Raw genomic sequence first — 230,686 nt, forward strand, 5'->3', positions numbered from 1 at the left:
TATCCGTTACCTAGGGGAGGATCCCTGGGAGCGCATTCGTGAGCTTAAGAAGGCCATGCCCAATACGCCGCAGCAGATGCTGCTTAGGGGACAAAACCTGCTGGGCTATCGCCACTATGGTGACGACCTGGTGCACAGGTTTGTCGAGCGCGCGCATCAAAATGGTGTGGATGTGTTCCGTATCTTCGATGCCATGAATGACGTGCGTAACCTGGAGACTGCGGTTAAGTCAGTGGTCGAGGTGGGCGGTCATGCCCAGGGCACCATCTCCTACACCACAAGTCCGGTACACACCCTAGAGACTTGGGTGGACATGGCTAAGCGTCTGGAAGATATGGGCTGTCACTCGCTCTGTATCAAGGATATGGCCGGTCTGCTCAAGCCTTTCGATGCCTTCGATCTCATCAGCCAGCTCAAGGCGCAGACCAACCTGATCATCTCTATGCAGTGCCACGCCACCACGGGCCTGAGCACGGCGACCTATCAAAAGGCGATAGAGGCTGGCATCGACGTGCTCGATACCGCTATCTCTTCGATGAGCCAAACCTATGGTCATAGCGCTACCGAGACTTTGGTGGCCATGGTGGAAGATACCGACAGGGCCACGGGTTACGACATGGCGCTGCTCGAGCAGATCGCCGCCTACTTCAGAGAGGTGCGTAAGAAATATGTTGCCTTCGAAGGGGAGCTCAAGGGGATCGATTCGCGTATTCTGCGCGCCCAGGTGCCAGGTGGCATGCTCACCAACATGGAGAATCAACTGAGAGAGCAAGGCGCCGCCGACAAGTTGGATCTGGTGCTCGAAGAGATCCCTAAGGTGCGTGAAGATCTTGGCTTTATTCCGTTGGTTACTCCGACATCACAGATCGTCGGTACCCAGGCGGTGATCAACGTGCTCACAGGTGAGCGTTATAAGTCGCTCACCAAGGAAACCGAAGGTGTGCTCAAGGGCGAATATGGCGCCACGCCTGCGCCGGTAAATAGTGAGCTGCAGGCTCGCGTGCTGGCCGGCGCTGAGGCGATCTGCTGTCGCCCCGCAGACCTGCTGCCCGCCGAGCTGAATAGCCTGAGGGCCGAGTTGAGCGAGAAGGCCGGCAGCGAGCAGATAAGCCTGGCAGCTGAGCTGGACGATGATGTCTTGACCTACGCGCTCTTCCCGCAGATCGGCCTTAAGTTCCTCAAGAACCGTGATAATCCGGATGCATTCGAGCCTAAGCCAGAAGCTCCTCAAGCCACTACTCAAGCTGCGACTGCAAGCGAGCCAGCTAGCGCGCGTCAGCCACAGGGCAAGGAGACCTATACGGTCAATGTTCAGGGCCAGAGTTTCGTGGTGGAGGTCTCTCCCGGCGGCGATATCAGTCAGATAGTGCCAAGCGAGAATGTGGTGCCCTTTGCGGCGCCAGAGCCTGCCGCGCCTGTGGTCGGCGAAGGCTCTCCCATGAACGCTCCCTTGTCGGGCAACATCTTCAAGGTGAATGTGCAGCCAGGGGATGCCGTCAAGGCGGGAGATGTGGTGATCATCCTCGAGGCGATGAAGATGGAGACAGAGATCCGCGCCGAATCCGATGGCGTAGTCGCTAAGGTGTGGGTTAAAGAAGGCGACTCTGTTGCCGTTGGCAATCAATTGCTTGCCATTGCATAGGAGCTAAGATGGACGGATTAATCGCCTTTTGGGCCGAGTCGGGTATTGCTAACTTTACCGGCGGCCAGTTGTTGATGATGGCAGTGGGGGCGCTCTTGCTCTATCTGGCCATCGCCAGAGGTTTCGAGCCTCTGCTGCTCTTGCCTATCGGTTTTGGCGCCATATTGGCCAACATTCCCAACGGGGGCTTCACCGAAGAGGGCGGTATGCTCTATTACGCCTACCATGTGGGGATCGAAACCGGGGTCTTCCCCTTGCTGATCTTCATGGGGGTCGGGGCCCTGACCGATTTTGGGGCCCTTATTGCCAACCCTAAGATGTTGTTGCTGGGGGCGGCGGCGCAGTTCGGGATCTTTGCCACCTTAATCGGTGCCATCGCCCTTAACGCCGTGCCGGGCTTCGAGTTCACTATGAAGGATGCGGCGGCCATCGCCATCATTGGCGGCGCCGATGGTCCGACGGCCATCTTCCTCGCCTCTAAGCTGGCGCCTGAGCTGCTCGGCGCCATCGCGGTCGCGGCCTACTCTTACATGGCGCTGGTGCCCATCATACAGCCGCCTATCATGAAGCTGCTGACCACTGAGGCCGAGCGTCAGATCAAAATGGAGCAGCTGCGTGAGGTGAGTAAGCTTGAGAAGATCATCTTCCCGCTGGCGGTGCTGGGGCTGACCATTCTCTTCCTGCCGGCGGCGACGCCTCTGGTGGGCATGTTCTGCCTGGGCAACCTGATGCGTGAATCAGGCGTGGTCGATAGACTCTCCAACACGGCGCAGAATGAGCTGATCAACATAGTGACCATCTTCTTAGGCCTGGCGGTAGGCTCTAAGCTCTCGGCCGATAAATTCCTGCAGCTGGAAACTTTGGGCATCCTGGTGCTGGGGGCCGTTGCCTTCGGTATTGGCACCGCGGCTGGCGTGCTGATGGCGAAGCTGATGAGCAAGCTGTCTGGTGGTAAGATCAATCCGTTGATCGGCGCAGCCGGCGTCTCGGCGGTGCCTATGGCTGCGCGTGTGGTCAACAAGGTGGGTCTGCAGGCCAATCAGCAAAACTTCCTCTTGATGCACGCCATGGGGCCGAACGTGGCCGGTGTGCTGGGCTCAGCGGTCGCCGCCGGTGTCTTGCTGGCGGTACTGGGTGGCTAGTTAAAGCTGATTACATACACGTTGAGCTGATGAAGCGGTCGACACCTGTGTCGGCCGTTTTTTTTACTAAGTATTTGGCTGGGTATTTTAGAGCGCTATTTAAGTGCTGCTTTTAGACTCAGTTGCTAAGCCCTGCTGTAAAGTCCGCTTTTAATAAGAGCAAACAGAACTCTTGCGCAAGACAGCTTTCTCAAAGACGACTATCTATTCGGCTTCCCTTAATCAAGCTAATGCTAAAGCGCTTGATGCAGATCAACGCCTGACTAGCCGATTTAGTGTCTTATAGTGTGATGCAGCTCTCAATACGTCAGTTTTGGTGAGCCACTACCCAATTAGTGAGGAGTAGACGATGGAATTACGACCCAATTGTTATACCGATATCTGCGTGAACGGTAAATGGTTTCACTATGACCACGGCGATCATTCGGTGTTTATGTTAAACGGCGGCGATCCGTTGACCTTCGAGTTGAGCGAGCTGCCGACTACCGAAGCCGAGCTCGAGGCGCATCTGGCGACCTTCACCCAGCAGGGGTAATTTCCCCCCCGCAGGGCGACTGACATAGAGTTAACCGCGCAGGTTTTGCCCGGCGGTGAGCCAGAGCAGAAAGCCGAGTGAGAGCATGAGGGTAGCGCTGATCGCTATGATGTAGATAAAGCCCTTCTTGCCTTGTTTCAGTGGCACGCCGTTGAGATAGAGAAACAGCGCCCAGAACAAACTTAAGATGATTGGCAGTAAAAACAGGCGAGCCATGGCGGTTAATTGATACCTTATTGCTGGGTGCAGTTAATATATGATTTAAACTTACTATTTCAGATTTAACAAGCAATTAGCAATAAAAAAGCCGCATTAAGCGGCTTCTTTTTTATCGATCGGAACTGAGATTAGCTGGCAACCTCAGGGGCGTCGCTCTCTTCGTTGCGATAGAACTGCTCCTGGTCGAGCTGACCCTCAGACTTGCCCACCACCACGGCCGTCATCATGTCCCCGGTCACGTTAGTTGCGGTACGTATCATGTCGATCACCCTGTCGATTGAGGCGATAAAGGCGATGCCTTCGAGGGGCAAACCTACCACGCCCAGGGTGACAGAGAGCATCACCATGGCGCTACCGGGTACGCCTGCCGTACCCACAGAGGCCACAGTGGCGGTAACGGCGATCAGCATGTAGTCGGTCATCTCCAGCGGGATGCCATAGATCTGCGCGATGAAAATGGCCGCGATGGCCGGGTAGATACCGCCACAGCCGTCCATGTTCATGGTGGCGCCTAGTGGCAGCACGAAGGCGCCATATTTCTTCGATACGCCCATGGTCTCTGTGGCACGGGTGCTGGCGGGCAGGGTGCCGAAGCTCGACGCCGTGGTGAAGGCAACCAGCTGGGCTGGCATCGCCTTTCTGAAGAACTGCACAGCACTCAGGCCGGCGCCGAATCTGACCAGGCCGCCATAGACGAAGATCATGTGGATCAGCGCGGCGATATAGATGGCGCCGATAAACTTGCCCAGCGGCAATAGGGTAGAGAGGCCATATTCACCTACTACCCAGGCCATTAGGCCGAATACACCGATAGGGGTCAGTTGCAGTACCATGCGGGTCAGCTGGAACATCACCTCTGCGCCCGCTTCTATGGTGCGCTTGAGCGGCTCGGCCTTGTCGCCAATCTTGTTGATGGCGATACCGACTAAGGCGGCGAAGACGATGATCTGCAGCACCTTGCCTTCGGCCAGGGAGGCAAAAGGATTGACCGGGATCATGTCCAGCAGTACCTGGGCAAAGCCTGGCACGTTACGTTCGCGCACCTCTGTGGTGGCGAGTTCTAGCGAGCCACCCATGTCGATTAGCGAACCGATCGCTAAGCCGATAAGCGAGGCTATGGTGCCGGTCAGCATGAACATGGCCAGGGTCTTGATACTCAGGCGCTTGAGGCTAACATCGTTACCCAGAGAGGTGATGCTGACGACGATGGCGCAGAAGATCAGCGGCGCAACCAACATCTTGATTGCCGCGATAAAGAGGTCGCCCAGCGGCTTGAGTTGGGTTGCCTGCTCGCCCAGGACAACGCCCAGGCCTACCCCTAAGATGAAACCGGCGAGAACCTTCTGCCAAAAGGGGATCTGTTTAATTGTTTGCCACATGGGATCTATTCCAAATTTATTAAGTCGTTATTGTGGATGGCGTTTCGAATCAAAAATGAATTGCTTGTTCTAGCATGAGCCATCCAGGTATTTCAACCTTAGCGAGTGAGCCAGATATTGTATCTGGCTGATGCCTTGCTTACCAAAGCGATTTTGTTATAACTTATTGTGATATAAGAGTTTGTTTTAATAAGATTAAATTTTTACTTTTAGGTAACATGATCACTTTGAAAACAGCACACATAAAAATTTACTTTTTTTCATTAGGTAAGGGATCATGACGGCGTTATGGTTGATCTTTAGCGGCGCCTTTTTAGCCGCCACCTTGTTACCGGGTGGATCTGAGGTACTGCTGGCCGCGCTGATCAATCAGGCGCCCGAGACCTGGGTCTCCCTAGTGGTCATGGCGACCCTGGGCAACACCTTAGGGTCTCTGACCAGTTACTATCTTGGCGCCCTGGGGCGTTTCGCCAAGACGCCCGAGGAGATGGCCAGCGGCCGTTATCGCCATGGGCTGCGGCTCATCGAGCGTTATGGCTACTGGAGCCTGCTGCTTGCCTGGACGCCCCTCATCGGCGATATCTTATGCCTGCTGGCAGGCTGGCTCAGGATGCCGCTGATTAAGTCCAGCATAATGATTTTTATAGGGAAAGGAGTGCGCTATCTGCTGGTTGCGGCGTTGGCGTTACATTGGTTGTAAGCGGTGTGGTCTTTTGGGACGAACTTATTTTGGCAAAAGCTGTCTCGATAAAGGCTGGCCTCACTGTTTCAAATAGGAGTAAAGAATGAAAAAATGGATATTGGCTGCGGCAATCTCGGCCGCGCTAAGCGCCTGTGCCAACGCACCGGCAAACGTGGCGCTGCCTCAGGGCGTTTCGCTAATCGAAAATGTGGCCCTGGCCGAGTCGGGCGTCGGCATTCCCTACAAGAAATATCAACTGGCCAACGGTCTGACGGTGATCCTGCATCAGGATCATTCCGATCCTCTGGTGCATGTGGATGTCACCTATCATGTGGGCTCGGCAAGAGAGCTGTCAGGACGCTCTGGATTTGCGCACCTGTTTGAGCACATGATGTTCCAGGGCTCAGAGCATGTGGGCGACGAGCAGCACTTCAAGACGGTAACCGAGGCCGGTGGCACACTTAACGGCACCACCAACACAGACCGCACCAACTATTTCGAGACTGTGCCCAGCAATCAGCTAGAGAAGATGCTCTGGCTGGAGTCTGATCGCATGGGGTACTTCTTGCCCGCGCTGACCGACAACAAGTTCGAGGTGCAGCGCGAGACGGTGAAGAACGAGCGCGCCCAGCGTATCGACAATCAGCCCTATGGCCGTATGAACGAGCGCTTCAATCAGGCCTTCTACCCCAGCGGACATCAATATTCCTGGCCCGTCATCGGCTGGCCGGAGGATCTCAATCGCGCCCAGCTCGATGACGTGAAACACTTTTTCCAGCGCTGGTACGGCCCGAACAACGCCACACTCACCATAGGCGGTGATTTCGACGAGATGCAGACCCTGGCCTGGGTGAACAAATATTTTGGTGAGATCCCAAGAGGCCCAGAGGTGAAGCCTGAGGCCAAGACGCTGGTCACGTTAGATAAGACCCGCTACATCTCCATGGAAGACAGGGTGCACCTGCCGCTGCTGCGCATGGCATTTCCAACCGTCTACGCCAGCCACGAAGATGAAGCGGCGCTGGATCTGCTGGCCAATATCATCGGCGGCGGACCTACCTCGCTGGTGTACAAGAACCTGGTAAAAGATGGTTATGCCGTGCAGGCCGGCGTGAGCCATCCTTGTCAGGAGCTGGCCTGTCAGTTCTCTATCTATGCCCTGGCAAACCCTGCCAGAGGTGGTCAGCTGGCGGATGTCGAGCGTCGTATTCGCGAGTCTATCGCCGAGTTTGAACAGCGCGGCGTGACAGATGATGACCTGCAGAAAGTTAAGGTGCAGTTTGAGGCAAACACCATCTTCGGCTTGCAGAGCGTCAAGGGCAAGGTATCGACCCTGGCCCTGAATCAGACCTTCTTCGGTAATCCAGATATGATAGCCCACGATCTCAAGCGCTACGCTAACGTCACCAAGGAAGATGTGATGCGGGTGTTTAATACCTACATCAAGGGCAAGCCGTCTGTGGTGATGAGTGTGGTGCCTCAGGGACAACAGCAGCTGATCGCCCACGAAGATAACTTTGTGGCGCCTGCGCCGCGGGTAGCCGCCGAAGCCGTGACCGGCATGGTTGATGTGGCCAAGGCTGGTAGTAGCTTCGATCGCAGCGTGATGCCGAGTGCCCAACAGGCACCTGTTATCACGGCGCCAAGCCTGTGGACAGATAAGCTGGCCAACGGCATAGAGGTGATGGGCACTGAGAGCGATGAGACCCCAACCGTCGAGCTGCTCATCTACCTTAACGGCGGCCATCGCCTGACCGACGTGAAGCAGGCAGGATTAGCCGGTCTGACCGCGGCCATGCTGAACGAATCCAGCGACAAGCGCAGCACAGAAGAGCTAGCCCAGGCGCTGGAGATGCTCGGCAGCAGCGTCAGTTTTGGCAGCAGCATCTATCAGAGCTATATCAAGGTCTCGGCCCTGACCTCACATCTGGATGAGACCCTGGCGATCGTCGAGGAGAAGCTGTTCCATCCTGGCTTTAAAGAGAGCGATTTTGCCCGGGTGCAGCAACAACACCTGCAGAGCCTGCAACACATGCAGTCGGACCCTAACTATGTCGCCGACAGTCAGTTCGATGCCTTGCTCTACGGCAAAGACACCGCCCTTGGGGTGAGTGAGATGGGCACCCCCGCCAGCGTGTCTCAGTTGACCCTGGATGATGTCAAAGCCTTCTACAACAAGCAGTTCCGCGCCGGTAACGCCCAGATAGTGGCCGTGACTAACCTGTCCAAGGCCCAGCTGATGCCTAAGCTTAAGGGCCTAGCTCAGTGGCAAGGGGAGGCGACGCCGCTGCCGAGTCTGGCCGCCATGCCAGCCCTCGATGCCGGCACCGTCTATATCCTGGATAAGCCGGGCGCGGCACAGTCGGTTATTAAGATAGGTAAGCGCGCCATGCCCTATGATGCCACAGGCGAGTTCTTCAAGTCTTACCTGATGAACTATCCACTGGGCGGTGCCTTTAACAGCCGCATCAACCTCAATCTGCGTGAAGACAAGGGCTATACCTATGGTGCCCGCAGTTACTTCAGCGGCGGTAGCGAGCTTGGTTTGTTCGAGGCTTCGGCCAGCGTGCGCAGCGATGTCACCGCCAAGGCGCTCACTGAGTTTGCCAAGGAGATCAATGCCTATCAGGCTGAAGGGATGACAGACAAGGAACTGGCTTTCCTGCGCAGCTCTATCTCTCAGGGGCAGGCACTGGATTATGAGACGCCATACCAGAAGGCGGGCTTCATGCGTAAGATCCAGCGCTACAAGCTTGCCGCCGATTACACCCAGCAGCAGGCCGATATCATCAAGGCCGTTGGCAAGGATGAGCTGAACCAGTTGGCGAAGGAGAAGCTGAACCTGGACAAGATGATAGTGCTGATTGTCGGCGACAGGGCGAAGATCGAACAAGAGATTAAAGCTCTGGGCTACCAGGTGAAAATTTTGCAGTTGTAATCTGTAGCTTGCGCCCCAATATAGCCCCTAGCGGTGAGCATTAACTCTGCTCACCGCTTTATTTTTTCCCTTGCCAAGGATCTAGCACAGCGGCTATTTTGTGGTGATGGCGAAAGCAAACGCGCTTTTTGCAGGTCTGACTTGCAAGGCAAACGGTTGAAGCAATGAGAGACGAAGAATTTGAACTCTTTCGATGAAGTGATAGGCCTACTCGACAACGAGCAGGGAAGCGCCGCACTGGCAGGTATGCAACGGGGTATCGAGCGCGAAGCATTGCGTATTGAGCCAAATGGTCATCTGGCCATGGATAAACATCCTAAGGCGCTCGGCTCGGCCCTGACCCATTCGCGGATCACCACAGACTACAGTGAATCCCTGTTAGAGTTTATCACCCCTGTCTATCAAGATATCTCAGCCTTGCTGACGGATCTCACCCAGACCCACGCCTTTTCGGTAAGGCACCTGGGCCAGCAGCAACTCTGGCCGGTGAGTATGCCCTGTTATGTCGGCGATGTGGCCGATATCCCCATCGCCGATTATGGTAGCTCCAACACAGGGCAGCTTAAGCGTCTGTACCGCAAAGGCCTCACCTATCGCTATGGCGCCCAGATGCAGATCATCTCTGGCGTGCATTTTAATTTTTCCGTATCCGATGTCCTGTGGGAGCTGCTCTACCAAGGCTCGGATAAACGCCTGAGCAAAGGCGATTTCATCTCTGAATCCTATTTTGGATTGATCCGTAACTACCGCCGCCTGGTATGGGTATTGCCATATCTGTTTGGCGCCTCGCCGGCGCTGTGTGGCTCCTTCATCAAAGATCAACAGACAGATCTCGCCTTCGAGAAATTAGGCAAAGGCACCCTCTATCTGCCTTATGCCACTTCATTGCGCATGAGCGATCTGGGTTACACCAACAAGGAGCAGGAGCGGCTCAACATCAGCTACAACTCGCTGGCTGAGTACCTCGAGGGGATCAACGCGGCGATCAAGATGCCATCGGCTCATTTCGAGGCGATTGGCGTCAAGGTCGACGGCGAGTTCCGTCAGCTAAATGCCAACGTGCTACAGATAGAGAATGAGTTCTACTCGCCCATTCGGGCTAAGCGGGTAACCCTCGCCGGAGAGAAACCCTCTCAGGCCTTGGCGCGCGCCGGGGTCGAATATATAGAGGTGCGGGCACTGGACGTTAACCCCTTCAGCCCTGTGGGGATAGATGCCGATCAGGTGCGTTTCCTGGACCTCTTCCTGCTGCACTGCCTATTGACGCCATCGCCAAAGAGCGATGCGACAGATGAAGCCGCCATCGGCGCTAACCTAAGTAAGGTGATCACCAGTGGCCGTGAGCCTGGATTGACCCTTAATCGTGGGGGCGAGCAAGTCACGCTACAGGCCTGGCTCGAGTCTCTGTTTGGTGAGTTAAGCACCTTGGCTAAGCTGCTCGATGGTGAGGGGCAGGCTTATCAAGACAGCCTGGCACATTGGCTCGAGGCGGTGCGCGACCCGGCCAAGACGCTATCTGGTCGCGTGATGTCGGCACTATTGGCCGAGGGGATAGATCATAGCCAGTGGGTGAAATCCCTGGCGAAAGACTATTACCATGCCCTGCGCGACTATCCGCTGACGCCTGAGGTTGAGGCGGCCTATGAGGCGGCGGCTGAGCAATCCTTGGCGGCCCAGGCCAAGCTCGAGGCGGAATCAGTGCAGGATTTCGAGCAGTATCTTGCCGACTATTTCGCCGAGGCGCCCGCGCCGGTAGACCAAGTGGTATAAGCATGAAGGCTCGCGCTATTGGTGCAGGTATTGGTCTGCTGACACTGTCTATGCTGTCGGGCTGCGCCTCTGGCCCCGACAATGAATCACTGTGCGCGACCGTGTCTGGTTATCAGATGCCGGATGAATCTCAGGGCCTGTACCGCGCAGTGGTGACACATCTCAACGGTAAGCCTGTGATCTCAAGGCCCAACTATCGCCTCGCGCCTGGGGAATATCAATTCACCCTGGCCGAACTCATCGACTCGCCGCGGCTCAAGGTGAAGCTTGCGGCGCGCCAGACCAAGACATTGACGCTGCATCTCGAGGCGAATCAGCGCTATCACCTGGCGGCTCAGTTTAATCAGGACAAGATCTATCGCGGCCTGGATACCGACTACTGGCAACCCGTGGTGTGGGCCCAGGAGTCTCATGAGTGTGAGTTCCTCAACGAATCAAACTAATGGATTGATAGCATGGGGTAAATTTGCCGTCTGGCGATTGCTTCTCTACAGCAAGGATGTGAAACTAGCCCAATGTGTTTAATGTTTTCGGTCTGTTGATGAGAAAGATTTCCTTAGCCTTACTTGCCGTTAGCTTCCTGTCATTGGGGGGCTGCGCCACCTCACCGCCAGAGGATCCTGAAAACCTCTGCGCCATCTATCAAGAGAATCGAGACTGGTATGAGGCCGCGGTCGATACCCGCGAGAAGTGGGGCGTGCCGGTACATGTGCCCTTGGCCATGATGTATCAGGAGAGCTCATTTAAACACAACGCGGCGCCGCCGATGGAGTACTTCTTGGGCTTTATCCCCATCGGCCGTGCCAGCGACGCCTATGGTTACGCCCAGGCCAAGACGTTGACTTGGGATGACTATGTGCGCGAGACGGGCAACTCCTGGTCGAGCCGCAGCAACTTCGACGATGCCATGGATTTCATGGGCTGGTTTATCTACAAGACCCACAAGATCAATGGGGTTTCCAAGTGGGATGCCCGCAATCAATATCTCAACTATCACGAGGGGTGGGGCGGTTATAAGCGTGGTACCTACAGGCAGAAGCCTTGGCTGATCAAGGTGGCCGATAAGGTCGACAAGCGCTCTAAGCGTTATGCCGCCCAGTACCGCAGCTGTCAGGAAGACCTAGACTCCTCCTGGTTGTGGCGCCTCTTCTTCGGTTAACCTTTGGTGTGGGCTTCGTCAGTTTTTAAACTTTAGGCGAAGCCCAAAAAAGGTACATGCCGTGTCGTTAATGTGCCTCCTCCATGTGCCTCCTCGGGGCGTTATCCCCTCTTTGTTCCTCGAAATATTGCCTATCTTAAACTCAAGAACTCACTGTTTTTATCAGCGTACAATAACTAGCGGTTATTTTGAGGCTAAGTCAATGCTGCTTAAGCCTTTTTGCGCTACTTGGGTTAATCCCGGCGATCACTGTCATCTGCATTTAAAAATGACTATAATGCGCGCAAAACAATAGCCTTACCCTACAAAAAGGATAAAAGATGACTAAGCCATTTGTTGCCGTACTCATGGGATCGGATTCTGATCTCCCAACAATGCAAGCCACCTTAGATGTACTTAAAACTTTCGGTATTCAATACGAAGCCAAGGTGACCTCGGCGCACCGTACGCCTGCAGCGACCCACGCTTACGTTCACGATGCTGAAGAGCGTGGTTGTAAGGTCTTTATCTGCGCGGCGGGTCTGGCGGCTCACCTGGCAGGTGCCGTAGCCGGTATCACCACACGTCCAGTTATCGGTGTGCCAGTAGATTGCGGTCCACTACAGGGCCACGACGCTCTACTATCGACAGTGATGATGCCTGGCGGCGTGCCTGTGGCTACCGTAGCTATCGGCAGCGCGGGTGCGAAGAACGCGGGTTACCTGGCGGCGCAGATGTTGGCCGTTGGCGATGACGCCCTGGCACTTGCTGTAAAAGAAGAGCGCGCTAAGTCGGCTGAAGCCGTACAGGCAAAAGATGCCAAGCTACAAGAGAAGCTGGCTAACGCTTAATGCCTGCCTAATGGCTGCTTGATGCTTGTATAAAGGGACTTCATCAGCCTGAGACGCCGCCCGTTCGGGTGGCGTTTTTTTATCTCGCCTCTCGCCCATTTCTTGCTCATCTCTGATTCATTTCTCTCATTACTTTTTTGCTGCATTCATTTTGTTACTGAGGTTTAACCCTTTTTCATTTCCCCTACGTCTATAGCTGTGAAGGGCGCTTTTATCTAATGGCTTGGATTAAAGGCTAGGATGATTGAGGCGTGGGATAGATTTAGTCCTAGGCGTCGCGACTTGCCCGAATATATACCCGTAAATTGCTGAAAAGCGAAGCAACTTGTTGCCAAAGCATGGACAAACCCCGTCGAGGGATGCAGACTCAGCTATTGCATGAGTTTAACTCCGCTCGAGGAGTCGGTATGAGGGAGTCCCAGCGTGGAACAGGTATCTGAAGTAACTGCAGATAGTGATCAAATCCTGATGGCGCAATATGCCCAGGGAGATCAAGGCGCCTTTGAGCAGCTTTATCATAAACACAAGGGTGGTCTGTATCGCTATTTCAAGCGACAACTAGGCGACAGTGCCTTGGCCGAAGATCTCTATCAAGAGACCTGGAGCCGTGTGATTAAGGCCGCCGCAGGCTATGAGCAGCGCGCTAAGTTTACGACCTGGCTCTATCGCATCGCCCATAACTTGCTGATCGATCATGTCAGGGCGCTGAAACCTGTGGACAGTCTAAGCGACCCGGCAGGCGAGGAGCAGTCCTTGGAGGCTGTCATCCCCAGCGATGAGAGCGGCCCGGATGGTCGGCTCGAAGATGAGCAGAAGGCCTTGATCTTAAAGCATTGCATCAGCCTTCTGCCCCATGTGCAGAAAGAAGCCTTTCTGCTGAATGTGGAGATGGGATTTACCGCGGCGGCGATAGGAGAGATCGCCGGGGTTGGCATGGAGGCCACTAAGAGTCGAATTCGTTATGCTAATCAGGCGCTCAAGGCCTGTGTGCAACAGAAAATGGCAGGAGCAGTCTAATGTCAGATGAAAACGATAAAATGCTCTCGGATGCCGAGCTAAAGGCGCTCTATCTGGCTAAGGCCACAGAGCAGCCATCAACAGAGCTGGATGCCCGTATCCTGGCGATGGCCCAGCAACGTCTAACTGAAAAAGCCGGTGAGATCGGGCAGAGTGGGTCAGCCAATGTTATTCAGGTAAGCTTCTGGCGCCGCTATCGCTGGCCGCTGTCATCGGCCGCCTCAGTGCTGCTGTTATCTAGCCTCTTGCTGCTGAATCTCAATGGGCCCACGCCCATAAACGATCAAGTCCGGCCCATGCTTGCCAGCGAGCCCCAGGCGATGCGTATGGCTGCGCCGCCTGAGCCGCAAGAGCAGCAAGAGCCGGACGTGCAGCAGGGCCCGAGTGCCCAGGCTGATGTTGCAGATGCGGAGCTGGCAAGCCCTCAAGCCGTGACTATGATGGCGCGTAAAGCGCCTGTTGATCTGAAAACTGAGAGCCAGAGCGATGGCCAAGGTGAGCTCGAATCGTTAACGGCGCAGCAAGTCGGTGCTGTTGATCTGAATACAGCAACAGATGCAAAAGCAGCGACTCAGGCCAAGGCCGTGATATCGGATATTCAGGCGGTGAATCATCTGCAGCAGCTGGTTGATAGCAAGCTGTGGAGTGATGCCGATACTCTGTACCAGAGACTGCTCAAGGAGCGTCCAAGGCTGGAAGATAACAGCCATCCCCAGCATGCGCAGTGGCAAGCGTTAGTGAAGCAGATTAAGGCTCACTCGCAGAGTAAAGAGTGACAGCAACTGAATCAATAGCATTGAAAACGGGGCCTTAGTGCCCCGTTTTGTTATTCAAACCAAGATTTTACCGCATCCCAAATTCCCAGCGAGTGGCCTTCGAATAGATCTATCCCCAACGCGGATTTCAGCAGATAGAGGAGGAGTAATCCCAGGCTCAGGCTGATCAGGATAAAGGTGATGATTACGCCAAACAGCGCCAGGCTGGAGAGACGTTTCTCGCGCCGGGTGAATGCCCGGCGGTTGCGCCCCAGCAGCATTACATAGTAGAAACGCCAGGGGATAAAGGGGATGGAAAAGGTGCCTCGGCTGTCTATGGCGTGTCGCTGCCAGCTGCGTCCCTGCAAGGCGTTATCTATCGCCTCGAGTTGTGCCTGACTATAGCTTGCCGCCAGCGCCTTGGGTTGGCTCGCCAGAAACTCGGCGATGCGCTGACTCTGTTCGCTAGAGGTTGGCGCCTTTTTTGTTACCTTAGTGTCGATATCCTGTCCCATAGCCACTCGAGATAGAAGGAATTTGGGCCTAAGTATAGTTGTACACATTTGCTAATACTTCTTTAGCCACAAATTACTGTAGATTTAAGGAAAGTTTGCTACCTTGTTGCCCCATAAGAATAAATCCGACTTAATTATGGGCGCTTTATGAAACTTTCTCACCTGTTTGCCTGCTGCGCAATTGCATTGGGCACCGCTTCTTCCGCACCACTTTTTGCCGCTCAAGCTGAAAATGTAAAAGCAGAAAGCCAGGATACTGAGCAGAACGTCGGCTACTACCGCTCGCCTGCGATTCATGGCGATACCCTAGTGTTTACCGCCGAAGGGGATCTCTGGGTTCAGCAGTTAGGCGATGCTCAGGCGAGAAGACTTACCAGCCTGCCGGCGCAGGAGCTAGGCGCCGCCATCTCAACAGATGGCAAGCAGCTTGCCTTTGTCGCAAACTATGAAGGGGCGAGCGAGGTCTATGTGATGCCCATACAGGGCGGCGTCGCCAAGCGAGTCAGTTTCGAAAACAGCCGCGTGCGGGTGCAGGGCTGGACGCCAGATGGCAAGGTGCTCTACGCCACCGATAATGCCTTCGGCCCGGCCAACTATTGGGTGCTGCGCAGCGTCGACCCTAAGAGCCTGACCACCCAAGATCTGCCGCTGGCCGATGCCATCGAAGGCGTGGTGGATAACGCCGGTGAATATGTCTACTTTACCCGCTTCGGTCTGCAAGCCACCGGCGATAACGCCAAGGTGTATCGCGGCGGCGCCAAGGGAGAGCTGTGGCGCTATAAGCTTGGCAGTGACCAGGAGGCTCAGCCTTTAACCGCCGAGCATGAAGGCTCGGTGCGCCAGCCCATGTTGTGGCAAGATCGTCTCTATTTCGTCAGCGACAGCAGCGGTAACGATAATATCTGGTCCATGGCCTTAGATGGCAAAGGCCTGCGTCAGCTTACTCAGTTTAGCGACTGGCAGGTACGCGGTGCTCGTCTCGAGCAGGGACGCGTGGTGTTCCAGCAGGGCGCCGATATCAAGCTTTATGATATCGCCAGCAATCAGGTGTCGACCCTAGATATTCACCTGACCTCAGATTTTCCTGAGCGCCGTGAGCACTGGGTCAACAAGCCGATGAAATATGCCACCTCCACCAGCCTGGCGCCCAGCGGCGACAAGGTGGTGATCACTGCCCGCAGCCATGTGGCACTGGCGGGCACAGATGGCTCGCGTCTGGTTGAACTAGCCCTGCCTGGAGACTACCGGGTTCGCGGCGCTGTGATGAGCCCTGATGGCAAGTGGGTCTATGGGATCAGCGATGCCTCGGGCGAGCAGGAGATCTGGCGCTATAGCGCAGATGGCAGCGATGAGGCTAAACAGCTCACCCAAGATGGCAAGGCCCTGCGTATGGCGCTGAGTCTCTCACCCGATGGTCGCTACATTGCCCATGACGATTACAACGGCGACCTCTGGCTCTTGGATCTCAAGAAAGGGCGTAACAGCAAGATATTGACCAATGGTCAGGGACTCGGCCCCTATGGCGATGTGGTCTGGTCGAACGATAGCCGCTTCATCGCCGTCACCAAGGATGAACGAGGTCAGCTAAGACCACAGATAGTGCTCTATTCTCTGGAAGAGGAGAGAGCCGAGGCGCTGACCAGCGACAAGTATGAATCTTTCTCGCCCGCCTTTAGCGATGATGGCCAGTGGCTCTATTTCATCTCTAATCGTGAGTTTAATGCCACCCCAACCTCGCCCTGGGGCGATCGCAATATGGGACCGGTTTTTGACAAGCGCGGGCAGATCTTCGCCCTGGCGCTGACGCCCAAGGCGGTATTCCCCTTCAGCAAGCCTAACGAGTTAAATCAGCCGGCGGCCAAAGAGGAAGAAGCGGCTAAAAGGCCCGCTAAGACCCAGGTTCAGTGGCAGGGGCTCAGCAAGCGCCTGTGGCAGGTGCCGGTCGCCTCTGGCAACTACAGCCAGCTACAGGTGACCGAGAAGGGGCTTTACATGCTGGCAAATTCTGTCGATGGCGCCCAGGCGCCCAATCTGATGTGGGTCAAGTTCGATCCCCTCGGCCCTAAGGTGGAAACCTTCAGCGAAGATGTGGCCAGCTATGCGCTCTCTGGCGATGACAGCAAGCTCTTCCTGCGCCGCCACAGCAAAGGCGGCATGGATATGCTGATCGTCGATGCGGGCGAATCCCTGCCCAAAGATCTTGCCCATGCCAAGGTACAGACAGAGCAGTGGCAACTGGCGATCTCGCCGCAGCTCGAGTGGCAGCAGATGTTTGAAGATGCCTGGCTGATGCACAGAGATTCCTTCTTTGACAAAAAGATGCGCGGCCTCGACTGGCAGGCGACCAAGGCCAAGTACCAGCCGCTGCTAGCCAGACTGACCGACCGTCACGAATTGAACGATATTTTCATGCAGATGATGGGCGAGCTCGATGCCTTGCACTCTCAGGTGCGCGGCGGCGATCTGCCGCTAGATCCTAATCAGCCTCAGGGCGCTAACTTAGGTGCCCGCCTGTTACAGACCAAGCAAGGGGTCGAGATAGCCCATATCTATCAAAACGATGCCGAGTTGCCGCAGCAGGCTTCGCCGCTGGCCAGAGTCGATGTCGATGCCAAGGTGGGCGACATCATCCTGGCGATCAACGGCAAGCCGGTTGCAAACGTTGCCGATGTGGCCCGCCATCTGCGTAACCAGGCGGACAAGCAGGTGCTATTGACTTTAAAGCGCGATCGCAACAGCTTCAAGACAATCGTGCTGCCGGTGGCTAACCGCGTCGATGCCAAGCTGAGATACCTAGACTGGGTCAACAACAATAACCAGAAGGTGACTAAGGCGGCAGGCGGTGAGATAGGCTATCTGCACCTTTACGCCATGGGCTCAGGCGATATCGCTAACTTTGCCCGTGAGTTCTACGCCAACATAGAGAAGAAGGGCCTGATTATCGATGTGCGCCGCAATCGTGGCGGCAACATCGACAGCTGGATCATAGAGAAACTGCTGCGTCGCGCCTGGATGTTCTGGCAGCCAACTCAGGGTACGCCGAACACTAACATGCAGCAGACCTTCCGTGGCCATCTGGTGGTGCTGACCGATCAGCTAACCTATTCAGATGGCGAGACTTTCTCTGCCGGCATCAAGGCACTAGGCCTGGCACCGCTCATCGGTAAGCAGACCGCCGGGGCCGGCGTCTGGCTCTCGGGTCGAAACTCGCTGACCGACAAAGGGATGGCGCGGGTTGCCGAGTATCCTCAGTACGCCATGGACGGACGCTGGATAGTGGAAGGCCGCGGTATCAGCCCAGATATCGAGGTCGATAACCTGCCACATGCCACCTTTAAGGGCGAGGATGCCCAGCTGAATAAGGCGCTGAATTACCTTAAGCAGAAGCTGGAGTTAGAGCCTGTGCTACCCATTAAGGCGCAGCCTATGCCAAGCAGCGGGATGGCTCAAGACGTCAAATAACACTTTGATTTGCCCTTAAGTTAATCCAAACCATTTTAGGGGGTTACCGACCAAGCAGTTCCCAGGTCGGTAACCTCCATTTTTATGGGCGGCTGTTGCTGTTTTTTTCTGCTGTATCAGATACAAACTGCAAAAATTGTATTAGCTTATAGGTATGTCGCTGCCATAGTTTAGGTTGCTAGGTCGGAATATCAGGAAGGTGAACATGAAAACCACTTATGGAGTTAGCAAAGGTCGCAACGTCACAGGTGCCTTGTTGCGACTGGGCGCTGTATTATTGAGTACGGTTTCCTTAGGTTCAGCTCAGTTAGCCCATGCCGAGCAGCAGGGATTTTCTGTTACCCTGGGCGGTTTCTACGCCAACTCTGATTCCGGTATTGTGGTGCAAAACCCAGATCTCGGTAAAGACTTCACCCTAGATTTCGAGAACGATCTGGCCCTGGTCGAGAAGAAGCTGCTGCCCACCCTGGAACTGGCCTACTGGTTTAACGAAGATCACGGCGTCTATCTCGACTGGAAACGACTGGATCGCGAGGCCCGCAATCGCTCCATCTCTAAGCCCTACGAGTATACCGAGGTGAACTCGGGCCAGACCTACCTGGTGCAGGCGGGGGCGGATATCAGCACCATCTTTAACGTGGATATTCTGCGCCTGGGCTATCGCTATCACTTTTACAGTGGCGAGGATGTCGATCTGACCCTGCTCGCCGGTCTGCATATCATGTGGCTCAAGCTGCAGTTTGTAGGTGAAATTGGCGCCTGCGTCGATGACGAGTGCCAGGTGGTGGACGTTAATCCCAAGAGCAATGCTCTTACCGAGGTGACGGCGCCGCTACCCGATCTCGGCCTGCAAGGGCGCTACCGTATTAACGATCGCTGGAGCCTCTCAGGTTGGGCGCAGTATTTCTATGTCAGCCTAGGGGATACCAAGGGGCAGTTGTTTGATTTCAGCGCCGGGGTCAACTACCAGCTGAGTGATTCTCTGGATGTGGAGTTGGGCTATAAGTATTACAAGATAGACGTCGAGGTCGAGAAAGATCTGGCCGATTTCGATATCTATTATGGTTTCAAAGGCCCGGCTTTGTCGCTGACCTATCAGTTCTAGCCCTTAGAGACACTAGCGCTTAGCGATACTAGCCCCTAGAGACATTAGCCCTTAGAAAAATTAGTGCTAGCGCCTTTGGCGCGGCGTTATCTCAATGGCTATCTCTTTGGCCAGAGAGTTGGCGATAAAGCAGTGTTTGTGGGCGAGGGCATGCAGCTTTGCTAGCTGCTCTTCTCTCTGTGGCGGTGTCAATTCAACCTCTGGGGTAAGTGCTATGCGGGTGATAGCCATCTGCCCCTTTTCATTTCTTCCCAGCTCGGCCCATGCCTCGTCGCGATAACTCAGCAGCGTCATTCGCTTCTTCTCCACTATGGTGAGAAAACTCAGCATGTGGCAGGCCGCCAGCGCGCTCAGCAGACTCTCCTCTGGGTTGACCTTATCCTGGCTACCTTGATACTCGGGCGCGGCCGAGCCGGCGACGACTTGACCGCTGGCGAAGCTAAGCTGGTGATCCCGGCTAATCTTTTCGTCGCCTGTACCAGAGTCTTTAGCTAGAGGCTCTCTTTGCAGAGGCTCTGAGTTTTGAGCAGTGTGATGGCTACCATGAGTGGCTGGTGGCCAAGAGACGGTAACCGAAAAAGACATGCTGTCGGGCCCACTGGAATGCGAAATAGAATGTGGCCACTATAGCAAACTTTGAAAATGTTTGGGGAAAGCTTGAAAACCTTAGAAGGCGTTACGCCGCATCCCGCTGCGCCGCTTTTTCAAGTGCGCTCTGGTCAAGACTGCTCTGGTCGAGACTGCTGTGATTAAGAGTGTTGTGGTTAAGAGTGCTCTGCTCGAGAGCACTTAGCTTTAGCGCGAGTGGCGATAGCGTGACCCTGTCTTGAGTCAGTTCGGCGGCGCTTAGGAGTTGTCTATGGTGATCTTCACCACGACTCTTGGTCATCGCAGCCTTATCGCTGGGGAGTTGGCGTGTCCATCTCTGATAGGCCGCCGCAGGTGAAATTCGCATGGTATCTGCCCTTGCTGTTTGGCGCCTGTCTATCAGGAGTTTCATCAGGCGCCATAGTGTTTACTGAGCAGATAATAAACAGATGCTGCTGTATCCAGGCTGAATGAAATTTAAACAAACAGGCTAAAGTCAACCAGCGCCAGCAAGGCGGCGACGGCTAGGCTAGCGGGCAGGCGTTTTGCCTGGTAGCTAAGCAGCAAGATAACCGCCAGCGCCGCGGCGCTCATCACGCCAAACAGCAAAATTGTCGCGTAGGCGGGCTCATATTGGCCGAGCAGCGCGAGAAAGCTTAAGGCGAGCGAGGCCCAGCCTGTCAGGGTAAGCGCCCTCTGTTGAATCTGTGTGGGTGGACGTTTGAAGCAGCTCTTGAAGTGGCTGAACATGGCCAGTGCCAGGGCGCCAAAGGCAATAAAGGCCAAACATAGGGATAGGCAAAGGGCTAGGCCGATGGATAGGTTCATTGGCGCACCTCCTCTAAATCACCATCTCTTGTTTCACGAGTCATAGCCGTTGTGTTGGGCCTGCTAGCTCTTACAACGCTTGCCCTGCCAGCTCTTGCCGTGTCTGTTCTCGGGCTGGTGGCACTTTGGCGCGGATTGATTAGCTTTGACTGCCTTACCTGCCTGGCGGCAAATCCCAGTGCCAGGGCAAACAGCAGGCTGACCATATCGAAGCCTACCAGCGTCCACTGATTATCATGTATGTTCGCGAGCAGACTCTGCCCCGAGGTGACGGCGCCCACCAGCGGCAACGCCGCAAAGGCCAGGGTGCCCAGCAATAGCCATTGACGCCAGCGCCGCCAGGACTGCGCGGTGCGAAGGCCATCCCACAGGGCGACTAGGGCGATGACTGCCAGCATGATGAAGAAGGCATCCACCTCACGCTGCGCCCGGTCGATGATATCGAGCGGCAACAGACGGTTTGCGTAGAAAAAGATTGCGGTGGCGAGAGGAAGGCCGCAGATGAAGCTGATGTTGAGCCCGTCCACTAGCCTGAGGCCGATAGTCGGCTTGGTGCCAGATTGAATCGCTTTTTGTTGTTTCTGGGCGATCTTTACCGCCCATAGCAGGGTGCCAGTGGCGACCATGGCGCAGCCCAGCAGGCCGCAGAGGAAGAAGAAACCTCGTAAAGCCCAGTCGGCAAAGCGCGCCGTATGCAGCGCCATCAGGGTGTCATAAGTCTTGTAGGTGGCGCTGTCCGGGTTAGCCTTAGATATCAGTTCACCCTTTACCCCATCAAAGATCAACAGATTACGTCTATCTGTCACCGTCTGTTCACTGTTGAGGGTAAAGCTGATGCGGCTGTTATCTTTCCCTGGCGCGCTGATGCTTAACTGTTTCAGTGGCGCGGCGCCCCACTGCTGTTCTATTTGAGGTAGCAGTCTGGCGGCCTCGATGAGCGGCGCTGCTTCTTTGCCGGGCTTTGCCTGAATGCGGGCGGGGTTGAGGTCGGCCCTGAAGGCGCGCACGTTGCCATCGTATTCTTGCAATGCGCCCCAGGGCATGAACATGAACATCAGAGTGATGAGACCCGTATAGGTGATGATCAGGTGATAGGGCAGAGCCATCACGGCGCTGACATTGTGGGCGTCGAGCCAGGAGCGACTGCCTTTAGCCGGCCGAAAACTGAAGAAGTCTTTAAAGATCCGATTGTGGATCACCACGCCGCTTATCAGGGCGATCAGCATCGCCATGGTGGCGAGCCCCACTATCCAGCGCGCGGCCACAACAGGCAGGTAATGTAGATCAAAATGCAGGCGATAGAAGAAGTTGCCACCTCGGGAGTCGCGGATCTCGGTGATCATCTGCTGACCATCCTGGCTGACGACATGCTCATGGAACTTGCCGCGCCGTTCACCCTTTTTAGGCTCGTCTGCCCAGCCGAAGCTGAGGTAAGGCTTGCGCTCACTCGGGAAGGAGATGGTCCAGCTCGCGGCGTCGGGGGCCTTGTCGGCCAGATAGGCCTGGCCCTCGGCAATCTGTTGTCCAATTCGCTGCTGGTCATAGTCTTGAAAGACAGATTGATGCAGCTCGGGTTTGCTCCACAGACTGATCTCGTGACGGAAATAGCTCAGGCTGCCGGCAAAGAAGATAAGCAGTAGTAGCCAGCAAACGGCGAGGCCGGCCCAGGTGTGCAGCCAGGTCATGGAGCGGAAAAAAGTCTCTTTCATGGGATTAACCTAAAACGAGTGTGAGGCCATAGAGCAGGCTGCAAAGCGCCACAGGTTCCAGCACCACGCGCAGGTGAGACCTGAGGCTAAAGAGGCGGATGATCATCATGGCAAAGATGCTAAAGGAGACCATAGTGCCGACAAGCACCGCATCGAGACGGCTAAGGGGCAGAGTTTGTGCCAGCAGCATACAGGCGAGCGCCGCCACGCCGTAACCACCCAGCAGGGAGGCTAACAGGCGCACGATGACCGAAGCTCTGGGAGAGAGGTCTCGTTCGAATGACGTTAGACGTGGAGAAATGCTTGTATTCACTATGGATAAATTTATGAACTAAGGGTTAGCTTATTCTACACTTGTTGAGATAAGTTCTCATTCGTATTTACATGTAAAGCTGTTTTCTCAAATTACTCTTAGGTTTGCCCTTTGGCCCTCTCTTAGTTTGTGGGCTAGCATGAAGATGACGCCATAAAGACAGATTGATTAAATTTTGTTTACTTTGTGGGATTTATGGCCAAAACCGCCTGTTTATGCCTGATATCCTGTTTTCGCCGCTTGCTTTTAACCAGTATGGGGAGTACATATTAGTAGACACTGAATGGAGATTTACTTGGATTTCGCCCATGCTTACATAGGCGTCAATTGAAAAAAAAAGTGCTTTAGCCCCTTGTTTTTTCTTTCACTCATCCCAAGTTCATTATTGAAGTCATCCTAAAAAGGAAAACCTATGAAAATAAATCTTTCTGGTCATCACGTAGATATTACCGATTCAATAAAAGAGCATGTGAATCAAAAGTTTTCCAAAATCGCGACCCATTTCCCAACGCTCATTTCACTCGATGTCATCATTGCTAAAGAGCACGGAGAGTTTCAGGTCGAACTCAGTACCAATTACGAAGGTAGCCGGATATCAGCCTCTGGGAGTGACGATATCATGTATCCTGCTATCACTAATGCCGCCAAAAAACTGGATGCGGCGTTAAAGCACAGAAAAGGCCATTTGAAGGCAGATCTGCATCAAAAGCCGGTAAGTACCACACCTGAGATTGCCCATGAGATCATCCAGGAGATGAAGTTGGTCTAAGCCTACAAGGCATAAGAGACGATAAAGCCACCCTAAGGGTGGCTTTTTTGCATCTGGGCTCTTGTGTATTTGAGTTATGTATATCTGAGGCTAGCGGAAGTCAAAGGCTAGGAAAAGTTTGAATATAGGAAAGTCAGAGACTAAGTAAGCTGAGCATCAAAGGCTAAGGCAGGTCGACCTCGAGCGCTGGGCATTCAAGGGCAGTGCTGTGCGTCTTGTCACTCAGGTCTTGATATAGGGTTAAGGGGCTAAGCTTAGCCTGATAACGACCCGGAGGGATAACAAATGCCTGCGCCAGTTCAAGCGAGACGCTCAAGGACTCGCCTGCAGGCAGCAGTAGATAGTCCTCATCAGTCGGCTCGCCGCGCTTGGCGAGTGCGCCCTGATATTCAAGCGTCTGTTGGTTATTCAGGTCGGTCAGGGTCAGAAACTTGCTAAACCAGGCATCGAAGGGGCTGTGCCAGCTCAGCAGGTACCAGTTGGTGTTTGCCGGCGCAGCTATCTCGAAGGTGAGAGTATTGTCTTGCTCCGCCTTTATGAGGCGACACGTAGGTAGCGCTTGACGTGCGAGGCTATTCATACTTATGGTCCAAAGTAGCAAGAGGCTAAGTGACAGAAACCTTAAAGGTGTAAACATAGGCGTTAACCTTGGCATCAGCTAAAAAAAAGGGCGGATAATTCCGCCCTTAGATTGACAAGAAAGATAAGAAATAGATTAGTTTAAGTTAGGCGTGTTTTCAGCAAAATATTCATGGCTGTCAGCATTTTGAATCGCCTGTGAAGGATCGCTGATCGCCAGTGACTTAGCACCGCTCTGACCGTAAACAATATCATCTGTACCCGCTACTACGTTGAAGTGGCTGGTCTCATGGATGATGGTGCCGCCCTTAGAGTCAGTACCCGAAGTTGGGGCTGTCCAGAAGGCATTACACATGTAGATCTTGTATGGCTGAGTTGGGTAAACATAAGCGTAGTATTGCTTCTTACAGCTACAGTCGAAGGTCAGTGGCTCGTTGTTGAGCGTGCTATCGATCTTGCTGAAGTTGTTGCTTACCGTGTTCCAGCGAGACGAGCTGTAAGCACCGAACCAGGTGCTGTAACGCTGTGAGTTGCTGCTGGCCGTGGCCAGGTGCTGGTTAGCGTCGGCTGACATTGTCTTAGCCGCGGCTAGGCCGGCAAGGATATCACTCTGCTGTGAGTTGCTGCAGCGACCGGTGAAAGAGATGCCGTCAGGTGTGGTGCCGCCACCATCGCCGGTGCCTGGCTTACCCTTGTTAGCGCCGCCTTTAAATTCACGGCCTTCCAGGTAGAAGCTCGCTGGGGCAGAGTGTATGCCTTCTACGCCAAGGCGAGCCAGTTTCTTGGCTTGGCCTGGGTTTGGCGCAAACAGCTGCATAGAGCTGACATCATAGCTGATCTCATAGTTTGCCGTGGACGACATGTCATACAGTGACGATAGCTCTACCTGGTAAGAGATGCTCTCACCGGATTTTAGCTTGATGTAGTCTTTATGGCTTGGTGCTGGACGCTTGTAGTGAGCGCCGAGGTAAGGGCGCTCTTGACCGTCAGCGGTAACTTTAAATAGCGACTCTTCAACACCGTCTGCTGCGGTAAACCACTTGAGTAGTTTCACCGGAACGTTGGCTTCGTTGGTCAGGGTTAGGGTAACCATCACGTCCTGATCGCTGCTGAAGCTGTCTTGGCTCATCTGCAGTTTAGCGGCGATCCCTTCGGCGAGGGCTGATTGACTCAGTAAGGTGGTGGCAATAGCGAGTGTTGATAATTTGAATAGCTTGCTCATCAATTTGTCCTTTTGATTGAGGTTATTTTTATAGTGTTAACAAATGTTACTCAGTTGTTACATTTTGGAGTTTAATCAAATTAAGGTTTGAATAGCAAGCATTTATTGGAGCTTTATTTTGAATAACTAAAGTTGGCTAGTGCAATGTACTTTATCTGACTAACGACAGGAAATTGGCTACCCCAACGTCAGCGGTTTAGCTGCTATGTTCAAGTGTTGCTCTAACCCTCTCCTTAGCAATTTTTTGAGTCGTAACTGCCCATCTCATCTTCGATCTCGTGAGGTTAACGCCTCTTTGAATGGCCCTTGATTCGAACCCTTTTCGAAAAATCGGAAAAATAAGTTGTGCACAATTTAAATTTTAGATATAACTACCGCAAATGAATTGCACGCAATTTAAATTGCATTCTGATTCGTATTCAAGAGTCGTACTCAAGAGTCGTAATCAAGAGTCGTAATCAAGACTGCACTCTAAATTGCAAAAAGCACTTTGCTTTCAATGAACCTATTCGAAATGAGGAAAGACCATGAAGACTTTATATGAGACTCAAGCCACTGCGAGCGCCGGACGTAACGGACAGGTGACGACAGACGACGGTAAGCTGTCTATCGCCCTTAGCTATCCCAAAGAGATGGGCGGCAGCGGAGAGGCGAGCAACCCTGAGCAGCTATTTGCGGCGGGCTATAGCGCCTGTTTCTCCAATGCCGTTCTGCATGTGGCCAGAGAAGCCAAGGTAAAGCTGACGCAGGCGCCGGTTACCGCTAAGGTGGGCATTGGCGCTCGCGCAGAAGGTGGCTTCGGCCTTACCGTGGCCCTGAGTGTTGAGCTGGCGGTATCTGATGAGTTATCTCAGGAACAAGCCGTAGAGCTGGTAAGAACGGCCCATCAGGTCTGCCCATACTCTAACGCCGTACGCAACAACATAGATGTCGCACTAACTGTAAATGGCCAGTCTCTGTAACTCGTCAGTTTATGTAACTTGTTAGCTACTCAAGCTTATTAGCGAGTTCCAGGCTGGCAGCTCTAGGTGAAGGTGTAAGCCTCCTAAAGCCTGTGTTTTGCCAGCTCGGTGAGTAGCATCTCACGTCCCTCGCTTTCCACATGGGTCAAGAAGGCCTGAGCGATTGCCGAGGGACGTTTTGATTTAAGCCAGAGAAAATACCAGTTGGAATTGATCGGCAGCTCCTTCACATTCAGCTGCGCTAGCCCGGTATTGCCGCCAAAGGCGAGGGTATGGGCCGAGAGTATGCTGACCCCCAGCCCCGACATCACCGAGTGTTTGATCGCCTCGTTACTCTCTATGGTCATCTTGACGTTAAGCTTCACCCCCTGTTTCGCCATGAAACGCTCAATCGCCAAGCGGGTGCCCGAGCCATTTTCACGCATCAAGAAGGGCGCCTCACAGAGCTCGGCTAACGAGACGCCATCCTGACTGACTAAGGGATGATTCTCCTGGGCAATAGCCACCAAGGGATTATTGAAGAATTCGATGCTATCTGTGTTGAGATCCGCTGGTGGATGACTGAACACGTAGAAGTCGTCGATGCCCTGTTTGAGGCGCTCGATGATCTGCTGGCGGTTGCCCACATTTAGCTGCACAGCGACATTGGGGTAGCGCTCGCAGAAGGGGCCGAGCAGGTGGGGAATAAAGTATTTCGAGGTGGTCACCACAGCCAGGCGCAGGGTACCCGATTTGAGCTCCCCCATGTCCGACAGCGACATCTCCAGCCTCGCAAAACTGTCGAGGATCTCCGTGGCCGATTTAACCACCTCCAGCCCGGCCTCGGTAAACACCACCTTGCGACCCACTATGTTATACAGAGGGAAACCTATCACATCGGCGAGCTTCTTGAGCTGCATCGAGATGGTTGGCTGAGTGAGGTGCAGGGTGTCGGCGGCGCCGCTGACGCTGCCGCTATCATAGACAGCCAGCAAGATCTCCATCTGCCTGAGGGTACCAAGATGTGCCTGTAGTCTGAGGGACATAGTCGCTCCAAGTATAGATTTTTATCTATATAAAAACACAAAAATATCTATTTTTATATATAAATTGTTTTTGGCAAGATCGCTCCAGTTAAAAGAACACCGAATTTTTCGCAGTATCAGTCGTAAACGGGGGATCTTATGAAACAGTTAACTCAGCTTGTCCTGGCAGAAAAACAATCACTCTTCAGCCTAGTCGTCGGCCTTGTGGTGACCACGCTGGCGTTTGCCACCATGAGGGAAGGGCACAACGGTATGGGGCTGCTGGTTGTCGGTCTCGGCCTGATCTCACTGACCTTGGTCTCTATGGTCGCCAAGTTGTCGTCTAAGCGCCGCGTCGTAAAGCCTACCACTCGCCTGCAAGTAAAGGGCGCCTAATATGCAGTTAGATATCACCATCGCCTTCTTTATCCTGGGAGCGCTCGCCACCCTGATCCGCTCCGACATTCAGTTTCCCAAGGCGCTCTATCAGAGTCTGACCCTGTTCCTCATGCTGGCCATCGGCCTCAAAGGGGGCGTGGCACTGTCAAAATATGGCTCCATGGCATTGCTGCCACAATCCTTGTTAGTGATTGGTATGGGGCTGATTATTCCGCTGATCGCCTTTCCCATACTGCGCTATATCGGTCAGCTCAAACTTGAGGATGCGGCCTCAATTGCCGCCCACTATGGCTCGGTCAGCATAGGCACCTATGCGGTGGCCGTGGCGTTTCTCGAGGCGCAAGGCATAAGCTACGAAGCCTACTTCCCGCTGTTTGTGGTATTGCTGGAGATCCCTGCCATCGCTGTGGGTATCGCCCTGGCTAGACGTTCGGGTACTAACCTAAAGTGGCGCACGCTTATCCATGAGGTGTTCTGCAACCAGAGCCTGGTGCTGCTGGTTGGCGCGCTGATCATCGGCTACTTCTGGGCCGACCGTATCGAGGGGGTGACCCCGCTCTTCTTCAACCTGTTCCATGGTGTGCTGGCCCTCTTCCTGCTGGAGATGGGGATGCTGGCCGCCAGCCGTCTAAAAGAGCTGAAGCAGATGGGTAACTTCATGTTAGCATTCGGCGTCTTCATGCCACTGATTGGTGGCTTGCTGGGCAGTATTCTTGGCTTACAGATGGGACTGTCGAGCGGCGGCGCCACTCTGCTGGCGGTACTGGGGGCGAGCGCCTCATACATAGCGGTGCCGGCGGCCATGCGGGTCGCGATTCCCGAGGCGAACCAGAGCCTGTCTATTACCTATTCACTGGCAATTACTTTTCCGTTCAACGTATTGGTGGGCATACCTACCTATGCGCTGTTCACCTATTGGTTATCAAATTAAGAGGCACGTATGAATAAAGCAAGAGTAGCAATCATCATGGGTTCACAGAGCGATTGGCCGACCATGAAAAATGCCACCACAGTCCTGGATGCCCTGAGTATCGCCTACAGCAAACAGGTGGTCTCGGCGCACCGTACCCCAGAGCGTCTGGTGAGCTTCAGTCATGGTGCGGCCGATGAAGGCATAGAGGTGATCATCGCCGGTGCAGGCGGCGCCGCGCATTTGCCGGGCATGACCGCGGCCATGACGCACCTGCCGGTGATTGCCGTGCCTGTGATGAGCAAGGCACTAAAAGGGATGGATAGCCTGCTGTCTATCGTGCAGATGCCAAAAGGCGTTGCGGTGGCGACCCAGGCGATTGGCGATTCAGGCGCCTTCAATGCAGGCCTGATGGCGGCACAAATCCTAGCCCTGGGCGATAGCGAACTGACCCAGCGTCTGTGTGACTGGCGTGCTAGCCAAACCTCAGGTGTGCCGTTGGAGGTGGAATAATGCGCATCGGCATTATCGGTTGTGGTCAGCTGGCGCGCATGATGGCGCTGGCGGGCATTCCCTTAGGGCTTAAATTCAGCTTCGTCGCCGATGGTGGCCCAGGTACGGATCTCAGCTGCGTCGAGGGGCTCGGCCGTGTGGCGAGCTGGCAGTCGGGGCAGAGTGTCAGCGCACTCTATGAAGCCTTGGGCAAACCCGAGGTGATCACGGTCGAAAAAGAGCAGGTAGATCTCGAGCTAGTGCGCGCGCTCGAAGCCCACTGCACTATTCGACCGAATGTCGACAGCATCGCTAAGTGCAAGAGCCGTATTCATGAAAAGCAGCTATTAGCCGATCTTGGTATTCCCTGCGCGCCCTTTACCTATGATGTCAGCCTCGAGGAAAGCGCCAAGACCTTAGGTTATCCCATGGTGATAAAGTCCCTCGACGAAGGCTATGACGGCAAGAATCAGTGGGTGGTGCGCAGCGATGATGATCTTGTCAGCGTTGCGCCTAATCTTAAACAAGGTCATTACCTAGCCGAGCAGTGGATCCCTTTCGATGCCGAGGTGTCTATTATCGGTGTGCGCAGCGCCAGCGGCGAGGTGAGCTGTTATCCCTTGACCGAGAATCAACATCAAAACGGTATTCTGCTGCGTTCAATGGCGCCCGCCAGAGGACTAAGCGCCGAGATGGTGCAGCAGGCGCAAAGCTATATGACCAAGCTGCTGGAAGCACAGCAGTATGTGGGCGTGCTCGCCATGGAACTGTTTGTGGTGGGCGATAAGCTGCTGGTGAATGAGTTAGCACCTAGGGTACATAACAGCGGTCACTGGACTCAGCTCGGCGCACAGACCTGCCAGTTTGAGAATCATATTCGCGCCGTCGCCGGACTCGCCCTGGGAGCAACCTCCGCCATAGGTAAGACCGGCATGCTGAATCTGTTAGGTGTAGTTGCTCCGCCAATGGACGCCCTAAGCAGCAATGCCAGCCTGCACTGGTATAACAAGGCCGCCAAGCCCAACCGCAAGTTAGGACACATCAACTTCTTGCTGGATGACTACGCCCAGTTGGCCAGTCAGATGCAAAGCGTCGAGCAGTCGCTGGTGAAGTGCTAAGCTAAGTGATTCATGTGCAAGTACGAGATTGGTATCTAAGATTTAGCTTCTAAGAATTAGCGTCTTAATCCGATAACGAGAAAGCCCCGACAAGACCTGCCGGGGCTTTTTTATCTTTGATTTTAAGCCGCTAAATCGACTTACTGCACGTGCTTAAAAAGCGATAGATACAAAAAAGCCGCTAAACCCATCTGGTAAGGGCTTAGCGGCCTTTGAAGGTTATCGCTAACCTGATGTTGGTGGAGGCGGCGGGACTTGAACCCGCGTCCAAAAAGCCTACATCCTCGGCGCTACATGCTTAGTCTTTCTATTGGTTAACCAACAACACTCCGAAAGACAGGATTGTTATTGGCGAGTCCAGTACTGTTTTGCGGTTCACCCCTGAACAAGGTTCCCTCGCTATCAAATGTAAAGGTGACCATCTTAATACTCTGCCCATTTGAGAAACGTGAGCAAGATGGCTAGCTAGCCTAAGCTGCTAGAGCGTAGTTATCGTCGTTTGCAACTATAACTGTGCGGCTTTTTACGAGGCCAACCGCCCCTCGGCATGCTCCTAGGGTTTCGTGAATCTTGTCGAATCCAGAATCGCCCCCAGTACAATGTCGATTGTAACCCGCGTCGTCCTCGATTACCAAGGATTAATCATGGGGCTACTATCGTTTGTTCGTTATCCGTACGTTTTATGCCAGACAAGTCGCTGAATCACAGCGATTATTATCGTGCGGCATGTTTCATGGTACGAGATTTTTCAATCTTCCACTCGCGCTCTTTGGTGTCGTCGCGCTTATCGTGCTCTTTCTTACCCTTACCCAGGCCGATTTCGAGTTTAACCCAGGCATTTTTGCGCCAATACATGGAGATAGGTACGATAGAGTAACCTTGACGCTCTACCAGGCCCTGCAGCTTATCCAGCTCTCTGCGGTTAAGCAGCAGCTTACGATCGCGCATAGGGTCGCATACCACGTGAGTCGATGCGGTATTGAGCGGTGTGATGGTGCATCCAAACAGGTAGGCCTCTCCATCTCTGAGGAACACATAGCTCTCAGACAGGTTTACCTTTCCGACTCGGATCGATTTCACTTCCCATCCCATCAGGGATAAGCCGGCTTCAAATTTCTCTTCAAATTTATAATCGAAGTTTGCACGTTTGTTTCGCGCAATCGTCGCCGGTGGGTTCTTTGATTTTTTTGCGTTTTTCTTAGCCATAGGAGGGCTATTATACGCGCGGTAAACCAATTTGGAATTGGCTCGCGTGATTATTTGTTTAATTTGCCTGCGTAAATGGGTCGAGGTGGTGTTTTTTTGAGCTTGGCTTGAGTGCTGGGTGAGGTGACCGGTGTTGCCGAGCATGTTAAAATCAATTTTTTGCTTCATGGTGTCAGGCCAAGGTTTCAGGTTAAACAGTCATATGCCCAAGATTTCCCGTAGCGTATTAGTGCGCTTTAGTGCCATGCAGATGTACGAGTTAGTCAACGATGTGGAATCCTATAAGGAGTTTCTGCCGGGGTGTGTTGGCGGTAAGGTACTTGAGTTTGATGGTAAGACCATGGTGGCCTCGGTCGATGTCTCCAAGGCGGGGATCAGCAAGACCTTTACTACACGCAATCAGGTTATTCCTGGTAAGCGAATTGAACTGGCGCTGGAAAATGGCCCCTTTAAGCATCTGCATGGTCAGTGGGAGTTTACCGAGTTGACGGAAGATGCCTGTAAGGTGGATTTCGAGCTTAACTTCGAATTTTCCAGTTCGCTAGCGGATATGGCCTTTGGCAAGGTGTTCAAAGAGCTGATGTCTTCCATGGTGACTGCCTTCACCAGCCGCGCCAAAGTGATTTACAAATAACAGCTGTTTAATCTTTCTAGGATGTAAGATGAGCGATCAAGATAAGTTTGCCGTTGAAGTGATTTATGCACTGCCTACCCAGCAGAAGCGCATCAGCGTCATGGTGTCGCCGGGCACCAGTTGTATCGAGGCGGTGAAGCAGAGCGATATCTGCCGGTTCTTTCCTGAGATCGATCTGGAGAAGGTAAAGCTAGGTATCTTCAGCCGTGCGGTAAAGCATGATGAGGTGTTAGAGCCTGGGCAGCGAGTTGAGATCTATCGCCCATTGATTGCCGATCCTAAAGATGTGCGTCGTCAACGAGCTGAAAAGGCCAAGAATGAGGGCCGCGCCAACAAGACTACAGGCGCTAAGGTGAGCTAGTTAAGTTTTTGTTTCTGCCGGGAATCGTTTCGAGTGTTAAGTAAGACGAGATAAGTAGCCTGACAGGATAGGCTGGAAGGCGCATTAAAGAGTAAAAATAAAGAGAAAGCCGCTAGATAGCAAAAAGGGTCTTAAGCAATGCTTAGGACCCTTTTTTCGTCTTAAAACCCAGGCGCTTAAAACTGGCTTGGCGTTAGTTAAAGCGTTTATTCAAACTCTTTAACTTCGTTGAGTTCTTGTGCTTTCTTCTCTTCCACGAGCGGCTTGGTATCTGGACGCTGCTCAGGGTTTAGCGGAACCAGGTCGCCCTTTGCGGCACCTAGCTCTGGTAGCGAGCTCTGATCCAGCGGGGTGTTAAAGTCTGCAGCCAATTCATAGTCGCCTTCTACTTTAGAAAGCTTGTCATTGGTAAAGTGCAGCACCAGCTCTTTATGGGTGATGCTGGCGTCACGACCACTCTTGTAGTGATAGACATAGTACCAGGTGTCGTCCGAGAAGCTGTCGCGCAGTACGGGACGGCCCAGGATATATTCGACCTGCTCTTTGGTCATCTCAATTCTGAGTTTTTCGACCTGCTGCGTCTCCATGTAGTTGCCTTGCGGCACATCTGGTTTATAGATCAGCCAGTCGAACACGCTGCATGCGCTTAATGAAAGAGACAGCGCCGCTGCGCCTAATAGAGTAATACTATGTTTTTTGATGGTCATTGAATGCGCTACTTCCCTAAAAATCTGTCGGCCATGATACCCAAGCATTCCCCATGCTGACAAGCGCTATCGCCGTTTTCTGGATCTCGCCTGCGTATCAGCTTAGGTCTGTGTGTTTGGGGCGCCCAAGGGGAGGGCGAGTAGTTCAGACAGGTGTGTTAAGGATTAGTTTCACCAGCTTGAGCGAATTTTGTCCAAGTAGGGCAGGAGAATCCCTGAGTCGTGATGAAAATGCCAGACTAATTAATTGTTAGTATTTGTTTTATCCCGAATTGTGGTAAGTTAACTTTTATTTACATCTTGTTAGCAAGCAGCGTTTTGCCCTAGGTGAAAATAGTGGACAATAGGCCGAGAATTTAGCGGTAGCAAATCGCCTGGGTCAATAATGGACATAGCAAGAATGGATGAATCTAAAAAGCTTGGCAGTTTGGTTTGTGTCGGCACAGGTCTTAACCTGGGCGGTCAGATAACCGTGTTGAGTAAGAGTTATATCGAGCTGGCCGACGTGGTTTTTTCTTTGGTGCCCGACGCCTTTGCCCTCCAGTGGCTTGAGAGCATGAATCATGATGTCCGATCACTGCATCGTTATTATGCCCAGGGTGAAGAAGTTAAGAGCCGTCGTGATACCTACCAACAGATGGTCGAGGCGATATTGACCGAGGTTAGGGCGGGTAAGCGGGTCGTGTGCGCCCTATATGGTCACCCAGGTGTGTTTGCCTGTGTTTCCCATATCGCCATTCGCCGGGCACGCGAAGAAGGTTTCGAGGCCAAGATGGAGCCGGGGATCTCAGCCGAGGCCTGCTTATGGGCCGACGTGGGTATAGACCCTGGACAATCTGGTCACCAGAGCTTCGAGGCCAGTCAATTTATGTTCTACTGTCATACGCCGGATCCAGCCACCCACTTGCTGCTGTGGCAGATAGCCATCGCTGGAGAGCACACGCTCACCAAGTTTCATACTAACTCGGATTGTTTGCAGGTCTTGGTTGAGCAGCTTAGCGAGTGGTATCCGTTAGATCACGAGGTCATTCTATATGAAGCGCCCAATTTACCGACACAGGCGCCTCGAATTGAACGCTTATTACTCAAAGAATTACCCCAAGCCAAGTTAACTGCTATTACGACCCTGTTAATTCCACCTGCGGCGCCGCTGAAGGTGAACCATAAGGTTTTGGCAAAACTCGGTATTTCAGAAGCTTTATTGGGTTAAAAATGAGACGGAGTTTGATTAAAGCTAGAGTGGTCAAACTTTTGTCTAGCAACTAGTGTTATTACATAACAATGGAGAATGATATGTCTAAGCTAAGCGATTTTTTTCAGAAGTTAGGTTCGGATGCCGCACTGTTAGAGGCTTACAAGGCTGATCCAGAAGGTGTGATGAAGGCCAATGGCCTAACGGATGACGAGATCCAGGCGGTGTTGTCGGGTGATAAAGCACAGCTTGATTCGCTCTCAGGTGACACCCGCGAAGTACAATCCTATCTGCTGATCACTAACCCAGATGACAGCAAGTAACGTGTAGAAGCTATATGCATTACCTCAGACTATTTTTGGCTTGTGTCTTGTCGATAGTGATTTGCCTGCCCGTCATGGCGAGCGATGTCGATTACGACTCGGTTATCGATGAGCTAAAGGCATCGTTAATTGCAGAGCCGGCCAAGTCGTCTGAGGTAATTGCCTACCTTAAAGAGAATACCCAGCACTTGAGCCGCGAACAGAGGGCTCGGGTGTTGACCCTGGAAAGCAACAAGGAGATGTTTAATGGTGCCTATGAGCGCGCCTTTAATCTACTCACTCAGGCCGAACAGCTGAGCCACTCTCCCGAGATTCAAAATTCCATCTATCTGTATCAGGCCACTGCGCTGATCGCCATGAAGAATTATCAGGGTGCCTTGGATGCTATGGCTAAGAATCTCGACCGTATCGAGCAGATAGATGATGTGACCATAAAGATGACCTCTTATCTGAGGTTGGCAAACCTCTATCTTGATCTCGAAGTCTATGACGAGGTGAAGCGCTACGCCTCGCTGGCCTATGCACTCAGCCGCGACAGATCGCCGAAAGAACAGTGTTATGCCCAGGTACTATTGGCGGCAGGTGAGTTAAAGCTCTCACACTATCATGAGGCTAAGCAGTTATTTGCCGATACCCGCACCTTCTGTAGTGAACATAATATACCGCTTATCGTCGCCATGTCCGACAAGGGCAAGGGAACATCGCACCTTAAGCTAGGTGAGCTTGAGCAAGCGGAGATGCTGTTCCTATCAGCGCTTGCCGAATACAAGACATTTAAGTTCCAGTTAGAGATTAACGATGTTAATGCCTTACTGGCCGAAGTCTACTTGATGAAGAAAGAGGTGGAGCTCGCCAAGCAATACGCCCAGCTAGTCATAGATGTTGAGGACGAGCCAAGCGTGCTCAACGCCAAGAAACGCGCCATTAAGGTCATGGCCGATGCCTTGGCGGTAGAGGGAAGCTTTCAAGAGGCCTATCGTTATCTGGACAAGTATATGCAGCTCAGTGAGGCCGATATCGATGAGACCAAGGCAAAGGCCTATGCGTATCAGATGGCCAAGTTTGAGAATGCCGAGAAGACCCGTGAAATTAAGATGCTCAACCAGGATAGGGCGCTCTATACGGCGCAGCAAAAGGTGGTTGAGCTGGAGAGATACAACGAGAGTATGGCGCTGATGATCGCCTTTGGTTGTTCTATCTGTCTCATTATTTTTGGTGCAACCATGTTTGTGCAGAAGCGCAAATATAAGCGCATCTCTCAGCGAGATCCTTTGACCGGAGTATTAAACCGAGGCACGGGACAAGACTTTGCCGAAAACCTCTTCGTCGATGTCTTGGCTCATCGCAGCGTGTTTAGTGTGGTGATGTTCGACTTAGACCACTTCAAGGCGATCAACGATACCTATGGCCATAGCGCCGGAGATTGGGCATTGCGGCGAGTAGTCGATGCCGTGACGCCAAGCCTCAAGAGCAGGGATCTGTTTGTGCGCATGGGCGGTGAAGAGTTTGCACTCTTCTTGCCGTACACGGATGAGCAGGCGGCCCTCAAGATAGCCAAGCAGTGTCGCGTGGCTATAGAGGCGATTCAGACACGGCCTCACTATAGCGACCTGAGCATTACCGCCAGTTTCGGTGTCTGCACCAGTGTGGAGGAGGATCTTAGCCTGGATCCACTCATGAAGCGGGTCGATATCGCCATGTATCAGGCCAAGGGCAATGGCCGTAACTGCGTGGTCATGTACCGCCCAAGCATGGAGTCTACGCCCGACACCCCCATTAATGCGGTGAATGCTTAGCCTTAGCTAACTGGGGTTTGCGGTTGTTTAGCTCAAACTCGTTACCCTTAGGCGAGTCATTGGCTTGCCGACACTTGTCTTTAACTCTGCTAGTCCTTCTTGTTTTCGAAAGTCCTTCTTGTCTGTGTTCGCGCTTCTCGTTGGTGTTAGTGCTTCTAGCCTGTCTGTGCTGTCTAAGCTGTTCTCTTCTAGTGAAGCTTTTGTCTTTATACATACTTAGCAGTTCTCTGTTGCATCGACGGGAGCCTATCAGGCCTTCCTGCAACAGGTAATCGATATTTACCGAGTGAGTTCACTTCTTCTAGCTAGTTTTCCCGTCTTGCGCAGAGCTTCCTGTCCAATGTTGTCAGTCGCTCATCTCTAGGCCTTGTGCGGTCAGCCTTCAGTATTTTGTTATTTGAATTCAGGTTTCTTGTCTTTCATTAGAGCTGACATTAAAGCTGAGCGGCTAGTGATCGTGCGAGTTAGTCATTTTGCGCTGGTCACTTAGCGGCAGAAGGAGAGCGATAGAAGGAGAGCGACAGAAGGAGAGCGAGGCTTGTCGAATGGCCGAGTTAGATGCCTTGTCTTGGCAGCATGATAGGCGTCTCTGCTGGGTTAACTATGCAATTTATTCGGTTTTTTTTAATTTTTTTTGCAGCAAACCAAAAAAAATCGTGATGTTGATCGACAAACGTTACCGAATTGTGACAAGCCATTTGGCCTCTTGCTTATATCGTTTACGTAAACGTCAAATTAAAACGTTCGTTTGATTTTGAGTGTTTTGGGGTTGCTTGTAAAGTGTTGAAATAATTTAAGTTTAATAGCCTTACTTGCAAGTAAAGCAAAACGTGCCGCCTTTTTATCTGTCAGGTTTCTAGGTGAAATGTCTGTATCGATAAAATTACTGTTGGTAATAAATTTTCGTAATAACTTTCAAGTGATGGAGCTTGGTTCATTTGTCAGACAACTTTTAAATTTAGTCATTTCTTGATTTGTTGGTTATGCCTTTTGTTGTCTAAAAACAATATTTTGAGTTGCATCGACCTGTTTGGTCTTACCAATTTTTTGTGATGTCACTCAGCTTTTTTCGCTGTTTTTCTCACCGCTCGTATTGTTGCAATCCCAACAGTTTGTTAGTAGGTTTTGTTCAAAACGTACATTTGTAACCCCTTGCTGGTGTTTCAAGCTGTATGGCCATCATTACAAGGTATGGCGGGCCTTAGGTTAAAGGCTGGAAGAATTGAAATTAACGGTAAGTGAGCGCTTGGGAGATATCGGGATGACTGAACAGGTAATGAATAAACATCAGCTAGAGACGGGATTGTCTATCCTGGGGGCGCCAGTGCCGGGGCAAGAGATAGTGCTTAACGAAGGTGCGCTGAGCTTGCTAGAGGTCTTGTGTGATCAGTTTGCGGCAGAGGTACCTAAGCTACTCGAGATGCGCAGGCAGAAGCAGGAACTGATCGATAAGGGTGCGCTGCCCGATTTCTTACCCGAGACCCGTGCCATCAGAGACGGCGACTGGCAGATCCGCGGTATTCCCCAAGACCTGCAAGACAGACGTGTAGAGATCACAGGGCCAGTGGATCGCAAGATGATCATTAACGCCCTCAATGCCAACGTTAAAGTCTTTATGGCCGACTTCGAAGACTCTCTGGCACCTAGCTGGACCAAGGTGATCCAGGGCCAAATTAACCTGCGTGACGCCGTGCGCGGCGAGATAGAGTACACGGCGCCCGAGACAGGTAAGCATTATACGCTCGATGATGATCCTGCCGTACTTATCGCCCGCGTACGCGGTCTGCACCTTAAGGAGAAGCATGTCGCCTTCAATGGCGAGGCGATCCCTGGGGCACTGTTTGATTTCTGCCTCTACTTCTACCACAACTATCGCCAATTGTTGGAGAAAGGCAGCGGACCTTACTTCTATATTCCTAAACTCGAGAGTCATGTCGAGGCGCGCTGGTGGGCCAAGGTGTTTGCCTATGTCGAAGAGCGCTTCTGTCTAACGCGGGGCACCATTAAGTGTACCTGTCTTATCGAGACACTACCGGCGGTGTTCGAGATGGAGGAGATCCTCTATGAACTGCGCTCTAACATAGTCGCGCTCAACTGTGGCCGCTGGGACTACATCTTCAGCTACATCAAGACGCTGAAGAAGCATCGCGACCGCATCTTGCCAGACCGACAGGCGGTCACCATGGATAAGCCGTTCCTGAGCGCCTACTCACGCCTGCTTATCAAGACCTGTCACAAGCGTGGCGCCCTGGCGATGGGAGGCATGGCTGCCTTCATTCCGGCTAAGGATCAGGCGCAAAACGAGGCGGTACTGGTTAAGGTGCGCGGTGATAAGGAGCTTGAGGCGCGTAACGGCCATGACGGCACCTGGGTGGCACATCCTGGCCTGGCCGATACCGCCATGGGGATCTTCAACGAGTACATAGGTGAAGATCACGTCAACCAACTGCATATCACCCGCGATGTCGATGCGCCAATTTTGGCCAGGGATCTCCTGATGCCCTGCGAAGGTGAGCGCACCGAGTCGGGCATGCGCCTCAACATTCGAATTGCGTTGCAATATATTGAGGCCTGGATCCGTGGCAATGGCTGTGTGCCCATCTACGGCTTGATGGAAGATGCCGCCACGGCAGAGATCTCACGTACCTCTATCTGGCAGTGGATCCAGCACGAACAGAAGCTCTCTAACGGCAAGCTGGTCACCAAGGCGTTGTTCAAGGAGATGCTGGTTGAAGAGCTGGCTAACGTCAAACTCGAGGTGGGACCAGACCGTTTCACCCATGGCAGCTTCACCCAGGCCGCCGTATTGCTGGAAGAGATCACCACGGCAGATGAGTTGGTGGACTTCCTGACCCTGCCGGGCTACGAGATTTTGACCCAGGGCGATAACGCCTAACGAGATGATTTTATAAATGAAAGGGTAATACCCAAACCTATTTAGCGCCTTTGAATGTGAGTGGTATTGAGGGAGCTGGATGCTAACACCTGAGATGGAGAAGATTATGACTAAGGCAACTACACAGATTTCACGTCAACAACAGATTGATGCGATTAAGCAAGATTGGGCTGAAAATCCACGTTGGGCCGGCGTTCGTCGCCCCTATTCAGCAGAGGACGTAGTGGCCTTACGTGGTTCGATTGTCCCGGAAAATACTCTGGCAACCCGCGGTGCCGAGAAGCTATGGCAGCTGGTTAACGGTGGCGCTAAGAAAGGTTATGTTAACTCACTCGGTGCCCTGACCGGTGGTCAGGCGGTACAGCAGGCCAAGGCGGGTATCGAAGCCATCTACCTGTCGGGCTGGCAGGTGGCTGCCGATGCTAACCTGGCGGGCACCATGTACCCAGATCAGTCGCTCTATCCGGCAAACTCTGTACCTGCAGTGGTTCAGCGCATCAACAACTCGTTCCGCCGCGCTGACCAGATCCAGTGGAGCAACGAGATAGACCCACAAGATGAGCGCTACACAGATTACTTCTTGCCTATCGTGGCCGATGCCGAAGCCGGTTTCGGTGGTGTACTTAACGCCTACGAGCTGATGAAGAACATGATCGATGCCGGCGCGGCGGGTGTGCACTTCGAAGATCAGCTGGCCTCGGTGAAGAAGTGTGGCCACATGGGCGGTAAGGTGTTGGTGCCGACCCAGGAAGCGGTACAGAAACTTGTATCGGCGCGTTTGGCTGCCGACGTGAGCGGCGTACCAACTCTGGTTATCGCCCGTACCGATGCGAACGCTGCGGATCTGCTGACCTCTGATTGCGACCCTTATGATCGCGACTTCATCACTGGCGAGCGCACTTCAGAAGGTTTCTACCGTGTGAATGCTGGCATTGACCAGGCTATCTCTCGCGGTCTGGCCTACGCCCCATACGCAGATCTAATCTGGTGTGAGACGGCTAAGCCTGATCTTGAAGAGGCGCGCCGCTTTGCCGAGGCGATCCATGCGCAATACCCAGATCAGCTGCTCGCCTATAACTGTTCACCTTCTTTCAACTGGAAGAAGAACCTGGACGATGCCACCATCGCCCGCTTCCAGCAAGAACTGTCGGACATGGGCTACAAGTACCAGTTCATCACCTTAGCCGGTATTCACAACATGTGGTACAACATGTTCGACCTCGCCTATGACTATGCGCGTGGCGAAGGCATGAAGCACTATGTCGAGAAGGTACAGGAAGTCGAATTCGCCGCGGCGAAGAAAGGCTACACCTTCGTGGCGCACCAGCAAGAGGTGGGTACAGGCTACTTCGATAAGGTGACCAATGTGATCCAGGGCGGTGAGTCTTCCGTCACGGCACTGACTGGCTCTACCGAAGAGGAGCAGTTCTAAAGTTTCGACTTGCTGTCCTTTAGCAGCGGTTGTTCCTCGCACTGTGTTCCTACGTGCAGTGCGAGGTTTTTCTTTCCTTTCTACTTGTTTATTTTTGCTTGCTTTGGCGGTCCCTCTTGAGCCGCCTTTTTTATTTTGTGCTTATCAATACGCTCCCGCAGCCGATAAAGAGATGAAATCCTTGCCATGTGAATAGGGTGCAGGTGATAAACGTGATTTGCCACTGGCGGCAGATGTAATTGTTATGTTATAAGTTTTTCTGCCTATAATTCATCAAAGACGGCGCCGGCAAGCGAGCGCTATCCTTATTTCTTCATATAAAAGAGTAGATACGCATTGAACACTGCCATGTCAGGTAAAGGTGCAGAATACTGGACCAAACGCATCAGCGAACAGGAGATGCCGGCACTTAGCTCGACGGTGAAAACCCTTGAGAAACTAGCCAAAGATGATGTTTCCTCCCTGGCGATACTCGGCCGCAGCGTGATGCATGACAACGCGCTGACCTCGCGAATTCTTAAGGTGGCCAATAGCGCCATCTATAATAAGGGGATCTCCCACGTCACCACTGTGAGCCGCGCGGCCGTGGTACTGGGCTTCGATACCATACGCAACATCTGTATTACCGCCAAACTGCTCAGTAGCCTGCTAGAAAACAAGGGCTTATCTGAGCCTGTGTATCACAGGCTGCTCACCCTGATGGCCAGAGCCTTCCAGGCTGCCATGCTGGCCAAGATGATGCTTAAAGATCATGACGAAGAGCTGCAAGAAGAGGTGTTTATCGCCGCGCTGCTCTATCACCTGGGGGAGAGCGCCTTCTGGAGCATGGGCGGTGAGACCACAGAGCAGCTCGATGCGCGCCTCAATCAGGTCGATGAGAAGGATGCCAACAATGTGGTTAGAGAGGTGCTGGGCACCTCCTTTACTCAGCTTTCCATGGGTATAGCCAAAAACTGGGGCCTCGGTGAGGTGCTGGTGAAGTCCCTGTCTAACCCCAACGAGCGCACGCCTGAGATCCGCTCCATCTATCTTGCCAATAAGATCAGTGAGTTGATGGCCAGCGACAGCAAAGATATTGCCGAGCTGAATCATCGAATCAAGCAGGCGGCAGACATGCTGGATCTTGAGGTGGATGAGTTTAAGGGAAGGATGATCCAGTGCAGCCACGCCACCCGAAAGCTGGCCGATACCTATGGCGCCAAGGTGCTGGTGGCCTTTTTACCCGATACTCACCAGCTGACGCTGGCGGCGGAGCCTGAGGTCGAGCCCATTAAGGTGCGTGAGTTCAATGTCGACTTGCAGCTGAAGAAACTCAGGGAACTTACAGATTGCGCCATCAACAAGGCGAACTTTAATGAGGTGATCACCATTACCCTGAGCGGTCTGCTCGATGGTATCGGCATGGATCGCTGCGCCGTGATGCTGCTCTCACCAAACCGTAAACGCCTGCAGCCTCGCGTGGTGTTAGGCGAGAACAGCGATAAGATGAAGAATGAGTTTATCGTCGAGCTCAATCACGACAAGAATGTGTTTGCCGAGAGTGTCGATCTCAAGAAACCGCTGTTTATCGACAATCCTAGCTCGGAAAAGTGGCGTCTCTATACCGACGAAGAACTCAGGCGACACACCTCTGTTATGGGCTTCATGCTGGCGCCGATATTGGTGGATAACAAGGTGATTGGCCTGTTATACGCCGACAGGCACAGCTCGGAGCGCAAGCTGGCGGAAGTGGATTTCGAGCGCTTTACCCACTTCGCGCAGCTGACCAATCTCTGCCTATCAGTCTCTGTGCATTAGCACTACTCTTTCTGACTCGCGGCGCTGATTTGCGCCGTGATCCGCTTGGCCATGGCGTTGGGGATAGGAAAACTCAGGTGGTATTGCAATATCTTCCAGCCTTCCGGCGTCAGTACCAGAGTGCCTGTGCCGCGGCAGTTGCCGTAAGACTTACTGCTTAAGTGTTCATCGAAGACTATCACGTCACCGTGTTGCTCAAGCTGCCTCGAAACCAGGGTGTAGTGCCAGCCCTTTGTCGGGCGGGCATAGGCGGAAAACTCCTGCATGTTCCAGTTTTCAGAAGCGTCGGTACCGATAAAGTGGGCATCCTCGGTATAGAGGGCGAAGTAGTTGTCCCAATCGGCATTGGCGGCGTAGCCGTGTAGCTTGTCTAAGGTCTGAGTCGCCTCTAGCGGGATCTCGGCTCGGCAGATGCCGCTCAGCAGCAGGGCGCTGGCTGCCAAAAGCCAGGTCTGCATGGGATGTCTGACTGTCATGGTAAAACTCCTTTTTAGTGTCGTTAATGCCAGTTTACCGGATCTAGCTTGAAAAAATGACTCATCTGTTGATAGAGGGCCTGATGCTGCTGGTAAAACTCATGGGGACGTTCGAAGAAGGTCTCGGTGATCACCGCGAAGAACTCGGCTTCGTTGGTGGCACCGTAATAGTTAAACAGGCTGGGTTGATGCCACTTGGCGTCTTCGCGTAGCCGAGTGAACTCCTGCGCCATGACGGTCGACCAAGACTGATAGTCGTTGGCATGGGCTAAGATGGGCGCGCCGTTGGAGTGGCCATCTTCCTGATCCAGCTGGTGGGCAAACTCGTGGATCACCACGTTGTGGCCATCATAGGGCTGGGCAGCGTCTTCCTTGGCCGTATGCCATGAGAGCACCACCTTGCCAAATTCCCAGGATTCGCCAGAGAGTATGTTTTTGCGCTCCCAAAAGGTGCCATCGCCATTTTGCTGAGTCTGGCTGACGATAAACAGGCTAGGGTAGACCAAGATCTGTTTGAGCTTAGGGTAGTAGTCGGTGTCGCGATTGAGCAGTAACAGACAAGCCTGGGCGGCTATGGTTACCCTTACTTCATCATCAATCTCTATCCCCTGGCAGCCGACGAACTGCTTCTCGGCGATGAAGATCTGGATGTGACGCTTGAGCTGTAATTGCAGGTCGCTTGGCAGGGCACGAAAATAGGGCATACGGCGCTTGAGTATGGCGCGCCAACTGGCGGGAAAGGGCCGCTTGGCGATCTGCGCGCGGCGATACCTGACATACCTTGGCTTAAACAGTATGTACCCTATGGCGGCGCTACTGACCAGCGCAAGAATAAAGATGGCTAGCATAAAAATCTCCCTATGATATAGCAAGATATGGTGCTGCTTGCCGCAAATTCAATCTTAGGGCCAGAAAAAGCGTGCAGAAAAAGGCGTGGAGAAAAAAAGCTGGCAGCCCGTAAGTTCGGAAACTGAAATCTGTCGCTGCCAGAAAGGTTAGGGAGACGGGGCGAAAATGGCGACGCGCTGGGTGATGATGAGCCCAGCGCGTCTGGGGATATAGCTAATCGATTAATACTATCGCTAACTCAATCGACTAGTTTTAGTCGACTAATTTAATGGACTAATTTAATCAACTATGATGGATTGTTCCTTCTGTTGCCGTTCGCTTTCCGATAACGAGTAATGGTGCTCGATGAGAAAGCGGATCAATTTCGACTTAGCCACGTCGCAGCCGCTGGCCAACTCGGCAAGGTGCGCGATGGCAGACTCGCTCAGGGTAAAGGTCGCCTTGCGATAGGGCCCAGTGCCCTTAGGCACCACCTTAGGTGCGTGGCGATTTAGAAAATCACCATCGAAGCCCGTCTCTAAGGCGATAACCTCGGCCATCTGCTGCACATTGCTCGGCTGCCCAGCGGCATAGTGTGTCGCGTCCTCGATGAAGTCATCGATCAAGGCATCGAGCGAAATATTCAGCAGCTTACGGTTTTGTCTCGCGGCACTAGACTGCGTAGAGCTTTTCTTGAGATCGGCCAGACCCATAGTTACCCCTTAACTTATCCATCTGTTTTTCGGCGAGACGATTGCGAATTTCTGTAGCACTCGAAGCTTGCAGCATTTCACAGGCGATGCTGCGGATCTCCTCGGCGGCCTTGCCTTTTGGCTGAGTTTCCATGACAGACAGACCCGATTCTTCGCTGTCATCATATATGTTTCGGCTGTAGGTGATGGCGTCGAGCACGTTGATATCGTAAGTCTTACACACCTCTTTCGCCTCAAAGATGCGGTTAGCCTGGTTTGGTAGGCTAGGGCATTGAGTGATCACGAAAGATGCGCGCATCTTAGGGTTAATCATCATACAGGTAGCGACGATATCATCCATGTGGCTGACGGTTTTCAAGTCTCTACGCTTAGGACGTAGTGGCATCAACACATGGGAGGCAACTGACATGGTGGCGCGAAGTGCCAGGTTATCCTGACCACCACAGTCGACGATGACATAGTCATAGTGTTGCTCTAGGCTGAGCAGATCGTTGCGTATCTTGCCGTAGAGCTGTACGCAGTTGATGCTGGCTAGGGTACCATTGTTGTTACGAGCTTGAATCCAGTCTGAGGTGGTCCGCTGGGGATCACAATCGACCATGATGACCGACGCGCCGCATTCTACCGTGAGAAATACCGCTATGTTTTGGGCTAAACAGCTCTTTCCGCTACCGCCTTTTTCACCGCCAACTAAAATGATCATTCTATTTCCTCTCGACTGCCAATGATTGCCGATGTTTGTTGTTAGGTTCCCAAGTGATGTACTGCTGTCTCGCGACCTCACCTGTTTGGGCATGAGTCCAATTTAGGTGTTAATTAATTGTTGGTCAACTACATGAAAATTGACGTTTTTTTTGATTATGGCGCCTGTCATTAAGTTGACGTTTTGGCTTATTTGGCAGATATTTGACGCTAAGGGCTTGAGGAATAAGGTCTTACGAATAATATGTTTTAAAACATGAAGTTACTTTTTGTTTGTTGGTTTTATTGCCTCGCTTGTCATGCCTATGCCTTAAAAGTGTAAGACTTTCACCTTACTTTTATTTCAAAATGTGAGTATATTTAATTTTTATATTTCTAAATGTTATATGTGTAATGACTAAAACTTTGAACTCGGTTTGCTTGCCTCTGGGGAAATTTACCTTATGTTTCAAGGCGGCGCGCGGGAAATGAACAAGTGTTACTGCTATTTATAGCAAGCTCCTTTCTATCCAAAGCACTTTTTATTCAGAGCACTTGGTTTGGCGCCAGAGGTCACGTAAGCTGGACCCCGCACACCTCCCGATAGCCATTTAGGATAGTTAAGTTAGGAAAGTTAAGATGGATCAACAGGCCTTAATCGAGGCGATTAATCAAAAAATGCCCTTTGGTAAATATGCCGGATTACGCTTACTCGAGCTTCCAGAGCCTTATTTAGTCTGGTTTCACAGCAAAGGCTTTCCCGACGGCAAGTTGGGTCAGCAGCTGGCGCTCATCTTCGAAGTGAAGCTCAATGGCCTCGAGGGCATGCTCAAGCCGTTATTAGTTCCGCGCACTCAAGGATAAAACTCGGGAATGAGAGCTTGATCTAAAACTGATTCATTGAATGCTGTTTTAGGTACGCCGGGTAGAGATTTATGGCAAAGGCCATGTTTTAATGCAGGGGTTAAAGGCAAACACTTAAGGAATGACAATGATAACTAAATTAGTTCGTTTAGCCGCTGCGGCCACCTTAGCCCTGGGGATCTCGAGTGCCTGGGCGGCTGGTGTAGTGCATCAGGGCACAGTGGTCGATACCATGAACGGTGGCGGTTATACCTATGTTCAGATCAAAGAAGCCGACAAGACTTTCTGGGCGGCTGGACCTCAGGCAGAGGTGAAAAAAGGTGACGTAGTTGTCGTTCAAGAGCAGATGTGGATGAATGACTTTACCAGCAAGACGCTTAACCGCACCTTCGACGAACTGCTATTTGTGGGTCGCATCGACAAGAAGTAGCCTAGGCGGCTTAGCAGCCTGGCCCAGCGTGAAAGACAGAATGTAAGAGTCTAAACATAATAGATAGTGCCGCTAACTTGTTATCGGCACTATTTTTTTGCCAGATGGGCGACTAATATAAGCTGCAATTTACGACAAGCCAGTTTGCTAAAAGTGGTGGCAAAGAGTTGGTAGCGGCCAGTGTTACTCGGCCGGTATTACTCGGCCAGTATCTCATGGCAAAAGTCACTCTGCGAGATTCAGATAAGACGATGATTAAGATAACTCCCTACAGTAAGGGATATAGCACTCAGGTCAGCGAGGTCTATCATCTGGCGGTGCACGCGATTGACGAGACCCATTACAGTGCGGCGCAAAAGTGCGCCTGGTCGAGGGCACCGCGCTCTGGCTATCACTGGCATAAACGCCTGACCCGCTCACAGGCCTGGTTAGCCGTCGACACAGAGAGCCTGGTTGGCGGGCTACCCCGCTGCGTCGGTTTTATCAATGTGGAGACTCACTATGCCTCGCGAGGATATATCGACAGCCTCTATGTGCACCCTGAATATCAGGGGCGGGGGATAGCGCGTCAACTGCTACGCCAGCTTGTGTCATGGTCGGCGGTGCAGGGGATGCTCGAGCTGAGCGTCGATGCCTCTAGTCTGTCGCGGCCACTGTTTTTGGCCGAGGGGTTTGCTCTGCGACACAAGCGATATCAGGAAAAGGCAGGCCAAATATTTATGGCCTACTATCTGGTGAAGTCTTAGGCCTAGTCTAGCTAAATAGCCTTCCTAGTTAGCCTCGCTACTTAGTTTTCCCACTTTAATCTCGATATGTTCTCAGACAAGCAAGTTAAATAAACCTAATAACGTCCCCGAGTTTTCAGGCCTAACTTAATTCTGATTTGGACCGAGCTATAGGCCGTCCAGGTGACTGGTATACAACACATGGGGCGGCATGACGCCGTGGAGCCCCTCTTCGCGCTGCATGTAGCGGATGAAGGCCTGGGGTAGGGTGAGCGCCTCAATCGATTCCTGTTGCTCGGCTCTGAGCAGGTCTTGATAGCCTTCCTTACCCGATGCCGTATAGGCCGATGAGACGCCACTATACATGCGATCTGGCATCACACTGTGCCACTGCATCTCGCCGGCAATTTCGGTCAAGATCTCCAGCTGTAGGATGCGGGTGCCCAGCGGCTGCCTGCCGTCATAGCAATATTTGAGGCCATAGGTGTAGGGGAAGCTGCCGGCGCCCGTACCGGTAATGCTGTTGTTGGTGGCCGAGTTGATGGCCGACTCCAGAGTCTGATACAGGTAGCGGCCCAAGATGCGATATTTCACCAGGGGGAGGGCGAAGGGCAGCAGGCGCCCTAGCACGTCGGCCATGGTCACTGTGCCCTTGTTGAGGGACTGTCTGACGCCGCCGGCATTGTGCAGGGCAAAGTCCACCTGAAGATCGAGTCTGCGGGTCTCATGATAGATACTCTTGCAGACCCAGGGGGCGATCTCGCTGCCATGGGGCAGCGCCTTGCTCGGCAGGCGGGTGTGGATCAAGTTTTTTGGCACAAATCCCAGCACCTGATGCTCCAGCGCGTCGATGGCCGGGCGATAGCGCTGGGCGATCACCTGATTGATCTCGCTTAGCTCCTCATCCCACGCTCCTTCATTCCACAGCACGCCTGGATGCGACATGAGCTGCTTCTTCAGCGCGTTGTAGGTAGCGGCGGTGACCTCTTGCTCCCCTTCGATGATCAGATGCTCATCGAGCATGAAGTAGTTGTGTCCGGCAAGCTTTGTAACACGCCCCTTGTCGTCAAATTCAATGTCGCACAGCCCCAGGGTTTCGGCGTACTTTCCTGCATGCAAAATCGGTGTCTCTTCCACGCGATAGCCATAGGGCAGGGCGTTGATGCCGATAGCGCTGAAATCGCCCTGCAGGGTATGTGAGTGACCGCCGACGATCAGGCTGATGCCGGGGACTTCTTTGGCTAATTCTTTATCTTTATCCCAACCTAGATGGCTCAGCACCAGGATATGATCTATGCCGTCGGCCTTTAGCTTGGCTACCGTGTTGGCTGTGGTCGCGATGGCGTTGGCAAAGTGGGTATCTTCATCTGGCCTGGCGATCTCTTTCATTTGATCCAGGGTGATCCCTATGATGGCGATCTGCTTGTCGCCAAGGGGCTTTAGCAGCACCTTGGCCATCTGACCCTCGGGAAAATAGTCAAATAGCTTGGGGTGCCCGGCGAGTCTATTTTGCTTTAGGGGTTCTTCCTGGCTGAGATCCATGTTGCCGGCGAGCAGGGGGAAGTTAATGGTATCGAGAAACCGTTTAACCGGTTGATTGCCGGCGTCTATCTCATGGTTGCCCAGCACCATGGCATCTGGCGTGAGGCGATTGAGCAGATCGGCGTTGGCCACCCCCTTAAACTGATTGAAGTAGAGAGTGCCCTGAAAGCTGTCGCCCCCATGCAGAAACAGAAAATCTTGCCCGGCATCTGCCGCTTGCCGACGCGCTTGCTGCACCTGATAGCCGATCCTGGCATAACCACCGCTGTGGCTATAGACCTCATAACTTTGTTGCTCATGGGTGAGCAGAAATTGAACGCGTGAAGGATCGAAGTGAGAGTGGGTGTCGTTGATGTGTGCAAGCTTGAGCGAATATCTGTTGGTCATGTAGGCTCCATCTGTGAAGCGGGCAAGTATACCTCAGCGGGGGTAAATGAAAAAGGGAAGCATTCGCTTCCCTTTGTTAACTTTTCTTAAGTATTTAATGAGCTGCTAATTTATATCGGCTCAGTACTTAAGTTATTTGGGTTATTTGCTCACCTTACCCAGAGGTTCTGTCTCAGCGACGCTGGCCTCTTGCGGCTCGCTCTTCGGTACTTCGTCATCTTCTGACGAGCCTTCATCCGAGATGCGTATCCCCTTATGAGTCATGCGGCGCTTCCACTGGCGTCTCGCCAATTGCTGCATGTCGGTGACTGGGTCGTTGCTGTCGACAATCTCAAGGCCCAGCAGGGACTCGATGATATCTTCTAGGGTGACTATACCGTGGCCACTGCCGTATTCGTCCACCACCATGGCTATCTTAGTGTTGCGCTTAATCATCAGCTGGAATAGCGGCAAGATCTTGGCCGTTTCCGGCACGATAACCAGGTTACGACGCACCGCCGAGATAGGCGCCTGAGGCGTGTCCCGCTCCGACAACAAGATGGTGTTGCGGTTAACATAACCCACGATATTGTCGCGATCGCCATCGAAGACCGGGATACGGGTAAAGGGGCTCTTCTTATGTAGCTTGGCAAACTCGGTCTGAGTCATTGACGCTGGCACGCTGAACATCACGGTTCTCGGCGTCATGATGGCGGTAACCGGCATCTCCTTGACCGACAGCATCTGCGTTAGGATCATAGATTCCTGCTCGTCCAGCTCACCCGATTCATGGCCTATCTTGGCCATGGCGCTCATCTCCTGGCGTATGTATTGGCCATCGTCGCCCTTGCCCAGCTTGCGAGTCACCTGCTGTGACATCCAGATCAGCGGCTTAGTGATGCGCTCCATCCACAGTAGCACCAGCGACACACTCGGAGCCAGGCTACGCCAGTAGTTTGCCCCCAGTGTCTTAGGGATAATCTCAGAGAAGAAGAGGATCAAGAAGGTCAGCACGCCCGAGAAGACGCCCAGCATCTCATCGCCAAACACCTTTGCGGCCTGCGCACCAGCAACGGCGGCACCCACGGTATGGGCGATAGTGTTTAGGGTCAAGATAGAGACCAGTGGCGATTCCACATTCTCCTTCTGGTGGCTCAAACGCTCGGCCGCCGCAGGATGGGTTTCTTTCAGGTTCGCGATAAAGCTAGGGGTAACAGACAGAAGCACGGCTTCGAATACACTACAGAGAAAAGAGATCCCGATAGCGACAAAGACAATAACAATAAGGGTTATCATGGGGGAGGTAAAACAACTCCAGGTAGCAAGCCAATATTAGCTTGGGAGGGATTCTAGCATAGTCTATTTCCTTACTGGCTAAAATTTATTGATATCTGTATAATTCGCCGCCCTGTGGCAGGTTTTGGTGTTGAGGTTAGTCAAAATGAGTGAAAAAAAGATCAATTTATTGGATCTCGATCGTAAGGGATTGAGAGCGCTATTTACCGAGATGGGTGAAAAGCCTTTCCGTGCCGATCAATTGATGAAGTGGCTTTACCATTTTGGCATCAGTGATTTCGAACAGATGACCAACATCAACAAGGTGTTACGTGCCAAACTGGCCGCGCGTTGTGAGGTGGTGGCGCCAGAGATCTCCAGCTACCAGAAGTCTGCCGATGGCACCATCAAGTTCGCCATCAACGTGGGCAATGGCCAAGAAGTCGAAACCGTCTACATCCCAGAGGAGGACCGTGCCACCCTGTGTGTCTCTTCTCAGGTTGGTTGTGCGCTTGAGTGTACCTTCTGCTCGACCGCCCAGCAGGGCTTTAACCGTAACCTTACCGTGTCTGAGATTGTTGGTCAGATCTGGCGCGTGTCTCACTTCCTCGGTTTCCAGAAAGAGACCGGCGAGCGTCCTATCTCCAATGTGGTGATGATGGGCATGGGTGAGCCGCTGCTGAACCTGAAAAACGTCATGCCGGCTATCGACATCATGCTCGATGACTTTGGCTTCAGCCTCTCTAAGCGCCGCGTGACCGTCTCTACCTCGGGCGTGGTGCCTGCGCTGGATATCTTGGGTGATAACCTGGATGTGGCCCTGGCGGTAAGTATTCACGCGCCAAACGATGAGCTGCGTGACGTGCTGGTACCGGTCAATAAGAAATATCCGCTGCAGGAGTTCCTGGCGGCGATCCGTCGTTACCTGGCCAAGTCCAACGCCAACCGCGGCCGCGTGACCCTGGAATATGTGATGCTTGATCATATCAACGACAGCACAGATCAGGCTCATGAGCTGGCCAAGTTGATGAAGGATACCCCTTGTAAGATCAACCTGATCCCTTTTAACCCTTATCCTGGGTCGCCATACGGGCGTTCATCGAACTCACGTATCGACAGATTCTCTAAGGTGTTGATGGAATATGGCCTGACAGTGATCGTTCGTAAGACCCGCGGAGACGATATCGACGCGGCCTGTGGCCAGTTAGCCGGGGATATTCGCGACCGAACCAAACGTTTAGCGAAAAAACGCATGCAAGATAGTCAGATTTCAGTCACAATAAACTAACTTATTGTATCTGCTACTAGATAGGCTTGCGAATGTTAAGCAAAAAGCCAACATTGACCCTGTTAGTCATCCTGACCTCGGCGCTGATGTCAGGATGCGTGACTGAAAGAACTTACAGTGGCACAGATGTGCCCGTTCAAGAGCGTACCTTCGACAACGTTTCTGCCGCCCGCCAACGGGTGCAGTTGGGTCTGACCTATCTGCAGAAAGGCAACAGCGAACAAGCCAAGTACAACCTGGATAAGGCGCTCGAGTTTGCGCCTAACATCGAAGATGTACACGTGGCATTAGCCTATTACTATCAATCGGTTGGCGAATTAGAGCTGACCGAGAAGGCGTATCGCAACGCCATCAACGCCAGCGATGCCAGCGGCGATTCCATGAATAATTTCGGCGTGTTCCTCTGCCAGCAGGCGAAGTACGATCAAGCCGAAGAGATGTTTCTTCGGGCGGTAAAAATGCCCAAATACACCCGTTCGGCCTCCAGCTATGAGAATCTGGGGATTTGTAGCCGCAAGTCGGGTGATCTGCAAAAAGCACAACGCTACTTCGAGATGGCACTTAACTATGACCCGCGTCGTGCCAACTCCCTATTAGAATTGTCTGAGATCGAATTGGATCTGGGGAACTACTCCGCCGCCAAGAAAGGCCTGGCGCGTTACCATAGAGTAGTGCCCGAATCGGCTCAGAGTCTGGCGTTGGGAATTAAAATTGAGCAAGGCCTAAATGACCCTGAAGCGATGAGAAAATTTGGCATTCTTCTCCTGGCTAAGTTTCCCGCTTCCAATGAGGCCAAGCAGTATAGAGCAAGCATGCACTAATGACTGATAATCAAATCGATATGCTCAAGGATGATGCTGAGAAACCAAAGGAAACCGGTGAAACACTGGGCCAGTGGTTAAAGGCGGCGCGTGAGTCGCGCCAGATGACTTTAGCCAGCGTGGCCGAGCAACTCAATCTGCGCCCATCGATTGTTCAAGATCTCGAGGCGGACAACTATGACAACATAGCGTCGGCGACCTATGTCAAAGGCTATGTGAAGAATTACGCCCGTATCCTGGGGCTGGAGATGGCCAAGGTGGATGCCTACCTGGCCGAAAGCTTTCCCGTTGTCAGCGCGCCTACTATGCAGAGTTTCTCCCGCAAGACCACGCGCCAGGCCAGAGATGGCCGCCTGATGCTGGTGACTTATCTCATCATCTTCGTCTTGTTGGCATTGCTGGTGCTCTGGTGGGTACAAAAGTCCGCCATGGTAGCCGATCTGGATCTCTCAAAACCTTCGGTGGAAGAAACTGCCGAGCTCTCGACCCTGCCAGCCTCGTCTGAGCCTATGCTAGCTCAAGACCCACAGGCAGGCACAGGTATCGAGATGCCAAGAGAGCAATCAGTGCCTGATCAAGCAGTGGCGGAGGAATCTACCAATGCTCAGCTGACAGGCGAACAGGCTGAAAACCTGCCATCCGAGGCTCGCTCGACACCTGAGACTGGCGTCGCGCTGGAAGTGACTAACCCAAATTCCCAAGCAGATGAACCCCTTAAGAGTGCAGACGATGCCGTGTTGGCTCTGAGCCTGAGCGGTGATTGCTGGATCAAGGTGACCGATGCCGACGGCAAGGTGCTGGTCAATGGCCTCAAGCTGGCAGGCAAAGAGATGAATGTCTTTGGTCAGGCGCCGTTTAAGGTTATATTGGGGGCGCCTCAGTCGCTGACCATGCGTCTCAATGGTGAACAAGTTGATTTGGCCAAGTATCCCAGTGGCCGAGTTGCCAGACTGACGGTCGGTAGCGCCGTCAATCTTTGAAGTAAAAGAGTGAATTAAGATGTACAACGAGTCCCCAATCATTCGCCGCCCTTCGACACGCATCTATGTGGGCGATGTGCCCATCGGTGATGGCGCGCCAATCGCCGTGCAATCTATGACCAACACCCGCACCACAGATGTGGAGGCCACGGTGGCTCAGATCCGCGCGCTGGAAAATGTCGGCGCCGATATCGTACGTGTTTCTGTGCCTACCATGGATGCCGCCGAGGCGTTTAAGGTGATCAAGCAGCAGACTAAGATCCCCCTGGTTGCCGATATCCATTTCGATTACCGTATCGCCCTGAAAGTGGCGGAATATGGCGTGGATTGTCTGCGTATCAACCCGGGCAACATAGGCAACGAAGAGCGCATCCGAAGCGTGGTGGAGTGTGCCCGCGACAAGAATATCCCGATCCGTATCGGTGTTAACGGTGGTTCATTAGAGAAAGACCTGATGGACAAGTACAAGGAGCCGACGCCGCAGGCCTTGCTGGAATCGGCCATGCGCCATGTGGATATTCTCGATAGACTCAATTTCGATCAGTTTAAGGTGAGTGTGAAGGCATCAGACGTCTTCCTGGCGGTGGAGTCATATCGTCTGCTGGCCAAACAGATCAAGCAGCCGCTGCACCTCGGAATCACCGAGGCAGGTGGCGCCCGAGCCGGCGCCGTGAAGTCGGCCGTTGGCCTTGGCATGTTGCTGGCCGAAGGGATTGGCGACACCCTGCGTATCTCGCTGGCTGCCGATCCCGTTGAGGAGATCAAGGTTGGTTTCGACATCCTCAAATCCCTGCGTATTCGCTCGCGCGGCATCAACTTCATCGCCTGCCCATCTTGTTCGCGTCAGGAGTTCGATGTGATAGCCACGGTGAACGAGCTGGAGCGTCGCCTGGAAGATGTGGTGACCCCTATGGATGTCTCCATCATAGGTTGTGTGGTCAATGGTCCAGGTGAAGCCCTGGTATCGGATATTGGCCTGACCGGCGGTAATCGTAAGAGCGGTTACTATGACGACGGTGTGCGTCAGAAGGAGCGTTTCGACAATGAGCATATCGTTGATCAGCTCGAGGCGAAGATCCGCGCCAAGGTCGCCAGCGTCGACGCGCGTATTCCGACAACCGATATCACGGAATAACCCTTTGTTTGCTGCGCAGAAGATGGGGCTTTTAGCCCCGTTTGTGGCGCAGCTCACTGGCGCGCCGCGCCGGTTTTGCGTTTATTGTTGATGCGCCTATAATGCGAGGCGCTTTTTTATTTTTTACAGCTAAATTTCGGACGAGTTGATACAGTGGCAAAACAGATTCAAGCGATTCGCGGAATGAACGATATTCTGCCGACCCAGAGCCCGCTATGGCAAAAACTAGAAGCAGTGTTGCGTGATACCGTTGCGGCCTATGGTTACAGCGAGATCCGCACTCCTATCGTAGAGAGTACCGACCTGTTCAAACGTTCCATCGGCGAAGTAACAGATATCGTCGAGAAAGAGATGTATACCTTTGCCGATCGCAATGGCGATCTGCTGACGCTGCGCCCTGAAGGCACAGCCTCTACCGTGCGTGCGGGTAACGAGCATGGCCTGCTTTACAATCAAGAGCAGCGTCTGTGGTACATGGGTCCCATGTTCCGCCACGAGCGTCCACAGAAGGGGCGCTACCGTCAATTTAACCAGTTCGGTGTCGAGGTCTATGGTATTGCCTCGGCCGATATCGACGCCGAAGTCCTGATGATGTCCCACCGCCTGTGGCAGAAGCTAGGGATCAGCGAGCATGTGAAGCTTGAGCTGAACACCCTGGGGGATGCCGAGGAGCGCGCGGCCTACCGTGACGCCCTGGTCGCCTTCCTCGAGCAGCACAAGGAGAAGCTGGACGAAGACAGCCAGCGCCGCATGTATTCAAATCCGCTGCGCGTACTGGATAGCAAGAACCCGGATGTGCAGGCGCTGCTGGGTGATGCCCCGGCGCTGATGGATTACCTCGGCGAAGAAAGTCGCGGCCATTTTGCACATTTGTGTGAACTACTTGAAGCCGTTGGCATCCAATACGAAATTAACCCTCGTCTGGTGCGCGGTTTAGATTACTATAACCGCACCGTATTCGAGTGGGTCACCGACAGCCTGGGTGCCCAGGGCACAGTATTGGCCGGTGGTCGTTACGACGGCCTGGTAGGTCAATTGGGTGGCAAAGACACCCCAGCGGTAGGTTTCGCCATGGGCCTTGAGCGCATCGTATTGATGCTGGAGACGCTGGCGCTGACCGACGATGTATCGGGTCCGGTGGATGTGTATGTTACGGCCATGGGCGATGATTGCCGTGTGGCGGCCATCAAGGTGGCGCAGCAGTTACGTGAAGTTGACGGCCTCAAGGTGATGAGTCACTGCGGCGGCGGTAACTTCAAGAAGCAGATGAAACGTGCCGATAAGAGCGGCGCCAAGCTTGCCATAGTGATCGGCGAGACTGAACTGGCTAATGGTCAGGTGGCGCTTAAATATCTGCGTGAAGAGAAAGAACAAGAATTGGTTGCACAGGATTCGTTAGCAGCTTACGTTGCAGAACTGATTTAAAGAGGAAGAGAAACGTGGAAATTTATAGCACAGAAGAACAACAAGTCGATGCTATCAAACAGTTCTGGAAAGACTATGGCAACTCGATTGTCATAGGTGCAGTGGTTGGCCTGGGTGGCCTTTACAGCTGGAACTACTATTCAGATTACAAGGTGGCTCAGGCAGAAGAAGCCTCTGAAGCTTTCCAAACCATCAGCAACTCGGTCAAAGCCGATTCGAGCATGCTGGCGGCTGCCGAGAGCTTCGCTAAAGACCACGACGGTCAGCAAGGCTATCAGGCGCTGCTGCAACTTATCGTGGCTAAGGCCGCGGTAGAAGCCGGTGAGCTGGATAAGGCCGAGCAGGCCCTTAAGCAGATCTTGGTCAGCAAGCCTGAAGAAGGTCTGGTTGCGGTTGCGACATTGCGTCTTGCCCGCGTGCAGGCAGAGCAAGGTCAGCTGGCAACGGCACTGGCGACTCTGGAGCAGCTTAACACGCCTTCGTTTGCCGTACAGCGTGATGAATTAAAAGGTGATTTCCTGGTACGTCAAGGCGATGCCGACAAGGCAAAGAGCGCCTATCAGTCAGCACTGGACAATGGCGGAGCGACTTCAAGCCCAGCCTTACAGATGAAGCTAGATAACCTGAACAAGGCATAAGGAAGCTGCCCATGAAGTCTTGGTGCAAAACATTACTGGCTTGCAGCTTGAGCCTGGGGTTGCTGTCGGCCTGTTCTTCTAACGATGTTGAGGAAGAGCCGGTAAGTCCGCTGCCGCAGATTGAGGCGAGCGTCTTTCCCGAGGTGAGCTGGAGTGCCTCCGTCGGCAGTGGTGTGGGTGATTACTACTCTAAGATCCGTCCGGCGGTGCGTTACGGCAAGCTATTCGTTATGGATCGTTACGGTGAAGTCGCCGCCTACGACGAAGCCACAGGTGAGCAGGTCTGGTCGCTGGAGATCAGCTCCTGGTTCAAAGAGGGCGCCTTGTCTAAGAACAAGGGCGCGCGTCTCTCTTCTGGCATTACCGCCGCCCGTAACAAGGTGTTCTTCGGTGGTGAGAGTGGCCTGCTGGGAGCCGTCGATGCCGAAACCGGCGAGATGGTCTGGCATGTGACCGCGGGCGGAGAGCTGCTGTCTGCGCCAACTGTGGGCGAAGATGTGGTGGTGGTTCACACCAGCACTGGCGCCCTTGAAGCCTATAACGTCGATGACGGCAAACAGCTGTGGGTCTACGAGAGCAAGTTGCCAACCCTGACCCTAAGGGGCACAGGTTCTGCGGCCTATGAGGCTGGTGGCTTCTTCGTCGGCACCGCCGATGGCAAGGTCGCGGTTGTGGTGAAAAGCAACGGTCAGGCCGCCTGGGAGCAGCCTATCTACACGCCAAAAGGGGGTAACGAGTTTACCCGTATGGCCGATGTGGATATGAAGCCGCTTATCGTGGGCGAGAACATCTATGCGGTGAGCTATAACGGTAACCTGGTCTCCATGGAGCTGCGTACAGGCCGTGTGGTCTGGAGCCGTAAATATTCTAGCTTCAACGAGTTGGCTTCGGCCGGTCTGAACCTTTACCTGGTGGATGACCACGGCCGTGTGTATGCGGTCGATAAGCGTAACGGCCTAGAAAGCTGGAGCAACAGCGAGCTGACTAACCGCGAATTGACCTCGCCAGTGGTCTTCAAAGACTACCTGGTGGTGGGCGATTTCGAAGGCTATCTGCATTTCATCGATCGCGCCTCAGGTAAGCTGGTGGGCCGCGTCGAAGTGGATAGTTCAGGTTTATTTAGCCAGCCACTGGTAATAGATGATAAGATCTACGTCCAGAGTCGCGGCGGCAAGGTAGCAAGAATTACGCTTCCCTAAGGCGAGCTTTAACAGTTTTTAAAGCCCCTGGACCTTGTGCTGGGGGCTTTTTATTTAAGATATTCAGATAGATTTGTAGATTAGAGGCAAAAAAATGATTCCAGTTGTGGCCCTGGTAGGCCGACCAAACGTAGGTAAGTCGACCCTGTTCAATCGTCTTACGCGCACCAGAGACGCCTTGGTAGCTGACTACCCAGGTCTGACTCGGGATCGTAAGTATGGTCGTGCACATCTATCTGGTTACGAATTTATCGTGGTGGATACCGGTGGTATTGACGGCACCGAAGAGGGGATCGAGACCCGCATGGCAGAGCAGTCGCTGGCGGCGATCGAAGAAGCCGATGTGGTGCTCTTCCTCACCGATGCCCGCGCGGGTCTGACGGCCGCCGACGAGGCGATCGCCGAGCACCTACGCCGCCGCGAGAAGACCACCTTCGTGGTAGCCAACAAGGTCGATGGTATCGACGCCGACTCTGCCTGTGGCGAGTTCTGGGCCCTAGGTCTAGGTGAGGTTTACCAAATGGCTGCCGCCCAAGGGCGCGGCGTGACCAACATGATCGAATACGCGCTGACCCCTTACGCCGAAGCCATGGGACTGACCCGTGACGGCGAGGATGAAGAGGAAGCCGACGAGCGTCAATACACAGAGGAAGAGGCCGAGGCCGAGCAGCAGCGTCTGCAGGACTTGCCAATTAAGCTGGCGATTATCGGTAAGCCTAACGTGGGCAAGTCGACCCTGACTAACCGAATTCTGGGTGAAGAACGTGTCGTGGTCTACGATGAGCCGGGTACGACCCGTGACAGTATCTATATCCCGCTGGAGCGCGACGGTCAGGAATATGTGATCATCGACACCGCGGGTGTGCGTCGTCGCAGTAAAGTGCACGAGACGGTTGAGAAATTCTCTGTGATCAAGACCCTCAAGGCGGTAGAAGACGCCAACGTGGTGCTCTTGGTGGTCGATGCCCGCGAGGGGATCGCCGAGCAAGACTTAGGTCTGCTGGGCTTCGCCCTGAACGCGGGTCGCGCGCTGGTGATCGCGGTGAACAAGTGGGACGGTATCGATCAAGACGTGAAAGAGCGCGTGAAGAGCGAGCTCGACCGTCGTCTGGGCTTTATCGATTTTGCCCGTATTCACTTCATCTCGGCGCTGCACGGCACGGGTGTGGGTCACCTGTTCGAGTCGGTAGAGGAAGCCTACGAGAGCGCAACGCGCCGCGTGAGCACCTCTATGCTGACCCGCATCATGCAGATGGCTCAGGACGATCACCAGCCGCCGCTGGTTAATGGTCGCCGTGTTAAGCTGAAGTACGCCCACGCCGGTGGTTACAACCCGCCAATCGTGGTGATCCATGGTAATCAGGTGAAGAAGCTGCCGGATTCTTACAAGCGCTTCATGATGAACTACTACCGTCGTTCGCTCAAGGTGATGGGTACGCCGATTCAGGTACGCTTCCAGGAAGGGGGCAACCCGTTCGAAGGGCTCAACACTAAGAAGCTAACTGTGAGCCAGGAGCGTCGCCGCAAGCGTATGATGAGTCACATCAAAGACAAGAAGAAGTAACTTTCTCTGTCTCACTAAAAAGGTCAGGCCTAGTGATGGCCTTTTTGTTATCTAGGTGTTTTATCCTGTTATCTCTATTTTGTTTGGTCTTATAAACTACCTAATGTAAGTAGATCGAGTCTTTATAGGGATGCCGACTATACTCAAAGGTGCAGTAATTTAGGTAGTTTAACTCACCTGAGGATAGTGTTATGAAACACCAACAACCCCTGCTGCTTGCCGCCACGCTGGCTCTCTTGGCCGGCGCCGCCCAGGCCGCAGATAAACAGGCCTTACTGGAAGACGCGCTCAACGCCGCGCCGCCGACCCTGAGGGATAAGGTCACAGTGATGGACTGGGACAATAATGTCCTGCAAAAAGGAAGTGTCGACTATACCTGTTTCCCGACCCCGCCTAGTCTGCAAGGCACGGCGCCTATGTGTATGGATGGGCCCTGGATGGAATGGGCCGACGCCTGGATGAACAAGAAGCCGTTTCAGGCCAAGGCTGTGGGGATCTCCTATATGCTGGCTGGTGATGGTGGCGCGAGCAATACCGATCCCTACGCCGAGGGCGAAACCAAAGACAATCAGTGGATCGTCGAGGGGCCGCACCTGATGATTCTCATGCCGGATCCCGCCTTGCTCGACAGTCTGCCTACCGACCCTTACGCCGGTGGCCCCTATGTGATGTGGAAGGGCACACCTTACGCGCACATCATGGTACCGGTCGGCCCGAGAAAATAGGCCTTCGATTTTATTGAGTTGCTAAATACTCATTTTAACGCCCGTAAGGGCGTTTTTTATGTGAGGGCTAAACTACCGTCGATTGCACCTCGCCGTCGACCAGCTTAGTGGTGAGACGATCGCCTGTGCGGATATCTTGCGCGCTGTGCAGCACTTTGCCCTGTGCGTCTAGGGTGATGCTATAGCCACGGCTCAGGGTCGCCAGTGGGCTGACCGTCTCCAGCTGATGGGCGACAAATTGCAGCGACTTTTCTGCTGAGTTGAGCCTCGCCTGCATGGCGCTGTGTAATCTTTGGTTCTGATGGGTCAGACGGCTGGCGGCCAAGGCCAGCTGATGACTGGGAGAGACCTGGTTTAATCTGGCGTGCAGGGATTGTTGACGGCGTTCCATCTGGTGCAGCTTACCGGTTAAGGCGGCGGTGAGCCTGAGTTGCAGTTCGTCAAAGCGCTGCTCATATTGCTGCAGGCGGCGCTTGGGATCCTGACGCTCTAACCTGTGGTGCAGTTGGCTGAAACGCTGGGCCTGTTTCAGGTCATAGTGTTGCCAGCCCTGCTTGAGGCGTGTCATGGCCATCCTGAGTTTGTCGGCCTTGCTGAGCGCATCCTGGGATAGCAGCTCGGCCGCGGCCGAAGGGGTGGGGGCACGCAGGTCGGCGACATAGTCGCTGATGGTGGTATCCACCTCGTGGCCCACCGCCGAGACCACGGGCAGGGCGCTGTTATAGATGGTATGAGCCAGGGCCTCGCTGTTGAAACACCAGAGATCTTCCAGTGATCCGCCGCCTCGGGTGAGCAGCAGCACATCTACTTCCATCCTGTCGTTGGCCTGCATGATGGCGTGACACAGAGACTTATCGGCATGCTCTCCCTGTACCTGGCTCGGATAGATGATCACCTCGATGGAGGGGTCGCGTCTCTTGAGTACATGCAGCACGTCTCTGATGGCCGCGCCCGTGGCCGAGGTGACCACCCCGATGCGTTGAATGTTGCTCGGCAGCGGCCGCTTAGTGTCGGCGGCAAACAGGCCTTCGGCGGCCAGCTTCATCTTGAGGGCTTCATATTGCTGAGCCAGCAGGCCATCGCCGGCAGGGAGCATGGAGTCGATGATCAGCTGATAGTCGCCCCTGGGCTCGTAGACGCTGATGGCGCCCTTGACCAACACCTGCTGGCCATTGGCCGGACGGAAGGTGACGGCGCGATTGCGGCCCTTAAACATGGCGGCGCGGATCTGGGCGTAATTGTCTTTGAGGGTGAGATACCAGTGGCCCGAGCTGGGCGCCGAAAAATTGGATATTTCTGCTTCGAGCCAGACTTTACCCAGTTCACCCTCGAGTAATTGCCTCACTTCTCCGTTGAGGCGCGACACGGTGTAAACATTATTTTTCGGCATTTTCATAGGTTTTTTGCTACTAAAGCGACTTTTTTACTATTTTCCATTTACCAGACCCAATATGCAAGGTATAATCCCGCCGCAATATTTTACCTCTTATATCACCTACATGGGGAGATGTTGCCATGCTACGTTTAAAAAAAGAAGCACTAACCTTTGATGATGTGTTGCTTGTTCCTGCACACTCGACCGTACTCCCTAACACTGCCGTTCTCAAGACTCGCTTAACCCAAAAGATCGAACTCAATATGCCTATCGTGTCTGCAGCCATGGATACCGTGACTGAAGCGCGCCTTGCCATCGCTATGGCACAGGAAGGTGGTATTGGTTTCATCCATAAAAATATGAGCATAGAGCAGCAGGCCGAGCAAGTTCGCCAAGTAAAGATCTATGAAGCGGGTATCGTTCAGCAACCTGTAACGGTCACGCCTAATACCACACTTGAGCAGCTGAAAGTCCTGACCGAGAAGAACGGCTTTGCGGGCTATCCTGTGGTTGACGAAGCCAATGAGCTGGTGGGCATCATCACGGGCCGTGACGTACGTTTCATCACCGACTGGTCTCGCACCGTCGATCAGGTGATGACGCCTAAAGAGCGTCTGGTGACTGTGCCTGAAGGCACGCCGCTGGATGAAGTGCAGAAGCTGATGCACGCTCACCGCGTCGAGAAGGTACTGGTCGTCGACGGTGACTTCAGACTCAAAGGCCTGATCACAGTTAAAGATTTCCAAAAAGCGGAAGAGAAGCCAAACGCCTGTAAAGATGAGTTGGGTCGTCTGCGTGTTGGCGCCGCCGTAGGTGCCGGTGCCGGTAACGAAGCCCGTGTCGACGCCCTGGTGAAAGCCGGTATCGACGTGCTACTCATCGATTCATCTCACGGCCACTCTGAAGGCGTTCTTCAGCGTATTCGCGACACCCGCGCCAAGTACCCAGATCTACAGATCGTCGGTGGTAACGTAGCCACGGCCGAAGGTGCCCTGGCACTGGTCGAAGCCGGTGTGAACGCCGTTAAGGTAGGTATTGGCCCTGGCTCTATCTGTACCACTCGTATCGTCACCGGTGTAGGTGTGCCGCAGATCACCGCAGTATCTGACGCTGCAGCCGCAGTTAAGCACTTAGGTATTCCTGTTATTGCCGATGGCGGCATCCGCTTCTCGGGCGACCTGGCTAAGGCTCTCGCAGCCGGTGCGTCATGCATCATGGCGGGTTCTATGTTCGCCGGTACCGACGAGGCACCAGGTGAGACCGAGCTATACAACGGCCGTGCATACAAGTCATACCGTGGCATGGGCTCTCTGGGCGCCATGACACAAGGTTCTTCTGATCGTTACTTCCAGAGCGATAACGCTGCCGACAAGCTGGTACCCGAGGGTATCGAGGGTCGCGTGCCTTATAAGGGTAAGCTCAAGGAGATCATCCATCAGTACATGGGCGGCCTACGTTCATGCATGGGCCTCACAGGTTGTCCTACCATTAAAGATCTTAATGAGAAGGCGGAGTTTGTGAAGGTGACCTCGGCGGGTATGGGTGAGTCCCACGTTCACGACGTGACCATCAGCAAAGAAGCGCCTAACTATCGTAGCCGTTCTTAATTATTGAAATCAGGCAGTGTCATTGAAAAATACACTGCCTTTTCTTAAGCCGGGTCTTAATAAATGACATTGGCGAAAAATCTGAAAGATAAAAGGTAAAGCATGAGCAACATTCATGATCATAAGATCCTCATACTCGATTTTGGATCTCAGTACACGCAATTGATTGCCCGCCGTATCCGTGAGATCGGTGTCTACTGTGAGCTTTGGGCCTGGGATGTGTCTGAAGAGCAGATCAAAGCCTTTGCGCCTAACGGCATCATCTTGGCCGGTGGCCCAGAAAGCGTTACCGCCGACAACTCGCCTCGTGCACCTGAATATGTGTTTAACGCCGGCGTACCAGTGCTTGGGATCTGCTACGGCATGCAGACCATGTCAGAGCAGTTGGGCGGCAAGGTGATCCAAGGCGTAGGTGAAGGTGAATTCGGTTATGCCCAGGTAGAAGTTCAGGCGGCATCTGAACTGTTCAAGAGCATCGAAGATGCGGTCAGCGACAGCGGCAAGGCGCTGCTTGACGTCTGGATGAGCCATGGTGACAAGGTTTCTGAGATCCCTGAAGGCTTCGTGACAGTGGCTAAGACAGATACCTGTCCTTACGCTGCAATGGCCAACGAAGAGAAGCGTTTCTACGGGGTTCAGTTCCACCCAGAAGTGACTCACACCCGTCAGGGCAAGCGTATGCTGGAGCATTTCGCTCTGGATATCTGTCAGTGTGAGGCTAACTGGAAACCTTCTTCTATCATCGAAGACGCGGTTGCTCGTATCAAGGAGCAGGTCGGCGATGACGAGGTTATCCTGGGTCTGTCCGGTGGTGTGGATTCTTCTGTTGTGGCCATGCTGCTACACCGCGCCATCGGCAGCAAGCTGACCTGTGTGTTCGTGGACAACGGTCTGCTGCGTCTGAACGAGGCCGACCAGGTGCTCGAGATGTTTGGCGATCACTTCGGCCTCAATATCGTTCACGTCGACGCCGAATCACGCTTCCTCGACGCGCTGGCCGGTGAAGCCGAGCCAGAAGCCAAGCGTAAGATCATCGGCAAGGTGTTTGTCGATATCTTCGACGAAGAGTCACGCAAGTGCGTTAACGCCAAGTGGCTGGCCCAGGGCACCATCTATCCAGACGTTATCGAGTCAGCAGGCAGTGCTACCGGTAAGGCTCACGTGATCAAGTCACACCATAACGTTGGTGGTCTGCCGGACGATATGGAGCTGGGTCTGGTCGAGCCGCTACGCGAGCTGTTTAAGGATGAAGTGCGTAAGATAGGTCTGGAACTTGGCCTGCCGTATAACATGCTTTACCGTCACCCATTCCCTGGCCCAGGCCTGGGGGTACGTGTACTGGGCGAAGTGAAGAAAGAGTACTGTGACTTGCTGCGCCGCGCCGATGCGATCTTCATCGAAGAGCTGCACAAGGCCGATCTGTACAACAAGGTGAGCCAGGCCTTTACCGTCTTCCTGCCGGTTCGCAGTGTTGGTGTGATGGGCGATGGCCGTAAGTACGACTGGGTAGTATCCCTGCGCGCGGTGGAAACCATCGACTTCATGACGGCGCACTGGGCACATCTGCCATACGATTTCCTTGGCAGAGTCTCAAACCGTATCATCAATGAGATCGACGGCATCTCTCGCGTGGTTTACGATATCTCGGGTAAGCCACCTGCAACCATCGAGTGGGAGTGACCGGTACTGGCTGGCAACGGCAGGCTTTATGCCGTCTGGTAGATGGAATTACAGGGTACTCTGCTCAACGTGCTAACGTGAGCCTGTAATAGCTTAGCAAGGATGCAAACATGTTGCCGTTGCCGGTTGGCAGGGAAGGGAGGCCAGCCCGAGTGTCGGCGCACCGCTGCATGTGTGCCATCGCCCGGAACGCACCTTCCTTTATCAACTTTTGGCTCGTGGCTTTATTGCGATTGTTGAACAGCAGCTGAGCCAGAGCCAGTGGCTGGCCGGTGAGTACTACAGCATGACCGACAGTATGCTGACGCCATTTTTCGATCATCTGGAGGGTATCCCAGTGCTGGATGAACAGGGGTCGGTTTTTGCAGCGGGATCAGTCTGTGCGGATTATTTACAGCGGGTCAGGGCCTGAAGCTCCGCCTGGGTGTTGGCAGAGTCTTGATATTTCTAATGCTTATATACATCTGCCATGAGTTATAGTTACTGGCAATTCAACATGGAGGTTAGACAGTGACATTTAGGGATTTGTTCAAGCTAAATACGGAAACAGCGGCACCGGTTATTCAAATCATCAGTCACGAAACCTTGCGTATTCGCGCTTGCTGCATTCAGGTAGCCACAGACCTGAACAGAGACCTCTACGTATGGAACATGCCGCAGGGCTTGAGAAAATACGATTTCGAAGACGGTTCCTGGGAATCGAAGGATGAGGGTGAACAGCCTCAGGAAGCTCTGGAGTGGCTGGTTGAATCTTCGCAAGACCAATCTGAATTCATGCTGCTTCTTGAAGACTTCCATCATTTCCTGAATGAGCACACCCTGATCAGCCGCTTGCGTGCATTTGCGATCGCCGTTGCCAGCCGTGAAATCAATAACGTCACTGTTGTGTTATCCCAGCCTGCTCCTTTACTGCCTCCAGAATTGGAGAAAGAGGTACAGGTGATGGAAATGCCATTACCGGATACCGATGACCTCAAAACTCTGATGCGACAGGCCAAGCAGCGATATGAACTGGGCGACAGGGACTATCAAGAGTCATCCGCTCTGATCGAGTCTGCACTTGGTCTCTCAACCAGCGAAGCCCAACTGGCTTTCTCAAAGGCCGCTTGCCAGTTCAGACGTCTCACCGAATCTGAAATCCCTTTTATCGTTAAAGAAAAAGAGCAGGTGATTCGCAAGAGCGGACATCTGGAATACTTTCATCCGAAAGCCACGCTCGACGATATCGGCGGCCTCGATAACCTCAAATCCTGGCTGAATCGCCGTCGTCAGTCGTTCACCAAAGACGCCCGTGATTTTGGCCTGGAAACTCCCAGAGGTGTGTTGCTGCTCGGTTTGCCGGGTACAGGTAAAAGCCTGGCCGCCAAAGCAGTGGCTAATGCCTGGCAACTGCCTCTGTTGCGTCTGGACATGGGCAAAATCTACGGCGGTATTGTGGGGCAGTCGGAGGCTAACATCCGTTCGGCACTACAAACTGCCGAAGCACTGGCGCCCAGTATTCTCTGGGTTGATGAAATCGAAAAAGGCCTGTCAGGCCTGCAGAGCTCCGGTGCAAGCGATGGCGGCACTACGTCTCGGGTGCTGGGTACCTTCCTGACCTGGATGCAGGAAAAGGAAAAACTGGTGTTTGTGGTCGCGACTGCCAACCATATCGCCCAATTACCACCAGAGTTGCTACGGAAAGGTCGTGTCGATGAAATATTCTTTGTCGATCTGCCGGTGCAGCAGGATCGCAAAGACATTATCTCTATTCATCTGAAACGCCGAAATCGGCTGGATGATTTTTCGCCTGCGGAACTGGATGAACTCGCGATTGCCAGCAAGGGCTTTACTGGTGCTGAATTGGAAGAAGCCGTTAAGGAAGCCATGTTTCTGGCTTTTGACGAAGGCCACCAGTTAAACAAGGACGATATCCTCAAGGCCATTCAGGCCACCTCGCCACTGTCTTTAACCATGGAGGAAATGATTCAGGATACCCGTGCCTGGGCCAAGGGGCGCGCTGTGGCTGCCAGCTCTGCCGAGCCAGAAGCTCTGGATCTTTCCAGCAGTAAAAAGCCCCGTCTCAAACAGGAAGGCGAAAACCCGTTCGTCAAAAAATAACCAGGACCATTTGTTATGGAAAACCCGTTTTTTACTGCTCTTGAACAGCAAGGCTTCAAGGCAGACACACTGGACAGCCAGACCAATAGTGTCCTGATGCCGTTTATGCATTACCTGAATAACAGCATCAAGGCACTGGAGAACAAGGAAGTCAGCTGCGAATGGAAGCCTGTCGCCAACAAGCGCTATCAGCTCAAGCCTGACAAACTGATCTGGCAACTGTTGCCGGTGAGCGAAATTGAAGTTGTGGCTGGTAAGCAAGGCTGGTTTGAAATTCTCACCGTTGATGGAGAGCTACCCGATGCTGATTTTGACCCGGATGAAGACGACCCTATTCGACAAGGCAAAGGTAAAGGACGACGAGAGACAGATATTCCCAACGGTGGTTATAGCGCCTCGGATCATCAGCTGTATTTGCCTGACCTTGAATTAGACGACGATCCTATCTCATGGAGCGGTTATCAGCTGGAACTGCGTCGACTGGCTGTTCAAATTGACAAGCTGGACTCTGTTTATATTGATGGCCAACTATGTAAAGTGATGCAGCAAAATGGTGCTGGGGTGACTGTGCAAGGCCACGTGAAAGCCGGTAGCAAACTGTCCATTGGCGGGCAAGATACACCTTTCACTTTGATCACTGGATTGGACGAATCCAGGCTTAAGCAATGGCAAGCCAAATCCGAAGGTAATAGTTGGTTGCTGTTTTCAGAGTCACGTCCTCAGGTTGACGGTCATAAGCTGGACGACATTACCAGTAAGCAACTGGCAAGGCTGAGTTGTGATCACTTTCAATGTCAGGAGCATTCTCTGCAAAGTGAACACTGGGATTTGAAGGTTGAAAGCCTTGCCACAAAGGGGGATCAGAAGGACAAAAGCCAGGTTTTGGTACTCGAGAGTCGAGGAACGGAACAACTGAAGGATTCTGATGTTCTGAAATGCTCCGCTTTTCCTCAGCTATCCTGGACAGTGGAGTCTGCCAAAGTCGAAGAAAAATGGGTTCAACTGATCGAAAAAGACAGCGGTGACGACACAGGTAAATCCGATCTGGATTACTTCTTTGGCGATAACCAGAACATTAAGATTCTTGATTCCACCCAGCGTAAAAATGACGATGGTTTTCGTGTGCTTAAAGCACGTCAAGAAGAGCGCCAGATCCTGCTGGCCAGAAATATCAAAGGCAAGAAAAACTGGAACAGCGAATATCCATCCCAACAGGGAAAAACGACTGAGATTCGTGTCAGCGTAGACACCAGCCAGCTCAAACGCCAGAAGGATGCCATCAATCAGTTGATGAATCGCCCTTCAGTAGGCCATTGGCCGCTGGTTCATATGCTGCAGAAACGTGGGCAAGTCCGTTGGCCAGACGTTCAGCCGCAGCAAATTCCCGAGTCCAGTTGGACAGTACTGACAGATCCAAACTTTGATGGTTGTGATCGTCAGCGCGAGTTTGTCGCTAAGGCCCTAGCGAATGAGGACTTCACCATTCTGGATGGCCCGCCAGGTACAGGTAAAACTACCACCATTCTTGAACTGATCATGCAGCTGGTGTTGCAGGGCAAGCGTGTTCTGTTGTCAGCTTCGACCCATGCCGCGATCAACAATGTGTTGGAGCGGATCAAGGAAAACCCAGCGCTATCGGCACAGATCTTTCCGTTGCGCATCGGTGACGAAAACAATGCCATCGGTGTTGAAGAATTCCAGTTCGATAATATGCTCAGCGGTCTTCAGAAAATCCACGGGTGTGATCAGCTCAGCAAGCAGCTAATGGTGGATTCTTCCAATCTGGTTTGCGGTACTACCATCGGCATTCTGAGACTTTTCAATGACCGCGAGGTGTCGCTGGATTCAGGCGAGCCACCGTTTGATGTGATGATCATCGACGAGTGCAGTAAAACCACTTTTCAGGAATTCCTGGTGCCTGCCCGCTTCGCCAAACGCTGGGTATTGGTAGGCGATGTGCGTCAGCTATCGCCGTTCACTGATCGTGAGCAGATCGTCGCCAACCTCGATAATCTGATGCTGGTTCCACCAAAAGGTAAAATACCCGGTCAGAACCTTCCTGCTGCAGTCCAGCAAGCCTGCTTCCTGCTGGAGGAGCTGCGAGGTAACCATCGGAATCCCTATTCCCATCCAGTGTTGGTGCCTGTTACCCATGACGTTGCAAGTGCATTGGTTGCAGAAATTCGAACACGTACTTCGCTGCCAAAACTTGCCAAGGGCCTGGATAACCTGTTGGTCGTAATGGCAAACGCGGGACGTGATGCAGATAGCCACATGGTTGGCTTGAAACAGATTCAGCGGAATCCTGAACAGCTGTATAGCCACAATTTACTTTTTGTCGAAGAAAGCTGTCTGGGGGAACTGACTGGCTGGATTCCTGACGATATGCTGGTGCTGCATCCCGATTGGTGTCGTACCCCCCAAGCGGCGCAACATAGAACCACAGATACCGGTTGGAAGCCATTCAAGGTTAAGACCTCTGAATACACGGATACCGTTCATGTTCATAAAGAAATGCTCGAACGGATCGATAGCACCAAATGGTCGGAAGAGGTTTGTTGGCGTCTGGAGCGCGAGTACTGGCTGCGGTTATCCACCAACCAAAAGCAGAAAACCGGTTATCTGGAAGATACTCTGGAACGGCTTTTCCCCAAGTCAGTATCGGCGGATGGCCGAATTCATGTACTCAAAAATATTGCCTTCCCATCGATTCTGGAGGCCCTATCGGGGGATGGACTGGTCAAACGTAAGAGCGACGAACCAACGACCTTGAATCAGGGGTTTGATGCTTCTGAGAAGTCCCGACGCTATACGACGCTGACCTATCAACATCGGATGCATCCGGATATATCGGCATTCCCTCGACAGCAATTTTACCCCAAAGGTGTTTTGGCCGATGGAGGCAAAACGACTTCCGACCGGGCATGGAACTATCCGCGATATAACTCCCGAAATATCTGGTTGGACATTCGGGGAACCACATTACGGGGCAATAGTAACAAGCAGGAAACACAGGCTCTGATGACTGAGCTGAAAGCGTTTTGTGATTGGGCAGAACGCAAAAGCAAAAACAAAAAAGGCGAAGCCTTCGACGTTGCGATTTTGACCTTCTACAAAGGTCAGGAAAAAGCCCTGCGGGAAGCCCTTCAAAAGCTGCCGGGTAATGCCTATCGTTATGCACGGTTTAATTTCAAAGGCATATCGATCAAGTTGGCGACGGTGGATTACTTCCAGGGTCAGGAAGCGGATGTGGTGTTCTTGTCGATGGTGAATACCCATCGTGATGGGTTTATGGACTCGCCCAACCGTCTTAACGTTTCCATTACCCGTGCCCGTTACCAGTTGGTGATTGTCGGGCATCATGAATATTTCTCTCAGGGCTCCCGTACGCTGGAGCTAAAGAAACTCGCAGAATCCTGCTGTGCTTCGACTGCAAGTAGCACAAAACAGCCGCACCATCATGCAGGTAAGAAAGGGAAATCTCATTAATGAGTGGCAATAAAAACAACAGAATGAAGTCGTTAGCGGAACATAAAGGGAATGCTTCAGGAGAGGCTGCTAATCAATCCAGGCCTGGCAAACATGCTGATAGTAAAGCAGGCTCGCTAGCCTTAACGCTCAGCAGAACTGTTCAGCTGAAACGCTTTCCCATCATCGCCAGATGTACGTTTTTGCGGAAGCGCCCCGATCTGGTGTCCTTGTTAAAGGGCGTTAAGAACAATCCTGCCGATGTTCCTTCTCGACTTAAGGTGTATCTAAAACGGGAAGCGCTGTGGGATGAATCAGGCATCTCGGATAAAGGCCAGCAAGTTATAGATAGCGGCTTGTTCGAAGCTAAAGAGCGAGGTCTTTATCATATCTGGTACACAGATAATGATCCGTTGCTGAGAACTCGTCCGGTCTTGATGCAGCGAGATACGGCGTTCTTTGATCCCAATATGAAAGGCTGGAAAAAAGGAGCGGACGCAGCTTGGTCAGAATTCCAAGTAAAGCAGCCTGTACAGCTGAACGTTCTGGAAGAGTCCTTTGTCGATCGTAACAAGACTGAGCCTAAGCATTACAGCCTGCAGCTGGCATCGCTCGAACCCGAAGTGATTTGCTCGCCCGAAAAATCAGCAGAGATTGAGCTTGAATGGACGCTCGACTTTTCGCAGTCGCTAGTCAGCCTAAAAGGCCAGTTGGATATGTTGCAATTCAAACAGAACAAAACCGGCTCTCGTCCAGAAGCTCTGGCTCTCTCCATTGACGATTTTGGTGATCGTCTGGACGATGTCATGGCGGCTATCGCCGGAGAATTCGACGGCAACTGGCTGCCTGATAACCGTCGTATGGAAACTCAGCTTGAACAGATTCAGCGTTATCCATCAGCTGTGCAGAAATTCCAGATAGGCGGTTTTAATCTCTCGGGTCTGACAACTGCTATGGGTGAATTTCAGTCGGTTCAGGCCAAATTTATTCCCATTCAGCCAGCTGACCAATCTGATGCTGAAGATTGGCATCGCTTTTGGTTGGAAGACTTCTACAGCAGCAAGTACCACTCATCGGCGGAGGCCCGTAAACAGCAGTCACAATGGCTGGATCATATCGCCTTGAATGATTTTGAACTGCCGCTTAAAGAACAGCAGTCCTTGCTGTCAGAGATTTCACGCGAAAGTCAGCCGCAGGCTTATTGGCATGTTGCGGCAATGGCGGATCTCACTTCGTCCAGAGGCCGCAAGTTGCGGATGCCAATCAGCTTGGTAAATACTGATCTACTGGATCTTGGTGAGTTATTGCAACAGCTGACAGGTGGTGAATATATCGAACACTTCATCTATTCAGATCGTTATGTACATACCCCACGTCAGAGCCGCAACCTGAAGTCAGTGGCTGCTTATTTTACTGATGCTGATGGCTTGCTGTTGACGCTGGATAGGCAGCACGGAAAAGAAGCAGAACTGCCAGACAGCTGGTCGCGCGAAATCCTGCAAAAGCAAAATGATAACCACGGTCGCTACTGGATTCTGGTCGGTACGGAGCATACCTGGTGCTGGGAATGCAGCAGCGGGCTTGATTTTATTCGTGAGAGTGGTGGCCGATTTATTGTTGATGGCTCACCGACCTTCACTCCGAAAGAAGAGGATGAGCTGCCTCGATACTTGCAAGACCAGATCAATAACACCGTAGCGGAGGCTCTCTGATGACACGGATCGTACCTCGTCAGGAACAATTTCGAATCGATTACCAGAATGAGCATTTGCCTGCTTTGTTCAGCAAACAGGAGTCTGATGCAGACTTCAGTAATTCATTGGATTCATTCTATCCTGGCAAACTCATTGTTGAATACGTCAGTGGTTCTCGTCTTACTCTGCTGATTGCCTGTGAAAATCTGAAAGATGAATCGTTGATTCAGACCATCAAAGAACAGGCCGAACAAGGCGTTCGTATTTATCTGCTGCTGGGCGACAAAAATGCCAACAAGGCGGCAATTGATACCCTGTCTGGTCGTTGCCTGATCCGTACTGGCGTGAGCCAGCAAGGTGCTCTGATACTGGTGGATCACACTACCACTCAGGCACAAGGGCTGCTGTTAATGTCGGGTCAGCCTCTGGTGTCTGCTGATCAATCTGCTTGGGGAATGCAGCTGGAATCGCAACAGACCGATGACAGTTTTCGCAGCTTCTGCAAATTGTTCTGGGAGCACAGCAACGAGGAATACCTGCAACAGAACCAGCAGCAATCCAGTGTGCAACATCCGGATGGCGTGGTCGTTACCAACCACTCCCATCAGCTATGCGGCACCTTGAACGATTGTCTGGGCGATACGCTGGAACATCTGCAAGCGGCTACTCATTCGGGTTTTGGTGCTTCCGGTGATAGCTGGCGGTTGCTATTGGGAACTCAGTCCAGTGAAATTTCAAAGCAGGCTCGTACAGGCGTTGTACTCAGCGATAACCGGATACCGTCATTGTTGTTATCGAATGAGGGTAACTGGCTACTGCCAGATCAAACGGATTTTTCTGCTGCTAACTGGTGCTTAAAGCTATCAACACAGCAAAGCCATAAACTTGAGCAAGCATACGAACAGGCCTTTGAGGAGGCCGCCTGGCAATATCAAGCCAAAACAGCGATAGGCGAATGCGATTATCAACAACGACTCCGTTTCGCTGATCAACCGGGTCTGGAATGTGTAGTTGAGGACGTTCGTGAAATCGAGCTTGAAGGTATCAGCACCCAGAGTATCGACAGCTTCCTGAGTGATGATGTCAAACAGCTGGCATCCGGGGTGACGGCTTGGCAACGCAGCCAGCTTGCCCACTTTATTGATTATGACGTGGTCGTACACCCACCTTACTGTCCGGAGGGTGCAAAGCCGGATGCCTTGTATCAGGCCTGGAAAAGTTCAGAACAGGATTGGCAGCAACGACTTGAAGTACTGACTACAGCCCAGTCCAACATCGACCAACAGCAAGATGGCATCGCTGACAAGTTAAGAGGTTTTATCAAAGGGTTCTTGCTCGGGCAGGGACAATCGGTGAAATCCTTGAATCAGGAAATCGACGTCCTCAAAAATTGGTCCGTTATTACAGCAACGCCAGCGGAACGAGAGCAATATCGTCAGCGTCTGGAATCCTTGCAGGATAAAATTCGTAGGCGTGGTGCCGATACCGAGCGGGAGCTGGATAAAGCCGAGAAAAATCAGCGCTGGGAGCAGCGTCGTGATGCATTAAAAGCCGATCAGTCGAAGGTGAACGAGCTGTTGAAACAGAAGTTGTCTGATCTTGAACAGTTGGAAAAGAATAAGGCCGAGGCCACTTCGCAGGTTGAGCGAAAATTCAGCGATAGCTGGGTTGCAGTGGCCGAAAAGCTGACAGAACAGCAGGTGAATGAGATCGAAATCAACGACCTCAAGCCTGAACAGTTTCTGGCTGAAGCTTTGCCAGAGATACCTCTGGCAGCACCAAAAGACGCTGATGAGCTGGAAAAGCAGGCTCGACAAGAAGCTATTCAACAAGCCAAATCCAGACGTGAAGAATTAAAACAACAGGCTCGCCAGGCCTGTATAAAAATCAAACGAGAAGCTCTGCAAGCCATGGATGTAAGGCAGGCAAACAACTGGAAAACAGTCATCAAGGAAAAGGTCTGGAAAAAGCATTACAGTGCTTTTGAACGCTGCCTGGCTGATCGTGAACAAGGCCTGAAGAAAATCGAGCGTGATATTCAGGAGGCTCAAAAAACACTGGATAACAGCAAAGTAGACCAAGAGCAAGCAGAAAAAGCACTGAATGAACACGGTGCATCGTTTGTGTATCTGCAGAAACAAGCATCCGATGCCTTCGCCAAACAGCTCGGTCTGAAAGGTAATACAGCTGCTGAAAACCAATTCCCGTGGCCATCAGAAGAGCTGCCAGCAGAAGGAACGGAACTGCGTAAATATCAGCAAAATCGTTACCTGGTGGTATTTGATACTGATCAGATTAATCAGGCTAGACAGGATGCTGAACGTTTGAACGCAAAAATTGTATGTGACAAGGAGTCCACCAATGCCTGAACAAAAAATTACCCTGACGATTGATGACGATGGGGCCATCACTGCCAAGACCAGTGGCTTCAAAGGCGAAAGCTGCCTGGAGGCACTGGATAAGTTGCTGAATCTGGACGGTGTCGTCAGCAACATTAAAAAGACCGATGAATATCATCAGCAGCAGACCCAACAGGCGAATCGGGTTCAGTCACTCAAGGGGAAGTCCTGATGAGTGCTGTAATCAAAACCGCTACGCCATTTGTGATTGAAGAAGTGCTGATGGAGGCTCTGACAGCGGTTGGGGCTGAACCACAAAGAGTCACTTCAAGTGATGTTGATTTTGTTCAGCGCAATCGACTTCAGATTGGGGATATTCTAACGAATCGTAGTGATTACAACGGCCGCCAGCTATTTCGGTTTGAGCGAGATCGTTGGGTAATGATGCATGATTCAGATGAGTATGCAGGTCGTACCGTCGATCGCTTTTCAGAAAAGGGTTATATCAAGGTTTCCAGATTTCTTACTGATGTGAGTGGTGCTTACGAATCTGCTTATGAAAAGCATCTGGAAAAACTGGCTGAGCAGGAGCGAATCCGCCTTGAGGAAGAACGTAAAGCTAGGGTTGAAACTACTCGCCAGCAAGCCATTGCCAAGGCCAAATCCCAGGGCTACTCCGTTAAGGAAACCACCAATAGTAAAGGCCAGATTCAGCTGGTACTGACCCGTATGGTGTAGCTGTGCGACAGGACTATGGTGAGTACTTCAACGTTGCGCATATTGAACCAGAAAGCCATATATATGGGCCTGGTAAACGTTACGTTATTTGGCTCCAGGGCTGTTCGTTAGCTTGTGAAGGATGCTGGAATCAGCAGATGTGGTCATTTGAGCCTGAACAATTGATACATCGGGAGCAATTATTGGATGACATTCTTCAATACAGGGATATTGATGGCATAACCCTACTTGGAGGTGAGCCTCTACAACAGGCATCAAACACACATTGGTTATTAAGCTCTTTCAGGCGCTCCTCGGGCTGCTCGACGGTTTTATATACCGGTTTTACGTATAGTGAGCTAGTAAAACGCAGGGATTGGGCGTTGCTCAGAGAACATTGTGACTTGATGATAGCCGGTCGCTACTCTTCTTCTTTAAGGAATACGAATCTTCGTTGGAGGGGCTCGTCAAATCAGGAATTAATTTACTTGGCGGGGGGCAGAATTCCTCTGGATCCGCCAGAAGACGCTAACGAGGTCGAAGTCATTATTGATGAAGATGCTGCTATCAGAGTTCTTGGTTACCCGGACAGCAGCTTTTTCGGGACTTTAATAGATTCTGAGTGACTTGGATTTGTCCAGCCAGACTTACAGCCCCTAGGTGTTGAGGTCGGCATCTGTTGCCAGCCTGGTGCGGGCCTGTTGCAGGTCTGCCGTGTAGTTCGGCGATGGCGACAAAGGCATCCAGTGATGCCAGTAACTGCCGGACATTCTCGGCCGTCGGCTGCACCGGCCCGCAGTGGGTCAGGCACATAAACCTAGGTTCAAGTGCGACCAGCTGTTCGAAGCTGGCACGAAGGGCTAGTGGGTCTAAGTGCACCGGTGAAAATGCTGTGACTGCTGCTGTCGTGAATACAGAAATGGTGTTTGGCGTGTCCGGGGGGGAGGGCGTCTCAACATGCAGCTCTTGGCGAAAGATGCTTTGTAAAAGCCGCCCGAGGCCTCTTGGTAGAGCTGGATGTTTGTGATGGTAATGCGGCCATCTGAAGATGGCTAATCCAACATATTGAGCGTTTTTACCATGCATGGAATTTTTCATGTTTTTGGATTGGGTTGTTCTTCGAGGTTTTGTTTTATAATTTATTTATTCTTCTATTGGTAATAGAGTGGGAGTAGGGCTGGTTATAAATAGCCAATCAGATCTTAGAAAATAGCTGAAATGCCAGTCAGTAATACTGACTGGCATTTTTATTGCGATAATGATTGTTGGTTTTCAGAAATAATAGCATCCAGAAAATCGACAACAGCTCTAACTCTGCGTGAGTGTGCTAAATCAGAGTGAATAGCCAACCAAATAGGCGGATCACAGCTCACATCTCCTTGTACACAAACCAAGTTTTTGTTTTTAGCAGTAAAATGAGGAAGTATAGCCATACCAATCCCCGCCTCTACAGCGCTCATTTGTGCCGATAGACTGGTTGTGGTTAAGCGACTAGGCTTTCCTCTTAACATTTTTGTTAACCATTGCGCTGCTGGCAAATTTTGCTGCATTTCAGACCACCCGATGAAATCATCATGTTCGAAAGATAGGCTAGTGGTGTCTGAGCGCTTTCTATTGTTTACGTAGTTTTGTGAGGCGTAAAGCCCAAACCCTAGTGTCCCAAGTCGACGGATGCTCACGTTTCCACGTTCCGGTCTTACCATACGTAAGGCAATATCAGCATCGCGTCGGTGCAGGTTAACAGTGGATACGCTCGTGACTATCTCCACGGTTAAATTTGGATGAGCAGCAATAAGTTTTGGCATGGCTGGAATAATGAGGTGATCGGCTAATCCTTGCGCTGTTGCCAGGCGTACATGACCCAACACTTCATCATTATTACGATAAGTAGCATCTCCAAAAGCAAAGCCAGCTTGCTCTAGGGCTTCAGCCGGTTAAACCAGATCTCTGCCTTCATCGGTCAATGTATAGCCCTGTTGATCACGCGTAAATAAGCGAACTTGTAGCGTCGACTCCAGACGTTCTAAAGGTCGAGAAGTGGTGGCAATCCCCCAATTTAATCGCTTTGCTGCGCGACTTAATGTGCCTTCTCTAGCGATGGCGAGAAATATCCTGGCATCATCCCAATTCAAAGATGGGGTATTGTTCTTGTTTCCATTTTCGGAAATCTGATTGCGGTTTGTGTGCATATGAATCTCCACTTTCGGAAAGCATGCTGAATATCTCAATGTAAACCAAGGGATATCAATCATGAAGAAACGTGTATTAGGTCAAAGTCTTGAAGTCTCCGAGATAGGATTAGGCTGTATGGGCATGAGTGAATTTTATGGGCCTAGAAATGACGACGAATCTAAGGCTGTGATCCATAAAGCTATTGATCTTGGCTGTACTTTTTTAGATACCGCAGATACTTATGGTCATTATCATAACGAGCAACTACTTGGGGAATTTTTGAAAGAAAGCCGTGCTGAAATTAAAGTTGCGACTAAGTGTGGAATTGTACGTCGTCCTGGGGAGTACCAACGAGTAATTGATAATAGTCCAGATTATATTCGTCGTGCTTGCGAGAGTTCGTTACGCCGCTTAGGCGTTGAATGCATCGACTTATACTATTTCCATCGATTAGATCCTAATGTGCCTATAGAAACAATCGTTTTTGCGTTGTCTCAATTGGTCAAGGAGGGGAAAATTGCAAAATTTGGCTTATCTGAGGTCAGCGCAAGTACACTGAGAAAAGCGCATGCTGTTCATCCAATTAGTGCCGTGCAGACCGAGTATTCACTGTGGACCCGTGATGTGGAGCAAGATGTTTTGCCAACATGTAGAGAATTAGGTATTGGTTTTGTGACTTATTCCCCATTAGGGCGTGGTTTTTTGACAGGGAATATTACGCCTGACAGTGACTTTACTCCTGAAGATGCAAGACAATCATTCCCGAGATTCACTCCTGATAACCTAAGAGCGAACAGTCCGCTAACAGAGGTGGCTGCTAGTATGGCCAGTAGTAAGTCATGCTCTTCGGCACAAATTGCATTGGCATGGTTATTAGCGCAGGGGGCTGACATCGTACCTATTCCGGGTACAAAGAAAATGAAGCATTTGATTGATAACTTGGGGGCTCCTGATGTCGTATTAACGGCAGCGGATTTGACCCGCATTGAATCAGCTGTGCGAAAATTTCAGCCCGCTGGGGAGCGTTATACAACTGAAGGTATGAAAGGAGTGAACGCTTGAGCCCGTCAAACTACACAAATTGGCGTAGCTGGGTCGCTGTTTTTATGCTTGGTATTGCGTCATTTACGATTGTTACTACTGAGTTAGCACCAATAGGTATGTTGTCTTCGATCGCACAAGATATGCAGCAGAGTGCTAGCTCTACAGGGTTAGTTGTTACTTTGTATGCATGGCTTAGTGCTGCTGTCGCTTTAATTTCTGTCATGATGATTAGCCATTTACCCCGTCGACCATTGTTAGTCGGACTGATGCTATTGTTGGGGGGGGTTAATGGTGTGGCAGCTGTCAGTCAAAGTTTTAGTGTATTGTTAGCTGCCAGAGTTGTCGGTGCTCTTGCTCATGGTGCTTTCTGGGCAATGATTGGCACTTTGGGCGCACAATTGGTTTCAGAAAGTAGTGTGGGGAAAGCCACTGCCATCATTTTCGGGGGTGTTTCAATCGCGAGTGTTTTAGGCGTCCCACTTATTAATTGGATAAGCTCTGGTGCTGGCTGGCGTTTATCATTTTTAATTTTAGGAATATTATCTGTTGTTACGGCATTGACTCTGGTTCTAAGTCTTCCGCATGTGTCAGGTACACCTCGTTTGGGAAGGGGGGAACTCTTCTCTGTGTTTCGAAATTCGAAGTTGAGAATCGTATACCTCATTGCCGCTTGTGGTATCGTTTCACACTTTGCTGCATTTACTTATGTTGAGGTGCTACTTTCTTCAGTGATTGCCCTGCCAAACAGTTGGATCTCTATCTGTCTGTTGACATTTGGTGTTGCCGGTATAGTCGGTAACTTCATGTGCGGAATGTATATAGACAACCACTTAAAGAGGGTCCTTAGCACAGGACTTCTACTTATTTCGCTGTGTTTGACGTTAATCAGCCTTCCGACTGTTAGCAGTAAAGTCATTACATTGCTGCTCGTATCTGGATGGGGTCTTGGTGTTGCGCACTATTCGTTGGTCTTCAAACATGGATCATCCGATTAGCAAAAGACGATGTTTTACTAGCTTCAGCTATTTATGCTGCTATTTTCAATGGCGCTGTTGGTACGGGGGTTGCCTTAGGAGTAGGAATTTTAGACCATTGGAATATTAGTACGCTTTATTTATCTGCTGCATTAATTACGCTGCTAAGTCTTACTTTAGTGGTTGTTAGTAGTAAAGGACCTACGGAACAAGTTACTATGGTATAAGTTTGGAATGTTGTTAAATACGTCGACGATCTGCAAGAAAATTAAAAAATTCCGAGCATGGTATAGATGATGGTATCGAGAAAAGGCCACCTTTATAACTAGCTGTTATATAGAGCAATTTCCTTCTTATTGATATTCGAATAGGAATAACTCCGCGATAGGTTGAGATGATTGATGAAAGAGGCATAGCGATATGCCCTTTTTATTTGAGTGACATTATTGGCCTAGCCGATAGGCCCAGGTAAAAACATCACCCTTAAAAAGTGGCCGTGTGGACAAGTAATAGAGAGCAGATGAGTAAGGCAGTAGAAGAGCAAACCAACCTGGATGAGCAGGCGGTAAAAGATGAAGCCTATATGCGCCAAGCCATGGCATTGGCCGCCGAGGCCGAGTCGCGGGGGGAGGTCCCCGTGGGCGCCCTCCTGGTGAAAGATGATAGTGTGATAGCGACCGGCTACAACCTCAGCATCTGCCGCCATGACGCCAGTGCCCACGCTGAGATGGAGTGCATTCGCGCCGCGGGCCAGGTGGTGGAAAACTATCGTTTGCTGGATACCACCCTCTACGTGACCTTAGAGCCCTGCGCCATGTGCGCCGGTGCCATGGTGCATGCCAGAATTGGTCGATTGGTGTTTGGCGCGGCGGATCTCAAGACGGGCGCGGCCGGTAGCGTGGTGGATCTGGTGCGCAGCAGCGCCTTCAATCATCAGCTGCAGGTGACCGCTGGGGTGTTGGCAAGTGAGTGCGGCGAGCAGCTTAGCGCCTTCTTTCGCAGGCGGCGTCAGGAGAAGAAGGCACTTAAGATGGCAGAAAAAAAACAAGGGCAATAGGCCCTTGTTTTTTTTATGCGTTGTTCGCTTGTTTGGCGTCGCCTTGATTAGTCGATTGGACTCAGGCTGCCAGTTTGCTTGATGAAGGTGAAGAACTGCTTCTGTCGGTTGATGGTGTGCTGATGGCGTATCTTAAGCAGGGTTCTTCGCCGTGAAGACAGATTGTTTAAGGTTTTTTTTCTCATGATGAACCTCCGTAGGGCCGTTACCCAGACAACCACAGGCTGCGTCATATCTAGTTGGGCTGCGCGGCGGAAATCTCGCTTTGTGATTGTTTTTCGGCCGTTTGTTGTTGCGCTTCTATCACCTCATCTTGTAGTTGTTGATTCTGATTGTCAATCCATACCAAGGTGTCGTAGTAGCGCCTGATGTTATCCACGTAGTGAACCGCCTCGCTGCCGCGAGCATAGCCGTAGCGGGTCTGCTTGTAGTATTTACGCTTCTGCAGCAGGGGCAATACCTTCTTCAGATCGCGCCAGGCACTGGGGTTAAGCCCCATAGATTGCGCCAGCTTGCGGGCATCTTCCACATGGCCATAGCCTATGTTGTAGGAGGCCAGGGCAAACCACATGCGCTGATTCTCCGGAATCGACTCAGGCAGGCGATTGAGAATGTCGCTCAGGTATTTGGCGCCGCCGCGTATGCTCTGCTCCGGGTCGAGACGGTTGTCGATCCCCATCTGTTTAGCTGTAGGCAGGGTAAGCATCATCATGCCGCGCACGCCGGTGGGCGAGCGGGCATTGGGGTTCCAATGGGACTCCTGATAGGCGGTCGCCGCCAGCTTACGCCAGTCGAGATCGCCAGCATATTCGACGAAGTTGTCGCGGTACTTGGGCAGCCTGCTATCTATGGCGCGCAGGAAGGCGCGGGTGTCCACATAATCGAAGCGTTTCACATGGGCGAAATATTTCTCGTTCAGGTGAGCCAGGGTGCCGGCTCTTTTTTCCTGATGCCAGAAGCTCAGCAGGTCACTCATCAGCTGATCGCTGCCGTTTGGCGGCAGCAGCCAGACCACGGCCTGTCCCTCTCGTAACACAGGGCCGGCCCTGAGCTCAGGCATATAGCGGCGGTTGATCTCGAAGGTGGTCGAATCGGCTATGGTGTAGCTGATCTCGTCGCGGGCGATCATCGCCAGCAGCTCTTCGCTGTCCTTGTCCCATTGCTGATCCCATACCAGCTCGGGGTAGAGTTTTTGCATCTCCGCCAGGGTCTCGATAAAGGAGGAGTCTGAGATCACGGTAATGTTGTCATCCAGCTGACTCACATCCGTTGGGTACTTGGCGCCCTGTTTGTAGACCAGCACCTGATTAACATAGTAGAGGGGCGGCCCCAGCCTGAACTGCTCCCGGCGGCTCTGGGTGTCGGCCAGCCCGGCGGCGATCAGGTCTATTTCACCATTTCGCATCGCCTGGTAGAGATCGCTGATGGTGGGGTAGGGCTGCATGTTGAGCGTGAGCCCCTGATGTTTGGCGAAACGCTCGGCCATCTCATAGTCGAAGCCGGCGAGGCCCTGACCCGTGGTGACATAGATCTGCGCGCCGTAGAGGGTGCCCACATTAAGCTGGGTTTTCGGCTGGGTTTCAACCGCTTTTGCTGCGTCCACGCGCTCGCCCTGACAAGCTGTCAGTAGCGATACACAGAATAGAATCAGCAGGAAACTTCTCATTAAGTTACTATTTTTTAATCCGTTTTATAAAACGCGGCCGATGATTATATCACAAGCTGGTCAAAGGCAATAATGGCGATTATGTCGGCAGAGTTTGGTTGTTTTTTGTTGAATGATTTTGGCGTTTTGCCAGCTTAAGTATGGGGCATGAATTTGGCGCCGCGCCAGTTTCTTTGTTACGTAAAGCTGTTTTCGCGCTATGGTGATAATAAATCGAGGGAAACGCTGTTTTGAAGCCATGCTACGGATGATTTGTGCCCCACATTTCCCTATAATAGCGCCAGATCTGACCCTGCAATTATAAATAATAAGGTGAAAAGACGTGATGGAGATCATCCGCGGAGCCCCTGCATTATCAGCGTTTAGAGTCCAAAAGCTAATGGAGGCCTGTCAGAGTGCGGCGCTTCCAGTACAAGATATCTATGCTGAGTTCATTCATTTAGCCGATTTAACAGAGGCACTGGACGCTGGCGAAACCCAGCAGCTAGCCAAACTGTTAACCTATGGACCTGCGATTGAAGCACATGCGCCCCAAGGCAACTTGTACTTCGTAACGCCGCGTCCGGGCACCATCTCTCCATGGTCGTCGAAAGCGACCGACATCGCTCATAACTGTGGTCTGAACAAGGTCAAGCGCCTAGAGCGCGGTATCGCCTACTATGTTCAGGCCGACAATCTGGACGACGCCCAGCAGAAGCAGCTGCTTGGCCTGCTGCACGACCGCATGGTCGAAGTGGTTCTGCCAGATTTCGAACAGGCGAGCAGCCTGTTTGCCCGCACCGAGCCTGCGGTCTTTACCAGCGTCGATGTGCTGGGTGAAGGCAAGGCGGCACTGGAAGCGGCCAACGTTAAATTGGGTCTGGCGCTGGCGCCGGATGAGATCGACTACCTGGTAGAAAACTTCCAGCGTCTGAATCGTAACCCTAATGATGTCGAGCTGATGATGTTTGCCCAGGCAAACTCGGAGCACTGCCGTCACAAGATCTTCAACGCCGACTGGACCATCGACGGCGAGGTGCAGCCAAAGTCGCTGTTCAAGATGATCAAGAACACCTTCGAGAAGACGCCTGATCACGTGTTATCTGCCTACAAAGATAACGCCGCCGTGATGGAAGGTTCTGTCGCCGGTCGTTTCTTCCCCGAGCCAAACGGGGTGTACGCCTATCACACAGAGCCTATGCATATCCTGATGAAGGTGGAGACCCACAACCACCCGACGGCCATCAGCCCATACCCGGGTGCGGCCACAGGTTCCGGCGGTGAGATCCGCGACGAAGGCGCAACCGGTCGTGGCTCTAAGCCTAAGGCTGGCCTCACCGGCTTTAGCGTATCAAACCTTAAGATCCCTGGTTTCGTACAGCCATGGGAAGGCGATTATGGTAAGCCAGATCGCATCGTTACCGCCCTAGATATCATGACCGAAGGCCCACTGGGCGGCGCGGCCTTTAACAACGAATTTGGTCGTCCGGCACTGCTGGGCTACTTCCGTACCTATGAGCAGGAAGTCTCGAGCCACAACGGCGTCGAGGTACGTGGCTATCACAAGCCAATCATGCTTGCCGGTGGTCTGGGCAATATCCGCGAAGAGCATGTGCAGAAGGGTGAGATCACCGTCGGCGCCAAGCTAATCGTACTGGGTGGCCCTGCGATGAATATCGGTCTGGGCGGCGGCGCGGCATCTTCTATGGCCTCTGGCCAATCGAGTGAAGATCTCGACTTTGCCTCGGTGCAGCGTGACAACCCAGAGATGGAGCGTCGCTGTCAGGAAGTGATCGATCGCTGCTGGCAGATGGGCGAAGCCAACCCGATTCAATTTATCCACGACGTGGGCGCGGGCGGCCTGTCAAACGCCTTCCCTGAGCTGGTGGACGACGGCGGACGCGGCGGCCGTTTCGAGCTGCGTAACGTGCCATCGGATGAGCCGGGCATGAGCCCGCTGGAGATCTGGTGTAACGAGTCGCAGGAGCGTTATGTGCTTTCTGTGGCGCCGGAAAACCTAGAGCTATTTACCGCCATATGTGAGCGCGAGCGCGCGCCATTTGCCGTGGTGGGTGAGGCGACTGAGGAGCGTCACCTGACCCTGTCGGATGAACACTTCGACAACAAGCCTATCGATCTACCGCTAGAGGTTCTTCTAGGCAAGGCGCCCAAGATGAGCCGTGACGTGGTGTCGCAAAAGGCGGATTCGCCTGCGCTGGTACAAGAGACCATCGAGCTGAAAGATGCGGTGCGCCGCGTACTGCGTCTGCCAACCGTTGCCGAGAAGACCTTCCTGATCACTATCGGTGACCGCACGGTTACCGGTCTGGTGAATCGTGACCAGATGGTCGGTCCTTGGCAGGTGCCTGTGGCCGACTGCGCCGTGACCGCATCAAGCTTCGATTCTTACAGCGGTGAAGCCATGTCTATGGGCGAGCGTACGCCGCTGGCACTGTTGGACTTTGGGGCCTCGGCGCGCATGGCGGTAGCCGAATCTATCATGAACATCGCCGGCAGTGATATTGGCTCACTCAAGCGTATCAAGCTGTCGGCCAACTGGATGTCTGCCGCGGGTCACCCGGGTGAAGACGCAGGTCTGTACGAGGCGGTCAAGGCCGTGGGCGAAGAGCTGTGTCCTGAGCTGGATCTCACCATCCCAGTGGGTAAAGACTCGATGTCGATGAAGACGGCCTGGCAGGACGGCGGCGAAGATAAGACGGTTACCTCGCCTATGTCGCTGGTAATCACTGCCTTCGGTGCGGTGCAAGATATTCGTAAGACAGTAACCCCAGAGCTGAGAAGCGACAAGGGTGATACCGAGCTGCTGCTGGTCGACCTTAGCCAGGGCGAGCGTCGTCTGGGCGGTTCATGTCTGGCGCAGGTATACGGTGAGCTGGGCGATAAGGCGCCAGACTTAGCCGATGCGGCATTGCTGCGCGGCTTCTTCGAGGTGACTCAGGCGCTGGTGGCTGATAAGGCACTGCTAGCCTATCACGACCGTAGCGACGGTGGTCTATTCACTACGCTGGTTGAGATGGCGTTCGCCGGCAATACGGGTCTGGATGTGGATCTCAGCGCGCTGACGGGCACTCATTTAGAGCGTCTGTTCAACGAAGAGCTGGGTGCCGTTATCCAGGTGCGCGCAGCCGATAGCCAGGCTATCAAGGCGCAGTACCAGGCGGCCGGTGTGACTTGCCATGTGGTTGCCAAGCCTGTGGCTGGCGACAGCATCATCATCCGTGATGCAGCGACTGAGGTATTAGCCGAGTCACGCACCGAGCTGCGTACCATCTGGGCCGAGACCACCTATCGCATGCAGGCGATGCGTGACAACCCTGAGTGTGCCGAGGAAGAGTTCAAGCTCAAGCAGGTGGCCGATGCCCCAGGCTTGACCGTGGATCTCAAATTCGACCCGAGCGAAGATATCGCCGCGCCTTATATCCTCAAGGGCACAGCGCCTAAGATGGCTATTCTGCGTGAGCAGGGGGTTAACTCTCACCTCGAGATGGCCGCCGCCTTCGACCGCGCCGGCTTCGAGAGTCGCGACGTTCACATGTCTGACATCCTCTCGGGCCGTATCAGCCTGGAAGAGTTCCAGGGCCTGGCGGCCTGTGGTGGCTTCTCTTACGGTGACGTACTGGGCGCCGGTGAAGGTTGGGCCAAGTCGATTCTGTTCAACGGCCGCGCCCGCGAAGAGTTCAGCCGCTTCTTCGAGCGTAACGACAGCTTCGCCCTCGGGGTATGTAACGGTTGTCAGATGCTGTCTAACCTGAAAGATATCATTCCGGGTACCGAGCATTGGCCACACTTCGTGCGTAACCGCTCCGAGCGTTTCGAGGCACGTTTCAGCCTGGTGGAAGTGCAGAAGAGTCCATCCTTCTTCTTCGAAGGCATGGAAGGCTCACGCATGCCGATCGCCGTGTCTCACGGTGAGGGGCGCGCCGAGTTCGCATCGCCTGAGGCGCTGGCCGCCGCAGAGGCGTCTGGCACTATCGCGCTGCGCTTCGTCGATGGCCATGGCCAGATAGCGACGCAATACCCCGAGAACCCTAACGGCTCGCCAAACGCCTTAACCGGTATCTGTAGCACAGACGGTCGCGTCACCATTATGATGCCGCACCCAGAGCGTGTGTTTAGAACCGTGGCGAACTCTTGGCATCCTGACGAGTGGGGCGAAGATAGCCCATGGATGAGAATGTTCAGAAACGTTCGCGCTAAATTAGGTTAACCTAAGCTTAGCGGTTTAATTGATGCAAAAAGGGCCTCGAAAATTCGAGGCCCTTTTTTTATACCCATAAAGAGTTAGTTTAAACCCACACAGATACATGCACTTAGCCTTACTTTATTACATTCTGAACTGCTAAACAGCCATAAAGTAGGGGTATCGATGGTTTTTTCCTTTAATTCGCGCAAATCACGCTTAATGGGATCTGCCCCGAAAATCGCTAAAAGGCGACATTATTTATTTAGCGTCTGCTAAACTAATCTAAAATCATCTAAACCAAGTCGTTAGAAAGTAAAAAGCCACCGCCTTCGAGGAGAAAACGGTGGCCGTTTTGCGCTAACAAAACTTCAAGCAATGGCGGGTTAAGGTGCTATTTACAGCTCTCTTGCAGTATAGAGTTCAACAAAAGTGCGCTTGTAGCTGTTAACTAGACGATCAAATAGGTTTTTCATAACGGATTCTCCACACAGTGATTAATGATGTGAGCGGAGTGTGGCTTGGCGGGCAACTTCACCGGGTTGATTGAGCCGTCTCCTTAACACAGGCATATAGTAAGCAAATGTCGCCTAGGGAACAAACGATTAAAATTACAAGTTAGCATTAGTAATTTTAATCTCTGGAGGGTGTGTTTGGTGTGCTGTTGATGTTTTTAATTTTGTATGTCATTGATTTTAAGTGCTTGCGTTGTTAGTTGCGCAGTGGTTTTGGGTTACATATATTGACTCTTTAATTGTTAAATCTTGTTAAATATTGCATTTTGCGTGATGTGAGCTGAAATTTGCTAAAAATAGCATTTTTATCAAAATTTAATGGCTTCCTATCACGTTTATAATGTTTTGGCAAGCGTGTTGCCGGGTGAAGTGTGGCGCCGTCCGCAAAACCCACTATCCGCGCCGTGTTTGATTGATTTGAATCAATTTTGAATGGTATAAAATGGTTAGGGTACGTTTGATATGCCTTGTTGTAAGTTTTTGAAAAAAATAATTTAAATTGATTTTCTCGGCCGTTTTCTGCGACGGGGGTTTAAAAACCAAAAGGTTTTGTGAGCCGCCTCTCAAAAACTGGGGTGAGAGGGCCTTTTTGAGCGTCAGCGACGCTTGAGCGAGGCAAAAAGTTAAAATTTGGCGGTTTGTGAGACTCGGGTCTGACAAATTACTTGAATAATAAAATTCCTAAATAGGCATTTTTCCGGGTTGATGGGGATCTAACCTTGAAGAATGATCGCACCACCTAAGGAGTCACTGATGATTGTTGAAGAGGTTGTAGAGCTCTCGCGCTTACAGTTTGCGCTGACAGCTATGTATCACTTCCTGTTTGTACCTTTGACCTTGGGGCTGGCGTTCTTGCTGGCCATTATGGAATCACTCTATGTGATGACCAATAAGCAGATCTATAAAGATATGACCAAGTTCTGGGGTAAGCTTTTTGGTATTAACTTCGCCCTGGGTGTTACCACAGGTCTGGCGATGGAGTTCCAGTTCGGAACCAACTGGTCATACTATTCTCACTATGTGGGTGACATCTTCGGTGCGCCGCTGGCTATCGAAGGCTTGATGGCCTTCTTCCTTGAATCTACCCTGGTGGGTATGTTCTTCTTCGGTTGGGACCGATTCAGCAAGCGTCAACACCTGGCGGTTACCTGGTTGGTGGCCCTTGGCTCGAACATGTCGGCGCTGTGGATCCTGGTCGCCAACGGCTGGATGCAGAACCCAGTCGGTAGTGTGTTCAACTACGAAACCATGCGTATGGAGATGACCAGCTTCGCCGAAGTCCTGTTCAACCCGGTTGCGCAGGTGAAGTTTGTTCACACAGTGGCTTCTGGCTATGTTGCCGGCGCCATGTTTGTTCTGGCCATCAGCTCTTACTACATCCTAAAGAAGCGTGATCTGCCGTTTGCCCGTCGCTCATTTGCCATCGCGGCAAGCTTCGGTATGGCGTCTATCCTGTCGGTCATCGTACTGGGTGACGAGTCAGGCTATAAGGTGGGTGAGGCCCAGCGCGTTAAGCTAGCGGCTATCGAAGCCGAATGGCACACAGAACCTGCACCAGCGGCCTTTACCGCTGTGGGTTTCCCGAATCAGGAAACCATGCATACCGATTACGCCATCAAGATCCCATACGCCATGGGTATCATCGCCACCCGTTCTATCGATGAAGAGGTTACCGGTATCCGCGACCTTATCGTCGAGCACGAGGAGCGTATTCGCAACGGTATGCAGGCTTATGCCATGTTGACCGAGCTGCGCGCCGGCAAGGAAACCCCTGAGCTGCGTGCCGCCTTCGAAGAGGCTAAAGTCGACCTGGGTTATGGCCTGCTGCTGAAGCGTTACACAGACAATGTGGTCGATGCGACAGAAGAGCAGATCAAGGCCGCGGCTAAAGACTCTATCCCATCGGTTGCCCCTATGTTCTGGAGCTTCCGTGTGATGGTTGGCCTGGGCGTTATCATGCTGTTCGTGTTTGCGGCGGCCTTCTGGCAGAGCACACGTCATCAGATCGAAGAGAAGCCTTGGGTACTTAAGGCGGCGCTATACAGCCTGCCACTGCCTTGGATCGCCATCGAGTGTGGTTGGTTCGTGGCCGAGTACGGTCGTCAGCCTTGGACCATCTCCGAGGTGCTGCCAACCTTCATGTCGGCCTCTAGCCTAACGACTGCGGATCTCTGGTTCAGTATCATCTCTATCACGCTCTTCTATACCGTCCTGCTGGTGATTGAGCTGTTCTTGATGATCAAGTTTGCACGTAAGGGACCTAGCAGTCTCAAGACGGGCCGTTATCACTTTGAAAACCTAGAAGCTTAAACCGGAGATCTCATTATGTTTGATTATGAAATATTAAGATTTGTCTGGTGGGCGCTGATTGGTGTGCTGTTCATCGGATTCGCCGTCACCGACGGTTTCGACATGGGCGTGGGTGCCTTGTTGCCTATCATAGGTAAGGACGATACCGAGCGCCGTATTATGATCAACTCGATTGCCCCCCACTGGGACGGCAACCAGGTATGGTTAATCACAGCCGGTGGCGCCCTATTTGCTGCTTGGCCTATGGTATACGCGGTCTCCTTCTCTGGCTTCTATGTGGCCATGATGTTGGTGCTGTTTGCCCTGTTCCTGCGCCCCGTGGGCTTCGATTACCGCTCTAAGATCGAAGATCCGAGATGGCGTAAGGCTTGGGACTGGGCGCTGTTTGTCGGTGGCTTCGTACCGCCGCTCATCATAGGCGTGGCCTTTGGTAACCTGCTGCAAGGTGTGCCGTTTAACTTCGACGAGTACCTGCGTGCAACCTACCACGGTGGTCTGTTTGGCCTGCTTAACCCATTTGGCCTGCTGGCCGGTCTGGTGAGCGTGTCTATGATCATCATGCAGGGCGCCTCTTGGTTACAGATGAAGACAGAAGGCGAGCTGCGCGTACGTGCGGCGACGGCGACCCAAGTGGCTGCGGCCTTGGTTGCTGTGCTCTTCACCCTAGCCGGTGTATGGCTAGCCAATGGTATCGACGGTTATGTTGTAACCTCGACTATCGACACCCACGGCGCATCTAACCCAGCCCTTAAGACGGTTGCGGTAGAGGCGGGTGCCTGGCTTGCTAACTACGACAAGTACCCAGTGACCATGCTGTTCCCAATCCTGGGTATCGCCATGCCTGTACTGGCGCTGCTGGCGAGTCGTTTCAACCGCTCTGGTTTCGCCTTCCTGTTCAGCTCGCTGGCGGTGGCTATGGTGATCCTGACTTGTGGTGCTGCCATGTTCCCATTCGTGATGCCATCATCACTTGAGCCAAACGTGAGCCTGACCATGTGGGATGCCACAGCGAGTCACATGACACTGACTGTGATGACCTGGGCGGCCGCGATATTCGTGCCTATCGTGCTAAGCTACACCATCTGGACTTACTTCAAGATGTTTGGTCGCTTGAGCCGTAGCTACATCGAAGACAACAAGACGTCACTTTACTAACAGGAGCCGACACTATGTGGTATTTTGCTTGGATATTAGGCATTTTGCTGGCGTGTTCTTTCGGTATCATCAACGCCTTGTGGTTAGAGAATACTGAGAACATGGATAGGGATTCAGAGCTTAAAGATTAAGCTATGAATCGCGATTGATGAGAAACCCCGTATGAGAATGCGGGGTTTTTTATTGCCAAATGAATTTGGCGGGATTCTTGTTGGGCGGGGAATTGAAGGTCGAACCTTCATTGCAACCTAGCGCCTGACCGGCGATGGGGGAGGAGTCATTAAAGGTTGTTACATCTGCCCATATTTGTATTTGGTGGATATTGAAGGTCGTACCTTCACTGTTATTTATTGCCTGCCCGGCGGGGGATGTGCAAACACGTTTTTGGCACGCTGTGAATATATCCCTATACGCTCCACGGCGGCGTCCATGCCGCCGAGGGCCAAAAACGTGTTTACACCGGCATCTCAACGTCTCTTCGATTTGGCTGTATTTGGTGTGAGTAGGGGAACTAATTGAGCGTTCGGGAGGTTGCCAACCTCTAATTGCTAGACTGCGGATTTATACAGGTATAATGGAATATTGCAAAAAAGTGCCCCTTTCGCTTCCTACTATGTAATCTTGCGATTCTCGATTTTGTTTGGGGCGAGTTACTTTCTTCTTGTAATGCAATGCTGTTATTGCTATAAGTTTCAGATGTTTACAAAAGCATGTTGTTATCTATATTAGATGATTGCGATTTATATGCGCGGCATTCTTGCTAAAAAGCGTTAGGCTTACAAGGTGATATGTATAATTTATGTCTGATACATCAAATACCACATTACAAATGACACAGATAATAATTACGTTTTTATCTGAAAATATGATTACCATTTTGATGTTAGTATTACTAATAATTTGCAGGGATGCTATCTCTAATTTTATATCTAGGCTAACTTCTTTTTCTTTCAGAAATGGTGATTCAGAGATTGGGATGAACGCTGTCGCACCAATAAATGATAACGACGAGAAAGTAGTTAAGTTATCAAATGCTGATGAAAAACCGACAGACCAGGATGAAGAGACTGAAAAAGAAGAAAAGGTTAAGGAGGAAGGCTGGTTTTCAGAGATGCACACTGCATTTGCAAACGGAAAATTAGACGTTGCCGAAACGATTTTTAAAAAGTATGCATTTGAAGAAAAAGATGAAGTTAAGCTCGAGGAAAATAAGGCTATCTATCTTTTCTTAAAGTTTGAGAAAGGAAAGGACAACGCGGCAATTGTCGAGCTAGAAAAGTTGGCGCGTACAGGAAAGACAGAGGAATCAAAGTTAAATAGCTTAACATGGCTTTCATTCTGTTTAAGTGAAAGTATGCAATACGATAAGGAAGTTCAGCTTTGGAAAAAAGCAATAACCGAATTGAAATCGGAGCCTTTTATCACAAAAGCTAAAGTAAATTTAGCATATGCGATGAATAAAGATAATAATCCAGTTAAAGCGCGAGAGATATTAATAAGCAGTTTATTGAAGATCGAAAATGAAGATCAAAAAGCAAGTGTTTATGAAGCGCTTTCTAAAATTGAAGAATCTCTAGGCAACAAAACTATTTCTGTCTATTGCAAAGATAAATCATTGGAGTTTGATCCCAATAATCGAGACGAGTTGTTTAATTCTGCTTATGCAGCAAGCAATGAAGATATCGATGATATATCAATAAGTAACTACTTAAGATTAATTAGAATTGATGGTGAAAATTCTACAGCATTAAATAATCTTGGTGTACGTGCGCAAGAAGCTGGCCTAAAAATTAAAGCTATCGATAACTATAAAAAAGCTGCCAGTTATGAAAATACTCTAGCAATGGCTAATCAAGGATATTTGCTTTTAGATGCAGGATTTACCGAAGAGGCAGAAAAAATTGCCCAAAAAGCATTAGAATCAGATGATACGCATAAAAATATATATAGTTTAATTACTGCTATTAATGAAAAGAAAGAAGAGCAGAGAGAAAAGTGGGAAGAATTGAGTAAAAAATCACTCAGCCGCCAGAAACTAATTCGTTCTTATACTGAGCAATATTATTTGGGTAATCCTAAAGAGCTTGAGGGCGAATGGTTTGTTAAGGGCGTAACTCAGACAAAACTTACACTAAGTAACAACAAGTTAGAGGCGTCTTGGGAAGAGCCAGCTTTAACGCTCGGAGGGAACAAGTATTCTGTTAAGTTGGTTGGCAGCGTTTCTGGTTCTTCATTCTCGGGACAATATACAAGAAAGTTGATTGGAGATCGCCCAAATAGCCTACTTGGTTTAGCTGGAAACACCAGTAATGCATGCATAGGCTTTGTTTCTGATCAAGGAAATGAATTGACATTGATTGCGTCAAGGGTAAATGATGATTTTTCATTGTCTCTATCAAGAAAAAGTGCCTAACAAAGCGCTACTGTCGGGCAATTCTTCCGCTAGGCTCCAAATGTGCCGCAAAGCACCGCGTTAGCACATAGAAATATTAATCTGTAACTCACTTATATAGACCTAGAAATGTCCAATTTTGCTTTTAACAGTCTAGGGGTCTCAAAAGGCGCCAAATCGAAGAGATGGGAATACCCAGTGTAGATATGGCTGAGAGTATCGAAAACAGGGATGTTTTCGTTAAGCGGTCAGGGATGACGCACAGCGTCTCGAAGCCGTATCTGCACATGAGCGAGCCGCAGGCTATTAATTTCAGCTAAGGTGTGATTTCAAAGGCACCTGTAAACTCTCATAAAGCTTGAGGTGCGTTGGCAAGCCTGCCGTTTGATAAGATGTCAGTAATTAAACCACCAAGAGTTGGTACTAGCTAAGTACACTCAGCTACTGCTATGTCAGCCTGACATAAAAAAGCCGCTTGAAAGCGGCTTTTTTCGTTGAGATGAGCGTTAGTCAGAAGCTATGACTTAAACACGCTGATCTTCTGTTTGATCTCGGCGGCGATGTGGGAGAGGTTTTGGGCGGCGTCGACTGTGTCGCCGGCGCGCTGTTCACCGTCGCGGGCGAGCTCGGTGATCTCATGCAGGTTGCGGGTGATCTCGTCGGCCACGGCGCTCTGCTGCTCTGTGGCGCTGGCGATGCTGCTGGAGGCTATGGCCAGCTCCCCGATACTGATGGTGATCTGGTTGAGGTTAGTCGCGGCCTCCTGTCCCTGGGCGGCGGAGGCGGTGCCCAGCTGGTGGCTCTGGCCCATCTGCTCGGCGGTGAGCTTGATCTGCTGCTGTAGCTGAGTGATGGTCTGGCTGATCTCTGAGATCGAGGTCTGAGTACGCTGGGCCAGGGTTCTCACCTCGTCGGCCACCACGGCGAAACCGCGGCCCTGCTCACCGGCGCGGGCGGCCTCGATGGCGGCGTTGAGCGCCAGCAGGTTAGTCTGCTCGGCGATGCTGTTGATCACCTCGGTGACCTGGCTAATCGCCTCGCTTTCCTTGCTGACATTCTCGACGCTCATATGGCTGGCATCGAGCTGCTCGCTGAGTTTGCCAAGGCCCTGCACCAGCTGATCGAGCTGCTGGTGGCCGTCGCGTGAGGCGTTGTCGACCTGCTGGCTCTGGCTGGCGCCTTCGCTGGCGTGGTTGGCCACGTCGCGCACCGAGGTAGACATCTCTTCGATGGCGGTGGCGATCTGGTCGGTTTGCGCCATCAGCTGCTGGGCCTCTTCGCCGTTGAGTCTGGCCACTTCCTGGGCGCTGCTGGCCTGCTCTTCAAGTGTGTTGACCGAGGCGCGCAGGGCGCCGACCAGTTCGCGCAGGCTCAGGGCCATCTGGCGGGCGGCGTGGGTGATTCTGTCGACCTCGTTGTCTGTGTCTGGGCTGACCTGGTCGAACTCTTGAGTCAGGTCACCCTTGCCGAGCTCGGTAAGCTGGTGCTGCAGGTGACGTAGCGGGCGCAGTGTCTTAATCAGCACCATGGAGAGCAGCAGGGTGATCAGCAGCACGCCCACGGCGGCGACGCCGGCATTGATGCTCAGCAGTTTAAGGCTCTCTTCGTTCAGCTCACGTTTCTTGGCTTGGCCGAGCAGGGTCCATTGCCAGCCGGGAATAGTAACGGCGTAGGCGTACATGGGCTCCTTGTTGCTATTGAGGTATTCGCTCTCCTGGCCGCCGCGTTTGGCCGCGTCAAGAGAGAGGCCGTCGAGTATCGCCTCGGTCAATATGGTACCCGACTCCTGGTTGGGCTGGGCGATGATGGCGTTGTCCACGTTGCGGATCAGGGTGAAGTAACCCGACTCCTCCAGCTTGAGCTGGTTCATGGAGCGTTGCAGCTCAGTCAGCGCCTCTGAGATATCGAAGCCGATATAGAGTATGCCAATGATGTCGCCCTGTGGGCCCGTGATGGGGCGATAGACTGTCATATAGTCTTTGCCAAACAGTCTGGCATAGCCTTCATACTCTTTGCCCGCCATCAGCGCGCCGTAGCCCGGGTGCTTCTTACCCAGGTAGGTGCCTAAGGCGCGTTTGCCGTCGGCTTTTTTCAGCGAGGTAGAGATGCGGATAAAGTCGTCGCCGTCGCGTACGAAGACGGTGGCGTTACCGCCGGTGAGGTTAGAGTAGCGATCCACCTTACTCTTGGAGGCGTTGATCTGTTCGCGCTCGTGTACCAAAGCAGGGGTGGGCTTCCCCATCACCAAGACGGTCTTATCAGGCTTGAAGAATTGACCTGGGTACATGGCTCTGAGCACGTCGGCGTTGCGTCTGGCGAGAGACAGTAGGCTGTTGTACTCGAGTTCAATTAGGTCGGCGGTGCTGTGCATCTGCGCTTTTACGGCCGTCTTACCTTTATCTTCCAGCACGTTGGCGGCTGTGATGTAGGAGACGCTGCTGAGAATGGCAAATACGACGACGGTAAGGATCAGGGCAAGGGCGCCTATCTGTTTGGCGATAGGCCAGTTTTTATAGTTCATTATGGTAATCCACCTTGTGGTTAGACTGTCGCTAATGTAACTAAGGTGGTGCTAGATTGTTTTGACGCAGGTCTATTTCGATAAAGGAAAAATTGCCCCAGGCCTCGGCAATTAGTCTAAATATGCACTGGATCACCCTGGGCGGGCGAGCCAGTGCATCTTGTGATTAGCAAATTGACGAGACCGTTAGCCAAGCCGTTAGCTGGGCTGAAGTGCGGGCACGGGCGCCGCCTGGCGCTTGGTCATCAGCAGCTGGTACATGGTTGGCACCCAGACCAGGGACAACAGTGTGGTAAGCGCCGTGCCGCCAGCGATGGCGATGGCAAACGGTGGCCAGAAGCCACCACCTGAGATGATAAGCGGCAGGAAGCCGCCTATGGTGGTGATAGTGGTGGAGCCGATATGGCGGCCGCAGCTGCTGACCACTGCCACTATGGCTGGGATGCCTGCCTCACGCTTATCCGGCATATCCTCAAGCTCGGCTAGAATCACGATGGCGGCGTTGATCGCTAGACCCATCAGGCCCAGCAGGCCAATGATCACCGTAAAGCCGAAGGGATAGTTAAACAGGTAGACGGCGAGTAGGCCAAGGCCTGCCGATTGCACCGCGCTCAGCAGTATGATGCCGGTCAGGCGGAAGGAGTTGAACGACAGCACCACGGTCGCCAGCAGCAAAGTGATCACCAAGACGATGTTGGATAGCAGGTTACCAACGGCCTCGTTACGCTTGGCGCTCTCGCCGCCTACCTCGATACGATAACCGGCGGGCAGGGGGAGGGCGTCGATGCGCGTCTTGGCCTGGTTGAGCACCTGCTGGGGCAGCACGTCGCTCTCCAGATAGGCCTCTATGGTGTTGACGCGCTGGCCGTCACGTCTGGGGATGGCGCCCAGGCTGACGTCGATACGGCTGCTGGCCAGCGCCGAGAGCGGGATGCCGACGCCGCTGCCCGACAGCAGGTTGATCTGTGACAGCTCGGTCTGCTGCTCGCGCATCAGATCTTGGGTGCGTACCCGGATCGGTAGCGACTCCGTCTGCTCCAGTATGCTGCCGCCGTTAATGCCGGTAGTGGCCATCTGGATCTGGTTGGCGATATCCGTCAGGCTCAGGCCGCTCATCTTGCTGGCGTCTTCGTTTACCTGAAACCAGACCTTAGGCGCGCCGGCGCTCAGGGTGGCGCGGGTGTGCAGCACGTGATCTGTGGTGATCAGAATGCGCCGTACCTCATCACCTATCTCTCTAAGGGTATCTAAGTTGTGGCCGTAGATGCGCAGCTCTACGGGGGCATTGAACGGTGGGCCCTGCTCCAGTTTACGCACCAGGATCTGCGCCTCGGGAAACTCGGCATCGAGCTCTGTCTGCAATCTTGGGATCAGCTGGTTGGCGCGCTCGAAGTCGGCAACCTTGATCATCGCCTGGGCGTAGTTGGCCGCCCCTTGCTGACGCTGCAGCAAGTTGTAGTAGAAGGAGGGCGCATTGCCGCCAATCACCCAGTCGAGTCTCTGCATCTCGCCGGTGGCCCTGAGCTTGGCATCGATACGCTCTACCAGGGCGCGGGTGTTTTCTATGCTGGACTGAGGCGCCAGGTGCACCTCTATTTGGAACATGTCCCTGTCTGACGGCGGGAAGAACTGCTCTGTCATCTGCGCAGAGGCGATAAAGCCGCTAATGGGCAATATGCCTATCACCACGCCGGCCAACAGGGGACGCTTGAGGGCGATGTGCAAAGTGCTGCTAAAGGCGCGGGCGATGATGGGGAAGTTGACCCCGCGCTGATACCAGTGAGTGGCATCGCCCTCGGCGCCGAAGCGGCCGGCGAAGCCGGCGATCAGCGTATGAGAGATGAGGTAGGAACCCAGCAGGGCGAAGATCACCGAGATGGCGATACCGCCGACAAACTCTCCCGCGGCCCCCGGCATGAGGATGATGGGGGTAAAGGCCAGCATGGTGGTGATGGTTGAACCCGCGAGCGGCAGCCAGAGATGTTTGAGGGTCTCGCCGACGGCGCTGAGGCGATCCAGTCCCTGGCGGCGACGCTGGGCGATGGCATCGACGATGACGATGGCGTTATCCACCATGATACCCAGTGCCACCACCAGGCCGGTCACTGACATTTGATGAATCGGCAGGCCGACATACTTCATGCAGGCCAGGGTGAAGAGGGCGGTCAGCGGCAGCGACAGGGAGACGATCACCGCGTTGCGCAGCCCCAGAGTCAGCATGAGCACCACCAAGATGATGATGAAACCCAGCAGCAGGCTGGCGATCAGGTCGCTCAGGCGGGTGGTGGTATAGCCTTCTTGATCGAACAACCACTGGATCTCCACGTTGGAGGAGAGATCCCCTTGCACCTTCTCGACTACGCGATGCACCTGCTGCAGCCAGAGGTCGACCCGGGTGTTGTTGAGCATGCGCGCCGACACCATTATCCCCTGAGCCTGCTCTATGAGGGCGATGCTGGCGGCCGGGGTCTTGGGCTGGCGCTGCACGCTGGCGACCTCGCCCAGGCGTATGATCTGACCGTTTTCATCGACCTTGAGTGGCACCTGTCTGATGCGGGTGACAGAGTCCAGCTCGCCGGAGACCTCGACCAGAGCGCGAAAGGCGTCGTTGGTGATCTCGCCTGCCGAGACTTTAGTATCGGCGTTAGCCAGGATCTGGGCGATGGCGGCGGCGCTGAGGCCGATGCGGTTGACGTTCTGGGCGTCGATCTGCACCAGGATCTCTTCGGTGGGGGCGCCATAGAGTTTTACGAAGTCGGTGCCCGGAATCAACCTGAGCTGACTCTGTAGCTCCTTGGCGTAGCGGTTAAGGATATCCTGGCGTGGCTCGCCCGCGCCTTGCCACACCAGACCAAGAATGGCGGTGTTAGCATAGCCCAGCTGATCATCTAGCAGGGCATTTTGCGCCGCGGGGGGCAGCAGGTTCTTGGCATCGTTGATGAGATCCCTGGCCCTTGACCAGACGGGGTCTGTCTCTGTGATCCTGTCTTTCAGCTCTAGCTGGATAACGGAGATCCCCGGGCGTGAGGTGGACTGCACCAGTTTCAGCTCTTCCAGGCGTCTGAGCTGATTTTCCAGCACCTCGGTGACCAGGGCTTCGACCCGCTCGGCCGAGGCGCCCGGATAGTGGGTCACCACAGAGGCGAAGCGGTTGGTGATGCTGGGATCTTCCATGCGGGGCAGGCTGGTGATGGCGCCAAGGCCGGCGACGATCAGCAGGGCGATCACCAAGCTGGCCAGACGACCATTTTCGACTAAGGCTTTTATCATGACTTACCTCGTCGCCACTTGGGTGTTGAGCATGACGCGCTCGCCCACTACCACCTTGTGCAGGCCCTGGGTGACGAAGCGCTCATCTTCGCTGATGGCTCCCTGGATGAAGGCCTGATCGCCACGGGTATAGAGGATCTCTATGTCGCGCCGCTCGATAAGGTATTCATCCGGCTGTTGTTCAACCAGCACATACAGGTTCCACAGGCCGCGCAGGCCGTCGGTGAGCGAGGAGATGGGCACCCAGAAACCGGCGGTGTCGACAGTCTTGTTGTAATGCAGGTAGGCCAGCTCGCCGTTGATCACCTTAGCATCGGTAGGCAGGGTCAGGCGCACGGGGACGGTACGTGTCACAGGATTGACCTCGGCGCCAATGCCGGCCACGGTGGCCAGATAGGGAGTATCTTTCACCGTCAGGGTCAGCTGCTGGCTGTCTTGTAAGCTTTGCGCAAGCCCCACGGGCACGCCGACGATGGCCTGGGGATTGTTGTGTTGGATCAGGGTAAATAGCGGGGCACCCAGGGCGACCACTTCGCCTAAGTTATTGTTACGTTTGGCGATAATACCATCAAACGGTGCGACCAGGGTGGACTTGGCGATCCGCAGCGCGTTGGCCTCTATGGCGGCGCGCAGGCGCTGCTCGGCGGCTAGCAGGCTGCTGAGTTGTCCCTTGAGTTCGTCCAGTTGCTGGGCCGAGGCGTAGCCCTGTTGTTTCAGGGCTTGGCTGCGCTTGAGGGTGCTCTGGGCCAGCTCTCTGTCGGCGCGGTTTTGCGCCAGGCTGGCCTGCAGCTCGCGCTTCTCGGCTTCAAGCAAGGAGGTGTCTAGCTGGGCCAGTAGGTCACCCTGCTTGACATGATTACCACTGTCGACCGCCAGGTGTTTTATCTTACCCGCCAGCTCGAAGCCGATAGCCGTGGTATTGCCGGCGCGTATGTTGCCGGTAAATACCTGCTCAGTGTCATAGTTGGTCGAGCGGATCAGCCGCTGACTGGAGACCTTGGGGAAATGTTCGCTGTCGGGGGCGCTGGTGGACTCATCCTGTTGGCAGCCGCTGGCCGCGAGGCTGAGGCAGCTCCATAACAACACCCTGGCGAGGGACTTGGCGGTAAAGATCGTCATACTGATACACTTCCGTGGTTAACAGTTGGTGAATAAATCGTTAAACTAGACTTGTTAGTCTAATTTGCAAAAACTGGACTGTCTAGTCTAGTTTGTGTATAAATATGTCGTGATGAAAATGAAGACCTTATAGGACGTTTCAATGGTACAAACACCCCTTAGCCGCAGTGAACAGAAGAAGGCGCAGATATTACACGCCGCGATTGAGCTCTTCTGTGGGCAAGGATTTCCCAATACCAGCATGGATGAGGTCGCGAAGTTGGCGGGCGTCTCTAAACAGACCGTCTATTCGCATTTTGGCAGCAAGGATGATCTGTTCGTTGCATCAATCGAATCTAAGTGTGTGGTGCATCAGGTGACGGCGGAGCTGTTTACCAGCCCCCAGGATCCCGAGCAGGCGCTGCTGCATTTCGGTAACTATTTTGGCGAGATGATAGTCTCGCCCGAGGCGATAGAGGTGTTTAAGACCTGTGTGGCCCAAGCCGATACCCACCCGGAAATTTCGGCGCTGTTTTTTAATGCCGGCCCAGAGTTTCTGCTCAATCTGCTGGAGAACTATTTCGAGCAGGTGGAGAAACTCGGCGAGTATCATTTTGGCGATCTGCGCCATGCCTCGGTGCGTCTGTGTATGATGCTGTTTGGCGAGATGCGCCTCAAGTTAGAGCTGGGCTTACCGGTCGAGGATCTGATTGCTAAGCGCCCGGCCTACATCAAAGAGACGGTGAGCATGTTCCTGCGTGCCCATCGGGTTTAGGCGCTGGCAATTTTAGTTAAGAGCGCGGCTTTAGTCAGAGTTTTAGCCACGCTTTTAGTAACAGAGCTAGCCGTTTTGAAGGCAATGTGATCTTTTTGCCAATCTGGTCGTACTAAGCTTGAGTGTACTAACTTTATGATTGGTATTTGGTCGGGTGCCTAACTTGGTCGGGTGCCTAAGTTGCAACCGGGCAGCCGGCCAAACATTAAGTCTAACTGAGTAGCCCCAGGGAGAGGGTATGAAGCCAAGCCTATTATCTCGCAATACGATCAACGCCCTGGTTTTAGGGTTAACCTGTCTGACGGCCGTATCCGCCGAGGCGGCACAAGGGGGAGCGCGACAGGCGTCGCCCCTGACCCTGTCGGTATCGCGCATCGGCGTCGGTGAGGCCGATGTGGGTGACAGCGGCCAGGCATTGCAGCGCGACACCTGGCTGTTCGGCGCCAAGACCAGTTATGCCTTGAATCGTCAATGGTCGCTGAGTGCCAGTATAAGCTATGACAGGCTGGATTATGACTGGAGCGGCCGCGGCGCCTCACTGATGGAGGGTAATCTGGCGCCCTGGTCCAATGTAGACAGGTATGGGGTTGGCCTGGGGGTCAGCTTTCGTCCCAACAATCGTTGGCTGTTCATGCTGGCGCCTAAGCTGCAGTACGCCTATAGCGAGGGCACCTCATCTTCCAATGCCCAAAGTTATGGGGTGGTCGCCTCAGGCATGTATCGCTTCAATGGCGGCAACATGCTGGGCCTAGGGGTCGCCTATCTTAATGACATCTCTGAGGTGAGAACCTTGCCTTATCTGGCGGTGAACTGGCAGATAACCGACAAGCTTAAGCTTGCCAATCCCTTCTCGGCAGGCTTTAGCGGCCCCGCCGGCCTGGAGCTGAGCTATCAGTGGTATGACTCGCTGGATGTGGGTGTCGGCAGCTCGAAGCGCACCCAGAGATTCTTGGTGAAAGATGAAGATGTGACCCTGGAGATAGACGAGTGGGTTGGCTTTGTCAGGGCGGGCTGGCAGGCGAGCGAGCCCCTCAAATTTGATGCCTATCTGGGCTATTTCTTCAGTGGTGAGATAGAGCTCTCCTCGCCGAAAACCCAGGAGTCGCTAGAGAATCAGCTAGCACTGGCGTTTTCCGCCCAATATCGATTCTAGGCTGCCCTAATGAATAAAAAAATGTGATGAATCAGAAAATGTGATGAATACAAAAATGGCCTGAACATACCGTCAGGCCATTTTTTTATGATTTTTCATTTAGCTGTCATTGAGCTTTCAGTTAGCTACCGATCAGCTTCAGCTATTGTTTATTCGCCTAGCATAGCCCGCTTGAGACTCTTCTGGGCCGGCTTATCGCCCAGCCAGATCTTCAGCAGCGCTTTACGAAAGGCCTCGCCCTCGACCGTCGCCTGTTTTTCGCCATTCTTATAGGCGGTGACGCCAAGATCTTTTACTGCCTCCAGTGTAAATTGATCCCCCTCGGCAATCGGCGCCGAGAACAGGGCCATGAAGGCATCTATCTGGGGCTGAATTACCTCAGGTTCGCCGTCTGTGGCATCGTCGAAGCCGTCGATGATCGCATCTTGCATCTTCTCTGAGGTGATCATGCCTGAGACGATATTCAAGCGAATAGCGACCCTAGGGGCGTTGAGTACGCTCTCCAGCGTTTGGCTCGGACTTTGGGTGTATAGGCTGCCCACATAGAGATCCATAAAGAACTTGCTGCGAATGCCGGCGCCGTTAAGCTGCAAGGTTTGTTCGCTTAGGATTATCTCGTCGGCGAGTGGCACGTCGGCCAGGATGTTGGCGGCCAGAGTGTTGGCGGCTAGTGGGGTACTTAGCATGGCACTGGTCACGGCGCTGATAAGGAGCAGTTGGCGTAGGAGGGACTTCATATAACCTCTTATAAATATTGTGATAGTAACGGTTAGCCGCGTTTACCCAGCTGATATTGACCGCTTTGATGGAAGAAGGCGGCCTGTTTCTTCTTGGGGGCAATCAGCAGTGGGCCGTCATCGAAGAAGAGAAAACATTTCCAGTTGCGCACGAAGACGTCCCAGCGGGTCTCGATGATCTGGTATTTGTCGTAGCAGAAGTAGATTTGCGTTTCGTCTTGCCAATCGAAGTGGCCCTGAAACAGCTCGGGCAGGGCGGGTGAGTCGCTGTCCCAGGCGCTCTGCCAGTGATCGGTTTCCTGCCAGGCATCGCCTTTCGCGGCCCAGTCGCCCTTGGCAAATTGCTCGCTGCGGCTGCTCTTGTTACTCACCCACTGGTTCCACACCGTCATGGATGATTTCTGATCCAGCGGCTTGATGCAGGCCTTGTCTTCATCTGTGACGGGGAGATCTTTATGGTTAAAGATCCATTTGCGTTTGTACTGTTCGAGTGGGATATAGGTGTGCGCCACAGGGCCTCGCTATCGGCTGTAAGTTATTAACGCCAGACATTATACGGCGTGCCACAGGACAAGGGAAACGGCGCCGCGGGATAATTTTGCCCCTGGCGCCGAAAAAAGCTTAGGGCCTGAGTTGCCCCAGGTAGTTGAGGGCCGCCTGATTATGCTCATCCAGCATGAGAAGACTTTTTGACCAATAATGTTTAGTGAGATTTAAAACTAGTAAGGATTAAACGGCCAACGCTGGCTGATTATGTTGAGATTGGCATTAAAAAGCTCAGTCATTGACACTGTCCTTCGAAGTCATGCTTCATCTATTAGGCTAGTTCACTAACTGGTCTCCCCACAGGGACTCGAACCCCGATCGATCGCTTAGGAGGCGACTGCTCTATCCTGTTGAGCTATAGGGAGACGCAAGTGATTATACTGTTTTTCATCGCGATGAAAAGGCTTTAGATTTAGTTGCTTAATTAGTGCACTAATTAAGTTGGATTTTAATCGCGATGTCGTTAATTTGTATGTTGATCGCGCCGTTAGCGCCTTGCAGCAGGGCGGTGGCGCTTTCCTGTGTCACCTGGTCTATGGTGATCTTGGCGCGCGATTCGCTGGCGACTGCACGCATATTATCCAGTCGATCCGGCAGGTTTTGCTGCAGCACCAGTTGGAATTGGTCCCCAACTTTCACGCCATGATTGCGCCCCAGGTTGATGATAACCCGGTTGTCGACGCGGGAGACCACCTGCCCAAGTAGCGGGCGGCAGTCGAGCACCTTGTCGATATCTTCGCTGGCCTGGGTCAGCAGCATTTCGATGTTCTTACCATAGTTGGATGCCCAAAAACGGTTGCTTTGGGCTGGTATCGTCGCTTGGCGTTTAAATTCCCATGGGGCAGGGGCGTCATAGTACTCACTCCAGATCTGCTCGCCGCTGATGCCGTGGTACAGAGAAAGCCGTAGCTGAAACTGGCGTTGGGGATAGCTATCCCAGAGGCCAAACAGGCTGGCTTCGACCGGCTCGGTGGAGATGTCGATGATCTCCGGTAGCAGAATGTATTGGCTGTCGGTGATCTCGCTAAGCCAGCTGGGGAGGCGGTAACCGCGGATGTCGATCAATGACTGCTCGATATCGAGTCGTTCGTTGGCATGAACATGGGCGAAACTCGCCTTACCCTCGCGGGCGATGATGCTGCCGAGCTTCTCCGACAGGGCCTTCTCGAAGTTGCCAAGGTTGCCATATCTGAGTTGGCTGCGATCGGCAATTTGCGCCTGGGGCACCAGGATGGCCGCCTTGAGTTGACTCGTCCCACAGGTTTGCGTCTTGGCGTTTTGCAGCACATCGACTCTTAGATTGACGCTGAGGGTATCGCCCTGGATACGCTCGCTGATAAGCTCGACACGGCCGGCCTCGGCCTGCTGCGACATAGAAAACTGGGTCTGGGTTAGCTGACCGTTTTGAGTCTGCTGCACGCTGGTAAACTGGCCGCCAGATTGCAATGTGACATAGCTTAGTGCCTGCGCTATGGCATCTTCTCTCGCCTGAGTGATATTGCCGTTGATGATCTTGGCTTCACCCTGGGCCTCAAGCCACTGAGCCATCACCTGAGTGTTAAAGGCGGCGAGTAACAGCAATAGTAATTGAATTCGTTTCATTGTATCTGTCTCAACTGAGCCGGTTTGTCTGGCGCGTAGCTGGTGCCAAAATGCTGACAGTTTTTGCGCCTATTCTCATGTTCCCATTGATTAGTTAGACTCAAAGCAATATCTATGCCTGAGTTGGTTAAAGTCAGCCAAAGTTAATCAACGTTAGTTAAAGTTAGCCAAATTTGGCCACCGTCAGGTCATTTGCCGAAAAGTAGGATGACGAACGCCAATCAGTCCCTCAAGGATTCGCCGAGTGTGAGCCCAATACATGAGGCTAACCCTAATAAGTGTAAATCGACCAATGCTAAGCTTATGGCATATATATTGCTGCATAATTGCCAATAGGATTGGTTGGCCGAAATTATGGCGCAGCCAAGTGGGTATATTGGCCTGGGTCAATATCGAAAACCATGGGACATCATGATGCGAAACGCTTTGATAATATCTTCCCTGTTGCTATTGGGGGCCTGCGCGGCAAATGAGCCCGCCACGCCCAGCTTGCAAAGCGGCAATAGTTTGCCAGTGAGTTCATCTGTGATGCATCTGACTCAGCAGTTGGCAAATGAATTGGTGCGCCAGAACGATCAGTTGACGCCTAAGCAGCCCTTGCTGGTGGCGACGCCTGTGTTGCTGGATAACCTCAAGTCGACTAACGCCTTGGGGTTACAGATACAACAGGGGCTGATCGCGGCCATGCATGATCATCAGTTTAATCTGGTGGATCTGAACGTGGGCGAGAACGTTAGGGTGACAGATCAAGGTGAGCTGCTGCTGACCCGCGACTGGCGCCAACTGCCAGCAGATCTGCCGGTAGAGCATGTATTGGTGTCAACCATGAGTCTTAAGCCTGATGGTGTAGTGGTAAACAGCCGTATCGTTAATGTAACTAACAACCGTGTGGTTTCGGTCGCAGCGGCGAGTGTGAGTCAGGCCGAGCTGGCGGACTACCTTAGCCTGTCTGAGAGAGTGGTCGCCGAGGATGGCAAGCTTATTCGTTACAGCAGCCAGGGTCAGGGAGATGTCCAGATTAAAGGGGTCAAGCAATGAGATATCTAATTAGTGTGTTGCTGCTCGTCCTGAGTGGATGTGCGTCTCAAGACAGATACATTCAATGGGAAACCCAGGCGCCGGAAAGTTTTCCTAAGTTAACCGCAATTGGCTATGCGCCGCTGGCGACTCAACCTGCGAAAGAGGCATCTCAGCGTGTGTTGATGGCGATGCAGGCATCGAAGATCGCCGCCTACCGTGAGCTAGCAGAGCAGGTTTACGGCCAGCAGCTATCGGCGTCGAGCAGCGTGAAAGATTGGATGCTTTCCGATGATAATATTCAGGCCTCGGTGAGCGGGGTGATCCGCGGCGCAAAAGTGGTGAAGAGCTACCCGGTCGGAGATCATTATGTGACTGAGCTGGAGCTCGACTTCCAGCAGGTGTGGGCCTTATACCAGCAGCAGAATCGGCCGCAGACGGTGAAGGAAGTGACCTATTTCTAGGTGCCCGCAAATAAAAAAGCCTCTATTAAGAGGCTTTTTTAATGTCTTCAACTTGAGCCTGTAACTCTATTTTAGTGATTAGGCTTTCAGATTATTGCCGAGCGTGGAGATAGTCGAGGTCTTGCCCTTGCCGTCATAGGTGAGGCTACTGGCATTACGACTGGCCTGCAGTGCCTGGGAGAAACGATTGACGCTGGCCATGCTGTGTTCGATAAGCGCGGCGTTCTGCTCGTTAAGCTGTTTACACTCGGCCAATGCCTGCTTGGCATCGTCGACCTGGGCAATAAGCTGAGGCTCCTGAGTGAGCCTGCCCAGGTCAGGATGCGCAGCTAATTCGGTATCACCTAGTTTGATCTCATTTAACAACTGGGCCTTCTCATTGGCCAGACGCAACAATTGATCCGCATCTTGCGCGATCAGGGCATCCTTCTCTGCCGTGATGGTCTGCTTTAAGCTGTCCAGTAATTTGTGTTGATTGGCGATGATATCGGTTATCTGCGTCATAACGTATTAGTTAAAGATCCTGAAGTTCCTTTTCAAACTGCGCAATGTTGCTGGCGAGTTTGTCGGCATCTATCTTATAGCGTCCCTCGGCGATGGCAGCCTTAATCTGTTCGACTTTCTTGATATCGATTTCAGGAATGTCGTTAAGCTTGGCCTGGACACTTTGTAGCTGCTGCGCTTGAGAGGTGATAGAGACAGAATCGCTCTTCACCGTCTGCGCCGGTGCGCTGGTGGCCGCTGCGCCACCTTTGTGCTGCGAGGCTTTCGAGCTGGCGCTGCCAACCCGACTGTTAGTGTTTGTATTTACGTGCTTAATATCTATAGGCATTGTGGGGTCCAACTTACATAAATGAGATCAACATACTTGTCTATCGGCACTCATGGTCAAAGCTTTAGAATAAAGTTTTAAAAAACAGTATAAATTTTTGCGCCTCAAAGGTCATCAGGATCACATCCTGACGTCCACCTCGCCAATGCCTGTCACATGTGCATCAACTGTCTTGTTGGAGCGGCTATTGCGCACCTGTATCTTATCGCCAAGGTTACCATCTTTTAATGCTTCACCGTTGGTTTTTATCACAAAATTATCGGCCCGTGCATAGATGGCCACGATATCGCCCTTGCAGACGAAGCAGAGGTTGCTGGCAAACAGCGGCTGATTGGCGGGAATTCTGCGCTTTACCCGGGTGCCGATCACGGCGACAGGGTCATCAAATTGCTGACCTCTGAGCTGGCTCTGCTCCACATAGTCTAGGCGTATCTGATCCGATTCAATGAGATCGCCGGGCCCCAAGGTTTGGTTGGCCACCACCACGGGGAAGAGCACCTCGACGCGAACCGAAATGTAGATTTGCCAGGGGTAATCGAGATCTGGACTGGCGCAGCTGATCTTGACCGTGTTGTTTTTACTGATGGCGCGATCGCTGGCAATTTCCGCCTTGGGCTCGCCTAAACAGGCGGGGGGATTTAGCCGGGTGTCCAGACTCTGGGGGGTAATAATGACCTTGGCATCTTGGGGGAAGACCATTTTTTCCTGCACAGCCTCTGTAGCTAATCGCGCTATGGTCGATACAGAGGGAACACTGGTGGTCTCAGCCGCCTTTAAGGGCAGAGAGATGAGTAGCAAAAACAGAAAATATGCAAAATTTACTTTCATAATGAATTGACTAGCTTGATTAGCCAGATTACACCTATACTTCGTTTTAAGAGCCAAGGCTTTGCCATTTTTTGTGAGAAATGAGTGTCATAAATTTGACAAAGTAAAGGTCTGGTTGTCATATAACTAGATAAAGCAATTAGTATGCCTATACTCATATTTACCATGGGAACGGCTTCGCATTCACCCGACAACAGGGCAAAGGCATTATGTCGAGTATTCTTGAATCAGTTAACAAACGCACCCAACTTGTAGGACAAAACCGCTTAGAGCTATTGCTGTTTAAGTTAAACGGGCGGCAAAGGTTTGGCATTAACGTATTTAAGGTGAAAGAGGTGCTGCAGTGCCCGCCACTGACAGGCCTGCCTAAGCTCAATCCCTATGTGAGGGGCGTGGCTCATATTCGCGGCCAGACCATTTCGGTGATCGATCTCAGCGCGGCCACCGGCGGCAGACCGATAGAAGATACCGAGGGTTGCTTCATCATCATCTCCGAGTACAACCGCAGTGTGCAGGGTTTCCTGGTTAAGTCGGTCGAGCGCATCATCAACATGAACTGGGAGGCGATCATGCCGCCACCGCAAGGGGCGGGGCGTTACTCCTACCTGACGGCCGTGACTGAGATTGAGGGTGAGCTGGTGGAGATCCTCGATGTCGAGAAGATCCTCGATGAGATCTCGCCGGTGAAGACTCAGATCAGTCAGGAAGTCGACGAGCAGTTGACCATAGACAGAGACCGTCACTATCACATCATGGTGATCGACGATTCGGCCGTGGCACGCAAGCAGATAATTCGCGCACTGGAATCTCTGAGCCTACAGATAGATACCGCCAAAGATGGCCGCGAGGCCTTAGATAAGCTGGTGAGCGTCGCCGCCGAGATGGATAACGTGGCTCATGAGATCCCGCTGATCATTTCCGATATCGAGATGCCGGAGATGGATGGTTATACCCTGACGGCAGAGATCCGCGACAATCCTAAATTGAAAGACATTAAGGTAGTGCTGCATACCTCGCTCAGCGGCGTGTTTAACCAGGCCATGGTGGAGAAGGTGGGCGCTAATGACTTTATCGCCAAATTTAATCCTGATGAATTAGCGGCGGCGGTGAATAAGCATCTTAGTTTGTAATTTGTACTAAGTTGGGCCTGAGCCTAAATTTGGTAAGTTTAGGCTTGTATCAGTGAGTTAGCTAATGTATAACGCTGACCTCTGTAACGCTTGCTATAGTGTATGTTGTAGCCTGTTTTCTTTTTTGATATTGGGATATCAAGGTGCCGAATAAATCACTTGCCGAAGCCGAGTACAACCAATTTAAATTATTTCTGGAACAACACAGCGGTATTGTGTTGGGCGACAATAAGCAATATTTGGTTCGTAGTCGACTCGCGCCTCTGATGGGGAAATATAACCTTCCCTCATTATCTGAAGTGGTTAAACATTCGATGAAGCCCACCGAGCGGCAACTTCGTGCCGAGGTGATCGACGCCATGACCACCAACGAAACCTTGTGGTTTCGCGATCGCTATCCCTTTGAGCTGTTAGGCAATAACCTGTTACCCGAGTATGCCCGCCTGGGACGGCCGCTGAAGATCTGGTCGGCCGCCTGTTCGTCGGGGCAGGAACCCTATTCGCTAGCCATGACCATCTTGGAATATCAGCAGCGCAAGCCTGGCGCCTTGCCCGGCAGCGCGACGATTCTGGCTACTGATCTCTCCCCCTCCATGTTAGAGCGCTGTAAGGCAGCCGAATATGACAACCTCGCCTTGGGGCGCGGTCTGTCCGAGGAGCGTAAACGTCAGTTTTTTGAACCCACGGGGACTGGCTCCATGGTGGTGAAGGCTAACGTCAAGCGTTTGGTGAACTTCAGGGCACACAACCTGCTTGAGAGTTACACCTTGCTCGGCAAGTTTGACATCATCTTTTGCCGCAACGTGCTGATCTATTTTGCCCCAGAGGCAAAGGCCAAGATATTGCGGCAATTTGCTGCCGCCCTCAATCCCAAGGGGATACTGTTTCTGGGGGCCTCGGAGTCGATTGCCGGCCTGACCGATGAGTTTGATATGGTGAGATGTAACCCAGGGATCTATTACCAGAAGCGGACCTAAGGTCGCAAACCTAGCCCTTCAAGGGGCTAACCCTCTGAGTTCGCAATCAAGTTTCAAATGCCAGCAGTCGCTGGCATTTTTTATGCCTGCCATTTCTATATCTGCTTTACCTAAGCAAGTTACCTAGAACTGATTTTATTGGCACAAGTATTGCTTTGTTTATGGCATTCGTGTGTGGAGGCAATTTTATGGCGATTAGTTTCGATAAGGCATTGGGGATACATCAGTATACCTTGGGGATACGTTCGGCGCGGGCCGAGGTGATCTCGTCAAATATCGCCAATGCCGATACGCCCCATTACAAGGCGAAAGACCTGGATTTTGATAAGGCGCTGCAGGCGGCGCGCACCGCCCAAAGTGGGCTGGCGATGAGCCGTAGCAACGAGAAGCACTTCGATTTGGCGGCGCTTTCCCAGCAACACATTAGCTATCGGGTGCCAAATCAGCCCGATACTGGTGATGGCAATACGGTGGATATTCAGCAGGAGCAGTCAGAGTTTATGCAGAATGCGCTCGAGTATCAGATGTCGTTAGGTTTTCTTGACGGTAAGTTTTCCGGCCTGAAAAAAGCCCTTAAAGGAACGTAATCATGAGCCTTTTTAATATCTTCAATGTGGCAGGCTCTGGCATGTCGGCCCAGTCGGTCAGGCTAAATACCACTGCCAGTAATATCGCTAATGCCGATTCAGTTTCCAGCAGTGTGGATAAGACCTATCGCGCCCGTCACCCGGTTTTCGAGGCCGAGTTGGCCAAGGCCAGTCATCAGCAGAATACCAGTCAGGCGGTCAAGGTGGCCGGTATCGTCGAGAGCGATAAGCCGTTACAGAAAGAGTATTCACCCGATCATCCGTTAGCGGATGCCGATGGGTTTATTTATAAGCCAAATGTCAATGTGATGGAGGAGATGGCCAACATGATCTCGGCCTCTCGTTCCTACCAGATGAACGTACAGGTTGCCGATGCGGCAAAATCTATGCTTCAGCAAACCTTACGCATCGGCAATTCCTAGGGGGTAAGTCGTGAGCCTAGTTAATCCGTTAAATACTCAGGTTGCGCAAACCAGTTCGACCCAGAGCGCCAAGACAGTGACGCCTCAGGCATCGAGCAGTCAGGCAACCACCCAGACCACGGGAAATCCGTTTCTCGACAGCATGCGCCTGCAGGAGGAGTCTTCGATCCCTGAGGCCAAGAGTCAGGAGCTGACCCAGGAGGATTTCTTCTCTCTGCTCAGTCAGCAGCTGTCGATGCAGGATCCCTTTAAGCCGGTGGACAACGATCAGATGATCGCCCAGATGGCGTCTTTCTCTACCGTTGATGGCATCACTAAGCTCAACGAGGAGATAGTTAACCTCAATACCGTGATGACCTCGAGCCAGGCGTTGCAGGCCTCGGGGCTAGTGGGGCAGAAGGTGTTGATCCCATCGGATACCGGGCATATTTCGGCGGAAGATCCCGTGCTCAAAGGGGTGATCAGTACCCCTGAGCCTATCGAGTCGATAACCGTGCGAATCGAAGATGAGAAGGGCCAGCTAGTGAAGACCTTCACCGTCGATGGTAGCGACGGCGGCAATATAGATGTCTCTTGGGATGGACTGGATAAGGATGGGGAACCCGTTGCCAGTGGTAACTATTCCATTAAGGCATCGGGCAAGGTAGATGGTAAGAGTGAAGATTTAGCCGTATCGACCTACGCTCACGTGACGAGTGTTTCGCTGGGGACGGCAAGTACCGGCGCAATTCTCAACTTGAGAGGCATAGGCGGTATCAAACTCGGTGATGTTCTGGCCGTGTCTGAAACCTAGACAAAGCAGAGCGTTAGGGCACTTAGGTCCAGAACAGATAACAAATTTTTAGTGAGGTGATTTATGTCATTTAACATTGCATTGAGTGGTATCGCGGCGGCGCAAAAAGATCTCAATACCACGGCGAACAACATCGCCAACGTTAATACCACTGGCTTTAAAGAGTCGCGCGCCGAGTTCGCCGACGTGTATGCCAGCTCTATCTTTGCCAACAGCAAGACTACTGTCGGTGGCGGTGTTACCACGGCTCAGGTGGCACAGCAGTTCCAACAGGGCAGTCTGCAATTTACCAGCAACGCGCTGGATATGGCGATCAATGGCGGCGGTTTCTTTGTGACCTCATCGGAAGTGGGTTCACAGGATCTCTCCTACACCCGCGCCGGTGCCTTCAAGGTCGATGCCGACAGTTACCTGGTGAACTCTGCAGGTAACTACCTGCAGACCTTCCCGGTGGACAAAGATGGTAATTCCACCTCGGTGAGTCTCACCACCACGCAACCGGTGAAGATCCCTGACACTGCCGGTAGCCCACAGAAGACAGACAATATCGGTATTCAGATGAACCTCAACGCGGGTGAGGGCACGCTGGATCCGGCGAACTTTAATCCGAATGACCCCGATACCTACAACAACTCGACGTCGGTCACCATGTACGACTCACTGGGTGAGCCACATATTCTGACCACCTATTTCGTGCGTCCACCCGAGGCGGCTTACACAGGCACCAGTAACTGGGTGGCCTTCTATGCGGTTGACGGCAAGCAGGTGGATTTGGCGGGCGCCGCGGGCACCTATGGTCGTGATACTACGGGTGACGGTGTGGCTGACTCGACCGGCACAGCGGTTAACGCCAGCGGCTGGAAGGGCTCGGTTTTATCCTTCAACGACACAGGTGCCTATACCGGCAGCGATCCTGCGGTGATCACCACAGAGACGCTCGGTGTTGGCGGCGCTAATGTGTTAGGCCCAGGTACAGATGGTAGCCAGACACTCACCCTTAACTTCAACAGCCCGACGCAATATGCCTCGCCATTTGAGGTGACCGAGCTGAGCCAGGACGGTACCACAGTGGGTCGTCTGACTAACGTGGAAGTGGGCGCCGATGGCTTGATTAACGCCAGCTACAGCAACGGCTCTACCGTGCCTCTGGCGCGTGTCGCCCTGGCACGTTTCTCCAACGAGCAGGGCCTGACTCAGGTGGGTAACACCTCCTGGAAGGAGAGCCTTGACTCGGGTCCGGCGCTGGCGGGTGAGGCCAACAGCGGCACCTTCGGTAGCATTCGCTCATCGGCGCTGGAGCAGTCAAACGTCGACCTGACCACAGAGCTGGTAGATCTTATCTCTGCCCAGCGTAACTTCCAGGCGAACTCGCGTACCTTGGAAGTGAACAACACTCTGCAGCAGACGGTACTGCAGATCCGTTAAGCTGCCGCTTAGTGGAATTCGTGAAATGTGTTGCCCAGGCGGCAACACATTTCCGCTTCTCTTGCCGCTTCTCCTTTCCTTCCTTAGCTTCATTTCTATCTGCTTGATTTAGCCTGCTTAACCAAATCTATTGCTTGGCATGATGTTTGCTTTGTTCTGTTATTAGACAGTTTTAGTTGAAACATTGACGGAGCAGCAAGTGGATAAATTACTCTATGTCGCCATGAGTGGCGCCAAGCAGAATATGAATTCGCTGGCAGTGCGTGCCAACAACCTTGCCAATGCCAATACCGACGGCTTTAAGTCGGATCTGGAACAGGCCAGATCTATGCAGGCCTTTGGCGAAGGGTTGCCGACACGGGTGTTTTCGATGACAGAGAACCCGTCAGCTAACTTTGCCGCCGGTCCCATAAAGACCACGGGACGGGATCTCGACATCGCGGTGAAAGGTGACGGCTGGATAGCCGTGCAGGCCGTCGATGGCGGTGAGGCCTACACTCGCTCTGGCAGCCTGAGTTTCGATACTTCAGGCCTGCTGCGTAACGACAGAGGCAACCCTGTGATGGGCGATGCCGGTCCTATCGTGTTACCCCTTCCTATCGAAAAGGTCGAGATTGCCCAGGATGGCACCATCTCGGTCAGACCGCTCGGCTCAACCGCTGAGGTGATCGAGGAGGTCGGCCGTATCAAGTTGGTTAACCCTGGTAATCAAAACTTGATGCGTGGCGAGGATGGTCTGTTCCGTCAATTGTCTGGCGTTAATGCCCCGGCCGATCCCAATGTTGCCGTGGAGAGTGGCGCCATCGAAGGCAGCAATGTCAACGCCGTCGACGAGATGGTCTCTTTAATCGATCTGCAGCGCCAGTTTGAGATGCAGGTCAAGATGATGAAAACCGCCGAAGAGATGGATCAAGCCTCTTCGTCATTAATGCGCATTAGTTAGGAGATAGATTATGCATCCGGCGTTATGGATTAGTAAGACTGGCTTAGATGCCCAGCAAACAGATATCTCGGTGATCTCCAACAATGTGGCGAACGCGAGCACAGTTGGATACAAGAAGAGCCGGGCCGTTTTCGAAGACCTGCTCTATCAAACCGTCAACCAGGCGGGGGGGATCAGCGCCTCTAATACTAAGCTACCCAACGGCCTGAACATAGGTGCGGGTACCAAGGTGGTGGCGACCCAGAAGATGTTCACTCAGGGCAATATGCTGACCACTGACAACTCACTGGATCTGATGATCGAAGGCCCGGGTTTCTTCGAGGTGCAGCTGCCAGATGGCACAACCGCCTATACCCGAAATGGTCAATTTACCTTGGATGATACCGGGCAGATCGTGACCCCGGGTTCTGGCTATGTGTTGCAACCGGCGATCACCATCCCGGATGATGCGACTAGCATAACCGTTTCTGCCGAAGGGGAGGTCTCGGTGAAGACCCCTGGCGCGGCGGAAAACCAGGTGGTGGGTCAGCTGAGCATGTCAGATTTTATCAATCCGAGCGGCCTGGATCCTATGGGGCAGAACCTCTATCTGGAAACCGGCGCCAGCGGCACGCCGATTCAGGGCACCGCCTCTCTGGATGGCATGGGCGCCATTCGTCAGGGCGCGCTGGAAACTTCTAACGTTAACGTGACCGAGGAGCTGGTGAACCTGATCGAGAGTCAGCGCATCTACGAGATGAACTCTAAGGTGATCTCGGCCGTCGACCAGATGCTCTCTTACGTCAATCAGAATTTGTAGAGGTTTGATATGACTAAGTTTTTTATGGCTAAGTTTGTTATGGCTAAGTCATCTGTCTTAGTGATTGCGCTGGCGTTGGTGGGTTGTGCCTCAACCAACCAGAAGCCGATAGCCGATGACCCTTACTATGCGCCTGTGTATCCCGAGGCGCCGCCGACTAAGATCGCCGCTACGGGCTCCATGTATCAGGATAGCCAGGCCTCTAGTCTCTATTCGGACATCAAGGCGCTTAAGGTCGGCGACATCATTACCGTGATCCTGCAAGAGTCGACCAAGGCGAAGAAGAGCGCCAACAACGAGCTGAAGAAGGGCTCAGATTTGACGCTGGATCCCATTTATGCCGGTGGTGGCAACGTCACCATCAGCGGCTCGCCCATCGACCTGCGCTACAAAGACAGCATGAACACCAAGCGTGAGTCAGATGCCGATCAGAGCAACAGCCTGTCGGGCAGCATCTCGGCCAATGTGATGCAGGTGCTGAATAACGGCAACCTGGTGATCCGCGGCGAGAAGTGGATCACCATCAATAACGGCGATGAGTTTGTCAGGCTGACCGGCATAGTACGCTCGCAAGATATCCGTCCCGACAACACTATAGACTCTCAGCGTGTGGCCAATGCCCGCATTCAATATAGCGGCACGGGCACCTTTGCCGACGCGCAGAAAGTGGGTTGGTTAAGCCAGTTCTTTATGAGCGACTGGTGGCCCTTCTAAGGAGCGATGCCATGAAGATGAAATTAATATTGGCCTGTGCCCTGATGGTGTTTTCCGCAGCCAGCTCGGCCCAGCGCATCAAAGATATCGCCAACGTACAAGGGGTGCGTAGCAACCAGCTGATCGGCTATGGTCTGGTGGTCGGCCTGCCGGGTACCGGCGAGAAGACACGCTATACCGAGCAGACCTTTAAGACAATGCTGAAAAACTTCGGCATCAATCTGCCCGATAACTTCCGCCCCAAGATCAAGAATGTCGCCGTGGTGGCGGTGAGTGCCGACATGCCCGCCTTTATCAAGCCGGGTCAGACGCTTGATGTCACCGTCTCTAGCCTAGGTGAGGCCAAGAGCCTGCGCGGTGGCACTTTGCTGCAGACCTTTCTCAAGGGGGTCGATGGTAACGTGTATGCCATTGCCCAGGGCAGCATGGTGGTCAGCGGCTTTAGTGCCGAAGGACTAGATGGCTCTAAGGTGATTCAAAATACGCCTACCGTGGGTCGTATCCCTAACGGCGCCATCGTCGAGCGCACCGTGGCGACGCCATTTTCAACTGGCGATCATCTGACCTTTAACCTGCGCCGCGCCGATTTTTCGACGGCCAAGCGTCTCGCCGATGCCATCAACGATCTCTTAGGCCCAGGGATGGCTCGTCCACTGGACGCGGCCTCGGTGCAGGTGAGTGCGCCGCGGGATGTCTCCCAGCGTGTCTCTTTTCTGGCGACGCTGGAAAACATCGAAGTAGAGCCAGCGTCCGAGTCAGCCAAGGTGATCGTCAATTCTCGTACGGGCACCATAGTGGTGGGCAAAGACGTGCGTCTGCTGCCGGCCGCGGTGACCCATGGCGGTCTGACGGTAACCATCGCCGAGGCGACCCAGGTGTCTCAGCCTAATCCCTTGGCGGGGGGCGATACCGTGGTCACCAGCGACAGCACCATAGATGTGTCCGAAGCGGATAATCGCATGTTCCTGTTTAACCCTGGTACTACCCTCGATGAGCTGGTGCGGGCGGTGAATCTGGTTGGCGCCGCGCCATCTGACGTGTTAGCCATACTGGAAGCGTTAAAGGTGGCAGGTGCTTTGCATGGTGAGCTTATCATCATCTAAATTTTGTCGCAGACGATTCAGTCGTCGCCAAGGCATCGGGACTCAACATGGATAAGCTGTCAAACGCATCGCATTTCTTGGACATAGGGGGCCTGGACTCCCTACGTGCCAAGGCGCAAAAAGATGACAAGGCGGCACTCAAAGAGGTGGCGCAGCAGTTTGAGGGCATCTTCGTGCAGATGTTGATGAAAAGCATGCGCGATGCCAATGCGGTGTTTGAGTCAGACAGCCCTATGAACAGCCAGTACACCAAGTTTTATGAGCAGATGCATGACCAGCAGATGTCAGTCAATCTGTCGGACAAGGGGATGCTGGGCCTTGCAGATCTCATGGTGCAGCAGCTCTCGCCGCAGACCAGCCGGATGACGCCGGCTTCCGTGCTGCGGGGCGGCATGGTGAGTCCGGTTGCTAATAGTGTGCAACAAGTAGATAGACAATCTCTGGCCCAATCAGAGGCTCAAAGCAAGGTATCAAGTGGTGATAAGCCCTTGCCGCGGATATTTGATGAGCTAGTGAGCGGCAAGGTCTTGCCGTCTCAGGCGCCAACAGGTTTGGCTAATAAGGGCTTCGAAAGCCGTGAGGCGTTCGTTAAGGCGGTCTATCCCCATGCAGAGCAGGCGGCTAAGGCCTTGGGTACCAGCCCAGAGGTATTGATTGCCCAGTCGGCACTCGAGACAGGTTGGGGGCAGAAGATGGTGCGCCGCGCCGATGGTCAGCCTAGCAATAACCTATTTAACATCAAGGCCGATCGCCGCTGGGATGGTGAGCGAGCCGGCGTCAGTACTCTGGAGTTTGAACAAGGGGTTGCGGTGAAGCAGCGCGCCGATTTCAGGGTATATCAGGATATCAAACAAAGTTTTGACGATTTCGTCTCATTCATCTCCGAAGGCGAGCGTTATCAAGAGGCGATGGACAAGGCCGCTAATCCCGCCGCCTTCATCCGTGGCTTGCAAGATGCCGGTTATGCCACAGACCCAGATTACGCCGACAAGGTGATCAAGGTGATGCAGACGGTAACTCAGACAGTCGCCCAGACGGTAAACAAACAGCTTGGCGCAGCCATTGGCAAGTGACAAGTGGAGAGTGAAAAGTGATGAGTGCTCAGTTAGCAACAGGTGCAATAAGAGGTAAAGCATAATGTCGATGGATCTGCTGAATATCGCCCGTACCGGCGTGCTTGCCTCTCAGTCGCAGCTGGCGGTGACCAGTAACAACATTACCAATGCCAATACTCAGGGTTACCACCGTCAGGTGGCTGAGCAGTCTAGCCTGGAGTCCCAGCGTCTGGGCAACAGCTTCTATGGCGCCGGCACCTATATTACCGACGTCAAACGTATCTATAACGAATATGCCGCCCGTGAGCTGCGAATTGGTCAGACGGCGCTGAGCCAGGCACAGACCACCCAGACTAAGATGAGCGAGCTGGATCAGCTGTTTTCTCAGATAGGTAAGGCGGTGCCGCAGAGCCTTAACGATCTCTTTGCGGGGCTCAACAGCCTGGCGGATCTGCCCGATGATATGGGCATTCGCGGCAGTCTACTGGGCAATGCTGATCAGATCGCCAAGGCGCTGAATCAGATGCAGTCGCAGCTCGATGGTCAGATGAAGCAGACTAACGACCAGATCTCGGCCATGACTGATAGGATCAATGAGATCAGTACCGAACTTGGCCATATCAATCAGGAGCTGATGAAGTCTCAGGGCGCCGACATGCAGCTGCTCGATAAGCAGGATGCCCTGATCCAGGAGCTCAGTGAATACGCTCAGGTTAACGTGATCCCACTCGAATCCGGCGCCAAGAGCATCATGCTCGGTGGTGCCGTGATGTTGGTGTCCGGCGAAGTCTCGATGCAGATGGGATCGACCACTGGTGACCCTTATGCCGGCGAGCTGCGTATCACCACCACGGCAGGCGATCAGACCTTAGTGGTCGACCCTAGCAAAATGGGTGGCAGCCTGGGCGCCTTATTTCAATTTCGCGACGAGACACTGATCCCGGCGCAGCTGGAGATGGGTCAGTTGGCGTTGGGGATTGCCGACAGTTTTAATCAGGCTCAGGCGGCAGGTTTTGATCTTAACGGCCAGGTGGGCAGCGACCTATTTCTCGATATTAACGATCCTGCTATGTCAGTTGGCCGCGCCGGCGCTTATGAGAACAACACGGGCAATGCGGCTTTAAGGGTAAACATAGATGATGTAAATGCCCTGTCCGGTGGCAGCTACGAGCTAACCTTTACCGCGCCGGCCACCTATGAGCTTAAGGATCTAGACACAGGCACCGTGACGCCACTTACCTTAAATGGCAGTCAGTTGACCGGTGGTGACGGCTTTAGCATCAATATCGATTCTGGCGCCATGGCCTCGGGGGACAGATTCGAGATACGTCCGACATCCGGCGCCGCGGCCGGTATCAAGGTGGTGATGACAGATCCTAAGGAGATAGCCGCCGCCGCGCCAAAGATTACCAGTAACAGCAGCACTGGGAGTGAACTGGTCAAACTGGTGAGTATCGACAATCGTAATGCGGCCAACTTCCCTTTAACCGGTAGCGAGCTGACCTTTGCGATAGATAATGGGGCTAGTACTTTCGAGGTATTCGATGCAGCCGGGAATACCCTTGGTACGTCAGCTTTTACACCACCATCCATCAGTGCCTATGGCTTCACCTTCGAGGTGGACGCTAGCGTCTCGACAACAGACAGATTTACCTTCGATCTCAACTTTGCCGAAGGAGATAACACCAATGCGGTCGCCATGGCAAAACTCGCGGAAACCAAACTGATGAACAATGGCGGCTCGACTCTGGCCGATGTTTACGAAGGCACCAAGTTGCAGGTGGGTGGCAAGGCCAAAGCCGCCGAAGTGGCCTTCGGGTCGGCAGAAGCAGTCTATTCTCAGGCCTATACCCGGGTGCAGAGTGAGTCAGGGGTAAACCTGGATGAAGAGGCCGCCAATTTGATGCGCTTCCAACAGTCTTATCAGGCCTCGGCGCGGATCATGACCACGGCCACAGAAATTTTCGACACCCTCTTTAGTTCGGTGAGATAGGAGCCTTTATTATGCGGATCTCAACGGCGCAGATGTTTAATCAAAACATTAATAGTGTGCTTAACAAGCAATCGGCGACCAGCAAGATCATCGATCAGATAGCCAGTGGTAAGCGGGTCAATACCGCGGGCGATGATCCCGTGGCGGCTATCGGTATCGATAACCTTAATCAGCAAAATGCCCTGGTCGATCAGTTTATGAAGAATATCGACTACGCGACCAATCGCCTAGCCTTGACTGAGAGCAAGCTAGGTAGCGCCGAGACGCTAGCCAGTTCTATGAAAGATCAAATGTTAAGGACCATAAATGGCTCGCTTAACGCGTCTGACCGGCAAACCATTGCCAATGAAATGAAATCGAGCCTCGAAGAGCTACTCAGTATCGCCAATAGCAAAGATGAATCTGGTAATTATCTTTTTTCGGGCAACAAGACGTCGACTAAACCATTTGCCTTCGATGCTACCGGGCAAGTTGTTTACAGCGGTGATAGCGGCATACGGCAAGCAATTGTGGCATCGGACGTTACCATAGGCACCAATTTGCCGGGTGATAGTGCTTTTATGAAGGCCGCGAATCCATTGGGTGACTTTAGTGTCAATTATTTGCCGGGACAAACGGGCGATATTTATGTCGAGAGCGCAAAAATAACCGATCCAATCGGTCATGTGCCTGTTGCGCCCGAGCAGTATACTTTTGATTTTGCCGATAACGGCGCGGGTGGTCTCGATTTAACGGTAACCGATTCGGCTGGGACGGCTCAGGTGTTTGCTAATTTTGACGCCAGTAGTCCTGTTAGCGTTAACGGTATAGAAGTCACAATCGACGGGACGCCCGCTGCGGGAGACTCCTTTACGCTGTCACCGCAAACTGAGGTGAGTATTTTCGAGACCATTAATCAGGCGATAGCGCTTCTTGATGATCCATCAAAAGCCAATACACCGCAAGGTGATTCTGAATTGGCACAGTTATTGAATCAAATGAATAGCGGTATGCAACAGATAGATTTTGACAGAGGCATAGCGGGTAATGACCTTAAACGGGCTGAAAGTTATCTATCAACCCACACAGAGGAAAAGCTGGTGAACAGCTCCGCACTGTCGCTGTTGGAAGATCTCGACTTTGCTGAAGCCATTACAGAGCTTGAAAAACAGCAGGTGGCACTAAACGCGGCATCGAGCGTATTTAGTAAAGTCGGATCAACAACCTTGTTTGATTATATATAGAAAAATTTTAATCGAATGCTCTGCTAGGTGACAAATTAGTTAGCAGATTGGATGCATCGATTACAACGATATTTTATATCAGCAATGTTTAAGGGTTATCGGCCTGTAGTTACTGTTCTATCGGTTAAATGAACAGTTTGATTGATTAACCTGATTAATACGTTTAGCCAAGCTCCTAGTCTTGGCAATGCTACTACTAAGAGGAAAGCAATATGGCTATTACAGTTAACACTAACGTTACTTCACTGAAGGCGCAGAAAAACCTCAACGGTGCCAACAATCACCTGCAAACGTCTATGGAGCGTTTATCATCGGGTCTGCGGATCAATAGCGCCAAGGATGATGCCGCGGGTCTGCAAATCTCTAACCGTTTGACCAGCCAGATCAACGGCCTGGATGTGGCCCAGCGTAACGCCAACGATGGTATCTCGATTGCGCAGACGGCCGAAGGTGCGATGCAGGAATCGACCAACATTCTGCAACGTATGCGTGACCTGTCACTGCAATCGGCCAACGGCTCTAACTCGGCAGAAGATCGCGCCGCCATGCAAAAAGAGTTGTCGGCGCTGCAACAAGAGTTGACCCGTATCTCTGAGACCACTTCATTCGGTAATCAGAAGTTGCTGGACGGCAGCTACGGCACCCAGGCATTTCAGGTGGGGGCTAACGCCAACGAAACCATTTCGGTGTCATTGAGTTCGGTGGCTGCAGCAGATATCGGAGCGTATCAAAGTGATGCACCAGGCACTCTGTTTGGTGGTGCGTTGGCCGCTCTAGCGGCGGGCTCAAACGGCTCTGCCGGTGGTTCTATGACCATCACCAAGGGAACAAGTACCACAACAGTAACGACTGCCGCCAACGATACGGCGACCGAGGTGGCCAGCAAGATCAATAAAGCGGGCTCAGGTGTTACGGCAACAGCTCGGACACAAGTAGAAGCAAACTTGACCGCTGCCTTTGACGCCTCATTGGTAATGAATGTGGACGATGGCAGCAGCACATCTACCTTGGATTTAACCGGCATCGCCAACAATGACGATTTGGCCAAAGCCATCAACAACGCCTCGGGTGAGACGGGTGTAAGTGCGAAATTGGAAAACGGCGTGCTGACCATTACCAGTAATAATGGTGCGGACATCAACTTTACGTCTACCGCGGCCAATACTACCGGTGCGTTGGCACTGCAGAACGTCGCCGCCGATGGTACTAAGAGCGCCGCCACAAACGTGACCAGTGCCGGTGTTGTTGCGACTGCGGTAGGTTCGGTGTCATTAACGGCCTCTCAGAGCTACTCAATCAGTGGTGGTATCGCCGCAGAGTTGACTTCTGAAACAACAGGGGTGTTCTCTGGGGTGAATACGGTAGACATTAGTACTGCTGCGGGATCTCAAGACGCTTTGGCGCTGATTGATGGTGCTATCGCCATGATTGACAGCCAACGTGCCGACTTGGGTGCGGTACAAAACCGCATGAGCTTTACCATCAATAACTTGAACAGTATCTCTACTAACGTGTCTGACGCCCGTAGCCGGATCCAGGATGTGGATTTCGCCAAGGAAACTGCACAGATGACCAAGCAGCAGATCCTGTCTCAGACCTCGTCTGCCATGCTGGCTCAAGCGAATCAGCTGCCACAGGTGGCCCTGTCGTTACTCGGTTAATCTGACCTGGCTATTTGATGAAAAACACAAGCGGCTTAGGCCGCTTGTGTTTTTTCTCTTTTTTTCTCTTGTCGATAGCGTAGAAATGTAAGTTCACTCTTTGTTGGAGTTGATTTAATCGTTTAAAATACAATGTGTTAGGTTGGATTTATAAAAATAATATTTTTTGGCTAAAGTTTCTCTGTCGGCCGCCGTTACAGTAAATGTACAGATTAGCTCCGCCTGGCTTGACAGCTAGCCAGCGGTCAACCAGCAAGAGAGGAACCTACTATGGCCATTTCTGTCAATACCAACGTGACTTCACTGAGTTCACAAAAGAACCTCAATGGCGCCAACAGCGCATTGAAAACTTCCATGGAGCGTCTATCATCGGGTCTGCGTATCAACAGCGCCAAGGATGATGCCGCGGGTCTGCAAATCTCCAACCGTTTGACCAGCCAGATTAACGGCTTGGATGTGGCCCAGCGTAACGCCAACGATGGTATCTCGATTGCGCAAACGGCTGAAGGCGCGATGCAGGAATCGACCAACATTCTGCAACGTATGCGTGACCTGTCACTGCAATCAGCTAACGGCTCTAACTCTGCAGAAGACCGTGCCGCCATGCAGAAAGAGATCTCATCTCTGCAAAATGAATTAACACGTATTTCTGATACTACGGCTTTTGGTGGTCAGAAGTTGCTGGACGGTAGTTATGGTACCCAGGCATTCCAGGTGGGAGCTAACGCTAACGAAACCATTTCTGTTTCACTGAGTTCAGTTGCCGCAGCAGATATCGGTGCGTATCAAAGTGATGCGCCAGGCACTCTGTTTGGTGGTGCATTGGCCGCCGTAGCGGCGGGTTCAAACGGCTCTGCCGGTGGTTCTATGACCATCACCAAGGGAACAAGTACCACAACAGTAACGACTGCCGCCAACGATACGGCGACCGAGGTGGCCAGCAAGATCAATAAAGCGGGCTCAGGTGTTACGGCAACGGCTCGGACACAAGTAGAAGCAAACTTGACCGCCGCCTTTGACGCCTCATTGGTAATGAATGTGGACGATGGCAGCAGCACATCCACCTTGGATTTAACCGGTATCGCCAACAATGACGATTTGGCCAAAGCCATCAACAACGCCTCGGGTGAGACGGGTGTAAGTGCGAAATTGGAAAACGGCGTGCTGACCATTACCAGTAATAATGGTGCGGACATCAACTTTACGTCTACCGCGGCTAATACTACCGGTGCGTTGGCCCTGCAGAACGTCGCCGCCGATGGTACTAAGAGTGCCGCCACAAACGTGACCAGTGCCGGTGTTGTTGCGACTGCGGTAGGTTCGGTGTCATTAACAGCTTCTCAGAGCTACTCAGTCAGTGGTGGTATCGCCGCAGAGTTGACTTCTGAAACAACAGGGGTGTTTGCTGGTGTCAATACAGTAGACATTGGTACTGCTGCGGGCTCTCAAGACGCCTTGGCGCTGATTGATGGTGCTATCGCCATGATTGATAGCCAACGTGCCGACTTGGGTGCGGTACAAAACCGCATGAGCTTTACCATCAATAACTTGAACAGTATCTCTACTAACGTGTCTGACGCCCGTAGCCGGATCCAGGATGTGGATTTCGCCAAGGAAACTGCACAGATGACCAAGCAGCAGATCCTGTCTCAGACTTCGTCTGCCATGCTGGCTCAAGCGAACCAGCTGCCACAGGTGGCCCTGTCACTACTATAATTGAGTGATGAGCCTTCAGTGAGTAGCTGGATAGGGAGAGTCGGCAACGACTCTCCCTTTGCCTTATAAAAGGGCCGCATTTAAATTTAAGTGGTTAGCAATAGACAATTATCATATTTTGGCTTGTTAATTGCTTGAAATAATAGATTGAGGTGTATCATGGACGTTAATTTTCCAAATACTTCGATACCATTGCAGCGAAAAGATAGCTTGGCGCACATGGTCGATAAAAAGACCGAGGTGGTTTCCCAGGCTTTAGCGGACGATGGTATTCAGTCTGCTGGTGATGTCGAGCGCTCGGTGAATCAGGTAAATCAGGTATCAAAAGCAGATGCTGAAGAACTCAATCAAGCCGTTAATGACATCGCTGCGAGTATGAGTTTGATGCAAAAAGGCTTAGCCTTTAATATCGACGAAGATTCAGGTTTGCAAGTGGTCAAGGTGATTGACGTACAAAGCGGTGATTTGATCCGTCAGATCCCCAATGAAGAAGCATTAGAGATCGCCCGAAAGCTAAATGAAGTGGCGGGTTTGTTAATGAAAACTGAGGTCTAGTAGAGGTTACTATGGGTTTAACTGCAGTCGGTATTGGTTCAGGTTTAGATATTGGCGGTATCGTGACGGCATTGGTTAATGCTGAGAGCGCGAGCAAGATTGCTAAATTTGATGTCAATGAAGGTAAGCTTAATGCCCAAATTTCAGGCATCGGGGCATTAAAAAGCGCCATGTCTGAGTTTAACAGTAAACTTGAAACCTTGACCAAGGCAGAGACCTTTGGTAGTCAAAAAGTTGCGATTTCATCTAAAGATTATCTTTCTGCGAGTGTAGATAAAACCGCAGTCTCTGGTGTTTATCAAGTACAGGTGGAGCAACTGGCGCAAAGCCAAAAAGTTGGTACAGCTGTGGTTGCCGATGAGACTTTACCCATAGGTGAAGGTTCTTTATCTATTAGTGTCGGTAGTGGTACAGCCTTTAATATCGATGTGTCAGATACCGATTCCCTCAGCGATATCATGGAAAAGATTAATAACGCCAAAGACAACACAGATGTGACGGCAACCATTATCCATGGTGAGTCGGGGCCTCAGCTGGTCTTGGGGTCAAAAAAGACGGGTGAAGACAACACCATTTCGGTGACGGCTACCGACACTGGTGTGGGTACTGGGCTTTCAGATGCCTTTACCATGAGCGAGCTGACACCAGCTAAGAATGCCATAGTAAATATTGATGGCGTTAAGGTCATCTCCCAAACTAATAGTATAGATGATGCGATAACAGGCGTATCACTAACCTTAACCGATGCCGATATTGCTAAAACCACTACTCTGACCGTAAGTCAAGATACAGCCAAAACCCAAGGTGCGATTGAAGACTTTGTCGAGGCTTATAATGCGTTAATGACGAATATTCAGGGTCTAACAGGATATGACGCTGATACTAAGCAGGCGGGTATTTTACAGGGGGATGCCTTACCCAGAAGCATCCAAAGTCAGCTACGTGGCATGATATCATCTGGTGTAGACACCTCAGATGGCATGCAGATGTTAGCTAACTTCGGGGTGAAGACGACTCGTGAAGGTTTACTGGAAATCGATTCCGATAAACTAAAAGATTCGATTGAAAATAATCAGTCAGCAATTGCCGAACTGTTCTCTACTGAAGAAACTGGTCTTGCCCACAAAATGTCTAGCCTGGTTGATACTTATGTGAAATCGGGAGGGATTATCGATGGACGTGACAGTTCGTTAGATGAGCAGTTATCGCGTATTTCAGATAGTCGGAAACAGCTAGATAAGCGTATGGCTGCCTATAGCGATCGTTTATACAAGCAGTTTAATGCGATGGACCTGGTCGTCGCAAATTTAAACTCCCAGTCAAATATGTTGATTTCTCGTTTAGATTCTCTGCCTGGCGTGGTCAAGCAAAATAAATAACTGCAAAAGCGAATGATGTAATTCGCGTTTCGAATCTGCTGATAACTGAGTCGAAATATTGGCATGATCATAACCGCTGCTAGCGCCAATTGGATAGATAGCTGAGGTCAGGGTGAAAGAGATAATTAATCTACTCGATGACACTAATAGTAAGGCACTGTTAATTTTAGATAAAATTAACAGTGTTAGTGTAGATGATGAAGAGTCATCCAGTTTGGTACTAGAATTGCAGGAGCTAATAGATAAGCGGGCAACCTTGTTGCAAGCTTTAGTGTCTGATGATGACTTTACCGATAGAGAAGCGCTCGAACATCAACTTATGCTCAGTCAAAGACTAACGGTTAAGAGTAAAAAGGTGTTGAGTCATCGTTTGTCATTATTACATTCAAATACTGCTGCTAAGCGTCAAATCAAGGCTTATCAAGCAATAGAATCAAACAGGTAGGTGTAAATATGCGTGGTTCAATGCAATCATATCGAAAGGTTTCTGTGGAGAGTGATTTAAGTGTTGCGTCACCGCATCGCGTTATTCAAATGTTGTTGGCTGGTGCAATAGAACGCTTAGCGCAGGCAAAGTGTGCCATTGAGCAGGGCGATGTTGCTCAGCGAGGTTTATTAATCGGTAAAGCCATTGGGATAGTCAATGGTTTAAATGGCAGCCTTAATATGGAAGCCGAAGGTGATGTCGCAGCGAACCTCACTAAACTCTATGACTATATGCTCGTTCGTATGTCTGAGGCCAATATCAATAACGATGTTAATGCCATCGATGATGTGGTAGCACTGCTTAAAACCATCAAGGAAGGCTGGGACGCGATCCCCCAAAATGAACACCATTTAGCATCACACACAGAGGCAATTTAATCGCCTCGACTATCTTTCTGAACAACAACTTTTTGTCAGGCGTCAAACGATTGGCGCCTGATGCTTGATACGTTGAGAATTTGCTCTAAAATCAGATGAGTTTGTCAGAAAATGAATCTGATACTTGCTAATGTGCTGCTGATAATACACTATTCCGTGTGATAGTCATTTTTTGGAAAAACTGGATTAAAACGATTATCTCGCTTTCGAAGCAACTAACACTAATAATTAATGCGAATAACACTGAGTGCTTTACGGCCTTCTTAAATGATGCATACAGATCAACGAATTCTACTTGTCGGTAATCAGTCAGAGCGAATTAATCGCTTATCTTGTGTTTTTGAGTTTCTTGGTGAGCAGGTCGAGTTGCTTGCCGTCGACAAACTCGAATCTCGAATGTCGAATACCCGCTATAGAGCACTTGTGATTGCACAAGAGGCGCAAAACAAGACCCTGTTGCAATCTATCGCCACCTCTATGCCTTGGCAGCCAATCTTGTTGTTGGGCTCTAATGGCGATGTGTCGGCAGGCAATGTGTTGGGGTGTATCGAAGAGCCGTTAAATTATCCTCAGTTGACCGAACTGCTGCATTTTTGCCAGGTGTTTGTGCAGGCTAAGCGTCCAGATATTCCTACCAGTGGTAACCAGACAAAACTGTTTCGCAGCCTAGTGGGCCGCAGTGAAGGTATCGCCCAGGTGCGTCACCTGATCAATCAGGTCGCGGGTTCAGATGCTACTGTCTTAGTCTTAGGCCAGTCCGGTACAGGCAAAGAGGTGGTTGCTCGCAATATCCACTATATTTCCGATCGTCGTGATGGACCTTTCATCCCCGTGAACTGTGGCGCCATCCCGCCAGAGCTACTCGAGAGTGAGCTTTTCGGTCATGAGAAGGGCTCATTTACTGGTGCTATCAGTGCCCGTAAGGGACGATTTGAGCTTGCCGAAGGGGGAACCCTGTTCCTCGATGAGATAGGCGACATGCCCTTGCAGATGCAGGTTAAGCTGCTGCGTGTATTGCAAGAGCGCGTCTTCGAGCGTGTCGGTGGCAGTAAGCCTATTCATACCAATGTGCGTGTCATCGCGGCGACTCACAGAGAGCTTGAAACCATGATCGCCAATGGCGAGTTTCGCGAAGATCTCTTCTATCGCCTCAATGTGTTTCCCGTAGAGATGCCGGCCCTTTGCGAGCGCAAAGACGATATCCCACTCTTGCTGCAAGAATTAGTAAGCCGCGTCTATAACGAGGGGCGTGGCAAGGTGCGTTTTACCCAGCGTGCGATTGAGTCACTCAAGGAACATAGCTGGTCGGGTAACGTGCGTGAACTCTCTAATCTGGTTGAGCGTCTGACGATCCTCTATCCGGGGGGCTTGGTCGACGTTAATGACCTGCCGCTTAAATACCGCCATATCGATGTGCCTGAATATCAGGTGCAGGTCAGTGAAGAGGAGTTGGAACGCGATGCGTTGGCCTCTATCTTCAGCGATGAGGTAGCGGTCGATATTCCCGAGAGCCGTTTCCCCAGTGAACTGCCACCAGAAGGCGTGAACCTTAAGGATCTGTTGGCCGAGCTTGAGATCGATATGATTCGCCAGGCACTGGATCAACAAGATAATGTGGTGGCACGCGCCGCAGAAATGCTTGGCATCCGCCGTACCACACTGGTTGAGAAGATGCGCAAGTATGGCATGAGCAAAGATTAACTCCTGCTCGCCGCACTCTATAAACAAGGGCCCATTTCTGGGCCTTTGTCGTATCTGACTCATAATTCTCTGTTAATTCTGACTTTTTGTTAGCTTTTTAATTGGCATGTTACCTGCATCGGCCTGTTTAGCAGCAAATTATTGACGGAGTGGTTATGGCCGCGAATCCAAAGGTGGCATATACAGCGCAGGCGCAGGTAACACTGGCTCCTTCCCAAGTCATGGGGGGGGAGGTGGCAAACGATGCCATCTCCAGCCGCATGGAACATATACTCCAGGCTATGCCATCGGGCGTGGTGATCCTCAATGGCGATGGTGTGGTGACAGATGCCAACCCCGTTGCCGTGCAGTTGTTGGGACAACCTCTGGCTGGGATGCGCTGGTTACAGGTGATCAACCGTGCCTTTTCGCCCCAAGATGATGACGGTCACGAGGTCTCGTTGAAGAACGGTCGCCGGGTAAAGCTGGCGATCACGCCGCTAACGCCCGAGCCTGGTCAGCTGATCGTCTTGACCGACTTGACCGAAACCCGTCTGCTACAGAAGAATCTCTCGCATCTGCAACGCCTATCCGCCTTAGGTAAGATGGTGGCCAGCCTGGCCCACCAGGTGCGAACACCTTTGTCGGCGGCCTTACTCTACGCCGCGAACCTGGGGAGCCCTAAGCTGACCCAGGCCTCGAGGGAGCGTTTTCAGGGCAAGCTTATCGACAGGCTCAATGAACTGTCGCAACAGGTGGATGACATGTTGCTGATGGCCAAGGGGCGTCAGCAGGAATTGACCGAAGTCTGCAACATGCAGCAGGTGATGACTAGCGTGATGGCCAACTGCGAACCTATCGCCGAGCGTAAGGGGTGCCAGCTGCATCTTAAGCTAGACACTCACTTGCGCTTTAAGGCTAATCCGGCGGCGCTCAGCTCGGCGATCAACAATCTGGTGATGAACAGTATCGAGGCCGGGGCCAGTCAGATCTGGCTTAATGCCCAAGATAAGGCGGGGACTGTCGCCTTCGAGGTGGTCGACAACGGTAAGGGGCTTGATGACAACATGCAGGAGAAGGTGTTAGAGCCTTTCTTCACCACTAAGGCCCAAGGCACAGGTCTGGGCTTAGCGGTCGTGCAGACGGTTGTGGCAAATCATCAGGGCCGCTTGCAACTCAATTGTATCGCGGGAAAGGGATGTCGCGCCTCGTTTAACCTGCCGGCTGTATCGGCCGATTCTGGGCTGGAGGTAAGCCATGGCTGAAGCCAAGATATTACTCGTTGAAGATGATGCGGCGCTGCGCGAAGCCCTAGTCGATACCTTGTTGCTGGCGCAGTATGAATGTGTCGATGTGGAATCGGCCGAGGCGGCCATCGTCGCGCTCAAGGGCCAGGAATTCGACATGGTGATCAGCGACGTGCAGATGGAGGGGATAGGCGGTCTCGGGCTGGTGAACTATCTTCAGCAGCATAATGCCCAGGTGCCCATCTTATTGATGACGGCTTTTGCCACCATAGACAGTGCGGTAAGCGCCATTAAACTCGGCGCGGTGGACTATCTGGCGAAACCCTTTGCGCCAGAGGTGTTGCTCAACCAGGTGTCGCGTTATCTCAAACCTAAGCTTATCGAAGATCAACCCGTGGTGGCCGACGAGCGCAGCCTGGCGCTCTTGGCGCTGGCACAGAAGGTGGCTCAGTCTGATGCCTCCGTGATGATCATGGGGCCGAGTGGTTCGGGTAAAGAGGTGCTTGCCCGCTATATTCATCAACACAGCCAGCGTGCCAACGAGCCGTTTGTGGCAATCAACTGCGCGGCAATTCCTGAAAACATGCTCGAAGCCACACTGTTTGGCTACGAGAAGGGGGCTTTTACCGGCGCGTATCAGGCCTGTCCCGGTAAGTTTGAACAGGCTCAGGGCGGCACCTTGCTGCTCGATGAGATCTCCGAGATGGATTTGGGGTTGCAAGCCAAACTGCTGAGGGTATTGCAGGAGCGGGAAGTCGAGCGACTCGGCGGCCGTAAGACGATCAAACTCGATGTGCGAGTGCTGGCCACCTCTAACCGAGATCTTAAGGCGATGGCGACTAAAGGCGATTTTAGGGAAGATCTCTATTACCGTATCAATGTGTTTCCACTCACCTGGCCGGCGCTGCATCAACGCCCGGCGGATATTTTGCCGCTGGCGAGACACCTGGTGTTGCGTCATGCCAAGGCTGCCGGTTTAGCCGTGGCGCCAAGCCTGGACGATCAGGCGAGCAGGCGTCTATTGGGCCACAGGTGGCCGGGTAACGTGCGAGAGCTGGATAACGTGGTTCAGCGCGCCCTGATCTTACAGACAGGCGACACCATCTGCGCCAAGGATATCGTTATCGATACTCAGGATGTGATGCTGGAGCCTACCTTTGAGAGTGAAATGGTAGCCGAGCCTGAAGGGCTAGGCGATGAGCTTAAGGCACAGGAGCATGTGATCATCCTAGAGACCCTTAATCAGTGTAACGGCAGTCGCAAGCAGGTGGCCGAAAAGCTGGGTATCAGCGCCCGGACCCTGAGATATAAGATGGCGCGTATGCGCGACATGGGTATTCAGATTCCTGCCTGATAGGCTAGCCGTTTTGGTCGTTCTGCGTTAGTGAAGGAAGCAAACCGCCGCTTTAGCGTCTCTACGGCCCATTTGAACGTTTCGAAGCCGACTCCCAATCTGGGTTTGTCGGCTTTTTCTATTTTTGGCAAACATATTGCATTGGTCTGAATAAGAATAGATTTCGTCAATTTCACGACGATAGCGGAGGCCAAGATGCAGATAGGTGCCAATTCATTACTGCAAGAGATGCAGACACTCACGGGCGAAATAAAGCCTAATGGGATAACACCTAATATCACTCAGCAGGTGGCGAACACCAGTGGTAGCGACTTTGGTAGCCTCTTGTCTGAAGCTGTGGGCAATGTCAACGCGCTGCAGGCCACCTCATCCTCGCTGCAGACACGTCTGGATATGGGCGACACCCGGGTGACACTGTCAGATACCGTGATCGCCAGAGAGAAGGCCAGCGTGGCATTCGAGGCCACCGTTCAGGTGCGAAACAAGCTGGTGGAAGCCTACAAAGAGATCATGAGTATGCCTGTCTAGGCATGGACTCCCTAAAGATTAAGAAAGATAACGGCAGGTATTTATCGTGAGCACAGATATGGTAGTCGGAACTGGCGCTGGCACAACGCAGGATATGTTGGCAGGCGGCGTACAAGAAGAACATAAGCCGAGCGGCGGTATGTTTGGCGGTGTCGACATGCTCAGGCAGATCACCATGATCCTGGCGCTGGCTATCTGTCTGGCCTTGGCCGTCTTCGTCATGTTGTGGGCCCAGGAGCCCGAATACCGCCCTCTGGGTAAGATGGATACCCAGGAGATGGTGCAGGTCCTGGATGTGCTGGACAAAAACAAGGTCAACTATCAGATCGATGTCGATGTGCTCAAGGTGCCGGAAGATCAGTACCAAGACGTCAAGATGATGCTGAGCCGCGCCGGTATCGATAATTCACCTAACCGTGACGATTACCTCTCAAAAGACAGCGGCTTTGGCGTGAGCCAGCGCATGGAGGCCGCCAGACTCAAGAACAGCCAGGAGCAAAATCTGGCACGTACCATCGAAGAGTTAAAGAGCGTTAGCCGAGCCAAGGTGATCCTGGCCATTCCTAAAGAGAACGTATTTGCCCGCAATCGCTCTAAGCCTAGCGCGACCGTGGTGGTTAATACCCGCCGTGGCGGTCTGGGTCAGGAGGAGGTCGATTCCATCGTAGATATCGTTGCCTCGGCGGTGCACGGTCTCGAGCCGACTCGCGTTACTGTCACCGACGCTAACGGCCGCCTGCTAAACTCGGGCAGCCAAACCGCAGGCTCGGCCAGAGCCAGACGCGAGCTCGAGCTGGTGCAGCAGAAAGAAGCCGAATACCGCAGCAAGATTGAATCGATTCTGATGCCGATCCTGGGACCGGAGAACTTTACCGCCCAGGTCGATGTGAACATGGACTTTACCTCGGTCGAGCAGACTGCCAAGCGTTATAACCCGGATCTGCCCGCGGTGCGCAGCGAAATGACGGTTGAGAATAACTCTACCGGTGCCAGCACTGGTGGCATCGCCGGCGCGCTGAGCAACCAGCCACCGATGGAAGCCAATATTCCTCAGCAGGCCACCGGCACCAGCGCTCAAGAACAGACCCTGCCGGGTTCTAGCCACAAAGAGGCAACCCGCAATTATGAGCTAGACACTACCATCAGCCATACCCGCCAGCAGGTGGGGGTGGTCAGACGGGTTAGCGTGTCGGTAGCGGTCGACTTCAAGACGGGGCCGGCCGGTGAAGACGGTCAGGTGACCCGCGTTGCCCGCACCGAGCAGGAGCTGAGCAACATACGCCGCCTGCTCGAAGGGGCAGTAGGTTTCAATACCCAACGTGGCGACATGATAGAGGTGGTCACAGTTCCCTTCATGGATCAACTGGTAGAAGAGGCCCCGGCGCTGGCCATCTATGAGGAGCCTTGGTTCTGGCGAGCCATCAAGCTGGTGATGGGCGGTCTAATCATCCTGGTGCTTATCCTGTTCGTGGTGCGCCCTATGCTTAAGCGCCTTATCTACCCAGATGGTCAGAAGATGCCAGATGCGCCATCTTTGGGTGATGAGTTAGCGGAGATTGAGGATCAGTATGCCGCCGATACTCTTGGCATGCTCAATCGTCCCGATGCGGAATACAGCTATGCCGACGATGGGTCAATTTTGATACCGGATCTGCATAAAGACGATGATATGATAAAGGCCATACGTGCATTGGTGGCCAACGAGCCTGAGTTGTCTACGCAAGTCGTCAAGGGATGGTTACAAGAAAATGAGTAAAGACAAAGAGATCGACACTGCTAACGGTGAGTTCAATACCAAAGATCTGACCGGTATCGAGAAGACAGCCATCCTGCTACTCAGCCTTAGCGAAGCCGACGCCGCCTCAATCTTGAAACACCTCGAGCCTAAGCAGGTGCAGAAGGTGGGTATGGCCATGGCGGCCATGAAAGACTTCGGCCAAAATAAGGTGATCGGTGTACATAAGCTGTTTCTGGAGGAGGTACAGAAATACTCCTCCATCGGCTTTAACAGCGAAGAGTTCGTGCGTAATGCACTAACCGCAGCCTTGGGTGAAGATAAGGCGGGTAATCTTATCGAGCAGATCATCATGGGCGGTGGTGCCAAGGGCCTAGAATCACTCAAGTGGATGGACGCCCGTCAGGTGGCCACCATCATTCAGAACGAACACCCGCAGATCCAGACGATTGTGCTCTCCTATCTCGAGCCGGATCAGGCCGCCGAAATTTTTGCCCAGGCACCGGAAAATACCCGTCTCGATCTGATGATGCGTATCGCCAACCTCGAAGAGGTGCAACCGGCGGCGCTGCAAGAGCTAAACGACATCATGGAGAAACAGTTTGCCGGTCAGGGTGGCGCGCAGGCGGCGAAGATGGGCGGCCTGAAGGCGGCGGCCAACATCATGAACTACCTGGATACTGGCGTCGAGAGTCAGCTGATGGAGACGCTGCGCGAGACCGACGAAGAGATGGCGCAGCAGATCCAAGATCTGATGTTTGTCTTCGAAAACCTGGCAGATGTCGACGACATGGGTATTCAGACCTTGCTGCGTGAAGTGCAGCAGGATGTGTTGATGAAGGCCCTCAAGGGCGCGGACGATCAACTCAAAGAGAAGATCCTCGGCAATATGTCCAAGCGTGCCGCCGAGCTGCTTAAAGATGATCTCGAGGCCATGGGCCCAATACGGATCAGCGAAGTGGAAGTGGCTCAGAAGGAGATCCTCTCTATTGCTCGTCGCTTAAGTGATGCCGGTGAGATCATACTTGGTGGTAGCGGCGGAGAAGAGTTCCTCTAATGACTATGTCTGGCGACAAGAAGCCCCAAGAGGGTCAAAGCGTACAAAGCACACAAGCCGATTTTAGCCATTGGCAGCTGCCGGATGTGACCCCTGTGGTGCATGAGCCCAAGGAGAACATGTTCGGCCGCATCGCCCCGCAAAAGGCGGCCAAGGCGGTCGATGAGCCTGTGATGCCTCCCACCCTTGAGGAGATCGAGTCGATCCGCGCCGAGGCCGAGGCCGAAGGCTTCGCTCAGGGCCAGGAAGCCGGCATGGCCAAAGGCTTGGAAGAGGGGCGACTGAAAGGCCTAGAGCAGGGCCACGAAGAGGGCTATCGTCAAGGAGAGGCTCAGGGTATGGAGGCTGGCCTCGCCGAGGCCAAACAGACGATTGCGAAATTTGAAGCCCTGATGCAGCAGCTATCAATGCCGCTCTCCCTACTCGACACCGAAATAGAACAAGCCCTGGTTCAACTCAGCATGACCCTGGCCAAGGCGGTGATCGGCCACGAGCTTAAGACACATCCCGAACATATTCTCACCGCTCTGCGTCAAGGGGTCGACGCCTTACCGCTGAAAGAGCAGGGGGCGCATCTGCGTCTACATCCAGAGGATCTCGCTATTGTCGAGCGACTCTATGAAAGCGCGCAGCTAACCCGAAATCATTGGGAGTTAGAGGCAGACCCAACCTTGAGCCGCGGCGAGTGTATCGTAAGCAACAGCCGTAGCCGGGTGGATATGGGGCTGGAGCATCGCATCAAGGCGGTGTTCGATAAGCTTATTGCCAGTGAGCAGCGCCTCGAGCAGCAGAGGCTACAACAGCTAGCTGCCATGGAGAAGGTCCCCGAGCATCAAAACCAAAACCAAGACCTAGACGGCGACGCTGCGCAAGCGGGCCTCGAAACAGATAGCCAGGCAAGCGAGCCGCAACAAACGCAAGTAGTTGACGCATCGCAAGTCGCGCCGAGCGAACAGATTGCACCAGAAGCACCGCAAGAGACGAGCCCAGATGAAGACACGTCAAAACCGGCTTCTTGATAAGTTAAGGCAGCATACCCAGTCGGTCGCGCCTTTTATGCCAGAGGCCTCGGGCCAGCTGGTTCGCGTGGTGGGCCTAACGCTGGAGGCCACCGGCTGCAAGGCGCCCGTGGGTAGCCTGTGTAGCATAGCCACCATGGCGGGAGATCTGATCGCCGAAGTGATAGGCTTCGATGACAAGCTCCTCTATCTGATGCCCATCGAGGAGCTCAGCGGCGTTATGCCAGGTGCCAAGGTGACGCCGCTGGGTGAGCAGACAGGGCTGAATGTCGGCATGGGCCTGCTTGGACGCGTGCTTGATGGTAATGGTGCGCCGATTGACGGTTTGGGCCAGTTGCATACCGATCAGAAAGCTACCCGTCATGCCACCATGCTAAACCCATTGGCACGCCGCGCCATTAGCGAACCTTTGGATGTTGGGGTTCGCGCCATCAACGCCATGTTGACCGTGGGTAAGGGCCAACGTATGGGCCTATTTGCCGGTTCGGGGGTGGGTAAGAGTGTGCTGCTGGGCATGATGACCCGGGGCACCACGGCCGATGTGATCGTGGTTGGTCTGGTGGGGGAACGTGGCCGCGAGGTGAAAGAGTTTATCGAAGAGATCTTGGGCGCCGAGGGACGTGCCCGCAGCGTGGTGGTGGCGGCGCCCGCCGATACCTCGCCGCTGATGCGTCTTCGAGCCTGTGAGACCTCGACCCGTATCGCCGAGTATTTTCGCGATCTGGGTTATAACGTGTTGCTGCTGATGGACAGCCTGACCCGTTACGCCCAGGCCCAGCGTGAGATCGCCCTGGCCGTCGGTGAGCCACCGGCTACCAAGGGCTATCCGCCTTCTGTGTTTGCCAAGCTGCCCAAGCTGGTGGAGCGCGCCGGTAACGGCGGTGCCGGCCAGGGGTCAATTACCGCTTTTTATACCGTGCTGACCGAGGGCGATGACCTGCAGGATCCGATCGCCGATGCGGCGCGGGCGATCCTCGATGGCCACATCGTATTATCGCGGGCATTAGCCGATTCGGGTCATTACCCAGCCATCGACGTCGAGGCCTCTATCAGCCGTGTGGCCCCTATGGTGATCAGTGACGCTCATCTGGAGGCGACGCGCCGGGTGAAGCAGATGTATTCTCTGTACCAACAGAATCGCGACCTCATCTCTATCGGTGCCTATACTCAGGGGAGTGACCCTCGTATCGATAATGCCATAAGGCTGCAGCCAGCCATGAATGCCTTCCTGCGCCAGACCATGAAGGAAGCCATCAGCTTCGATTCAAGCGCCTTGATGCTGGGGCAATTGAGCGCCCAGTGTCAGGTTTAGCCTGAGTTTTATCGGAGAGCATAACGGCCATGGCAAAGCATGATCCCTTAGAGACAGTACTCAAGTTAGCCCTCGACGCCGAGGAGGCCGCGGCGACTCAGCTTAGAGGCGTGCAGTTGACGCTGAATAAATGTCGCCAGCAGCTCGATGCTCTACAGCAGTATCGTCTCGATTACATGAAACAGATGGAGGCCCAACAGGGGCAAGTGATTGCCGCCAGTAGCTACCATCAGTTTCATCAGTTTATCCGTCAGATAGATGAGGCGATCGAGAAGCAGGTCTTCGCAGTGTCGGAGACGGACAAGCAGCGTCAGAAGGCTCAGCAGTATTGGCAGGGTAAGCAACAAAAGCGTAAGGCGGTCGAGCTGTTACTCGCGCATAAAGCCGAAGCAAAACAAAAGTTTGAGGCCAAACAGGAACAGAAGATGATCGACGAGTTTGCTTCGCAACAATTTTTCCGCCAGTCTACCCGATAGCCTTAAGTTATATGTGTGTAGAGGCCAGCACCTCTTTATTTCCTCAAAACCATTCTACCGTCTCGCCATTTTTTTCAAGTCAAATTGTAATACCAATCACGGTAAGTAAGTGATCAGAAGCAGCGTAGGAAAAACGCTCGAGAACAAGGCATGATCTTTCGATAACTAGTTATTCTACAATCAAAAATAATAACGCCGTTATCGGGCATTTTAACAAGCTAGCGTGATCAGTTATTTACTAGGATTGGTATAATTAACTTGGCATTTTTATTGCTTGATATTGAGTAGTAAGGGCCAATGAGTCCAAAGCTTAGCGAATAATTGACGCTCGGGTGGCACGTGACATTGTCGTGCCCTAGATGAGCGTTGGAGGAAGCATGCCACAGATGACCCAAATACTCCTATCTAATGTCGAGCCCGGCAAAGAGAAGGGCGGGGTGTTGCCCAGCGCATCAGATGCGAAATCAACCGCAGAGTCTAAGTCAGAAAATAAAGGTTTTTCAGAGGCTTTGGCTAAGGCGAGCGGCCAGGGTGAGGTGAACTCACAGGCAAAACAGCGCCCGCAATCCAAGGTCGAAAACACGGCTCAACGCGATAACACTGCTAAGGCCGATGCTAAGCAGAAGAGGGCGCCCGCGCAGGACAAAGAGAGCGACGATGTCTCCAACGTGCTGGCGCAGATCCATCTGGCGAACAAGCTGGGGGATGAGGCGGAGATTGCCGCCGACGGCGTCATTTTGCCGCCGGGTGATGCTGATGGTGAGTCATCTGACGACAATGAGCTGTTTCCTACCTTGGTAAAAGGGGCTAAGGACAAGATCGAAACCGAAAAAGCGGCCTTAGAGGGTATAGATGAGCTGCTTAAACCAGGCGCCGGAGATGATCATATCTTACCCGTCATCAATCCAAATGGCCTGGGGAGTGAGGCGATATTGGCTCAGCTTCCCGAAGATGCTTTAAGTGAGGTGATGGCGCAAACCGGTTTGTCCAAGGATGAGCTGACGGCCTTACCGCCGCAGATGCTAGAGGGGCTCATTCATGGCATAGCGGGTAAGAATAAGTCTGGAAATGGTGAGCCCGGTCAAGCTGAGGCGCTAGAGAGTGATGCTGCCAAGCTGGCGGCACTTATAAATGACGCCAAGCAATATCTCTCGGCCATGGCGAGTCAGTCGCAGACTAACTTAGCAACATCTAAAACTGATCCTTCACAAGGCGCAGGCGGGGCCAGTCAGGCGGGATTAAATCAAGTTGGGCTAAATCAGATTGAGATTAGTCAAACAGGCCTAACCTCGGCCAATAACGCGAGCGGCGTGGAAAGTGCCGTTAATGTGAAAGGCGTGAAAGCCATATTGGGTGAAGCCAAGGTTGGTGAGTCTAAGTTTGGTGAAGCTAAGCTAGCTGACGCCAAGCTTGCCGCCGAGCAGGCACAAAATGGTGCTCTGAAGATGACCTCGGGCGCAGAGGGCCGCGATGGCAAAGCCGCGCAGGAGCTGCTGAAGGGCGCTAACCTTGCCGTGACCATGTCGCCAAAGGCCGGTGAAATGCCAGATGCCGCGGCAGATACCAAGCTTAACGCCTTATCGCTGCAGGGCTTGCAAGGCGCAAGGAATGAGGCCCTCCCACAATATCAAGTTTCTATCAAGCCTCAGGGCGAACCTGTGGTTCAGATGCAGGAGATGATCCATAAATTCTCGCCCGTGATGCGTCAGCAGCTGGTGGCCATGGTGAGCCAAGGCGTACAGCAGGCGGAGATTCGCCTGGATCCGCCCGAGCTTGGTCACATGATGGTTCGTGTTCAGGTGCAGGGTGACCAGACCCAGGTGCAGTTTCATGTGACCCAGACCCAGACCCGGGATCTGGTTGAGCAAGCCATTCCACGTCTGCGGGAGCTACTGGCCGAACAGGGGATGCAGCTGACCGACAGCAACGTCTCTCAAGGCGGTAAAGAGCAGGGCGGCAATGGCGAGCAAGGCGAGGGAGTGGGCCATGCTCTGTCTGAGATGGATGAAATTTCGGCAGAAGAGAGCCTGTTAGTGTCGAATAACGCAACAAGTTATCGTTCGGGTATAGATTATTACGCGTAAGCAGGTAACCTATAGGTTGGTATGATTGCCCAATCGTTTGATATGCGCTAAAAAATCATGACGATGCTGAGTGTGAGCCGAGTGTGATAGGGATAAGAGATGGCGGAAGAAGAATCGTTAGAACTTGAAGAGAATGTAGAGCCTAAGAGCAAGAAGAAGCTCATTATCTTTGCGGCCATGGGTGCACTCTTGGTGGTCTTGCTGGGCGTGGGTGCCTGGTTGTTGCTGTCGGGCGATGAGCCGAGTGATGAGACCATGGCCGAAGGGGAGCAAACCGAGCAGAGCGAGCCGGCAAACAGCCGTGAAGCCTTCTATGTGGGGATGCCGAGACCCTTCCTGTTTAACCTGCCTGGGCAGAATCGCTCCCGTCTGGTGGAGATCAAGGTGCAGCTCATGGTGCGTGGCTCTGACGATGACGTCTTGATCAAGAAGCATATTCCGCTTATCGAGGATGCGCTGCTGACCACCTTTAGTAGTGCAGATGTGCAGAAGCTCAGCTCCCTCGCCGGTAAGGATGAGCTGCGCCAGTTGGCCCTGCTGAATGTACAGAATACCCTGCAACCTGTGACCGGACGTAAAGTGGTTGAAAAGGTGCTGTTTACCGGCTTCGTGATGCAGTAATGCCGGTGATTTATAAGCTAACAAGTATGATAGGACGATATTGTGAGTGATCTATTAAGCCAAGACGAAATTGATGCGCTACTTCATGGTGTCGACGACGTCGAAGAGGAAGAGGTGAGTGACGCGCTCGATGCGCGCGCCTATGACTTTTCATCACAAGATCGTATCGTCCGTGGTCGTATGCCGACCCTGGAGATCGTCAACGAGCGTTTTGCCCGCCACCTGAGGATCAGCATGTTTAACATGATGCGCCGCGCGGCCGAGGTGTCGATCAACGGCGTGCAGATGCTCAAGTTTGGCGAATATGTCCATACTCTGTTTGTACCGACCAGCCTGAATATGGTGCGTTTCAGTCCCTTGAAGGGTACTGCGCTGATCACCATGGAGGCCCGCCTGGTGTTTATCCTGGTGGATAACTTCTTCGGCGGTGATGGCCGTTTTCACGCCAAGATCGAGGGGCGGGAATTTACCCCGACAGAGCGGCGCATCGTGCAGCTGCTTTTGAAGATCATCTTCGAAGATTATAAGGAAGCCTGGGCGCCTGTGATGGATGTCGAGTTTGATTATCTCGACTCCGAGGTGAACCCTGCCATGGCCAACATCGTCAGCCCCACAGAAGTAGTGGTGGTGAGCTCCTTCCACATCGAGGTAGACGGTGGCGGCGGTGATTTCCACATCACCATGCCATATTCGATGATCGAGCCGATTCGTGAACTGCTCGATGCCGGGGTACAGAGCGACACTCAAGATACCGACATGCGTTGGTCCCAGGCCCTGAAGGATGAGATCATGGACGTCGAGGTGGGCCTGGATGCCACCATAGTCGAGAAAGAGATCTCGCTGAAGGATGTGATGGGCTTCAAGGCCGGCGACATTATTCCGGTGGAGATGCCAGAATATATCGTGCTGCGGGTCGAAGACCTGCCCACCTATCGCTGTAAGTTAGGGCGTTCGCGCGAGAATCTGGCACTGAATATCCGGGAGAAGATCCCACGGCCCGAGACAGTAAAGACAGAGCTACAACTTGTGACTAAGAAGAGTAAGTCTCGGGATCTCAACAATATTTAATGGAATGCGTTTAAGGTAGAAATCAATGAGCACAGAAGATACAGGTGACGATTGGGCCGCAGCCATGGCCGAACAGGCGCTGGAGGAGGCTCAGGCGGTCGAACTCGACGAGCTGGCCGATAGCTCAAAGCCGCTGACCGAAGAGGAAGCGGCCAAACTCGATACCATCATGGACATTCCTGTGACCATCTCCATGGAGGTGGGCCGCAGCTTCATCAATATTCGTAACCTGCTGCAGCTCAACCAGGGCTCGGTGGTGGAGCTTGACCGGGTGGCCGGTGAGCCGCTGGATGTGATGGTAAACGGTACCCTGATCGCCCACGGTGAAGTGGTGGTGGTCAACGACAAGTTTGGTATTCGTCTCACCGACGTTATCAGCCAAACCGAGCGTATTAAGAAACTCAAATAAGGAAGGCCTATGGGGATCTCATCCTTGATGGCCGTTGCGGCCGCCGCGACGACTACTCAGGTAACCGGTGAGCGAGAGTCGGCATTGGCCACCATGACCAATATGCTGGGTGGCTTGCTGGTGGTGATCGCCCTGATCTTCCTGCTTGCCTACCTGGTCAAGCGCCTCAAGCTTGTGCCCAGTTCCCATGGCGTGCTTAAGACCCTGGCGGTCACGCCGCTGGGACAGAGAGAGAAGATGGTGTTGGTCGAGGTCGATGGCCAACAATACCTGCTGGGGGTCACGCCGCAGCAGGTTTCGCTTATCGATAAACTCGATACCCCTATCACCATAGAACAGGACTCCTTTGCCAGCCGCTTGCGTCAGGCGAAGTCATCACAGTCATGAACCCAATAAAAATCATGAAACGGATCTTGACCCCACTCTTGTTACTCCTGGCCGTGATGGCGCCGCAACTGGCGCTGGCCCAGGATGGGATTCTCCCCGCGGTAACTGTCACAACAGGCGCCGATGGCTCGACCCAATATTCGGTGACCATGCAGATATTGCTGCTGATGACGGCGCTGAGTTTTCTGCCCGCCATGGTCATCATGCTGACCTCGTTTACCCGCATCATAGTGGTGCTGTCGATTCTGCGCCAGGCGATCGGCCTGCAGCAGACGCCGTCGAATCAGGTGCTGATCGGCATGAGTCTGTTTATGACCTTCTTCATCATGGCACCCGTGTTCGACAAGATCTACGATCAGGCGGTGAAGCCCTATATCGACGAGACCATGACCATAGAGCAGGCCTATGACAAGGGCAAGGAGCCGCTGCGGGCCTTTATGTTGGCCCAGACCCGGCTCACGGATTTGGAGACCTTCGTCGAGATCTCTGGCTATCAGAATATTCAATCTCCGGAAGATGCGCCCATGAGCGTGCTGATCCCGGCCTTCATCACCAGTGAACTCAAGACCGCCTTCCAGATAGGCTTCATGCTGTTCGTGCCCTTCCTGGTGCTTGATCTCGTTGTCGCCAGTATCCTGATGGCCATGGGTATGATGATGCTGTCGCCGATGATCGTCTCCTTGCCCTTTAAGATCATGTTGTTTGTGTTAGTGGATGGCTGGAGTCTGGTGATGGGCACCCTGGCCAACAGTTTTGGGATCTAGGAGCCGTTATGACACCCGAAGCCCTCGTCGACATCTTTCGTGAAGCCCTCTCGGTTATCGTGACCATAGTGTCGATGATCATCGTGCCCGGGCTGGTGGTCGGTCTGGTGGTGGCGGTGTTTCAGGCGGCGACCTCGATCAACGAGCAGACTCTGAGCTTCCTGCCGCGTCTACTGACTACGCTTTTTGCGCTGATGATCTTAGGCCATCTGCTGGTGCAGACCATGATGGAGTTTTTCCTGCAGATGGTGAATCTCATCCCCCTGGTGGTGGGTTAGGTATGAAGCGCCGCGCCCGCCCGACTATCGAGCGTCGCTGAGATGGAGATCTTGTTATCGACAATCATGCAGACGTTGTCGGCCTACATGTGGCCGCTGTTTCGGGTGTCGAGCATGTTGATGGTGATGGCAATATTCGGCGCCAATACCACACCGACCCGGGTGCGCCTGCTGCTCTCGGTGGCGATCACTTTCGCCATCGCCCCCATGTTGCCGGTCAATACTGAGGTCGAGTTATTCTCCCTGGGCGCCATGTTCGTGACCGTGCAGCAGATCTTGATTGGCGTCGCCATGGGGTTTGTCACCTTGCTTATTATGCAGACCTTCGTGTTGACCGGACAGATCATTGGCATGCAGACCAGCTTAGGTTTCGCCTCTATGGTGGATCCCGGTTCAGGCCAGCAGACTCCGGTTATCGGTAATTTCTTCTTGTTGCTGACGACCATGATCTTCCTGGCGGTGGATGGTCATCTGGTGATGATCCGCATGTTGGTGGCCAGCTTCGATACCATTCCCGTGTCCATGCAAGGAATAAGCATCGCCAGCTATCGGCGCCTGGCCGAGTGGGGCGCCTATATGTTCGGCGCGGCGCTGACCATGTCTATTTCGGCGATTGTGGCGCTCTTGCTGATCAACCTCTCTTTCGGGGTGATGACCCGCGCCTCGCCGCAACTTAACATCTTCGCCATCGGCTTCCCCGTGACCATGGTGAGCGGTTTGATTATTCTCTGGTTGACCTTGACGCCTATCATGGCGCATTTCGACGAGGTCTGGCGTTCGGCCCAGTTGCTGCTGTGCGATCTGGTGCAGCTGCAATGTAGCACTGCTGGGAGCTTCTGATGGCCGATAACGATACCAGTCAGGAGAAGACCGAAGAGGCGACCCCCAGGCGACGCGAACAGGCGAGGGAGAAGGGGCAGGTCGCCCGTTCTAAGGAGCTGGGCACCTCTGCTGTGTTGATGTCGGCGGCGGCAGGGTTTGCCGTCATAGGGCCGAGTCTGGGGCAGTCGCTGATGAGCGTGATGACTAACCTGTTTACCATGAGCAGGCAGGAGATCTACGACACCAACAGCCTGTTCAACATCTGGATGATGGTCTTCAAGGAGCTGGCGATCCCTATGGCCAGCTTCGTGCTGTTTCTCGCCTTCGTTGCTTTCCTGGGGAACGTGGTGCTGGGCGGGATCACCTTCTCCGCCAAGGCGTTCATGCCTAAGGGCAATAAGATGAACCCCATCAGCGGCTTTAAGCGTATGTTCGGGGTGCAGGCCCTGGTGGAGTTGACCAAGGGGATCGCCAAATTCTCCGTGGTGGCGCTGATGGCCTATCTGCTGCTGAGCTACTATTTTACCGATATTCTTACCCTGTCCCAGGGGCATCTGCCGGGCAATGTCTTTAATGCTTTGGATCTGCTGGTGTGGATGTTTATTGTGCTCTGCTCCTCTACCGTGATTATCGTAGTGATCGATGTGCCGTTTCAGATCTGGAACCATAACAAACAGCTGAAGATGACCAAGCAGGAGATCAAGGACGAATATAAAGACACCGAGGGGCAGCCGGAAATGAAAGGCCGGGTGCGCCAGATGCAGCGTGAGATGGCGCAGCGGCGTATGATGGCCGAGGTGCCTAATGCCGACGTGATTGTTGTCAACCCCGAGCACTATGCGGTCGCGGTGAAGTACGATGTGACCAAGGCCGCCGCGCCCTATGTGCTTGCCAAGGGCGTGGATGATGTTGCCTTTAAGATCCGTGAGATCGCCCGCGAGCATGATGTGGCTATCGTCTCGGCGCCGCCATTGGCCAGGGCCATCTATCACACCACCAAGATAGATCAGGAGATCCCCGAAGGGCTGTTTACTGCCGTGGCCCAGGTATTGGCTTATGTGTTCCAACTGCGTCAGTATCAGCAAAAAGGTGGTAAGCGGCCGACGCCGATTCCTATCAATCAGCCGATCCCCGATGAGCTAAAATACTAAAGGTTTAAGGCATTTAGCAGTTAGTCTGTAACTGTCTTGTCCGATATTTGTTCGATTGTTATCCGCTCGAGTCGCTGCGGGCTAAGCCGGCCTTAAGTTGGCGTACTTTTTGCTGAAACCTAGCTAGATGTCAAAGTTCAGGCGCTAGATTGATGGATTTGAAAGCAACGCTCGGTCAGATAAAACAGGTAAAACCCGCCAATTTTAAAGGGATAGGTACGCCCATATTGGTGCTTGCGGCACTGGCGATGATCGTCTTGCCCATGCCGGCCTTCCTGCTGGATATCCTGTTCTCCTTTAATATCGCCTTGGCCCTGGTGGTCTTGCTGGTGGCCATCTATACCGACCGCCCCCTGGATTTTGCTGCTTTTCCAACAGTGCTGCTGGTTGCTACCTTGCTGCGTTTGGCGCTGAACGTCGCTTCGACCCGTATCGTCTTGCTCGAGGGGCACAACGGTGGCGACGCCGCCGGTAAGGTGATTGAGGCCTTCGGTTCCGTGGTGATTGGCGGTAACTATGCCGTGGGTCTGGTGGTGTTTCTTATCCTGATCATCATCAACTTCGCCGTGGTAACCAAGGGGGCCGGACGTATCTCTGAGGTGAGTGCTCGCTTTACCCTGGATGCCATGCCAGGTAAGCAGATGGCAATCGACGCCGACCTTAACGCCGGGATCCTTAATCAGGATCAGGCGCGTATTCGCCGCGCCGAAGTGACCAAGGAAGCCGACTTCTATGGTGCGATGGATGGTGCTTCTAAGTTTGTAAAAGGCGATGCCATCGCCGGTATCATGATTCTGGTGATCAACATCCTGGGCGGTTTCGTCATAGGTATGGCGCAGCATGGGCTGGACTTCTCCTCTGCGGTCGAGATCTACACCCTGTTGACAATCGGTGACGGTCTGGTGGCGCAGATCCCTGGCCTCTTGCTCTCTATCGCCGCGGCCTTGATGGTGACCCGTCAAAACGAATCTGGCGACATGGGACAGATGGTGATGAGCCAGATGTTCGACAACCCTAAGTCGCTGGCCATCGCCGCCGGCGTCCTGCTGACCATGGGCATAGTGCCTGGCATGCCGCATTTCGCTTTTCTCAGCTTTGGCCTGATCACCGCGGGCGGCGCTTATTTTCTGCATCGTAAGAAAGATCTCGACAGACAACGCGCCTTGGAGATCGCTAAGACCTCACCTGCGACTCCCGGCGATGCCAAACCTAAAGAGCTTAGCTGGGATGATGTGCAGCAGGTGGACACCATTGGCCTGGAGGTGGGCTACCGCCTGATCCCTCTGGTGGATAAGGGCCAGGGTGGTGAGCTGCTGGGCCGCATCAAGGGCGTGCGTAAGAAGCTCTCCCAAGAGCTGGGCTTTCTTGTTCCCGCCGTGCATATTCGCGATAACCTGGATCTGGCGCCAAACACCTATCGGATCTCCCTGATGGGCGTGGCTTCTGGTGAGGCGGATATTCGTCACGACTGTGAGCTTGCCATCAACCCCGGTCAGGTATATGGACCATTAGATGGTGTCGAGACCACAGATCCCGCCTTCGGCTTGGAAGCCGTGTGGATCGCCCCTGAGCTCAGAGAACATGCTCAGACGCTAGGTTATACCGTGGTGGATGCCGCCACCGTAGTGGCGACTCACCTGAGTCAGCTGTTAACCAACAACGCCTCCAAGCTCCTGGGCTACGAAGAGGTACAGCAGCTGATGGATATGCTGGCCAAGCATTCGCCTAAGCTGGTCAGTGGCTTCATTCCCGATGTCTTGCCGTTAGGCACTGTGGTCAAGGTAATGCAGAACCTGCTTAACGAAGGCGTGTCGATCCGCGACCTGAAGACCATAGTCCAGACCCTGCTCGAGTACGGGCCTAAGAGTAACGATACCGAGGTGCTTACCGCCGCCGTACGTATTGCACTTAAACGCATGATTGTTCAAGAAATAAGCGGCCCAGAACCGGAAATTCCTGTCATAACTTTGGCGCCTGAATTGGAACAGATGTTGCATCAGTCTATGCAGGCAACGGGAGGCGAGGGGCCGAATATCGAACCTAGCCTTGCCGAGAGGATGCAAAAGTCGTTACTCGACGCATCCCAGCGTCAGGAGATGGTGGGCCAACCAGCCATCCTACTGACATCGGGTATGTTACGTTCGACGCTGTCGCGTTTTGTTAAACATACGATTCCAAATCTGCGGGTGATCTCTTACCAAGAGGTACCCGATGAAAAACAAATTCGCATCGTATCGGCGGTCGGTCAGTAGAGGGTATTTAATTGAAAATAAAACGTTTTTTGGCAAAAGACATGCGCTCTGCATTGGCCCAGGTGAAAGAGACATTAGGTTCGGATGCGGTGATCATGTCGAACAAGAAAGTTACCGGCGGTATCGAGATCGTCGCCGCGGTAGACTACGATGAGCCTAAGCCGAGCGTGGCGAAAAATGATGCCGTGCCTCTGTCACCCAGCTTTCTCGATCTGGCCGAGGAGAAGGTTTCTATCGGTCGTCAGCCCATCAAGACAGAGTCAAAAAAACAGCCATCACCCGTGGCCGATTCGCTGCAAGCGCTGCTTGAGCGTCAACAAAATCGCGTCAGTCAGCAATTAAGCCAATCGAATGAAGCACTCGAGATGCCTGCCTGGGCCCAGGGATTGAAGGCACCAAGCGATGAAATAGCCTCGCCTAATATGCATGGCAGCAAGCAGGCTAATCCCCATGCCAACACACATGAGAGCCAGAATTTTAACCGTGCCAAGCGCGATAAGAGCGCGCCGGCCAGCGAACTCGAGTCTATGCGTGAGGAGTTGGCATCACTCCGCAACCTACTGACACATCAGGTGACCTCACTGCTGACCGAGCAGAAGAGTCGTCTGGATCCAGTCGGCGCCATGCTAGAGAGCCGCCTGCTGGACGCCGAATTTAGTCCTGAGGTTGCCGCTAAGTTATCGGCCCTTAGCGAGCACTATATTCCGGCAGATTTGGTGAAGGCCTTGCCACGCAGTCTGGCGAATATGCTCGACAACCAAGGGGACGACATCGTTCGTCAGGGCGGTGTCGTCGCCTTCGTGGGCCCAACTGGTGTGGGTAAGACGACGAGTGTCGCAAAATTAGCCGCTCGATTCGCTGCACAGCATGGTTCAGATCAAGTTGCACTCATTACAACCGATCATTATCGCATTGGAGCCTATGAGCAGCTGGCAACCTATGGCAAAATAATGGGGTGCCCGGTCAAGCAAGCTCATGATCTCAATGAGTTGGAACAAATTCTTTATCAGTTCCGCAATCGCAAGCTAGTATTGATAGATACGGCGGGCATGGGACAGAGAGATGTGAGATTGTTCCAGCAACTTGATAATTTAACTGCAAATAGCAGATTACCTATTCGCAGTTATCTGGTACTGTCATCTACAAGTCAAAGAAGAGTGCTTGAAGATGCCGTCGCGCAGTTTACCCGGATTCCATTATCCGGTGCGATTTTGACCAAATTAGATGAATCAGTGGCCTTGGCACCGGCGTTGAGTGTGTTGATTCAAAGTGGATTACCTTTGAGTTATGTCACCGATGGACAAAGAGTGCCAGAAGATATGCAAGTAGCCGACACCTTAGCCTTAGCCAACAAGGCCCTGTCGGTACTCGAAAAGAAAGTGCAACCAATACAGAATAACGAAAGGTCATATGAACAGGCCTACGCATTTGAGTAATATAATGAGTCGGGATCAAGCAAGCGGTTTACGTATGATGAATCAACCATATAACGAAAAAGTAAAAGTAATTGCCGTAACCGGTGGTAAGGGTGGCGTAGGTAAAACCAGCGTATCGATCAATACCGCCGTCTCCCTGGCCGAGAAGGGCAAGCGCGTGCTTGTGCTCGATGCCGACTTGGGCCTGGCCAACGTCGATGTCATGTTGGGCCTGAGAGCCGAGCGCAATCTCTCCCACGTATTATCTGGCGACGCCGACCTTGACGATATTATCGTACGCGGTCCTAAGGGGATTGGCATTATTCCAGCCACCTCTGGCACCCAGGCCATGGTCGAGCTGACACCGGCGCAGCATGCGGGTCTGATCCGTGCCTTCAGCGAGATGAAGACCCAGTTTGATATCCTGGTGGTCGATACCGCGGCAGGTATCTCAGACATGGTTCTCAGCTTCTCTCGTGCCTCTCAAGATGTGTTGGTTGTGGTGTGTGACGAGCCGACCTCTATTACCGATGCCTATGCTTTGATTAAGATTCTTAGCCGAGAGCATGGCGTATTCAGATTTAAGATTGTGGCAAACATGGTCAGAAGTTTGCGAGAAGGGATGGAGTTGTTCGCTAAACTTAGCAAGGTAACCGACCGTTTTCTCGACGTGGCCCTAGAGCTGGTTGCGACTATCCCCTTCGATGAAAACCTTCGCAAATCAGTTCGTAAACAAAAGTTGATCGTCGAGGCATTTCCTAAGTCGCCGGCGTCAATTGCTTATCACGGCCTAGCGAATAAGATTATTAGCTGGCCAGTGCCACAACAACCGGGCGGACACCTGGAGTTCTTTGTAGAGCGATTGGTTCAACGTCCCGAATATCAAGAGGATCGTACGAGTGAGTAAAGCCGCTGCGTATACTTGTTTAGATAACAAAGCTTCTATTGTCGAACAGTATGCACCGTTGGTAAAAAGGATTGCTCACCATTTACTCGCTCGTCTACCCGCCTCGGTGCAATTGGATGATCTGTTACAAGCAGGTATGATGGGCCTGCTTGAAGCCTCGGCCAAGTTCGATGGCAGCAAGGGCGCCAAGTTTGAAACCTTCGCCGGTATCCGTATTCGCGGCTCCATGCTCGACGAGATTAGGCGAGGAGACTGGGTACCCAGGTCGGTTCACCGTAATCAGCGACGCATAGCCCAGGTGATTGACGAGCTAGAACAAGAACTTGGACGTGACGCAAAAGACAATGAAATTGCGGATCGACTTGATATGACGCTCGATGAGTACCATCATATTCTTAATGATGTTTCTGTCGGGAAAGTAGTTGGAATTGAAGATCTTGGTGTATCGGTCGATGTAGTAAGACAGGAAGACGATCATCAGGACGACGCATTTGAGTCACTGGCAGAGACACAGTTCCACGAGGCCCTCGTCGAGGCGATTAAATTACTGCCAGAAAGAGATGGATTAGTTTTGTCGTTATATTATGACGAAGCATTAAATTTAAAAGAGATCGGTGCCGTACTTGATGTCAGCGAATCCCGAGTAAGCCAGATACACAGCCAGGCGATGCTCAGACTCAAAGCTAAACTCAAGCATTGGACCAAAATATAACGATTACATGAGCAATATAAAAACAGCTCCGCGGAGGAAACCTTGGACAAGAATATGAAGATTCTCGTTGTTGACGACTTCTCAACAATGAGACGCATCATCAAGAACTTGTTGAGAGACTTGGGTTTTAATAACACTCAGGAAGCAGATGACGGTTCGACAGCCTTGCCTATGTTGCAGAAAGGCGATTTTGACTTTGTCGTGACCGATTGGAATATGCCTGGCATGCAGGGGATCGACCTGTTAAAGGCTATCCGTGCTGATGACAACCTGAAGCACATTCCTGTGTTGATGGTGACTGCGGAAGCGAAAAGGGAACAGATCATTGCAGCGGCGCAGGCCGGTGTGAATGGCTATGTGGTGAAACCTTTTACTGCGGCGACATTGAAAGAGAAGTTAGACAAAATTTTCGAACGACTCGGTTAATCAAGGTTGAGCTATGCAGGCAGAAACTTCAGGGCTGATCAATCTAGCACAGGCCAAGCAACTCGTTGATCTGCTAGAGGCGGGTCAACAAGAGATGGCCGATGAGCTAATTCGCGATATCGCCAGCCCGATTCAGAAAGAGCTGTTTGACGAGGTGGGTCGCCTAACCCGTCAGCTTCACAGTGCCATAGTGGACTTTCAGGTGGACGGTCGCCTCGTGGAGCTGGCTAATAGCGAAATTCCCGATGCCAAAGAGCGCCTCAATTATGTCATCGACATGACTGAGCAGGCCGCCAATAAAACCATGGACGCCGTCGAAGAGTCTCTGCCCCTTGCAGATGCCCTTACCATGAACGTACAGGCCGTTAAGCCTTCCTGGGATCGCCTGATGCGTCGAGATATTCAGCTGCACGAATTCAAGGCGCTCTGCCATGACGTTCAGCAGTTCATCGAGCGTAGCGAATCCGATTCCAATCGTTTAAAAGAGTTACTCAACAACATATTGCTGGCCCAGGACTTCCAAGATCTGACCGGACAGATGATCCGCCGGGTGATCGAGCTGGTGCGAGAGGTTGAGAATAACCTGGTCTCTATGTTGACCGTATTTGGCGAGCAGCCCGCCACGGATAAACCCCGTGCATCTGAGAAGTGCGTCGAAGCTGAAGGTCCTATTATGAACGCTGATCAGCGTGATGATGTCGTGACAGGGCAAGATGAAGTCGATGACTTGCTGTCGAGTCTAGGTTTCTAAGTAGGAGTCATATGAATGTCCTTTGATGTTGATGAAGAGATACTGCAGGACTTTTTGATTGAAGCGGGCGAGATCCTTGAGCTTCTCTCTGAACAGCTGGTGGCGTTAGAGAATAACCCCGACGACACCGAACTACTCAATGCCATCTTCCGGGGATTCCATACCGTTAAAGGCGGCGCCGGCTTCCTGAGTCTGACGCCCATGGTGGATGTTTGTCACGAAGCGGAAAACACCTTCGACCTGTTGCGTACAGGTAAGCGCAGCGTTTCTGCCGAGCTGATGGATATCATTCTCCAGGCCGTCGACACCATCAACTCTATGTTTGCCGAGACCCAGGCGGGTGTAGAGCAAAGCCCTGCCGATGAAGGCCTGTTAGCAAACCTTAAATTATTGAGCTCTGGTGGCTTATTGCCATCTGAGCAGGGCGGGGCGTCAGCCGAGGCCGTTGCCGAAACGCCGGTTGAACCGGCTGTCGAAATACCAGCAGATGATGGTATCGAGCTGTTTGATATGCCGCTCGATGACGGTGTCGAACTGTTCGACGAGCCGGTAAGTGATACGCCCGTGACCTCTATCGTCGGAGAAGGCGATATCGATGAGATCGATGAATCTGAATTCGAAGCCCTGCTCGATGCCCTTCACGGCAGTGGTAAGGGCCCATCAAGTACGGCGCCTGCCGGTGCGGCGCCGATTCAGGCGAGCGATAGCGACGACATAACAGACGATGAGTTCGAGTCGCTGCTCGATGAACTTCATGGCTCGGGTAAATTCCAGGCCCCTTCGGCCCCAATTGCCAAGGTGCCTGAGCCAACCTCGCCGCCGGTGGATGCCGATGAGATCACCGACGATGAATTTGAAAAGCTGCTCGATGAGCTGCATGGCGCCGGTGCCGGCCCTGGCAGCGAGACCAGCAAGCCTGCGACTCCGGCGGCCCCTAAGGCGCCAGAGGTCTCCGCACCTAAAATGGCAGCTCCTGCGCAACCGAGTGTTAAGGCACAGCCCGTTGAGGTGCCAGCTCCTAAGCCTGTGGTGAAAGAGAAGGCCGCGGCCAAGGCGCCAGCGACCAATATGCCTCAGGCGGAAACCACAGTGCGCGTCGATACCGCGCGCCTGGATCAGATCATGAACATGGTCGGTGAGCTGGTATTGGTGCGTAACCGCCTGCTTAGCCTTGGGATTTCCCGCGATGATGAGGATATGTCTAAGGCGCTGGCCAACCTGGACCTGGTAACTGCCGATCTCCAGGGGGCGGTGATGAAGACGCGCATGCAGCCGATCAAGAAGGTGTTTGGCCGCTTCCCTCGTGTAGTACGTGACTTAGCGCGCAGCCTGAATAAAGAGATCGATCTTCGCATGATAGGTGAAGATACAGATCTGGATAAGAACCTGGTTGAAGCCCTTGCAGATCCTTTGGTTCACTTGGTGCGTAACTCGGTTGACCATGGTATCGAGATGCCCGACGAGCGTGAAGCTAATGGTAAGTCGCGTACCGGGACTATTACCCTTTCTGCCAGTCAGGAAGGTGACCATATCCTGCTCAAGATTGAAGATGATGGCGCGGGGATGGACCCAGATAAGCTCAAGCAGATCGCCATCAAGCGCGGCGTGCTCGATGAGGATGCGGCGGCGCGCATGTCTGATGAAGAGGCCTATAACCTCATCTTCGCCCCAGGCTTCTCTACAAAAGTGGAGATCTCCGATATCTCAGGCCGCGGCGTCGGCATGGATGTGGTGAAGACGCGTATCACTCAGTTAAACGGTACCGTGCATATCGATTCATTAAAGGGTAAGGGGACTTGCCTGGAGATCAAGGTACCACTCACCCTGGCGATTATGCCGACCCTGATGGTGGAAGTGGCTCAGCAGGTATTTGCCCTGCCGCTGTCGAGCGTTAGCGAGATCTTCCACCTGGATCTGACAAAGACAAATGTTGTCGATGGCCAGCTGACCGTCATAGTGAGGGAAAAGGCGGTACCACTCTTCTATCTCGAGCATTGGCTGAGTCGTAAGGCGGTGAGCTTTAAGCATGGCGACAAGCAACACGGCCACGTTGTGATAGTCCAGCTGGGTACCATGCAAATAGGCTTCGTGGTTGACTCTCTGATAGGTCAAGAAGAGGTAGTGATCAAGCCACTGGGCACCTTGTTACACGGCACCCCAGGCATGGCTGGCGCGACTATTACCTCTGACGGTGGCATCGCATTGATATTAGATGTGCCCGGCTTATTGAAACATTACGCCAAGAACAAGAAATAACAGTTAGTGGCACAGTGAGCTAGAGGATCAGCGTGATGCCCAGAGGCGTCACGCTTTGTTTCGGCAAGGATCCTGTTGTAGATAGGAATTTGAATGGCCATAAAAGTATTAGTTGTCGATGATTCAAGCTTTTTTCGTCGCCGAGTCAGTGAGATTGTCACCAAGGATGCGGAGTTAGAGGTCATAGGCACGGCGTCTAATGGCGCCGAGGCGGTTAAGCTCGCTGAGCAATTAAAGCCACAAGTGATCACCATGGATATCGAGATGCCAGTGATGGACGGCATTAGCGCCGTGCGTGAGATCATGGCGAAGTGTCCGACCCCCATCTTGATGTTTTCATCCCTTACCCACGATGGCGCCAAGGCAACCTTGGATGCCCTGGAAGCCGGTGCGTTAGATTTTCTTCCTAAACGATTTGAAGATATTGCCACCAACAAGGATGAGGCGATCGCTCTGTTGCAGCAGCGCATCAAGGCGCTGGGCCGTCGCCGCGTATTCCGTCCCATACTGCCTCGAAGTGTGCCGCCAAAGCCAGCGACAACCTCTGCTTCTACGACAGCGCCGACAAGAGAGATGGCGCAGCGTCCAGCGCCGCGTCCGAGCGCGCCTGTTACCCGCGCCAGTGGTAAGAAATATAAGCTTTTGTTGATCGGCACCTCAACCGGTGGCCCCGTTGCGCTGCAGCGGATATTGACCAAGCTGCCGGCGAACTATCCTCATCCTATTCTGCTTATCCAGCATATGCCGGCGGCCTTTACGCTCGCTTTCGCCGCACGCTTAAATGGCCTGTGCGCCATCGAGGTGAAGGAGGCGCAAAATGGCGATCAGCTCAGGGCAGGCTGCGCCTACCTAGCACCAGGTGGCATGCAGATGATGTTAGAGCGCGGCGGCACCTATGGTCGCATCAAGATAGTGGCCGGTAGCATGGATATGAACTACAAGCCCTGTGTCGATATTACCTTTGCTTCGGCCTCAAAGCTGAGTGGCGGCGAGACCCTGGCCGTGATATTGACAGGCATGGGCGCCGATGGTCGCGAAGGGGCCAGGATGCTTAAGAATGTCGGGGCGACTATCTGGGCTCAAGATGAGGCCAGCTGCGTCGTTTACGGCATGCCACAGGCGGTAACCGCCGCAGGGATATCCAGTCAGTCGATAGCACTCGATGATATGGCCGAGGCCATCATTCGCGAGAGCGGACGTGGCTAGGCAGCGACAAAGCCTCAGCACCACTGTGCTGTTGCTGTTTTTTCTCTTGTTAGTTTGCTGCCTAGTGACCGGATCACTCTATCTCGACTTGCGACATAAGAATGGTTTGCTCGAGGAGAAAATTGTCCAGCTCGAGAAGAGTCAGGTGCTGCTGATGGTGCCCGACGAGCAGGCGCAGGCCTTGGCAGATTGGATGGAGAATAATCCTGAATTTACTCAGTCTATCATCAAGCAGGCAGAGCCTGGCAGCCAGGTGAGAGTCGAGATTGGCCCAGAAGTGCCTGAGGCGATCGCAAGGCAAGAGGCAGTTAGCCTTACAGACAGTCTTAGTCAACGAACCGATAGTCTCGATGAACAGACTGTTAATCGAAATGAGCAGCAGGATCAGACCAGGCTAACGCCCTTGTTACCTGCGGCAGAAGCTGAAGAATCAAGCCAGGGTGAACACCAAAGTGAGCACCAGAGCGAGCAAAAGGTGGCCAGCGCCACAGATAAGGCGACACAGGATGGTAAAACGCCATCGCAGCCGGTTAAGCTGTCAGAAGATAAAGATGGTGTTAAAGTAATAAGCCTGCCCCATGGCGGCATTCGAGTTACGACTCGCGAAGATAATTAAAACGATAACCTGATGGCGATACGCTCGAGGATTTAAGGGGTTTTACTTGAAGATCTGGACCATAGCAAATCAAAAAGGGGGCGTGGGTAAGACGACCACAGTGGCGAGCCTGGCTGGCGCCATGGCAAAGCGGGGTAAACGAGTCTTGATGATAGACACTGATCCCCACGCGTCCTTGGGCTACTACCTGGGCATAGATTCCGAAGAGGTGCCCGCCTCGCTCTATGATCTGTTTCTGAAACACAAGAACCTGAATAAAGATCAGGTGCTTGCCCATATCGTCCCCACTAAGGTGGAAGGGATAGATCTCTTGCCGGCCACCATGGCGCTGGCAACGCTGGATCGCTCGCTCGGTCATCAGGAAGGGATGGGGTTGATCCTTAAACGCCTGCTTGCCTTAGTCGCCGACCAGTACGACGTCGCCCTCATCGACTGTCCTCCGGTGTTAGGGGTGTTGATGGTTAACGCCCTCGCGGCCAGTGAACATATCATTATTCCGGTGCAGACAGAGTTCCTGGCGATCAAGGGGCTAGATCGCATGGTCAAGACCATGACGCTCATGGGACGCTCTAAGAGCACCACCTACAGCTATACAATCGTTCCGACCATGTACGACAGACGCACCAAGGCCTCGCCTGCCGCCCTACAGCAGTTGGGGGAAGAGTACGGCGATGTACTTTGGCCAGATGTTATCCCGGTGGATACCAAGTTTCGTGACGCCAGCCTGGCGCATCTGCCAGCCTCACACTACGCCAGCCATTCACGCGGTGTTAAGGCCTATGAGAGATTGCTCGACCACCTGCTGACCAAGGAGTTTGCGCATGTCAAACTCGGTTGACGAAGCTGTCTTTAATTATTTTTCCTTGCTGCTCTCCGAGCCCGGTGAAGAGAGCGTCGCGGCCGATAAGCCTGAAGTAAAGCGCGAGCAGGTGACGGCACAGAATGGTCAAATGAGTGTTTCTGCACCAGCAGTAAAACGTCTGCCTGTTGGCGAACAATCTAAACCGCGCCCAGTGATCACACAGGCTACGCCGACACCGCTCAATAAGCTCGCGCTCGAGCAATTGCTGGCGCCGGTGAGTGAGTTAGATGTTCAGACAGAAACTAATACAGAAACTCAAATAGCAAGCAAGGTTGAGATCAAAACGCTCGATACCAAACCTGCTAGCGTCGAAACGATGACACAAGCTGTATCGGTTCAAACCAAATCTGAGTCGCAAGTTAAGCAAAAAATCGAAGAAAAATTAGAAACTTCGGCTAGTATTAAGCAAGAGCAAGTCGTTAGCGACAAGGTCGATTTGGCTGCGGCGCCGCAGACGCAAATCGGCGCGACACCACCAGGGGTGACAGAGGAACTAGTCGAGCTGCTCGACGAAGAGTTTCAGGTGCTGTTTTTCAAGGTGGCGGGGCTCACGTTGGCCGTGCCCTTGGTGAGCCTTGGCGGTATCGTTAAGGTGGAGCGGATCAATCACATTATGGGGCGACCGGCCTGGTATCTTGGGGTTCAGACCCACAGGGATTCGCAACTCAATATTGTCGATTCGGGTGCCTGGGTGATGCCGGAAAAATATGATGATAAACTGGCGCAATCCGTTGATTACCAATATATTGTACTCTTAGAGGACAGTAATTGGGGACTGGCCTGTGAGTCGCTGGTGAATTCCGTCAGAATTTTAAAGTCAGAAGTTAATTGGCGTACCAAAGCGGGTAAACGCCCTTGGCTGGCTGGCGTCGTAAAAGAACAGATGTGCGGCATTCTACATGTGCAGGCACTGATTGAATTATTAAATTTGGGTTTAGGTAGTCAGGACTCTATTGGCTGAGGTTAATATGGCAGATGCAAAAAACGTCGCGGCAGTTGCCGCAGGTAAAGATGATGAAGTGTTGCAGTGGGTAACCTTCCGTTTAGATAATGAAACCTATGGTATCAATGTGATGCAGGTGCAAGAGGTGTTGCGTTACACAGAGATAGCACCTGTACCAGGGGCGCCTCATTATGTGCTGGGGATCATTAACCTGCGCGGTAACGTGGTTACCGTTATCGATACCCGCTCTCGTTTTGGTTTGCCTTCTGCCGAGGTTGATGACTCTACCCGTATCGTGATCATCGAAGCCGAGAAGCAGGTGATTGGTATTCTTGTCGACAGTGTCGCCGAGGTGGTCTATCTGCGGGGTTCTGAGATTGATAACGCGCCGAATGTGGGCACAGAAGAGAGCGCCAAGTTCATTCAAGGCGTGAGTAATCGCGATAACGAATTGCTCATTCTGGTGGATCTCGATAAGTTACTCTCTGATGAAGAGTGGATGGAGTTGGCTCAGCTTTAAGGGCCCAGCTTTACGTAGTTTGCTATCGAGATATCGCCATTGACGATAAAAAGCCGTCGCCTCGTTCGATGGCTTTTTTCTGTTGTAAATGGTCGAGCGTAGAAATGAAGGTTAATGGAGTTGGCATTTATGATAGGCGATGAGATCTTAATCGCGGCATTACTGTATGTGGTTGCCTGTCTCGCACTGGTGCTGTATCAGCAGAAGCAAACCAATAAGCTCAGAGCCAAGATTGACGCCCTGACGCTGCTGGTTAAAGAGAATGATAGGCAGCGCGAAGCGGTTAAGCAGGAGCTACAGGAGCTGAGATCGGGCACCATAGGCGTTGGTCGCCGCATGCTCGAGCTGGAAAAGCGGGTGACCAAGCAGGAAGCGCGCATCGATGAGACGGTGGCGGATGAACCTCAGGCAAGGCTTTATACCCGAGCGATGAAGATGGTCGAACTTGGCGCAGATATCGATGAGCTGGTTAAGGAGTGTGAGCTGCCTAAGGCGGAGGCCGAGCTATTACTGCGCCTTCACGGTAAGGGACGATAGCGCTCCTTTATTGAGTTAGTTGTCTAAACACTACACCTCTTGCATGATCCTTTTGTGCATATTGTCCCAACGCTCAGGAAACTTGCCGTCGAGCATATAGACGAAGGCGATCAGTTCGGCGATGAGCAGATATAGCTCCTTGGGGATCTCTTCACCTATCTCGAGTTTTTGCAGAAAGTTACTCAAGTTGGCATCTTGATGGATATAGATGCCAGCCTCCTTGGCGATGGAGATGATCTCCTCAGCGACTAAATCCTCCCCCTTGGCAGTGATTTGCGGCGCCGACTTTCCGTCATAGCGCAGCGCCGCGGCTTGAGTGGGTCTGTGTGGTTTGCTGTCTGAACTACTTTGTAAGTCATCAGGTTTATCGTCGTATGTGTTCATCATTAGGCCTTAATTTTTACCAAGTAGTGCTCGCCCGGTAGTAAGGAGGCGGGTACCTGAGAGACTTGGGTGTGGATCTTGTTTGGGGTTAAGCCGATTGCTTGGATTTTCTGTTCCAGACCCATGAGTCTTTGTTCGATATTATCGAGCAGACTCTGATCTTCTGAGGTAAAGCCCAGATTTAGCCGCCCATCTTTAACATCTGCGTTGATCAATAGACCCGCTTGACTCAGGTTAAACTTAAGCTGCAGCCGCCAGTGGGGCGATGCGTTTTTTTCCTGCTCTTCCTGGCTGAAGTGCCCCTCAAGCTCTTCATGCCTGTGCTCTATCATATAGGGCAGAGTAAAGTACCAGTTCGTTGACTGCGGCGTATCGCTGCTTGCCTGCTGATAGAGGGAGAGGTTGGATACTAGCTTGCCAAGTGATTCGAGACCGCCGCTTTTTTCGAGCAGGCCGAGTAGCTGACTGTTTGACGCGAGCTGCTGCAGGGTTTGTAACTGACTTGAGGTTTTACCGCCGGCCTGGGATTTCACTTGTCTGCCAAGGAGCAGCTGAAACAGTACCCCTATGGTGCCGGCATGACTGGTGATACTGCCAAGACCAGATACTGGCGTTGCCGGCGCAGCTATGCCGGCGAAGCTATCGATAAGCTCCTGTTTTAATGAGCTAGGACTCGCTAACTGGGTAAGTGGCTTGGGGAAGGCGAGTGGCAAAAGCTGTTGCATTAATTGCAGCAAGTTTTGACCCTGCGCGCCTTTAGCTGTCGGTATGGCTTTATCTGCGAGTTGACCGAGCGCGAGATTCAGCCCTCTATGACCTTGCTCCTTGGAATTGAGCCCTATAGCGTTTAATGCTGCCGATAGTGTTGATGTTTGGCTCACATCTGCTGACTGCGGTGATATACCCCTTGGCGATATTTGTCCTTCCTGTTTTCCTAAGGCGGCAAGCTGAGCGAGCGCGGCAGGGCTAGATTGCAACTGGCTGCTAGCCTTGGCGTTTCCTTGTTCACCTGATGTGGCTTGGGATATGGATTGGAGCATGGCATGGCGGATAAGCTGAGCGTTAGCATCGAGCCTAAGTCCTGTAACCATGGTGCTGACCCTCTGAAAGAGTTGGCTCTGATTTATCTGGGAAATATCTTTGAGCAGCTTGGTCTGGGCACTATTAGGCTCAACAGTAGCTACTGAAGTTAGACTTGAGGCAAGCGGCTTACCTGTCAGCGATCTGGAAGCCATAGCTGCCAGGTCGTTGTTTTGGGCTGTTTGAAGCGGTATCTGGTTAATCTGATGATTAGTTGATGCCTTGACTGCTGCAATTGGATTTGAAGGTGCTAGATTTGCAGGTACTTGATTTGAAACTGCCTTGTTTGGCATAAGTCCTGGCCTGGGTTCACCGGCCCCCTTTGAGGTTGTTAACTCTCTGATAAGTCCATTTAGCGACTCTGGGGTTAACGATGTTTTTGCCAAGCTGTTTATTAGCTGATGGTAAGCGCTGGCTAACTCAGGTTTGCTAATAAGCGCTTGTGAAGCTTGGGATGATAGATAGAGTGCTGGGGAGCTGGTATTGCTTAGCAGCGCCTCTTTACCCATTGGCGTCAGCAGCAGATTAACCTCTACCAATTTGGGTGTGAGCGTCAGGGTTAACTGTCCATTATCCATGGTAATTTTGGCTAGGTACTGGCCATCAGCGAGGGGAGGACTAGGTAATCTAACCAGCTGTTGATCGCTAAAAAACAGCTGATTTGCGGTTATTTGCACCTCACCTAAGGGGTAGCCCTGTGGGCGGTTAGCGAAGTTAGTGAGCTGGGCCAGACTTATCTGGTTGGCATTGATATAGGCAACAAGCCCCTTGGGTAAGGGCAGGGTAATCGCGTCTCCATGGGCCTGCACGGTAGCACTTAACATGGAGCTTGAATTCGCGGCGGCGCTCAATTGGGTCAATACTGTAAGACGGACGGCATCTTGTTTTAGGCTTTGCTGATCTTTGCTGTCTTGATAGGTGATCGCCAACTCGCGATGATTGAGCCTGAGCTTATCGCCCTGAGGAGTCGACGCTACCTCAACCGGAATATTTTTGGCCTGGGGACTCTTTTCTGTTTGATTGAGAAGCTCACCGCCAGATACCGCTGGGGCGGGCATGTCGATACGGGAATTACTCAATTGTTAACCTCAAATTGATGCTCCATGAATGTCTTATTACAAAATTCAATTTGACCTATCGCTTTAGCTGAGTATCCTTAGCGATCTGAAAAGGAAAACCAAACTGTGTAGTCTAGTATTAACACTTTATCGTCAACAATAGCTGGTGACTTTAGCCGTGTGAATACTAATTAGGAAACTAATTTATATGAAGTGTAAATGGATTGCGTTGAGTCTGCTATTGGTTGGTGCCCAGGCGATGGCACAGACAGACACAAGCGATGAGCGTGCAACGGATAGCACCACAGCAGAAGTCACCATTATCTATAACGATGAACGCGATCCCCTGGAGGGTTTTAACCGCGCCATGTGGGATTTCAACTATCAGTTTCTCGACAAATATTTCTATCGCCCCGTGGCTCATGGCTACAATGATATCTTGCCCAGGCCGGTGAAGACTGGCGTTAATAACTTCGTCCTCAACTTCGAAGAACCCAGTTCCATGGTGAATAACGCCCTACAGGGCAAGTGGGGTTGGGCGGCCAATGCCGGCGGGCGGTTTACCATTAACACCACCATTGGCCTGTTAGGGGTGATCGATGTAGCCGACATGATGGGCTTACAGCGTAAACAGGACGAGTTTAATGAGGTGTTAGGCTATTACGGTGTGCCAAACGGTCCTTACTTTATGGCACCGTTTTTAGGCCCCTATGTGACTCGAGAATTGGCCTCGGATTGGGTGGATGGTCTCTATTTTCCGCTGTCTGAGTTGACCATGTGGCAATCCTTGGCCAAGTGGGGGCTGAAAAACCTACACAGGCGCGCATCGGCAATTGACCAAGAAAGACTTGTCGATAATGCACTTGACCCCTACACTTTTGTTAAGGAAGCGTATTTTCAGCATCTTGACTATAAAGTTTATGATGGCGACATACCCGTGTCGACTGATGATGACGAATTGCTCGACGAATACATGACAGAGCTTGATTAACATCAGTGTCCCGCATAACCCATTGTTTCATAATAGGCGAAGGAACTAGCGATAAGATGTTGCTTATCTAGGCGTATATGGATGTACTAGATTTTTCGGCTTAGCCAGAGTGCAAGCCTGGGGAAGCTAAATGGCGTTAGAAGATCTAGTGATACTGTTAGTGGAAGACGACCCGGTATTTCGCAGTATTGTGGCCGCCTTCTTGACCAATCGCGGTGCGACCGTTATTGAGGCCGATGATGGTCAGCAGGGGTTAGAGCGGTTTAGTCAGCACGATTTTGACATCGTACTGGCGGATCTCAGCATGCCTATCCTGGGTGGGCTGGATATGCTCAAGCAGATGATAAAGCGCAAGCCAGATACCCTTTCAATCGTCATTTCCGGTAACCAGGTGATGGCCGATGTGGTCGAGGCGCTCAGAGTGGGCGCAAGCGATTACTTAGTTAAGCCGGTTAACGACCTCTGTCTTATCGAGAATGCTATCCGTCAATGTGTGGGCGGCAGTAGTCAGCAAGATGTGCAGCTGGAAGATCTCGACGAATTATCCTATCAAGAGTTGGAAGAGCACCTTAATCTGCTTGAGCAGAACGCCGAGGCAGCTAAGAGCGTTCAGCAGCAGCTGTTTCCTCCCTCTGTCATCGATTATCCCAAGGCCAAGATCGACTATAGCCTGTTCAAGCATGACGAGGTCAGCGCTTACTTTATCGATAGTGTCAATGTGGGCGAGCGTTATCTCATCATGTATATGGCGCATTTTCATCCCCAAGATAATCGCTGCGCCTTTGCGAGTGTACTGCTGAAGAGCTTTGTCAATCAGAAGCTTAAACAGTTTCGCAATGACAATACCGAAACTGTCATCGAGCCTTTCAATATGTTGAGTTACCTCAATGAGCGGATGAGTAAGTCGGGGTTAGATATCTATGTGGATATCGTCTATGCCGTGGTTGAGCTGACTCATTATCGGGCGTCTATCGCCCAGGCGGGGAAGGGGCTGAGATGCTATATCCGCAACGAAGAAGGCTTGATGCCGCTAGCGATGCCAGACGCTTTGCAGCTGGGTATTTTAGAGTGGGGCCAGCCCAGCACTCAGTTTCGCAATTTAATGCCGGGAGAGAGCCTGTGTGTGGCTTCTAGCAATATCGAGCATAGGGAGATGTTACTCAATGATGAGTTTGTCGGTTTGAGCTATAGCCCTGAGGTTGCCCCTGGTGGCTATGTGCAGATGAGCTTCTAGTTATTCCTCGAAATTTTTCCATTTTCACCAAGTCTAAAAACAAAAAACGCCACATTGAGTGGCGTTTTTTATGGAACTAAATTTTAGTTATCTAGCGATAAGTCATTAGCGCTTAATTGCTTCATGCTCGGCAGTGATAGCAATCTCTTCTTCTAAGGCTTCTTCTTCTGTGTGGTGGCTATCTTCGGCGCCATGCATCCAGTCAACCAGTTTATCCGCCATGAAGTAGAGGATAACGCCTGACAGTGCGGCCGTGATAGCGATACCGGCGAAGATAGACATAGCGTTGGCTAGCTGCTCTTCTTTTGCACCACCATGGCCGATGAATGAACCGATGATACCGCCAATCTTGTTAGCCGCGGCAACAAACAGGAACCATGCACCCATCATGAGTGATGCGATACGCAGTGGAGCCAGCTTAGTGACCATAGACAGGCCGATTGGAGAGAGACATAGTTCACCCATGGTGTGGAAGAAATAAGCACCTACCAACCACCACATGCTTGACTTGGCATTAGCGTCACCGCCCATCTCGAGTACCGCACCGATCATGAACAGGAAGCCTGTTGCAAGCAGCACCAGACCTAGCGCGAATTTCACCGGAGAGTTTGGCTCTCTGTCACCCAGGCGAACCCAGATAGAGGCAACTACAGGGGCGAAGATCACGATGAACATAGCGTTCAGCGATTGGAACCAGGTAGTTGGGACTTCCCAGCTGCCGATCATACGGTCGGTGAAGTCGTTGGTGAAGAGGTTCATCAGGCCACCGGCTTGCTCGAAGCCAGCCCAGAAGATGATGGTAAACAGACCCATGACCATGATCACTTTGATGCGATCGCGTTCAACTTTGGTTAGCGGCTCTTTGCGCACTTCACCTTTTTCTGCAGCTCTTTGCTTTTCAAGTTGGGCGGCGGGTACACGTCCGATATCGCCAAGCAGCTTTTGTGCGAACAGGAACTGGATGATCAGTGAGAGGATCATACCGATACCGGCGCAGATGAAGCCTGCTTGGAAGTTACCATCGAAGTAAGCTACGACAGAACCAACTATGATGCCCGATAGGAAGGCGCCTACGTTAATACCCATGTAGAAGATGGTGAATGCTCCGTCACGGCGGTGATCGCCTTCTTCATAGAGATCACCCACCATAGTAGAGATATTTGGCTTGAATAGGCCGTTACCTAAGATTAGGACGCCCAGACCAACATAGAAGACTTCAGTTTCCATGCCTTGTACCCAAGCATGCGGGGTACCAAGAATAAATTGACCGGCGGCCATCAGGGCACCACCTATCATGATGGCTTTACGTTGACCTAGGAATGTATCGGCGAGCCAGCCACCGATGAGGGGAGTCAGATAAACAAGACCTGTGAATGTACCGTAAAGATTTAGGGCGTCTGCCTGGGTCCAACCTAGACCGTGACCACCTTGGGATTGTACTGCGTCGACGAGATAAAGTACCAGGATGGCTCGCATCGCATAGTAACTGAAACGTTCCCATAACTCAGTTGTAAACAACAGGAACAGTCCCTTAGGATGGCCGAGCATCGTACCTTGGGGTTTTGCTGCACTCATGTAAGTCTTCCACCTTCAGCTTGTGATTGCCTACATAACAAAAACTATGTAGAAAAATGGTTGTTGCTAATATAGCTCGCTTGTTGGATAGAGACGCTCGATTAGTCTAACTTAATGAAAATGTTATCTAATCTTCCTTGTTGCGTTCTAAGCTTGTTGCGAGAATTTATTATATTTTAATATTTAGGGTATTAAATTTTATCAAACCCATCTTATATACCCTTTTCATCGCCTAAAAGTCAATTTACCTGGGTTAACTGACCAACAAATCATCACTGGTTGGAGGGGCTAGGGCATGATTGTTAATGGCCTGTGACGCGCCGCGGAAAGATTTGACCTGAGATAACAAAGCGGGTGGGTAAAATAGAGGAAAAACGCTCTTTTCTTTGACCTAGAGTATTTGCTATGATTTCGGCCGTGAATTGGATGTCACCTGAATTATCTCGTTATCTTTGCGTTGCGCGTTATTCTGAGCGTCTTGCAAAACACAGCAATTGTGAAAGTAAGTCCGCAGTGGTTTCTGTCATAGCGGTTATTAAGTGTTAGCTAACGATAAAACTAGGTCCTTAAGGAAATTATGAAGTCTTGGTATCTTGTGTATTGCAAACCTCGCGGCGAGGCGCGCGCGCAGCAAAATCTTGCATTGCAACAGATAGAGACCTACCTGCCCACTCTCCCGCAACAGATCACTAAATCCGGTAAGACTAGCGTAAAACGTCTACCGCTATTTCCCTGTTACCTGTTTATCTATTTCGACCCGCTAGAGATCAGCGTAAGTAAGATTCACTCGACACGAGGGGTGTCTCGAATCATAGGTTGCCGAGAAGAGATGACGGCGATCGACGATGCCATAGTGCATTCCATTAAGATGCGTGAGGCTAAGTTGCTTAACGCGCTGCAATTACCGAGTGATGATTTGTTGAGTGACAACGATGAACCTAGGTTGTCTGTCGGCGATAAGGTGAAGTTTGTCGAAGGGCCATTTAAGGAGCTTGAAGGGATCTTTGAAGAGCAGAGTGGTGATAAGCGCTGTCACATTCTTTTTGAGATCATGGGCCAGCAAAAGAGGGTGTCTGTCTCGAGGGCTAGCATCAAGGGGATTTGAGAAAGGTAGCCGATTGGGTAGCTTCTGATTGGTCAAATAGCTCTTTGAAGTAAAAGCTAGACGTTTATAAGGGATAAGAAGTAGGTCGTTGGCGCTAATCTTTGTAAGAGATCTGCTATTAACGCGCGATTCGTTGTTAGATTAATCTTCCCGTTTTGTTGGCATTTTGGTTATTCGGTAACAGATTTTGGTCGTTGAAGGCCTGTATTGAGTGATTTTAAGCTGATTGTGCTTACCGCATTCGATTGTATTAAACGATTGACGAGTATATGAGCAGTAATTGTCATTTTGTTCCAGTACAATGAATCGTTTTTCTTCAAGATAGCGCAAAAGTACTTTGTTGAATGTGTCATTTTGTAGGGCATCTTAACCAAAGTATTTTAGTAAAGAGTGATTTAAAAGCTGAATTTCGCGTGGCGAAGGGCATGTTGGGAGCCGTAACCTATGGGCGGTAGCGTGCCCGCAGGGCATCGAATGAAAAGTTTCATTCGTTAAGCGATAGCCGAAGGCCTCTGGCCGCCACGCGGATCTTTAGCGTGCCCGCAGGGCATCGAATGAACACTAAGCATTTTGAGATAGTATTCGTTAAGCGATAGCCGAAAATGATTGTCAGGAACAAGCATTAACAGCTTTAGCTGGCTCGAAGAGTGAACTACAGGATGTACTGAGTCAGGTCACCTCCACGCGGTTCTGTATCGTGTCCGAATGCCAGTAATTGACTTAGATTTTATCTGCTTAAGCCGGAAAGTTTTATTTAGACCTTGCCTTTATCAATGGAGATTATCGGTGTTACAACGAACCAAAAAAGTCATTATAACAGCGGTTGCCGCACTGTTTTTGGTGGGGACCCAGGTGCAGGCCATCACGCCGTCGCCGCAAATGATAGAGCAGTTTAAAAATCTGCCAGCCTCTGAGCAGCAAAGACTTGCCCGCCAGTATGGAATCGATCCTGCGATGCTTGGCGGCGCCAGTGCATCGCAGCAAAATCTCGATAATCCGCAAGTCGTTCAGCCTCGAGTAAATGATCAATTTAGTCAGCCTCGTGCAACTAATGAAGTGGTCGATCATTCCCGCGATGCGGCTAATGAGCTTAATTTCTCACAGGATGAACAGAAGAAGCAGCTAATACGTTTTGGCTACGAGCTTTTTCAAGGTGAACCTACCACCTTTGCCCCTGTCTCCGATGTGCCTGTCCCTAGTGAGTATTTGGTTGGTCCTGGTGACAGAATTAAGGTACAGCTCTTTGGTAAAGATAATAAAGAGTATGACCTGGTCATTAATCGTGAGGGGAGCATTCAATTCCCTGAACTCGGTCCTATCTCGGTAGCGGGTTTAAGTTTTGCCGAACTTCGAGAGTCTCTGAGTCATCGCATTTCTCAGCAGATGATAGGGATTGAGTCGAACATCACCATGGGTGAGCTGCGCTCTATTCGTATCTTTATAGCCGGTGATGCCTATAAGCCAGGTTCATATACCGTCTCGAGTCTGTCTACTATCACCCAGGCATTGTTTGTCGCCGGCGGGGTGAACGAGATTGGTTCACTGCGTAACATTCAGGTCAAGCGTAATGGCAAGCTAGTCGGCAGCATGGATCTGTACGATCTCTTGATGCGAGGTGATGCGTCAGGTGACATACGTTTGCGTTCTGGCGATGTGGTGTTTATTCCCCCTGTAGGTGGACTCGTCAGTATTACTGGTGAAGTGCGTCGCCCTGCCATTTATGAATTAAAGCGTAATGAAACGGTTGCAGATATTGTCGCGATGGCCGCTGGCGTCAAACCCGGTGCCTATCCCAAGAGCAGTAGTATTGAGCGATATAATAGTAATGGCCTTCGTAGTATCGTGAATGTCGATTTAACTTCCACTCAAGGTAAATCAACAAAGGCGCAAGCGGGTGATTTTATTCGCGTAAAAAATGCCTCTGGTCAGTTTGAGGATGCCATTACCGTGGTTGGTGCTGTCGTTCGACCAGGAAAATACCAGTGGTTTGATGGCCAAAAGGTTAGCGATCTTCTGCCATCACTTTGGGGAGACCTTTCTATATCAGCCGATCTCAATTATGCGATCATTGTGAGAGAGGTGAATCGCTACGGAAAGGTTAAGGTACTGCAATTCTCTCCTAGCCGTGCCATCGCCGAGAAAGATGTTACGCAAGATTTGTTATTAGCGCCTCGCGATAAAGTCATGCTGTTCAACTATAGCGATGATACTCAAAATCGTTATGAACTAAATAAGTTGGTTAAACAGAGAGTTAAAAAGGTGACCTCACTTACGGGTGATAGCCTTGTGGGTAACGATCTGTTTAAGGCTGGTTTCTCTCAGCTGGATAAGATGCAACTTTCTGAGCGTAGTCAAATTGGTGGTGTCGTTGTTGCAAAAGAAGCACCTGATGATAAAGAGCAACTCGTTAAGGGTGAAGTCAACAAGATGTTGGCTAACTTATTTGATGATAAGGAACTGATTAAGCTCAGTGGTGCTATGAATCGCAGCGAGCTGCTCTATCCAGTCGTTGCACAGCTATCTGCTCAAGGTAACTCAGATAAAGGCACGCAAGTCGTCGCCATAAGCGGTAAGGTACGTCATCCTGGTGTGTATCCCCTTTCTCAAGGGGCTAAGGTTAAAGACTTAGTTATTGCAGCGGGTGGATTGATTGAAGGCGCCTACACGGCTCGTGCAGAACTGACGACTACGGTAATTGGAAGTGAAGAGTCTAGCGTTAGCCATTCAAGTGTTAATTTAGATGACGCATTGGCAGGTATTGATGAATCCAATGTGGCACTAAACTCCAGAGACATCTTGACGGTAATGACAACGCCTGATTGGCAGGAAAACAAGGCGGTTGAGATTCGTGGTGAGGTAAAATTCCCAGGGATGTATAATATTCGCCGTGGTGAAACGCTTGCCGATGTGATCGGCCGTGCTGGCGGATTTACCCAGTATGCCTACCTACCGTCTTCTGTGTTTGTTCGTGAGTCGGTGCGTCAGCAAGAGCAGCTTGAAATTAAGAAGCTTGCCGATCAATTACGCCGAGATATTGCTACTCGCGGCGTATCCAAAGATGGCAATGTGGTGAATTACAGTGATGCGCAGATGATGCTAAGCGACCTTGAAAACATCAAGGCGGTAGGTCGTTTGGTTGTTGATTTGTCTGCTATATCAATTGGTATCGAACAGGCCGATATTCAGCTTGAAGATCAAGATATTCTCTATGTGCCGTCAGTTAAGCAGACGATTGCGGTAATGGGTGAGGTACAACATGCTGCCACTCATAGGTTTAAAGAAGGCTTAACGTTAGATCAGTATCTTGAGATGTCTGGTGGCGCCAGAGAGCGCGCCGATGAAGATAGAACCTACATTATTAAGGCAAATGGTTCGGTGCTCCTGCCAAATCGCTCCATGTGGTTTAGCAGTAATACAGAGCTAACTCCTGGTGACACCATTATCGTACCGCTGGATACAGAGTATAAAGATAACCTAACGCTTTGGACCCAGGTCACCGGCATTATTTATAACAGCGCCGTTGCATTGGCCACTATTGCCAAATTATAACCTTGCATAAGAGCACTTTGATGAGACTCTCTTTAAAGTGCTTGGTTTCTTTTTAGGATAATGAGACTCAGAGACACAAATTCTATGTCCACCGAGATAAAAAACTATAGCGATGCCCAATTTTCCGATATGCGCGCTCAAGTACAACAAGCTAATGATGAAATAGACCTTAGAGAGCTGTTTTCAGTCATCTGGCAAGGCAAGTGGTTAATTATTGCTATAACGGCCGTATTTGCCATAGGCTCGGTTATTTTTGCCATCATGCAGCCTAATATCTATAAGTCTGAGGCACTTTTGGCACCGGCAAGTGAGGAGCAGGGGGGCGGTCTAAGTGCTTTAGCTTCTCAGTTTGGAGGCTTAGCGAGTATCGCTGGCATTAACTTAGGTAGTGGCGGTGGTGTTGATAAGACTCAGATGGCCATCGAGGTGATGAAATCGCGTCGGTTTGCGAGTGATTTCATTAAAAAGCACAATCTTTTGCCTGATTTGATTGCTGCAGATAAATGGAACATGGCCGATAACAGCATTGTATATGATAACGAATTATATGATGTTGCATCAAAAAAATGGGTAAGAGAAGTTAAAGCCCCTTTTAAGCCTGAACCTTCAATGCAGGAAGCTTTTAAAGAGTTTAGCAAGATAGTTAGCGTAAATTCTGCGAAGGATACTGGCATGGTCACCGTATCTGTGGAGCATCTGTCGCCAGCTATAGCTCAACAATGGGTTAATTGGCTAGTTGAAGATATCAACAAAGTAATGAAAGAGCGTGATGTCGCTGAAGCAATCCGCAGCAGTGATTTCTTGAATAAACAAATTGCGCAGACGAACGTTGCCGACATTCGCTCAATTCTTTACAAGCTAATCGAAGAGCAAGCCAAAACTATCATGTTCGCTGAAGTACGAGATGAATATGTATTTAAAACAATCGACCCTGCATTAGTGCCTGAAGAAAAGGCTAAACCCAAACGTGCACTAATATGTGTATTAGGTATCATGCTAGGTGGTATGTTATCTGTAATGCTGGTTCTTATAAGACATTTCGTAAGAAAAGAAAGTTAGATAAAAATTTAAGATCCTATTGGGACTAGATTGTAAAATACCGTAAAACCTAGGCTTTTTATGAGATTATGAAAATAAATGGTCTCAAAATGGATGTACAGTGCTTCAGCAGGATTTGAAATGCTGAGATAGAAAAATCAAATTCTGCAAATATTTCACTCTTAAATAGCCATTTCGTATGGCTAAACTTATCAAATTTGGTAGTAATAAATGAAGATTCTAGTCACAGGTGGAGCCGGATTCATCGGCTCTGCTGTCATTCGCCATATTATCAACAATACTCAAGATAGCGTAATCAATGTCGACAAATTAACTTATGCAGGTAATCTTGAGTCGCTTGCTAGCGTAGATAAAGATGAAAGATACGCTTTTGAGCAAGTCGATATCTGCGATCGCGCTGAACTAGATAGAGTCTTCGATGAAAACAAGCCAGATGCAGTAATGCATCTCGCTGCAGAGTCGCATGTGGACCGTTCAATAACAGGCCCTGCTGACTTTATTCAAACCAACATCGTTGGTACTTACACCCTTCTTGAAGCGACTCGTGCATATTGGAACGAGCTATCTGCAGATAAAAAGAGAGCCTTTCGTTTTCATCATATTTCTACTGATGAGGTTTATGGCGACTTGCCTCATCCTGATGAAGTACAAAATTCAGACGAGTTACCTCTATTCACTGAAACCACTCCTTATGCTCCTAGTAGTCCGTATTCAGCATCAAAAGCTTCTAGCGATCATTTAGTTCGCGCTTGGTTACGTACTTATGGGCTGCCCACGATCGTAACAAATTGTTCGAATAACTACGGTCCATATCATTTCCCTGAAAAGCTAATTCCGCTAGTCATTCTCAATGCATTAGAAGGAAAACCATTACCTATCTACGGTAAAGGCGACCAGATCCGAGACTGGTTATATGTTGAAGATCATGCCAGAGCACTATATAAAGTCGTGACTGAAGGTGATGTCGGCGAAACCTATAATATCGGTGGTCATAACGAAAAGCAGAACTTAGAAGTTGTTCAGACAATTTGTTCAATTTTAGATGCCCTAGTTCCTAAACAGACTCCTTACTCTGAGCAAATCACTTATGTTACAGATAGACTCGGTCATGACCGTCGTTATGCGATCGATGCATCAAAAATGAGCAAAGAGCTGAATTGGAGCCCTGAGGAAACTTTTGAAACCGGATTAAGTAAAACTATCGAATGGTACTTAAGTAATCGAACATGGAGTAAACACGTTCAAGATGGGAGCTATCAAAGAGTGCGTTAAGACATTAATGCTTAATTGGATATTTTATTTCTAAGCATATCTACCATATAAAAGCTGAGGATTTATGAAAGGAATTATTTTAGCAGGTGGTTCAGGTACTCGTTTATACCCATTAACACGTGGTGTTTCAAAACAATTATTACCCATTTACGATAAACCAATGATTTATTATCCCTTGTCCACTTTAATGCTAGCTGGTATTAAAGAGATTTTGATCATTACTACTCCTGAAGACAACGAAGGGTTTAAGCGCCTTTTAGGAGATGGGTCAGACTTTGGAATAAATCTAAAATACGCTGTTCAATCGTCACCTGATGGATTAGCTCAAGCCTTCATTATAGGTGAAAAATTCATCGAAAATTCACCTGTATGTTTAATTTTAGGCGATAATATTTTCTACGGTCAGGGTTTTCCTACAACACTAGCAAGTGCAAAAAATCGCAAGAAAGGCGCTACAGTATTTGGATACCATGTAAAAGATCCAGAGCGTTTTGGTGTTATTGATTTCGATAAAGAAATGTGTGCCCTATCAATAGAAGAAAAACCAGTTAGCCCTAAATCCAATTATGCAGTTACAGGTCTCTATTTTTACGATAACTCAGTAGTTGAAAAAGCCAGAAAAGTAAAGCCTTCTGAGCGTGGTGAGCTAGAAATTACCAGTATCAACCAGATGTACCTAAACGAAGGAACACTGAATGTAGAACTCCTTGGTCGTGGATTTGCTTGGCTTGATACAGGTACTCATGAAAGCCTCCACGAAGCTTCTAACTTTGTCCAAACGATACAACATGTTCAAGGGCTTAAAGTTGCCTGTCTAGAGGAAATTGCATGGCGTAATGGTTGGTTGAGTTCAGAGCAATTGTATAAATCAGCTCAATCAATGCGCAAAAATGAATACGGTAATTACCTAATACAACTTCTAGACATAAAATGAGGCATAATAAACAGCAGGTAAAATCAGGACTTGTCTGGAGTGCAATAGACAGTTTTGGTAATCATGGTATTGGTCTGGTTATTACCCTAACACTTGCCAATATTCTAGGGCCGTCAGTTTATGGCCTAGTTGCAATGTTAGCAATTTTTATAGCTATTGCAAATGTTTTCGTAAACAGTGGTTTTAGTTCGGCTTTAATACGTAAAACAGATAGAAATGAAAAAGATTATGCTACAACCTTTTATTTTTCATTAGTGGTATCTTTAATTTTCTATGGGATTCTATTTTTAGCAGCTCCGTTTATTGCGAAGTTTTACAACCAGCCAGAATTAATAGTGCTGACACGGATAATAGCATTAACCATTGTTATTAATAGCTTTGCAATAATCCCTAGAACTAAGCTTGTTGTAGCATTAAACTTTAAAAAGCAAGCTAAGGCAAACTTTGTCGCACTAATAATAAGTGGATCTGCTGGGCTTACCATGGCATTTTATGGCTTCGGTGTTTGGACACTGGTTGCTCAGCAATTACTCTTAGTATTTATTGGCGTTTTCATGCTTAATATTTTATCTCCATGGAGGCCATCAGAAAAATTTTGTAAAAATGCTTTTAATGAACTATTTGGATTTGGCTCTAAATTATTAGCTTCAGGGCTGTTAGATACCATATATAATAACCTTTACGGCTTAATCATCGGTAAACAGTTTAGCGCAGCTCAACTCGGTATATTCAATCAAGCGAGTACACTATCGACATTACCTGCAACAACAATTACGAACGTTATACAAAAAGTTACCTATCCAATGTTAAGTGCAATTCAGGCTGATGAGAATAAGTTAGAAAAAGCATATCTAAAAACACTAAAAATATCGACTATGGTAATCTTTCCTGTAATGTTCGGTATCTGTATTATTGCTGAGCCATTAATTGACTTATTGTTAGGTCAAGAATGGCAAGATAGCGCACCTATGGTCAGTATATTAACAATGGCGTTTACACTTTATCCTATTCATGCAATTAACCTTAATATGCTGCAAGTAAAAGGTCGATCAGATCTATTCTTAAAGCTTGAGATTATAAAAAAAATAATAGCAACAATTGCACTAGTTGTAACTGTGCCAATGGGAATTGCCGCGATGTGCATTGGTATGGTCGTTACGTCCTATTTAGCTTTGTTTGTTAATACCTATTACACAGCAAAACTATCTAGCATTTCACAATTGGACCAATTTAAAGCCCTTTTGCCTATCGGATTAATAACAGCTATTGCAGCATTGATAGGGTATCAATTAGGTGCAGAAATAGAAATTAATTGGATGAAAATTATCATAATGCTGAGTAGTGCATTAACTGCATACATAGTACTAATAGTAGTTTTCCAAAAAACATTAGTAAGTGAAGTTAAAACACTATTAAAGGAGGCGTAAGTGATTGTATTAAATAGCCCAGTAAAACCAAACCTAAAAAAATTAAATAAGTTACTTGAACAAGTAAATGAAAATTCCTGGTATACAAACTTTGGCCCATTACATAGCGAGTTAACTGCAAAGTTAGAAGATTACTTAGGCGTAAAAAACCTTCTACTTACAAATAATGGAACTTCGGCACTGCAGGTGGCAGCAAAAGCTATAGGATCTCGAAATCTCCTCGCTACACCATTTAGCTTTGTCGCAACCGTGAGTGCATTCAAATGGCAGCATGATGAACTAGGATTTGCCGATATCGATAAAAAATCACTTAATTTATCACCTGAAGCCATTAGGCTCGCTTACCTTAAAGGCTGCAAAGCCGATACCGTTGTTGCGACGCATGTATACGGAAACCCTTGTGATGTGAAATCAATAGGTGAGTTAAGCGAGGAAAATAATTTCCAAATAATCTATGATGCAGCACATGCATTTGGTATTAAATTGGGTGAAGATTCTGTACTTAACTACGGAGATGCTAGTACGCTAAGTTTTCACGCAACTAAAATCTTCCATACCGTAGAGGGCGGCGCAATTGTCTTTAAAAATAGTGACAATTTCGATAGAGCTAAAGAGCTCATAAATTTCGGTATTAGGCAAGGTGGGAGGGTAGTTGACGTTGGTATTAACGCCAAGCTAAATGAATATCAAGCTGCAGTAGGCTTGGTAAACCTCGAAGAGATAGATAACATTCTTAACCACAGGAGCGAACTGTTTCATCAGTACTGTGAAGGGCTCAAGGGTGTTGTGGAGATACCACAATGGCACCCTCAGGCGAATACTAACGGAGCCTACATGCCAATACTGTTAGAAAATGGGAGACAAATGAAAACTGTTGCAAATAGTCTAAAGGCTAATAATATTCAATCGCGTAATTATTTCGAACCATCTTTAGACCAAATATTTGTTGATAGTCATAACTATGGAACTAAAAATAGTATAGCTGCGTCAGAGCGTATTTTGTGCTTGCCAATGCATGCCTATTTGACGTCATATGAAGTTTCATCTGTCATAGAGAAAGTCAAATGCTTAGTGTAACTATTTTTGGGGCATGAAAAATTACTAAGCACCTGATTTAGTCTTAATTAGGTTTAAGAGTTTTGTCGCATGATCAACGACTGCAATGAGTTGATAACAGGTGAAGATATTGCGATTCACGGTAAGCATTTATAACAGGGCAACTGTTTAGGGAGTTCTGCCAGGGGGAACGCATGAAAGCTTGGGAAGGTGCGAATAAGTCCCTAATATGAGATCATAGAGGCACAGTCCATCACAACGACCAACACCCATGAGCCAACAACTAACCTTTGCCGATAGTGAGTTTGCAAGCGTCGTCAGACTCGCAAAGAGATTTTCTTATCCTGGATGGAGAACCTGTTGCCGTGGTCTCAACTGCTCGAAGTCCCCAAAGTCGGCAACGGTCGCCGTCCTTATCCACTTGAGACAATGTTCTGCATTCATTGTATGCAGCAATGGTACAGTCTTAGTGACGAAGCGACCGAAGATGCGTTATACGAATTGCTTCAATGCGTCAGTTTGCACTATTGTCACTCGATAAAGCGATCCCTGACCGTACCACCATCATGAACTTTAGGCACTTGCTGGAAAAGCATAAACTCTCACGAAAATTATTCAAAACTGTTAATCAATGGCTGTCGGACTTGTGTGATGATGACGCAGGGAACGTTGGTCGATGCCACCATAATTGAAGCACCGAGCTCCACTAAGAATGAAAACAATGAGCGAGACCCAGATATGCATCAGACCAAGAAAGGCAACCAATGGCACTTCGGCATGAAAGCCCATATTGGTGTGGATGCCAAGAGGGGTCCCACTCATACGCTGGTCACCACAGCTGCCAACGAACATGATCTGAACCAATTGGATAATTTGCTTCACGATGAAGAGGAATTCGTTTCCGGCGATGCCGGTTATCAAGGTGCACAGAAACGGGAAGAATTGAAAGACACGAACTTGGAATGGCTGATTGCCGAGCGCCCCGGTAAAATCCGGGCACTGAAAAAGCACCCACGCAAGAACAAGACAATTATCAACATCGAATACTTAAAAGCCAGCATCCGAGCAAAGGTAGAACACCCATTCGGCTTCATCAAAGCACGCTACAAAGGGTTAATGAAAAATGACTCACAGTTGGCCATGTTATTCACTTTGGCAAACCTGTTTACAGTAAACCAGATGTTGCGACGACAACCAAGATCTGTCTGAAATCCGGGAATAGCCCGGAATAGGCCCAAGATTCGGCCTGAAATGCCCATTAATTGGCCGAATTTCGACATTGAGCGTTTATAATTTAGGCTAGTAAAGCAAATACTTAATGAAGACCTAAATTGTTGGACTTATTCGCGCTTTCCCTAGGTTGTCCGAATTCATTTGACCAGGTCAGATAACGGTGATGTCATAAGTTTATGAAATTTCGTAATTAGCAGTTGGTTAGCTACAATCACAGAATACTATTTATGCGGATCTATTTTGAATTGTGTAAATCAAAAATAACTAATTAATAAAATAGTTCCCATAATGAGTCAAATTGGTTACAAGAAAGAGAGTATGAGATGAGAAATAGCATTATTAAGTACCTGAGAGAGGCTTCTTTAAAGCATCCAGAAAATATTTGCATATCTGACGCAGATAATTCCCTTACCTATGGAGAAGTTGTTGCTAAGTCGTATGCAATATCAACTAAGCTAGAAGAACTTTACTGCAAGAACAAGCCTATTGTGGTATTTACGAAAAAATCGGTTAATGCATTAATGATGATTTTTTCAGCAACTATGGCTGGTGGGATTTACTGTCCGGTTGATATAGGCTCACCGAAAGAGCGCTTAACCAAAATCTTAACAAGTCTTGGGAACTGCATCGTTTTATATGATAACGCATCTCAAAAAATGCTTGAATCCTTGGAATTAGATGATTTGCTAATATGTATCAATATCGACAACATAGAGACTGCAACGTTAACAACTCAACTTATTTGGGTTGAAGTAGATATACGCACACAATCAGTGATTGATAAAGACCCTTGCTACATCATATTTACATCTGGTTCTACAGGGGTGCCTAAGGGGGTTACCATCTGTCATGCAAGTGTTATCGATTATATTGATTGGGCTAATTCAGTCTATAGTGTCAATCAAACTGATGTTATCGGTAGTCAAGCTCCGTTGTTCTTCGATAACTCTACATTAGATATTTATCTTGCACTGTCTAATGCAGCTGAGCTACATGTTATTCCTGAAAGTGTATTCATATTTCCCCAAAAAACATTGGAATACCTTAACGGTAAAAATATTACTACTATTTTCTGGGTTCCGTCGTTGTTGGTGAATATTGCTAACTTGAAGCTATTAGATAAACTTCAGTTACCATATTTGAGAAATATATTGTTTGCCGGTGAAGTGATGCCTGCTAAAACAATTAGGTATTGGTTAGATAAACACCCAGAAGCTCATTATTCAAACCTTTATGGACCAACAGAGATAACGGTAGACTGTACATATTATGACGTACCATTAGACTGGACTGGGGATAACCTTCCTATAGGCATTCCTTGCAATAACTCTGGAGTTCTAATTCTTGATGAACATAACCAACTGAGTGAAGAGGGGGAAATGTGCGTTCGAGGTTCTAGTCTGGCATTAGGTTATTGGGCTGACTCAGAAAAAACAGAAGAAGTATTTGTCCAAAATCCACTTCATGCTAACTACAATGACCAGATTTACAGGACAGGCGATCTAGTTAAACGTATTGATGGACTTATCTATTATATCGGTCGTAAAGACTTTCAAATCAAACACAACGGCTATCGTATTGAACTTGGTGAAATTGAAACTCAATTGATGGAGTTAGAATCCACGGAGCACTGTGTTGTTGGTTATCTTCCTGAAAAGAAAATGTTATATTCGTTTATACAATGCAGTAGCGAGGTGTCGGAAGTCGAAATAAAAGTGGCATTAATAAAATACTTACCTAAATATATGATTCCAAATAAAATCTGGATCGTGCAAGAAATGTTGTTTACACCTAACGGCAAGCTAAATAGAAAAGCTTATGCAGAGAAAGCATTGCAAGAATTAATATAGGTTAATATAGTCGTATGAATGAAAAAATTATAGCTATCTTGAATTCAATGAAGCCAGAACATGAGTTTGTAAAAGATACTGAATTATTTGAGTCGGGCATGTTGGATTCTTTTGATCTGTTGGTATTAGTTAGTGAAATGGAAGCACAACTCGGTCTTTCCATTCCTGGGGAAGGCTTAGTCCCAGAGAACTTTGTCTCACCGCAAGTTATTAGTGAGTATTTAAAGACTATTCAAGGTTAACTTATGAAAAGTAATATTGGCAACATCTCATTAAAAGGGATATTGGCAGCCGTACCTAGGCATGTTTCAAACTTTGATGATGAGATAAAAAACTATTCACATACTGAACAGAGTTCAAAAAAGCTTAAAAAGTTGATGGGTTATGATCAGCATCATATAGTGTCTAAAGAAACTGCCTTAACTGACATGATTATCCCATTGTTAGAAGAGTTACCAGTGACATTGGGCTGCAGCTATAAGGACATAGATGCTATTTTTGTGGTAACTCAAACTCCAGACTACCCAATCCCTTCTACGGCTTCTATTTTGCATGGTGCTTTTGATTTTAAAACGGATTGCTATTGCATCGATATCAATGACGGTTGTAATGGGTATATTCGAGGCTTATTTGAAGCTTCAAGCTTAATTCGCAACAGTGATGCTAAAAAGGTATTGTTGATAGCTGGTGATGTTTTAAGCCGTAAGGTATCACTGAAGGATCGTAATTCGTACCCTCTTATTGGTGATGCAGTTACCGTAACTCTAATTGAAAAAAGATCAAAGTGCGTCAATGCTCCTCTTGAAATTAAACATGACGGTAAAGGAGCTAAAGCGCTAATGATACCGTCTGGAGGTATGGTGCGGACATGCTCACTGGAGACAGCTATACTTGCAGAAGATACTGAAGGAAATTGGCGATCCCCAGAGCAATTGGTTATGCAGGGGAGAGATGTTTTTACGTTCACCCAGACAACCGTAATTAATTTCATCAAGGAATTTGTCAACACGCACTCCAAATTAGAAGAAATTGATTTATTTTTCTTTCACCAAGCGAATAAATTTATCTTGGATAGATTTCGAACTGCACTGAAAGTGAACGAAGAGCAGTTACCATCTGAAGTGATTGCTAAATATGGCAATTCATCTTCAGCAACGGTTCCAATGTCCATAGTGTTATCGTGGGGGAATCATTCTGGTTTCTTAGGTAAAAAGGCGCTATTGTCTGGTTTTGGCATAGGCTTGAGTTGGGGCGCTGCTCTGATTGAAATGAACGAACTTGCTGTATGTAAACTAATTGAGATGGATGTATAAAATGGTAAATTTTTTAGAAGAACTAGCTGAAATTTTAGAACTAGATGTAAAAGAGCTTACGCCTGAATTTGAATACCAAGAAGCTGAAGCGTGGGACTCTCTAGCTCAACTAACTCTCATGGCATTATTCGCTGATGAATATCAAATCGAAATAAATAGCAGTGATCTAAATGAAAGAAAAACTGTTGGCCAGCTCTTAGCTCTACTCCCTCAATAATGCTATGAAAAAGACAGTTCTCATCACAGGAGCTACTTCTGACATTGGTCTGAGTATTGCTCAAAAACATGTATATGAGGGAAACTTTGTTGTGCTTTTAGGGCGCGACGAAGAAAAGCTCCAATCAGTAGTGGGGTTATTAGGTGAAGATTCCTGTGCTCATTATGTTTGGGACTTGAATGCTCTCTACTCATTAAAACCTTTGTTAAAAGATATTGTTAGTAAGCATGGGAAGTTAACAGATCTTATATGTGCAGCGGGCTACCATAAGGTTCAACCTTTGAAATTAATTTCAAATGAAGAACTTATGTTAATGATGCAAACAAACGTGCACAGTCATCTGATGCTCTGTCAGCTATTTTCGAATAGTTTGTATTCAAATAAGATGCAAAACAGAAGTGTGACTATGATTTCTAGTATTGCACATTTTGTAGGTGAACCAGGCTTAGTGGCATATTCCGCTGCAAAAGGGGCCCTTATTTCTGCAAGTAAGTCTTTAGCAAGGGAATTAGCCCCACGTAACATTCGTGTGAATACTATTTCCCCAGGATGGGTTGAGACTAAACATACAAAAGACGTGGCTAACACACTAGGAAACGCGGCACTAGAGAAGTTACATAGCCTTTATCCATTGGGTTTAGGGACGCCGAAAGATGTCGCTGACGCATGTTATTTTTTAAGTAGTGATGCTTCACGATGGATTACTGGTTTGGACTTGGTTATTGATGGAGGACGTAGTGTCTAAACTAAAGTTTGAAACTGTTATTATTATTGGTTTTGGAAAAATAGCTCAAGACGTTGCTTCCATACTTGTTCAATATGGTGTAACACTAAAGATATTGCAGACAGAGTTACCCCCTTTTTCAACGCTAGAATCTTTTGCTAAAAAAGAGAAAATTATTTATGCGTTTAAAAAAACAAAAAAGGAAATTGAATCAACTTTATTTGATTGGTTGTCAGGAAACACATTGGTTATAAGTGCGAATAATAACTATTTATTTAAAGATAACCTTATTTCTCGTGATGATGTGAAAATTATTAATTTTCATAATGCACTTTTACCTAACTTAAGAGGAAGGAATGCTCCAAGTTGGGCAATTCATCATCAATTGTGCGAAACTGGAGTGACTTGGCATTATGTTGATGAGGGTGTAGACACTGGGGCAGCGATTGCTTTTGATAAAGTTAAGATCGGTGATCATGATAGGGCCTATCAAGTTGCCCATAAATGTATGCAAGCAGGTTTAGATGCATTTTCAAATTTCATTACTGAACTGTTGGAAAAGGGCTCTGTGCCCTGTCAGGAAAAGTACCCGTTAGAGCATGACTATTTGTATTTATCTAGGGATATTCCAAATGGTGGAATTCTGAGGGAATCTCACTCTATTCATGAGAATTATAGGATACTAAAAGCTTTGGATTATGGACCTTTTGACGTTTTTCCTAAAGCAGAGATTACTTATAAAGGAATGCGCTATCTAATTCTTTCTTTTCTTTATATTAAACTTCCGACAAGTGAGTTATTAGAAAGCTCGGAAAATTGCGTTGTCTTACAAGATGATTTTAGTGCTTTAAAGTTGAAAGTGAAAATTAAGTAGAGATAAATAATGTCGAATCCAATTGTAATCTTTGGAGCCAGCGGCTTAGCTGCTGAAATCTATAGCTGGATGCAAGATCTACCTGATATGCGAGATCGCTTCTTGTGCTTTTGCGTTACAGATGAATATTACTCCCAGAAAACTGAACTTTATGGTCACGAAGTAAAGTCACTATCTATGATGGAACACGTGAAAACCTTTGACTTTATTCTCGCTTTTGGTGGAGAAGGCCGAGCTCGTGCGAAAATAGCGCAAGAGTTAGAAAATAAAGGCGGGAAGTCAATTCGTTTTATTCATTCAAGCGTTGTACTGAGTCCATTTGCATCAATTGGAAAAGGTGTTGTTATTAACCCAAACTGTAGTATTTCGCCAGGTGTTATTATTGGTGACTACACTCTGATTAACTGCAATTGTGCCATAGGACATGATGCTATAATTGGCCGATACACATCTTTACTTGGAAGTAATACAATTAATGGATTTGTAGAAGTGGGTGACAGAGTACTAATTGGTTCCGGAGCAACAATACATCCTAAAGTTAAAATAGCAGATGATGCGATAATTGGTATGGGATCAGTTGTATTTACAAAAGTACGCTCTCATTCAACAGTTTTAGGCAATCCAGCTAGGAAGATATGAGAATGTCGTTAGGGTATATGACAGATAGAAGTTAGATTGAAATTGGCTTTTGGACACATTATTTCAAGATGATAAGCAGAAAATGTATGATGATAGTGCCAGTATTCTGGCTATTTTAAGGTGTTGGGTATTAAATCTAGTGAAACTACATCCCGCTAAAACAAGACAAAATCAGAAATTCAATCGAGCCTGTTGGAGTGATGATTTCAGGGAACAGATTATTTCGACGCTGGTCAAAAAGTGTAATCAGCCCCTGCTTCGTAATCGGTTGTGATTTTATTTAAAGGTTATCATATACTTATCTTAAGACTAAAAAGGTAAGTCAGGTAGGACTATCTAATATTATATTTTTAGTTATAGAGCATTAAAATTCTCGATTATAAAGAATATTAAAAAACATTAATTTATCTTTATGATCTTCTATGTTAATTTATTTAATAATTAATTTTTTGGTACTTATGAATCATCGAAATATAGACCTTTCTTATGTGTGTTCACCCTCTGAATCTGAAATAACAAAGCACTGGATAAGTAATCGAGTTAAGGTGTCAATAATTTGCACTGCTTTTAATCACTTTCACTATATCGAATCTGCGCTTAATGGTTTTTTAAACCAAGTAACTGATTTTCCATTCGAGGTGATTATTAATGATGATTGCTCTACGGATGATACCCTGAGAATTATTGAAGAATATAGAGAAAGCTATCCAAATATCATAAAGGTGATAAAGCACGAGATGAATCAACACTCGCAAGGAATCTCGCCTCTTTATTATTTACTTCCAGAGGTTCGTGGGGATTATGTTGCTATTTGTGAAGGTGATGATTATTGGATAAATGCAACTAAATTGCAAAAGCAGTTTGACTGTTTAGAAGAAACATCTTCAATGCTTTGTATTCATTCAGCCTTTATGCTAGAAGGTGAGAACGTTAAAGATAATCCTAATTGGGAGTTTCCCTCAAATGAATATAATCTTGTGGATATATTTAGGCATCCAGGACAGTTTTCTCCAACATCGTCTTATTTTATGAACGCTAAGCTTTTTGATAATCTCCTTTTGAAAGACATTGTTAATAAGCCTGGTGTTGGAGATTTCTTTATTGAATTCTTCTCCGCCATAGACGGTAAATCCATAATGGCGTTCAATGAAAAGTTTAGCGTTTATCGTACGTTATCTATTAACTCCTGGAGTTTACAAAATAATTCTGATGTAAATAAAAAGCTCGAAAATACGAATCTTTTCTTGAATAAATTAGATAATGTAAAGCTTTCAGTATCAGAGTATGAAGTAGGGCTACTTAATATTAAAATTGCTCAAGAGTTGCAAGATGTTTTTGTCAGCTTGCTACGTAAAAGAAAGTATTTAAGGGCGTGTTTGTTTATTTGGGATGTTAAAAGTAGTTTCGGTTTGATGTTATTTGTTAAGAGATTGATAGGAAAATTGTGATTTGAAGATTTCTCTTTTTTTCATCGGTATAGTATGGCTTTTTAGTATAGTTGGGAATATTTATTTTGAACTAGGATATAAGCCTTTATCTTTAATAACGGTATCTGTGTTTTTTTATGTTCCATTTGTTTTATTAATCCTATCATTTTTACTACCTAGTAAACGTGTAATTCTGAGCAAAAATTCTGTTCCTTCGATTAAATTAAAAAGGTTAGTTGACTTTTCGTATATTTTTTGTCTGATTTTTATTTTTTTTGTTGTTGTGAAATCCGATGTGTTGAAATTATCCTTTTATGATTATTTCTTGCTCAGGAGAGGCGGGGAAGTTGATGGTGGCGGCTCAATAACTGGTTACGGTTTTATAGATACAATGCTAACATTGATAATATATCCAATATTAGTTAGCCTTACACTAATTCAAATAGCATTTGTTAGTGTTACTGATCAGGTTGAAAAATCTAGATTTTTATTGTTAATATTGTTGATGTTATCGTATACTTATGTTTTGCAGGTCAACTATCCTATCTTCTTTTTTATTTTAGTTATCTTCTTTTTTATAATTAATAATGTTGGTGTTAAGGGCACGATTGTAAATAGGAATGTCCTCAAGGTTTTTTCTTTTTTCTTCATTCTTCTTTTTCTAATACTAGCTTCTGCTGTTAATAGATATGGCTCGTTTGATTTGGTTGGCATTCTTTTTTATTATCCAGCAACATACTTTACAATTGGACCATCAATATTTGATATTAACTTAAATAATCCTCAGTCCCTTCTTCATGATTCAACATATGGAATAAATCTTTTAGGTCAACTACTACTGCCGTTGAAGTATTTATTTTCTATTGTAGGTTTCGAATCTGATTACTTTACACCTGCATCAATTCAGAATGTCACATATCTTAATGAAAAAATCAATATTAGTGAATCAGGGATAAAAAACGTTAATGCTTTTGGTACTGTTCTTTTTTCTTGGTATAGGGATTTTGGATTATTTGGTGTTTTTATTTCTCCTATTGCATATGGTTTATGTGTTTGGTATTTGTCAACGCGAGTAGATATATTTTCTATCGCTTGTTTTTACCTCTTATTATGTAATGGTATTATGGGATTAACTGTTAGTCCTTTAGATCAAGCACATTTTACTCTTGTTTTTATTATTTTGTTTATATTGTCATGGAGGTTTAAATGGAAAAGTTTAGGGTGCTAATAAAATCAATAATTTTGACATTGTTTTACAGTTTTAAAAATTTTTTTTCTCGTAATAGAATAGCGTATAGTAATAATGGTGTAGTTGTTTCACTGACTACATATGATCAACGTATTAACTCTGTATTTTTAACTATTGAAAGTTTAATAAACCAAAAAAGGATGCCATCTCACATTGTTTTATGGCTTTGCAACGAAGATATTATAAATGGATTGCCCTCCACCCTTATTAGGTTGAAAAATAGAGGTCTTGAAATACGTATAGTTGAAAGTAATATTCGATCTTATAAAAAGCTTTCATATTTCTGCCTTCATAGTAATGATTTTAATTTTGATTTTGTTGTTACAGTTGATGATGATGTATTTTATCCATCATATTGGTTAGATAAACTCTATTTGAAAGCATCTTCTAACCCTAAATCTATTTGTTGCTATAGAGGTAAATCAATTAAGTTTAATAATGATAGTGTAGACAATTATCTAAATTGGTCATCTGAGTCTGATGTATGCAATTCAAATCCATTTCTTTTGATGCCAACAGGCGTTTCAGGAGTGTGCTATCCAAAAGGGGTTATAACATCTGAGTTTTATGATTTTGATGGGATTGAAAAGTTTTGTAAATATGCTGATGATGTTTGGTATAAACTTTGTTCTATTAAAAATAACTATGACGCTAAACTAGTTTTAACAGATAACATTCACTTTACTCCTGTTCTAACTAGCTTGGCAAAAGGATTAGAGGTCTATAATGTACAGAATGGCTTAAATGAAAAACAATTCAACGATTCAATGAATTATCTAGAAGTAATAAAAAATGACTTTTACAAATAAACATATTAATATTCTTTACCTCCATCAATATTTTGCTACTCCTGAGTCAAATGCAGGAACACGCTCTTATGAGATGGCAAAGTTCTTAGTTGCTAAAGGTCACTCGGTTACGTTTGTTACATCTTCGGCTTATTTGTCTAATAATTACATTTTAAACGCTGGTTGGAATGAAATTGTAATTGATGGTATTAACCTGCATGTTTTACATTTATCTTATTCGAATAAAGATTCGTTTATGAAGCGAATCTTTAAGTTTTTGAAGTTTTCGTGGCAATCTACACTAAAGTCTCTAAGTATTAAGAGTGATGTCGTTTTCGCGACAAGCACCCCGTTAACGATAGCTATACCAGGATTGATCTACTCCAAAATCAAAAAAATTCCATTAGTTTTTGAAGTACGAGATTTATGGCCTGAATTGCCAGTAGCTGTCGGTGCCATTAAAAATCCGCTAGTGATTAAGTTAGCTGAGTGGCTTGAAATATATACCTATAAAAATTCAACGCGACTAATAGGTCTTTCACCTGGAATGTGTGATGGCATTACTCGTCACGGTATTGGCAAAGATAAAGTGACTTTAGCTACAAATAGTTGTGATACAAAGCTCTTTGATGTTGATAAATCTATTGGAGAAAATTATAAAACTACTCAATTATCTTTTTTAAATGGAAGAAAGTTAGCTGTTTATACTGGTACTTTTGGATTAATAAACAATGTTGGATATCTCGCTGAGTTGGCCCATTGGATGCTAGAGGTCGATGATCAAGTTTGTTTTTTAGCAATTGGTGACGGTATGGAAAAGCAGATGGTTATTGACAAAGCGACAGAGTTAAATGTTCTGAATAAGAACTTATATATATTGCCTCCAGTGCCTAAAACAGAAATAGTTGAGTTGCTATCTGCCGCGGACATATCTATTTCGTTATTCGGTCCGGTGTCTGAAATGTGGCATAACTCAGCAAATAAACTTTTCGATGCATTGGCTTCCTCTACACCTATTGCTATTAATTATGGCGGCTGGCAAAAAGACTTTATTGAAGAATACCAATGTGGATTGGTTTTAGACCCTTTGGATCATCTCAAGTCAGCTAAAAGTTTGTCTTTATTTCTTAATGATAAAGAGTGCTATCAGAATGCAACTATGCAGTGTCACTATTTAGCTTACAATAAGTTTTCGCGGGCTATGATGGCTGAACGTATAGAAAAAACTTTACTGGAGGCGATTAATGATAAAACGCTTATTTGATATAATCATTTCTTCAATTGCTTTAATAGTTTTCTCTCCTATTCTGTTATTTGTAGGACTGTTGGTTTCTCAAAAACTAGGTAAACCTGTTTTATTTAAACAAAAACGCCCTGGGTTAAATGGTAAGCCTTTTGAAATGTTGAAATTTCGCACTATGGGAGATGCGATTGATAGTGCAGGTAATCCATTGCCTGATCATTCACGCATGACGCCATTTGGGGAAAAACTTCGATCTACAAGTTTAGATGAATTACCTGGACTGGTTAATGTATTAAAAGGGGATATGTCTTTAGTCGGTCCTCGCCCTCTGTTGATGCAGTATTTACCCCTCTACAACAAACGCCAAGCGATACGACATAATGTTCGTCCTGGGATTACTGGTTGGGCACAAGTAAATGGTCGTAATGCTATTAGCTGGGAACAAAAATTTGAGTTCGACGCTTGGTATGTTGAAAATAGAACTTTCTGGTTTGATATCAAAATTTTACTTTTAACAGTGAAAAAAGTTTTATTTAAAGAAGGTATAACTGCTGATGGACATGTAACGATTGAACCATTCAAAGGCACTAGAAATGAGTAGCTGTGCAATACTTGGAGCGAGTGGACATGGCAAAGTTATTGCCGAATTAGCTGAACTCAATGGTTTTAAAGAAATCACTTTTTTTGATGATAGATGGCCAGAGTTGCAACAACTTGAACATTGGTCTGTGTGTGGTGATACCTCAGTTTTAATTACTTCGGTTAACAAATATGATCTGGTTGTTGTTGCAATAGGTAATAATTCAATAAGGCTGGAAAAAAACCACCAATTAAAGAATGCTGGTGGTAAGCTCTCTGTGTTAGTTCACCCATCTGCAGTCGTAAGTAAATATGCTAGTTTAGGGGATGGGACTGTTGTAATGGCTAATGCAGTAATTAACTCATTTACTGACATTGGTGAAGCTTGCATCATTAATACAAGTTCTACAATAGATCACGATACGGTTGTTGATGATGGGGTGCATGTTAGTCCTGGTGCAAATTTAGCTGGCGGTGTGAAAATCGGCGCTAATAGCTGGATTGGCATTGGTGCACAGGTTAAGCAACTTGTGGTAATCGGTGAAAATGTGATTGTTGGTGCTGGTTCCACTGTTTTACATGATGTTTTAAACGATCAAATTGTGGTTGGTACTCCAGCTCATTCAATTACTTCAAGTCATTAAATTACTTTAGATTTTTAAGATTTTGGAATAAATAATGTTAAATACTAATTTTTCTCCGTGGCCTTCTTTTACCCAATTAGAAGCTGATGCTGTAAATCGTGTACTATTGTCCAATAAGGTCAATTATTGGACAGGAGAAGAATGTCGTCATTTTGAAACTGAATTTTCTGCTTGGTGTGGTTGTGATTATGCCATTGCCTTAGGTAATGGTACTTTAGCCCTTGACTTGGCTCTAAAAGCATTAGGTATTGCTGGCGGTGATGAAGTTATTAGTACTCCTCGCACATTTTTAGCTTCTGTATCATCGATTGTGACGGCTGGAGCAACCCCCATTTTTGCTGATGTTGATTTAAATAGCCAAAACATTACGGCTGAAAGCATCGAGGCCGTTTTAACACCTAAAACCAAAGCCGTGATTGTTGTTCATCTTGCTGGTATGCCAGCAGAGATGGATGCAATAATGGCATTATCTGCCAAACATGGTTTTTATGTCATTGAAGATTGCGCTCAGGCGCACGGTGCGAAATACAAAGGTCGTAGCGTAGGTACCATTGGTCACCTCGGTGCTTGGTCATTTTGTCAGGATAAAATCATGACTACCGGCGGTGAAGGTGGCATGGTGACGACTAATGACAATGCGCTTTGGTCTGCCATGTGGTCTTATAAGGATCATGGCAAAAGCTTTGATGCTATCTATAATCGTGAACACCCACCTGGGTTTAGATGGTTACATGAAAGTTTTGGCACCAATTGGCGCATGACTGAAATGCAAGGTGCTTTAGGTCGAATTCAGTTAACTCGTATGCAAGATTGGACTACAAAACGCCAAGCCAATGCCAAAGCGATTGATACAGCAGTAGCAGACCTTAATGTAGTTAGAACAGTTAGAGTTCCAGACTATATAGAGCATGCAGAATATAAGCATTATATGTTTGTTCGACCAGAAAACTTAGCTGAAGGTTGGTCTCGGGATCGAATCATTGATGAAATAGTTGCTGCAGGTGTGCCAGCTTATCAAGGAAGTTGCTCTGAAGTTTATCTTGAAAAAGCGTTTGATAATACGCCTTGGCGACCAAAAGAGCGTTTACCTAATGCTGTTGAGTTAGGGGAAACAAGCTTAATGTTTTTAGTTCATCCTACGTTAACCCAAGCCGAAATTGATAAATCATGTCAAGTTATTAGGCATGTCTTGTTACAGGCACAAAAGTAATTAATTGAGGTTGTAAGAGATAATGAAAATTGCAGTTGCTGGCACCGGATATGTAGGTTTATCAAATGCTATGCTTTTGGCACAAAACCATGAAGTTGTCGCGGTTGATATCGTTCCAGAAAAAGTAGCGATGCTTAATGAAAGAAAATCACCAATTTTTGATGTTGAAATTGAAGATTTTTTAGCTAATAAGTCGCTCGATTTTAAAGCTACGCTTGATAAAGAAGTGGCATATAAAGACGCAGAATATGTCATTATCGCGACACCTACTGATTATGATGTTGAAACCAATTATTTCAATACATCATCTGTAGAGGCGGTAATTAAAGATGTGATGGACATAAACCCTAATGCTGTTATGGTTATTAAATCAACTGTGCCAGTGGGTTATACTGCTCGCATTAAAGTAGAGTTGAGATGTGAAAATTTAATCTTTTCACCTGAGTTTTTACGTGAGGGTCGTGCGTTATACGATAACTTACATCCGTCTCGTATTATTGTTGGTGAGCGCTCTGAACGGGCTCAAGTGTTCGCAAACCTTTTGGTAGAAGGAGCGGTAAAAGAAAACATAGAAGTCCTCTTTACAGACTCTACAGAAGCAGAAGCCGTTAAATTATTTTCTAATACCTATTTAGCGCTTCGTGTTGCTTATTTTAATGAGCTAGATTCTTATGCTGAATCGCATGGTTTAGACTCACGTCAAATTATTGAAGGTGTGGGTTTAGACCCACGAATTGGCAATCATTATAATAACCCATCGTTTGGTTATGGTGGTTATTGTTTGCCTAAAGACACGAAACAATTACGTGCTAATTATGCTGATATCCCTAACAACATCATAAGCGCGATTGTTGAATCTAATACCACGCGTAAAGACTTTATTGCTGAATCAATTTTAAAGCGTAAACCCGATCGTGTTGGTATTTATCGACTAATTATGAAGGCGGGTTCTGATAATTTTAGAGCGTCAAGTATTCAGGGCATTATGAAGCGTTTGAAAGCAAAAGGCATTGAAGTGGTTGTGTATGAGCCTGTTTTACATGAAGATGAATTCTTCCACTCTAAAGTGATTAAATCACTAGAAGACTTTAAAGCAAGCTGCGATGTGATTGTGTCAAATCGGATGGTGGATGAAATCCGTGACGTTGCAGATAAAGTTTATACGCGTGATTTATTTGGCTCTGATTAGTATTCATTGTCAGCTCATAAAAAAAATTGTTAGCTCAAAAGTAGAACATTGACTCCTATCTATTGGGAATTACACTGCATTGTCTTGGTTTAGCCACAATGTTGGCAACGCAAATCGTCTCAGTTTGCTAAAAAACGTGATCCAGTGTCTCATGGGTGGAATTTGTTCCCCAAAATCGATAGCTTCAAGTGTCCTCAAGGGCGAGTTGTTCGTTACTACTTGGAGTCTGTATGCTTTCGTAATAAGCTTCGATGGTGATCCCTATGGCACGATTGATGTGATAACATAAGTGCCTTTGCGGTTTTATTGTGGTCGAGTCCCGTACTTTAAGATGTAGTACATTATGAACTTAAATATTTTGGAGCGAAAAATGGATTTTTTGCAAAGCTTGTTTGGTTTGAAACGCACGCAAAAGCGTGTCGTTAGTCTTATCATTGATGCATTATTTCTCAGTTTTGCGTTTTGGGCCGCATTGCTCGTGCGCATCGATGACATTGCTGTGCTGGCCAATTCTCAATACTGGCTGCTACTTTTTATCGTTGTGCCTTTGAGCTTAGTGGGTTTTGCAAAGCTAGGGTTGTATCGAGCGGTATTGCGCTACATGGGGTTGCAAGCCCTTACGGCGATCGGATTCGGGGTGATGCTTTCAACCATCATGCTGGTGCTTTTTGCGTTTTATGTTGATGCGCAACTGCCGCGAACTGTACCAATAATTTATGCTGCATTTTCATTAGTGTTTATCGGTGGCACCAGGGCAATAGTGCGCTCTATGGTGGGGTCTGGCATGAAGCGTGTCGGGGAACCGGTCATTATTTATGGCGCGGGTGTCAGTGGCAGACAGTTATTAACTGCTCTGGTACAAAGCCATGAATATTATCCGTTTGCGTTTGTTGATGATGATGAAACGCTTCACGGCACAGTTATCCAAGGGGTTCATGTTCATTCTCCTTCTATCATTCGCAAGTTAATCAAGCAAAAAGCTGCGACCAAAATCTTACTCGCTATTCCAAGTGCATCGCGCTCTCGTCGCCAAGCCATTCTGGAACAGTTAGAGTCTTTAGCCGTACAAGTGCTTACCTTGCCTGCCATGGCTGATCTGGTCAGTGGCAATAAGCTTTATAGCGACATTAAAGAAGTTGAAATTGATGATTTGCTCGGTCGCGATTGTGTGACGCCTAGAGCTGATCTGTTGGCAGCTAATATTCGTCACAAAGTGGTGATGGTGACCGGGGCCGGCGGGTCAATCGGTTCTGAGTTGTGCAGGCAGATCCTAAAGCAGTCACCTAAGAAATTGGTGTTGTTTGAATTGTCTGAGTTCGGCCTCTATTCCATTGAGCGTGAGCTTAATGCCATGGCAAAAGAGTTATCTCTTGATGTGAAGATCTATCCCATGATGGGTTCTGTACAGCGAGAGAATCGTGTTCAAGCTGTGATGGAAGCTTTTGAGGTGCAAACGGTTTATCACGCCGCAGCCTATAAGCATGTCCCCCTTGTCGAGCATAACGTTGTTGAAGGTGTTCGTAACAACGTGTTTGGTACTTTATACACTGCTCGCGCTGCTATTGCAGCAAATGTTGAAACATTTGTGTTAGTGAGTACTGATAAGGCTGTTAGGCCAACTAATGTGATGGGGACAACGAAGCGTATGGCCGAGTTAGTCCTTCAGGCATTAGCGGATAAAGGAAGTGCTACTCGTTTTTGTATGGTTCGATTTGGTAATGTTTTGGGCTCTTCTGGGTCTGTTGTGCCGCTATTCAGAAAGCAGATCGCAAACGGAGGCCCTGTTACAGTAACGCATCCAGAAATTACCCGTTTCTTTATGACCATACCTGAAGCTTCTCAGTTGGTGATTCAAGCCGGTGCTATGGGCAAAGGCGGGGATGTCTTTGTGTTAGATATGGGCAAGTCAGTGAAGATCGTTGATTTGGCCACTAAGATGATTCGTCTGAGTGGTTTTGAAGTCAAAGATGATAATCATCCTGACGGTGATATAGCCATTGAGTTTTCAGGTTTGCGTCCAGGTGAGAAGCTCTATGAAGAGTTACTGATTGGCGACGACGTGACCGGTACTGAACATGAGCGCATCATGACGGCCAATGAGGCCTTTTTAAATTGGGCTGAACTTGAAGTGATCTTGGCGCGTTTAGACAAAGCGTGTCATGAATTCCAGCATGAAGTGATTAGAGACATTCTTCTTTCTACGCCAACAGGTTTTAGTCCGACTGATGGTATTTGTGATTTAGTCTGGTTACAGAAAAATCATGATAGTAATAACAATGGGGTTAAGGACAACAAGGTCATTCCTCTGGTTTCTTAATTTTTTCTGTTAGTTCAATGAAACTCCTTATTATTTGGGGAGTTTTCTTTTTCGAGTATTATTATGAAAGTTGTTATTCCCGTAGCTGGACTTGGTACCCGTATGCTTCCAGCAACCAAAGCTATCCCAAAAGAGATGCTTCCGCTTGTTGATAAGCCACTTATTCAATACATAGTAAATGAGTGTGTTGCAGCCGGTGTGAAAGAGATTGTATTGGTAACGCATGCCAGTAAAAACGCTATCGAAAACCATTTTGATACCTCATACGAGCTAGAGTCGACGCTTGAGAAGCGTGTAAAGCGCCAGCTGCTTGATGAGGTGCAATCAATTTGCCCTAAAGATGTAACAATTATGCATGTACGTCAGGGGGAGGCTAAGGGGCTTGGTCATGCAGTACTCTGTGCTAAACCTTGCATAGGTAATAACCCTTTCGCAGTAGTATTGCCTGATGTGATCTTGGATGAGTATAGTGCCGATCAAAGCTCGGAAAACCTGGCGGCGATGATCAAACATTATAAGGCGTCTCAAGCTAGCCAGATCATGGTCGCGCCAGTGGCTCTAGATGAAGTAAACAAGTATGGGATTGCCGATTGTGGCGGCGTGGATATCGCACCTGGCGAATCATCAGTTGTAAAGGCGATGGTCGAAAAGCCGGCCATTGATGAAGCGCCATCTAATCTTGCCGTTGTGGGTCGTTACGTCTTGTCAGAAAAAATTTGGGATTTGCTGGCTAAAACACCCGCTGGTGCTGGAGATGAGATCCAATTGACAGACGCAATCGACATGTTGATTGAATCTGACACTGTCGAAGCCTTCAATATGACAGGTAAGTCTCACGATTGTGGCGACAAGCTTGGTTATATGGCAGCCTTTGTTGAATACGGCCTGCGCAACGAAAAGCTGGGTAAAGAGTTTCGTCAGCAGTTAGAGAATCTGCTCGCACGATAATCTTACTTTAAGATTTAATGCCCACTTTGGCTTGCTAAAGTGGGCATTTTTCATTTCAGGGTAGTGTATTATCTATTGAGAGCGTTAAGTTAACACCAAATGAGAGGGATATAATGAAAGGTATTTTATTAGCCGGTGGTACTGGTACGCGATTATATCCCATCACACGTGGCGTATCTAAGCAGCTGCTACCAGTGTATGACAAGCCAATGATCTATTATCCGCTCTCTGTTCTTATGCTGGCGGGTATCCGTGATATTTTAATCATTACGACTCTTGAAGAGCAGATGCTATTTCAGCGCTTACTCGGCGACGGCAGTAATTTTGGGATTTCGCTTTCCTATCAAGTACAGTCAAAACCTGAAGGGATTGCACAGGCTTTTATCATTGCCGAGGAGTTTATTGGTAACGACAGCGTGTGTCTGGTGCTGGGTGATAATGTGTTTTATGGGCAGGGGTTCAGTCTCACACTGAAACAGACAGTAGCTGACCTCAACAATGTAGATTCAGTAGGAGCGACTATCTTTGCCTATCAGGTCGACCAAGCCGAAAGATTTGGCGTGGTGGAGTTTGACTCTGAATTCAGTGCCTTGTCTATAGATGAAAAACCGGCGGTCCCCAGATCTAATTGGGCGGTTACCGGACTCTATTTTTATGACAATCAAGTCATCGATATCGCTAAAGGGTTAAAGCCCTCAAAACGTGGCGAGCTTGAAATTACTGAAATTAATCAATCTTATCTAAAGCGCGGTGAACTAAAGGTCGAATTATTGGGACGTGGTTTTGCTTGGCTCGATACCGGTACGTTCGACACTCTGCAGCAAGCTTCATCTTTTGTTCAAACCATAGAAACTGTGCAGGGTCTAAAAGTGGCTTGTCTTGAAGAGATAGCCTGGCGCAATGGCTGGCTAACCAATGAGGATGTTCATAGTCTTGCCAAGCCTATGCTGAACAATAGTTATGGACGCTATTTGCTCTCTTTGATAAGCGATACAGAGTCTGTGACATAGTAAGAAGAGTGAAAGCGCAGGTATCTAGGTATAAAGAGGTTCAGGTGTTGAGCAATGAATAGGATTTTAAACTGCGAGCTGTGTTATGGAAAATGCGGTTTAAATACGTAGACTAGAAACACTGCCTAACTTCTTCTCTTGCCAAGTCGCTTACTAACGGAATCGCCGATGAAGTTTCTTGTTGATGTACATGCCCATACCATTGCTTCGACCCATGCTTATAGTACGGTTCATGATTATCTGGCTGTGGCGAAAGAGAAGGGCATTAAGCTGTTTGCCATTACTGATCATGGGCCTGATATGGCTGATGCGCCTCATTTTTGGCATTTCGTCAACATGCGAGTATTGCCTCGTATTGTCGATGGTGTTGGTGTGCTGAGAGGCATTGAAGCCAATATCAAAAACGAAAATGGTGATATTGATTTCTTTGGTAGTTATCTCAATGAATTAGACATCGTGCTAGCGGGATTTCACGAGCCAGTTTTTCCGCCATCCACTCAAACTACCCACACTCAGGCGTTAGTCAATTGCATTGAAAGTGGCAATGTCGATATCATCAGTCATCCTGGTAACCCTGCTTATCCCATCGACATAAAGCGTGTTGCAGAAGCGGCCGCAGCCCATAATGTTGCCCTTGAGATAAATAACTCCTCATTTTTGACCTCGCGACAAGGTAGCTTGAAAAACTGCACGGCAATTGCCCGTGCAGTAAAAGAGGCCGGAGGCTATTTGGTCTTAGGGTCAGACTCCCATGTTGCCTTCAGTTTAGGGGGCTTTGATAAAGCGATTGAGTTAATTCAGGAAGTTGATTTCCCAGTTGAGCGAATTCTCAACCGTAGTCCCAAAGCCCTGCTGGAGTTCCTAACGTCAAGAGGCCATAAAGGGCTGGATGACTACGCTGGGATTATATAGGTTTAAGTTGATGGTTTGAGAGTGATGAGATAGATGCAATCTCATTGCTCTGTGCATTCTCTATGTTTTTTCGTGTAAAGCGATGTTTGGAGAAATTGTTCGACAATGGTTGACCTATCGTTAGCCAGGCAATTCTTGCCAAGCCCTAAGCCCTAAGCCCTAAGCCCTAAGCCCTAAGCCCTAAGCCCTAAGCCCTAAGCCCTAAGCCCTAAGCCCTAAGCCCTAAGCCCTAAGCCCTAAGCCCTAAGCCCTAAGCCCTAAGCCCCAAGCCCCAAGCCCCAAGCCCCAAGCCCCAAGCCCCAAGCCCTAGGCCCTAAAGATTAACCTTCCAAGTCTCAGCCTAACTGATCTTTATTCGTCCAAATTTTTGCTTACTTGATATTCGTTTTTGGTATAAATAAATTGATATTTATAACTTCTAAAGCAATTTTCTGCTGGTATGATTTCCTTAACTCTCATTTTGAGCAATGCCCTGCGCTGGGTCGTATTAGTGTTGCGACCTTGGTGAATTGCAATTTGATAAACGGAAAGCCATATGTCTACACAGCAAACCCATCTTAAACAACTCGAGGCTGAATCGATTCAGATCATGCGTGAAGTTGCCGCAGAGTTTGACAATCCCGTGATGCTCTATTCCGTTGGTAAAGACTCTTCTGTGTTGCTGCATCTGGCGCGCAAGGCATTTTATCCCGGCAAGATCCCGTTTCCTTTGCTGCATGTCGACACCAACTGGAAGTTCAAGGAGATGATCGAGTTTCGCGATCGCATGGCCAAGCAGTATGGTTTCGATCTCATCGTGCATAAGAACCCCCGTGGCCTGGAGATGAACATCTCTCCCTTTACCCATGGAAGTGCCAAACATACGGATATCATGAAGACAGAGGGCCTTAAGCAGGCGCTGGACATGCATGGTTTCGATGCCGCCTTCGGTGGCGCCCGCCGCGACGAAGAGAAGTCCCGCGCCAAGGAGCGCGTCTACTCGTTCCGTGACAGCAAGCACCGCTGGGATCCTAAGAATCAGCGTCCCGAGCTGTGGAACATTTATAACGGTAAGGTCGACAAGGGCGAGAGTATCCGGGTGTTCCCGCTGTCTAACTGGACCGAGCTGGATATCTGGCAATATATCTATCTGGAAAATATCGAGATCCCATCACTGTATCTCGCCGAGCCACGTCCGGTGGTGAAGCGTGATGGCACCTTGATCATGGTTGATGATGAGCGTATGGAGATCGAGCCTGGTGAAGCCGTAGAGCAGAAGATGGTGCGTTTCAGAACCCTAGGCTGTTATCCGCTCACCGGCGCCGTCGAATCTCAGGCGACAACCCTGCCGGAAATTATTCAGGAGATGTTGTTGTGTACTACCTCAGAGCGTCAGGGACGGGTGATCGATAACGACTCCGCCGGCTCGATGGAAAAGAAGAAGATGGAAGGTTACTTCTAACTTAAGGCATCGCATTGACGGCCCATTGGCCAGGTACGCAGCAGATAACGAATACGAGAAATACCATGACGACTGAAAACACATTATTGCAGACCGACATCGAAGGTTACCTAAAGCTTCACGAAAACAAAGATATGTTGCGTATCTTGACCTGTGGCAGCGTGGATGATGGTAAGTCGACCCTGATCGGCCGCTTGCTGTTCGATAGCAAGATGATCTTCGAAGATCAGATGGCGGCTATCGAGAAAGATTCCAAGCGATTTAACACTACAGATCAGGCGTTCGACCTGGCGCTTCTGGTCGATGGTCTGCAGTCTGAACGCGAGCAGGGGATCACTATCGATGTGGCCTACCGCTACTTTGCCACCGAGCAGCGTAAATTTATCATCGCCGACACCCCAGGCCACGAGCAGTACACCCGCAACATGGCCACTGGTGCCTCGACATCCGATCTGGCGATTATCCTGATCGACGCCCGTCACGGGGTGCAGGTACAGACACGTCGTCACAGCTATATCTGCTCACAACTGGGTATCAAGCACGTAATCATCGCCATCAACAAGATGGATGCGGTCGGCTACGACCAAGGGATCTATCAGGGGATCAAGAAGGCCTATCGCGAGTTTGCCAAAGATCTTGCCTTTACCGACGTGCGTTTCGTGCCGATCTCGGCGCTCAAGGGCGATAACGTGGTGAACGAGAGCGAGAACATGACCTGGTATCCAGGCTCGACCCTGATCAAGCTACTTAACACGGTTTCCGTCGAGCAGGACAGGAGCGAATCCTTCCGCTTTCAGGTGCAATACGTTAATCGTCCAAACCTGGATTTCCGGGGTTTCTGCGGCACGGTGTCATCGGGCGAGATCCGTGTCGGCGACACCATCGCCGCCTTGCCGTCAGGCAAAGAGAGCCGCATCAAGTCAATCGTGACTTTCGATGGTGAGCTTGAAAAGGCAGTGGCAGGGCAGGCGGTGACACTCACCCTTACCGATGAGATAGACGTCAGCCGCGGCGACATGTTGGTGCGCCCTCACGATAAGCCGAACTCGACCACTCATTTCGAGGCCGACGTGGTGTGGATGACCGAAGAGCCCCTTTGTGTCGACAGAGAGTATGCGCTTAAGCTTGGCAGCAAGGCGGTATACGGCTATGCCGATGCCATCAACTACAAGGTGGATATCAACCATTTGACCCAGCACAGCGCCCAGCAGTTGGCACTGAACGAGATGGGCAACTGTCACTTCTCGGTTACCGAGCCTGTGCAGTTTGACGCCTATGAAGATAACCGTGCCACCGGCGCCTTTATCATCATCGACAGGCTCACCAATGTGACAGTGGGCGCGGGCATGATCCGCAAGGCAATTGACGCAGGCAAGGGCAAGCAACGTGAGATCTCGGCCTTCGAGCTGGAGATGAACGCCTTAGTGCGTAAGCATTTCCCGCACTGGGGTGTGAAGGATATATCCAAGGCCTAATTACTTATATCTTAGTGGCAGATGTTAGTGAAAGACATTAGTCGCTGATATCTGTTATGGACAGTTGAGGCCAAGGGCTAGCACTAAGTACGGTGTTTAATATCGTTTTGATGACGAACACCGATTTGCGACCGCTAGCCTGAGGCTTAAGAAAGCAAACTATGACATTTAACGCTTATCTCACCATCGCCATCTTCCTCGCGACTATCGTGGGGTTGGTGCGTTTCCAAAACCGGCCGGCGCTGGTGTTTGGCGTGACCCTGCTGGTGTTGGTGGCGTTTAATCTGGTGACCAAGGAGCAACTGCTCTCCAGCATGTCTAACCCAGGCCTGGTGACCTTGGTGCTGCTGATCCTCTGCTCCTTTGCGCTGGAGAAGACCCGGCTGCTGCGGGTCATCGCCGCCAAGGTGATCGTCAGCGGCTACCGTACCACCTGGCTACGCCTGTACGGCATGACGGCGCTGAGTTCGGCCCTGCTCAACAATACCGCCGTGGTGGCCACCCTGTTGTCGCCGATTCGCAATAACCCGCACCATGTGGCGAGTAAGTTATTACTCCCCCTGTCTTATGCGGCGATACTGGGCGGTACCCTGACCCTGGTGGGGACTTCGACCAACCTTATCGTCAACAGTATGGTGATTGATGCCTCAGGTCAGTCGCTCTCTTTCTTCTCTTTCACCGCCATCGGTGCCTTGCTGGTGCTGGGCTGTGGTCTGGTGCTGCGTATCGCCTCCAGATGGCTGCCGGATATCGCTCACCAAGAGGCCTGCTCCAAGGGCTACTTTATCGATGCCAAGGTAGTGGCAGGTTCTGAGCTGATTGGCCGCTCGGTAGAGGATAACGGTCTGAGACATCTCGAATCCTTGTTCCTAGTCGAGGTGGTGCGTAATGGCCGCCTCATCAGCCCGGTGACGCCCACCGAGGTGCTGCAGCAGGATGACAGGCTGATCTTCAGCGGCGATATCGCCAAGGTGATGCAGCTTAGCCAGTTCTCTGGCCTTGAGATGTTTGCCGAAAAAAATGGCCTGCTCGACAGCAACCTCACCGAAGTGGTGGTAAAGCAGGAGAGCGTGCTGGTGGGCAAGACCATGAAGAAGGCGGGGTTTCGCGCCCTGTTTGACGCTGCCGCCGTGGCCATTCGCCGTGACGGTGAAGAGATCTCGGGTAAGCTCGGCGAGGTGCAGATCAAGGCGGGCGACTTCTTAGTGCTGGCCGTCGGTAAGGACTTCCTTACCCGCCACAACATCAGCAAGAACTTTATTGTCATCAGTGGCGTCGAGCCCGAGACCCGTAACAATGGCAAGAAGGCGTGGATCTCTATCGGTGGCTTCGTGCTGACACTGGTGCTCGCCGCAACAGGCGTGGTGGAAATGCTCCAAGGGATGTTGCTGCTGCTGGGTGTGTTGATCTTCACTCAGTGCCTTAACGTCAACGAAGTGGTGCGCCGCTTCCCGGTGGATATCTGGCTGGTGGTGGCCTCGGCCATCTTGCTCTCCCATTCCCTGGTCAACAGCGGTGTGGCCGAGCTGGTGGCCAGCTGGGTAGAGGGGACGGCGGAGAAAGAACATCTGATGCTGGCGTTATTGCTGGTTTATCTCGCCACCTGGCTGATGACAGAGCTCATTACCAATAACGCGGCGGCGGCGCTGATGTTCCCTATCGCCTACAGCATAGCACTGGGCTTCGGGGTGGACTTCTTACCCTTCGTGATGACGGTGGCTTTTGCCGCCAGCGGCAGCTTCATCAGCCCCTATGGTTATCAGACCAACCTTATGGTGTATAACGCCGGTCGCTATCGCCTGATGGATTTTGTTAAGGTAGGCGTGCCCGTGAGCCTGACCTATGGGGCCATAGTCCTACTGACAGTGCCCTTGTTTTTCCCGTTTTAGACGAGGGGCGAGACGATGAGTTTCGTCCATCGTGATTGCAGTTAACCCGTTAAGGAAAGCCGATGTTCCCCTATAAGACAGTCGATGTTAATGTGAAATCCAGCGATGTTCAGTGGCATCAGGCCAGCGTGACTCACGCAGAGCGCGAGCAGGCCAACGGCCACAAAGGCGCCGTGCTCTGGTTTACCGGCCTGAGCGGTTCGGGTAAGTCGACGGTAGCCAACGCGGTTGACCGTCTGCTCCATGACAGAGGCTGTACCACCTATGTACTCGATGGCGATAATGTGCGCCATGGGCTCAACGGCGACCTGGGCTTTTCCGATGAGGACAGGGTCGAGAACATCCGCCGTATCGGCGAGGTGGCCAAGCTGTTTGTCGATGCTGGCACTCTGGTATCAACCGCCTTTATCTCGCCATTTAGTGCCGATCGTCAGCTAGTTAGAGATCTGCTGGCGGCCCATCAGTTTATCGAGGTCTTCATCGATACGCCGCTTGAGGTGTGTGAACAGCGCGATCCCAAAGGGCTCTACAAGAAGGCGCGCGCCGGTGAGATTAAACACTTTACCGGTATCGATTCAGCCTATGAGGCGCCGATTTCCCCCGAGGTGCATGTCAAAACCGCCGAGCAGACAATAGAAGAATGTGCACAGCAGGTGGTAGATTACTTAGTTCAGCAGGGGCTGATGGCCTAGCTAAAACTCTGGCTGAGCACTTGGCTCGAGTCGGCCTAGGCCTCTTGAGCGCCGACCCAGTGTGTCTGGCCGCTCGTTTGCCTCATCCATTGCTCCAAGGCGCCGAAACTGCTCGGCGCATCCGCCTGCCAGTAGGTTTCGACCAGCTGGCGATAATCCTCAATCTCTTCTGCCTTCACGCTAAAGTCTCCCGCGGCTATAAATGTCAGCAGCTCGCCAAAATCCTTAAGATGCCAATGGTGGGCACGCGTCTTATCCAACAAGGGGAGTGATGCGGCGTAGTCATACAGGCTGCGCTCGGCTGTTACCGCTTGCTCTAGTTGCTGATGCAGGCTCTGTTTGCCGCTATCCAAGTCGTAGAGACGAAAAGTTAAGCCATGGTAGAGGGCATCGATAAACAGCGATGAGGTGTCAGTGATCAAAAGGTCTATCTGGCCAAGAATATCGTACACATCCTCTCTTTGGGAGATATCTATGATGTTGGCAAAATGGCTGTAGCGCCCGGCCAGATGGGCCTCGTTGGGGTGAAACCTTAGCAGCAGCACCTGACCCTTGGCCCGCAGGCTCGCCGAAAGCTTGGCCCAGTTAAAGGCCTGGTCATAGGGACTGGTCTGGCTGGCTTGCTTTTTAAGGCCTGTGTCACGCCAGGAGGGAGCGTAGAGAATCGCTTGCTTAAAGGGATGGCCAATCAGCTGGCTGAGAGGCGTTGCCGCGCTTGGGTAGCGGCTAAAATAATCGGTACGTGGATAACTGGCCCTGTGCAGTTGCTCGGGCTTGAGCCGAAAGGCGCTTTGGAAGCAGCGACTCATCTGAACGCTGGGGCTGAGCATCAGATCCGGGCGAATATGCTGCTGATGGTAATGGAGCCTGGCAGGCTTGTGGGAGTGGTAGATCTCGGTCAGCGGGCCAGAGTCGATATCGAACTCAATCTTCTTCATTGGCGAGCCGTGCCAGAGGTTCACCTTTACCGCCCCCTTACCCAGATGTTGATTAATATCCCCCAGATAGCTGCTGTAAAAGTAATACTTTGCCGTCAGGCAGTGATAAATACCTTGCAGGGAGCGGCGAGCGTAGGCCTCATGGCCCTGGGCTTGGAGGCGTTTAATCAGGGCTTTGTCGCCGCTTATCCAGATGCAGCGGATAAAGGCCTCGCGGCGCCAGTGCAGGTAGAGGTACTTGCTATTGTCGGTGAAACGATTCTTATAGCTGCCAAAGACCGCCTTGTTGCTGCGGGGGGTGAAGGCTGACAGCTGATAGATGCCCTGGGTGAACAGCGCTTTTATCAGTGACACTAGCTTGGCCCTAGACAGTCTCATGATAACCAATAGTCGCTTCATACCGCCTCCTAAGTCTCGTTAGTCTGAGCCGCTTTAATCGTTTGAGGCGTCGGGAAAGGGCCGTAAAAAGGCGAGATCGTTTTTTATTTCGGTTGTCGAGATCTCGTCGGTGCGGGGCAGGTAGATCACCTCACACAGGTGTTTAAGATGGTCGAAATGTCCCTGCCAGTCATCGCCGATAGCGAAGATATCGACATTATATTTTTCAATGTCAGTGACTTTCTGGCCCCAGTGGGTCTCGGGCAGCACGAGATCCACATAGCGGCAGGCGGCCACTATTTCGGCGCGCTGCTGGTAGCTGAAGAAGGCGGCCTTGCCCTTTTGGGCATTAAACTCGTCGGTAGAGACGCAGACGATCAGCTTGTCGCCAAGTTGCTTGAGCCTGGCGAGCAGGCGCACATGACCATAGTGGAACAGATCGAAGGTGCCGTAGGTTATGATGGTTTTCATCTTGCGCTCCTTATCCCTATAGATATTCACGTTTATTTGAACGAGTCATAGTGTCGTATTTGCATCGGTGAGCTTTGTTATCGTTACTCGTCAGCTCACCCTAGGCGCTGGCGCGCGATAAGCGTGCCGGCTGGGCGAAGCAGCTCGCCATGAGCCTCAGGTATTTCAGCTTGCCCGGTTCGGCGTTAAAGCTAAGGGCGACCAGCTGTTTCTCTTCCAGCGGCGCATCGTTCGGGAGCAGCAGCTGTACCGGTCCCCATAGCCCTACGGTCGCGCCGAGTTCATGTAAATTGCCATTGTCGGCAGGGCTGTAATCGGCTTTGCAATCAGGGCTATCGCCAAAGAGGGCGAGCTTACCCTTGAGCACTTGAGTCAGGCCCGGCAGGCTGGCCAGCAGTGGGTTTGTGACTTGCCAGCGCTTGAGCCTGAAACCTAACCCTTTGTCATTGGTTGGGTACTGGTTGCTAATCAGTGGCTGCCTGGACAGAATGGCAAGGTAGGCGCCTATGGCCAGTTGTAGCGGCAGCGTCAGTAGCAGGAGTGCTAGCGCGAGCAGTCTGTCACTCAGCCTTACTCTGCTTATGTCATTGGCACTAAAAGTCATGCCTTGGTGATGCTGCGCCGCGCGATTGGGGGCGATGAGGCTAGCATCTTCTATGCTGATATAGCCCTGGTGCTCCAGATTGATCAGCAGGCTTTGACAGACGATCGCCCTATGAAGGTTGAGGTCGCGTCCCACATAGGTGTTAGGCAGTATCAGGCTGTCGCTGAGCTGGGCGCCGGCATCGATGAGACAGTGCTCGCCAATCACGAAGTCGCCATCCAGGCGCACGTTGTCATCGAGCTGGCTGCGCTGTCCTATCATGCCCTGACCATTGGCCGCGCCGTTAAACCGTACCTTCTGTGCCAGATAACACCCGCCGCCATTATCATAGGCCTGAAAGCGCTGTTGGGGTCTGAGCCTCGCCAGGCGATTGCTGGCAAGGTTGAGGTTGGCGGCCAGGTAGTCGTTCAGGCTGTCTAGGTGTTGCTGGTGGCCATGGAGTACCAGGGTGACCCCCTGAGGCTTGCTGGTAGTAGCGCTGGGATGGGCGATGAGCGGCCAGTTGAGATGGTCCAGATTGGCGCTGGCGCCGGGGAGCATGATCATCCCAGTGGGCATGCCGCTTATCTTGGCGCTGACCAGCTCCTTGGGAAACTGCTTGGCAAAGCCAATGAACTCCTTTATCACTGGCGTGCGCAGTATATCGCCCCTAAGCAGCAGGGCAGGCTGCTCCGGCGTTAACTGCAGGCGGGATATCACCTCGGATGCTGGCTCATCCGCTCTACAGAGAAAGTAGTCGATATCGAGTCCCCAGCGCTCGCCCTTGCCAAGCAGCGCTTCGATGTCGCCGGCCTGTGGGCCCAGAACCAGTTTGACTTGGGTGATACCTGCATTACTGAGATCGTCCAGGGTGTACTCAATCAGCGCGCGATTGCCCACGGGCAGCAGCGCAGGGCAGTAGTATTGATCCAGCGGCGTTAACTCATGACCCGAACGATTGGCTAAGATGATGGCTTGCATAAGGTTGCTCTCCACAACAGATTAATAGGCGCCCCTGGCGAACAGCACGGCGGGTATGGTTTTTAGCAGTAAACGGATATCGGCCCACAGGGATTGCTGGTAGATGTAATCCACATCCAGCAGCACCTGCTTGTCAAACGGGATGTCCGAGCGGCCGCTGACCTGCCAGATGCAGGTAATGCCGGGTTTCACCGACAGGCGGCGGCGATCGCTAAGGCTGTACTGACTCACCTCGCTGGGCAGCGCCGGGCGGGGGCCGACCAGCGACATCTCCCCCTTGAGCACGTTCCATAGCTGCGGCAATTCATCGATAGAGGCCTTGCGGATCAGCTTGCCGATACGTGTGATGCGGGGATCGCGCTTCATCTTAAACAGCACGCCGCCATCCATCTCATTGCTGGCCTTGAGCGCCGCCAGGCGTGCCTCGGCATCCTGGTACATGGAGCGAAACTTCCACATGGTAAAGGGCTTGTTGTTGAGGCCCGCGCGCTGCTGGCTGTAGAGGATGACCCCAGGTGATTCGAGGCGGATCAGCAGTGCGGTGAGCAGCAGCAGTGGCGTGAGCAGAATAAGCAGTATGCCTGCGCCCAGGATATCTAGCAGGCGCTTGCTGATGCGATTAAGGCTGAGCCTCAGGGCGTGTGCGCTACGTTTTAGCTGCGCACTTTGAGTGCGACCATCAAGTCTCGGCGTGCTTATTTGGCGAGCCAAGGCCGCCTGGCCCGCTTGAGTTTTATTTCGAGTTTGAGCCTGAGAAGAGTGCGGGGCCCGGCGTAGCTTGATTGAGATGGTCTTTGAGATGGTCTCAATGAGTACGTGATAGAGAAACCTGGGGTTTCCCAGCAGGTAGCGGCGCCACATGCGCGCGGGCTCAGCCAGCAGGCGGGCTATCCACTCCATGCCTATCTGACGGACCCAAAGCGGGGCGCGTATGATGCGCTCCGAGTAGAAGTCGAACAAGCCGCCAACGCCTATGCCCACAGCGACATTGAGCTGTGCCTGGTGTTTGGCCAGCCAGAATTCTTGCTGCGGCGCGCCCATGGCCACCAGGAGTATGCTGGCCTTGGAGGCGTTGATCTGCGCGATCACCTTAGCCGTCTCCTGCTCTGAATCTAAATAGCCATGATGGGTGCCGGCGATATTGAGCGCCGGATATCTGGCCTGCATCTTGTCGGCGGTCAGCTGGGCGATGCCTGGGCGGCCACCCAGTAGGTAGATGGCGTGGCCGGATTTGGCCAGGCGCTCACACAACAACGGGAACATGTCGGTGCCGTTGAGGTTATCCCCAAGCGGCGTGCCCTTAAGGCGACTGGCGAGCCTAAGTCCCAGGCCATCGGCCAGGATTAGATCGGCCTGGGTCAGGTTGTGATGATAGGCCCTATTATCGCAACTGATGTTCATACAATCTGCGTTGACGAAGCAGTAGCGCTCCATAGCGCCTTGCCGCTCACAGGCTGCGAGCATACGCTCAAGCAGCTGATTCATGCTGAGATTGGCAATCTTAAGCCCAAACAGGGAGAGGCTGTGGCGACTGCCAGGCAGGCTTGGCGCCAGCAGTGTCATGGTCAGCGTGCGCACTAGCGCCAGCAGATAGCCCTGAGGACTTAAAAAGGCGCCGTCTATCGCCGCTTCTGGTGATTCATAACTCAGCCCCATTCTTAGGTAGAGGTGCTCAAAATTGATGAGGCCTGGGCGAGATGGCGCGTCTGGTGCCTGAGTCAATGCCAGCTGCAGGCGATCGCCTATTAGGCTGACATCGCCTCTGATAAGGTTCCAAATGCTCGGCAGGGCGGCGAGGTGAGTCCCTTGATAGAGTCGATAGAGTGGGCGAACCCGGCTCTGGCCATCGAAGAAGTAGATGGTCTCCAGCGCCTGGCCACGAAAGAGTCTGCAATAGGCCATTGACGCCAACAGGAGCGGCGCCCAGATGGGCAGAATTAGCATCAGCAGCACCAGGTCTATGGCGCGCACCATGGTCGGTATAGAAGTAGGCTTGCTCGCCAAGCTGGCCTCTGTGACATTATGCTCCTTGTTGGCAATGCTGCTGGTGGTGACCGACTGGGCGGCGCGCATCTCATTTCCCATGGTGAAGCTCCTCTTGCTTGACTGGCCAGGCTCTTGTTAATTCGCTTTAAAAAATGAATCATGTCTACAGGCTAGATAGCACAAGGGATGCCAATTTTAATATCTGTTGTAAAACAGGTGGTTAGTGATTTTTGCTTGCTGTCTTTTCGCATCTTGAAGTGGGGCGGATTGCGCCCTGCATCGCGTATTGCAATTCTTTCCGTTTAGCCTTTGCAAGGCATTGGCGAGGTATAGCTAGGCTTTAGCTAGGCATTAGTCAGGTATTCGCAGACTTGTCACTGTGTCTAAGCTGTATTGCTTTGCTCCGTTGAAAAGGAGCCGCCCACTCATGCTGGCAGTGGGCGACGCAGTGATGAAAAAACGCTTACTGTGAAAACTGTTACTGTGAAAACGGTTACTGAGAGATAAGCGACCCCTTGACCCCATCTTTGGCGATCCGTTGGCGCTGACGCCTGCCGATGATCTCCTGCCCCAGCTGCTCACAGGCCTGGTACAGGGGCTTAGGCAGCAGCCATAACAGGTAGGCGGCGCCCAGGGTGGTGAGGGTGCGTCCCGTCTCCTTTAGCAGGATCTGCGGCGCATGGATCAAGGCGCGGTTTACCATGTGCACCGCCATCTTGCCGTTGCCGCTACGGATCGATTGGCGCGCCAGGTAGCGCAGCTGATAGCCGCGGGCATGACGCTCGTACTGTTTCAGTACCTTGGGGGCAAACAGGCGTGCCTTGGTGATCATCTTCTCCCAGGAGGCCAACTGCTTGTTGACGTCCGCCGACAGCCCGGCAGGGTTGAGACGATAGTAGGTGAGCGGCTCGGGGATCCCTGCCATCAGCCAGCTGGTGGTGGCAACGATTCGCAGCCAGCACTCGATATCTTCCGACTGGCGAAAACTCTCGTCGAAATAGCAGCTCTGCAGGCCTTCGCCGTCGCGGATTTGAAAGCGGATAGCGTTCAGGGTCTCGCGGCGGATCACTGGCGCCGAGCCGTTGCCGACCGGGTTACGGCACAGGAGGTGGGCCGCGTCTATGCCGTTCAACTGGGGCATCTGATAGAAGTTTGTCGGGGTGCCGTCATGTTCCATGAAGGCGGAGCGGGAGAAACTGATCCCTACCAAGGGGTGTCTGCCCAGATGCTCCACATGGCGTGCCAGTTTGTCGGGGTGCCATTTGTCGTCGGAATCGAGAAAGGCCACATACTTGCCGATGGCGTGACGCACGCCCGTGTTGCGGGCGGCGGCCAGCCCTTTGTTGACCTTGTGCTGCACTATGCGCACCCGTCTGTCTTGCACCTGCTGACAGATCTTGAGGCTGTTATCTGTGGCGCAGTCGTTGACCAAGATCAGCTCGAAGTCGGTATAGCGCTGTGCTAGCACAGATTCGATCGCCTCACCCACGAAGGCCTGCACATTGTAGACGGGCATCACAACGGAAACGGTAGGACTCATAATGACTCTCCTTGAAGGCTAGGGCTCGACGGCGCGAAGGCGGGCAAGCTGAGGTATAGATAGAGGGAAAACAGGGGCAGCACTGTGAGGTGCAAGGCGAGTACCGCCGTGGCGATACCGACCAGCCCCCACGGACTGGCGAGCAAGATGGCCAGCATCAGCAGCGCGGTAAAGGCGCCATTGCTGATGAGGTTGAATCGGCTCTTGCCCAGGGCGATCAACAGCTGGCTGGCGGCCTCACCGAGGGGACGGGTGAGACCGCTTAGGCAGAGCAGCAGGAAGATGGGCAGGGCGCCGGCATCTATCCATTGCTGGCCATACACCAGGGGCAGATACCAGGGGGCCAGCAGCGCCTGTAACGTGATGATCGGCAAGCTGATCCCGGCGATTAATTTCAGGGATTTAAGGTAGTGAGTGGCCTTATCCTCGCCGGCGCACAGGTGTGAGTAGAGCGCCGTGCCGTAGCTCTGGATAAGCCCCATGCTGATCCCCAGGCTGGCGTTGAAGGCAAAGAAATAGATGCCCAGCGCCTCGACGCCCAGCAGGTAGCCGATCAATAGATAGTCTATGTTCTGGCGCAAAAAGAGCAGCAGATCGCTAAGGCCTATCTGCACGCCGAAGCGCGCCATCTGCGGTGTTGTCATGCCCGCTGGTAGCGAGCTGGGTTTAATACCTCTGTGATGTGGCAGTGGGTTGTCTTGCCTGTGCACCCAGATCCAGACGAGCACGGCCAACACCTTAGGCATTATGATGGCCCAGATGCCTAGGCCGCAAAGGGCTAAAAGGGCGGTGAGCGTGCCATCGAACAGCGTCTGCCACAGCACGGCGCGGCCGACGATTCGCATGCGGTTATGTTTGAGGTTCTGCGCCGCGTACAGCATGCCGAAGGGCAGCAAGAGATAGCTGCTGGCCATCAATAACATGGGGGCGATGAGGCTGGGTTTGTGATAGTAGAGGCTCAGGGGAAGACTCAGCAGGCACATGATGGTTAAGGCGCTCAGGCAGGCGAGCCAGTTGAGGCGGTTGGCGCTGTCCAGGCTGGCAATATAGTCAGAGCTATCCATCTTGATAAGGGCTGCAGAGCTGATGCGCCGGGTTGGGGTGACCAGCAGTTCGAAGCAGGTGAGTATGATGGCGACCTCTCCGAACACCTCTGGGGTCAGCAGCCTGGCGATGATGATGCTGGCGCCAAGTCTGACGATACGGCCCAAGATCTGCGCCGAGCCCAGCCAGAAGAGGGCGTTGGCGAGGCGCTGCTCTGAGAGCCTGATAAAGAGATGGGTTATGTTGTTCATCTGATTTCCCCTTGTGCGTCCTGCGCCATTTCCGCCGCGGCTGTTGTCGAGTTGACCTGCCTTGCTACTAGCTTTAGATCTCTCTTGGTCATTTCACTATCTGTGCCACATTTTTAAATCACATCGTTAAACATCTAACTAATTGTTTTTAATCTGGTATTTATCTTTTCATCTAAGAGGCTCTATTGCGGCAATACTCCCAGGGAGGCATTTTGCAAAGCAGCAGACGTAGCGTTCGCATTTTGCCTTGTGTCTTCATTTTCAATCTTTCAATTAAGTGCCTAGATCGGCTGGCTAGCCGTCGCAGATTCGGCCGCCGCTATCTGGGAGCCGATTTGATCGTCCTGGGCGGTCTGTTTGTGGGCCAGCCCCACCAAGATGAGGCCGGGCCAGAAGAGGTAGGCCAAGATCTCCAGGTTCTCGCCGAAGGTATAGAGGAGCAACATGCTAAGAAATGCCAGGGCGGTGGCGCACAGGGGACTGTTAAGGGCGGGTCTTAGCAGGCTTAAGATGCCGATACCCAGGGGCAGGGCCAGGGCAATAGCGCCGATTATGCCTTTGACAAACAGCAGACCATACCAGGTGTGGTGGGAGCCGATGGGCATATATTCCACCAGATGGGGGCCGCGCTCGACGATGCCATGGCCCCAGAGCACAGCCTCGTTGGCCCAGCGCTCCAGGGCGATGTTGGCCAGCTCCTGACGCACCCGGGTGGAGCCCGCCCTGGCGGCCTTTACCGCATGAATCGTATTGTCGATGGATTCGATAACCTGTGTGCCCACCATGCCGCCCAGCAGGGTGACTGGGCTGGCGAGCAGGTAGAGCCAGGGGGAGCGATGCCAGCGGATCAGGGCGAAGAAGCCCAGGATAAACAGATAACAGATGATGGCGAGGCGCGACTGGGAGATGAGGATCATCACAAGGCCGCCGCCCAGGCCATAACGGCGAAACTTAGGGGTTAACTCCTGCAAGGCCCCCAGGCTGACCAGGTTGCCCATCAGCCCGAGCGCAGGTGCCCAAGGGGTGAACAGGCGCCAGCGCGGGGTGCCGCTACCCGGGTCTATCTCATACAGGCTGACGCTGAAGAACTCGGGCCCTGGGCCGCCCACTATGCTCAGGGGCGACACGTATAGGGTGCTGGGGAGCTTTATCAGCCAGGCGATCACAAACAGCGGCAGCAGCATTAGGGTGTGTTTGCCTACCACACAGAGGGCGCGATAGATAATACTGGGGCGAATATCGAGCGCTCCCAACAGGGGGAAGATGGCGATCAGCGCCCAACCCTTGGCCCAGCCGATGGAAGATTTTATCAGCTTAGGGATCCCCAGCGCCTGCTCCAGATGGCCAATGATCAGCACCAGCAACATGATGAACATCCCCTGCAACCAGGCCTTCTGCGCCATGGAGATGCGATAGTGGGCGCCGTCGAAGGTGTAGCGTTTGAGCATGCGCAGCAGCAAGACCCAGCCAATCACAGGGGCGACCAGATACATGGCGCCCAGCAACCAGAAGCCATAGGTCCAGGTGATCGCTCGGTAGACTAACTTTTCGTCACTATTCGCTGCATGATAGGTTTGCGTATCCATAATACCGCCAGGCCTCCGATTGCCATGAGGGAGCTGAGGGCGCCGCCGATCAGCGCCAGGAGTTTGTGCATGGGATCTTGCTTGAGGGGCAGGCTGGGGGCCGCCAGCAGCTGCACCAAGGGATAGGCCGAGTAGATGTCGGCCTTACCCACATCCATCTTGGCCAAGGCCGAGGTAAACACAGCCGTGGCGAGCTGATGTTCCCTGTGGAGATCCTCGAGCTTAGCCGCATCGTCGTTGCTGTGGGCCAGGCGATCGTTCCAGTTGGCGATCTGCTCATCTAAGGTGGCGATCTCCTGAGTCAGCCCCTGCACCTCGGTGGAGAGGTTGAGTAGCTGTTGCATCAGCTGTGCCCGGCTGTCGAGATCGTCGGCGGACAGCTTAAGCATCAGCTCATCGTCGCGGTAGCCAAGCAGGTGCTGGCAGCGACGCTGTAGCGAGGCGAACAGTGTCTGTTGCTGGTGGCGCTGGGTGACCACCTGAGGATGCTTGTTGCCGTATTGACCGCCGAATTTGGCCAGCATAGTGGTGGCGTCGGTGTAGAGCACAAGTAACTGCTGAAACAGCTGGTCATTCTTGAGCTTGAGCAAGTCCGCCGCCTGCTCCGGCGAGAGCGCCAGATGGGCCTGCAGCTGGCCGCGGCTGGCGAGCATCCCCTGCTGTTTGGCGACCATGGTCACCCGCTTGTGACGCAGCCGCTCTATGGTCAGCGCCAGCTCCTTGAATTGATCCAGCGATACCAGGCCTATCTCTGACTGAAAGGCGAGGATCTTCTGCTGGCTCAGGCTCACCTTCTGGGCAAAGCCCTCGATCCCCAGCTTGATGCCGTTTTCCCGCTGGCTGATCTCATCTTCCCGCAGGGTCTCGAGCAGGCGCTGCAGGGCATGATAGTGGGCCCAGGCCTTCTGCTGGGCGCTTTCGGCGTCGCGGCTGACCAGGCTAAACTCCATCAGCCCGGTCTGATTGGGCAGCTTAAGCTTAGGTTTGCCCAGCTCGCCGGGAGCTAGGCTCAGGCTGCTGGCTGCGGCGGCGAGCAGCACCTCGCTGCTGGCCAGCGCCTTGTAGTTTTCTCTGGGATCTATGGCGCTGCTGAGATAGGGAGAGCTTGATGAGCTGCTGGCGTGGCCTATGCTGTCCAGGCTAACCTGAGCCCCGGCGCCGGCGCCGGGGAGGATCAGGGTCCACTTGCTCACGTAACGCGGCGGCGCCAACAGCAGAAACAGCCCCACCAGACCCCAGATCAGCGCCAGTGCGCCCAGGGCCGTCTTGATGTAGACCCAGCGACGTCGGTTGAGGGGCATCTTGCTGCCCGTCACCAGGAAGTGCTTAAGTTTGGCAAGGCTGGAAGGGGCGGCTGGCGTAGTCATCATGGTCATCCTTTACCGGTTAAAGCAGGCCTAACAGGCTGACGGGCACTAAGAGATCCGTCAGGGTACGGGCGACCTCGCGAAGGTTGGTGACGCGGGAGTCGTAGCAGGCCAGGCCGTCACCCGGCAGGAGCACGGGATTGATCTCGGGTTGATAGGAGTGGCTGATGAGGCTGCTCAGAGATCGCTCCACCACATCTATCTGCTCGCTCATGGGATTCTTGGTGATCAGTATCACGTGGCGCGAGGCGTTGGTGCTCTGGGCGCCGCCCATGCAGTTGGCGGCGATGGCGCCGCTCAGCAGCCGGGTGCCGTAGGGAAATCGGGTCGCCTCGGTATCCACTGCCGACTGAGAGTTGCTGCTGGCCGGTTGGGTCAGGTTAGAGATAAACACCCGGATCCCGGGAATGGTGATCTGCGACGGGCGCGCCAAGCTGTCATCGAAATAGTGGGTTTCGGGCACATGAATATGGTCCCCGGACATCAAGATGAGGTTGTCGACCTCCTTGCCGCTGAGGATACCGCTAAGATCCAGCCGATACTGTTTGCCCTGACGGGTAAGCACCACCTGGCGAATATCGGCGTCGGGGCGCACGCCGCCAGAGGAGCGCAGCGCCTTGGTCAGGCTGCGACCTTGGGCGTTATCGCCATGAAAGTTGGCGTGCTGCTCAGCGATATCCACCTCGCTGTGGCGGTTGATCTTGTGTTGCCCCGGCTCATAGACGGCGCCTGAGACGCGAATGTTAATCGCCCCCCATTGCAGCGGCATTATGCTGATCCGCACCGTGCCGGCCAGCATGAGTTGCTCCTTAATCAGCTCGTCGCTGAGCGCCTGTTTCAGCTCAGGGATGGCGACGCCTTCCGCCCGAATGGCGTTGAGGTAGGGCAGGTAGATGTAGCCGTCGGCATTGACCTCCACATCGCCGCTAAACTCCTCGCCGTTAAGGATCTGGATCTTGAGACGATCTCCAGCCGACAGCCTGGGAGCGCTTAGGCTATCTAAGGAATAGAATTGGGGCTCACCGCCTGCGGCCTCCAGATCTCTGAGGGTGTCTTGATTTGGGCTACTGTTATCTTTCTGCTCACTATAGCGGCGGCTGTAGGGCACCATGTCATCATAGTAGTGGCAGTCCTGGGGCTGGCTATCAAGCTGGTGCTGACACAAGGCCTGCTGTTTGGGCTGGGCCGGGGTGACGCAGCCGGCGAGCGAGGCGAGTGCTAGCAAGAAGATGAGCAAAGAGGCATGGCCACTCAATGAAGAGCCGCTTTGTTGCTCACTTGCTTGCTTACTCGCTTGCTCACTCGCTTGCTTTTTTGGCCGATAGGCGCCGAACTGAAATGACAACATGGCGTGTCTCCCTATGAGGCCTTGGCCGAGGCAGGCGAGCAGATATATTCGCAGGCCGCCTCACGGTTTTCGAACAGGGTGAAGATCTGGTGCAGCCGGGTCAGCTCGATCAGGGCGCGCACCCCAGGAGTTGGGGAGAGCAGCACCACATCACCGCCCAGCTGCTTGGCCTTCTTCAGCACAGAGATCAGGATAGAGAGGCCGCTGGAGTCGATATACTCCACCTGACTCAGATCCATGACCAGCCTGTGGCTGCCACTCTCCAGCTGGCGGATGATGGCCATGCGCAGGGTGGCGGTTTGGGACATGATCACCTGACTCGGCAACACCACCATGGCGGCGTTGTGATGGGCTAAGGGGATAAATTTCATAGTCGACTCCTTGGCGATGCCATCTTAGTGGATTGGGTCACTCACTTTTTCGGTGGTGGACGATTAAGGCTTTGCACAAGCTAGGCCAAGTTTTAAAAGTCTTTATTTACATATTGTTAGCTATATTTTGGTTCTTGTTATACCGACGCTCAGCGAAGGCATTGGAATTGTGCATTGCAATTTGCATCGCCCCTGCGCGTTTTTGCATTGGCAAGGCTGAGATTATCTTCACCAAGGTGTCGGTTTAGAGAGGCATTAGAGGAAGGTTTGAGAGTATGGGCTGGAGAAAAGTGGCTTAAGCGGTGGGATGCGAGTCAAGCAGCTTTAAAGAAAGAGGGAGTTGACCTAGTTTAGGCGCGCGTCTATTCGCGCGCCTAAACCATGATCTAAAGTCAGCGGCGCAGCAGGCTGAGACGCAGGTGACTGCCCTGCACCGAAGGTTGAAACCTCACCTGATCCATCCAGCTGTTCATTATCCACAGGCCGCGGCCGGAGCCTGCCATGGGTTGAGGGCAGTTTGGCTCGCAGCTCGTCTGATGGGGCGGGCGCTTGTCTAGCAAATCTACGGTGATCTTGTCGTGGTCGCAGTGCAGGATCACCGTGATGTCACTCAGCTCGCTGCTGGCGTGTTTAATGCTGTTGCCAAGCGCCTCCAGGATGCAGGTGACCACCTTGAAGCGTTCCTGCTTAAGGACGCTGTTTTGCAACATGAATTGTTCCAGTTCCAGGCAGAGCAGATCTTGCTGCCAGGCCTTGTCTGTCAGGGTGAATGTTAGGCTGTTCATGCGCTTTTCCTCCCTTGGGTGTATAACGCTGCCGGCGCCGCGGCGCGGCGATGAAAGGTGAGTAGCAACAGTGAGGTATCGTCCTGGGGACTCGATTGCTGCCACAGCTTGGCCTTATGGGTGAGATGCCTGATCAACGCCTCGGCGCTCAGGCTGCTTGCCCGATGACAGAGCCGCTTGAGCCTGGCCTGACCAAACTCGCCAAATTTGGGGTGACGACTCTCAAAGAGACCGTCGGAGTAGAGCAGCAGCCGCTGATCCGGTCTCAGATAATAGCGGCTGCTGTGATACTGGTAGTGCCTGTCGATGCCAATGGGGAGCTGAGGCTCGGCGTCGAGCGTGTCGCTGCCTCGATTGTCCAGCAGCAGCGGCGCGGGATGGCCGGCGTTGGTCAGGTCTAGCTCGCCACTCTGGCAGTTGACTATGCCTAAGATAAGTGTGGCGAAACGGCCGCACTGCTGGGGATCATCAAATAACTGGTTGAGCCGGGTGACGAGCCTGGCGCTGTCCAGGGACTCCCAGTCGGCGCGCTGGCGTGACAGCTGCTGCGCCAGGGTGAAACCCTGCATGGAGGCGGCGATGCCATGACCGGCCACATCCAAAAGATAAAACCCCAGATGGCTTTCATCTATGGCAAAACATTGAAAGATATCGCCGGCCAGGCTGGTGGCGGGTTGAAAGTGAGAGCTTATCTGCCAAAGGTTGAGGTGTTGATCCTGCGGCGGCAAGAGCGCCCGTTGCAGCTGCGCCGCGCTGGTGAGATCTTCCTTGAGTTGCCCAAGGTATCTCTCCTGGATCTGCATCGATCTGTGTAGCTTATGGTTCTGCACCGCCAGGTTGCGCTGCAGATTCACCAGACGCTTGGCCGCCAGCAGGCGCACCTTGAGCACCGAGGCCTGAAAGGGTTTGGCGATAAAGTCATCGGCGCCGGCTTCAATGCCCTGGATCATATGCTCGGTTCGGTTCTTGCCCGTGAGCAGTATGATAAACGGCGGCTGACTTAGCCCTTTGACTCTTTGGCACAGGGTGATGCCGCTCATGCCCGGCATGCGCCAGTCACTGATCATGATATCCACGCTTGTCTCTTGCAGCTGCTCCAATGCCTGCTGCGCGTTATCACAGCTGGATACCGCAAAGCCGAGCTGGCGCACCAGACTCACTATCATCAGGCGCTCACAGCTGCTGTCTTCGACGACGAGTACCGAGAGTGCGGCGGGCTGGCTTGGCTGTTTCATGATGGCGACTCCTGGTCCTTGGGCAGTAAACATAGCGCAGTGGATATAGTGCTTAGTGCATGACTAACAACTTCTGTGCCATTGCGCCTTGGCTTCATCTATCTACCTACTTATTCATCAATCTATTCAATGTAATAGCGACTCTTTGTCTGGGGTTAGCAACTTAATCATGACGGGGTTTACACCATTGGCTAAATTGCAAAATGCGAGGCTTGCATTCATAGTGAGACCTAAGGTGTTGATCTTCATCGGACAGCAGGGAGGCGCGGCGCACTTGGGTAGAGGTCACTTACTGAAGAGGGCAAGAGCTCAAAGGGACAGAGGCAAAAAGCTTTGGCATAGCGATTGCTGAGCAGGGGGTATCCCTCTCGTCGACAGTGATTGGTGTAAAGGAAATAAGATGAACATTCTGCCTCGATTCATAAGCCTATGTTTAACCCTTATCCTGCTGAGCCCTGCGCTGGCAAAGGATTTGGAGGTCAAGCCGACCCTTATCTTCGGCGTCGTGCCCCAGCAAGCCTCGGCCAAGTTGGCCCAAAGCTGGTCGCCACTGCTGGCGCTACTGTCGCAAAATGCAAATATCAGAGTGCAATTTGCAACTGCGCCGGATATTCCCACCTTCGAAGCCAGACTCGCCGCCGGGGAGTATGACATCGCCTACATGAACCCCTATCACTATGCGGTGTTTAGTCGCGCGGATCACTACAAGGCGTTGGCGCGCGAGCGTGACAAGCAGCTACAGGGGATCATAGTAGTGAGAAAAGATGCGCCCTATTCCGAAATCACCCAACTTGATGGTAAGACCCTGGCCTTTCCCGCGCCAGCGGCCTTCGCGGCCAGCGTGCTGCCTAGGGCCAATCTGAGTCGTCTCGGGCTGAGCAACGAGATCCGCTACATAGGCTCCCATGATTCTGTCTATCTGGCGGTGGCCAGAGGCCTGGCCGATGCCGGCGGCGGGGTGCAGCGCACCTTCGCTAACATGACGCCCAAGACCCGCGAGCAGCTCAGGGTGCTGTGGCGCACCCCGGGTTATACGCCCCATGCGATTGCCACCCATGTGCGACTCGATGAAGCCCTGAGACAGCGCCTATTAGCGGCGCTCGTCTCCCTGCCGGGCACCCAGGCGGGGCAGGCGGCACTGGACGCCATAGGTTTTCGACCGCTCGTCGAGGCCAGTGACAGCGACTGGGACGATGTGAGGGCGCTGCAACTGGGTGAGCTGTCCCAGCCGCTGAAATCAACTGAGGGAGGCGCGCCATGATCTCATTTCGCCTCAAGACGGTACTGGGGATCGCGCTTATCGAGGGCGTGTTGTTGCTGGTGCTCGTCTACACCAGTATCGATTATCTCAAGAGCTCGAATGAGGCGGAGATCCAGCGCCGCGCCAGCTCCATCATCAGCCTGTTTGCCGCGGCGACCAAGGATGCGGTGATCAGCACAGATCTGTCGACCCTGGAGGAGCTGACTCAGGAGCTGCTGAGTAAAGATCATGTGCGTTATGTGCGCGTCTATGATCAACAGAATCTGCTTATCGACGAGCGCGCCGCCGGGGTCAGCGAGGCCGACTATCCACATCTGTTGCCAATAAGTCAGCCTATCGAGGTGGCGGGATTCGCTTTCGGTCGGGTGGAAGTTGGCCTGGATACCACAGATTATGAACTGCTGGTCTCCAGCGCGACCCGGCAGTTTCTCTCCATCGCCGGGCTGGAGATGCTCTTGGTGGCGCTGTTTTCCTGGCTTCTTGGGATCTATCTGACCCGTAACCTGGACTCGTTAAAGCTGGCTTCGGAGCGGATCCTGGGCGGCGAGACGGGGGTGCAGGTGCAAGTGAACAGTGACGATGAGCTGGGGCAGACGGCGAAGGCCTTCAACCGCATGTTAGACAAGGTAGAGAGCAATCGCCAGGAGTTGGAGCAGGCCAATATCCAGCTGTCGACCATCTTGGAATCGGCAGTCGATGGCTTCATCATCTTCAACGTCGAGGGAGAGATAGTCGAGGTTAATCCGGCCATCGTCTCACTGTTTGGCTATGAGGCGCAGGCGCTGATTGGTCAGCCGATCGCCAACCTGGTGCCGCTAAATTATCGCGAGCAATACCACCAACAGTTGATGCAGTTTATCGCCTCTAACCGCGGCCGGTTGAGCCATAAGCAGCGTGAGCTGCTGGCGCTTAGGGCCAACGGCGAGCGCTTCCCCGTGGACATGGCAATCTCTAAGATGATCATCAACAACCAGACCATGTTACTGGGCTTGGTGAAAGATCTCACCGAGATCAAGCGTAAAGAGGCGCGAATCCGCCGCAGCGAGGCTATCTTGCTGGCAACCCTGGAGGCCAGCCCGGATGCGCTGATCACCATAGATATCGCCGGCAAGATCCAGGCCTTTAACGACGCCGCCAGCAGCCTGTTTGGCTATGGACGTAAACAGGCCATCGGCGCTCAAATGGCCGACCTCTTGTTTGTCGACAGCCAGCATGAACGCTTTAGTCGCTGCCTGCAAACCTTCCGCCAGACCGGGGCCGGGCCTGGCATTAAATCCAATATTACCCTGCATGCCCGCAAGCAAGATGGCGAGGCGCTGCCGGTAGAACTCAAGTTAGTGCCTGTGCAGATGGGCGATGAGATCTTGCTCACCGCCTTCTTGCACGATATCTCCAGGCGTCTGGCCTATGAGCGTGAGCTTCAGAGCGCCAAGGAGCAGGCCGAGGCGGGCAGTCAGGCCAAGTCGCGCTTCCTGGCGACCATGAGCCATGAGATCCGCTCGCCACTCAACGCCGTCCTGGGCAGTGTCGATCTTATCTTAGGCTCGAGCCTGGATGAGGAGCAGCGCCTCTATGCTCAGACCGCCAAGGAGGCAGGCACCGCGCTACTCTCTACCATCAACGATATCTTGGACTTTTCTAAGATTGAGGCGGGTGAGATAGGCGTCGAGCTGGAGACTTTCTCGGTGCAGAAGCTGCTGGAGCTGGTGATCAATATCTTGCAGCCCAAGGCGCGGGAGAAGGGGATAGCCTTCGCCTGTTTTATCAATCGCAATGTACCCGATGAGGTGGAGGGGGATCTGCAGCATCTTAGGCAGGTGCTGCAAAACCTGGTGGACAACGCCATCAAGTTTTCCCATCGCGGCTACATCACCCTGGAGGCCTGGGTGCCCGATGCGGCCCAGAGCGACGCCTCGCTCTGCTTTAGCGTGGCCGATCAGGGAATTGGGATAAGCCAGTCGGCGCAGCGCAAGCTGTTTAAGGAGTTTAGCCAGGTACATGATCAGCGCAATACTCAATATGGCGGCACAGGTCTGGGGCTGGCGATATCCGCCCAACTGGTGCGTCTCATGGGGGGCGAGCTTACCCTGGAGAGCCTGCCGGAGCAGGGCAGCTGCTTCAAGTTCGATGTCAGAGTGAAACTGAATAGCCAAGGAGCCGCAATGCCCCGCCATCTTCCCGCCCATGCCAGAGTCTTGCTGCTGCATCCAGATAGCCACTTCCACAGAGTGCTGAGCAAGCAGTACAGCCAATATGGGGTAAGCTGCGTCTGTGTGGATTCACCTGAGCAGCTGTTTCAGCCCCATCTGGTTAAGGGACGTTTTAATCTGATTCTGCTCGATGAGTTCTGCTTACATAGTTTGAACCAAGCTGATTGTCAGCGGCTATCCCAAGGCCATCTGACCGAGCAGGGCCGCCTGCTGGCCCTGATGGATAGCCTGGTGGCATCTATCGACAGCCAGCTGAGTGAATTGAGACCGAATCTCACCGAGCTCGGCATCAGCGGCCATGTGACTAAACCGCTCATGCGCCAGCAGATGCTGCAACTGCTGCAAGATGGCGCCGCGCCAGCACAAGATACGGCCCGTCCGAGTGAGCAGCTCACCGCCTCGAGTCAGAGCCAGCTGCCTATCTTGATGGCCGAAGACAGCAAGTCGAATCAGCTTATCGGCGGCGCCATGCTGACCAAGGCGGGTTACCGGGTGGAGTTTGCCAACAATGGGGTCGAGGCGGTGGAGTGCGTCGCCAAGCATGACTATGGGCTGGTGCTCATGGATATGCGCATGCCGGAGATGGATGGGCTTGAGGCCACCCGGCGCATACTGGCGAGCCATCCGCACACCATTATATTGGCGATGACCGCCAATGTGCAGAAAGAGGATATCGAGGACTGCTTCGACGCCGGCATGCAAGACTTCATCGCCAAGCCGGTGAACCGGGCCGAGCTGCTACAAAAGGTCGCCTATTGGCTCGATAAGGCGAGTCGTCAGGCGCCAGAGAATTCGACTGAGCGGGATAACCATCGAGAGCCAGATAATGAGAAATATGGTGAGAGTTATGATGAGACTTATGAAGATAGTTATGAAGATAGAAGTGAAGATAGATGTGAGCGACGGCTCGAGACTCAGGCGGTAAATTCGCTGGCAGACCAGGACAGGCTGCTGGATAGTCAGGTGATCGCTGAGCTGACGCAGACCTTAGGTCAGGCCTCGCTGGATAACATGTATGGCGTCTATCTCAAAGAGACTGAGTCGCGCCTTAGCTGTTTGCGCGAGTTACCCATAAATGGGGACGATAAGTTAGACGAAGATAGCTTCGAGCAGCTGGAGACCCAGGCCCATACTCTCAAGAGTAGCTCGGGTAGCTTCGGCGCCAGCGCGCTGGCCGAGGTCGCCAAGGCGCTGGAGCAGTCGGCGCAGCGGCGCGATCGGGCGCAGGTCGAAACTTTGCTAAGTGAGCTCTTTACTGTGGCCGAGCTGACGATGGCGGCCATAGCGGCTAAGATAACCCATAATCGAGAAGAGGCGGTGCGGCGCGTTGCCGATGCCTGAGTTCAAAGGAGTGCATATGGAAATGAAGGAGACATTTACCGCCTTACTGGTGGAGGACAGCCTGTCTCTTGGCGCCCTGTATACCGAGTATCTGCGCGGCGAGGGCGCCCTGGTGACTCAGGTCAACTATGGCGAGGATGCCCTGAGGGAGCTGGCGCAGTGGCAACCCGACATCTTGGTGCTGGATATCAAGCTACCCGACATGTCGGGAATGGATATCTTAACCCAGGCTCAGGCCCAGTACCCAGATACCGTGGTGATCATGATCACCGCCCATGGCAGTATCGATATCGCCGTGGATGCCATGCGCGCCGGCGCCTTCGATTTTTTGGTGAAACCCTTCGATGCCAAGCGGCTCAGCATTACCCTGCGCAACGCCAGAAAACAGCGCCAGCTGGTGAGCCTGGTTAGCAAGTATGAAAACAGCCTGCCTAAGTCTAATTACATGGGCTTTATCGGCGAATCCCTGGCGATGCAGACTGTCTATAAGACCATAGACTGTGTGGCCAACAGTAAGGCCTCAGTGTTTATCGTCGGCGAGAGTGGCACCGGCAAGGAGGTGTGCGCCCAGGCGGTGCACCATGCCGGTACGCGCCGCGACGGTCCCTTCATCGCGCTGAACTGTGCCTCTATACCGAAAGATCTGATAGAGAGTGAGATCTTCGGTCACACCAAGGGGGCCTTTACCGGCGCTCATGCCAGCCGCGAGGGGGCTGCCAGCCGCGCCCATGGCGGCACCCTGTTTCTCGACGAGCTCTGTGAGATGGACCTTGAGTTGCAAAGCAAACTGTTGCGATTCATTCAGACTGGCGTGTTTCACCGGGTCGGCAGCGCCAAGGAGGAGCAGGTGGATGTGCGTTTCGTCAGCGCCACCAACCGCGATCCCTGGGAGGAGGTGAAGGCGGGGCGTTTTCGCGAAGATCTCTTCTATCGCCTGCATGTGATCCCTATAGAGCTGCCGCCGCTGAGGGTCAGAGGCAAAGATATTCTCTTACTGGCCAACAAGTTGTTGGTCGAGTATTCCGCCGAGGAGGGCAAGGTGTTTACCGAGCTGAGCGATGAGGTGCGCCAGCTGCTGCTGAGCTACCCTTGGCCCGGTAATGTGCGTCAGCTGCAGAACGTCATTCGTCAGGTGGTGGTGCTTAACGAGGGGCCGAGTGTCACCAAGGAGATGCTGCCGATGCAGATCGTCTCGGGTGCCGCCGCGCCAGCAGAAGCTATCCAGGGCAGAGTGTCTGGCGCAGCTAGCACTATTGGCCAGGAAGCTATTGCCCATGAAACTCTCCCCCAGGAAACTGTCGCAGCAAGCGAGGGGGCTGACAAGGCGTTAGCCTTGGGCAATGATGAGATAGTGCCTCTGTGGATCGCCGAGAAGCAGACCATAGAGGCGGCCATTGCCCGCTGTGACGGCAATGTGCCTAAGGCCGCGGCACTGCTGGATATCAGCGCCTCGACCATCTATCGCAAGCGTCAGAGTTGGGAGGAGATGGAGCGCGAAAGTTTAAACGCCTAGCTGAGCGCCACAGTCGACCTTGGCCAAGCTTAGGCTAGAAGCTCCTTTCCCACAGGGCATACAGGCTGGTGTCCCAGTCATGACCGCCGCTATGAACAAACTGGCGATAGCTGAGGGTGCCGCCGAGTTTTAGGGTGCCCTCAAACCAAGGTCCGTGGTAGCTGGTATCGAACTGATAGACCCGCTCATATTCGCCAGGAGAGACTGGGTTACCGCCTGCGCTATTGCCGGTATCGATACCGTCGGTGTTGAGCCTGAGCCAGCGCAGCTTGTTGGTGATGCTGTGGCCATCCTCTAGCTGAGTGATGCCGCCGAGGATTAAGGTCTCGGAATCGTTATCATAGGTGCTGCCCAGGCTCCTGCCGTAGTAGCGGTAGCCACTCTGGTAAAAGCCATGCTCATACAGACAGTTATAGGCGTTGGGGTCGATGCCGCAGGCCACCTTGGTATCGGCATATTCGATGAAGACCCGGGTGCTCAGTGCATCTAGCATAAAGTCTACCCCGCCCAAGTTGGCGGCATTGATCAGCTTGTTTTTGCCGTGGTGATAGTCTTCGTGGATCCGCTCGAAATAGATGCCATAGGGGACGCCGAAGGCGGTGTCTGACCAGCGAAAATCATAACCAGCGAGCATATTTTCCTGGCCGTTGGTGACATCACCCTCAGACTGGCCGCCATTAAACAGGCCATCCCACCAGTCACTCAGGCTATTGCCATAGCCCTCGCCGCCCCACTGCATGGTCCAGGAGAAGCCAACCTCTAGTTTCGAGATAGGTCTGAGGGTGCCGCGAGCGCCCCAATGTCTGGCATCGGGCACATAGCGGTCGCTCTCCATCTGGCTGAAGCTGGTGGTAAAAGTCCAGGGGCCGATCCAGTTAAGCCAAGGTGATTCGAATGCGGCGCTGTTGTTGCGGCTTAGTGTCACACCTGGCATGGGGCGGGCATTGGTGGTCTGGATTAGGCCGGTATCCCATCCTGGCCCCCAATATTTTTGCTGAGCGCCGGCGCTGAGGATCCAGTTGCCCAGGCTCAGGGCGGCGAAGCTGTCATCCAGTCGGCTGCTGTTGCCATCTATCGGGTCTTGATGATAGCTGGCCGAGAGGCGTCCGCTAAACCACTCCTTGGTGACCTCGACGCCCACTTTGGCCTCGGCCTTGTCTCTATAGTCATGACCAAAGCCCAGGAAGCGCGCCCTGTCGGTGGCCGCCCCCAGGCCGACACGGGTACTAAGGTCTCTATGGTCTCTGGCATAGGCGCTCATTACCCTGTCGTAGGCCGCGGCCTGAGCCGGAGAAAGTTCGGGCAATTCGGCTGCATCGAGATCTTGCTTAAGCCCGGCCCACATCAGCGGATAGGTGGTCACTGGCTGCTTGATTATCCCTGTATCGGCGAGCAGTTGAATGTCGGCGCGCAGCGGCAGGTCGGTCGGCTCTATCCACCAGGCGGCAAATGCCGAATGGCTGCTTAAAAGTAGGAGGGGAACGGCTAGGTATCGTTTCATCGGCTCATCTTTTCGATCTGAAATTTTGCGCGAATATGATGATTAATTGGCTAATTAACAAGGGAAATATCGATAATTGCCGGATTAGTCACCCGGCTTTGTAGCTTTGTGTTGCCTAGGTTGTTTCTAGGTGAATTAGGTGTGGGATTTCGGTGGTGATTTTGTACTGGCGATAGCGGTGAAAAGTTAACAGCTTGTGGGGTGCTCATCGGTTGGCTGCAAGCCTGACAAGGTGCTGAATACGAATGCAAGGCGCGGCGAAAGGCTTTTCACTGCCCCGCGCCTAGCTTAGTATCTTTTACGCAAAGTATGATCAAATTGTTATTAAATTCTTGGGCGTGGAGATGGCATACTAAGGCTATCTAGGACGAAGAGAATTTATATTGTGAGTCATATATTTAAGCAAGAATGGTTAGATGAGTTGGTCGAGATCGCTAAGAAGGCGGGCGATGCCATCATGCAGGTCTATGGCAGCGACCAGATGGATATTCAGGCCAAGGCCGACGATAGCCCTGTGACCGCAGCCGATCTGGCCAGCCACAAGGTGATCGTCGAGGCGCTTGCGCATCTGACGCCAGACATTCCCGTGATGTCTGAAGAGGCCGCCGATATTCCCTGGGAGACGCGTAAGCAGTGGCAGCAGTATTGGCTTATCGACCCGCTGGATGGCACCAAAGAGTTTATTAAGCGTAACGGTGAGTTCACCGTTAATATCGCCTTTATCGACAAGGGGCGCGCCCAGGCTGGGGTCGTCTACGCGCCCGTGCTGGATAAATGTTATTACGGCGCCCAGCATCTTGGCGCCTGGTTGGCCAGCGCCGATGGGGTGACAGATTTGAACCAGCTGGCGGTTGCGGCGCCGAGTGTGCCCAGGATTGTCGGCAGTCGCTCCCATGTGAGCCCTGGGCTTGCGGCCTATCTCGAGGAGATAGGCGAGCATGAGATGACCAGTATCGGCAGCTCGCTGAAGTTTTGTCTGCTGGCCGAAGGCAAGGCGGATATCTATCCCCGCCTGGGCCTGACCAGCGAGTGGGACACGGCGGCGGCGCAGGCAGTGTTGGAAAGTGTTGGCGGTCTTGTGGTGAATGCCGATAACGGCAAGCCGCTGGATTACAACCAGAAAGAAGATATTTTGAATCCCTACTTTATCGCCACCGCAAAGCATTGGCGTGATAAGTAAGAAAAAGAGAATAAGATTGGAGCAGAGTATGATGAGAATGGGTGTAGACCTGGGGGGCACTAAGATAGAGCTGGTGGCCCTGAGTGAGGCCGGTAAGGAACTGTTTAGGAAACGTATCCCCACGCCGCGTGAATACAAAGCCACCCTGGATGCCATCGAGGCACTCGTCAATGAAGCAGAATCCACTCTGGGTCAAAAAGGCACAGTGGGTGTCGGTATTCCCGGGGTGATCTCTCCTTTCTCTGGTCTGGTGAAGAATGCCAACTCGACCTGGATCAATGGCCATCCGCTGGATCTGGACTTAGGTGCGCGTTTGGAGCGTGAGGTGCGGGTGGCCAACGATGCCAACTGTTTCGCCGTGTCCGAGGCGGTAGACGGCGCCGCGGCTGGTAAAGGCCTGGTATTTGGGGTGATCATAGGCACGGGCTGTGGCGGCGGTATTGCCATCAACGGCAAGGTTCACGGTGGCGGTAATGGCATCGGTGGCGAGTGGGGCCATAACCCGCTGCCCTGGATGACACCCGACGAGTTCAACTCTACCGAGTGTTTCTGCGGCAACAAAGACTGCATCGAAACCTTTATCTCTGGCACCGGCTTCGTGCGCGACTATAAGGCGGCCGGTGGCGATGCCCCGAGCGGTATCGAGATCGCCCGTCGTATGGAGCAGGGGGAAGCGCTGGCCACAGCGGCGTTTGAGCGTTATATCGACCGTCTGGCTCGCTCGCTGGCGCATATGATCAACATGCTGGATCCCGACATTATCGTGCTCGGTGGCGGCGTATCCAACATAGAGGCCATCTATCCAAGATTGCCCGAGGCACTGTCTAAGTATGTGCTCGGTGGTGAGTGTCGTACCCCTGTGGTGCAGAACATGTATGGCGGCTCATCTGGGGTTCGCGGCGCCGCCTGGCTCTGGTAATGACTTCCTTGCATCCCTAGGTTACACTTGCCCCACTTTTCATTGGGGGCAAGACTTAGGGGCAAGGATAGCCATGTTCTGGGTAAAAAAACTAATTTCACAACTCTTAATGCCGATCCCGTTATCGGTATTGTGTCTGTTTATCGCGATCCTGATCCTTCGGCGACGCAAATTCGTTAAGGCGCTGATCACACTCTCTTTTACCATCTTATTGCTGGCGAGCAGTCAATGGGGCAGCCATCAGCTGACCGCACCGCTCGAGGGGCAATACCCAGTCAACAACGACCCGATAGAAAACGCCTGCGTGGTGATGGTGCTGGGAAGTCTCCACGATTCCACTATCGCCGATCGCGCCACCCTGCAGCTCTCTGCCACTGCACAGGCCCGTCTTACCGAAGGGGTGAGACAACTCAGCCTAGGCCAGGATTGCCAGCTAGTGGTCAGCGGTTGGGGTGGCAGTGACGCCTTGCCTCAGGCGCAGGTGATGGCCAATGCCGCCATCGAGCTTGGGGTGAACCCAGAGCGGATCATTCAGTTTCCCCTGGCTAAAGATACCCTGGAGGAGGCACAATTTCTCAAATGGGAGATAGGTGATAGCCCCTTCAGGCTGGTGACCTCGGCCACCCATCTGCCACGGGCCATGATGATCTTTCATCAGGCTGGCATGCACCCTCAGGGGGCGCCGGCAGACTTTATCGCCCGGGGCGGCTACTGGTGGCAGCTCGATGCCCGTAACCTGTTGGCCTCCCAGCGTTCGATCCATGAATATCTGGGGCAGACTTGGCTTAAGGTTAAATTTGCTTTGGCAGATTAGCGTTTGGAGATTATGGAACAAGAAGCAGTTGTCATTCGCGCGGTGACCAAGCGTAACGCGCGCACCTTTACCCTGATTGGTGGTATCGCCCTAATCAGCGCCCTGTGCATGTTTATCGCCTCCCGGGCGCTGATGGGGCCGGGCATGGTCTGTTTTATCTTCGGCATGATCTTTACCGTGCTGGGGATCGCCAAGTGGATGCAGCCCGAGGTGAGCATAGAGCTAAGGCCCAGGGGGCTGGTGTATCACCATCACAGGGGCAGTATCTATCTGGAATGGGACAATATTCAACGGGTCGATATCCCTCGCAGCATTCAGACGTTTGATAGCCATGATCTGCCCTATATCGGGGTCAGGCTGAAATCCCTGTTGCCGCTGATCGATGATATACCGCCCAGGCTGGCGACTGGTCTCCTGAGCGAGCAGCGCCCGCTGCTGATCTCCTCCTTGAATCTGGACGGTGAGCTTGCGGATCTCGAGCATTATCTCAACTCAGAGTTCACTCCCATCACGTTAGAAGGCACAGATTTCAGTGGCGTGCAGGCGATGTTTGCCCGGCGCTGCGCTCAGCTCAATACCCAGCTGGGTTACCATGTTTACTTGCCGGAAGATTGTTTAGACAGGGCGCCGAGAGAGTTTCTCGCACTGCTGAGGGAATATAGAAGCAATCTTAGTCAATAGCAGGTGATTCTAGCCTGTTAGAAAGCAGCTGCTGACCGCAGACTCACTATTATGAGTACAAGAAATGGGTACAAAAGACGGGTATAAATAAGGCCACACAATCCTGTGGCCTTATTTGTTAAAGCTGTCCACTTAATTTAGCCAGATAGGGCTCTCGCCAAGCTTACCTAGATTAGGCAGATTTAGTGAGTTCTTTAAAGTAATTGTCTAACTGAGACTCTGCCTCAGGTTCGGCATCAGATTTGGTTTCAGGGTTAATCGCTTGGACGTCTGGTTCGCTGGCGAGCAGGGCGACCTCTTCGCGTACGCGCATCCCGATAAACTGACCCCCTTCGAAGATCTCCATCGAGTTACAGGCGATCTCGCCTTCGACGCTACCTGTGCTGGTGATGTTCAGTTTTTCACACTTCATCTTGCCCTTAAACGCACCAGAGACCTTAATCTCCTTACACTGCAGCTCGCCTTCGATATAACCATCGACTTCGATAGTCAGCTTACCGGTCGCGCTGATTTTTCCGTGCAGTTCGCCGCCGATGAGGGCTTCGCCGGCAAAATGAGTTTCCCCTGATAATTTAGTCCCTTGCGCAATAAAGGTGAGACCTGCTTTGTTATTTTTCTTTCCAAACATAATGATTAACTTTTTGCCCGTTTTGCCCAATATTACCCTTAAACTTTGTGTAACAAAACCACTAATATTTGGCGCTGCCTGTCAGTTTTTTGGCAATGCTTTTCACTACATTAGCTAAGTTTTATTGATTGATTAGGGCAGGGGGCTACGCAGGCACCGCAGCCGTTACACAGCTCGGCATCGATCACAGGCTTGGGCGCCTGACCTATGCTGGCGGTAAAGCTGATGGCTCTGGGATCGCAGGCATCTTTACAGGTCTGACACCAGATGCCGCTGTTGGCCAGACAGCTCTGGTCGATACTGGCCTTGATCTGCCAGGGGGTCTCTTCGATGTCAGTAAACAGCGGCTCGGGACACACCTTGGCACAGGCGCCACAGAAGGTGCATTCATCCTGACTGAAGCTGACCTCGGGAAAGCCACCATCGCCGCGGGAGAGGATCTTGGTCTCACAGGCATCGATACACTTATCGCAGCGGGTGCAGATATCGGTAAATTCGACATCTGTGCGGCTCCAGGGCGGGCGGATCACCTGGCTCTTGCGGCGACTGAAGAGGTTACGGCGGCTTTGGTTGATGCGATTGCTCATAGATTCACTTGCTATCAAATGGGGGGCCTGAGCCCCCGTCTGCTTTAGGCCTTGTAGCCGCTCGGGTTAGAGGCCTGCCAGTGCCAGCTGCTGTTGGCCATATCTTCTATGGTGTGGGTAGCCTGCCAGTTCAGCTCTGTCTGCGCCTTGTGAGGATCGGCGTAACAGGCGGCGATATCGCCGGGACGACGCGGCGCGATCTGGTAGGCGATAGTATGGCCGCAGGCCTTCTCGAACGCCTTGAGCATATCCAGCACGCTATAGCCTTGGCCTGTGCCCAGGTTATAGGTGACTAAGCCTGGCTGGGTGTTGAGTTTCGCAAGCGCCTTAAGGTGCCCCTTTGCCAGATCAACCACATGGATATAGTCGCGCACCCCGGTGCCATCATGGGTGTCGTAGTCGTCACCGAAGACGCTCAGCTTCTCGCGCTGACCCACGGCAACCTGGGCGATGAAGGGCATCAGGTTATTGGGAATATCGTTGGGGTCTTCGCCGATGAGGCCGCTCTCGTGGGCGCCCACTGGATTGAAGTAACGCAGTCTGGCGATGTTCCAGCTCGAGTCTGAGTGGTGTAGATCTTTAAGGATATGCTCGACCATCAGCTTAGACTGACCATAGGGGTTAGTGGCGCCCGTGGGGAAATCTTCGGTGATGGGCAGTGAGGCGGGATCGCCATAGACGGTCGCCGATGAGCTAAATACCAGGTTCTTCACATTAAATTCGGCCATCACCTCGCACAGCACTAAGGTGCCGGTGACGTTGTTTTCATAGTAGCGCAGCGGCTGGGCGACCGACTCGCCGACCGCCTTGAGGCCGGCAAAATGGATCACGGCATCGATATCATGGTCGGTAAAGACCTTCTGCAGGAAGGCCTTATTGAGCACGTCGCCCTGATAGAAGGTGACCCCTTTATTGGTGATCTGCTCGACCCGTTTGAGGGCCTCGACGCTTGAGTTGCTCAGATTGTCTATGATCACTACCTGTTGATCATCATTGAGTAGCTCAACGACAGTGTGGCTACCTATGTAGCCTGCGCCACCTGTGACTAAAATCGTCATTAATCTTTATCCTGTTGTAAATCTGAAACTAATGTTTTGAGGTAGTCGGCAAAATCCCTGCCCACTTCGTGATGGCGCAGCGCGTATTCGACATTGGCACGCATGTAGCCGAGTTTGTTGCCACAGTCATGGCTCTTGCCATGCATGTAATAGGCGTTGACGGTTTGGCTGTTCATCAACATGGCGATGGCATCTGTCAGTTGGATCTCATCGCCGGCGCCGGCAGGGGTCTTGCCCAGCAGCTGCCAGATCTGCTTAGGTAGCACGTATCGGCCAACTACCGCTAAGTTAGATGGCGCCTGGCCCACCTTAGGTTTCTCCACCAACTCATTGATGGGTTTAGATTGCCCGGCCTCCAGCTGATGGCCGTTCACATCGGCGATACCATACTGATCGACGCTGCTCTCTGGCACGCCCTCGACCATGATCTGGCCCACTTCGGTTTCATCAAACAGCTTGACCATCTCGGCCAAGTTATCCCGGCTGAGATCGCAGCTGGCATCGTCTATGATGACGTCCGGCAGTAGGACCGCAAAGGGCTCGTCGCCCACGACCTTCTGGGCACATAGGATGGCGTGGCCCAGCCCCTTGGCCTGAGATTGGCGCACGCTGATCACAGTCACGTCGCTTGGGCAGATGGCCTGCACCTCGGCCAGTAGCTGACGCTTTACCCTGCGTTCGAGTTGGGCCTCGAGCTCGAAGCTGGAGTCGAAATGGTTTTCGATGGAGTTCTTACTGGCATGGGTAACCAGGACTATCTCATTGATCCCGGCGGCTATCGCCTCGTTGACCACGTATTGGATCAAGGGTCTATCGACTATGGGCAACATCTCCTTGGGGATCGCCTTGGTTGCCGGAAGCATGCGTGTGCCGAGACCCGCGACGGGAATAACGGCCTTGCGAACTTTATGCTGTTTCATCCTAATCCTAGTTGGCTGCGCAAAATGCCCTTTTATTCTAATAAAAACGCCCTGAAAAGCCAGGAGATTTAGGCGCTTTGGCCGCTAGCTTCTCGGTATCCGTCGAACTATTCGGCGTCGGCTTTAGCCTTATCTTAACGCTTGTAGCGGTGCGCTCGATCCCAGAACTGGGGTTGAGCAGAGTATGTAAAATACCTTTACATAAATATTTGTCCCATGGGGTAAGCAGATGAAATTGATGTCAAAGTCGGCATTTGTGTCAAGAGTGTTACATGTTTATTTATCTGTAAGTGCATAAATAAAAACGATTTAAATTTTCATTTTCTGCCTGATGTAAATTTGAGGTTACATCTTGAGCGGCGCGGCAGCCAAATTATAAAGTGTGATCCTGTTAACAAACTCTGGCGTTTAGTCAAATATGGAGGCAGGAGCAGTCATTTGTGTTGTATTTATCATGAGTAAACAAACTACGTATCAGGCCAGACTGCCTGATAGCCAAGGGTTCATCCAATACCCTGACAATGAACATGAGATCTGG

At 51.4% G+C, this 230,686-nt stretch carries 204 protein-coding genes, 1 tRNA gene, 1 other RNA gene and 2 pseudogenes (2 of these 208 only partly in view); 153 read left to right on the top strand and 55 right to left on the bottom strand.

All coding sequences use genetic code 11. The features are described 5' to 3' along the window. From oadA to K0J45_RS06135, 3 genes are all read left to right on the top strand, one after another. On the top strand, nt 1–1,642 hold the 3' portion of the coding sequence (gene oadA / locus K0J45_RS06125) for a sodium-extruding oxaloacetate decarboxylase subunit alpha (protein WP_220044657.1). It extends 164 nt beyond the left edge of the window; 1,642 of the gene's 1,806 nt are visible here — the last part of the coding sequence; its start codon lies off the left edge, out of view; the stop codon is at nt 1,640–1,642. 8 nt (nt 1,643–1,650) lie between these two features. Further along, nucleotides 1,651–2,784 (top strand): sodium ion-translocating decarboxylase subunit beta, encoded by a 1,134-nt coding sequence (locus tag K0J45_RS06130; RefSeq protein WP_220044658.1) that lies wholly within the window; start codon nt 1,651–1,653, stop codon nt 2,782–2,784. 349 nt (nt 2,785–3,133) lie between these two features. Further along, a complete protein-coding gene (locus tag K0J45_RS06135) occupies nt 3,134–3,319 on the top strand; it encodes a hypothetical protein (protein ID WP_011865024.1) in 186 nt (61 codons plus the stop codon). A 30-nt stretch (nt 3,320–3,349) separates the two neighbouring features. Here K0J45_RS06135 and K0J45_RS06140 read toward each other — a convergent pair whose 3' ends face one another. Both K0J45_RS06140 and K0J45_RS06145 read right to left on the bottom strand, forming a co-directional pair. After that, complete coding sequence (locus K0J45_RS06140; protein WP_011865025.1) at nt 3,350–3,535, bottom strand: hypothetical protein; 186 nt, start codon at nt 3,533–3,535, stop codon at nt 3,350–3,352. 131 nt (nt 3,536–3,666) lie between these two features. Beyond that, nucleotides 3,667–4,917, bottom strand: coding sequence for a dicarboxylate/amino acid:cation symporter (locus K0J45_RS06145; protein ID WP_220044659.1), 1,251 nt, complete (start codon nt 4,915–4,917; stop codon nt 3,667–3,669). A 277-nt stretch (nt 4,918–5,194) separates the two neighbouring features. Here K0J45_RS06145 and K0J45_RS06150 point away from each other — a divergent pair, with 277 nt between their 5' ends. The 8 genes from K0J45_RS06150 (at nt 5,195) to K0J45_RS06185 (ending at nt 14,089) form a co-directional block, all read left to right on the top strand. Next, on the top strand, nt 5,195–5,617 hold the full coding sequence (locus tag K0J45_RS06150) for a YqaA family protein (RefSeq protein WP_220044660.1): 423 nt from the start codon (nt 5,195–5,197) through the stop codon (nt 5,615–5,617). An 85-nt stretch (nt 5,618–5,702) separates the two neighbouring features. Further along, nucleotides 5,703–8,537, top strand: coding sequence for a M16 family metallopeptidase (locus K0J45_RS06155; protein WP_220044661.1), 2,835 nt, complete (start codon nt 5,703–5,705; stop codon nt 8,535–8,537). A 180-nt stretch (nt 8,538–8,717) separates the two neighbouring features. After that, the gene (gene gshA / locus K0J45_RS06160) at nt 8,718–10,307 is read left to right on the top strand and encodes a glutamate--cysteine ligase (RefSeq protein WP_258406774.1); all 1,590 of its coding nucleotides are present in this window, start codon (nt 8,718–8,720) and stop codon (nt 10,305–10,307) included. Between the two features lie 2 nt (nt 10,308–10,309). Continuing rightward, nucleotides 10,310–10,750 (top strand): hypothetical protein, encoded by a 441-nt coding sequence (locus K0J45_RS06165; protein WP_011865030.1) that lies wholly within the window; start codon nt 10,310–10,312, stop codon nt 10,748–10,750. A 98-nt stretch (nt 10,751–10,848) separates the two neighbouring features. Beyond that, nucleotides 10,849–11,466, top strand: coding sequence for a transglycosylase SLT domain-containing protein (locus K0J45_RS06170; RefSeq protein ID WP_011865031.1), 618 nt, complete (start codon nt 10,849–10,851; stop codon nt 11,464–11,466). Nucleotides 11,467–11,786: 320 nt separating this feature from the next. Beyond that, entirely contained in the window at nt 11,787–12,296 is a 510-nt protein-coding gene (purE, locus tag K0J45_RS06175; RefSeq protein ID WP_041510500.1) for a 5-(carboxyamino)imidazole ribonucleotide mutase, read from the top strand. A 468-nt stretch (nt 12,297–12,764) separates the two neighbouring features. Further along, nucleotides 12,765–13,313, top strand: a complete 549-nt coding sequence (locus K0J45_RS06180; RefSeq protein WP_186300640.1) for a sigma-70 family RNA polymerase sigma factor — start codon at nt 12,765–12,767, stop codon at nt 13,311–13,313. Beyond that, nucleotides 13,313–14,089: a hypothetical protein gene (locus tag K0J45_RS06185; RefSeq protein ID WP_220044662.1), complete on the top strand. Its 777-nt coding sequence runs from the start codon at nt 13,313–13,315 to the stop codon at nt 14,087–14,089. Before K0J45_RS06180 ends, K0J45_RS06185 begins: the two co-directional genes overlap by 1 nt. A gap of 50 nt (nt 14,090–14,139) precedes the next feature. Here the strand turns inward: K0J45_RS06185 and K0J45_RS06190 are convergent, their stop codons facing one another. Continuing rightward, nucleotides 14,140–14,583: a hypothetical protein gene (locus K0J45_RS06190; protein WP_258406775.1), complete on the bottom strand. Its 444-nt coding sequence runs from the start codon at nt 14,581–14,583 to the stop codon at nt 14,140–14,142. Between the two features lie 147 nt (nt 14,584–14,730). Here K0J45_RS06190 and K0J45_RS06195 point away from each other — a divergent pair, with 147 nt between their 5' ends. Beyond that, nucleotides 14,731–18,045, top strand: coding sequence for a S41 family peptidase (locus tag K0J45_RS06195; protein ID WP_220044664.1), 3,315 nt, complete (start codon nt 14,731–14,733; stop codon nt 18,043–18,045). A gap of 205 nt (nt 18,046–18,250) precedes the next feature. Continuing rightward, the gene (locus tag K0J45_RS06200) at nt 18,251–19,150 is read left to right on the top strand and encodes a porin family protein (protein ID WP_220044665.1); all 900 of its coding nucleotides are present in this window, start codon (nt 18,251–18,253) and stop codon (nt 19,148–19,150) included. Between the two features lie 66 nt (nt 19,151–19,216). Here K0J45_RS06200 and K0J45_RS06205 read toward each other — a convergent pair whose 3' ends face one another. The 5 genes from K0J45_RS06205 to K0J45_RS06225 form a co-directional block, all read right to left on the bottom strand. After that, nucleotides 19,217–19,735 carry an OsmC family protein gene (locus tag K0J45_RS06205; protein WP_258406776.1) on the bottom strand — a complete coding sequence of 173 codons (519 nt, stop codon included), beginning with the start codon at nt 19,733–19,735 and terminating at the stop codon, nt 19,217–19,219. 91 nt (nt 19,736–19,826) lie between these two features. Continuing rightward, nucleotides 19,827–20,105, bottom strand: a complete 279-nt coding sequence (locus K0J45_RS06210) for a hypothetical protein (RefSeq protein ID WP_220044666.1) — start codon at nt 20,103–20,105, stop codon at nt 19,827–19,829. Between the two features lie 110 nt (nt 20,106–20,215). After that, complete coding sequence (locus K0J45_RS06215) at nt 20,216–20,566, bottom strand: DUF3325 domain-containing protein (protein ID WP_220044667.1); 351 nt, start codon at nt 20,564–20,566, stop codon at nt 20,216–20,218. Next, nucleotides 20,563–22,275, bottom strand: coding sequence for a PepSY-associated TM helix domain-containing protein (locus tag K0J45_RS06220; protein WP_220044668.1), 1,713 nt, complete (start codon nt 22,273–22,275; stop codon nt 20,563–20,565). Before K0J45_RS06220 ends, K0J45_RS06215 begins: the two co-directional genes overlap by 4 nt. A gap of 4 nt (nt 22,276–22,279) precedes the next feature. Next, on the bottom strand, nt 22,280–22,519 hold the full coding sequence (locus K0J45_RS06225; RefSeq protein WP_220044669.1) for a hypothetical protein: 240 nt from the start codon (nt 22,517–22,519) through the stop codon (nt 22,280–22,282). Between the two features lie 481 nt (nt 22,520–23,000). Between K0J45_RS06225 and hpf the strand changes: the two genes are divergently transcribed. Continuing rightward, a complete protein-coding gene (gene hpf, locus K0J45_RS06230) occupies nt 23,001–23,357 on the top strand; it encodes a ribosome hibernation-promoting factor, HPF/YfiA family (protein WP_011865043.1) in 357 nt (118 codons plus the stop codon). Nucleotides 23,358–23,520: 163 nt separating this feature from the next. Here hpf and K0J45_RS06235 read toward each other — a convergent pair whose 3' ends face one another. Then, nucleotides 23,521–23,937 carry a hypothetical protein gene (locus tag K0J45_RS06235; protein ID WP_220044670.1) on the bottom strand — a complete coding sequence of 139 codons (417 nt, stop codon included), beginning with the start codon at nt 23,935–23,937 and terminating at the stop codon, nt 23,521–23,523. A gap of 135 nt (nt 23,938–24,072) precedes the next feature. After that, the gene (locus tag K0J45_RS06240) at nt 24,073–25,158 is read right to left on the bottom strand and encodes a M35 family metalloendopeptidase (protein WP_220044671.1); all 1,086 of its coding nucleotides are present in this window, start codon (nt 25,156–25,158) and stop codon (nt 24,073–24,075) included. A gap of 527 nt (nt 25,159–25,685) precedes the next feature. Here K0J45_RS06240 and ohr point away from each other — a divergent pair. Beyond that, nucleotides 25,686–26,120, top strand: a complete 435-nt coding sequence (gene ohr, locus K0J45_RS06245; RefSeq protein WP_220044672.1) for an organic hydroperoxide reductase Ohr — start codon at nt 25,686–25,688, stop codon at nt 26,118–26,120. Between the two features lie 83 nt (nt 26,121–26,203). Here ohr and K0J45_RS06250 read toward each other — a convergent pair whose 3' ends face one another. Beyond that, nucleotides 26,204–27,145 (bottom strand): LysR family transcriptional regulator, encoded by a 942-nt coding sequence (locus tag K0J45_RS06250; RefSeq protein ID WP_220044673.1) that lies wholly within the window; start codon nt 27,143–27,145, stop codon nt 26,204–26,206. Between the two features lie 138 nt (nt 27,146–27,283). On the opposite strand from K0J45_RS06250, the gene K0J45_RS06255 reads away from it, so the two are divergent. The 4 genes from K0J45_RS06255 to K0J45_RS06270 are packed head-to-tail and all read left to right on the top strand — an operon-like array spanning nt 27,284 to nt 30,043. Continuing rightward, nucleotides 27,284–27,520, top strand: coding sequence for a hypothetical protein (locus K0J45_RS06255; protein WP_220044674.1), 237 nt, complete (start codon nt 27,284–27,286; stop codon nt 27,518–27,520). Nucleotide 27,521: 1 nt separating this feature from the next. After that, nucleotides 27,522–28,454 (top strand): sodium-dependent bicarbonate transport family permease, encoded by a 933-nt coding sequence (locus K0J45_RS06260; RefSeq protein WP_220044675.1) that lies wholly within the window; start codon nt 27,522–27,524, stop codon nt 28,452–28,454. Nucleotides 28,455–28,463: 9 nt separating this feature from the next. After that, nucleotides 28,464–28,946: a 5-(carboxyamino)imidazole ribonucleotide mutase gene (purE, locus tag K0J45_RS06265; RefSeq protein WP_220044676.1), complete on the top strand. Its 483-nt coding sequence runs from the start codon at nt 28,464–28,466 to the stop codon at nt 28,944–28,946. After that, entirely contained in the window at nt 28,946–30,043 is a 1,098-nt protein-coding gene (locus tag K0J45_RS06270) for a 5-(carboxyamino)imidazole ribonucleotide synthase (protein WP_220044677.1), read from the top strand. Before purE (K0J45_RS06265) ends, K0J45_RS06270 begins: the two co-directional genes overlap by 1 nt. 237 nt (nt 30,044–30,280) lie before the next feature. On the opposite strand, the gene ssrA is transcribed toward K0J45_RS06270, so the two are convergent. Both ssrA and smpB read right to left on the bottom strand, forming a co-directional pair. Then, nucleotides 30,281–30,636: a transfer-messenger RNA gene (ssrA, locus tag K0J45_RS06275) on the bottom strand. Nucleotides 30,637–30,757: 121 nt separating this feature from the next. Next, the gene (smpB, locus tag K0J45_RS06280) at nt 30,758–31,249 is read right to left on the bottom strand and encodes an SsrA-binding protein SmpB (RefSeq protein WP_011865070.1); all 492 of its coding nucleotides are present in this window, start codon (nt 31,247–31,249) and stop codon (nt 30,758–30,760) included. A gap of 202 nt (nt 31,250–31,451) precedes the next feature. Between smpB and K0J45_RS06285 the strand changes: the two genes are divergently transcribed. Together K0J45_RS06285 and K0J45_RS06290 are read left to right on the top strand one after the other, a co-directional pair. Beyond that, on the top strand, nt 31,452–31,883 hold the full coding sequence (locus K0J45_RS06285; protein WP_220044678.1) for an SRPBCC family protein: 432 nt from the start codon (nt 31,452–31,454) through the stop codon (nt 31,881–31,883). A gap of 28 nt (nt 31,884–31,911) precedes the next feature. After that, nucleotides 31,912–32,244: an RnfH family protein gene (locus K0J45_RS06290; protein WP_160798809.1), complete on the top strand. Its 333-nt coding sequence runs from the start codon at nt 31,912–31,914 to the stop codon at nt 32,242–32,244. Between the two features lie 206 nt (nt 32,245–32,450). On the opposite strand, the gene K0J45_RS06295 is transcribed toward K0J45_RS06290, so the two are convergent. Then, the gene (locus K0J45_RS06295; RefSeq protein ID WP_220044679.1) at nt 32,451–32,951 is read right to left on the bottom strand and encodes an outer membrane protein assembly factor BamE; all 501 of its coding nucleotides are present in this window, start codon (nt 32,949–32,951) and stop codon (nt 32,451–32,453) included. Between the two features lie 400 nt (nt 32,952–33,351). Between K0J45_RS06295 and K0J45_RS06300 the strand changes: the two genes are divergently transcribed. From K0J45_RS06300 to K0J45_RS06325, 6 genes are all read left to right on the top strand, one after another. Continuing rightward, nucleotides 33,352–34,161, top strand: coding sequence for an SAM-dependent methyltransferase (locus K0J45_RS06300; RefSeq protein WP_220044680.1), 810 nt, complete (start codon nt 33,352–33,354; stop codon nt 34,159–34,161). Between the two features lie 83 nt (nt 34,162–34,244). After that, nucleotides 34,245–34,466, top strand: coding sequence for a hypothetical protein (locus K0J45_RS06305; RefSeq protein ID WP_220044681.1), 222 nt, complete (start codon nt 34,245–34,247; stop codon nt 34,464–34,466). A 56-nt stretch (nt 34,467–34,522) separates the two neighbouring features. Beyond that, nucleotides 34,523–36,262, top strand: coding sequence for a tetratricopeptide repeat-containing diguanylate cyclase (locus K0J45_RS06310; RefSeq protein WP_258406825.1), 1,740 nt, complete (start codon nt 34,523–34,525; stop codon nt 36,260–36,262). A 1,261-nt stretch (nt 36,263–37,523) separates the two neighbouring features. Beyond that, entirely contained in the window at nt 37,524–39,158 is a 1,635-nt protein-coding gene (aceB, locus tag K0J45_RS06315; protein ID WP_220044683.1) for a malate synthase A, read from the top strand. A 106-nt stretch (nt 39,159–39,264) separates the two neighbouring features. Then, complete coding sequence (gene aceA / locus K0J45_RS06320; RefSeq protein ID WP_041406525.1) at nt 39,265–40,590, top strand: isocitrate lyase; 1,326 nt, start codon at nt 39,265–39,267, stop codon at nt 40,588–40,590. 348 nt (nt 40,591–40,938) lie between these two features. Beyond that, nucleotides 40,939–42,387, top strand: coding sequence for an HDOD domain-containing protein (locus K0J45_RS06325; protein ID WP_220044684.1), 1,449 nt, complete (start codon nt 40,939–40,941; stop codon nt 42,385–42,387). Nucleotides 42,388–42,389: 2 nt separating this feature from the next. Here K0J45_RS06325 and K0J45_RS06330 read toward each other — a convergent pair whose 3' ends face one another. The 4 genes from K0J45_RS06330 to K0J45_RS06345 all read right to left on the bottom strand — a co-directional run bounded on the left by K0J45_RS06330 (nt 42,390) and on the right by K0J45_RS06345 (nt 45,107). Further along, nucleotides 42,390–42,863, bottom strand: a complete 474-nt coding sequence (locus K0J45_RS06330; protein ID WP_220044685.1) for a nuclear transport factor 2 family protein — start codon at nt 42,861–42,863, stop codon at nt 42,390–42,392. 23 nt (nt 42,864–42,886) lie between these two features. Next, nucleotides 42,887–43,711 (bottom strand): M90 family metallopeptidase, encoded by an 825-nt coding sequence (locus tag K0J45_RS06335; protein ID WP_220044686.1) that lies wholly within the window; start codon nt 43,709–43,711, stop codon nt 42,887–42,889. Nucleotides 43,712–43,990: 279 nt separating this feature from the next. Continuing rightward, nucleotides 43,991–44,404 (bottom strand): CopG family transcriptional regulator, encoded by a 414-nt coding sequence (locus K0J45_RS06340; protein ID WP_220044687.1) that lies wholly within the window; start codon nt 44,402–44,404, stop codon nt 43,991–43,993. After that, nucleotides 44,364–45,107, bottom strand: a complete 744-nt coding sequence (locus tag K0J45_RS06345; protein ID WP_011865083.1) for an AAA family ATPase — start codon at nt 45,105–45,107, stop codon at nt 44,364–44,366. The genes K0J45_RS06340 and K0J45_RS06345 overlap by 41 nt, the downstream gene beginning before the upstream one ends. Nucleotides 45,108–45,724: 617 nt before the next feature. Between K0J45_RS06345 and K0J45_RS06350 the strand changes: the two genes are divergently transcribed. The 3 genes from K0J45_RS06350 (at nt 45,725) to K0J45_RS06360 (ending at nt 47,125) form a co-directional block, all read left to right on the top strand. Beyond that, complete coding sequence (locus tag K0J45_RS06350) at nt 45,725–45,949, top strand: DUF3820 family protein (protein WP_220044688.1); 225 nt, start codon at nt 45,725–45,727, stop codon at nt 45,947–45,949. A gap of 127 nt (nt 45,950–46,076) precedes the next feature. Next, nucleotides 46,077–46,379 (top strand): hypothetical protein, encoded by a 303-nt coding sequence (locus K0J45_RS06355; RefSeq protein ID WP_011865085.1) that lies wholly within the window; start codon nt 46,077–46,079, stop codon nt 46,377–46,379. A gap of 251 nt (nt 46,380–46,630) precedes the next feature. Continuing rightward, complete coding sequence (locus K0J45_RS06360) at nt 46,631–47,125, top strand: GNAT family N-acetyltransferase (RefSeq protein ID WP_220044689.1); 495 nt, start codon at nt 46,631–46,633, stop codon at nt 47,123–47,125. Between the two features lie 147 nt (nt 47,126–47,272). On the opposite strand, the gene K0J45_RS06365 is transcribed toward K0J45_RS06360, so the two are convergent. Together K0J45_RS06365 and K0J45_RS06370 are read right to left on the bottom strand one after the other, a co-directional pair. Then, nucleotides 47,273–49,033 carry a bifunctional metallophosphatase/5'-nucleotidase gene (locus tag K0J45_RS06365; RefSeq protein WP_220044690.1) on the bottom strand — a complete coding sequence of 587 codons (1,761 nt, stop codon included), beginning with the start codon at nt 49,031–49,033 and terminating at the stop codon, nt 47,273–47,275. A 141-nt stretch (nt 49,034–49,174) separates the two neighbouring features. Continuing rightward, entirely contained in the window at nt 49,175–50,308 is a 1,134-nt protein-coding gene (locus K0J45_RS06370) for a CNNM domain-containing protein (protein ID WP_220044691.1), read from the bottom strand. Between the two features lie 145 nt (nt 50,309–50,453). Here K0J45_RS06370 and rlmN point away from each other — a divergent pair, with 145 nt between their 5' ends. From rlmN to K0J45_RS06415, 9 genes are all read left to right on the top strand, one after another. After that, nucleotides 50,454–51,575, top strand: a complete 1,122-nt coding sequence (gene rlmN / locus K0J45_RS06375) for a dual-specificity RNA methyltransferase RlmN (RefSeq protein ID WP_220044692.1) — start codon at nt 50,454–50,456, stop codon at nt 51,573–51,575. A 32-nt stretch (nt 51,576–51,607) separates the two neighbouring features. Continuing rightward, entirely contained in the window at nt 51,608–52,396 is a 789-nt protein-coding gene (pilW, locus tag K0J45_RS06380) for a type IV pilus biogenesis/stability protein PilW (protein WP_011865090.1), read from the top strand. Beyond that, nucleotides 52,396–53,376, top strand: coding sequence for a RodZ domain-containing protein (locus tag K0J45_RS06385; RefSeq protein WP_220044693.1), 981 nt, complete (start codon nt 52,396–52,398; stop codon nt 53,374–53,376). Before pilW ends, K0J45_RS06385 begins: the two co-directional genes overlap by 1 nt. A gap of 19 nt (nt 53,377–53,395) precedes the next feature. Then, complete coding sequence (gene ispG / locus K0J45_RS06390; RefSeq protein ID WP_220044694.1) at nt 53,396–54,511, top strand: flavodoxin-dependent (E)-4-hydroxy-3-methylbut-2-enyl-diphosphate synthase; 1,116 nt, start codon at nt 53,396–53,398, stop codon at nt 54,509–54,511. Between the two features lie 153 nt (nt 54,512–54,664). Next, nucleotides 54,665–55,936 (top strand): histidine--tRNA ligase, encoded by a 1,272-nt coding sequence (gene hisS, locus K0J45_RS06395; RefSeq protein WP_220044695.1) that lies wholly within the window; start codon nt 54,665–54,667, stop codon nt 55,934–55,936. A gap of 14 nt (nt 55,937–55,950) precedes the next feature. Then, nucleotides 55,951–56,574, top strand: a complete 624-nt coding sequence (locus K0J45_RS06400; protein ID WP_011865094.1) for a tetratricopeptide repeat protein — start codon at nt 55,951–55,953, stop codon at nt 56,572–56,574. Nucleotides 56,575–56,585: 11 nt separating this feature from the next. Further along, complete coding sequence (bamB, locus tag K0J45_RS06405; protein WP_011865095.1) at nt 56,586–57,773, top strand: outer membrane protein assembly factor BamB; 1,188 nt, start codon at nt 56,586–56,588, stop codon at nt 57,771–57,773. Nucleotides 57,774–57,867: 94 nt separating this feature from the next. Then, nucleotides 57,868–59,337, top strand: coding sequence for a ribosome biogenesis GTPase Der (gene der / locus K0J45_RS06410; RefSeq protein WP_220044696.1), 1,470 nt, complete (start codon nt 57,868–57,870; stop codon nt 59,335–59,337). 191 nt (nt 59,338–59,528) lie between these two features. Continuing rightward, nucleotides 59,529–60,062 carry a hypothetical protein gene (locus tag K0J45_RS06415; RefSeq protein WP_160798785.1) on the top strand — a complete coding sequence of 178 codons (534 nt, stop codon included), beginning with the start codon at nt 59,529–59,531 and terminating at the stop codon, nt 60,060–60,062. Between the two features lie 67 nt (nt 60,063–60,129). Here K0J45_RS06415 and xseA read toward each other — a convergent pair whose 3' ends face one another. Beyond that, nucleotides 60,130–61,458 (bottom strand): exodeoxyribonuclease VII large subunit, encoded by a 1,329-nt coding sequence (gene xseA / locus K0J45_RS06420; protein WP_220044697.1) that lies wholly within the window; start codon nt 61,456–61,458, stop codon nt 60,130–60,132. Nucleotides 61,459–61,577: 119 nt separating this feature from the next. Here xseA and guaB point away from each other — a divergent pair, with 119 nt between their 5' ends. From guaB to K0J45_RS06470, 10 genes are all read left to right on the top strand, one after another. After that, a complete protein-coding gene (gene guaB / locus K0J45_RS06425; RefSeq protein ID WP_220044698.1) occupies nt 61,578–63,044 on the top strand; it encodes an IMP dehydrogenase in 1,467 nt (488 codons plus the stop codon). Between the two features lie 102 nt (nt 63,045–63,146). Next, on the top strand, nt 63,147–64,724 hold the full coding sequence (gene guaA / locus K0J45_RS06430) for a glutamine-hydrolyzing GMP synthase (RefSeq protein WP_011865100.1): 1,578 nt from the start codon (nt 63,147–63,149) through the stop codon (nt 64,722–64,724). A gap of 172 nt (nt 64,725–64,896) precedes the next feature. Then, nucleotides 64,897–65,136, top strand: coding sequence for a hypothetical protein (locus tag K0J45_RS06435; protein ID WP_220044699.1), 240 nt, complete (start codon nt 64,897–64,899; stop codon nt 65,134–65,136). Between the two features lie 98 nt (nt 65,137–65,234). Next, complete coding sequence (locus K0J45_RS06440) at nt 65,235–66,824, top strand: AAA family ATPase (protein ID WP_220044700.1); 1,590 nt, start codon at nt 65,235–65,237, stop codon at nt 66,822–66,824. Between the two features lie 15 nt (nt 66,825–66,839). Continuing rightward, entirely contained in the window at nt 66,840–70,313 is a 3,474-nt protein-coding gene (locus tag K0J45_RS06445) for an AAA domain-containing protein (RefSeq protein WP_220044701.1), read from the top strand. Continuing rightward, the gene (locus tag K0J45_RS06450; protein ID WP_220044702.1) at nt 70,313–72,004 is read left to right on the top strand and encodes a hypothetical protein; all 1,692 of its coding nucleotides are present in this window, start codon (nt 70,313–70,315) and stop codon (nt 72,002–72,004) included. Before K0J45_RS06445 ends, K0J45_RS06450 begins: the two co-directional genes overlap by 1 nt. Then, nucleotides 72,004–74,355 carry a hypothetical protein gene (locus K0J45_RS06455; protein ID WP_220044703.1) on the top strand — a complete coding sequence of 784 codons (2,352 nt, stop codon included), beginning with the start codon at nt 72,004–72,006 and terminating at the stop codon, nt 74,353–74,355. Before K0J45_RS06450 ends, K0J45_RS06455 begins: the two co-directional genes overlap by 1 nt. Next, nucleotides 74,348–74,557: a DUF2997 domain-containing protein gene (locus K0J45_RS06460; RefSeq protein ID WP_220044704.1), complete on the top strand. Its 210-nt coding sequence runs from the start codon at nt 74,348–74,350 to the stop codon at nt 74,555–74,557. The genes K0J45_RS06455 and K0J45_RS06460 overlap by 8 nt, the downstream gene beginning before the upstream one ends. Further along, nucleotides 74,557–75,063, top strand: coding sequence for a hypothetical protein (locus tag K0J45_RS06465; RefSeq protein ID WP_220044705.1), 507 nt, complete (start codon nt 74,557–74,559; stop codon nt 75,061–75,063). Before K0J45_RS06460 ends, K0J45_RS06465 begins: the two co-directional genes overlap by 1 nt. A 2-nt stretch (nt 75,064–75,065) precedes the next feature. Continuing rightward, nucleotides 75,066–75,668: a 4Fe-4S cluster-binding domain-containing protein gene (locus K0J45_RS06470; protein ID WP_220044706.1), complete on the top strand. Its 603-nt coding sequence runs from the start codon at nt 75,066–75,068 to the stop codon at nt 75,666–75,668. Between the two features lie 621 nt (nt 75,669–76,289). On the opposite strand, the gene K0J45_RS06475 is transcribed toward K0J45_RS06470, so the two are convergent. Together K0J45_RS06475 and K0J45_RS06480 are read right to left on the bottom strand one after the other, a co-directional pair. After that, nucleotides 76,290–76,907, bottom strand: a complete 618-nt coding sequence (locus K0J45_RS06475) for a LysR substrate-binding domain-containing protein (protein ID WP_220044707.1) — start codon at nt 76,905–76,907, stop codon at nt 76,290–76,292. A gap of 69 nt (nt 76,908–76,976) precedes the next feature. Further along, nucleotides 76,977–77,231: a helix-turn-helix domain-containing protein gene (locus K0J45_RS06480; RefSeq protein WP_220044708.1), complete on the bottom strand. Its 255-nt coding sequence runs from the start codon at nt 77,229–77,231 to the stop codon at nt 76,977–76,979. Nucleotides 77,232–77,292: 61 nt separating this feature from the next. Between K0J45_RS06480 and K0J45_RS06485 the strand changes: the two genes are divergently transcribed. From K0J45_RS06485 to tadA, 3 genes are all read left to right on the top strand, one after another. After that, nucleotides 77,293–78,276, top strand: coding sequence for an aldo/keto reductase (locus tag K0J45_RS06485; protein ID WP_220044709.1), 984 nt, complete (start codon nt 77,293–77,295; stop codon nt 78,274–78,276). Then, nucleotides 78,273–79,253: an MFS transporter gene (locus tag K0J45_RS06490; RefSeq protein WP_220044710.1), complete on the top strand. Its 981-nt coding sequence runs from the start codon at nt 78,273–78,275 to the stop codon at nt 79,251–79,253. Before K0J45_RS06485 ends, K0J45_RS06490 begins: the two co-directional genes overlap by 4 nt. A 499-nt stretch (nt 79,254–79,752) precedes the next feature. Then, nucleotides 79,753–80,289 (top strand): tRNA adenosine(34) deaminase TadA, encoded by a 537-nt coding sequence (gene tadA, locus K0J45_RS06495; protein ID WP_220044711.1) that lies wholly within the window; start codon nt 79,753–79,755, stop codon nt 80,287–80,289. A gap of 47 nt (nt 80,290–80,336) precedes the next feature. Here the strand turns inward: tadA and K0J45_RS06500 are convergent, their stop codons facing one another. Continuing rightward, on the bottom strand, nt 80,337–80,474 hold the full coding sequence (locus K0J45_RS06500) for a hypothetical protein (protein WP_190272411.1): 138 nt from the start codon (nt 80,472–80,474) through the stop codon (nt 80,337–80,339). A 50-nt stretch (nt 80,475–80,524) separates the two neighbouring features. Further along, nucleotides 80,525–81,955 (bottom strand): membrane-bound lytic murein transglycosylase MltF, encoded by a 1,431-nt coding sequence (gene mltF, locus K0J45_RS06505; protein WP_220044712.1) that lies wholly within the window; start codon nt 81,953–81,955, stop codon nt 80,525–80,527. Nucleotides 81,956–82,280: 325 nt separating this feature from the next. Between mltF and purL the strand changes: the two genes are divergently transcribed. The 5 genes from purL (at nt 82,281) to K0J45_RS06530 (ending at nt 92,528) form a co-directional block, all read left to right on the top strand. Continuing rightward, complete coding sequence (purL, locus tag K0J45_RS06510) at nt 82,281–86,162, top strand: phosphoribosylformylglycinamidine synthase (RefSeq protein ID WP_220045232.1); 3,882 nt, start codon at nt 82,281–82,283, stop codon at nt 86,160–86,162. Between the two features lie 1,241 nt (nt 86,163–87,403). Continuing rightward, on the top strand, nt 87,404–88,960 hold the full coding sequence (locus K0J45_RS06515; protein ID WP_220044713.1) for a cytochrome ubiquinol oxidase subunit I: 1,557 nt from the start codon (nt 87,404–87,406) through the stop codon (nt 88,958–88,960). A gap of 15 nt (nt 88,961–88,975) precedes the next feature. Then, entirely contained in the window at nt 88,976–90,115 is a 1,140-nt protein-coding gene (gene cydB / locus K0J45_RS06520) for a cytochrome d ubiquinol oxidase subunit II (RefSeq protein WP_011865105.1), read from the top strand. Nucleotides 90,116–90,129: 14 nt separating this feature from the next. Continuing rightward, nucleotides 90,130–90,246 carry a cytochrome bd-I oxidase subunit CydX gene (gene cydX, locus K0J45_RS06525; protein WP_011865106.1) on the top strand — a complete coding sequence of 39 codons (117 nt, stop codon included), beginning with the start codon at nt 90,130–90,132 and terminating at the stop codon, nt 90,244–90,246. Nucleotides 90,247–90,914: 668 nt separating this feature from the next. Then, nucleotides 90,915–92,528 (top strand): tetratricopeptide repeat protein, encoded by a 1,614-nt coding sequence (locus K0J45_RS06530; RefSeq protein WP_220044714.1) that lies wholly within the window; start codon nt 90,915–90,917, stop codon nt 92,526–92,528. Between the two features lie 496 nt (nt 92,529–93,024). On the opposite strand, the gene K0J45_RS06535 is transcribed toward K0J45_RS06530, so the two are convergent. From K0J45_RS06535 to K0J45_RS06545, 3 genes are all read right to left on the bottom strand, one after another. Then, a complete protein-coding gene (locus K0J45_RS06535; protein WP_011865111.1) occupies nt 93,025–95,028 on the bottom strand; it encodes a methyl-accepting chemotaxis protein in 2,004 nt (667 codons plus the stop codon). A 198-nt stretch (nt 95,029–95,226) separates the two neighbouring features. Then, nucleotides 95,227–98,298 (bottom strand): efflux RND transporter permease subunit, encoded by a 3,072-nt coding sequence (locus K0J45_RS06540; RefSeq protein ID WP_220044715.1) that lies wholly within the window; start codon nt 98,296–98,298, stop codon nt 95,227–95,229. A 3-nt stretch (nt 98,299–98,301) separates the two neighbouring features. Continuing rightward, nucleotides 98,302–99,417, bottom strand: coding sequence for an efflux RND transporter periplasmic adaptor subunit (locus K0J45_RS06545; RefSeq protein WP_220044716.1), 1,116 nt, complete (start codon nt 99,415–99,417; stop codon nt 98,302–98,304). Between the two features lie 142 nt (nt 99,418–99,559). Between K0J45_RS06545 and K0J45_RS06550 the strand changes: the two genes are divergently transcribed. Both K0J45_RS06550 and K0J45_RS06555 read left to right on the top strand, forming a co-directional pair. Beyond that, complete coding sequence (locus K0J45_RS06550) at nt 99,560–100,171, top strand: TetR/AcrR family transcriptional regulator (protein ID WP_220044717.1); 612 nt, start codon at nt 99,560–99,562, stop codon at nt 100,169–100,171. A gap of 238 nt (nt 100,172–100,409) precedes the next feature. Further along, nucleotides 100,410–101,324, top strand: a complete 915-nt coding sequence (locus K0J45_RS06555; RefSeq protein ID WP_220044718.1) for an outer membrane beta-barrel protein — start codon at nt 100,410–100,412, stop codon at nt 101,322–101,324. Between the two features lie 149 nt (nt 101,325–101,473). Here K0J45_RS06555 and K0J45_RS06560 read toward each other — a convergent pair whose 3' ends face one another. The 4 genes from K0J45_RS06560 to K0J45_RS06575 form a co-directional block, all read right to left on the bottom strand. After that, entirely contained in the window at nt 101,474–102,061 is a 588-nt protein-coding gene (locus K0J45_RS06560; RefSeq protein WP_258406777.1) for a chalcone isomerase family protein, read from the bottom strand. Nucleotides 102,062–102,093: 32 nt separating this feature from the next. After that, nucleotides 102,094–102,573, bottom strand: coding sequence for a DUF2947 domain-containing protein (locus tag K0J45_RS06565; RefSeq protein WP_220044719.1), 480 nt, complete (start codon nt 102,571–102,573; stop codon nt 102,094–102,096). 323 nt (nt 102,574–102,896) lie between these two features. Continuing rightward, nucleotides 102,897–102,972, bottom strand: a tRNA-Arg gene (locus K0J45_RS06570). 67 nt (nt 102,973–103,039) lie between these two features. Then, on the bottom strand, nt 103,040–104,209 hold the full coding sequence (locus tag K0J45_RS06575; protein WP_220044720.1) for a flagellar assembly protein FlgT: 1,170 nt from the start codon (nt 104,207–104,209) through the stop codon (nt 103,040–103,042). A gap of 513 nt (nt 104,210–104,722) precedes the next feature. Between K0J45_RS06575 and K0J45_RS06580 the strand changes: the two genes are divergently transcribed. Continuing rightward, complete coding sequence (locus K0J45_RS06580) at nt 104,723–105,247, top strand: FlgO family outer membrane protein (protein WP_258406778.1); 525 nt, start codon at nt 104,723–104,725, stop codon at nt 105,245–105,247. Beyond that, nucleotides 105,244–105,690: an LPP20 family lipoprotein gene (locus K0J45_RS06585; protein ID WP_144204184.1), complete on the top strand. Its 447-nt coding sequence runs from the start codon at nt 105,244–105,246 to the stop codon at nt 105,688–105,690. The genes K0J45_RS06580 and K0J45_RS06585 overlap by 4 nt, the downstream gene beginning before the upstream one ends. A 78-nt stretch (nt 105,691–105,768) precedes the next feature. Here the strand turns inward: K0J45_RS06585 and K0J45_RS06590 are convergent, their stop codons facing one another. From K0J45_RS06590 to flgA, 3 genes are all read right to left on the bottom strand, one after another. Beyond that, a complete protein-coding gene (locus K0J45_RS06590) occupies nt 105,769–106,194 on the bottom strand; it encodes a flagella synthesis protein FlgN (RefSeq protein ID WP_220044722.1) in 426 nt (141 codons plus the stop codon). Nucleotides 106,195–106,204: 10 nt separating this feature from the next. Further along, nucleotides 106,205–106,522, bottom strand: a complete 318-nt coding sequence (gene flgM, locus K0J45_RS06595; RefSeq protein ID WP_220044723.1) for a flagellar biosynthesis anti-sigma factor FlgM — start codon at nt 106,520–106,522, stop codon at nt 106,205–106,207. A 120-nt stretch (nt 106,523–106,642) separates the two neighbouring features. After that, nucleotides 106,643–107,350: a flagellar basal body P-ring formation chaperone FlgA gene (gene flgA, locus K0J45_RS06600; RefSeq protein ID WP_220044724.1), complete on the bottom strand. Its 708-nt coding sequence runs from the start codon at nt 107,348–107,350 to the stop codon at nt 106,643–106,645. A 209-nt stretch (nt 107,351–107,559) separates the two neighbouring features. Here flgA and K0J45_RS06605 point away from each other — a divergent pair, with 209 nt between their 5' ends. The 50 genes from K0J45_RS06605 (at nt 107,560) to K0J45_RS06850 (ending at nt 158,084) form a co-directional block, all read left to right on the top strand. Beyond that, entirely contained in the window at nt 107,560–108,480 is a 921-nt protein-coding gene (locus K0J45_RS06605) for a chemotaxis protein CheV (protein ID WP_144204188.1), read from the top strand. Nucleotides 108,481–108,617: 137 nt separating this feature from the next. Then, nucleotides 108,618–109,457 carry a CheR family methyltransferase gene (locus tag K0J45_RS06610; protein ID WP_220045234.1) on the top strand — a complete coding sequence of 280 codons (840 nt, stop codon included), beginning with the start codon at nt 108,618–108,620 and terminating at the stop codon, nt 109,455–109,457. A 188-nt stretch (nt 109,458–109,645) separates the two neighbouring features. Next, complete coding sequence (gene flgB, locus K0J45_RS06615; RefSeq protein ID WP_011865146.1) at nt 109,646–110,044, top strand: flagellar basal body rod protein FlgB; 399 nt, start codon at nt 109,646–109,648, stop codon at nt 110,042–110,044. A 2-nt stretch (nt 110,045–110,046) separates the two neighbouring features. Further along, nucleotides 110,047–110,466, top strand: a complete 420-nt coding sequence (flgC, locus tag K0J45_RS06620; RefSeq protein WP_011865147.1) for a flagellar basal body rod protein FlgC — start codon at nt 110,047–110,049, stop codon at nt 110,464–110,466. A 10-nt stretch (nt 110,467–110,476) separates the two neighbouring features. After that, nucleotides 110,477–111,259 carry a flagellar hook assembly protein FlgD gene (gene flgD, locus K0J45_RS06625; RefSeq protein WP_220044725.1) on the top strand — a complete coding sequence of 261 codons (783 nt, stop codon included), beginning with the start codon at nt 110,477–110,479 and terminating at the stop codon, nt 111,257–111,259. 63 nt (nt 111,260–111,322) lie between these two features. Beyond that, nucleotides 111,323–112,684: a flagellar hook protein FlgE gene (flgE, locus tag K0J45_RS06630; RefSeq protein WP_011865149.1), complete on the top strand. Its 1,362-nt coding sequence runs from the start codon at nt 111,323–111,325 to the stop codon at nt 112,682–112,684. A gap of 199 nt (nt 112,685–112,883) precedes the next feature. Then, entirely contained in the window at nt 112,884–113,627 is a 744-nt protein-coding gene (flgF, locus tag K0J45_RS06635; protein WP_011865150.1) for a flagellar basal-body rod protein FlgF, read from the top strand. Nucleotides 113,628–113,637: 10 nt separating this feature from the next. Next, on the top strand, nt 113,638–114,426 hold the full coding sequence (flgG, locus tag K0J45_RS06640; RefSeq protein WP_011865151.1) for a flagellar basal-body rod protein FlgG: 789 nt from the start codon (nt 113,638–113,640) through the stop codon (nt 114,424–114,426). Nucleotides 114,427–114,465: 39 nt separating this feature from the next. Beyond that, the gene (gene flgH, locus K0J45_RS06645; protein ID WP_220045235.1) at nt 114,466–115,140 is read left to right on the top strand and encodes a flagellar basal body L-ring protein FlgH; all 675 of its coding nucleotides are present in this window, start codon (nt 114,466–114,468) and stop codon (nt 115,138–115,140) included. Nucleotides 115,141–115,151: 11 nt separating this feature from the next. Beyond that, nucleotides 115,152–116,243: a flagellar basal body P-ring protein FlgI gene (locus tag K0J45_RS06650; protein WP_220044726.1), complete on the top strand. Its 1,092-nt coding sequence runs from the start codon at nt 115,152–115,154 to the stop codon at nt 116,241–116,243. Nucleotides 116,244–116,290: 47 nt separating this feature from the next. After that, the gene (gene flgJ / locus K0J45_RS06655; RefSeq protein WP_220044727.1) at nt 116,291–117,316 is read left to right on the top strand and encodes a flagellar assembly peptidoglycan hydrolase FlgJ; all 1,026 of its coding nucleotides are present in this window, start codon (nt 116,291–116,293) and stop codon (nt 117,314–117,316) included. A gap of 64 nt (nt 117,317–117,380) precedes the next feature. Beyond that, nucleotides 117,381–119,291: a flagellar hook-associated protein FlgK gene (gene flgK, locus K0J45_RS06660; protein WP_220044728.1), complete on the top strand. Its 1,911-nt coding sequence runs from the start codon at nt 117,381–117,383 to the stop codon at nt 119,289–119,291. A gap of 11 nt (nt 119,292–119,302) precedes the next feature. Next, nucleotides 119,303–120,514, top strand: coding sequence for a flagellar hook-associated protein FlgL (flgL, locus tag K0J45_RS06665; protein ID WP_220044729.1), 1,212 nt, complete (start codon nt 119,303–119,305; stop codon nt 120,512–120,514). Between the two features lie 212 nt (nt 120,515–120,726). Beyond that, nucleotides 120,727–122,175, top strand: a complete 1,449-nt coding sequence (locus tag K0J45_RS06670) for a flagellin (protein ID WP_220044730.1) — start codon at nt 120,727–120,729, stop codon at nt 122,173–122,175. Between the two features lie 270 nt (nt 122,176–122,445). Continuing rightward, nucleotides 122,446–123,891 carry a flagellin gene (locus K0J45_RS06675; protein ID WP_220044731.1) on the top strand — a complete coding sequence of 482 codons (1,446 nt, stop codon included), beginning with the start codon at nt 122,446–122,448 and terminating at the stop codon, nt 123,889–123,891. A 159-nt stretch (nt 123,892–124,050) separates the two neighbouring features. Further along, nucleotides 124,051–124,446: a flagellar protein FlaG gene (locus K0J45_RS06680; RefSeq protein ID WP_258406779.1), complete on the top strand. Its 396-nt coding sequence runs from the start codon at nt 124,051–124,053 to the stop codon at nt 124,444–124,446. 11 nt (nt 124,447–124,457) lie between these two features. Beyond that, nucleotides 124,458–125,825, top strand: a complete 1,368-nt coding sequence (gene fliD, locus K0J45_RS06685; protein WP_220044732.1) for a flagellar filament capping protein FliD — start codon at nt 124,458–124,460, stop codon at nt 125,823–125,825. Between the two features lie 112 nt (nt 125,826–125,937). After that, nucleotides 125,938–126,270, top strand: coding sequence for a flagella biosynthesis chaperone for FliD, FliT (locus K0J45_RS06690; RefSeq protein ID WP_220044733.1), 333 nt, complete (start codon nt 125,938–125,940; stop codon nt 126,268–126,270). A gap of 8 nt (nt 126,271–126,278) precedes the next feature. After that, on the top strand, nt 126,279–126,689 hold the full coding sequence (gene fliS, locus K0J45_RS06695; protein ID WP_220044734.1) for a flagellar export chaperone FliS: 411 nt from the start codon (nt 126,279–126,281) through the stop codon (nt 126,687–126,689). 267 nt (nt 126,690–126,956) lie between these two features. After that, nucleotides 126,957–128,390, top strand: a complete 1,434-nt coding sequence (locus K0J45_RS06700; protein ID WP_220044735.1) for a sigma-54 dependent transcriptional regulator — start codon at nt 126,957–126,959, stop codon at nt 128,388–128,390. A 221-nt stretch (nt 128,391–128,611) separates the two neighbouring features. After that, on the top strand, nt 128,612–129,634 hold the full coding sequence (locus tag K0J45_RS06705; protein ID WP_434086961.1) for a sensor histidine kinase: 1,023 nt from the start codon (nt 128,612–128,614) through the stop codon (nt 129,632–129,634). Further along, entirely contained in the window at nt 129,627–130,970 is a 1,344-nt protein-coding gene (locus tag K0J45_RS06710; protein ID WP_220044737.1) for a sigma-54-dependent transcriptional regulator, read from the top strand. The genes K0J45_RS06705 and K0J45_RS06710 overlap by 8 nt, the downstream gene beginning before the upstream one ends. A gap of 195 nt (nt 130,971–131,165) precedes the next feature. Continuing rightward, nucleotides 131,166–131,498, top strand: coding sequence for a flagellar hook-basal body complex protein FliE (gene fliE / locus K0J45_RS06715; protein ID WP_011865166.1), 333 nt, complete (start codon nt 131,166–131,168; stop codon nt 131,496–131,498). Nucleotides 131,499–131,556: 58 nt separating this feature from the next. After that, nucleotides 131,557–133,254 carry a flagellar basal-body MS-ring/collar protein FliF gene (gene fliF / locus K0J45_RS06720; RefSeq protein ID WP_220044738.1) on the top strand — a complete coding sequence of 566 codons (1,698 nt, stop codon included), beginning with the start codon at nt 131,557–131,559 and terminating at the stop codon, nt 133,252–133,254. Beyond that, on the top strand, nt 133,247–134,290 hold the full coding sequence (gene fliG / locus K0J45_RS06725) for a flagellar motor switch protein FliG (RefSeq protein ID WP_011865168.1): 1,044 nt from the start codon (nt 133,247–133,249) through the stop codon (nt 134,288–134,290). Before fliF ends, fliG begins: the two co-directional genes overlap by 8 nt. After that, nucleotides 134,290–135,309, top strand: a complete 1,020-nt coding sequence (gene fliH / locus K0J45_RS06730; RefSeq protein WP_220044739.1) for a flagellar assembly protein FliH — start codon at nt 134,290–134,292, stop codon at nt 135,307–135,309. The genes fliG and fliH overlap by 1 nt, the downstream gene beginning before the upstream one ends. Continuing rightward, nucleotides 135,281–136,621, top strand: a complete 1,341-nt coding sequence (gene fliI, locus K0J45_RS06735; RefSeq protein WP_220044740.1) for a flagellar protein export ATPase FliI — start codon at nt 135,281–135,283, stop codon at nt 136,619–136,621. Before fliH ends, fliI begins: the two co-directional genes overlap by 29 nt. Nucleotides 136,622–136,650: 29 nt before the next feature. Further along, complete coding sequence (fliJ, locus tag K0J45_RS06740; protein ID WP_011865171.1) at nt 136,651–137,097, top strand: flagellar export protein FliJ; 447 nt, start codon at nt 136,651–136,653, stop codon at nt 137,095–137,097. Between the two features lie 386 nt (nt 137,098–137,483). Then, nucleotides 137,484–139,181, top strand: coding sequence for a flagellar hook-length control protein FliK (locus K0J45_RS06745; protein ID WP_258406780.1), 1,698 nt, complete (start codon nt 137,484–137,486; stop codon nt 139,179–139,181). Between the two features lie 99 nt (nt 139,182–139,280). Next, entirely contained in the window at nt 139,281–139,802 is a 522-nt protein-coding gene (fliL, locus tag K0J45_RS06750) for a flagellar basal body-associated protein FliL (RefSeq protein WP_220044742.1), read from the top strand. Nucleotides 139,803–139,844: 42 nt separating this feature from the next. Next, on the top strand, nt 139,845–140,870 hold the full coding sequence (gene fliM, locus K0J45_RS06755; protein ID WP_011865174.1) for a flagellar motor switch protein FliM: 1,026 nt from the start codon (nt 139,845–139,847) through the stop codon (nt 140,868–140,870). Nucleotides 140,871–140,895: 25 nt separating this feature from the next. Further along, nucleotides 140,896–141,279, top strand: a complete 384-nt coding sequence (gene fliN / locus K0J45_RS06760; protein ID WP_011865175.1) for a flagellar motor switch protein FliN — start codon at nt 140,896–140,898, stop codon at nt 141,277–141,279. 27 nt (nt 141,280–141,306) lie between these two features. Beyond that, a complete protein-coding gene (gene fliO, locus K0J45_RS06765; protein WP_398351595.1) occupies nt 141,307–141,666 on the top strand; it encodes a flagellar biosynthetic protein FliO in 360 nt (119 codons plus the stop codon). Nucleotides 141,667–141,677: 11 nt separating this feature from the next. After that, on the top strand, nt 141,678–142,430 hold the full coding sequence (gene fliP / locus K0J45_RS06770) for a flagellar type III secretion system pore protein FliP (protein ID WP_144204215.1): 753 nt from the start codon (nt 141,678–141,680) through the stop codon (nt 142,428–142,430). Between the two features lie 8 nt (nt 142,431–142,438). Continuing rightward, nucleotides 142,439–142,708, top strand: coding sequence for a flagellar biosynthetic protein FliQ (locus K0J45_RS06775; protein ID WP_220044743.1), 270 nt, complete (start codon nt 142,439–142,441; stop codon nt 142,706–142,708). Nucleotides 142,709–142,750: 42 nt separating this feature from the next. After that, a complete protein-coding gene (gene fliR / locus K0J45_RS06780; RefSeq protein WP_220044744.1) occupies nt 142,751–143,548 on the top strand; it encodes a flagellar biosynthetic protein FliR in 798 nt (265 codons plus the stop codon). Next, a complete protein-coding gene (gene flhB, locus K0J45_RS06785; protein ID WP_220044745.1) occupies nt 143,548–144,681 on the top strand; it encodes a flagellar biosynthesis protein FlhB in 1,134 nt (377 codons plus the stop codon). The genes fliR and flhB overlap by 1 nt, the downstream gene beginning before the upstream one ends. Before the next feature lie 152 nt (nt 144,682–144,833). Then, nucleotides 144,834–146,933 (top strand): flagellar biosynthesis protein FlhA, encoded by a 2,100-nt coding sequence (flhA, locus tag K0J45_RS06790; protein WP_220044746.1) that lies wholly within the window; start codon nt 144,834–144,836, stop codon nt 146,931–146,933. Between the two features lie 11 nt (nt 146,934–146,944). After that, entirely contained in the window at nt 146,945–148,369 is a 1,425-nt protein-coding gene (gene flhF, locus K0J45_RS06795) for a flagellar biosynthesis GTPase FlhF (RefSeq protein ID WP_220044747.1), read from the top strand. Between the two features lie 4 nt (nt 148,370–148,373). Next, a complete protein-coding gene (locus K0J45_RS06800; protein ID WP_041406542.1) occupies nt 148,374–149,255 on the top strand; it encodes a MinD/ParA family protein in 882 nt (293 codons plus the stop codon). After that, nucleotides 149,248–149,967: an RNA polymerase sigma factor FliA gene (locus K0J45_RS06805; protein ID WP_011865184.1), complete on the top strand. Its 720-nt coding sequence runs from the start codon at nt 149,248–149,250 to the stop codon at nt 149,965–149,967. Before K0J45_RS06800 ends, K0J45_RS06805 begins: the two co-directional genes overlap by 8 nt. A 42-nt stretch (nt 149,968–150,009) precedes the next feature. Beyond that, a complete protein-coding gene (cheY, locus tag K0J45_RS06810; protein WP_011865185.1) occupies nt 150,010–150,393 on the top strand; it encodes a chemotaxis response regulator CheY in 384 nt (127 codons plus the stop codon). 13 nt (nt 150,394–150,406) lie between these two features. Then, entirely contained in the window at nt 150,407–151,144 is a 738-nt protein-coding gene (locus K0J45_RS06815; protein WP_220044748.1) for a protein phosphatase CheZ, read from the top strand. A 15-nt stretch (nt 151,145–151,159) separates the two neighbouring features. After that, entirely contained in the window at nt 151,160–153,400 is a 2,241-nt protein-coding gene (locus tag K0J45_RS06820) for a chemotaxis protein CheA (RefSeq protein WP_220044749.1), read from the top strand. 93 nt (nt 153,401–153,493) lie between these two features. Beyond that, nucleotides 153,494–154,606, top strand: a complete 1,113-nt coding sequence (locus K0J45_RS06825) for a protein-glutamate methylesterase/protein-glutamine glutaminase (protein ID WP_220044750.1) — start codon at nt 153,494–153,496, stop codon at nt 154,604–154,606. A gap of 64 nt (nt 154,607–154,670) precedes the next feature. Continuing rightward, nucleotides 154,671–155,222 (top strand): membrane anchored protein in chemotaxis locus, encoded by a 552-nt coding sequence (locus K0J45_RS06830; protein ID WP_220044751.1) that lies wholly within the window; start codon nt 154,671–154,673, stop codon nt 155,220–155,222. 46 nt (nt 155,223–155,268) lie between these two features. Next, nucleotides 155,269–156,060 (top strand): ParA family protein, encoded by a 792-nt coding sequence (locus K0J45_RS06835; protein WP_220044752.1) that lies wholly within the window; start codon nt 155,269–155,271, stop codon nt 156,058–156,060. Beyond that, nucleotides 156,044–157,045, top strand: a complete 1,002-nt coding sequence (locus tag K0J45_RS06840; RefSeq protein ID WP_220044753.1) for a chemotaxis protein CheW — start codon at nt 156,044–156,046, stop codon at nt 157,043–157,045. Before K0J45_RS06835 ends, K0J45_RS06840 begins: the two co-directional genes overlap by 17 nt. 7 nt (nt 157,046–157,052) lie before the next feature. Beyond that, the gene (locus tag K0J45_RS06845; RefSeq protein ID WP_011865192.1) at nt 157,053–157,547 is read left to right on the top strand and encodes a chemotaxis protein CheW; all 495 of its coding nucleotides are present in this window, start codon (nt 157,053–157,055) and stop codon (nt 157,545–157,547) included. A gap of 132 nt (nt 157,548–157,679) precedes the next feature. Next, complete coding sequence (locus tag K0J45_RS06850) at nt 157,680–158,084, top strand: DUF2802 domain-containing protein (protein ID WP_186300667.1); 405 nt, start codon at nt 157,680–157,682, stop codon at nt 158,082–158,084. Between the two features lie 30 nt (nt 158,085–158,114). Here K0J45_RS06850 and K0J45_RS06855 read toward each other — a convergent pair whose 3' ends face one another. Together K0J45_RS06855 and K0J45_RS06860 are read right to left on the bottom strand one after the other, a co-directional pair. Beyond that, nucleotides 158,115–158,471 (bottom strand): EscU/YscU/HrcU family type III secretion system export apparatus switch protein, encoded by a 357-nt coding sequence (locus K0J45_RS06855; protein ID WP_220044754.1) that lies wholly within the window; start codon nt 158,469–158,471, stop codon nt 158,115–158,117. After that, nucleotides 158,471–160,477 carry a hypothetical protein gene (locus K0J45_RS06860; RefSeq protein ID WP_220044755.1) on the bottom strand — a complete coding sequence of 669 codons (2,007 nt, stop codon included), beginning with the start codon at nt 160,475–160,477 and terminating at the stop codon, nt 158,471–158,473. Before K0J45_RS06860 ends, K0J45_RS06855 begins: the two co-directional genes overlap by 1 nt. Nucleotides 160,478–160,865: 388 nt before the next feature. On the opposite strand from K0J45_RS06860, the gene K0J45_RS06865 reads away from it, so the two are divergent. Both K0J45_RS06865 and K0J45_RS06870 read left to right on the top strand, forming a co-directional pair. Continuing rightward, nucleotides 160,866–161,597, top strand: coding sequence for an MlaA family lipoprotein (locus tag K0J45_RS06865; protein ID WP_223294805.1), 732 nt, complete (start codon nt 160,866–160,868; stop codon nt 161,595–161,597). A gap of 130 nt (nt 161,598–161,727) precedes the next feature. Continuing rightward, the gene (locus K0J45_RS06870) at nt 161,728–162,831 is read left to right on the top strand and encodes a response regulator (protein WP_220044756.1); all 1,104 of its coding nucleotides are present in this window, start codon (nt 161,728–161,730) and stop codon (nt 162,829–162,831) included. Between the two features lie 105 nt (nt 162,832–162,936). On the opposite strand, the gene K0J45_RS06875 is transcribed toward K0J45_RS06870, so the two are convergent. Further along, nucleotides 162,937–164,406 (bottom strand): peptide MFS transporter, encoded by a 1,470-nt coding sequence (locus K0J45_RS06875; RefSeq protein ID WP_011865198.1) that lies wholly within the window; start codon nt 164,404–164,406, stop codon nt 162,937–162,939. A 577-nt stretch (nt 164,407–164,983) separates the two neighbouring features. Here K0J45_RS06875 and rfaH point away from each other — a divergent pair. The 32 genes and pseudogenes from rfaH (at nt 164,984) to cysC (ending at nt 200,671) form a co-directional block, all read left to right on the top strand. Further along, nucleotides 164,984–165,511, top strand: a complete 528-nt coding sequence (gene rfaH, locus K0J45_RS06880; RefSeq protein ID WP_220044757.1) for a transcription/translation regulatory transformer protein RfaH — start codon at nt 164,984–164,986, stop codon at nt 165,509–165,511. A 786-nt stretch (nt 165,512–166,297) separates the two neighbouring features. Continuing rightward, on the top strand, nt 166,298–169,060 hold the full coding sequence (locus K0J45_RS06885; RefSeq protein ID WP_220044758.1) for an SLBB domain-containing protein: 2,763 nt from the start codon (nt 166,298–166,300) through the stop codon (nt 169,058–169,060). Between the two features lie 84 nt (nt 169,061–169,144). Then, nucleotides 169,145–170,119 carry a Wzz/FepE/Etk N-terminal domain-containing protein gene (locus K0J45_RS06890; protein ID WP_220044759.1) on the top strand — a complete coding sequence of 325 codons (975 nt, stop codon included), beginning with the start codon at nt 169,145–169,147 and terminating at the stop codon, nt 170,117–170,119. 210 nt (nt 170,120–170,329) lie between these two features. Further along, on the top strand, nt 170,330–171,391 hold the full coding sequence (gene rfbB, locus K0J45_RS06895) for a dTDP-glucose 4,6-dehydratase (protein WP_220044760.1): 1,062 nt from the start codon (nt 170,330–170,332) through the stop codon (nt 171,389–171,391). A 64-nt stretch (nt 171,392–171,455) separates the two neighbouring features. After that, a complete protein-coding gene (gene rfbA, locus K0J45_RS06900) occupies nt 171,456–172,325 on the top strand; it encodes a glucose-1-phosphate thymidylyltransferase RfbA (RefSeq protein WP_220044761.1) in 870 nt (289 codons plus the stop codon). Next, nucleotides 172,322–173,752: a lipopolysaccharide biosynthesis protein gene (locus K0J45_RS06905; protein ID WP_220044762.1), complete on the top strand. Its 1,431-nt coding sequence runs from the start codon at nt 172,322–172,324 to the stop codon at nt 173,750–173,752. The genes rfbA (K0J45_RS06900) and K0J45_RS06905 overlap by 4 nt, the downstream gene beginning before the upstream one ends. Then, nucleotides 173,753–174,829, top strand: a complete 1,077-nt coding sequence (locus K0J45_RS06910) for a DegT/DnrJ/EryC1/StrS aminotransferase family protein (RefSeq protein ID WP_220044763.1) — start codon at nt 173,753–173,755, stop codon at nt 174,827–174,829. A 250-nt stretch (nt 174,830–175,079) separates the two neighbouring features. Next, nucleotides 175,080–176,017, top strand: a pseudogene (locus K0J45_RS06915) (IS5 family transposase). Nucleotides 176,018–176,364: 347 nt separating this feature from the next. After that, on the top strand, nt 176,365–177,891 hold the full coding sequence (locus tag K0J45_RS06920) for an amino acid adenylation domain-containing protein (protein WP_220044764.1): 1,527 nt from the start codon (nt 176,365–176,367) through the stop codon (nt 177,889–177,891). A 14-nt stretch (nt 177,892–177,905) separates the two neighbouring features. Next, the gene (locus K0J45_RS06925) at nt 177,906–178,133 is read left to right on the top strand and encodes a phosphopantetheine-binding protein (protein WP_220044765.1); all 228 of its coding nucleotides are present in this window, start codon (nt 177,906–177,908) and stop codon (nt 178,131–178,133) included. A 3-nt stretch (nt 178,134–178,136) separates the two neighbouring features. After that, complete coding sequence (locus tag K0J45_RS06930) at nt 178,137–179,204, top strand: ketoacyl-ACP synthase III (protein WP_220044766.1); 1,068 nt, start codon at nt 178,137–178,139, stop codon at nt 179,202–179,204. 1 nt (nt 179,205) lies between these two features. Beyond that, nucleotides 179,206–179,421, top strand: coding sequence for an acyl carrier protein (locus K0J45_RS06935; RefSeq protein ID WP_220044767.1), 216 nt, complete (start codon nt 179,206–179,208; stop codon nt 179,419–179,421). A 4-nt stretch (nt 179,422–179,425) separates the two neighbouring features. Then, nucleotides 179,426–180,166: an SDR family NAD(P)-dependent oxidoreductase gene (locus tag K0J45_RS06940; protein WP_220044768.1), complete on the top strand. Its 741-nt coding sequence runs from the start codon at nt 179,426–179,428 to the stop codon at nt 180,164–180,166. Next, nucleotides 180,159–181,019, top strand: a complete 861-nt coding sequence (locus tag K0J45_RS06945) for a formyltransferase family protein (protein ID WP_220044769.1) — start codon at nt 180,159–180,161, stop codon at nt 181,017–181,019. Before K0J45_RS06940 ends, K0J45_RS06945 begins: the two co-directional genes overlap by 8 nt. Nucleotides 181,020–181,028: 9 nt before the next feature. Then, entirely contained in the window at nt 181,029–181,658 is a 630-nt protein-coding gene (locus tag K0J45_RS06950; protein ID WP_220044770.1) for an acetyltransferase, read from the top strand. Nucleotides 181,659–181,698: 40 nt separating this feature from the next. Continuing rightward, nucleotides 181,699–181,904 (top strand): annotated as a pseudogene (locus K0J45_RS06955) (ISAs1-like element ISSpu13 family transposase); the annotation flags it as partial. Between the two features lie 176 nt (nt 181,905–182,080). Then, complete coding sequence (locus tag K0J45_RS06960; protein WP_220044771.1) at nt 182,081–183,106, top strand: glycosyltransferase family 2 protein; 1,026 nt, start codon at nt 182,081–182,083, stop codon at nt 183,104–183,106. A gap of 1 nt (nt 183,107) precedes the next feature. After that, complete coding sequence (locus K0J45_RS06965; protein ID WP_220044772.1) at nt 183,108–184,313, top strand: oligosaccharide repeat unit polymerase; 1,206 nt, start codon at nt 183,108–183,110, stop codon at nt 184,311–184,313. Continuing rightward, nucleotides 184,292–185,143, top strand: a complete 852-nt coding sequence (locus K0J45_RS06970; protein ID WP_220044773.1) for a hypothetical protein — start codon at nt 184,292–184,294, stop codon at nt 185,141–185,143. The genes K0J45_RS06965 and K0J45_RS06970 overlap by 22 nt, the downstream gene beginning before the upstream one ends. Next, the gene (locus tag K0J45_RS06975; RefSeq protein ID WP_220044774.1) at nt 185,127–186,386 is read left to right on the top strand and encodes a glycosyltransferase family 4 protein; all 1,260 of its coding nucleotides are present in this window, start codon (nt 185,127–185,129) and stop codon (nt 186,384–186,386) included. Before K0J45_RS06970 ends, K0J45_RS06975 begins: the two co-directional genes overlap by 17 nt. Next, nucleotides 186,367–186,966, top strand: a complete 600-nt coding sequence (locus K0J45_RS06980) for a sugar transferase (RefSeq protein WP_220044775.1) — start codon at nt 186,367–186,369, stop codon at nt 186,964–186,966. Before K0J45_RS06975 ends, K0J45_RS06980 begins: the two co-directional genes overlap by 20 nt. Then, nucleotides 186,959–187,588: an acetyltransferase gene (locus tag K0J45_RS06985; RefSeq protein WP_220044776.1), complete on the top strand. Its 630-nt coding sequence runs from the start codon at nt 186,959–186,961 to the stop codon at nt 187,586–187,588. The genes K0J45_RS06980 and K0J45_RS06985 overlap by 8 nt, the downstream gene beginning before the upstream one ends. 34 nt (nt 187,589–187,622) lie before the next feature. After that, nucleotides 187,623–188,798, top strand: coding sequence for a DegT/DnrJ/EryC1/StrS family aminotransferase (locus K0J45_RS06990; protein WP_220044777.1), 1,176 nt, complete (start codon nt 187,623–187,625; stop codon nt 188,796–188,798). Nucleotides 188,799–188,820: 22 nt separating this feature from the next. Further along, nucleotides 188,821–189,987, top strand: a complete 1,167-nt coding sequence (locus K0J45_RS06995; RefSeq protein WP_220044778.1) for a nucleotide sugar dehydrogenase — start codon at nt 188,821–188,823, stop codon at nt 189,985–189,987. A gap of 370 nt (nt 189,988–190,357) precedes the next feature. Then, complete coding sequence (locus K0J45_RS07000; RefSeq protein ID WP_220045237.1) at nt 190,358–192,304, top strand: nucleoside-diphosphate sugar epimerase/dehydratase; 1,947 nt, start codon at nt 190,358–190,360, stop codon at nt 192,302–192,304. Nucleotides 192,305–192,367: 63 nt separating this feature from the next. After that, nucleotides 192,368–193,252, top strand: a complete 885-nt coding sequence (gene galU / locus K0J45_RS07005; protein ID WP_220044779.1) for a UTP--glucose-1-phosphate uridylyltransferase GalU — start codon at nt 192,368–192,370, stop codon at nt 193,250–193,252. Between the two features lie 113 nt (nt 193,253–193,365). Further along, nucleotides 193,366–194,262 carry a glucose-1-phosphate thymidylyltransferase RfbA gene (gene rfbA, locus K0J45_RS07010; RefSeq protein WP_220044780.1) on the top strand — a complete coding sequence of 299 codons (897 nt, stop codon included), beginning with the start codon at nt 193,366–193,368 and terminating at the stop codon, nt 194,260–194,262. A gap of 168 nt (nt 194,263–194,430) precedes the next feature. After that, a complete protein-coding gene (locus tag K0J45_RS07015) occupies nt 194,431–195,174 on the top strand; it encodes a phosphatase (protein ID WP_220044781.1) in 744 nt (247 codons plus the stop codon). Nucleotides 195,175–195,709: 535 nt separating this feature from the next. Further along, nucleotides 195,710–196,615, top strand: coding sequence for a sulfate adenylyltransferase subunit CysD (gene cysD, locus K0J45_RS07020; protein WP_220044782.1), 906 nt, complete (start codon nt 195,710–195,712; stop codon nt 196,613–196,615). A gap of 65 nt (nt 196,616–196,680) precedes the next feature. Continuing rightward, complete coding sequence (gene cysN / locus K0J45_RS07025) at nt 196,681–198,090, top strand: sulfate adenylyltransferase subunit CysN (protein ID WP_220044783.1); 1,410 nt, start codon at nt 196,681–196,683, stop codon at nt 198,088–198,090. A gap of 161 nt (nt 198,091–198,251) precedes the next feature. Further along, entirely contained in the window at nt 198,252–199,979 is a 1,728-nt protein-coding gene (locus tag K0J45_RS07030; protein ID WP_220044784.1) for an SLC13 family permease, read from the top strand. Nucleotides 199,980–200,041: 62 nt separating this feature from the next. Continuing rightward, entirely contained in the window at nt 200,042–200,671 is a 630-nt protein-coding gene (cysC, locus tag K0J45_RS07035) for an adenylyl-sulfate kinase (RefSeq protein WP_220044785.1), read from the top strand. Nucleotides 200,672–200,706: 35 nt separating this feature from the next. Here the strand turns inward: cysC and K0J45_RS07040 are convergent, their stop codons facing one another. The 12 genes from K0J45_RS07040 to K0J45_RS07095 form a co-directional block, all read right to left on the bottom strand. Next, nucleotides 200,707–202,008, bottom strand: a complete 1,302-nt coding sequence (locus tag K0J45_RS07040) for a CDP-glycerol glycerophosphotransferase family protein (protein WP_258406781.1) — start codon at nt 202,006–202,008, stop codon at nt 200,707–200,709. 33 nt (nt 202,009–202,041) lie between these two features. Further along, on the bottom strand, nt 202,042–202,458 hold the full coding sequence (tagD, locus tag K0J45_RS07045; RefSeq protein WP_220044786.1) for a glycerol-3-phosphate cytidylyltransferase: 417 nt from the start codon (nt 202,456–202,458) through the stop codon (nt 202,042–202,044). Between the two features lie 100 nt (nt 202,459–202,558). After that, on the bottom strand, nt 202,559–204,022 hold the full coding sequence (locus K0J45_RS07050; RefSeq protein WP_220044787.1) for a sugar phosphate nucleotidyltransferase: 1,464 nt from the start codon (nt 204,020–204,022) through the stop codon (nt 202,559–202,561). 21 nt (nt 204,023–204,043) lie between these two features. After that, on the bottom strand, nt 204,044–206,107 hold the full coding sequence (locus K0J45_RS07055) for a WecB/TagA/CpsF family glycosyltransferase (protein ID WP_258406782.1): 2,064 nt from the start codon (nt 206,105–206,107) through the stop codon (nt 204,044–204,046). Nucleotides 206,108–206,501: 394 nt separating this feature from the next. Beyond that, complete coding sequence (locus K0J45_RS07060; RefSeq protein ID WP_220044788.1) at nt 206,502–207,548, bottom strand: glycosyltransferase family 2 protein; 1,047 nt, start codon at nt 207,546–207,548, stop codon at nt 206,502–206,504. Further along, the gene (locus K0J45_RS07065) at nt 207,545–208,843 is read right to left on the bottom strand and encodes an oligosaccharide flippase family protein (RefSeq protein ID WP_220044789.1); all 1,299 of its coding nucleotides are present in this window, start codon (nt 208,841–208,843) and stop codon (nt 207,545–207,547) included. Before K0J45_RS07065 ends, K0J45_RS07060 begins: the two co-directional genes overlap by 4 nt. A 281-nt stretch (nt 208,844–209,124) precedes the next feature. Next, on the bottom strand, nt 209,125–210,429 hold the full coding sequence (locus K0J45_RS07070) for an O-antigen ligase family protein (RefSeq protein ID WP_220044790.1): 1,305 nt from the start codon (nt 210,427–210,429) through the stop codon (nt 209,125–209,127). Next, complete coding sequence (locus tag K0J45_RS07075) at nt 210,384–211,799, bottom strand: GumC domain-containing protein (RefSeq protein WP_258406783.1); 1,416 nt, start codon at nt 211,797–211,799, stop codon at nt 210,384–210,386. Before K0J45_RS07075 ends, K0J45_RS07070 begins: the two co-directional genes overlap by 46 nt. 16 nt (nt 211,800–211,815) lie before the next feature. Continuing rightward, nucleotides 211,816–213,144, bottom strand: coding sequence for a polysaccharide biosynthesis/export family protein (locus K0J45_RS07080; protein ID WP_220044791.1), 1,329 nt, complete (start codon nt 213,142–213,144; stop codon nt 211,816–211,818). Nucleotides 213,145–213,155: 11 nt separating this feature from the next. Continuing rightward, nucleotides 213,156–213,515 (bottom strand): STAS domain-containing protein, encoded by a 360-nt coding sequence (locus K0J45_RS07085; protein ID WP_220044792.1) that lies wholly within the window; start codon nt 213,513–213,515, stop codon nt 213,156–213,158. 392 nt (nt 213,516–213,907) lie between these two features. After that, the gene (locus K0J45_RS07090; protein WP_220044793.1) at nt 213,908–214,300 is read right to left on the bottom strand and encodes an ATP-binding protein; all 393 of its coding nucleotides are present in this window, start codon (nt 214,298–214,300) and stop codon (nt 213,908–213,910) included. After that, nucleotides 214,297–215,535, bottom strand: a complete 1,239-nt coding sequence (locus K0J45_RS07095; RefSeq protein WP_220044794.1) for a PP2C family protein-serine/threonine phosphatase — start codon at nt 215,533–215,535, stop codon at nt 214,297–214,299. Before K0J45_RS07095 ends, K0J45_RS07090 begins: the two co-directional genes overlap by 4 nt. Nucleotides 215,536–215,935: 400 nt before the next feature. On the opposite strand from K0J45_RS07095, the gene K0J45_RS07100 reads away from it, so the two are divergent. Genes K0J45_RS07100 through K0J45_RS07110 form a run of 3 tightly spaced genes read left to right on the top strand, consistent with a single transcriptional unit; the run spans nt 215,936 to nt 221,860 of the window. Continuing rightward, nucleotides 215,936–216,796 (top strand): phosphate/phosphite/phosphonate ABC transporter substrate-binding protein, encoded by an 861-nt coding sequence (locus K0J45_RS07100; RefSeq protein WP_220044795.1) that lies wholly within the window; start codon nt 215,936–215,938, stop codon nt 216,794–216,796. Continuing rightward, a complete protein-coding gene (locus tag K0J45_RS07105) occupies nt 216,793–220,347 on the top strand; it encodes a PAS domain S-box protein (RefSeq protein WP_258406784.1) in 3,555 nt (1,184 codons plus the stop codon). Before K0J45_RS07100 ends, K0J45_RS07105 begins: the two co-directional genes overlap by 4 nt. 16 nt (nt 220,348–220,363) lie before the next feature. Next, the gene (locus K0J45_RS07110; RefSeq protein WP_220044796.1) at nt 220,364–221,860 is read left to right on the top strand and encodes a sigma-54-dependent transcriptional regulator; all 1,497 of its coding nucleotides are present in this window, start codon (nt 220,364–220,366) and stop codon (nt 221,858–221,860) included. 34 nt (nt 221,861–221,894) lie between these two features. On the opposite strand, the gene K0J45_RS07115 is transcribed toward K0J45_RS07110, so the two are convergent. Further along, nucleotides 221,895–223,361, bottom strand: a complete 1,467-nt coding sequence (locus K0J45_RS07115; RefSeq protein WP_220044797.1) for a capsule assembly Wzi family protein — start codon at nt 223,359–223,361, stop codon at nt 221,895–221,897. Between the two features lie 385 nt (nt 223,362–223,746). On the opposite strand from K0J45_RS07115, the gene cysQ reads away from it, so the two are divergent. From cysQ to K0J45_RS07135, 4 genes are all read left to right on the top strand, one after another. Then, entirely contained in the window at nt 223,747–224,541 is a 795-nt protein-coding gene (gene cysQ / locus K0J45_RS07120) for a 3'(2'),5'-bisphosphate nucleotidase CysQ (protein ID WP_220044798.1), read from the top strand. Nucleotides 224,542–224,569: 28 nt separating this feature from the next. Next, nucleotides 224,570–225,460, top strand: a complete 891-nt coding sequence (gene mak, locus K0J45_RS07125; RefSeq protein WP_011865227.1) for a fructokinase — start codon at nt 224,570–224,572, stop codon at nt 225,458–225,460. 73 nt (nt 225,461–225,533) lie between these two features. Further along, nucleotides 225,534–226,274, top strand: a complete 741-nt coding sequence (locus tag K0J45_RS07130; protein ID WP_220044799.1) for a YdcF family protein — start codon at nt 225,534–225,536, stop codon at nt 226,272–226,274. A 12-nt stretch (nt 226,275–226,286) separates the two neighbouring features. Then, nucleotides 226,287–226,955 (top strand): DUF2982 domain-containing protein, encoded by a 669-nt coding sequence (locus tag K0J45_RS07135; RefSeq protein WP_220044800.1) that lies wholly within the window; start codon nt 226,287–226,289, stop codon nt 226,953–226,955. Nucleotides 226,956–227,127: 172 nt separating this feature from the next. Here K0J45_RS07135 and K0J45_RS07140 read toward each other — a convergent pair whose 3' ends face one another. From K0J45_RS07140 to galU (K0J45_RS07155), 4 genes are all read right to left on the bottom strand, one after another. Then, on the bottom strand, nt 227,128–227,583 hold the full coding sequence (locus K0J45_RS07140) for a bactofilin family protein (RefSeq protein WP_011865230.1): 456 nt from the start codon (nt 227,581–227,583) through the stop codon (nt 227,128–227,130). A gap of 110 nt (nt 227,584–227,693) precedes the next feature. Then, complete coding sequence (gene napF, locus K0J45_RS07145; protein WP_220044801.1) at nt 227,694–228,170, bottom strand: ferredoxin-type protein NapF; 477 nt, start codon at nt 228,168–228,170, stop codon at nt 227,694–227,696. 44 nt (nt 228,171–228,214) lie between these two features. Next, nucleotides 228,215–229,228: a UDP-glucose 4-epimerase GalE gene (galE, locus tag K0J45_RS07150; RefSeq protein ID WP_220044802.1), complete on the bottom strand. Its 1,014-nt coding sequence runs from the start codon at nt 229,226–229,228 to the stop codon at nt 228,215–228,217. Next, nucleotides 229,228–230,148 carry a UTP--glucose-1-phosphate uridylyltransferase GalU gene (gene galU, locus K0J45_RS07155; protein WP_220044803.1) on the bottom strand — a complete coding sequence of 307 codons (921 nt, stop codon included), beginning with the start codon at nt 230,146–230,148 and terminating at the stop codon, nt 229,228–229,230. Before galU (K0J45_RS07155) ends, galE begins: the two co-directional genes overlap by 1 nt. Nucleotides 230,149–230,602: 454 nt before the next feature. On the opposite strand from galU (K0J45_RS07155), the gene phhA reads away from it, so the two are divergent. After that, nucleotides 230,603–230,686, top strand: partial view of a phenylalanine 4-monooxygenase gene (gene phhA, locus K0J45_RS07160; protein WP_220044804.1) — the 5' portion only. The gene runs 714 nt beyond the window's last position; the window shows 84 of its 798 coding nt (coding positions 1–84); the start codon lies at nt 230,603–230,605; its stop codon lies off the right edge, out of view.

This window comes from Shewanella alkalitolerans (genome assembly GCF_019457575.1).
Taxonomy (GTDB): domain Bacteria; phylum Pseudomonadota; class Gammaproteobacteria; order Enterobacterales; family Shewanellaceae; genus Shewanella; species Shewanella loihica.

What these genes read in the sequence shown, in the direction of transcription:
- K0J45_RS06130 (WP_220044658.1), top strand. Translation starts at nt 1,651, where the DNA reads ATGGACGGATTAATCGCCTTTTGGGCCGAGTCGGGTATTGCTAACTTT.
- K0J45_RS06135 (WP_011865024.1), top strand. Translation starts at nt 3,134, where the DNA reads ATGGAATTACGACCCAATTGTTATACCGATATCTGCGTGAACGGTAAA.
- K0J45_RS06140 (WP_011865025.1), bottom strand. Translation starts at nt 3,535, where the DNA reads ATGGCTCGCCTGTTTTTACTGCCAATCATCTTAAGTTTGTTCTGGGCG.
- K0J45_RS06145 (WP_220044659.1), bottom strand. Translation starts at nt 4,917, where the DNA reads ATGTGGCAAACAATTAAACAGATCCCCTTTTGGCAGAAGGTTCTCGCC.
- K0J45_RS06150 (WP_220044660.1), top strand. Translation starts at nt 5,195, where the DNA reads ATGACGGCGTTATGGTTGATCTTTAGCGGCGCCTTTTTAGCCGCCACC.
- K0J45_RS06155 (WP_220044661.1), top strand. Translation starts at nt 5,703, where the DNA reads ATGAAAAAATGGATATTGGCTGCGGCAATCTCGGCCGCGCTAAGCGCC.
- K0J45_RS06165 (WP_011865030.1), top strand. Translation starts at nt 10,310, where the DNA reads ATGAAGGCTCGCGCTATTGGTGCAGGTATTGGTCTGCTGACACTGTCT.
- K0J45_RS06170 (WP_011865031.1), top strand. Translation starts at nt 10,849, where the DNA reads ATGAGAAAGATTTCCTTAGCCTTACTTGCCGTTAGCTTCCTGTCATTG.
- purE (WP_041510500.1), top strand. Translation starts at nt 11,787, where the DNA reads ATGACTAAGCCATTTGTTGCCGTACTCATGGGATCGGATTCTGATCTC.
- K0J45_RS06180 (WP_186300640.1), top strand. Translation starts at nt 12,765, where the DNA reads ATGGCGCAATATGCCCAGGGAGATCAAGGCGCCTTTGAGCAGCTTTAT.
- K0J45_RS06185 (WP_220044662.1), top strand. Translation starts at nt 13,313, where the DNA reads ATGTCAGATGAAAACGATAAAATGCTCTCGGATGCCGAGCTAAAGGCG.
- K0J45_RS06190 (WP_258406775.1), bottom strand. Translation starts at nt 14,583, where the DNA reads ATGGGACAGGATATCGACACTAAGGTAACAAAAAAGGCGCCAACCTCT.
- K0J45_RS06195 (WP_220044664.1), top strand. Translation starts at nt 14,731, where the DNA reads ATGAAACTTTCTCACCTGTTTGCCTGCTGCGCAATTGCATTGGGCACC.
- K0J45_RS06200 (WP_220044665.1), top strand. Translation starts at nt 18,251, where the DNA reads ATGAAAACCACTTATGGAGTTAGCAAAGGTCGCAACGTCACAGGTGCC.
- K0J45_RS06205 (WP_258406776.1), bottom strand. Translation starts at nt 19,735, where the DNA reads ATGTCTTTTTCGGTTACCGTCTCTTGGCCACCAGCCACTCATGGTAGC.
- K0J45_RS06210 (WP_220044666.1), bottom strand. Translation starts at nt 20,105, where the DNA reads ATGCGAATTTCACCTGCGGCGGCCTATCAGAGATGGACACGCCAACTC.
- K0J45_RS06215 (WP_220044667.1), bottom strand. Translation starts at nt 20,566, where the DNA reads ATGAACCTATCCATCGGCCTAGCCCTTTGCCTATCCCTATGTTTGGCC.
- K0J45_RS06220 (WP_220044668.1), bottom strand. Translation starts at nt 22,275, where the DNA reads ATGAAAGAGACTTTTTTCCGCTCCATGACCTGGCTGCACACCTGGGCC.
- hpf (WP_011865043.1), top strand. Translation starts at nt 23,001, where the DNA reads ATGAAAATAAATCTTTCTGGTCATCACGTAGATATTACCGATTCAATA.
- K0J45_RS06235 (WP_220044670.1), bottom strand. Translation starts at nt 23,937, where the DNA reads ATGAATAGCCTCGCACGTCAAGCGCTACCTACGTGTCGCCTCATAAAG.
- K0J45_RS06240 (WP_220044671.1), bottom strand. Translation starts at nt 25,158, where the DNA reads ATGAGCAAGCTATTCAAATTATCAACACTCGCTATTGCCACCACCTTA.
- ohr (WP_220044672.1), top strand. Translation starts at nt 25,686, where the DNA reads ATGAAGACTTTATATGAGACTCAAGCCACTGCGAGCGCCGGACGTAAC.
- K0J45_RS06250 (WP_220044673.1), bottom strand. Translation starts at nt 27,145, where the DNA reads ATGTCCCTCAGACTACAGGCACATCTTGGTACCCTCAGGCAGATGGAG.
- K0J45_RS06255 (WP_220044674.1), top strand. Translation starts at nt 27,284, where the DNA reads ATGAAACAGTTAACTCAGCTTGTCCTGGCAGAAAAACAATCACTCTTC.
- K0J45_RS06260 (WP_220044675.1), top strand. Translation starts at nt 27,522, where the DNA reads ATGCAGTTAGATATCACCATCGCCTTCTTTATCCTGGGAGCGCTCGCC.
- purE (WP_220044676.1), top strand. Translation starts at nt 28,464, where the DNA reads ATGAATAAAGCAAGAGTAGCAATCATCATGGGTTCACAGAGCGATTGG.
- K0J45_RS06270 (WP_220044677.1), top strand. Translation starts at nt 28,946, where the DNA reads ATGCGCATCGGCATTATCGGTTGTGGTCAGCTGGCGCGCATGATGGCG.
- smpB (WP_011865070.1), bottom strand. Translation starts at nt 31,249, where the DNA reads ATGGCTAAGAAAAACGCAAAAAAATCAAAGAACCCACCGGCGACGATT.
- K0J45_RS06285 (WP_220044678.1), top strand. Translation starts at nt 31,452, where the DNA reads ATGCCCAAGATTTCCCGTAGCGTATTAGTGCGCTTTAGTGCCATGCAG.
- K0J45_RS06290 (WP_160798809.1), top strand. Translation starts at nt 31,912, where the DNA reads ATGAGCGATCAAGATAAGTTTGCCGTTGAAGTGATTTATGCACTGCCT.
- K0J45_RS06295 (WP_220044679.1), bottom strand. Translation starts at nt 32,951, where the DNA reads ATGACCATCAAAAAACATAGTATTACTCTATTAGGCGCAGCGGCGCTG.
- K0J45_RS06300 (WP_220044680.1), top strand. Translation starts at nt 33,352, where the DNA reads ATGGATGAATCTAAAAAGCTTGGCAGTTTGGTTTGTGTCGGCACAGGT.
- K0J45_RS06305 (WP_220044681.1), top strand. Translation starts at nt 34,245, where the DNA reads ATGTCTAAGCTAAGCGATTTTTTTCAGAAGTTAGGTTCGGATGCCGCA.
- aceB (WP_220044683.1), top strand. Translation starts at nt 37,524, where the DNA reads ATGACTGAACAGGTAATGAATAAACATCAGCTAGAGACGGGATTGTCT.
- aceA (WP_041406525.1), top strand. Translation starts at nt 39,265, where the DNA reads ATGACTAAGGCAACTACACAGATTTCACGTCAACAACAGATTGATGCG.
- K0J45_RS06325 (WP_220044684.1), top strand. Translation starts at nt 40,939, where the DNA reads ATGTCAGGTAAAGGTGCAGAATACTGGACCAAACGCATCAGCGAACAG.
- K0J45_RS06330 (WP_220044685.1), bottom strand. Translation starts at nt 42,863, where the DNA reads ATGACAGTCAGACATCCCATGCAGACCTGGCTTTTGGCAGCCAGCGCC.
- K0J45_RS06335 (WP_220044686.1), bottom strand. Translation starts at nt 43,711, where the DNA reads ATGCTAGCCATCTTTATTCTTGCGCTGGTCAGTAGCGCCGCCATAGGG.
- K0J45_RS06340 (WP_220044687.1), bottom strand. Translation starts at nt 44,404, where the DNA reads ATGGGTCTGGCCGATCTCAAGAAAAGCTCTACGCAGTCTAGTGCCGCG.
- K0J45_RS06345 (WP_011865083.1), bottom strand. Translation starts at nt 45,107, where the DNA reads ATGATCATTTTAGTTGGCGGTGAAAAAGGCGGTAGCGGAAAGAGCTGT.
- K0J45_RS06350 (WP_220044688.1), top strand. Translation starts at nt 45,725, where the DNA reads ATGGATCAACAGGCCTTAATCGAGGCGATTAATCAAAAAATGCCCTTT.
- K0J45_RS06355 (WP_011865085.1), top strand. Translation starts at nt 46,077, where the DNA reads ATGATAACTAAATTAGTTCGTTTAGCCGCTGCGGCCACCTTAGCCCTG.
- K0J45_RS06360 (WP_220044689.1), top strand. Translation starts at nt 46,631, where the DNA reads ATGATTAAGATAACTCCCTACAGTAAGGGATATAGCACTCAGGTCAGC.
- K0J45_RS06365 (WP_220044690.1), bottom strand. Translation starts at nt 49,033, where the DNA reads ATGACCAACAGATATTCGCTCAAGCTTGCACACATCAACGACACCCAC.
- K0J45_RS06370 (WP_220044691.1), bottom strand. Translation starts at nt 50,308, where the DNA reads ATGATAACCCTTATTGTTATTGTCTTTGTCGCTATCGGGATCTCTTTT.
- rlmN (WP_220044692.1), top strand. Translation starts at nt 50,454, where the DNA reads ATGAGTGAAAAAAAGATCAATTTATTGGATCTCGATCGTAAGGGATTG.
- pilW (WP_011865090.1), top strand. Translation starts at nt 51,608, where the DNA reads ATGTTAAGCAAAAAGCCAACATTGACCCTGTTAGTCATCCTGACCTCG.
- K0J45_RS06385 (WP_220044693.1), top strand. Translation starts at nt 52,396, where the DNA reads ATGACTGATAATCAAATCGATATGCTCAAGGATGATGCTGAGAAACCA.
- ispG (WP_220044694.1), top strand. Translation starts at nt 53,396, where the DNA reads ATGTACAACGAGTCCCCAATCATTCGCCGCCCTTCGACACGCATCTAT.
- bamB (WP_011865095.1), top strand. Translation starts at nt 56,586, where the DNA reads ATGAAGTCTTGGTGCAAAACATTACTGGCTTGCAGCTTGAGCCTGGGG.
- der (WP_220044696.1), top strand. Translation starts at nt 57,868, where the DNA reads ATGATTCCAGTTGTGGCCCTGGTAGGCCGACCAAACGTAGGTAAGTCG.
- K0J45_RS06415 (WP_160798785.1), top strand. Translation starts at nt 59,529, where the DNA reads ATGAAACACCAACAACCCCTGCTGCTTGCCGCCACGCTGGCTCTCTTG.
- xseA (WP_220044697.1), bottom strand. Translation starts at nt 61,458, where the DNA reads ATGAAAATGCCGAAAAATAATGTTTACACCGTGTCGCGCCTCAACGGA.
- guaB (WP_220044698.1), top strand. Translation starts at nt 61,578, where the DNA reads ATGCTACGTTTAAAAAAAGAAGCACTAACCTTTGATGATGTGTTGCTT.
- guaA (WP_011865100.1), top strand. Translation starts at nt 63,147, where the DNA reads ATGAGCAACATTCATGATCATAAGATCCTCATACTCGATTTTGGATCT.
- K0J45_RS06445 (WP_220044701.1), top strand. Translation starts at nt 66,840, where the DNA reads ATGGAAAACCCGTTTTTTACTGCTCTTGAACAGCAAGGCTTCAAGGCA.
- K0J45_RS06450 (WP_220044702.1), top strand. Translation starts at nt 70,313, where the DNA reads ATGAGTGGCAATAAAAACAACAGAATGAAGTCGTTAGCGGAACATAAA.
- K0J45_RS06455 (WP_220044703.1), top strand. Translation starts at nt 72,004, where the DNA reads ATGACACGGATCGTACCTCGTCAGGAACAATTTCGAATCGATTACCAG.
- K0J45_RS06460 (WP_220044704.1), top strand. Translation starts at nt 74,348, where the DNA reads ATGCCTGAACAAAAAATTACCCTGACGATTGATGACGATGGGGCCATC.
- K0J45_RS06465 (WP_220044705.1), top strand. Translation starts at nt 74,557, where the DNA reads ATGAGTGCTGTAATCAAAACCGCTACGCCATTTGTGATTGAAGAAGTG.
- K0J45_RS06480 (WP_220044708.1), bottom strand. Translation starts at nt 77,231, where the DNA reads ATGCACACAAACCGCAATCAGATTTCCGAAAATGGAAACAAGAACAAT.
- K0J45_RS06485 (WP_220044709.1), top strand. Translation starts at nt 77,293, where the DNA reads ATGAAGAAACGTGTATTAGGTCAAAGTCTTGAAGTCTCCGAGATAGGA.
- tadA (WP_220044711.1), top strand. Translation starts at nt 79,753, where the DNA reads ATGAGTAAGGCAGTAGAAGAGCAAACCAACCTGGATGAGCAGGCGGTA.
- K0J45_RS06500 (WP_190272411.1), bottom strand. Translation starts at nt 80,474, where the DNA reads ATGAGAAAAAAAACCTTAAACAATCTGTCTTCACGGCGAAGAACCCTG.
- mltF (WP_220044712.1), bottom strand. Translation starts at nt 81,955, where the DNA reads ATGAGAAGTTTCCTGCTGATTCTATTCTGTGTATCGCTACTGACAGCT.
- purL (WP_220045232.1), top strand. Translation starts at nt 82,281, where the DNA reads ATGGAGATCATCCGCGGAGCCCCTGCATTATCAGCGTTTAGAGTCCAA.
- K0J45_RS06515 (WP_220044713.1), top strand. Translation starts at nt 87,404, where the DNA reads ATGATTGTTGAAGAGGTTGTAGAGCTCTCGCGCTTACAGTTTGCGCTG.
- cydB (WP_011865105.1), top strand. Translation starts at nt 88,976, where the DNA reads ATGTTTGATTATGAAATATTAAGATTTGTCTGGTGGGCGCTGATTGGT.
- cydX (WP_011865106.1), top strand. Translation starts at nt 90,130, where the DNA reads ATGTGGTATTTTGCTTGGATATTAGGCATTTTGCTGGCGTGTTCTTTC.
- K0J45_RS06530 (WP_220044714.1), top strand. Translation starts at nt 90,915, where the DNA reads ATGTCTGATACATCAAATACCACATTACAAATGACACAGATAATAATT.
- K0J45_RS06535 (WP_011865111.1), bottom strand. Translation starts at nt 95,028, where the DNA reads ATGAACTATAAAAACTGGCCTATCGCCAAACAGATAGGCGCCCTTGCC.
- K0J45_RS06540 (WP_220044715.1), bottom strand. Translation starts at nt 98,298, where the DNA reads ATGATAAAAGCCTTAGTCGAAAATGGTCGTCTGGCCAGCTTGGTGATC.
- K0J45_RS06545 (WP_220044716.1), bottom strand. Translation starts at nt 99,417, where the DNA reads ATGACGATCTTTACCGCCAAGTCCCTCGCCAGGGTGTTGTTATGGAGC.
- K0J45_RS06550 (WP_220044717.1), top strand. Translation starts at nt 99,560, where the DNA reads ATGGTACAAACACCCCTTAGCCGCAGTGAACAGAAGAAGGCGCAGATA.
- K0J45_RS06555 (WP_220044718.1), top strand. Translation starts at nt 100,410, where the DNA reads ATGAAGCCAAGCCTATTATCTCGCAATACGATCAACGCCCTGGTTTTA.
- K0J45_RS06560 (WP_258406777.1), bottom strand. Translation starts at nt 102,061, where the DNA reads ATGAAGTCCCTCCTACGCCAACTGCTCCTTATCAGCGCCGTGACCAGT.
- K0J45_RS06575 (WP_220044720.1), bottom strand. Translation starts at nt 104,209, where the DNA reads ATGAAACGAATTCAATTACTATTGCTGTTACTCGCCGCCTTTAACACT.
- K0J45_RS06585 (WP_144204184.1), top strand. Translation starts at nt 105,244, where the DNA reads ATGAGATATCTAATTAGTGTGTTGCTGCTCGTCCTGAGTGGATGTGCG.
- K0J45_RS06590 (WP_220044722.1), bottom strand. Translation starts at nt 106,194, where the DNA reads ATGACGCAGATAACCGATATCATCGCCAATCAACACAAATTACTGGAC.
- flgM (WP_220044723.1), bottom strand. Translation starts at nt 106,522, where the DNA reads ATGCCTATAGATATTAAGCACGTAAATACAAACACTAACAGTCGGGTT.
- flgA (WP_220044724.1), bottom strand. Translation starts at nt 107,350, where the DNA reads ATGAAAGTAAATTTTGCATATTTTCTGTTTTTGCTACTCATCTCTCTG.
- K0J45_RS06605 (WP_144204188.1), top strand. Translation starts at nt 107,560, where the DNA reads ATGTCGAGTATTCTTGAATCAGTTAACAAACGCACCCAACTTGTAGGA.
- flgB (WP_011865146.1), top strand. Translation starts at nt 109,646, where the DNA reads ATGGCGATTAGTTTCGATAAGGCATTGGGGATACATCAGTATACCTTG.
- flgC (WP_011865147.1), top strand. Translation starts at nt 110,047, where the DNA reads ATGAGCCTTTTTAATATCTTCAATGTGGCAGGCTCTGGCATGTCGGCC.
- flgE (WP_011865149.1), top strand. Translation starts at nt 111,323, where the DNA reads ATGTCATTTAACATTGCATTGAGTGGTATCGCGGCGGCGCAAAAAGAT.
- flgG (WP_011865151.1), top strand. Translation starts at nt 113,638, where the DNA reads ATGCATCCGGCGTTATGGATTAGTAAGACTGGCTTAGATGCCCAGCAA.
- flgH (WP_220045235.1), top strand. Translation starts at nt 114,466, where the DNA reads ATGGCTAAGTCATCTGTCTTAGTGATTGCGCTGGCGTTGGTGGGTTGT.
- K0J45_RS06650 (WP_220044726.1), top strand. Translation starts at nt 115,152, where the DNA reads ATGAAGATGAAATTAATATTGGCCTGTGCCCTGATGGTGTTTTCCGCA.
- flgJ (WP_220044727.1), top strand. Translation starts at nt 116,291, where the DNA reads ATGGATAAGCTGTCAAACGCATCGCATTTCTTGGACATAGGGGGCCTG.
- flgK (WP_220044728.1), top strand. Translation starts at nt 117,381, where the DNA reads ATGTCGATGGATCTGCTGAATATCGCCCGTACCGGCGTGCTTGCCTCT.
- flgL (WP_220044729.1), top strand. Translation starts at nt 119,303, where the DNA reads ATGCGGATCTCAACGGCGCAGATGTTTAATCAAAACATTAATAGTGTG.
- K0J45_RS06670 (WP_220044730.1), top strand. Translation starts at nt 120,727, where the DNA reads ATGGCTATTACAGTTAACACTAACGTTACTTCACTGAAGGCGCAGAAA.
- K0J45_RS06675 (WP_220044731.1), top strand. Translation starts at nt 122,446, where the DNA reads ATGGCCATTTCTGTCAATACCAACGTGACTTCACTGAGTTCACAAAAG.
- K0J45_RS06680 (WP_258406779.1), top strand. Translation starts at nt 124,051, where the DNA reads ATGGACGTTAATTTTCCAAATACTTCGATACCATTGCAGCGAAAAGAT.
- fliD (WP_220044732.1), top strand. Translation starts at nt 124,458, where the DNA reads ATGGGTTTAACTGCAGTCGGTATTGGTTCAGGTTTAGATATTGGCGGT.
- fliS (WP_220044734.1), top strand. Translation starts at nt 126,279, where the DNA reads ATGCGTGGTTCAATGCAATCATATCGAAAGGTTTCTGTGGAGAGTGAT.
- K0J45_RS06700 (WP_220044735.1), top strand. Translation starts at nt 126,957, where the DNA reads ATGATGCATACAGATCAACGAATTCTACTTGTCGGTAATCAGTCAGAG.
- K0J45_RS06705 (WP_434086961.1), top strand. Translation starts at nt 128,612, where the DNA reads ATGGGGGGGGAGGTGGCAAACGATGCCATCTCCAGCCGCATGGAACAT.
- K0J45_RS06710 (WP_220044737.1), top strand. Translation starts at nt 129,627, where the DNA reads ATGGCTGAAGCCAAGATATTACTCGTTGAAGATGATGCGGCGCTGCGC.
- fliE (WP_011865166.1), top strand. Translation starts at nt 131,166, where the DNA reads ATGCAGATAGGTGCCAATTCATTACTGCAAGAGATGCAGACACTCACG.
- fliF (WP_220044738.1), top strand. Translation starts at nt 131,557, where the DNA reads ATGGTAGTCGGAACTGGCGCTGGCACAACGCAGGATATGTTGGCAGGC.
- fliG (WP_011865168.1), top strand. Translation starts at nt 133,247, where the DNA reads ATGAGTAAAGACAAAGAGATCGACACTGCTAACGGTGAGTTCAATACC.
- fliH (WP_220044739.1), top strand. Translation starts at nt 134,290, where the DNA reads ATGACTATGTCTGGCGACAAGAAGCCCCAAGAGGGTCAAAGCGTACAA.
- fliI (WP_220044740.1), top strand. Translation starts at nt 135,281, where the DNA reads ATGAAGACACGTCAAAACCGGCTTCTTGATAAGTTAAGGCAGCATACC.
- fliJ (WP_011865171.1), top strand. Translation starts at nt 136,651, where the DNA reads ATGGCAAAGCATGATCCCTTAGAGACAGTACTCAAGTTAGCCCTCGAC.
- K0J45_RS06745 (WP_258406780.1), top strand. Translation starts at nt 137,484, where the DNA reads ATGACCCAAATACTCCTATCTAATGTCGAGCCCGGCAAAGAGAAGGGC.
- fliL (WP_220044742.1), top strand. Translation starts at nt 139,281, where the DNA reads ATGGCGGAAGAAGAATCGTTAGAACTTGAAGAGAATGTAGAGCCTAAG.
- fliN (WP_011865175.1), top strand. Translation starts at nt 140,896, where the DNA reads ATGAGCACAGAAGATACAGGTGACGATTGGGCCGCAGCCATGGCCGAA.
- fliO (WP_398351595.1), top strand. Translation starts at nt 141,307, where the DNA reads ATGGCCGTTGCGGCCGCCGCGACGACTACTCAGGTAACCGGTGAGCGA.
- K0J45_RS06775 (WP_220044743.1), top strand. Translation starts at nt 142,439, where the DNA reads ATGACACCCGAAGCCCTCGTCGACATCTTTCGTGAAGCCCTCTCGGTT.
- fliR (WP_220044744.1), top strand. Translation starts at nt 142,751, where the DNA reads ATGGAGATCTTGTTATCGACAATCATGCAGACGTTGTCGGCCTACATG.
- flhB (WP_220044745.1), top strand. Translation starts at nt 143,548, where the DNA reads ATGGCCGATAACGATACCAGTCAGGAGAAGACCGAAGAGGCGACCCCC.
- flhA (WP_220044746.1), top strand. Translation starts at nt 144,834, where the DNA reads ATGGATTTGAAAGCAACGCTCGGTCAGATAAAACAGGTAAAACCCGCC.
- K0J45_RS06800 (WP_041406542.1), top strand. Translation starts at nt 148,374, where the DNA reads ATGAGTCGGGATCAAGCAAGCGGTTTACGTATGATGAATCAACCATAT.
- K0J45_RS06815 (WP_220044748.1), top strand. Translation starts at nt 150,407, where the DNA reads ATGCAGGCAGAAACTTCAGGGCTGATCAATCTAGCACAGGCCAAGCAA.
- K0J45_RS06820 (WP_220044749.1), top strand. Translation starts at nt 151,160, where the DNA reads ATGTCCTTTGATGTTGATGAAGAGATACTGCAGGACTTTTTGATTGAA.
- K0J45_RS06825 (WP_220044750.1), top strand. Translation starts at nt 153,494, where the DNA reads ATGGCCATAAAAGTATTAGTTGTCGATGATTCAAGCTTTTTTCGTCGC.
- K0J45_RS06840 (WP_220044753.1), top strand. Translation starts at nt 156,044, where the DNA reads ATGTCAAACTCGGTTGACGAAGCTGTCTTTAATTATTTTTCCTTGCTG.
- K0J45_RS06845 (WP_011865192.1), top strand. Translation starts at nt 157,053, where the DNA reads ATGGCAGATGCAAAAAACGTCGCGGCAGTTGCCGCAGGTAAAGATGAT.
- K0J45_RS06855 (WP_220044754.1), bottom strand. Translation starts at nt 158,471, where the DNA reads ATGATGAACACATACGACGATAAACCTGATGACTTACAAAGTAGTTCA.
- K0J45_RS06865 (WP_223294805.1), top strand. Translation starts at nt 160,866, where the DNA reads ATGGCACAGACAGACACAAGCGATGAGCGTGCAACGGATAGCACCACA.
- K0J45_RS06870 (WP_220044756.1), top strand. Translation starts at nt 161,728, where the DNA reads ATGGCGTTAGAAGATCTAGTGATACTGTTAGTGGAAGACGACCCGGTA.
- K0J45_RS06875 (WP_011865198.1), bottom strand. Translation starts at nt 164,406, where the DNA reads ATGAGTGCAGCAAAACCCCAAGGTACGATGCTCGGCCATCCTAAGGGA.
- rfaH (WP_220044757.1), top strand. Translation starts at nt 164,984, where the DNA reads ATGAAGTCTTGGTATCTTGTGTATTGCAAACCTCGCGGCGAGGCGCGC.
- K0J45_RS06890 (WP_220044759.1), top strand. Translation starts at nt 169,145, where the DNA reads ATGTCCACCGAGATAAAAAACTATAGCGATGCCCAATTTTCCGATATG.
- rfbB (WP_220044760.1), top strand. Translation starts at nt 170,330, where the DNA reads ATGAAGATTCTAGTCACAGGTGGAGCCGGATTCATCGGCTCTGCTGTC.
- rfbA (WP_220044761.1), top strand. Translation starts at nt 171,456, where the DNA reads ATGAAAGGAATTATTTTAGCAGGTGGTTCAGGTACTCGTTTATACCCA.
- K0J45_RS06905 (WP_220044762.1), top strand. Translation starts at nt 172,322, where the DNA reads ATGAGGCATAATAAACAGCAGGTAAAATCAGGACTTGTCTGGAGTGCA.
- K0J45_RS06920 (WP_220044764.1), top strand. Translation starts at nt 176,365, where the DNA reads ATGAGAAATAGCATTATTAAGTACCTGAGAGAGGCTTCTTTAAAGCAT.
- K0J45_RS06925 (WP_220044765.1), top strand. Translation starts at nt 177,906, where the DNA reads ATGAATGAAAAAATTATAGCTATCTTGAATTCAATGAAGCCAGAACAT.
- K0J45_RS06930 (WP_220044766.1), top strand. Translation starts at nt 178,137, where the DNA reads ATGAAAAGTAATATTGGCAACATCTCATTAAAAGGGATATTGGCAGCC.
- K0J45_RS06935 (WP_220044767.1), top strand. Translation starts at nt 179,206, where the DNA reads ATGGTAAATTTTTTAGAAGAACTAGCTGAAATTTTAGAACTAGATGTA.
- K0J45_RS06940 (WP_220044768.1), top strand. Translation starts at nt 179,426, where the DNA reads ATGAAAAAGACAGTTCTCATCACAGGAGCTACTTCTGACATTGGTCTG.
- K0J45_RS06950 (WP_220044770.1), top strand. Translation starts at nt 181,029, where the DNA reads ATGTCGAATCCAATTGTAATCTTTGGAGCCAGCGGCTTAGCTGCTGAA.
- K0J45_RS06960 (WP_220044771.1), top strand. Translation starts at nt 182,081, where the DNA reads ATGTTAATTTATTTAATAATTAATTTTTTGGTACTTATGAATCATCGA.
- K0J45_RS06970 (WP_220044773.1), top strand. Translation starts at nt 184,292, where the DNA reads ATGGAAAAGTTTAGGGTGCTAATAAAATCAATAATTTTGACATTGTTT.
- K0J45_RS06975 (WP_220044774.1), top strand. Translation starts at nt 185,127, where the DNA reads ATGACTTTTACAAATAAACATATTAATATTCTTTACCTCCATCAATAT.
- K0J45_RS06980 (WP_220044775.1), top strand. Translation starts at nt 186,367, where the DNA reads ATGATAAAACGCTTATTTGATATAATCATTTCTTCAATTGCTTTAATA.
- K0J45_RS06985 (WP_220044776.1), top strand. Translation starts at nt 186,959, where the DNA reads ATGAGTAGCTGTGCAATACTTGGAGCGAGTGGACATGGCAAAGTTATT.
- K0J45_RS06990 (WP_220044777.1), top strand. Translation starts at nt 187,623, where the DNA reads ATGTTAAATACTAATTTTTCTCCGTGGCCTTCTTTTACCCAATTAGAA.
- K0J45_RS06995 (WP_220044778.1), top strand. Translation starts at nt 188,821, where the DNA reads ATGAAAATTGCAGTTGCTGGCACCGGATATGTAGGTTTATCAAATGCT.
- K0J45_RS07000 (WP_220045237.1), top strand. Translation starts at nt 190,358, where the DNA reads ATGGATTTTTTGCAAAGCTTGTTTGGTTTGAAACGCACGCAAAAGCGT.
- galU (WP_220044779.1), top strand. Translation starts at nt 192,368, where the DNA reads ATGAAAGTTGTTATTCCCGTAGCTGGACTTGGTACCCGTATGCTTCCA.
- rfbA (WP_220044780.1), top strand. Translation starts at nt 193,366, where the DNA reads ATGAAAGGTATTTTATTAGCCGGTGGTACTGGTACGCGATTATATCCC.
- K0J45_RS07015 (WP_220044781.1), top strand. Translation starts at nt 194,431, where the DNA reads ATGAAGTTTCTTGTTGATGTACATGCCCATACCATTGCTTCGACCCAT.
- cysD (WP_220044782.1), top strand. Translation starts at nt 195,710, where the DNA reads ATGTCTACACAGCAAACCCATCTTAAACAACTCGAGGCTGAATCGATT.
- cysN (WP_220044783.1), top strand. Translation starts at nt 196,681, where the DNA reads ATGACGACTGAAAACACATTATTGCAGACCGACATCGAAGGTTACCTA.
- K0J45_RS07030 (WP_220044784.1), top strand. Translation starts at nt 198,252, where the DNA reads ATGACATTTAACGCTTATCTCACCATCGCCATCTTCCTCGCGACTATC.
- cysC (WP_220044785.1), top strand. Translation starts at nt 200,042, where the DNA reads ATGTTCCCCTATAAGACAGTCGATGTTAATGTGAAATCCAGCGATGTT.
- K0J45_RS07040 (WP_258406781.1), bottom strand. Translation starts at nt 202,008, where the DNA reads ATGAAGCGACTATTGGTTATCATGAGACTGTCTAGGGCCAAGCTAGTG.
- tagD (WP_220044786.1), bottom strand. Translation starts at nt 202,458, where the DNA reads ATGAAAACCATCATAACCTACGGCACCTTCGATCTGTTCCACTATGGT.
- K0J45_RS07050 (WP_220044787.1), bottom strand. Translation starts at nt 204,022, where the DNA reads ATGCAAGCCATCATCTTAGCCAATCGTTCGGGTCATGAGTTAACGCCG.
- K0J45_RS07055 (WP_258406782.1), bottom strand. Translation starts at nt 206,107, where the DNA reads ATGGGAAATGAGATGCGCGCCGCCCAGTCGGTCACCACCAGCAGCATT.
- K0J45_RS07060 (WP_220044788.1), bottom strand. Translation starts at nt 207,548, where the DNA reads ATGAGTCCTACCGTTTCCGTTGTGATGCCCGTCTACAATGTGCAGGCC.
- K0J45_RS07065 (WP_220044789.1), bottom strand. Translation starts at nt 208,843, where the DNA reads ATGAACAACATAACCCATCTCTTTATCAGGCTCTCAGAGCAGCGCCTC.
- K0J45_RS07070 (WP_220044790.1), bottom strand. Translation starts at nt 210,429, where the DNA reads ATGGATACGCAAACCTATCATGCAGCGAATAGTGACGAAAAGTTAGTC.
- K0J45_RS07075 (WP_258406783.1), bottom strand. Translation starts at nt 211,799, where the DNA reads ATGATGACTACGCCAGCCGCCCCTTCCAGCCTTGCCAAACTTAAGCAC.
- K0J45_RS07080 (WP_220044791.1), bottom strand. Translation starts at nt 213,144, where the DNA reads ATGTTGTCATTTCAGTTCGGCGCCTATCGGCCAAAAAAGCAAGCGAGT.
- K0J45_RS07085 (WP_220044792.1), bottom strand. Translation starts at nt 213,515, where the DNA reads ATGAAATTTATCCCCTTAGCCCATCACAACGCCGCCATGGTGGTGTTG.
- K0J45_RS07090 (WP_220044793.1), bottom strand. Translation starts at nt 214,300, where the DNA reads ATGAACAGCCTAACATTCACCCTGACAGACAAGGCCTGGCAGCAAGAT.
- K0J45_RS07095 (WP_220044794.1), bottom strand. Translation starts at nt 215,535, where the DNA reads ATGAAACAGCCAAGCCAGCCCGCCGCACTCTCGGTACTCGTCGTCGAA.
- K0J45_RS07100 (WP_220044795.1), top strand. Translation starts at nt 215,936, where the DNA reads ATGAACATTCTGCCTCGATTCATAAGCCTATGTTTAACCCTTATCCTG.
- K0J45_RS07105 (WP_258406784.1), top strand. Translation starts at nt 216,793, where the DNA reads ATGATCTCATTTCGCCTCAAGACGGTACTGGGGATCGCGCTTATCGAG.
- K0J45_RS07110 (WP_220044796.1), top strand. Translation starts at nt 220,364, where the DNA reads ATGGAAATGAAGGAGACATTTACCGCCTTACTGGTGGAGGACAGCCTG.
- K0J45_RS07115 (WP_220044797.1), bottom strand. Translation starts at nt 223,361, where the DNA reads ATGAAACGATACCTAGCCGTTCCCCTCCTACTTTTAAGCAGCCATTCG.
- mak (WP_011865227.1), top strand. Translation starts at nt 224,570, where the DNA reads ATGATGAGAATGGGTGTAGACCTGGGGGGCACTAAGATAGAGCTGGTG.
- K0J45_RS07130 (WP_220044799.1), top strand. Translation starts at nt 225,534, where the DNA reads ATGTTCTGGGTAAAAAAACTAATTTCACAACTCTTAATGCCGATCCCG.
- K0J45_RS07135 (WP_220044800.1), top strand. Translation starts at nt 226,287, where the DNA reads ATGGAACAAGAAGCAGTTGTCATTCGCGCGGTGACCAAGCGTAACGCG.
- K0J45_RS07140 (WP_011865230.1), bottom strand. Translation starts at nt 227,583, where the DNA reads ATGTTTGGAAAGAAAAATAACAAAGCAGGTCTCACCTTTATTGCGCAA.
- napF (WP_220044801.1), bottom strand. Translation starts at nt 228,170, where the DNA reads ATGAGCAATCGCATCAACCAAAGCCGCCGTAACCTCTTCAGTCGCCGC.
- galE (WP_220044802.1), bottom strand. Translation starts at nt 229,228, where the DNA reads ATGACGATTTTAGTCACAGGTGGCGCAGGCTACATAGGTAGCCACACT.
- galU (WP_220044803.1), bottom strand. Translation starts at nt 230,148, where the DNA reads ATGAAACAGCATAAAGTTCGCAAGGCCGTTATTCCCGTCGCGGGTCTC.